We start from the raw sequence: 230686 nt of genomic DNA on the forward strand, positions 1-230686 counted from the left end.
GAGGACAACCCCTATTCGGCCCCTATTCGGCGGGTTCTTGAACGGGGCCGGACTGGCGGCGATGCTGCGCCTCGAGTTCGGCGATGTGCGCGCCGATGCGTCCCCGCAGCGCGAGGGTGCCGACGACACCGCCCAGCACCGCTACCGACAGCGCGACCCAGGAGAACCGGGACAACCAGTGCTCGGCGGCCATCCCGGCGTAGTAAACGAGGGCGGTGGTGCCGCCGGCCCAGCAGATCGCGCCGGTCACATTGGCGACGAGAAAGTGCGAATAGCGCATCTTCAACGCTCCGGCCAGCGGACCGGCCAAGATGCGCAGCAGCGCGACGAACCGGCCGAAGAACACCGCGCTGGTTCCCCAGCGGGCAAACAGATGTTCCGCGTAGGCGATGTGACCGGGGCCGAAGTGGTTCGGAAACCGCCGACCCAGCCGGTCGAAGAGTGGCATGCCGAAGCGCCGACCGATCGAATATCCGATCGAGTCGCCGATCACCGCGCCGGTGATCGCCGCCGCCGCGACCCCGACGGGGTCGACCGCCAACTCGTGGCGTGAAGACAACAACGCGGCGCCGACCAACATGACTTCACCCGGCAACGGGATGCCCAGGCTCTCGAGGCCGATCACCCCGCCGACGAGCAGGTAAACCAGCAAGGGCGGGATCGACTGCAGCAGGGCGTCCACCGACATGCGGCAAGCATGCCTGACGCTGCTGTGATGCGCCCCCCGAGACCGTCATCGGCCGAATAGGAGTCAGCTAGTAGCGTAATCCGGGGGCAGGCCGGTGGTCGATCGAGGAGCGGCAATGGAATTCAATCTCGCCCAGGTTTTCTCGGCGGTGGCGGCGGCGATCCCCGACCGCGATTGCGTGGTGTTCGGCGACCGGCGGCTGACCTACGCCCACATCGAAGACCGTGCGCGCCGGCTGGCGCGGGCACTGCACGAGCGTGGCCTGGGGCTGCGCCGCGAGCGCCCGGAACTGACCGCCCACGAATCCGGGCAGAGTCATCTCGCGCTGTACCTGGCCAACGGCAACGAATACCTGGAGGGCATGCTCGGGGCCTACAACGCCCGGGTCGCCCCGTTCAACGTCAACTACCGCTATGTGGCCGACGAACTGGTCTACGTGCTGACCGATGCCGCCGCCGAGGCGGTCATGTACCACGCCCGCTACGCTGCGACGCTGGCCGACGCACTGGGGCGGGCCGGCAACCGGCTGCCGCCGCTGACGCTGATCCATGTCGACGACGACTCCGGCAACGAGCCGCTGCCCGGCGCGGTGCGCTACGAGGAGCTGCTGGCCGCCACCTCCGCCGACCCGTTGGAGCTGACGCCGTCGCCGGATGACCTGTATCTGCTCTACACCGGCGGCACCACCGGCATGCCCAAGGGCGTGTTGTGGCGCCAGCACGACATCTTCATCAACGCGATGGGCGGCCGGGAGTTCGGCACCGGTGCCGTGCCCACCAGCCTGGCCGAGGTCGTCGATCGCAGCCGCGCCGGAGGCCCTGGTTCGATGACGGTGGCGCCGCTGATGCACGGCGCCGCGCAGTGGGCGGCGTTCATCACGTTGCTGGGCGGCCGGCCGTTCGTCATGTCGGCGACCACCGACCGGTTCGACCCGGTGGCGACCTGGGAGTTGGCGGCCGAAGAGCGGGTCATTTCGCTGTCGATCGTCGGGGACGCCTTCGCGCGGCCGCTTGCCGACGCGCTGGAGGCCGGTGGCCCCGAGCTGGCAGACGCGCTGTCGGGACTGTTCGTGCTGGCCAGCGGCGGCGCGCCGCTGACCGTCCCGATCAAGCAACGGATCTTGGAGCTGCTGCCGCAGCTGTCGATCCTGGATGCCGGCGGCTCCTCGGAGACCGGTGCGCAGATGGGCCAGACCACCAGCCGCGGGCAGGCGTCCACCGGTCGGTTCACCCCGAACCCGGGCGCTGTCGTGGTCAGCGGGGACCTCACCCGCATCCTGGCGCCCGGCGACGACGAGATCGGCTGGCTGGCGCAGCAGGGTTATGTGCCGCTGGGCTACCTGGGCGACCCGGAGAAGAGCGCGCGCACCTTCCCGGTCATCGAGGGCATCCGGCATTCGGTCCCCGGTGACCGGGCACGCTGGCATGCCGACGGCGGCATCGAGCTGCTCGGCCGTGACTCGGTGACGATCAACTCCGGCGGCGAGAAGATCTTCGCCGAGGAGGTCGAAGCCGCCGTGTCCCGGCACCCCGCCGTCTACGACGTCGTGGTGGTGGGGCGGCCCAGTCAACGGTGGGGCCACGAGGTCGTCGCCGTGGTGCAGCTGGCGGCGGGAGCCGATGCCGAGGCCGGCGACATCGTCGCCGAGGCGGCCCGCCACATCGCCCGCTACAAGCTGCCCAAGGACGTGGTGTTCTGCGAGCGGGTGCAGCGCTCGCCGTCCGGCAAGGCCGACTACCGCTGGGCCAAGGCGCAGGCCATCGGGGTCGATACCTAATTGAACCGGGGCTTGCGCTTCTCCTGGATGGCGGCCAGCCCCTCGTGCACATCCGGGCCGGAGAAGCCGAGGAACTCCAGCCCCAGCGCGGTCTCGAAGGCCGGCGCGAACTGGCGGTACCAGTAGTTGAGGCTGTGCTTGGTGAAGCGCAGCGCGTCCTGGGCGCCGTGCGCCAGATCGTCGGCGATACCGGTCGCGGTGGCCAGCACCTCGTCGTCGTCGACGCACTTGGAGACCAGCCCGATGCGTTCGGCTTCCTCGCCGTGCAGCGTCTCGCAGGTCAACAGGTAGTACTTGGCCTTGGCCATGCCGACCAGCAGCGGCCAGCAGATCGCGGCGTGATCGCCGGCGGCCACCCCGAGCTTGGTGTGGCCGTCGATCAGCCGGGCGGTGCGCCCGGCCACCGAGATGTCCGACAACAGCGCCACCACCAGCCCGGCGCCGACGGCGGGGCCGTTGATCGCCGAGATCACCGGCTTGGAGAAGTTGACCATGTTCAGCACCAGGTCGCGGGCCTCGCGCAGCACCTGCATCCGCCCTGGGTAACCGCCGATCGTCTTCTCGATCAGTTCGAAGCTGCCGCCGGCGGAGAATGCCTTGCCCTCGCCGCGGACCAGCACCGCCCGCACCGCGTCGTCGCGGTCGATGACCGGCCACACGTCGGCCAGGTCCTGGTGCATCTCGGGGCCCACCGAATTGAGCCCCGGCGCGTCCAGCACCAGCTGCAGCACACCGTTGTCGCCGGTTTCGAGTCGAAGGGTGGGGAAGTCGCGGTACCGGTCAGCCATCAGTCGTTTCTACCCGAGCCTGACCGCTGTGGTCCAGCAATGGCCTGTCAGCCCGCTGCCATCAGGTTCAAGAACTGACGCTTCTGGTGAATCGTCAAGTAGCGCAATCCATCCGGGCCGGCGACGAACTGGCGAGGGGAGCGCTTGGGCATCCACAGCAAGGCGCCGGCGGTCAGCTCGATCGTGCCGTCCCGTCGCCGGTGGTCGTGGTGTCGGTCAGAATCCAGGGCACCGCGGTCGAGGAGAGCCGGGAGATTCTGGTCCGCCACAGCGCGCCTCGCCCGGCGCCCCTCTCCAGGTCCTCCCAGCCGTAGCTGCCGGGGTGTTCGCGTTCGAACTCGAGGCGCAACGGCTCCGGCTCGTGGTCGTTGAGCAGCACAAACGACTCGCCGGCCGCCAGCTCGGCGAAGGTCGCGAAGATGGTCTTGTGCTTCTCGGATCTGGGCAGCACCCGGGCGTCGAGTTCGGCCTCCGACATTTGGGTCTCCCTTCTAGTTTCTACAAAATCCCTTGTGTAAACTCTACGCCCATGGCATATGTGATCGGGAAGCCGTGCGTTGACGTGATGGACCGGGCCTGCGTGGAGGAGTGCCCCGTCGACTGCATCTACGAAGGCGGGCGAGCCCTCTACATCCATCCTGACGAATGTGTGGATTGTGGTGCCTGCGAACCGGTTTGCCCGGTCGAGGCCATCTACTACGAGGATGACCTTCCGGAGGAGTTGCAACCGCACCTGGCCGACAACGCGGAGTTCTTCACCGAGGCCCTGCCCGGCCGCGACGAGGCGCTCGGCTCACCCGGTGGCGCCGCCAAGATCGGACCGCTCGGCATCGACACCCCGCTAGTGGCCAGCTTCCCTCCCCAGGGGGAGTGAGCGACATCGCCAAACCGCCTGGGCCGCCTGGAGGACGTCGCCTCGACGTACTTCGGCTCGTGCAGGCCGCGGACGAGCCGCTGAGCATCGCGCAGATCGCCGACGAGTTGGGGGTGCACCCCAACACGGTGCGTTTTCACCTGGACACCCTGGTGGAGGAAGGCCGCGTCGAGCACACCGAGCCCGACCACAAGGGCCGCGGCCGGCCGGCGTTGATGTTCCGGGCGATCCGGCAGATGGACCGCGGCGGCACCCGCCGGTTCCGGCTGCTCGCCGAGATCCTCACCATCGGCCTGGCCGCCGACTCCGACCCCAGTGGCAAGGCGCTGGCGGCCGGCCGGGCGTGGGGGCAGCGGTTGCGGCCGCTGAACCGCCCGGCCCATCGCGTCGGCGCCGACGAGTCAACCGACCAGCTCGTCGACATGCTCGACGAGCTGGGTTTCCAGCCCGAGCAGCTCGAACCCGACGATGCCGGTGAGAAGCAGCTCGGATTGCGGCACTGTCCGTTCCTGGAGCTCGCCGAGACCTCCACCGACGTGGTCTGCCCGATCCACCTGGGGCTGATGCAAGGCGCGCTGGAAGCCTGGGACGCACCGGTGACCGTCGATCGTCTCGACTCGTTCGCCCAGCCGGATCTGTGTGTGGCGCACTTGAAGTCGATGGAATTCGATGGGGCCGAGCCGGTCCCGAACGGGGTCCGCATCGAGCAGTCATCCGCTGATCCGGTTCCAGTGGAAGGAACCACCGGGTGAGCATTGCCGCCGCCGTTGCGATCGCCGCGACATTCCTCTGGCTGGGCATGGTGACTGCGATCTCGTTCATGGAGGCGCCGCTGAAGTTCCGCGCGCCCAACGCGACGATCCCGATCTGCCTGGGTATCGGCCGTTTGGTCTTTCGGGCCCTCAACTCCGCGGAACTCATCCTGGCGGCCGCCATCGCGGCGTCGTTCGTCTCCGAGCGCCCGACCGCGCCCATCGCGGTCACGTTCGCGGTCGCCGTGACGATGCTGGTCGCCCAACTGGTGACGGTGCGTCCGGGCCTGAGCCGTCGCGCCGATCAAGTGCTGGCCGGGCTGGATGCGCCCCGCTCCCGCGCGCACTACGCCTACATCGTCCTGGAGTTGATCAAGGTCGCCGCGCTGGTGCCGCTCGGCATTCTGTTGCTGGCCCGCTGAACCGTTTGAACCGAACACCTGTCCACCCGCCTAGCAGTAAGGACTACCGATGGAATCGACTTCCCTGACCGCGTTGGCCGACGAGAAGCTGGCCGAAGCCCGGCAGCACCACAGCGGGCGTTCGGCCCACACCGTCTACGGCGGATCGGTGCACCACCTGCGTCAGACCCTGGTGGCACTGCGGGCCGGTGAGGCGCTGGCCGAACACGACAGCCCGGGGGAGTCCACTCTGCAGGTGCTGCGCGGCCGGGTTCGGCTGACCGCCGGTGACGACGCCTGGGAGGGCTCGGCCGGGGAGTTCGTGGTTCTGCCCCGAACCCGCCACGCGCTGGAGGCGCCCGAGGACTCGGTGGTGCTGCTGACCGTCGCCAAGAGCGCCTCGCACTGAGCGTGCCCGCGCCGCTGCTCGGCACGCCCTGGTCGCTGGGGGCGGGGCTGCGGGTGCCCATCGTCAACGCGCCGATGGGAGGGGTGGCCGGTGGACGGCTGGCCGCTGCGGTCACCGCCGCCGGCGGGCTGGGCATGATCGGGATGGGCAGCACCGCCACTGCCGCGTCGTTGGCCACCGAGCTGGACCTGGCCGGGCAGGCGAGGTTCGGAATCGGCTTGGTGGACTGGGTGATCCGCGACCAACCGGACCTGTTCGATGCCGCGCTGGCCGCCCGCCCCGCGCTGCTCTCGGTCAGCTTCGGCACCGACCTGTCCTGGGTTGAGCGCGCCCACGCGGCCGGAATCCGCACCGCCACGCAGGTCTACGACGCCGAGACCGCCCGGCGCGCACAAGACGCCGGGCTGGACGTGCTGGTGGCCCGCGGCGCCGAGGGTGGTGGACACGGGGAGACCAGGCTCGCGACGCTGCCGCTGCTCGACGCCGTCCTGGACGCCGTGACGGTGCCGGTGCTGGCCGCCGGAGGGGTCGCCTCGCCGCGCAGTCTGGCCGCGGTGCTGGCCGCCGGAGCCGCCGGCGCCTGGCTGGGGACCTGTCTGTCGGCTTGTCCTGAGGCACTGACCGGCGACGCGGCCCGGCGCGCCTTGATCGCGGCGGCCGGCACCGACACCGTGACCACCCGGGTGTTCGACGTCGGCCAGCGGCTGGCCTGGCCGGCGCAGTTTCCATCGCGGGTGTTGCGCAACGAGTTCGCCGGCCGCTGGACGGGCCGCGAGGCAACGCTGGCCGGTGACGAGCACGCGGTTGCGGAGCTGGCGGCCGGTATCGCCGCCGAAGACCAGCGGATCGCTCCGGTGGACGCCGGCCAGGGCGTGGGACTGCTCAGCGCGAGCCGTCCGGTGGCGGTGGTCGTCGATGAGCTGTGCACCGGGGCACAGCGCCTGCTGGCCCGCTGGGGCTAACCGGGGGCGGGACACCCACCGGCGGTCAGCACCACACAGCACCGAGACGGATCGGGCGCCAGCCGGGCCCGCGGGCAGTACGGCATCAGCGCATCGGCGACGCCGCTGATCAGGGCGAGATTCATGGTGCAGGCCAGTTCTGTCTGGGACTGGGCCAGTCCGTGAAACGGGCAGTTGGCCAAATACACGTCGCCGCCGCCGTCGTCACGCGGCTCGTAGCCATGTTCGGTGAGCACATCGGTGGCCAACTCGAGGGCGGCAGCGGTGTCGGTCGGTGGTCGCTCCGCCGTGGCAGCCTCACCGAGCTCGCGGCCGTAATCGCGGGCCAGTCGGTCGAGCGCCTGGATTGCCGGTGTGCCGGTACGGGCGGATTCGGCGATCGCATCGGCCATCAACCGGCCCGCCAGCTCATATTCCCGCGGCGGCAGGCTCACCGCGATCTCGCTCGGGGAGCGCCGGTAGCGCTTCGATGGGCGGCCGGCGCCGGGACCTGAGCGACCGGTCAACCGGGCATAGTCGCTCACCAGCAGGCCGTCGGCCTCCAGTCGGTCCAGATGGAACTTTGCCTGATGGCGGGCAATCCCGGTAGCAGCGGCAGCATCGTCACGGCTGACCGGGGCGGCTTGGGAGGCGACGAATCGATACAGCTCGCGACGAACCGGATCGGCGAGCGCACCGATCCCGGTCATGTTGCGGTCCAGATTGGCCATCGGCAAGCAGGTCTCTATCGGAGAAAGTTCTTGACGTTAGATTCCAGTGGTTCTAACGTTCAAAATGTTGATATTTAGAAGCGAGGAGGATGTTCATGAGTGCCACCAATCTGGGCTCAGCTGCCCTTTCGGAGCGGTTGAAGGACCCGTTGTTCGAGGCGTATTTTTTGCTGCGAACGCTGTTCACGGTCGCCCCGATCCTGTTCGGTCTGGACAAGTTCTTCAATCTGCTGACGCACGTCCCCGGAGGCGCGGGCCCGAGCCACTGGGACAAGTACCTTGCCGGCTGGATCAATGACATCCTGCCAGGCAACGGCGACCAAGCCATGTATCTGATCGGCGTCATCGAGATAGTCGCCGGGGTCCTGGTCGCGGTCGTGCCGCGGATCGGCGCCTGGGTGGTGGCGGCGTGGCTCGCCGGCATCATCGTCGACCTGCTCACCTTGTCCGGCTACTACGACGTCGCGCTGCGGGACTTCGGTCTCCTGGTCGCCGCGGTGGTGCTGGCACGGCTGGCCCAGGCCGTGCATGTCCGTCGTGTGACCTGACGCCGCCACAGTCCAGCTCGCGGCCGCGCCACGGCCAACCGGAACCGCGGCGCGGTCGCTTCATGCCGGGACGTCAGATCGCCCGCAGGTAACGCCTGGCGATGACGCGCTGCGCCGCCGAAGCCACCGGTCCGGCCGCCCTGATCCACCACGTGGCAGGCCGGGAGAACGCCCGCACCTGCGCGTGGACCGTGTCGTCGGCGGGGTCGTAGCGCACCGAGAACAACTCCTCACCGGATTCGGGGTGTCCCGGCAGGGTGCCGTAGGCGAAGCCACGGCGATCGGGCTCGGCCACCACGTAGACCACCCGGCACGGTGCACTCAGCAAACCCATCCGCACCACCACTGTCGCGCCCACCGTGGCGACGTCGCTGTCCGCCCGCACCCCCAGACCGGCGCCGCGCTGCATTCCCCAGTGCAGCACCGCCTCGCCCGCCTGTTCGAACCGCTGCCGACCGCGGCCGATCGGGGCGGCGTGTTCCAGATGCTGATACCCCGCGGGCAGCGGCCCGGCGGTCGCGCCCACCTCGGCGTAGGTCAGCGGTAGGTCGCGCAGTCTGCTCAAGTCCACCGCACCAACCCTGCCATCACGGGCGTGGCGTACGCCCGGTAATCACCTGAACGTTAAATAGACGCGTGACAGCCACACATGCCGGCGGCGGTTTCAACCCGCCCGAACCGACCCAGAAGGGCGGGCCGGACTACGGCCGGTTCCTCGAGACGATGCGTGCGCTGCAGGACCACGCCCGAGCCGCCGACGCCCCGGATGAGGTGTTCAGCCGCGCCGCCGACGCGCTGCAGGACGTCTGCGACCTGTTGGCGCCGTTCGACGGCGACGAATGGTCCTCGCCGTCGGGGCGCCGGTTGGATCTGCCGATGCGCGGCAACCTGCTGGCGGTGCCGATGAAGCTCAGCAGGACCGAGGACGGCCGGCTGCGCGGCTGGGCCCGATTCCGGCGCTTCCACCTGGGGCGCAACGGCGCCGCGCACGGCGGTGCCATCGGCCTGCTGTTCGACTCGGTACTGGGAACCGCGTCGTGGCTGCTGACCGGCGGGCCCTACCAGCGCACCGCCTGTCTGCATGTCAACTACCGCAACATCGTCCCGATCGACAAGGAGTTGCAGGTCGAGGCATGGATCAGCCGGACGGAGGGCCGCAAGATCTTCGTCGGGACCTCGCTGCGCGACGGCGATACCGTGCTGGCCGACGGCGAGGCGCTGTTCGTGGTACTCAGGCCAGGCCAGCCGTGAGCCCGGCGTACTCCCGAGCGGTCGGTCACGACAGCCCCGATAGCATGGTCGCGGACGTTCGACCACCTCGCATCCCCTTGGAGACCACCCCATGAGCGCGCCCGCACCGATCCGGGTTCCTGCCGGCACCACCGCCGCCGATGCGGTGCGCGCGGCGGGCCTGCCCAGCCGGGGGGCGCCCGATGCGATCGTGGTGGTGCGCGACGCCGACGGCAAGCTACGCGACCTGAGCTGGATTCCCGACACCGACGCCGAGGCGACCCCGGTGGCGGCCGACACCGAGGACGGCCGCAGCGTCATCCGGCACTCCTGCGCGCATGTGCTGGCCCAGGCCGTGCAGGACTTGTTCCCGGCCGCCAAGCTCGGCATCGGCCCGCCCATCACCGACGGCTTCTACTACGACTTCGACGTGCCCGAAGCCTTCACCCCGGAGGACTTGGAGAAGCTCGAGAAGCGGATGCGGGCGATCATCAAAGACGGTCAGCTGTTCGCCCGGCGGGTCTACGAGTCCAAAGAGGCCGCCCGCGCCGAACTCGCCTCCGAGCCGTACAAACTGGAACTGGTGGACGACAAGTCCGGGTCGACCGACAACATGGCCGAAATAATGGAGATCGGCGGCGATGAGCTCACCGCCTACGACAACCTCAACCCCCGTACCCGCGAACGGGTTTGGGGTGACCTGTGCCGCGGCCCGCACATCCCGACCACGCGCTTCATCCCCGCGTTCAAACTCACCCGCTCCTCGGCCGCCTACTGGCGCGGCGATCAGAACAACGCCAGCCTGCAGCGCGTCTACGGCACCGCGTGGGAGTCGCGGGAGGCCTTGGAGCGTCACCTCGAGCTGATCGAGGAGGCCCAGCGACGCGATCACCGCAAGCTGGGCGTCGAGCTGGACCTGTTCAGTTTCCCCGACGAAATCGGTTCGGGCCTAGCGGTTTTCCACCCCAGGGGCGGGATCATCCGCCGTGAGCTGGAGGACTACTCGCGGCGCAAGCACATCGAGGCCGGCTACCAGTTCGTCAACACCCCGCACATCACCAAGTCGGCGCTGTACGAGACCTCCGGTCATTTGCAGTGGTACTCCGAGGGCATGTACCCGCCGATGCACATCGACGCGGAGTTCGCCGAGGACGGCACCGTGCGCAAGCCCGGCCAGGACTACTACCTCAAGCCGATGAACTGCCCGATGCACCACCTGATCTTCCGGTCACGGGGGCGCTCCTACCGGGAACTTCCGTTGCGGCTCTTCGAGTTCGGCAGCGTCTACCGCTACGAACGTTCCGGTGTGGTGCACGGGCTGACCCGGGTGCGCGGCATGACCCAGGACGACGCACACATCTACTGCACCAGGGAGACCATGCGCGAGGAGTTGGCCTCGCTGCTGCGCTTCGTGCTGGACCTGCTGGCCGACTACGGCCTGGACGACTACTACCTGGAGCTGTCCACCAAGGACCCGGAGAAGTACGTCGGCTCCGACGAGGTGTGGGAGGAGGCGACCGAGACGCTGCGTGAGGTCGCCGAGGCGTCCGGACTGACGCTGGTGCCCGACCCGGGCGGCGCGGCGTTCTACGGCCCGAAGATCTCGGTGCAGGTCAAAGACGCCCTCGGTCGCAGCTGGCAGATGTCGACCATTCAGCTCGATTTCAACATGCCCGACCGGTTCGAGTTGGAGTACACCGCAGCCGACGGCACCCGGCAGCGTCCGGTGCTGATCCACCGGGCGTTGTTCGGCTCGATCGAGCGATTCTTCGGTGTGCTGACCGAGCACTATGCCGGAGCCTTCCCGGCCTGGCTGGCGCCGGTGCAGGTGGTCGGCATCCCGGTGGCCGACCAGCACGTGGGATACCTGGAGGAGATCGCCGCGCAACTGCGCAGCCACGGGATACGGGTCGAGGTCGACGCCAGCGACGACCGGATGCCCAAGAAGATCGTCAACCACACCAACGCCAAAGTGCCGTTCATGCTGCTTGCCGGCGATCGCGACGTCGACGCCGGGGCGGTCAGCTTCCGGTTCGGCGACCGCACCCAGATCAACGGCGTGCCCCGCGATGACGCGGTCGCGGCGATCGCCGGCTGGATCGCCGCGCGGGACAACACCGCGCCGACCGCGGAGACGGTCAAGACCGGCTTGAAGGCGGGCGAAGCGACATGACCGGCGACCAGGGCGGTGAGGACGGGATCGTAGACACCGGCGCCGGTGACCCCGACCGGTTGGAACGACTGTGGACGCCCTACCGGATGACGTATCTGGCCGAGGCGCCACTCAAGCGTGCGGCGTCCGGGTCGGCACGGTCCACCAGGCCGTTCACCGACATCCCGAATATGTCCGATGAGGACGGACTGGTGGTGGCGCGCGGCGAGAACGTCTATGCGGTGCTCAACCTCTACCCGTACAACCCGGGCCACCTGATGGTGGTGCCCTACCGGCGGTTCTCGGAATTCGAAGACCTCACCGAACCCGAGGGCGCCGAGCTGATGACGTTCATCCAGAAGGCCATCCGGGTGATCAAGGCGGTGTCGCGTCCGCACGGGTTCAACGTGGGCCTGAACCTGGGCGAGTCGGCCGGTGGTTCGCTGGCCGAGCATCTGCACGTGCACGTGGTGCCCCGCTGGGGCGGCGACGCGAACTTCATCACCATCGTCGGCGGCTCCAAAGTGATCCCGCAGTTGCTGCGCGACACTCGCCGGCTGCTCGCCGACGAGTGGGCGCAACAGCCATGAGCAGGCTGCCGTTCCTGTCGCGGGCCAGGTTCGCGCGCGTCACCACGCCGGTGGCACGGGCCTTCCTGCGGGCCGGTCTCACCGCCGACGTCGTCACGATCATGGGAACCGCCGGTGCGGTGCTGGCCGCACTGACACTGTTCCCGACCGGCCAATTGTTCGCCGGCACGCTGGTGGTTTGGTTCTTCGTGCATTTCGACATGCTCGACGGCGCGATGGCCCGGCTGCGCGGCGGCGGCAGTGCGTTCGGCGCGGTCCTGGACGCCACCTGCGACCGGATCAGTGACGGTGCGGTGTTCTGCGGGCTGGCGTGGTGGGCGGCGTTCGGTCTCGACAGCGCCCCGCTGGTGGTCGCCACGTTGATCTGCCTGGTGACCTCGCAGGTGATCTCCTACATCAAGGCGCGTGCCGAAGCCAGCGGGCTGCGCGGCGACGGCGGTTACATCGAACGTCCGGAACGGCTGATCATCGTGCTGGTGGGTGCCGGCCTGTCCGATCTGCCGGGGTACCCGCTGCCGTGGGCGCTGCATGTGGCGATGTGGCTGCTGGCGGTGGCCAGCCTGATCACCTGCGCGCAGCGCCTGCACACCGTGCGCACCTCACCGGGCGCGGTGGAGCCCCTGCCGGAAGCCGACGGCGAGGAAACCGCCGGATCGTGACCTTCATCCCGAGCGGTCTGCGAGTGCCCGGCCTGAGCCAACTGGACGCCTGGGCCACCGATGCCGGGTTCGCCGCAGGCTGGATGATGGTGCGCGCGTTGCCGGAATTCGTCGCCCGCAACGCATTCGACGCCGGCGCCTTGTTCGCGGCCCGCGGCGGGGGACCCGAGCAGCTGCGCAAGAACCTGGCCCGGGTGCTGGGGGTGGCGCCGGCCGAGGTGCCGTCGGGGCTGATGCGGGCTTCGCTGGCGTCCTACGCCCGGTATTGGCGCGAGGCGTTTCGGCTGCCCACCATGGACCACGCCGAGCTGGCCCGCCGGCTGCACGATTCGGTGCAGGGCCAGCAGCACATCGAAGCCGCGTTGCGGGCCGGGCGCGGCGCGGTACTGGCGTTGCCGCATAGCGGCAACTGGGACATGGCCGGGGTCTGGCTCGCCCAGACCCACGGCGGGTTCACCACCGTCGCCGAGCGCCTCAAACCCGAGTCGCTCTACCGGCGCTTCCTCGACTTCCGGGAAAGCCTGGGTTTCGAGGTGCTGCCACTGTCCGGTGGCGAACGCCCGCCGTTCGAGGTACTGGCCGACCGGCTGAGTGCCAATGGGCTGGTCTGCCTGATGGCCGATCGTGACCTGACCCGCAACGGGGTGGCGGTCGAGTTCTTCGGTGAGACGACCCGGATGCCGGCCGGCCCGGCCAAACTCGCTGTTGCAACCGATGCGGCCCTGCTGCCGGCGCACTGCTGGTTCGACGGCGCGGGCTGGGGGATCCGGATTCATCCGCCGCTGGAGTGCGGCAGCGGCGATGTCGGGGTCATCACCCAGGCGCTGGCCGACACCTTTGCCGAGGGCATCGCCGCCTACCCGCAGGACTGGCACATGATGCAGCCGCAGTGGGTGATGGATCTGCCTGAATCGCGACGGGCACACCTGGGGGAGAGCTGATGCGGATCGGCATGGTCTGCCCCTACTCGTTCGACGTGCCGGGCGGGGTGCAGGCTCATGTGCTGCAGTTGGCCGAGGTGCTGCGCGGCCGCGGGCATGAGGTCAGTGTGCTGGCGCCGGCCTCACCACATGTGGAGCTGCCCGACTACGTCGTCTCCGCCGGCAAGGCCGTCGGGATCCCCTACAACGGCTCGGTGGCCCGGCTGCAGTTCAGCCCGGCCGCGCACCGCAAGGTCAAGAAGTGGCTCATGCGGGGCGATTTCGACGTGTTGCACCTGCACGAGCCGAATGCCCCCAGCCTGTCGATGCTGGCGTTGAACGTCGCCGAGGGCCCGATCGTGGCCACCTTTCACACCTCCACGACCAAGTCGTTGACGTTGAGCGTGGCTCAGGGCCTGCTGCGGCCGATGCACGAGAAGATCATCGGCCGCATCGCGGTCTCGGACCTGGCGCGCCGCTGGCAGATGGAGGCGCTCGGATCCGACGCGGTCGAGATCCCGAACGGGGTCGACGTGGCCGCGTTCGCCACGGCGCAGCCGTTGCCCGGCTATCCCCGCACCGGCCGTACGGTGTTGTTTCTCGGCCGCTACGACGAACCCCGCAAGGGAATGGCGGTGCTACTGGCGGCGCTGCCGGCGCTGGTCGAGACATTCGCCGACGTCGAGCTGCTGATCGTCGGCCGCGGGGACGAGGCCGAATTGCGCAGCAATGCAGGCACATTGGCGAAACATCTGCGGTTCCTGGGCCAAGTCGATGACGCCGAGAAGGCATCGGCGCTGCGTAGCGCCGACGTGTACTGCGCGCCGAACACCGGCGGGGAGAGCTTCGGCATCGTGCTGGCCGAGGCGATGGCCGCCGGCGCGGCGGTGGTGGCCAGCGACCTGGACGCGTTCCGCCGGGTGCTGCGCGACGGACAGGCGGGCCGGCTGGTGCCGGTCGATGACCACGCGGCGCTGGCCGCGGCCCTGATCGAGGTGCTCGACGACGATGCGCTGCGGGCGTCGTATGTGGCGGCGGGCAGCGAGGCGGTACGGCGCTTCGACTGGTCGGTGGTGGCCGACCAGATCATCCGGGTCTACGAGACGGTCGCCGGCGTCGGCCGCAAGGTCTCGGTGGGCGACTGATGGGCCCGACGATCCTGGGCACCGTGCTGGTGCTGGTCGCCGTCGCGCTGCTGGCCGCCACGGTGGGCTGGGCCTACCAGACCGCCAGCCGGCTCAACCGGCTGCACGTGCGCTGCGACCTGTCCTGGCAGGCACTGGACGCGGCCCTGGCGCGCCGTGCCGTGGTGGCCCGGGCGGTCGCGTTCGAGGCATACGGCGACACGCTCACCGGGCGGCGGTTGGCCGCCGTGGCCGATGCCGCCGAGCGAGCCTCACGAGACGCCCGTGAGACGGCCGAGAACGCGTTGTCCGCCGAACTGGCGATGGTCGACACCGCGTCGCTGCCGCCGGCGATGATCGCCGAGCTGGCCGACGCCGAAGCGCGGGTGCTGCTGGCGCGCCGGTTCCACAACGACGCGGTCCGCGACACCGTGGCGCTGCGGGAACGCCCGCTGGTTCGGGCGTTGCATCTGCGCGGAACCGCCCCGATGCCAACGTATTTCGAGATCGTCGAACGGGCCGGTATGGTCGCCCACGGCGACCACGGTGTACGGGGCCCGCGCGTCTCGGCGCGGGTGGTGCTGCTCGACGACGCGGGCTCGGTGCTGCTGCTGCGCGGCCGCGACCCAGCCCTGCCCGACGACGCCGAGAACCCCGCACCGCGCTGGTGGTTCACCGTCGGCGGCCAGGTGCTGCCCGATGAGCCGCTGGCCGACGCGGCGGCGCGCGAACTGCACGAGGAGACCGGGCTGAAGGTCGATCCCGCCGAGCTGGTCGGACCGATCTGGCGCCGCGACGCGGCGTTCCAGTTCAACGGCGACCGGATCGACAGTCAGGAGTTCTTCTTCACCTATCGCACCACCCGGTTCGAACCGTCCGGCGCCGGTCACACCGGACTGGAGCAGCGTTACCTGCACGGTCACCGCTGGTGCGATGCGGCCACGATCGCCGAGCTGGCCGCCGGCGGCGAGAAGGTCTACCCGCTGCAACTCGGCGAGCGGCTCGCCGAGGCCGCCCGGCTGGCCGATTCGGCCGATGCCCAACCGGTGCTGCGCCGCATTTCTTGATCGCCCGGACCATGGCTGCCCGGGTCGCGGCGGAATACGCTCTTGCAATGCCAACTCATCGCGCTGTTCACGTGCCATCCGCCGGTGCGCCGCTGAGCCTTGTCGACGTCGACACCGCCGCGCCGGGACCCGATCAGGTCAGGATCGACGTCGCGGCCTGCGGTGTCTGCGGCACCGACCAGGGCATCGTCGGTGGCGGGTTTCCCGGCGTCAGCTGGCCGTTGACCCCCGGGCACGAGATCGCCGGCCGGATCGCCGAGCTCGGCTCGGCCGTGACCGGCTGGGCCGTCGGCGACCGGGTGGCGGTGGGATGGTTCGGCGGTCACTGCAACCATTGCATCCCATGTCGCAAGGGCGATTTCATCCACTGCGACAACGGGCAGGTGCCGAGCCTGCATTACCCGGGCGGCTACGGCGAATCGGTGACGGTGCCGGCCAATGCGCTGGCCCGGATCCCCGACGGGCTGTCCTTCGTCGAGGCGGCGCCGATGGGATGTGCTGGCGTTACCACCTATAACGCGCTGCGCTCCACCCGGGCGCTGCCCGGCGACCGTGTCGCGGTGCTCGGTGTCGGCGGGCTGGGCCACCTGGGCGTGCAGTTCGCCGCCGCAATGGGATTCGAGACGATCGCGGTCGCCCGCGGCGCCGGGAAGGGCGCAGACGCCCGCGCACTGGGCGCCCACCACTACATCGACTCCACGGCAGGCGACGTCGCGGCAGCGCTGCGCGCCCTCGGCGGGGTGTCGGTGGTGCTGGCCACCGCCGCCAATTCGCAGGCGATGGCCGATACGCTGGGCGGCCTGGCGCCGCGCGGGGAACTGGTCATCATCGGCGTCTCCGCCGATCCGCTGCCGATCGCCCCGGTGCAGTTGATCGGGCCGGGGCTGCGGGTGTCCGGTCACCCGTCGGGCACCGCCCGCGACGTCGAGGAGACCATGGCGTTCGCGGTGCTGTCCGGGGTGCGCGCCCGCATCGAGGAGCGGCCGCTGGCCCAGGCGGCCGAGGCCTACGCCGCCATGCAGCAGGGCCGCGCCCGCTACCGCATGGTCTTGACGATGTGATTTTTCTCCGACGAGCAGTCGTGAAAGCTCCTAAAATCCGCCCGAAATGGGGGCTTTCGCGTCTGCTCGCGGTCAAGCAACGCCCGCGTCGTAGTCCCAGCGGGTGGGTGGTGTCATTCCCGGCGGCATCCACCCGATGAACAGGTGCCCGTCGCGATGCGCGCGGGCGGTCGGCTCGATTCCCAGCAGTTCGCGCACCTCGGCGAGCGGCTTGTCCAGCAGTTCTTCGTAGGGGGCGGCCATCAGGTTGTCGGCGCGTTGCCCCCGACGGACCGCCTCACGGAAATAGCGCAGCTTGCGGCGCGGGGAGGCCGGGATGAGGGGCCCCAGCAGTCCGAGGGTGAGCGCCTTGAGCGCACCCGATGGCTCCATCTGGCCGCAGTGAAAGCCCAGGTTGCCGAACTCGCCGCCCATGTCCGGGCCGTAGCCGCCCAGCGTGTGGAACATGTCGTGCAGGGCGGTGCCGCGCCGCATCATGTAGAAGAAATCGTCATCCCAGCCGCGACGCTCGGCGATCGGCCGGATCACGGTGTCCACGTCGAACACGCCGGCATCGAGCCGGTTGGTGCGCAGAAAAGAACGGTAGGCGTGGCCCAGCGATCCCGCGGGCAGCGAGGCCAGGTAGTCGTCGTCGCCCAGCAGCGCCAACAGATCCGGCTTCTCGGCGAACAGCCTCCGGCCGTTGGGATGTGCCCGCAGCTGGTGGTAGCTGCGCGCCAGGATCGGAGCCGCCAGGCCCACGATCAGCTCGAAGGCGGAGCCCCCGTTCTTGCCCGGGTTGGCCAGCAGCCGCCACGAGCCGAAGACTGCCGGCCAGTCACGCTGTTCGGGTACACCAGTAAACGCTGCGGCCATGCGACGATCCCTTCACCGGATGCTTCGATAATAGACATTTGAATGGAGATGTCCATATATGTCGACGAAGACGACCCGCGGCCGAGGCAGGCCACCCGGTGGCGGCAATCCTCCCGAGCACGCTCGGGAGTTGCTGCTCGACGCCGCGGAACGGTCGTTTGCGCACCGGGGCTACCGCGCATCGACGATGCAGGTCATTGCGCGGGACGCGGGCTACACCCGCGCGGTGATCTATCGGCATTTCGGCAGCCGAGACCAGTTGTTGGACGCGCTGGTGGTGCGGGTGGCGGTGCGCAAAATGGTCGCCATCGCCGCGCGGCTGGAGACCACGACCGACCCCGGCGACCTGGTGACCGAGTCACTGGTGATCGTGGCCACCGAAGTCGGCCAGGACCCCCTGCTGCGGGTGATCTCCGAGCACACCGACGAGGGCAACGTCGCCGCGATGATCGCCCGGTCGGCAACCCTGAGCGAGGTGCTCGCCGGGCAGTTCGAGATGGGATTTCGCCAGGCCGGCGACAAACTGCGCGCCGGCCTGCGCCCCGGCGACGCCGCCCGTTTCGTGTTGTCGGTGGCGCTCGGGTTGCTGCTGGGTCTGGTTCCCGGCGCCGACGACGCCGAACAGGTCCGCCGGTATGTGCAGGTGTTCGTGCTCCCCGCGCTGGTCGCCGATCCGTCGCCGGCCGGACCGGTGTTCACCGCTTCGGGGTAACGAGCGGGAAAACCGGTGGCGTCGGCCCACTACACTGAGCGGGTATCAGTGGCCAGCAAGGAGAAGCATTCAGTGGACAGCGCGGCGCAGAACGGTTCGGCACCCGGCGGGCAGACGGGTACTGCGCGAGTGAAGCGCGGCATGGCCGAGATGCTCAAGGGTGGCGTCATCATGGACGTCGTCACCCCCGAACAAGCCCGGATCGCCGAGGGGGCCGGCGCCGTCGCGGTGATGGCGCTGGAGCGGGTGCCCGCCGACATCCGCGCTCAGGGCGGGGTGTCGCGAATGAGCGACCCCGACATGATCGAGAGCATCATCGCCGCGGTCACCATCCCGGTGATGGCCAAGGTGCGCATCGGGCACTTCGTCGAAGCGCAGATCCTGCAAAGCCTCGGGGTGGACTACATCGACGAGTCCGAGGTGCTCACTCCGGCCGACTACAGCCACCACATCGACAAGTGGCAGTTCACCGTTCCATTCGTGTGCGGGGCGACCAACCTCGGTGAGGCGCTGCGCCGGATCACCGAGGGCGCGGCCATGATCCGCTCCAAGGGCGAGGCCGGAACCGGCGACGTCTCCAACGCCACCACCCACATGCGTGCCATCGGCGGCGAGATCCGCCGGCTCACTTCGCTGTCCGAGGACGAATTGTTTGTCGCGGCAAAGGAACTGCAGGCGCCTTACGAACTGGTCGCCGAAGTCGCCAAGGCCGGCAAGCTGCCGGTGACGCTGTTCACCGCCGGTGGCATCGCCACCCCGGCCGATGCGGCGATGATGATGCAACTCGGCGCCGAGGGGGTGTTCGTCGGCTCCGGCATCTTCAAGTCCGGTGACCCGGCGGCGCGGGCGGCTGCCATTGTGAAGGCGACCACCTTCTACGACGATCCCGACGTGCTGGCCAGGGTGTCGCGCGGGCTGGGCGAGGCGATGGTCGGCATCAACGTAGAGGACATCGCGCAACCGCACCGGCTTGCCGAACGCGGCTGGTAGACATTCTCCGTGGCGATCGAAGAGATCCTCGATCTCGAGCAACTCGAGGTCAACATCTACCGCGGCAGCGTGTTCAGTCCGTTCTCGGCCGACAACCAGCGCACCTTCGGCGGGCACGTCGCCGGGCAGGCGCTGGTGTCGGCGGTGCGCACCGTGAGCCCGAAGTTCCGGGTCCATTCCCTGCACGGCTATTTCCTTCGGCCCGGAGACGCCAAGGCCCCCACGGTTTTTCTGGTCGAACGCGTGCGTGACGGCGGTTCGTTCTGTACGCGGCGGGTCAATGCGGTGCAGCACGGCGAGACCATCTTCAACATGTCGGCGTCGTTCCAGAGCGAACAACGTGGCATCGAGCACCAGAACGCGATGCCCGGCGCACCCGACCCGCAGGACCTGCCCGACATCGCCGCGATGAAGGCCTTCGACGACGCGGGCTTCAAGGCGTTCGCCGAATGGGATCTGCGCCGGGTGCCGCGCAAATCGCTGCCGCACATTCCCGGCAAGGTTGCCGAGCAGCAGGTCTGGTTTCGCCACCGGGATCGGTTGCCCGACGACCCAGTACTGCACATCTGTGCGCTGGCCTATATGAGCGACCTGACTTTGCTGGGCTCCGCCTGGTCGATCCACGCGGGCGACCGCGACCACCTGCAGGTGGCCTCACTGGACCATGCGATGTGGTTCATGCGTCCCTTCCGGGCAGACGAGTGGCTGCTCTATGACCAGTCGTCGCCGTCGGCGGGCGCCGGCCGGGCGCTGACCCAGGGCAAGATCTACAACCAGGACGGGGACATGGTGGCGGCCGTCATGCAGGAGGGGCTGACCCGATACCCGTCCGGATACACCCCCGCCGGTCAGTGAGCGGCCCGCGCATCGGCGTGCTCGCACTACAGGGCGATGTGCGCGAACACCTCGCCGCAGTTGCGGGCGTCGGCGCCGAGCCGGTGCCGGTGCGTCGCCGTGCGGAACTCGACGCCGTCGAGGCGCTGCTGCTTCCCGGTGGGGAGTCAACCACCATGAGTCATCTGCTGCGGGAGCTGGAACTGGTCGATGTGCTGCGGGCCCGGCTGGCCGACGGGATGCCAGCCTACGGTTCTTGCGCGGGAATGATCCTGTTGGCGAGTGAGATCGTCGATGCCGGCGCCGAGGGGCGTGCCGCCATCCCGTTGGCCGGCATCGATATGACGGTGCGGCGCAACGCTTTCGGGCGACAGGTGGACTCCTTCGAGGGCGACGTGAGCTTCGCCGGGCTGGCCGAGCCGGTGCACGCGGTGTTCATCCGGGCGCCCTGGGTGGAGCACGTCGGGCCCGAGGTGCAGGTGCTGGCCGAGGTCGCCGGGCATCCGGTCGCGGTGCGACAGGGCGGCGTGCTGGCCACCTCATTTCATCCGGAGGTGACCGGGGATCGTCGGATCCACCGGCTGTTCGTCGACATCGTTGCCGGGCAGGCCTGAGCTAGCCGGCGGGCCGCACCGTGACCGTGACGGTGTCGGCGCCGTCGTTCGATGCGATGGTCAGCACGGCGGCGTTGGGCTCCGGCACCACGTGGCCGCCGGTGACACTCACCTGATAGCCGTTCGGATATTCCACCACCGGAGTCGAGATCGTGGTCGTGGAGCCGCCATCGAAACTGCCCAGGCCGTCGGCCCGCTCGGTGGAGTAGCTGAACTGGAAGGTCCCGGTTGTCGTTGGTGGATCCGAACTCACTCAGGAAGACCGGGATATTGTGTGAGTTTCCGTACTGCACCGCATTGCTCGCACTCTGGGCGCCGAGTCCGAACCCGGGCAGGAACTTGTCGGCGTAGTCGTGGAACGACAGCACGGTGTTCGGGTCGTCGACGGTGCCCAGGGTCAGCGGCAGCCCGTTGGTGGTGAGCAGGTCCGGTTCGAAGTACACCGATGTGCTCGGGTCGACGGACCTGATCGCCGAGATCACCTGGTTGTAGAACGGCGTCAAGATCTGGGCGCCGAAGTAGGAGCCCACTCCGTTGCTGCCTCCCCAGGGTTCGTTCATGATCTCGTAGCCGGCCACGTCCGGGTTGCCGTTGAAGTAGTCGGCGATGTACTGCCACGTCAGCGCGTAGTGGTTGAGCAGCCCCACTTCATCCGGGCTTTCGCGTTGGACCACAGCGCATCCCAGGCGGCGTACTGGGCCGGGTTGAAGAAGTAGTCGAGCGGGAAGCCCAGGTTGAGGTTGGGCATGCCACCGGTCTGGGTCGCCCACTCCGGCGCGCCCTCCCCGCCGAACACGCTGCTGTAGCTGTCCTGGTGCATGTCGAGAATGACGCGAATGCCGTGGCTTGCCAGGGTCTGCACGGTCTCGTTGATCGAGTCGAGGTAGTCGCGATCGAAGACGCCGGGCTGCGGTTCCACGCCGGCCCAGATGACGCCCAACCGCACCACGTTGAACCCGTTGGCGGCGAGGAATTGCGCGTCGTCGTCGCTGAAGCCGCTCGCCGAAGGCGTGAACGGCGGCAGCTTGTACACCTGGTTGAGCCCGTGCAGCATGACGACGCGGCCGTCGCTGTCGGTGATCCAACTCCCGGTGACGCCCAGCCCGCCGTCGGTGGCGACCGGTGGCCCGCTCGCCAGGGTGCCGAAGTGGCCGACCGTGCCGTGGCTGCCGAGGATGCCGCCGTTGCCGCCCGCTCCGCCGAGCGCGGGCAGGCCGCTGGCGGTGTCGCCGTCGCCGGCGTTGCCGCCGTCGCCGCCGACCCCGAACAGCCAGCCGCCGACGCCGCCGTCACCGCGCGCGCACCGGCGCCCCCGTCACCCCCGTCGCCACCGTTACCGAAGAGGCTCAGCGCCGCCCCGCCGTGGCCGCCGGCCTCACCGCTCCCGGTGGCGTCCCAGCCGTCGCCCCCGTCGCCGAACAACAAGCCTCCGTCGCCGCCATTGGGGTTCTCGGCCGTTCCGGCGGCGCCGTCACCGATCAGATAGAGCCCGGAGAGCTGGTTGACGACGCCGGCGATCTGCTGCCCGAAATCGCTGTTGACCCACTCCTCGATACCGGTGTGCAGGGGTTAGATGACCCACTGCTGAAACGACGCCTCGGCGGCGGCCGCGAACATGTCCGGGTCGGCGAACCAGGCGCCGATGTCGAAATCCTCGGCGCAGGCCTGCGGTGCAGTGGTCAACGAGGCGATTCCGACGGCCAGGAAGGCCCCGACCGCCGTCCCCGCGCCGGTGACCCGATGCCGAGCATTCTTAGATTTCACACTGCGATTGCACAGGTTGTCGGGGGCATAAAGACCTCCACAACGTTGTGAGTGATCTCATAATTATCACGGTTATCGCCGGCGCGAGCGTGATTGGCGCAGCAAGTACCGCGCACGGTGCGGCCGCACCGACACGGTGGCCGTAGACTCGGCACGCGAACTTTTCTCCAGTAACAGTGAGGTAGGGCGGCATGAGCGGCCATTCCAAGTGGGCCACCACCAAGCACAAGAAGGCCGTCATCGACGCTCGTCGCGGCAAGAACTTCGCTCGGTTGATCAAGAACATCGAGGTCGCGGCGCGCGTCGGCGGTGGTGACCCGTCGGGCAACCCCACGTTGTATGACGCCATCCAGAAGGCCAAGAAGAACTCGGTTCCCAACGACAACATCGAGCGGGCGCGCAAGCGCGGTGCCGGTGAGGAAGCCGGCGGCGCGGACTACCAGACCATCACCTACGAAGGCTACGGACCCAACGGGGTTGCGGTGCTCATCGAGTGCCTGACCGACAACCGCAACCGCGCCGCCAGCGAGGTGCGGGTGGCGATGACCCGCAACGGCGGCACCATGGCCGACCCGGGCTCGGTCGCCTACCTGTTCAGCCGCAAGGGCACGGTCACGCTGGAGAAGAACGGCCTGACCGAGGACGACGTGCTGGTCGCGGTGCTCGATGCCGGCGCCGAGGATGTCAACGACCTGGGCGAGAGCTTCGAGGTGATCTCCGAGCCGGGCGATCTGGTGGCGGTGCGCACCGCGCTGGTCGACGCCGGCATCGACTACGACTCGGCCGAGGCCAGCTTCCAGCCGTCGGTCAGCGTCCCCGTCGACGTCGAAGGCGCCCGTAAGGTGTTCAAGCTGGTCGAGGCGCTCGAAGACAGCGACGACGTACAGAACGTCTGGACCAACGTCGACCTGTCCGATGAGGTGCTGGCCGCCCTCGAGTCCGAGTAGCGCCAGTGGCGACGATTCATTTCATCTCGGGACTGCCCCGGTCGGGCTCGACGCTGCTGGCTGCGCTGCTGCGGCAGAACCCGCGATTCGAAGCCGGGATGTCGGGCCCGCTGGCCGGATTGTTCGGCGCCCTGCTCGGCGAGATGAGCGCCCGCAACGAGTTCTCGGTGTTCATCGACGACGCCAAGCGGGAGCGCATCCTGCACGGGCTGTTCGACAGTTTCTACGCCGACTGCCCAGCCGACGTGGTCTTCGATACCAACCGGGGGTGGTGCGGCTGGATGGCGGCGGTCTCGCGGCTGTTCCCGGACGCCAAGGTGATCGCCTGCGTGCGGGAGTTGCCGTGGGTGGTCGACAGCATCGAACGGCTGATCCAGCGCAACGTGTTCACGCCGTCGTCGATCTTCGGCTTCAACCCCGGTGGCACCGTCTACACCCGCGCCAACGGCGTGGTGGGACAAGACGGCATGGTCGGCGCGGCCTACGACATGCTCAAACAGGCCTGTTTCGGCGCACAGCGCGACCGGCTGCTGGTGGTGCAGTACGAGACGCTGACCGCCGAGCCGGCCCGCACCATGCGGGCCATCTACGACTTCATCGGTGAGCCGATGTTCGAGCACAGCTTCGACCACATCGACTACGACGTCACCGACTTCGACGAACGGGCCGGCACGCCGGGGTTGCACACGGTGCACAGTGAGGTCAGGGCGCAGCCCCGCGAGACCATCCTGCCCCCGGACCTGTTCAACCGGTTCGTCAACGATGCGTTCTGGCGCGACCCGGCCGCCGTCCCGGCGGGCTTGCGGGTGGTGTGACGGCGGTACGATCCGCTGCCGCCCCGCGTGTCCTGCCCGGGACTGTCGCCCCCGCCCGCTACTGTTCGAACAGATGTTCACTACGGTAGGGAGTTGGCGGTGCGGGTGATGGGTGTCGACCCCGGGCTGACGCGCTGCGGGTTGTCGGTGGTGGAGGGCGGCAGCGGACGCCAGGTCATCGCCCTGGACGTCGACGTGGTGCGCACCCCGGCCGATCAGCCGCTGCCGCAGCGACTGCTGATCATCAGCGACACCGCCGAGCACTGGCTCGACACCCACCGCCCGGACGTCGTCGCCGTCGAGCGGGTGTTCTCCCAGCAGAACGTCTCCACCGTGATGGGCACCGCCCAGGCGGGCGGCGTGATCGCGGTGGCGGCGGCCCGGCGCGGCATCGACGTGCATTTCCACACCCCCAGCGAAGTCAAGGCCGCGGTGACCGGCAACGGCTCGGCCGACAAGGCGCAGGTGACCGCGATGGTCACCAGAATCCTCGGATTGCAGCAGAAGCCCACACCCGCCGACGCGGCTGACGCGCTGGCGCTGGCGATCTGCCACTGCTGGCGTGCCCCGATGATCGCGCGGATGGCCGCCGCCGAGGCAATGGCCGCCGAGCAGCGACGCCGCTATGCCGCCAAGCTCAAGGCGGCTCGGGCATGATCGCCTCGGTGCGCGGTGAGGTCATCGACATCGCACTCGACCATGTGGTGATCGAGGCGGCCGGTGTCGGCTACAAGGTGATGGCCACTCCGGCGACACTCTCGACGCTGCGTCGCGGCACCGAATCCCGGTTGATCATCGCGATGATCGTGCGCGAGGACTCGATGACGCTGTACGGATTCCCCGACGCCGACGCGCGGGACCTGTTTCTGACGTTGATCGGGGTGTCGGGGATCGGGCCCAAAATCGCGCTGGCCGCGCTGGCGGTCTACGACGCGACCGCGCTGCGCCGGGTGCTGGCCGACGGCGACGTCACGGCGCTGACGCGGGTGCCCGGGATCGGCAAACGTGGCGCCGAGCGCCTGGTGCTGGAACTGCGCGACAAGATCGGACCGGTGGCGGCCCCCGACGGGGCCGTGTTCAACGGCCATGTGGTGCGCGCACCGGTGGTGGAAGCCCTTGTCGGCCTGGGGTTTGCGGCAAAACAGGCCGAAGACGCCATCGACAAGGTGCTGGCTGAGTCTCCGGACGCCAGCACATCCGACGCGCTGCGCACCGCGCTGAGCCGGCTGGGGAAGATCAAGTGAGCGAACCCGGCACGGCGGATGACCGCGAGGTGTCGCCGGCGTTGACGGTCGGCGACGGCGATGTCGAGGCGGGCCTGCGCCCGCGCAGCCTGGCCGAATTCATCGGCCAGCCCCGGGTGCGCGAGCAGTTGCAGCTGGTGATCGAGGGCGCCAAGAACCGTGGTGGCACACCGGATCACATCCTGCTGTCGGGTCCACCCGGGCTGGGCAAGACGTCGCTGGCAATGATCATCGCCGGTGAACTGGGCAGTTCGTTGCGGGTGACGTCGGGGCCCGCGCTGGAACGTGCCGGCGACCTGGCTGCGATGCTGTCGAATCTGGTCGAGCACGATGTGTTGTTCATCGACGAGATCCACCGCATCGCCCGGCCGGCCGAGGAGATGCTTTATCTGGCGATGGAGGATTTCCGGGTCGACGTCGTGGTGGGCAAAGGACCTGGGGCGACGTCGATTCCGCTGGAAGTGGCGCCGTTCACGCTGGTCGGGGCGACCACCCGCTCCGGTGCGCTGACCGGCCCGCTGCGGGACCGGTTCGGGTTCACCGCGCACATGGATTTCTATGAGCCGGCCGAGCTGCAGCTGGTGTTGGCCCGATCGGCGACGATCCTGGGCATCGAGCTCGGCGACGAAGCGGCCGCCGAGGTTGCGCGGCGCTCGCGGGGCACCCCGCGGATCGCCAACCGGCTGCTGCGCCGGGTGCGGGACTACGCCGAGGTGCGCGCCGACGGGGTGATCACCCGCGACGTGGCCAAGGCCGCGCTGGCCGTTTACGACGTCGACGAGCTGGGTCTGGACCGGCTCGACCGGGCGGTGCTGTCGGCGTTGACCCGAAGTTTCGGCGGCGGCCCGGTCGGGGTGTCCACCCTGGCGGTCGCGGTGGGCGAGGAAGCGGCCACGGTGGAGGAGGTCTGCGAACCGTTTCTGGTGCGCGCCGGGATGGTCGCGCGCACGCCGCGGGGCCGCGTCGCGACGCCGGCGGCCTGGACGCATCTGGGCATGGTCCCGCCGGCCGGAGCCGCCGGGCTGGGCATACCGCCCGGTTACGGGGAGCAGGGACTGTTCGAGACCGACTGAACGGCCCGGTTACAGCTTGCCCAGCTCGCCGGCCAGCACGTCCAACCCCTCGGCCAGCAGTTCGTCGCTGATGGTCAGCGGCGGTAGCAACCGCAACACATTGCCGAACGTGCCGCAGGTCAACACGATCACGCCGGCCCGGTGGCAGGCCGACGCCAGCGCCTTGGTCAGCTCCGCGTCCGGTTCGGTGCTGTCGCGCCGCACCAACTCGACGGCGATCATGGCGCCGCGGCCGCGAACATCGGCGACGCGGTCATCGTCGGCCTGCAGCCGGCCCAGTCTCTCGAACACCAGCCGCTCGATCTGCCGGGCGCGGCCCACCAGATCGTCGGCGGCCACGGTGGCGAACGCCCCCAGCGCCGCCGCACACGCCAGCGGGTTACCGCCGAACGTCCCGCCCAGGCCGCTGACGTGGGGAGCGTCCATGATCTCGGCACGACCGGTGACCGCCGCCAGCGGCAGCCCGCCGCCGATGCCCTTGGCGGTGCAGATCAGGTCGGGCTCGATGGGTTCGTGTTCGCAGGCGAACATCGCCCCGGTGCGTGCGAACCCGGTCTGCACCTCGTCGGCGATGAAGACCACGTCGTTGTCGCGGCACCATGACAACAGTGCGGGCAGGAAACCCGGTGCCGGAACGATGAACCCGCCCTCGCCCTGGATCGGTTCGATGACCAGCGCGGCCAGGTTGTGGGCGCCGATCTGGTTCTCCAGCACAGCGATGGTGCGCTCGGCGGCCCGCTCGCCGTCGCTGCCCAACTCCTTGTCGATCAGGGCGTCACGGTAGGGGTAGGAGGTCGGTGCGCGGTAGATGTCGGGCGCGAACGGCCCGAACCCGCTCTTGTACGGCATCGACTTGGCCGTCAGTGCCATCGTCAGGTTGGTGCGGCCGTGGTAGCCGTGGTCGAACGCCACCACCGCCGACTTGCGGGTGTAGGAGCGAGCGATCTTGACGGCGTTCTCCAGGGCTTCGGCGCCGGAATTGAGTAGCAGCGAACGCTTCTCATGGGCGCCGGGGGTGAGCCGGTTCAGCGCTTCGGCGACGGCCACATATCCCTCGTAGGGCGTGACCATGAAGCAGGTGTGGGTGAATTCACCGGCCTGCTCGCGCACCCCTTCGACGACGCGCGGTGCGGCGTTGCCGACGGTGGTCACCGCGATGCCCGAGCCCAGATCGATCAGCCGGTTGCCGTCGACATCCTCGACGATGCCCCCGCCGGCGCGGGCCGCGTAGACCGGCAGCGTGCTGGCCACGCCGCGAGCGACGGCCGCCGCGCGGCGGCTTGCCAGCCGCACCGAACCGGGGCCGGGAATCTCGGTGGCCAGGTGACGGCTCTGCTGCAGTGGCGACACAGACATGGGCTGTCTCCTCAGCGGTTGTTGCGGCGGTTCAGACTTGGCCGAGTGGCCGGCAGGCATTGCCGAACGGGTTCCACCATTCGCCGGGCGGGCAGTCCAGCGGCGTGGGGCCCTGGCCGAGGGGCATGCAGGTGTTGGTGCTCGGCTCCCAGTACTGGCCTTCCGCGCAGTCCAGCGGCGTGGGGCCCTGGCCGAGTGGCATGCAGGTGTTGGTGCTCGGCTCCCAGTACTGACCGCCCGGGCAGTCCAGCGGTGCCGCCGATCCGACGGCGGGCATCGCGATCGCACCTACCGCCAGGGGGGCCGCCGCCAGCGCAACGGCGGTAGCCAGACCACATGCGAAATTCCTCATCGCCGACCTTCCCTCGAGACTTCTGACCCCCGATTTCTCCCACAGCCTAGGGGGCCAACCGCAGTACCGACTCGGAGTCGTGCGACACAATGGCAGACTGTTGTCATCACAGCCGCCGTCGCACGTGAACCGGCGCGCAAGACCAGTACCTGAACTCGAAAGATCGGTTGTCGTCATGAATAGCATGGTTGCCTTCCTGCCGCTGCTCATCGTCATGGGCGCGTTTATGTTCTTCGCCTCGCGGCGGCAGAAGCGTGCGATGCAGGCCACCATCGACCTGCACGAGTCACTGCGGGTGGGGGACCGGGTCCACACCACCTCCGGGATGGAGGCCACGATCACCGGTATCACCGACGACAACGTTGATCTGGAGATCGCGCCCGGCGTGGTGACCACCTGGATGAAGCTGGCGATCCGCGACAAGATCGAGCCGGAGGACTTCACCGCCGACGCGGCGGTCGAGCAGGCCACCGAAGACGCCTAGCGACGATCGCGAGCGCGGCGGAGCCGGGCGCAGCGGGTCGTCGCCATGAGGCCGGACGCCGACGCGCCCAACGCCTGCCCGACGAGCGAGCCCGGCAGCCGGGCACGTACCCTTTTGCGGGTGCAGTCGAACTAATCGTCGGGAACGGACCGAGCGCGGACCAGCCCCGACGACCGCGAGTGCGCATCGTGCAATGAGCGAAGGAGACTGAAGCAACGTGGCATCGCCTTCGGCGCCGGTGCGCCCTGCCCGCAGTCTGGCGGTGTTCCTGGCAATGCTCATCGGTGTCTACCTGCTGGTGTTCCTGACCGGAGACAAGCTGGCCGAGCCGAAACTCGGCATTGACCTGCAGGGCGGCACTCGCGTGACGCTCACTGCCCGCACCCCGGACGGCTCCGCCCCGACCCGTGACGCGCTCAACCAGGCGCAGCAGATCATCAGCGCGCGCGTGAACGGCCTGGGCGTGTCGGGCTCCGAAGTCATCATCGACGGCAGCAACCTGGTCATCACGGTGCCCGGCAGCGATGGCAACGAAGCGCGCACCCTCGGGCAGACAGCCCGGCTCTACATCAGGCCGGTGATCAGCGGGGTGTCGGTGGAGGAAGCCAAGCAGGCCGGCGGCGGTCAGATGCCGGGACTTCCCGGCGGACCCCGGCAACCCGGCCTCCCGCCGGGAATCCCCGGTGTCCCCGGCGGTGTGCCCGGTGTCCCCGGCGGTGTGCCCGGTGCTCCGGGTGGCATGCCCGGTGTTCCGGGTGGCAGCCCCGGCCTGCCCGGGTTGCCGGCCACCGGTGGCCAGCTCCCCTCGGGCGAATCGGGCCTGCCGGGCGGCTCCGGTGCAGGCGGCGAGGGTTCCCTGGGCGGCAACGGCGGCCCCCTTCAGCAACCGCTGTTCCCGCCGGCTCAGCCGCGGCCCTATCCGCAGGAACCGGCTCCCGCTCCGGGCACCACCTCGGAGAGCCCCGAACCGGAGGACACCACCGAGACCACAACGCCGGGCGTCTCCGAGACCCCGGGGCCCACTCAACCGGGCGCACCGGCCGAGCCGCCGATCCCGGGTGCCCAACTGCCGGGCCTGCCCGGTCTGCCGGGCATGCCGGGCGTCCCGGGCCAGCCCGGCCAGCCGCAGGGCCTGGCGGCTCGCATCGCCGCCGAGAAGCGGTTGCGGCAAAGCGACAACAAGGTGGTGCAGGCGCTGGCGCTGCAGATCCAGGCCAGCCGCTGCGACAAGGAAGACATCCTGGCCGGCAATGACGACCCGGACCTGCCGCTGGTGACCTGCTCTCAGGACCATCAGACCGCCTACCTGCTGGCGCCGTCGATCATCAGCGGTGACCAGATCGCCGACGCCAGCTCGGGCATGGACCAGCGCAGCGGCTCCAACATCGTGCAGGTGCAGTTCAAGAGCGGCGCGGCCGACGTCTGGGCCGACTACACCGCGGCCCACATCGGCACCCAGACCGCGTTCACGCTGGACTCGCAGGTGGTCAGCGCACCGCAGATCCAGGAGGCCATTCCCGGCGGTCGGACCCAGATCACCGGCGGCTCACCGGGGTTCACGCAGGACGAGGCGCGCCAGTTGGCCAACGTGTTGAAATACGGTTCGCTGCCGCTGTCGTTCGAGTCCTCGGAAGCCGAAACCGTCTCGGCCACACTGGGAATGACGTCGCTGCGGGCCGGCCTGATCGCCGGCGCGATCGGCCTGCTGCTGGTGCTGGTGTATTCGCTGCTCTACTACCGGGTGCTCGGGGTGCTCACCGCGCTATCGCTGGTGGTCGCCGGCGCCATGGTCTACGCGATCCTGGTGCTATTGGGCAGATACATCAACTACACGCTCGACCTGGCCGGCATCGCCGGCCTGATCATCGGCATCGGCACCACCGCCGACTCCTTCGTGGTGTTCTTCGAACGCATCAAGGACGAGATCCGCGAAGGCCGGTCCTTCCGCTCCGCGGTGCCACGCGGATGGACCCGGGCCCGCAAGACCATCGTGTCCGGCAACGCGGTGACCTTCCTGGCCGCGGCGGTGTTGTACTTCCTGGCGGTCGGCCAGGTGAAGGGCTTCGCGTTCACGCTGGGGCTGACCACCATCCTCGACCTGGTGGTGGTGTTCCTGGTGACCTGGCCGCTGGTCTATCTGGCGTCCAAGTCGCCGACGCTGGCCAAGCCGAGCTACAACGGCCTCGGCGCGGTGCAGCAGGTCGCACGCGAGCGGCGGGCGGTGGCGAGATCGGGTGGCAGACCCGCAGCCAAAACGGGCGCGCGGGTGACCGCCCAGTCGACGGGACAGGGATAGCCAGATGGCCAAACCGAGCACCAGCAGCGGCGCGAAGCGCGCCACGAAGTCCGCGAAAGACGAGGCAGGCGCGGTCGAACTCACCGAGACCGGCACCGCCGTGGAGGAGACGGCCCGCAAGGCCACCGGCGCCCCGCGGCCGCCGCAACACGGCTTCCTGTCGCGGCTCTACACCGGCACCGGCGCGTTCGAGGTCATCGGTAAGCGGCGGATGTGGTACGCGATCAGCGGCGCGATGGTCGCGATCGCCATCCTGAGCATCCTGATCCGCGGCTTCACCTTCGGCATCGACTTCGCCGGCGGCACCAAGGTGTCGTTCCCGCGCGGTGACACCTCGGTCACCCAGGTCGAGCAGGTGTTCCGCGACACCGTCGGCAGCAGTCCCGAATCGGTGGTCGTGGTCGGCAACGGCAGCTCGGCGACCGTGCAGGTCCGCGCCGAGACGCTGACCAACGAGCAGACCGATAAGCTGCGCGACGCACTGTTCGACGCGTTCCAGCCGGTCGGCCCCGACGGGCAACCCAGCAAGCTGGCGATCAGCGACTCGGCGGTGTCGGAGACCTGGGGTGGGCAGATCACCCAGAAGGCCGTGATCGCGCTGGTGGTGTTCCTGCTGCTGGCGTCGCTCTACATCACCGTGCGCTACGAGTGGTACATGACCCTGGCGGCGATGATCTCGATGGTCTTCGACGTCGTCGTCACCGCCGGGGTGTATTCGCTGGTCGGGTTCGAGGTCACTCCCGCCACCGTGATCGGCTTGTTGACCATCCTCGGGTTCTCCATCTACGACACCGTCATCGTGTTCGACAAGGTCGAGGAGAACACCCACGGCTTCGAGCACAAAACCCGGCGCACCTTCGCCGAAGAGGCCAACCTGGCGGTCAACCAGACCTTCATGCGGTCGATCAACACCAGCCTGATCTCGGCGCTGCCGATCATGTCGCTGATGGTGGTCGCGGTGTGGCTGCTGGGGGTGGGAACGCTCCAGGACCTGGCGCTGGTGCAGTTGGTCGGCGTTGTCGTGGGCACCTATTCGTCGATTTATCTGGCCACACCGCTGCTGGTCACGCTGCGAGAACGCACCGAACTGGTGCAGAACCACAACCGTCGGGTGATGCGGCGGCGTAAAGCCGTGGCGGGTTCGAAAACCGCGCCGGCCGACGACGCGGCCGATGTCGACGAGGGGGAGACGACCGAGAACGCGGCCGTCAGCACCGCTGCGACGCCGGCAGCCCCGGCGCCGGGCGCCAAGCCGGTCCGCCCGACCAGCCGGCGCACCCAGCGTCCGACCGGCAAGCCGGGCGCCGGACGGTAACGCCGATGGCGGCCCGCTGGCGGCGCGCGGCGACGTGGGTAGCGGCGACCACCACCGCGTTGGGCGCCTGGTCGGTGTCGGCATGTACCAGCGCCACCGTCGATCAGATCGACTACGCCGTCGACGGCGGCCTGATCACCTACAACACCACCTCGGTGACCGGCGCCGCTTCGGCTGGGCCGCAAGCGTTCTCCCGGACCCTGACCGGCTTCGGCTACCACGGCCCGGACGGGCAGATCGTTGCCGACCACGACTTCGGCAGCATCTCGGTGGTGGGCCGCGCCCCGCTGGTGCTGGACTACCAGATCGCCGAGGCGGCGGTCTACTCCGACGGCAAGCCGATCACCTGTGATGACCTGGTTCTGGCCTGGGCGGCGCAATCCGGGCGGTTCGGTGGCTTCGATGCCGCCAGCCGAGCCGGCTACCTCGATATCGAGCACATCGAATGCCGGCCCGGGGCCAAGAAGGCCCGGGTGTCGTTCTTCCCCGACCGCAACATCGTCGACTACGAGGAACTGTTCACCGCGACGTCGATGATGCCGTCGCACATCCTCAACGACCTGCTCGGGCTGAACATCACCGAGGCGATCCTGGGCAACGAACCGCCGGCCGAGGAGGTCGTGGCCAAGATCGCCCATGCCTGGAACACCACGTGGCAACTCGACGCCAATGCCGATCTGGGGCACTTCCCGTCGTCGGGGCCCTACAAGATCGACTCGGTGCTCGAAGGCGGCGCCGTCGTGCTGGTTGCCAACGACCTGTGGTGGGGCGCCAAGCCGGTGACCAGACGGGTCACGGTGTGGCCGCAGGGCGCCGACATCGCCGACCGCGTCAACAAACGCGTGGTGGAGGTCGTCGACGTGGCGACCGGGTCCGCCGGGTCGGTGATCACCCCCGACGACTACCAGAGCAGCGACAGTCCGTCGGGCGGCATCGAGCAGCTGATCTTCGCTCCCTCCGGCCCGCTGGCGGAGATCCCGGCGCGCCGGGCGGTGGCGCTGTGCACCCCGCGGGATGTCATCGCCCGCGACGCCGGGGTGCCGATGGTGAACTCGCGGCTGAACACGGCCATGGACGACGCGTTCGACCAGGCCGAGAACGTGCCCGAAGCCCAACAGTTCGCCCAGGCCGACCCGAACGCCGCCCGGGACACGCTGGGCGGCAAACCCCTGACGGTGCGGATCGGCTACCGCGGCCCCAACACCCGATTGGCGGCGGTGGTCGGGGCCATCAGTGCCTCCTGCGCGCCGGCCGGCGTCACCGTCACCGAGGTGGCATCCGAGGGCATCGGACCGCAGTCACTGCGGGAGGGGCAGATCGACGTACTGCTGGCCAGCACCGGCGGGTCCACCGGTAGCGGGTCGACCGGATCGTCGGTGATGGACGCCTACGAGCTGTTCAGCGGCAACGGCAACAATCTGTCCGGGTACCACAACGATCAGATCGACGGCATCATCTCCGCGCTGGCGGTGACCGCCGATCCGGCGGACCTGGTCCGGCTGCTGGCCGAGAGCGCCCCGGTGCTGTGGGCGGACATGCCGACGCTGCCGCTCTACCGGCAGCAGCGCACCCTGCTGTCATCGAAGAAGACCTACGGCGTCGCGGCCAACCCCACCCGTTGGGGTGCGGGCTGGAACATGGACCGCTGGGCGCTGCAACAGTGAAAGCCGCCGGGCGGCCGGCCGACGATGTCGCCGGGATCATCGCGTCGTTGACCCGCGAGGTGGCCGACTTTCCCACCCCCGGAATCGCGTTCAAGGACCTGACCCCGGTATTCGCCGACGCCGCCGGACTGGCGGCGGTCACCGCGGCGCTGGCTCAGGTCGCCGCCGGAGTGGACCTGGTGGCCGGCATCGACGCCCGCGGGTTTCTGCTGGCCGGGGCCATCGCCGACCGGCTCCACGTAGGTGCGCTGGCCGTGCGCAAGGGCGGCAAGCTGCCGCCGCCGGTGCTGTCGGAGGCCTACCAACTCGAGTACGGCCAGGCCGTGCTGGAGATCCCGGCCGACGGGATCGACCTGGCCGGCCGCCGGGTGGTGATCGTCGACGACGTGCTCGCCACCGGCGGTACCCTGGCGGCCGCGCAACGGTTGTTGCGTCGCGCCGGAGCCGAGGTCGCTGCGGCCGCGGTGGTGCTGGAGTTGGCCGATATGGGCGGGCGCGCCGCGGTGGCGCCGCTGCCGCTGCACAGCCTGCTTGCGCTTTAGCCGATATTCTCGTGGTCGGAGGTGAGCGACGTGGGCTCTGAGGAGGGCTTCGAGGTCGAGCGGCGTGAGCAGGAGGGCGGCCAGCCGGTGGCGGTCTTCCAGCCGCCGGACCAGGACTCGCCCACTGAGCGCACCGATCTGCTCAAGGTGCCCACCAGTGCCTCCCGGCGGGTACGGGCCAGGATCGCCCGCCGGATCACCGCCCAGCGCGGCGCGCTCAGCCCGGTGCTGGAACCACTGGTCGCAGTGCACCGGCAGTTCTACCCGAAGGCGAACCTGGCGTTGCTGCAACGCGCCTACGAGGTCGCCGAACAACGGCACGCCACCCAGCTGCGGCACTCCGGGGACCCCTACATCACCCACCCGCTGGCGGTGGCCACCATCCTGGCGGAGCTGGGGATGGACACCACCACGCTGGTGGCCGCACTGTTGCACGACACCGTCGAAGACACCGGCTACACCCTGGAGGCGCTCGCCGGGGAGTTCGGCGACGAAGTCGCCCACCTGGTCGACGGGGTGACCAAGCTCGACAAGGTGGTGCTGGGCACTGCCGCCGAAGCCGAGACCATCCGCAAGATGGTGATCGCGATGGCGCGCGACCCGCGGGTGCTGGTGATCAAGGTCGCCGATCGGCTGCACAACATGCGGACCATCCGCTTCCTGCCGCCGGAGAAGCAGGCCCGCAAAGCCCGCGAGACGCTGGAAGTGATTGCGCCGCTGGCACACCGGTTGGGTATGGCCACGGTCAAATGGGAGCTCGAGGATCTGTCTTTCGCGATCCTGCACCCGAAGAAGTATGAGGAGATCGTGCGGCTGGTGGCCGACCGGGCGCCGTCACGCGACACCTATCTGGCCAAAGTGCGCACCGAGATCATCAACACGCTGGCGAAGTCGAAGATCGCCGCGAACGTCGAAGGCCGGCCCAAGCACTACTGGTCGATCTATCAGAAGATGATCGTGCGGGGCCGCGACTTCGACGACATCTACGACCTGGTGGGCCTGCGAATCCTGTGCGACGAGATCCGGGACTGCTACGCCGCGGTCGGTGTGGTGCACTCGCTGTGGCAGCCGATGGCCGGCCGGTTCAAGGACTACATCGCCCAGCCCCGCTACGGCGTCTACCAGTCGCTGCACACCACGGTGATCGGCCCGGAGGGCAAGCCGCTGGAGATCCAGATCCGTACCCGGGAGATGCACCGCACCGCCGAATACGGCATCGCCGCGCACTGGCGCTACAAGGAGGCCAAGGGCCGCAACGGTGTTCCGCATCCGAACGCGGCCGCCGAGATCGACGACATGGCCTGGATGCGCCAGTTGCTGGACTGGCAGCGGGAAGCCGCCGACCCCGGCGAGTTCCTCGAGTCGTTGCGCTACGACCTGGCTGTCAAGGAGATCTTCGTCTTCACGCCGAAGGGTGACGTGATCACGCTGCCCAATGGCTCGACCCCGGTGGACTTCGCTTACGCCGTGCACACCGAGGTCGGTCATCGCTGCATCGGGGCCCGGGTCAACGGCCGGCTGGTGGCGCTGGAGCGCAAGCTGGAAAACGGGGAAGTGGTCGAGGTTTTCACCTCCAAGGCCCAGAACGCCGGTCCGTCCCGGGACTGGCAGCAGTTCGTGGTGTCGCCGCGGGCCAAGGCCAAGATCCGGCAGTGGTTCGCCAAGGAGCGCCGCGAGGAGGCGCTGGAATCCGGTAAGGACGCGATCGCGCGCGAGGTGCGCCGGATGGGGTTGCCGCTGCAGCGGCTGATCAGCGGTGAGTCGATGGTCGCGGTGGCCCGCGAATTGCACTACAGCGACGTGTCCGCGCTCTACACCGCGGTCGGGGAGAACCACATCTCGGCGCACCACGTGGTGCAGCGGCTGGTGGCCCAACTCGGTGGGGTGGATCAGGCCGAGGAGGACCTTGCTGAGCGCTCCACCCCGCTGACGATCCCGCGCCGCGAGCGGCACACCGACGACGTCGGTGTCGCGGTGCCCGGTGCCTCCGGGGTGCTGACCAAGCTGGCCAAGTGCTGTACCCCGGTGCCTGGCGACGAGATCATGGGCTTTGTCACCCGCGGCGGCGGGGTGTCGGTGCATCGCACCGACTGCACCAACGCCGACGCGCTGCGGCAGCAGGCCGAGCGGATCATCGAGGTCAAGTGGGCGCCGTCGCCGTCGTCGGTGTTCCTGGTGGCCATCCAGGTCGAGGCGCTCGACCGGCACCGACTGCTGTCGGACGTGACCAAGGTGCTCGCCGACGAGAAGGTCAACATATTGTCGGCCTCGGTCACCACGTCGCGGGACCGGGTGGCGATCAGCCGGTTCACCTTCGAGATGGGCGACCCGAAGCATCTCGGGCATCTGCTCAACGTGGTGCGCAACGTCGAGGGCGTCTACGACGTCTACCGGGTGACCTCGGCGGCCTAGCTGCGTTTCTTGGCGCGAGCAGTCCCCCGCAAGCGGGAGGTGCCCCCAACGAAAGCCCCCAAAAACACCCGTCAAAGGGGGCTTTCGCGACTGCTCGCGGGGGATTAGTCGGCGCGGATGGACTTGATGGTCACCTTGGTGGCCGGCGGGCCGTCGGTGCCGCCGCCCTGGACGCCGCCCGCGGCGATCTTGTCCAGCGTGTCCAGCCCGTCCTGCTGAATCGTGCCGAACACCGTGTACTGCGGCGGCAGCATCGAGTCCTGATAGACCAGGAAGAACTGACTGCCGTTGGTGCCCGGCCCGGCGTTGGCCATCGCGAGGGTGCCGCGCGGGTAGCGCACCGGTTGCTGCGCGGCCGGGTCGTTCGGCGCGTACTGGTCGGTCGGGTATTCGTTGGCGAACTCATAGCCCGGGCCCCCGGTGCCGTCGCCGGCCGGGTCGCCGCACTGCAGCACACTCAGCATCGGAGACGTCGTCAACCGGTGGCACTGGGTGTCGGCGAAGAAATCCTTGGCGCCCAGGCTGATGAAACTGTTGACCGTGCAGGGTGATTGGGCGTTGTCGAGCATCAGCCCGATGGGGCCCTGATCGGTCATCATCGACACGCTGACCTCAGCCGGCTCGGTCGGGACCTTTCCGGAGCGTGGCGGCTCGACCGGCTTGCTGGCCGGACGGGCTTTGGGGTACTGGCAGTCGGCGCCCAGGGTGGGCGAGGCGGTGAACTTCGGCAGCTGACCGGGCTCGCCGGGGGACGGCGCGGGAGCGTCGGAGGTCTCCGAGGTCGGGACGGCGTTGATGTTGCCGGTATCGCCGTCGTCGCGCAGCACCACGAACACCACGCCGGCCAGCAGCGCCACGGCCACCACCGCGCCGGCGATCATCAGTATCCGGCGCTGCTTGCGTGCCGCCTCGGCGCGCTGCTGCACCTGTTCGTCCAGCTTGCGCTTGGCCTGGGCGCGCCGTTCTTCGTTCGTGGACACCGCCGGAATACCTCCCTGGCTTGCGGGTGAGTCGGCTCTACAGTCTGCCAAAGTCTGCCAGCACCGCCCACGTCCATGCCGCAACGGCGCGCAATGGGAAACTGGTGCACGTGTTGGTCACCGGATTCCCCGCCGGAATGCTGGCGTGCAACTGCTACGTCGTGGCGCAGCGGCAAGGCGCCGACGCGATCGTCGTCGACCCTGGGCAGCGCGCGATGTCCCGGCTGCGCCACATCCTCGACGAGAATCGGCTGACGCCGTCGGCGGTGCTGCTCACCCACGGCCACATCGACCACATCTGGTCGGCGCAGAAGGTCTCCGACACCTATGGCTGCCCGACCTACATCCACCCCGAGGACCGCTTCATGCTCACCGATCCACTGCGGTCTCTGGGCACGCTGCCGGGCCAGGCGCTGTTCGGCGTCTTGAGCAAGGTGATGTTCTCCGAACCCAAACAGCTGGTCGAACTGGATCGCGACGGGGACAAGATCGGCCTGGGCGACACCACGGTCACCGTCGATTTCACTCCCGGGCATACCCGCGGTTCGGTGGTCTTCCGGGTCGACGGTGACGCCACCGAGGTGGTGTTCAGCGGGGACACCCTGTTCCAGAACTCGGTCGGGCGCACCGACCTGCCCGGCGGTAGCGGCCGCGATCTGATGAACTCGATCGTCGACAAGCTGCTGTGCCTCGACGACGCCACCGTGGTGCTGCCCGGCCACGGACCCACCACCACCATCGGCGCCGAACGCCGGTTCAACCCGTTCCTGGAAGGGCTGAGCGCGTGAGCACCTTTGCCGCCCCCAAGGGGGTGCCCGATTACGTGCCGCCCGCTTCGGCGGGCTTCGTCGCGGTGCGCGACGGATTGTTGACGGCGGCCCGCCGTGCCGGCTACGGCGACATCGAGCTGCCGATCTTCGAGGACACCGCGCTGTTCGCCCGCGGAGTGGGGGAGTCCACCGACGTGGTCTCCAAGGAGATGTACACCTTTGCCGATCGCGGCAACCGGTCGGTGACGCTGCGCCCCGAGGGCACCGCCGGGGTGGTGCGCGCGGTGATCGAGCATGGGCTGGACCGCGGTCAACTGCCGGTCAAGCTGTGCTACGCGGGGCCGTTCTTCCGCTACGAGCGTCCGCAGGCCGGCCGGTACCGGCAACTGCAGCAGGTCGGGGTGGAGGCCATCGGGGTCGACGATCCGGCGCTGGACGCCGAGGTGATCGCGGTCGCCGATGCCGGTTTCCGTTCGCTGGGCTTGGACGGCTTCCGGCTGGAGATCACCTCGCTCGGTGACGACACCTGCCGGCCGGCTTACCGAGAGTTGTTGCAGCAGTTCCTATTCGGCCTCGACCTCGACGAGGAGACTCGACGGCGCGCCCAGCTCAACCCGCTGCGGGTGCTCGACGACAAGCGCGCGGAGATCAAAGAGATGACCGCGGACGCCCCGCTGATGCTCGACCACCTCTCAACCGGGGCCAAAGCGCATTTCGACACGGTGCTGGCACACCTGAACGCCCTGGGCGTGCGGTACGAGATCAACCCACGCATGGTGCGCGGTTTGGACTACTACACCAAGACCACCTTCGAGTTCGTTCATGACGGGCTCGGCGCGCAATCGGGGATCGGCGGCGGCGGCCGCTACGACGGACTGATGCGCCAACTCGGCGGGCAGGACCTGTCCGGGATCGGCTTCGGGCTCGGGGTGGACCGCACGCTGCTGGCGCTGGCCGCCGAGGGCAAGGCCGTCGGCGCGACCGCCCGCTGCGACGTGTTCGGGGTGGGACTGTCCGAGGCGGCCAAACTTCGACTGGCGGTGCTGGCCGGCCAACTGCGCGCCGCCGGGGTACGGGTGGATCTGGCCTACGGTGACCGCGGGCTCAAGGGCGCGATGCGCGCCGCCGACCGCTCCGGCGCCGTGCTGGCACTGGTGGCCGGGGACCGCGACCTGGAAGCCGGCACCGTCGGCGTCAAGAATCTGGCCACCGGCGAACAGCATGATGTGCCGATCGACGGCGTGGTCGACGAAGTCCTGCGGCGGCTGCCGCGTTGAGGACCGCCCGCAGATCGCTTTAGGTCCCGAGTCGACAAACGCTCATCTGGCACTTCTGGCACTCCGGTACCGTGACGCGGTATGACGACCATGCGGAATGTGACAGCCGTACTCGGCGCGACGCTGCTTGCGGCGGTGGCCGGAGTGCTGGCCGGCCCGGCGACGTCACTGGCGGAGCCGACGCCCTCGACGGATTCTTCGGCGGAATCGCCGGCGCCTGCCCCGGCGGAGAATGCGCCCGAACCCTCGGGTGAGGCCCCGAAGGCGGCGGGCGAGGCCCCGAAGGCGGGGGAGACCCCGGCGAAGGGCACGACCGGGGGCCACGAGGTCACCTACACCATCACCGCCACCAGCGACCTGACCGGCAACATCTCCTACATCAAGACCGACCCGCCGAGCATGGCGGCCTACAACGCCAACTCCTCGGAGTATCTGGAGACCGTCCGCGTGCCGATCGGCGGCGGACAACCACTGGTCTACACCGCGACACTGGCCGACCCGGGCCAGTGGGCGCTGGTCACCGCCAGCGGGGGATTGCGGATCAACCCCGAGTTCCACTGCGAGATCGCCGTTGACGGTGAAGTGGTGGTCTCCCAACAGGGTGGCAGCGGGGTGACCTGCTCGACCCGGCCGTGGTGATGCCGGCTCACTCGGCGAAGACGTAGACCCACGCCCGCGCGCCGGAGCGCAGCGGGACCGAGATCCGTCGGTAGGCGTCGACTTCGTAGTCGTCGGCGGCGGCCAGTTCGGCGGTGCTGATGGCGAATACCGTGCCGCTGACCGCTGCGTCGGGCGCCGCCGACGGGCGCAGGATCGGGTGGCGGTCGCTGCCGCTGAGCGCCACCACCTCGGGGTCGGTGATCGTCACGTAGTCCAGGTCGTAGCCGATGATGGCGTCGGGCCGGCCGTCGAGTTCGCGTCCGAAGGTGTTGCGCTGTACCTCGGGCAGCCGCAAGGTGCCGTAGGAGAACAGCAGTTCGGTGTTCACCGCGCGCCGGTTCCGTCGGTGGTCACGACGACGACCTCGGCGGGTTCGCCGCCCACGGCACGGATGCGGTGACTGACCGAGGCGTCGAAGTAGGCGCTGTCGCCGGCCGCCAGGGTCCAGCTCTCATCGCCGTATGCCAGCTCGACGGTGCCGGAGTGGACGAACACGAATTCCTGGCCGCCATGCTGCGAGCGCAGCGGGTGGGAGGTTCGGGTAGCGCCGGGACGTAGCACGAACGGGGACATCGTTTTTCCCAGCATGCCCGAGGCGATCGCCCGATAGCGTTGCCGATCGGCGCTGCGGTCGGCGGCGCGGTCGACGGCAATGTTGTCCTCGTCACCGCGTTCGGCGAACAGTTGTGCCACATCGACATCCAGCGCCCGGGCCACCTTGATGGCCGTCGCGATCGACGGCGTGCTGCGGCTGCGTTCGATCTTGGACAGGTAACTCTTGGTCAGCCCGGTCCGCTCGGCGAGGCCCTCGAGGGTGAGTCCTCGCTGCTTGCGGACGTTACGCAACAGTGCCGTCATGCTGGACATGATGACACAACGGTATGACACAAGGTGTCCTATCGACTACGGTTGTGTCATCTGCTGCCTACCGAGGAGCTGCCATGGCCAGCACGTTCGACGACTCCAAGTCCGATCTGATGGAGCAGGCGGAACGGCGCTTCGCGGCGAATGTCGGGCAGGACAGCTGGTCCATCCGCCAGAAACTGGCGCTGACCTGCCGGGCGCTGTTCGACCGCGGTCACGACTCGGGGCTGGCCGGGCAGATCACCGCCCGCGCGGAGGCGCCCGGCACCTACTACACCCAGCGGCTCGGCTTGGGCTTCGACGAGATCACGCAAGACAACCTGTTGCTCGTCGACGAAGACCTCAACGTCCTGCAAGGCGAGGGAATGGCCAACCCCGCCAACCGATTCCACAGCTGGATCTACCGGGTGCGCCCCGACGTGCAGTGCATCGTGCACACCCACCCATTCCATGTGGCCGCCCTGTCGATGCTGGAGACCCCACTGGTCATCTCGCACATGGACACCACTCCGCTCTACGACGACTGCGCGTTCCTGCCGACCTGGCCCGGGGTTCCGGTCGGCAATGAGGAAGGCGAGATCATCTCGCAGGCCCTGGGCGACAAAAAGGCGATCCTGTTGGCGCACCACGGTCAGATCGTGGCCGGTGCCAGCGTCGAGGAGGCGTGCTCGCTGGCGGTGCTGATCGAACGCGCCGCCGCGCTGCAACTGGCCGCCATGGCCGCCGGCACCATCAAGGAACTCCCCGAAAGGCTGGCCCGCGAAGCCCACGACTGGACCCTGCTGCCCAACCGCAGCGTCGCCAATTTCGCCTACTACGCCCGACGGGCGCTGGCCGGCCACCCCGACGCGATCACCTGATAACCAAAGGAGCAGTTCGTGGCAGCACCCTTGCACGGCATCATCGGCTACCCGATCACACCGTTCGCCGACGACGGTATCGACACCGCGGTGTTGTCCGCCGTCATCGACCGCCTCGTCGACGCCGGTGTGCATGCCATCGCTCCATTGGGCAGCACCGGTGAGCTCGCCTACCTCAACGAACGCGAGTTCGACACCGTCGTCGACGCCTCCGTCGCGGCGGTGGCCGGGCGGTTGCCGGTGCTGGTCGGGGTCTCGGACCTGACCACCGCGACGACGGTGCGCCGCGCCCGCTACGCCGCGCAGGCCGGTGCCGACGCGGTGATGGTCGCGCCGGTGTCCTACTGGAAGCTCTCCGAGCTGGAGATCACCACGCACTACGCGGCGGTGTCCGGCGCCGTCGACATCGACATCGTCGCCTACAACAACCCGGCCACCTCGGGAGTGGACATGAGCCCCGAGCTGTTGGTGGGGATGTTCGAGGACATCGAGCACGTCACCATGGTCAAGGAGTCCACCGGTGATCTGACCCGGATGCTGCGCATCGCCGAGCTCTCCGACGGGCGGCTGCCGTTCTTCAACGGCAGCAACCCGCTGGTCCTCGACGCGCTGCGCGCCGGAGCGGCCGGCTGGTGCACCGCGGCCCCCAACCTGCGTGCCAAGCCGTGCCTGGACCTCTATACCGCGGTCACCGCGGGCGACCTCGACGCCGCGCAGGCACTCTACGACGACCTGAAGCCGCTGCTGACGTTCATCGTGGCGGGCGGGCTGGCGACCACGGTCAAGGCCGGCCTGGAGCTGCTCGGGGTGCCGGCCGGTGCGCCGCGGCGCCCACTGTTGCCGCTCGACGAGTCGGGCCGCGCCGAGTTGCGCAGCCTGCTCGGCTGACCCGGAGCTGCCGCTAACCCAGGTCGGCTGCGGCGAAGGTGTCGCACTGGTTGGGGTCCCCGGTCTGGTAGCCGACGGTGAACCAGTGCTGCCGCTGGGCCGATGCGCCGTGCGTCCAGGACTCCGGGTTGACGCGGCCGGTCGCGGCCTCCTGGATGCGGTCGTCACCCACCGACGATGCCGCGGACAGCGCGTCGCGGATGTCGTCGTCGGTCAGCGGCTTGAGGAACGGAACCCCGGTGCTCTTCTGCTTGGTCACCGCGGCGTAATGCGCCCACACCCCGGCGTAGCAGTCGGCCTGCAGCTCAGTGCGCACCCCGGCGCCGGTCGCGCCCTGCGCACCATGCTGGGCCCGGCCGAGCACGCCGCGGAGGTTCTGCACGTGGTGGCCGAACTCGTGGGCCACCACATACTCCTGGGCCAGCGGCCCGCTGCTGGAGCCGAACTGGTCGACGAGCACCTGGAAGAAATCGGTGTCGAAATAGGCGGTCTGGTCGCCCGGGCAATAGAACGGCCCGACGGCACTGGTGGCCGCTCCGCAGGCGGTGGAGGTCTGGCCGCTGAACAACTGCACCTGCGGACGGCTGTAACCGGGTAGCAGCTCCGACCACACCGCGTCGACCGAGTTGGCGGTCGCCACCACCCGGCACTGCACGTACCTGTTGGCGTCCTCACCGGTGCGGCACTTGCTGAGGTCGAACCCCGGCGCGGTGTACTGCCCGCGATCCACCGGCTGCTGGCTGAGCACGTCGCCGGGATCCGCCCCGAGCAGCAGCGCCACCACCATGATCACCAGCCCGGCGACACCACCGCCGATGGCGATCCCACGGCCGCCCCCGCCAGATGAGGTGGTGCTGGTATCAATCTGCATACCTTCGTTGAAGGTCATCGCACGCTCCGTGGAATTTCCGTAGGTTCCTGGTCACCGGCCGGCCGCCTTGTGAGCATCCTTAGCTTTGCATACCCGCACGGGCAGCCGGGTGGGTTGAGCCCGGTTACCGTGGCGAATCCAGGGAGTTCGTTAACCAAAGACGATCTTGGCTGACCGGTTCCCAAACCTTTACTGAATGTTTGTCGCGGTGCTGTACGGGGCGGTGGTGCCGGTGTTACGTTCTGCTTCCGGCTGCGGTGGGACCACACCCGCAACGGCCGCCACAGCCTTATGCCGCAGATTTACGGAGAGGTCGTCTGCCCGGTGAACGCGTCAGCTCGTGTTGTTACCCCCTGGTATGGCACATGGCCGGGGCTCTCGCTGGCATCGGCAGCCACAGCTTTATCAGATCGTTATTAGACGACGTCGGCTAGAGTGACGTGCGTCAACTACTGACCCAGACTTCGATCGCGTAACACCACATCGCTTCAGGTTCCAGGAGGAAAGATGTCATTCGTAACCGCTCAGCCGGAGGTTCTGACGGCGGCTGCGGGCAGCCTGTCGGGAATCGGTGACTCTATGACCGCGGGCTTGGCTGCCGCGGCCGCTCCCACCACCGGTGTGGTGCCGCCCGCCGCCGACATGGTCTCGGCGATGACTGCTGCCCAATTCGCCACCCACGCTCAGCTGTTCCAGCAGGTCAGCGCCCAGGCTGCGGCTGTTCACCAGCAGATCGTGGCCACCCTCAGCGGGAACTCCAACGCCTACGCCCTCACTGAGGCCGCCAACGCTGCGTCGGCCGGCTGAGTCGAGGCGCGTCAATGAGCTTCAGTATGTTCCCGCCGGAGATCAACTCCGGCTTGATATATACCGGGCCGGGTTCGGCGCCTCTGCTGGAGGCGGCGACGGCTTGGGCCAATCTGGCCGCCGAGTTGTCGACGTCGGCGACGGCGACGCATTCGGTGGTCACCAATCTGACCTCGACCTGGACGGGTATGGGGTCGGCTGCGGCGTCCTCGTCGGTTGCGCCCTATGTGGCCTGGCTACAGCAGGCGTCGGCCAACGCCACCCAGAACGCTGCGTTGGCCAGTCAGGCGGCCGCGCTGTTCGAAGCGGCCAGGTCCGGTTCGGTGCCGCCGCCGGTGATCGCGGCGAACCGGGCCATGCTCATGGCGTTGATCTCGACCAACTTCTTCGGGCAGAACACCCCGGCGATCGCGGCGACCGAAGCCCAGTACGAAGCGATGTGGGCGCAGGACGGCGCCGCGATGGACACCTATAACATGTCGGCCCAAGCCAACAACAACCTGCTGCAGGCCCAGTCGGCGCCGCCGAACTCTGCTCAGGCGACGCAACCGGGCTCGGCCGCGGACACCTCCACCGGAGCGCCCATCCCCGGTGACGGCGGGACCCCGCCCGTCAACCCGGGATACAACCTGTCGACGATCGGCGGGATCATGGATTCGATGGGCATCCCGACCACCGGCATCGACGAGACCCTGCTCGCCACCCAGCTGAGCCAGGTGATGTCGCCCATCAACACGATGAGCATGCCCGCCATGATGGCGGCGCGAATCCTGCCGATGCTGCTCATGCAGATGGCCCGGATGGGCGCGATGGGCGGCACGGGCGCGCTGGCCGGCCAGTCCGCCGGCGCGGCCGGCACCGGCACCCTGATGACCCAGATCGGCGACTTCGTCAACGACAAGCTGCAGGGCGCGGTCGGCGTACTGGCCGGCCACTTCAGCTCGGCGACCAACGCCATCTCCGCCAAGCTCGGCCAGGCCGCTTCGATGGGCGCGCTGAAGGTGCCGCAAGCCTGGTCGATGGCCGCCGACGGCATGGTTCGTGCCGCACCGGTGCTGCCGTCCACCACGGTGAGCGCTCCCATTCAGACGATGTCGGGATCGTCCGGGCTGCCGGGCGGTCCGTTCGGCAACGCGCTGATGGGTGCGATGGCCGGACGCGGACTCGGCGCAGTCGCCGCCAAAGCCCCCAAAGTTATGCCCCGTTCGCCGGCCGGCGGGTAACGGAAGGGGCCTGAACCACACGTGTCCGCCGGGCCGCCGCCCGGCACCACAACGAATTCCGAGCAAGAAGGAGAGATTTTCATGGCAACTCGTTTTATGACCGACCCGGATGCGATGCGGGCGATGGCGGGGCGTTTCGACGTTCACGCGCAGACGGTGGAGGATGAGGCGCGCCGGATGTGGGCGTCGTCGCAGAACATCGCCGGTGCGGGCTGGAGTGGGGCGGCGTCGATGCGCTCCCTGGACACCATGGGTCAGATGCAGACGGCGTTTCGCAACATCGTGAACATGCTGCACGGGGTGCGCGATGGGTTGATCCGTGACGCCAACCACTACGAGCAGCAGGAAGCTGCTTCCCAGCAGATCCTGTCGAGCTAGAAGGGCCAAGGAGAGCAACTATGTCGATCAATTACCAGTTCGGTGATGTGAATGCCCACGGTGCGTTGATCCGTGCTCAGGCTGCCTCGTTGGAGGCCGAGCACCAGGCGATCGTGCATGACGTGTTGGCGGCCGGGGATTTCTGGGGTGGCGCCGGTTCGGTGGCCTGCCAGGAGTTCGTGGCGCAGTTGGGCCGCAATTTCGCGGTGATCTACGAGCAGGCCAACGCCCACGGTCAGAAGGTGCAGACCGCCGGCAACAACATGGCCAACACCGACGCCTCGGTGGGCTCCAGCTGGGCCTGATCCAAGCCAGAACACAGCCGAGAACCGGTGCAGCCTGCGGGCTGCGCCGGTTCTTGGCGTTAGAGAGGTCGGTTCAGCGCGCCGGGCGGGTTACCGCCCGGCCACCGCTATCGAGGCGCACCCGCCCAGCACCGTGGTGGAGATGAAGGTCGCGGCGTTGGCCAGGTAGTTGTCCGACGGGTCGTAGGTCGGCAGCGCCAGCACGAACGCCCGCCGGTACTGCGCGGACAGCTCCGCGAAATCCTGGAGGGTGGGGTTGTTGCTGCGGCGACCCAGCTGCTGCATCTTGTTGGCCAGGCTGATCATCACCGGGCCGACCGCCAGGTTGATCGCCTTCTGCTGGGGATTCCAATAGGTTCCCGGGATGCTCGGGTCGATCTCCGTCCATTCGGCGGTGTCGGCGCCGAATTTGTCCAGTGCCGCTTTCCAATCGGCGCAGACCGGGTTGGGCCCGGTCAGGTAGCGCTGCGGGTTGGTGGGGTTCCCCGGTGGGGCGGTCTTGGTGGGCGCGGACTGTGCCTCGACCAGCGGCGCGCGGGTGGCCGCCGATCCGTTGTTGGCGGCCGCGCAGATCGCCGCCAGCGCCGAGGCCGCGCTGTGCGCGGTACCGGCCAGCGCGGCGTCGCGTTCGGTGTAGGTGGGAATGTGCTCCACGAACGCGCGGGCATAGGCAATGAACTGCTCGTAGAGCTCGCGCATCACCCGGTGCGGGGTGAGCTTCACCAGCCCGACGGTCTGCGCGGCGGCGTTACGCACCACCTGCCCGGCGGCCAGGTACTCCTTCTTCTGTTCGTCGTTCCACGCCGAGGCCGGGATCGACTGATCGCGCTCATTCCATTTGCCATGCCCGAGCAGCGACAGCGTGTTGGACAGGTTGCTGCTGATCGACCCCCACGCGGTGCAACTGGGGTCGCTCATGATGATCGCCACCGGGCCGGTGTCGTCCGCGCTGGCGATGCCCGAGGCGGCCGCATTGCGGCTGGAACTCCCGCCGTCAGCCATCGAACCCTTGCCAGGGTCCCCGCCCAGCAGCACCACCGCGACCAGCACCAGAGCGACCACGGCCAGCACCACCACGGCGGCCAGCCCCCATTTGAGGCTGTTGGACTGCTTTGGGGTGGCGACTTCCTCGTCGTCCTCGTAGTCGTAGTCGAAGTCGACGTCATCGGTCCCGTTGGTCACAGTGAGCCAGCTTAAAGCACCGGGCGGCGCGGGGCAGGGCAGCGATGCCTCTAGACTTGGCCACCGTCGAACCGTTACCTGACCGTCCTCAAACCAGGGGGTTTTAGTGCTGCGCAGCCACGACGCCGGCTCATTGCGGGCCACCGACGCCGGGCGCAGTGTCACCCTTGCCGGCTGGGTGGCACGCCGACGCGACCACGGCGGGGTCATCTTCATCGACCTGCGGGACGCCTCCGGGGTGGCGCAGGTGGTGTTTCGCGACCCGGCGGTGCTGGAGCAGGCCCACCGGCTACGCGCCGAATTCTGCGTCGCGGTCACCGGTGCCGTCGAAGTCCGCCCCGAAGGCAACGCGAACCCCGACCTGCCCACCGGCGCCATCGAAGTCAACGCGTCGGAGCTGACGGTCCTCAACGAAGCGGCACCGCTGCCGTTCCAGCTCGACGAACCGGTCGGCGAAGAGGCACGGCTGCGGCACCGCTACCTGGATCTGCGCCGTGAGAACGGCCCCGGGGCCGCGCTGCGGCTGCGGTCGAGAGTCAACGCAGCGGCCCGAACGGTGTTGGGCGAGCACGGCTTCGTCGAGATCGAGACCCCCACGCTGACCCGTTCCACCCCGGAGGGCGCGCGTGACTTCCTGGTGCCGGCGCGGCTGCAGCCCGGCTCGTTCTACGCGCTGCCGCAGAGCCCGCAGCTGTTCAAGCAGCTGCTGATGGTGGCCGGGATGGAACGCTACTATCAGATCGCCCGCTGCTACCGCGACGAGGACTTCCGCGCCGACCGGCAGCCGGAGTTCACCCAGCTGGACCTGGAGATGAGCTTCGTCGACGCCGAGGACGTGATCGGCATCGCCGAACAGGTGCTCACGGCGCTGTGGGCGTTGATCGGCTATGACCTGCCGACCCCGCTGCCGCGGATGACCTACGCCGACGCGATGCGCCGGTTCGGCTCCGACAAACCCGACCTGCGGTTCGGTCTGGAACTGGTGGAGTGCACCGCGTTCTTCAAAGACACCACCTTCCGGGTCTTCCAGGCCCCGTACGTGGGTGCGGTGGTGATGCCGGGCGGGGCATCACAGCCGCGGCGCACGCTGGACGGCTGGCAGGAGTGGGCCAAGCAGCGCGGGGCCAAGGGCCTGGCCTATGTGCTGGTCGGCCAGGACGGCGAACTGTCCGGACCGGTGGCCAAGAACCTCACCGATGCCGAACGCGCCGGACTGGCCGGACACGTCGGGGCCGCTCCGGGCGACTGCATCTTCTTCGCGGCGGGGCTTGCCAAACCGTCCCGGGCGCTGCTGGGCGCGGCCCGCGGCGAGATCGCCCGCCGGCTCGACCTGATCGACCCGGACGCCTGGGCGTTCACCTGGGTGGTGGACCCGCCGCTGTTCGAGCCCGCCGACGACGCCACCGCCGCCGGAGACGTCGCCGTGGGCTCCGGGGCATGGACCGCGGTGCACCATGCGTTCACCTCGCCCAAGCCCGAACACGCCGACAGCGTGGAATCCGACCCGGGTGCGGTGCTGGCCGACGCCTACGACGTGGTGTGCAACGGCAACGAGATCGGCGGCGGCTCGATCCGTATCCACCGCCGCGACGTCCAGCAGCAGGTCTTCAAGGTGATGGGGATCGATGAGGCGGCGGCGAACGAGAAATTCGGATTCCTGTTGGACGCCTTCAGTTTCGGTGCACCGCCGCACGGCGGGCTGGCGTTCGGCTGGGACCGGGTGGTGGCGTTGCTGGCCGGCGTCGACTCGATCCGCGAGGTCATCGCGTTCCCGAAGTCCGGTGGTGGCATCGACCCGCTGACCGACGCCCCGGCGCCGATCACCGCGGCGCAGCGCAAGGAATCCGGGATGGACGTGCCGCCCCAGCCGCGCTGAGGCCGGTAGACATCGGCAACGGTGTCGGCAAGGCTATCGGGCATGGATTCGGTTGAGTTCGCCCGGCTGGTGGTCTCCAGCATGCCGTTCGCGTCGGCCCTCCAGATCGACGTCACCGACCTGACACCGCAGCAGGTGACCGCCACCATGGCGTGGGCGCCGGAACGCTGCACCACCGCGGGAATCCTGCATGGGGGAGCGCTGATGGCGTTCGCCGACACCGTCGGTGCGGTGTGCGCGGTCGCCAACTTGCCGCAGGGCGCCAGCACCTCGACCATCGAATCGAAAACCAATTTCTTCCGCGCGGTCCGCGACGGCACCGTCACCGCGACCAGCCTTCCGCTGCACGTCGGACGGACCACGATCGTGGTGCAGACCGACCTGACCGACGACAACGGCAAACTGGTCGCCCGGGTCACCCAGACCCAGGCGGTGTTGGCACCGAAGTAGCCGGGCTCACCAGAACGGCTTGAGCAACTGGCGCATCGCCGGCGGCACCCAGCCCTTCACCGACGACGGGAATACCTTGCCGGGACCGCATTTCGGCCAGGCATACGGTCCCTGTTCATCGAGCACCCGGTTGGCGACGGCGATCTGTTCTTCGCGCGACGCCTTCGACGGCAGTCCGACACCACCGAATGCGCGCCACGTCGACGGTTTGAACTGCAGCCCGCCGTAGAAGCCGTTGCCGGTGTCGGCGGCCCAGTTGCCGCCCGATTCGCATTGGGCGACGGCGTCCCAACCCATCAACATGTTGCTGTCGGCGCGGGCGACACCTGCCGGCGCCAGTAGTCCGCCCATGATCCCCCCGGTGATCAGCCCGGACGCGGCCCACGCGAGACGCCGACTACCGAACTGCACGACACGCCGTGCCGTGTTCCGGTGCATATCACAACCTCCGTGATAGTTGTCTATCAGTGAGGTTTACGAGCATAACGCGATAAATGATGAAATTGCACATTTTGAATAGCTAAAGATGCAAATGGGATTGGTGTCATTAGCTGATGTAGTAGTCATTTAGAGTGGCTAGAGTTAACGCTGTTGTTATTGATACGTATGTTGCGAGAGATCTCTTAGAAATTAAGACTATTTTGAGTGACTATTGTTGTTTCTGAGGCAATTGTTGCTTAAGTGGCAGAAGTGACTGGCGGCGTTCGCAGGGCCTCGTGGCGCAACCCCGCCGAAAAAGTCGTCGGAATCGCGCGGCCGGTTCGCCCCGCGGCGGGGTCGGCGGCCCTAGGCTGCCTCGGGTGGCCGACCGCTATGGAACCGACATCCTCGCCGACAACCCGCACAGCGCCCGCAAGATCCGTTCCACCGAGGTGCCGGTGCAGCGCGGCATGGTCGTCGAAGACGCCCAGACCGGTTACGTCGGCGCCGTGACGCGTGTCGAATACGGCCGCATCGAGCTGGAGGATCGGCATGGCCGCACCCGCGGCTTCCCGCTCGGGCCCGGCTACCTGATCGACGGCAAGCCGGTGATCCTCACCGAGCCGCGACCGGCCGCACCTCAAGCGCCCGCTCGCACCGCGTCGGGCTCGGTGGCGGTACCGGGCGCGCGCGCCAGAGTGGCGCTGGCCAGCCGGATCTACGTCGAGGGTCGCCACGACGCCGAGCTCGTCGAACAGGTCTGGGGCGACGATCTGCGCATCGAGGGCGTCGTCGTCGAATACCTCGGTGGCATCGACGACCTGGCCGGCATCGTGGCCGAATTCCAGCCGGGCCCCGGGAGGCGGCTCGGCGTGCTGGTCGACCACCTGGTATCGGGTTCGAAGGAGACCCGCATCGCCGAGGCGGTACGCCGCGGGCCGGGCGGTGCGCACACCCTGATCGTCGGCCACCCCTACGTCGACATCTGGCAGGCGGTGAAGCCCGGGCGGCTCGGCTTGCGGAACTGGCCGACCATCCCGCGCAGCATCGAGTGGAAACACGGTATCTGCGCCGCCCTGGGCTGGCCGCACAACGGACAGGCCGACATCGCCGCGGCGTGGCAGCGCATCCGCGGCCGGGTGCGCGACTGGACCGACCTGGAGCCGGAGCTGATCGGCCGGGTCGAAGAGCTGATCGACTTTGTGACGCAATCCGGCTGAATCGGGTCACCGCGGTCAACCGGAGCGGTTGGATGACACCCATGAAAACAATTGCTGCCGTGGCTCATGCGCCCAACCAGCCGTTCGAGATCATGGAGCTGGATCTGGACGGGCCAGGGCCGGGCGAGGTGCTGATCAAATTCACCGCCGCCGGGCTGTGTCATTCGGATCTGCACCTGGCCGACGGCGACTGGCCCGCGCGATTCCCGATCGTTGGCGGACACGAGGGCTCCGGCATCATCGAAGACGTCGGTCCCGGTGTCACCAAGGTCGCCCCCGGCGATCACGTGGTGTGCTGCTTCATCCCCAGCTGCGGAACCTGCCGGTACTGCTCGACCGGCCGGCAGAACCTGTGCGACATGGGGGCGACCATCCTGGAGGGCTGCATGCCCGACGGCACCTTCCGATTTCATTCCGGCGGCACCGATTACGGCGGCTTCTGCATGCTGGGCACCTTCGCCGAGCGCGCGACCGTCTCGCAGCACTCGGTGGTCAAAGTCGACGACTGGCTACCGCTTCAGACCGCGGTGCTGGTCGGCTGCGGGGTGCCCACCGGCTGGGCGAGCGCCAACTACGACGGTGGGGTGCGCGCCGGGGACACCGTGGTGGTCTACGGCGTCGGCGGGGTCGGCATCAACGCGGTGCAGGGCGCCGCCCACGCCGGTGCCAAGTACGTCGTCGCGGTCGACCCGGTGGAGTTCAAGCGCGAGACCGCGCTCAAGCTGGGCGCCACCCACGCCTTCGCCACCGCCGAGGAGGCGATGGTCACGGTCGCCGAGCTCACTTGGGGTCAGATGGCCGATCAGGCGCTGATCACCGTCGGCGATCTGGACGAGGCCGTCACCACCGCGGCGTTCAACACCATCGGCAAGGGCGGCACCGTGGTGATCGCCGCGCTGGCGAAGCTGGAGAGCCTCGACGTGCACATCTCGGGGTCGCAGCTCGCGCTGTTCGGCAAGACCATCAAGGGCACCCTGTTCGGCGGGGCCAACCCGCAGTACGACATCGTGCGGCTGCTGCGCCTCTACGACGCCGGCAAACTCAAGCTCGACGAGTTGGTCACCCGCCGCTACACCCTGGAGCAGGTCAACGAGGGCTACCAGGATCTGCGCGACGGCAAGAACATCCGCGGGGTGATCGTGCACCGCTGAGCCGGTTCGCTCAGAACGGCGGCGGTTCGTCGTTTCGGGTACGTTCGGCCGCACGTTTCTGGTGTTCTTGGGCCAGACGCTCCTCATTGATGCGTCGTTCCCAGGTGATGCGGTAGCGGTGTTCAGCCGCGCGAGGCCGTTGGCGGCGCGGCATCATCACTCCCCGCACGGTGTCGGGCGCTGGGACCCGGTCGGGCAGCACCAGTCTCCCGGTGGGGGTGGACAAGACGGGAAAGAAGATGCTCCCGGTCGGGATGGTGGTGTAGGTCTGACCACTGGGTGCGGTCCAGGTCACGGTGCCATCAGGCTGTTGGCGATCCGCCCAGCCGCCCACACCGGTGTAGAAGGTCTTCAAAAGGTGATGAAAAACGCACAGCAGCTTGAGATTTGACGGATGGGTGGGGCCCACCGGATAGGGCACGGTGTGGTCGATCTGGCACACCGCAGCCGGTTCATCGCAGTTGGGGAACCGGCACGTGAGATCGCGTATGCGCACGAATTCGGCCAATGCGACCGAGGGGCGATAACCGAGCTCTGGATCGGCAGACGGGATCGGCAGCGGCTTGAGTTTGGCGGTGGCGGCCATCTTGCGCAACGCGGTGGCCGGAATCGGGCCGTAGCCGGGAAGATAGCCGGGGGCTTTCGTGTCACCGGTGAGGGTTCCCTGCTCGGCGAGCACATGGATGACCACATCGGTGCCCGCTGAGCGACAGGCGGCCGGGCAGTCGGGGGAGCCGCATTCGCAGCGCATCGCGTCCAATCCAGCGGCAAGTGTCCCGAACGCATCAGCCCGCCGCTCCCGTTTGGTGCGCGGATCATTACGGCACACCGTGGCCGCCAACGCGTCGAGTTTGCGATCCAGTGCTGCCCCGTCCGGGGCGCGCAGTTGCGCCCAGATTCCTGCCAAACCGGAGTCCACCGGCCCAATCTCGACATAGCGATCGTCGTCGTTCTGATTGGGCATGCGCCGGCCGGCCGGATCGAACCGGGCCACCCACATATCGATGCGCTCGATGAGTTTGGGTTTCGACAGCCGCATCCATCTGTGGGCATGTTTGGCCACTGCGGCATCCAACTTGGCGACCAGCTCCGGATCTTCCACCAGTTCGGTGCGGCTCACCACCGCTGCCATCAGCCGAAAGTCGATGTCGCCGCGGGCAAAAACCTCCGCCACTCGCGGCAGTCGCTCGCGCAAGTCGATTGCGTACCGCAGCAGCCCGCGGGCGCGGCCGCGACTGATGCCCAACGCCGCCGAGACCTCGGCGACCACATTGGCATGCCCGTCGACGGCCCAGTTTGCGCGATCGATGTCCTGCTCGGGCGCGCGGCGCGTATACAGCTCCCCGATCGCGGCCAACTCGCGTGCACATGCCGCGTTCTGTTCCCGCGAGGCAGCCGTGATCGCCCCGGCCACAGCCGCATCGTCGATCCCCCGAAAAGCCTCGGTGGCCTGCGTTGATGCGCTGCAATCGAACATGTGTGCGAGTATACCGGAGCAGGCTGACATCCGGCCGAACATCCGGCACCCGGCTGGCGCCGGATCCGAGCCGCGCGTGGTATGCCTGAAGGCGTGTCCGACGGCCTGTTCGACCTGACCGGCGCTCCGGCGCCCGAATTCTCCGGGCCCGGCGCTGGCACCCCCACGCCGTTGGCGGTGCGGATGCGCCCGGCCTCGCTCGACGAGGTGGTCGGCCAGGACCATCTGCTGGGCCCGGGTTCCCCGCTGCGCCGGCTGGTGGACGGTTCGGGTGCGGCGTCGGTCATCCTCTACGGCCCCCCCGGTACCGGCAAGACCACGCTGGCCTCGTTGATCTCCGGGGCCACCGGCCGCCGCTTCGAGGCGCTGTCGGCGCTGAGCGCCGGGGTCAAAGAGGTACGCGCCGTCATCGACACCGCCCGACGCGCGGCGGCCTACGGCGAGCAGACCGTGCTGTTCATCGATGAGGTGCACCGGTTCTCCAAGACCCAGCAGGACGCACTGCTGGCCGCCGTCGAGAACCGGGTGGTGCTGCTGGTGGCCGCCACCACCGAGAACCCGTCGTTCTCGGTGGTCGCCCCGCTGCTGAGCAGGTCGCTGATCCTGCAACTGCGCCCCTTGGGCCCCGAGGACATCGCCGCCGTGGTGGGCCGCGCCATCGCCGATGAGCGCGGGCTGGGCGGGCGGGTCGAGGTGGCGCCCGAGGCCGTCGACCTGCTGGTGCGGCTGGCCGCCGGGGACGCCCGCCGTGCCCTGACCGCTCTGGAGGTTGCCGCTGAAGGGGTGGCTGAGGGCCACCAGGTCACCGTCGAAACTGTGGAAGCCTCCCTGGACCAGGCTGCGGTGCGCTACGACCGCGACGGCGACCAGCACTACGACGTGATCAGCGCGTTCATCAAGAGCGTGCGCGGCTCCGACGTCGATGCCGCGCTGCACTACCTGGCCCGGATGCTGACCGCGGGGGAGGATCCGCGGTTCATCGCCCGGCGGCTGATGATCCTGGCCAGCGAGGACATCGGGATGGCCGACCCGACCGCGCTGCCCACCGCGGTCGCCGCCGCGCAGACCGTGGCGCTGATCGGCATGCCCGAAGCTCAGCTCACGCTCGCGCATGCCACCGTGCACCTGGCGACGGCGCCGAAATCCAACGCGGTGACCACCGCGCTGGGTGCGGCGATGGCCGATATCAAAGCCGGTAAGGCCGGGGCGGTGCCCGCGCACCTGCGCGACGGGCACTATTCGGGGGCGCAGGCGCTGGGCAACGCGGTCGGCTACCGCTACGCCCACGACCACCCTGATGGTGTTGTGCCACAACAGTACCCGCCCGATGATCTGGTCGGCGCCGACTACTACCAGCCCACTGCGCGGGGCGTCGAGCGCGAGATCGGCGGGCGCCTACAGAAGTTGCGGGCGATCATTCGCCGCCGGGGCTGAGCCCGCGGCGACCGGCGCCGGCCCGCCACGGTGGATGGCCGGCAAACACGCGGTGTCAGCCGGCGGCGGTCTGGCCGAGCCAGTCGGCCAGCGAGCGCCCGGCGTCCAGGACGTGCCGCTCGGCGATGGCACGAGCCGCCTCGCCGTCGCGCTCGGCCAGTGCGGCGACCAGCTTCTGGTGATCCTCGAGTGAATGGTGTTCGTGCTCGGGAAACACCGTGAGGAAGTTGGTCGGCACCACCCGCGCGGCATGCCGGATCTGTATCAGCAGTTGCGGCGAGTGGGCGGCCCGGTGAATCTCCTGGTGGAACTGCCAGTTCGCGTCGCCGATGCGATCAGAGCCGCGTAGCGCTTCGACATCGGCGGCCAATGTCCGCAGGTGCGCGACGTCGTCGGGGGTGAGGCGCTCGGCGGCCCATGCTGCGGCCTGGCCGGTCAGCACGCCCAGGATGGTGAAGCTGTCCAGCACGTCCTCGGGGCGGATCCCGATCACCGTGACGCCGCTGCGGGGAGCGACCTGCACCAGCCCCTCGTAGGACAGCTCGAGCAGCGCCTCGCGAACGGGGGTGCGGCTGGTGGCGAACTCCGCGGTGATGGCGTCGAGGTCAAGCCGGGTGCCGGGGGCCAGCTCGCCGGTGAGGATCCGGTTGCGCAGCTCACGGGCGGCGCGCTCGCGCACCGTGCCCCCGATGTCGACATTGTTGGCCGTCACGGCAGGAATGGTACACATCACAAAATCTAAACGTTGATATCTGATATATCAGATGGTAGATATCAATTATGACTTCCCGAACCGACCAGATGGCGCTTGTCGCCTTCATGCAAGCCGGCAACGCCTCGGTGTACGCCGGGTCGTGGCGCCACCCCGCCACCGAACACGGCTATCTCGACGCCTCCTACTACGCCAAGATCGGCCGGCAGCTCGAGGAGGGCTGCTTCGATCTGATGTTCTTCGACGACCGACTGGCCATGCCGGCCATCTACGGCGGAGCGGTCGCCGACGCGGTGCGCTACGGGGCGCGGCCGGTGAAGCTGGATCTGTCGACCGTGCTCGGCGTGCTGGCTCAGGCCACCTCGCGGATCGGGTTGGGCGCGACGTACTCCACCACCTACTACGCGCCGTTTCACGTCGCACGCACCTTCGCCACCCTCGATCACCTGTCGGCGGGGCGCGCGGCGTGGAACGTGGTCACCTCCGTCAACGACGGTGAAGCGCAGAACCACGGCCTGACAAGTCATCTCAGCCACGACGAGCGCTACGACCGCGCCGACGAGTTCCTCGACGTGGTGGCCGGATTATGGGACACCTGGGAGGACGACGCGATCGTGGCCGACCGTGCCCGCGGTTTCTACGCCGACCCGGACAAGGTGCACGAGCTGCGGCACGAAGGCGAGTATTTCTCGGTGCGCGGTCCGCTGACCGTGCCGCGCACCCCGCAGGGCCGGCCGGTAATCATCCAGGCCGGCTCGTCCGGCAGGGGCCGCGAATTCGCCTCCCGCTGGGCGGATCTGATCTTCACCGGGGATCCGGGACTCGAGGTGGCCCGCAGTCACTACGCCGATCAGAAGCAGCGCATCGCCGACGCCGGACGCGACCCGGCCTCGGTGAAACTGTGCCCGATGGCCTACGCCGTGGTGGGCGAGTCCGAGGACCACGCCAAGCACCGCGAGCAGGTCTTCCTCAACGACCTGGTCGACCCGATGGCCTCGCTGACACTGCTCTCCGAGCTGATGAACTACGACTTCGCCCAGCACCACCTGGACGAACCGATCACCGACGACCTGATCACCTCGGTCTCGGGCATCCGCGGGCTGGTACAGAACCTGCGCGCCCACATCGGCGACGACATCACGCTGCGTGATCTGGCCGGGCACCGCGCCACCCTGCTGCAGGGCCCGCGCTTCGTCGGCACTGGAACCCAGGTCGCCGACCAGATGGAGGAGTGGTTCCACGGCGGCGCCTGTGACGGATTCGTGCTGGCGGCAACGCATTCACCGGGGGCCTATGAGGACGTGGTGCGCATGGTGGTCCCGGAGTTGCAGCGGCGCGGGCTGTTCCGCACCGAGTACCGCGGCGCCACATTGCGCGAGCACCTGGGTCTGGCCCGGCCGGGTCTGACCGCGGCATGATGCTGCACGGGATCCGGGTGCTCGACCTGGCGACACTGGCCGCGGCGCCGCTGGTGGCGACCTATCTCGGCGAATTCGGCGCCGATGTGATCAAGGTCGAGCAGCCCGGGTCCGGCGACCCGATCCGCGGTTGGGGCCACCAGCGCGACGGCGTCGGGCTGATGTGGAAGTCGGTGTCGCGCAACAAGCGATCGGTCACCGCGAACCTGCGGGTGCCCGAGGGACAGGAGCTGGTCCGCAAGCTGGTGGCGCATGCCGACGTGGTGATCGTCAACACCCGGCCGGCCACGCTGCGCGGCTGGGGGCTCGACTACGAGGCGCTGCGTGCGGTCAACGATCGCATCGTGATGCTGCACATCACCGGCTACGGCCTGTCCGGCCCGAAGAGCGAACGGCCCGGCTTCGGCACGCTCGGGGAGGCGATGAGCGGCTTCGCCAACATCACCGGCGAGGCCGGCGGGCCGCCCACCCTGCCGCCGTTCATGCTTGCCGACGGGGTGGCGTCGCTCAATGCCGCCTATGCGGTGATGATGGCGCTGTATCACCGTGACGTGCACGGGGCCGCCGGTCAGCTGATCGACGTCAACCTCATCGACCCGCTGGCCCGGCTGCTGGAGCAGACCCTGCTCGGCTACGACCAGCTCGGGTTGGTGCCCACGAGGGCCGGCAACCGCTGGGATATCTCCGCACCCCGCAACACCTACCGCACCAAAGACGGTCGCTGGCTGGCCATGTCGGGCAGCTCACCGGCGTTGGCGCTGCGGGTGTTCCGGGCGATCGGGCGCGCCGATCTGGTCGATGACGCCGACTTCTCTGATCCGCAGCGCCGGCTGGCCCGGGCCCACGAAGTCGACCGGGTGGTCGCCGACTGGGTGGCGACCAAGACCCTGGACGAGGCCATGGGCGTCTTCGACACCGAACAGGTTGCGGCCGCCGCGGTCTACGACATCACCGACCTGGTCGCCGACGAGCAGCTTGCCCACCGCGCGGTGTTCGTCAAGGTGGGCGACGACGAACTCGGCGCCATGACCGTCCAGGCCCCGGTGCCGCGGTTCTCCGACACCGAAGGTCGCGTCGAGCACCTCGGGCCGCAACTGGGCGAGCACAACGCCGAGGTCTATCGCGAACTCCTCGACCTGAGTCCATCCGACATCGACGGCCTGCACGCCCGCGGCGTGCTGTAATTCCCAATCGCAAGGAGACAAATTCATGCTGTTGCGTCGTTCCGAACTGGCCGTGCCGGCCGCCAACGACAACATGTTCGCCAAGGCTGCGGCCTCGGATGCCGACCTGGTCTTCCTGGACCTGGAGGATGCCACCGCGCCCGCCCACAAGGTAGCCGCCCGGGCCAAGGTGATCACCGCCCTCAACGAACTGGACTGGGGGCGCACCGCGCGAGCCATCCGCATCAACGGCCTGGACACCGTGTGGTGCCACGACGACATCATCGAGGTCGTCACCGCCGCCGGACGCAACCTCGACACCATCGTGGTGCCCAAGGCCTGCACCGCCCGCGACGTGTGGTGGGTGGATCTGCTGCTCACCCAGCTGGAGGCCAAACTCGGCCTCGAGCGCAAGATCCGCCTCGAAGTGCTCATCGAGGAGGTCGAGGGGCTGGCCAACGCCGAGGAGATTGCCACGGCCAGCCCACGGATCGACGCGCTGATCTTCGGCGTCGGCGACTTCTCACTGTCGCAGGGCGCCCGGGTGGACACCAACTTCGTCCCGCTGGGCGACTACCCCGGTGACTTCTGGCACTACGCCCGCAACAAGGTGCTGGTCGCCGCCCGCATCGCCGGCATCGAGGCGATCGACTCGCCCTACCCGGACTACGCCGACCTGGCCGGTTACGAAACCGAGGCCCGCCGGTCCTCGCTGTACGGCTACACCGGCAAGTGGGCGATCCACCCCGATCAGATTCCGGTGGCCAACGCGGTTTTCGCGCCGACCGCCGACGAGATCGCGTTGGCCGAACGCAACATGGCCGCCTACCGCGAGGGCGAGGCGAAGGGCCTGGGTGCGGTCGGCGTCGAAGGCGTGCTCGTTGATGCCGCGCACGTGAAGATGGCGCAGCGGACCTTGGATCGGGTCGCGCTCATCAACGGCGGCTCGCCGGCCTGAACGCGCCCGTAACCTGGAGGGCATGAACACCGAAGTGCTCGACGTCGACACCTCCCGGCGCCGCACCGTGGACCTCACCGACCAGGTGCGGTCGTTCTGCGCCGGGCACGGTGACGGGTTGTGCAACGTGTTCGTGCCGCACGCGACGGCCGGGGTGGCGATCATCGAGACCGGGGCCGGCTCCGACGCCGACCTCGTCGACACCCTGGAGCGGCTGCTGCCACGCGATGACCGCTACCGGCACGCCCACGGGTCGCCGGGGCACGGGGCCGACCATGTCATGCCGGCGATCGTCGCGCCCTCCATCACGGTGCCGGTGGCCGGCGGCGAGCCACTGCTCGGTGTCTGGCAGTCGGTGGTGCTGGTCGACCTCAACCGGGACAACCCGCGACGGTCGGTGCGGCTGAGTTTCCTCAACAGCGCCTGAACCCGCACCCTCTTGGCGTCAAGGCGGTGCCCGGCAGACCGGTACTGTAGGGCCGTCCAATAGGTGCGACAACGGCGGGAAAGCGACTTTAGAGTGCAGACACACGAGATCAGGAAACGCTTCCTCGATCACTTCGTGAAGGCGGGCCACACCGAGGTGCCCAGCGCTTCGGTCATCCTCGATGACCCCAACCTGCTGTTCATCAACGCCGGCATGGTGCAGTTCGTGCCCTACTTCCTGGGGCAGCAGACGCCGCCCTATGCCACCGCCACCAGCATCCAGAAATGCATCCGCACCCCGGACATCGACGAGGTGGGTATCACCACCCGGCACAACACCTTCTTTCAGATGGCCGGCAACTTCTCGTTCGGTGACTACTTCAAGCGCGGGGCGATCGAGCTGGCCTGGACGCTGCTGACGAACAGCGTCGAGCAGGGCGGCTACGGCCTGGACCCGGAACGGATCTGGGCCACGGTCTACTTCGACGACGACGAGGCCATGGAACTGTGGCAGGAGATCGCCGGGTTGCCGGCCGAGCGGATTCAGCGCCGCGGGATGGCCGACAACTACTGGTCGATGGGCATTCCCGGGCCCTGCGGCCCGTCATCGGAGATCTACTTCGACCGCGGCCCCGAGTTCGGTGTCGGCGGCGGCCCCATCGCCAACGAGGACCGCTACATCGAGATCTGGAACCTGGTGTTCATGCAGAACGAGCGCGGCGAGGGCACCGGCAAGGAGGACTTCGAAATCCTGGGGCCCTTGCCGCGCAAGAACATCGACACCGGGATGGGTGTCGAGCGGGTCGCGTTTCTGCTGCAGGGTGTGCACAACGTCTATGAGACCGACCTGCTGCGGCCGGTCATCGATGTGGTCGCCGAGCGCGCCCCGCGCCCCTACGGAAACCCCGACGCGCCCCAAGATGACGTGCGCTACCGGGTCATCGCCGACCACTCCCGCACCGCGGCGATCCTGATCGGCGACGGGGTGAGTCCGGGCAACGACGGCCGCGGCTACGTGCTGCGCCGCCTGTTGCGCCGGGTGATCCGCTCGGCCAAGCTGCTGGGCATCGAAGGCCCCATCGTGGGGGAGCTGATGGTGACCGTTCGCGACGCGATGGGGCCGTCCTATCCCGAACTGGTCACCGACTTCGACCGGATCAGCCGCATCGCCGTCGCCGAGGAGACCGCGTTCAACCGCACCCTGGCTTCAGGGTCACGGTTGTTCGACGACGCAGCACAGGCCACCAAGTCCTCCGGAACCACCGTGCTGTCGGGCACCGACGCCTTCACCCTGCACGACACCTACGGTTTCCCGATCGAGCTGACCCTGGAGATGGCGGCCGAGGCCGGCCTGACCGTCGATGAGATCGGTTTCCGGGAACTGATGGCCCAGCAGCGAGCCCGCGCCAAGGCCGACGCTGCTGCCCGCAAGCACGCCCACGCCGACCTGAGTGCCTACCGCGAACTGGTCGACGCCGGACCGACCGAGTTCACCGGCTTCGAGGAGTTGAGCTCGGAGGCAAGGATTCTCGGGATCTTCGTGGACGGCAAGCGGGTGCCCGTGGTGGCGCGCGCGGGCCGCGGCGAGGTGCCGGACCGGGTCGAGTTGGTGCTGGACCGCACGCCGCTGTACGCCGAGTCGGGCGGGCAGATCGCCGACGTCGGCACGATCAGCGGCGGGGCGGCCAAGGCCGCCGTCACCGATGTGCAGAAGATCGCCCAAACGCTGTTCGTGCACCGGGTCAACGTGGAGTCCGGCGAGTTCGTGGAGGGTGACACCGTCACCGCCGCCGTGGATCCGGCCTGGCGCAAGGGCGCCACCCAGGGCCACTCCGGCACCCACATGGTGCATGCCGCGTTGCGGCAAGTGTTGGGTCCCAACGCCGTTCAGGCCGGCTCGTTGAACCGGCCGGGCTATCTACGGTTCGACTTCAACTGGCAGGGCCCACTGAGCGACGAGCAGCGCCGGGAAGTCGAAGAGGTGACCAACGAGGCGGTGCAGGCCGACTTCGAGGTGCACACCTTCAACGAAGACCTCGAGAAGGCCAAGGCGATGGGCGCCATGGCGATGTTCGGCGAGAAATACCCCGATCGGGTGCGGGTCGTCGAGATCGGCGGGCCGTTCTCGCTGGAGTTGTGCGGCGGCACCCACGTGCACAACTCGGCGCAGATCGGCCCGGTGACCCTGCTCGGCGAATCGTCGGTCGGATCCGGGGTGCGCCGGGTCGAGGCCTACGTCGGGCTGGACTCGTTCCGCCACCTGGCCAAGGAGCGGGCGCTGATGGCCGGCCTGGCGTCTTCGCTCAAGGTGCCATCCGAGGAGGTACCCGCCCGGGTGGCAAACCTGGTGGAGCGACTGCGGGCCGCCGAGAAGGAACTCGAGCGCGCCCGGTTGGCCGGTGCACGCGCAGCTGCCTTAAATGCCGCCAGCGGTGCTGAGCGAGTCGGTAACGTGCGCCTGGTGGCGCAGCGAATGTCCGGTGGTATCGGCGGTGGCGATCTGCGTTCGATGGCCGGCGACATCCGCGGCAAACTCGGCGAGGAGCCCGCGGTGGTGGTGTTGATCGCCGACCCTGCCCCGGATTCGCCGGGCAGCGTGCCCTATGTGGTCGCCACCAACAGCGCCGCACAGGAACTCGGGCTGCGTGCCGATGATCTGGTCAAAGACCTGGCGGCCGCGGTGGCCGGCCGGGGCGGCGGCAAAGCCGACCTGGCGCAGGGCTCCGGCAAGGACTCGGCCGGCATCGACGCCGCCCTGGCGGCGGTCCGCTCGGCGGTCGCCCGGAGCGCGCCGGCGTGACCTTCCCCCACCATCGCACCCCGGACCGGCCCGGCGGGCCGGATGATCCCGGCCGCGGACGACGGCTCGGGGTGGATGTGGGCAGCGTGCGCATCGGGGTGTCGTGCAGTGACCCCGATGGCCTGTTGGCGACGCCGGTGGAGACCGTCCGCCGGCATCCCTCCGGGTCACACCTACGCCGGCTGGCCGGCCTGGTCGACGAACTCGACGTGGTCGAAGTGGTCGTCGGGTTGCCCCGGACCCTGGCCGACCGGACGGGAGCGGCCGCCGCGGATGCCATCGCGGTGGCCGACGACCTGGCCCGGATGCTGGCCAAGTGGGATCGGCGGGTCCCGGTGCGACTGGCCGACGAACGCCTGAGCACCGTCAGCGCGGCCCGGGCCCTGCAGGCGGCCGGTGTACGGTCCAAGCGTCAGCGCTCGGTGATCGATCAGGCCGCAGCGGTGACCATCCTGCAGAGCTGGCTCGACCAGCGCCGGACATCGGGCATGGCGGCCCCGGCGACGGAGGACAACGGTGTCTGACGACTATTCCGCCGCCAAGGCCAAACCCGTGGCGGTCGGGCCGCCGCGCCGCCGGATGAGCCGGACCGAGCGCGCCCGCGACCACCGGCAGCGACGGCGGCGTAACCGGCGCCGGCGGGTGGTCGGCGCCGTGGGCGTCGCGCTGGTCACCATGATGCTCATCGCCGCGGTGTTCCTCGGCTCCAAGCTGTGGCACTCACGCGGCCCCGTGGTCGACTACACCGGCGAGGGCGGCCAGCAGGTGCTGATCGAGGTGCACGAGGGCGACTTCACCACCGCTATCGCCGAAACCATGCTGGGCGCCGGTGTGATCGCCAATGTCAAAACGTTCCTCGACGCCGCGCAGGGCAACGCCGCCATCGCGGCGATCCAGCCCGGCTTCTACCGGTTGCGGGCCGAGATCCCGGCCGTTACCGCGGTACAGCAGCTCACCGACCCGGCGAACCGGGTGGGCAAGCTGGTGATCCCGGAGGGTCGCCAACTCGACGACACCACCGACATGAAGACCAACGCCGTGACACCGGGAGTGTTCACGCTCATCGCTCAGGCCAGCTGTCTGGATCTCAACGGCGATCGCCACTGCCTCACGCCGCAGGAGTTGCGGCGGGCCGCGGAGACGGAGACGCCGGAGGCGCTGTCGGTGCCGGACTGGGCCTTTGGGCCGGTGACCAGGATGGGCCGCGACCACCGCCGCATCGAGGGGCTGATCACGGCGGGCACCTGGAACGTCGACCCGACCGCGCCGGCACCGGTCGTGCTGTCGAAGGTGATCGGCCAGAGCGCCGCGGAGTTGGCCAAGACCGGACTGCCCGCCATCGCCGAGCAATTGGGTATGACCCCCTACGAGCTGTTGATCGTGGCCTCGCTGGTGCAACGCGAAGCCCTGCCGCACGACTTCGCCAAGGTGGCCCGGGTCATCGACAACCGCCTCAACGAGCCCCAGCGCCTGGAGTTCGACTCGACGGTCAACTATCCGCTGGACCGCCAGGAGGTGGCCACCACCGACGCCGACCGGGCCAAGCTGACACCGTGGAACACCTACGCCGCCGAGGGACTGCCGGCCACCCCGATCTGTTCACCGGGAGTGGAGGCCCTGCGAGCCGCCGAGCACCCGGAACCGGGCGACTGGCTGTACTTCGTCACGATCGACAAGGACGGCACCACCTTGTTCACCCACAACTATCAGCAGCACTTGAACAACATCGAGATGGCTCTGGGCAACGGTGTCCTCGACAGCTCCCGCTGACCCGCGGCCACGCAAGGCGGCCGTGCTGGGATCGCCGATCGCGCACTCCCGGTCGCCGCAACTGCACCTGGCGGCCTACCGGGCGTTGGGGCTGCGGGGATGGACGTATGACCGCATCGAGTGCGACGCCGAGCGGTTGCCGGCGCTGGTATCGGGACTCGGGCCAGAATGGGTCGGCGTGTCGGTGACCATGCCGGGCAAATTCGCCGCGCTGGCCTTCGCCGACGAGCGCACGCCGCGCGCCGAGCGGATCGGCTCGGCCAACACCCTGGTTCGCATCCCGACCGGCTGGCTGGCCGACAACACCGACGTCGACGGGGTCAGCGGGGCGCTGGGATCGGTCGGACAGGTTTACCGGGAGGCGATCGTGCTGGGGTCGGGCGGTACCGCCCCGGCCGCCGTGGTGGCGTTGACCGACCTCGGGGTCAGCGGTATCACGGTGGCCGCCCGCAACCCCGACAACGCCGCGCGGCTGGTGGCGCTGGCGACCCAAGTCGGTGTGCCGGCACGCTATTGCGCACTCGACGAGGCCGGGCTGGCCGAGGCCGCCGCGTCGGCATCGGTGACGGTCAGCACCCTGCCTGCCGAGGTCGCAGCCCGGTACGCGCCGGTGCTGGCCGGGGTGCCGGTGCTGCTGGACGCGATCTATGACCCGTGGCCGACACCGCTGGCGGCGGCGGTCACCGCGGCGGGCGGAACCGTGATCAGCGGCCTGCAGATGCTGCTGCACCAGGCGTTCACCCAAGTCGAGCTCTTCACCGGCCGGCCCGCGCCCCGGGCGGCGATGACTTGCGTGATCGCCGACCCGGCCTGAGCATGGCGCCGTGGAGCAGGCGGCGGCGGTTGTGGTGCTGGCGTGGCTGGCACTGCTGAGCGGCTATGACATCGCAGCGCGCCGGTTGCCGAACTGGCTGACGCTGCCCGCGGCGGTGCTGGTGCCGGCTGTGGCGGCCGGGGCCGGGCGGGGATCCGCGGCGCTGGCCGGGGCGGCGGCGCTGGCGCTGGTCTACCTGGCCGTGCATCTGATCTCCCCGGCCGGGCTGGGCGCCGGTGACGTCAAACTCGCCGTCGGGCTCGGCGCACTGACCGGTTCCTTCGGCGCCGACGTGTGGTTGCTGGCGGCGTTGTCCGCACCGCTGTTGACCGGGTTGTGCGGACTGATCGCCGCGTGCGCACGCCGGGGACCGACCGTTCCGCATGGGCCATCGATGTGCCTGGCCAGCGCGGTGGCGGCGGGCCTGGGAATGTTCTGAGGACGCCGTAGCGGGGCGAAATGGCGAGGTGGCCGACGTTGCGGGAGCGAGAGCGAACACAAATTAACGCCGTGGTTAGCCTTGACAGGAAACGTTTGCCCCTCAGCCCATTATTAGGTAATATCGGAGTTCTGAATTGTGCTGATCGGGAAGTGACGCTGATCTGGCCTGACCATGAGGGGGTGGTGACCGTGAAGCGAGCAGTAATCGGGGGCGTGGCCGCTGCCGCGGTCATCGTCGGCGGCACCGTGCTGGCCACCAATATGGCTTCACCGTCCCTGCCCGACGTGCAGGTTCCGGCGGTGGCGCTGTCCAGCGCCGAAGGAACCGACGCCACCGTACAGTGGCTGGACCTGTTCGCGCAGACTTCCGCCGCCAATGCCGACGCGTTCGGCGGGTATCTGCTGGACCCGACCTCGGCGGTTCCGCCCGGCGAATCTCCGCTGGTGCTGATCGACCCGGAGACCTCCGCCGAGGACTTCGACCGGATCCTCGACGGCGTGGTCGGCAACGTGGGCAGCCAGCTCAATGCGGTGACCTCGCCCAGCAACGGGCCCGACGCGGTCACCTACCTGATCCTCAAGAACGGTTCCTGACGCCCTTCCGGGTGACGAGCCGGGGCGATGCCCCGGCCGTCGCTGCGTTGAGCCGGCGGTGTGCCGAACCGTAGAATCCGCCAAGCCCGGGCACCCAGCACCGGCATGGGAAGATGGGACACGTGTTGCGTTGGATAACCGCCGGGGAATCGCACGGTCGCGCGCTGGTCGCCGTGGTCGAGGGCATGGTCGCCGGAGTGGCCGTCACCTCGGCTGACATCTCGACCCAGTTGGCCCGCCGCCGCCTCGGCTACGGCCGTGGCGCTCGGATGAAGTTCGAGGCCGACGCCGTCACCGTGCTGTCCGGGGTCCGGCACGGTGTCACCTTGGGCGGCCCGATCGCCGTGGAGATCGGCAACACCGAGTGGCCCAAGTGGGAGACGGTGATGTCGACCGACCCGGTCGACCCGGCGGTACTCGACAGCGAGGGCGGTGCTCGCAACGCGCCACTGACCCGCCCTCGACCCGGCCACGCCGACTACGCCGGCATGCTCAAATACGGCTTCGACGACGCCCGCCCGGTGCTGGAGCGGGCCAGCGCGCGCGAGACGGCCGCCCGGGTCACCGCCGGAACGATCGCGCGGGCGTTCCTGGACCAGGCGCTGGGCGTGCAGGTGATCTCCCACGTGATCTCGATCGGCGCGTCCGACCCCTACGACGGTCCGGTGCCGCAGCCCGAGGATCTGGCCGCCATCGACGCCAGCCCGGTCCGTGCTTACGACCGGCAGGCACAGGAATCCATGATCGCCGAGATCGAGGCGGCCAAGGCCGACGGCGACACGCTGGGGGGCGTGGTGGAAGTGGTGGTCTCAGGCCTGCCGATCGGCCTGGGGTCCTTTATCAGTGGCGACGATCGCCTGGATGGCCAACTGGCCGCGGCGATCATGGGCATCCAGGCCATCAAGGGTGTCGAAATCGGCGACGGTTTCACCACCGCCCGCCGGCGCGGCAGCGCCGCCCACGACGAGATGCACCCGGGCCCCGACGGTGTGGTTCGCTCCACCAACCGTGCCGGCGGGCTGGAGGGCGGCATGACCAACGGCCAGCCGCTGCGGGTGCGCGCGGCGATGAAGCCGATCTCCACCGTTCCGCGGGCACTGGCCACCGTCGACATGGCCACCGGCGACGAAGCGGTCGCGATCCATCAGCGCTCCGACGTGTGCGCCGTCCCGGCCGCGGGAGTGGTGGCCGAGGCCATGGTGGCGTTGGTGTTGGCCCGCGCGGCGCTGGCCAAATTCGGCGGCGACTCGCTGACCGAAACCCGGCGCAACATCGAGGCATACCGGCGTTCGGTGGCCGAACGCGGGTCGGTGGGCGGCCAGGCCCGGGCATCGGGGTAGGCGTGACGCCCAGAGCGGTTCTGGTGGGATTGCCCGGCGCGGGCAAATCCACCATCGGACGGCGCCTGGCCAAGGCGCTCGGCGTCGAGATGCTCGATACCGACGCCGCCATCGAGGCCCGCGCCGGGCGGAGCATCGCCGACATCTTCGCCACCGACGGCGAACAGGAGTTCCGCCGTATCGAGGAGGAAGTCGTGCGCGCGGCGCTGGCGGATCACGACGGGGTGCTGTCACTGGGCGGGGGAGCGGTCACCAGCCCCGGGGTGCGCGAAGCACTGGCCGGGCATACCGTGGTGTTCCTCGAGATCAGCGCCGCCGAGGGAGTCCGGCGCACCGGCGGCAGCACGGTACGGCCGCTGCTGGCCGGGCCGGGCCGGGCCGAGAAGTTCCGCGAGTTGATGGCGCAACGAGTGCCGCTCTACCGGCGCCTCGCCACGATCCGGGTCAACACCAACCGGCGAAATCCGGGCGCGGTGGTGCGCTATATCGTGTCCCGGCTGGAGGCGACCGCGCCGGGCGGCAAGGCCACCCGGCCTGCCCGGGTACAGCCACCGGCGGCGCCCACCGGCTCACCGCCCACCCCGGCCACGCTGGCCGCACGACAGACCGGAGGACGCAAGTGACCCAGATTCCCGAGCCGATCACCGTGACGGTGGCCACCGACCCGCCGTACCCGGTGGTGATCGGCAAAGGCTTGCTCGGTGATCTCGCCGATCTGCTCGCCGGCCGCAACAAGGTCGCGATCCTGCATCAGCCGACGCTGGAGCAGACCGCCGAGGGGATCCGAACGTACCTGTCCGACAAGGGTATCGAGGCGCATCGCATCGAGATCCCCGATGCCGAGGACGGCAAGTCGCTGCAGGTGCTGGGCTTCATCTGGGACGTGCTGGGACGGATCGGGCTCGACCGCAGAGACGCCCTGGTGAGTCTGGGCGGAGGCGCCGCCACCGACGTGGCCGGTTTCGCGGCGGCCAGCTGGCTGCGCGGCGTCTCGATCGTGCATGTGCCCACCACACTGCTGGCGATGGTGGACGCCGCGGTCGGCGGCAAGACCGGCATCAACACCGAGGCCGGCAAGAACCTCGTCGGCGCGTTCCACCAGCCGGCGGCCGTCGTGGTCGATCTGGCCACCCTGGAGACGCTGCCGCAGCGCGAGATCGTCGCCGGTATGCCCGAGATCGTCAAAGCCGGTTTCATCGCCGATCCGGTGATCCTCGACCTCATCGAAGCCGACCCGAAGGCCGCTATGGACCCGGCCGGGGAGGTGCTGGGTGAGCTGATCCGGCGCGCGATCACCGTCAAGGCCGAAGTCGTCGCCGCCGACGAGCGGGAGTCGGGCCTGCGCGAGATCCTCAACTACGGCCACACCCTCGCGCACGCGATCGAGGCGCTGGAGCACTATCAGTGGCGCCACGGCGACGCGGTGTCGGTCGGACTGGTCTTCGCCGCGGAGCTGGCCCGCGTCACCGGGCGCCTCGACGACGAGACCGCCGACCGGCACCGCTCGATCCTGCAGTCCCTGGGCCTGCCGGTCAGCTACTACGAGAGCGCCCTGCCGGCGCTGCTGGAATACATGATGGGGGACAAGAAGAACCGGGCCGGCGTGTTGCGGTTCGTGGTGCTCGACGGCCTGGCCAAGCCGGGCCGGCTGGAGGGGCCTGACCCGATGCTGCTGGCCGCCGCCTACGACGAGGTGGGCCGGCGATTCCGATTGGAGCGACGGTGAACCGGATCAACGTCATCAACGGCCCCAACCTGGGGCGGCTGGGCCGGCGGGAGCCGGATGTCTACGGCGACACCAGCTATGAGGACCTGCAGGCGCTGATCGAGCGGGAGGCCGCCGCGCTGGGTGTGCAGGCCGTGGTGCGCCAGAGCGACAGCGAAGCGCAGCTGCTGGGCTGGATTCATGCCGCCGCCGACGCCGCCGAGCCGGTGATCCTCAACGCCGGTGGTCTGACCCACACCTCGGTGGCGCTACGCGACGCCTGCGCCGAACTGCGGGCACCGCTGATCGAACTGCACATCTCCAATGTTCATGCCCGCGAAGACTTTCGGCGCCATTCCTACTTGAGTCCGGTCGCCAGCGGCGTGATCGTGGGATTCGGTGTGCGCGGCTATCTGCTGGCGCTGCGCTACTTGGCCGAGTCGTCGGACTGAGCTGACGGGCCGCCCTCGTCGACCGCCGGGATCTCGGTGGTGGCGTCGGCCTGGTCTTCAACGGCCGGGAACTCCTCGGTGGTGAAACCCGCGGCGGGGCCGGCCAATGTCGCGCCGGCGTCGGCCTGGGTGGCAGGAGCGTCGGCTTGCGGTGCGGCGGTGTCGGCGTGGGGCGCCGCCTCGGTCTGGATGGTGTCGGTCTGCTCGGCGGCCACCGCGGGGGCACCGACGGTGGCGAACACGTCCGTCGGGGCAGCCTCGCCCTGGGCGGCCAGGCCGTGGTGGCGGTGCGGCGCCTTCTCGTACTCCTTGTCGACGCGACGGCGTCCCAGGGTGACGGCGGCCACCGCCGTGACGAACACCAGCAGCGCGGTGAAGGCCGCGAAGCTGGTCAGCTCGTTGAACAGCGAGCTGACGTAGAGCGCCTTGTCGACCAGCCCGATGATCCACGACACCAGGCCGCTCACCAGCCCGGCGACCAGCCCGGCACCCAGCCACGTCATGGCGAGGTCGTCGCGCCGGTCCGGGTCGGGGTTCGCGCGGGCGTCGGCGCGGCCATCGGAATAGCCCCACACCATCACTGCGATCGCGAACAAGATCATCAGGATCAGGCTGATCAGGCCGGCCTGCGCCTCGAAGGCGTTGATCAACACCCCCTGGGTCATGCGGATGACGACCATCAGCGCTGCGAAGACCAACCCGCGAAGAAACCACTTGCTCATGGGGGCACAGCGTAGCGAGTACCGTCACACCGCGTGACACATTCCTCCCGTCGGCTACGTCTGAGCGCCGCAATCGATGCGGCCGGTTTGGACGCGATGCTGGTCACAGACTTGATCAACGTGCGGTACCTGTCCGGATTCACCGGCTCGGCCGGTGCCCTGCTGGTCTACGCCGACCAGCGGCCCGCGCTGCTGGCGACCGACGGCCGCTACCGCACCCAAGCCGCTCGGCAGGCCCCCGACCTACCGGCTGCGATCGAGCGCGCCGGGGCGAGTCACCTGGTCGGGCAGGCTGCTGCGGCCGGTGTGGGCAGGCTGGGGTTCGAGGCGCATGTGGTCACGGTGGACGGCTTCGACACGCTGGCAGCGGCGCTGTGCGCCGCTGACGGCGCCGTCGCGGGTGCCGAACTGGTTCGGGCCTCGGGTGCGGTGGAGGCGCTGCGGGAGGCCAAGGACGCCGGCGAGGTGGCGCTGTTGCGGTTGGCCTGCGAGGCCGCCGACGCTGCGCTGGGCGCCCTGGTGGAGCGCGGGGGACTGCGGCCGGGCCGTACCGAACGCGAGGTCGCCCGGGATTTGGAGGCGTTGCTGCTCGACCACGGCGCCGACGGCGCCTCCTTCGAGACCATCGTGGCCGCCGGCCCGAATTCGGCGATACCGCACCATCGGCCGACCGAGGCGGTGCTGACGGCCGGTGATTTCGTCAAGATCGACTTCGGGGCGCTGGTGGCCGGCTACCACTCCGACATGACCCGCACCTTCGTGCTGGGCCGACCGGCCGACTGGCAGCAGGAGATCTATCAGGTGGTCGCGGCCGCCCAGCGCGCCGGCCGGGAGGCGCTGCGACCGGGAGCGGCGCTGCGTGACGTCGATGCGGCCGCGCGCGGGGTGATCGCCGACGCCGGGTACGGCGAGACCTTCGGGCACGGCCTGGGCCACGGGGTCGGGCTGCGGATTCATGAAGCGCCGGGAATCAACGCGACGGCCAACGGTACACTGCTTGCCGGTGCTGTGGTGACCGTGGAGCCCGGCGTCTATCTGGCCGATCGTGGCGGCGTCCGCATCGAGGACACGCTCGTGGTCGGCGGTGACTCACCCGCAGCCGCGGGGACGCACCCGGAATTGCTGACTCGGTTCCCCAAGGAACTGACCACCCTCTAGGAGACGTAGGAAACGTGGCCTCAACTGCCGACTTCAAGAACGGACTGGTGCTGGTGATCGACGGCCAGCTCTGGCAGATCGTCGAATTCCAGCACGTCAAACCGGGCAAGGGGCCGGCCTTCGTGCGCACCAAGCTCAAGAACGTGGTGTCGGGCAAGGTGGTCGACAAGACCTACAACGCCGGGGTGAAGGTCGAGACCGCCACCGTCGACCGCCGGGACGCCACCTTCCTGTACCGCGACGGCGCCGACTTCGTTTTCATGGACAGCGCCGACTACGAGCAGCACCCGCTGCCCGAGGCGATGGTCGGCGACTCGGCGAACTACCTGTTGGAGAGCATGCCGGTGCAGATCGCCTTCCACAACGGGGTGCCGCTGTACCTGGAGATGCCGGTCAGCGTCGAGTTGGAGGTCACTCACACCGAGCCGGGCCTGCAGGGCGACCGCTCCAGTGCGGGAACCAAGCCGGCCACCATGGAGACCGGCGCCCAGATCAACGTTCCGCTGTTCATCAACACCGGAGACAAGCTGAAGGTCGACACCCGCGACGGCAGCTACCTGGGACGGGTCAACTCCTGACCATGCCCGCTGGCAAGCCGGTGAAAGGCCGGCATCAGGCCCGCAAGCGTGCCGTTGATCTGCTGTTCGAGTCCGAAGCCCGGGGTCTGACGCCGGCGCAGGGCGCCGAGCTGCGGACGGCGCTGGCGGCCGAACAGCCCGATGTGGCGCCGCTGCACCCCTACACCGTCACCGTCGCAGACGGCGTCACCGCCCACAGTGCTCATATCGACGACCTGATCACCTCCCACCTGCAGGGCTGGAAGTTGGAGCGACTGCCGGCCGTCGACCGGGCGATCCTGCGGGTGGCGATCTGGGAGTTGCTGCACGCCGAGGACGTCCCGGAGCCGGTCGCCGTCGACGAGGCGGTGAAACTGGCCAAGGAGCTGTCCACCGATGACTCGCCCGGCTTCGTCAACGGCGTGCTGGGGCAGGTGATGCTGGTGACACCGCAGCTGCGGGCGGCATCGCAGGCCGTCCGGGAAGCGGCTGCGCCGCCCGCGCCTGCCGCCACCGAGCCCGAGGCCGGCTCCGAGGAGTGACCGGTCTCAGTGCCGCGGCGGGCAACTGCCCTGCGGACCGCGCGCGACGCACCGGACGATCTCGCCGTCGCGGTCGTGCAGGCACCACAGGAAGAAGGCATCGCCGATCTTGTTGACGCCCTCGAACGGGCGGGCCGTCGCCTCGCCGTCACCGATGACGACCGACTCGCCCTGTGTCGCAGCGACGCAGTCCGCGGCCGAAAGACGTTCGCAGGCTTCCTCGGCGGTCTGCGCACCGGCCAGCGCGGCGGTGTAGGCGTCGATGTTGGCTATATCACCCACCCTTCCGACGCTACTCACCACGGCGCCGTTCTGACATGGCCTTTGGCTTCCGGATCGTAGGGCCTTAGACCCTTGCCAGCCGTGCACCGGCGGCGGCGAAAGCACCCCGCAGGCGCGCCGAACCGGCACACTGGCCCTATGAACTCACGCGGCGACATGGGAAATCGACGGTTACGGGTCTCGGCGCTGGCGGCGGTGGCGAACCCGTCGTATTCGCGGGTGGACACCTGGAACCTGCTCGACGACGCCTGTCGGGAACTGGCCGCGGTTGACCGCGCCGGCCTGGACAGCACTCACCATGTCGCGCATGTGAAGCGCTTGATGCACCGCCTCGGCGCGTTCGAGCGGTACTGGCTGTTTCCGGGTGCGGCGCGGTTGGCGACGTTCCGCGGTTACCTCGAGGCGATGGCGACGGTGTCGCTCAGCGAGCAGGTCTCGCTGGTGGTGCGGTTGTTGTCGGACTACGGCGACCGCGCGGCCTTGTTCGATCTGAGCTCGCCGCTCTCAGAACAGGAACTGGTGGCTCAGGCTCGCCAGCAGCAGTTCTACACCGTGTTGCTGGCGGACGATTCGCCGCAGGAGGCGCCCGAGAGCCTGGCGGAAAGTCTCCGTGCGCTGCGAAAGGTCGACGACGAGGTGCAGGTCGAGTTGCTGGTGGTCTCGAGCGTGGAGGACGCCGTCACCGCGGTCGCGCTCAACGGCGAGGTCCAGGCTGCGATCGTGCGGCATGATCTGCCGCTCCGTTCGCGTGACCGGGTGCCGCTGATGACCACGTTGCTGGGCGTCAGCGACGACGCCGGAGTCGTCGACTGCGGCCGCGACGCCGTCGAATGCGGGGAATGGATGCGGCTGCTGCGGCCGCACATCGACCTGTACCTGCTCACCGATGAGTCGATCGCCGCTGACACCGAGGAGGAGCCGGACATCTACGACCGGACCTTCTACCGGCTCAACGATGTCACCGACCTGCACAGCACCGTGCTTGCCGGCATCCGGAAGCGCTACTCCACACCGTATTTCGATGCGTTGCGGGCCTATGCGGCCGAGCCGGTAGGCCAGTTCCACGCGCTTCCGGTGGCTCGCGGCGCCAGCATATTCAACTCCCGTTCGCTGCAGGACATGGGAGAGTTCTACGGCCGCAACATCTTCATGGCCGAGACCTCCTCGACATCCGGAGGGCTGGATTCGCTGCTCGACCCGCACGGCACCATCCGGGTCGCGATGGACAAGGCCGCAAAGACCTGGAACGCCGACAACACCTATTTCGTCACCAACGGGACCTCGACGGCAAACAAGATCGTCGGGCAGGCACTGACCCGGCCGGGCGACATCGTGCTGATCGACCGGAACTGCCACAAGTCGCATCACTACAGTCTGGTGCTGGCCGGTGCGTACCCGATGTATCTGGATGCCTATCCGCTGGCGCCGTTCGCGATCTACGGTGCGGTGTCGCTGCAGACCATCAAGCGCGCGCTGCTGGACCTGGAGGCGGCCGGGCAGCTGCACCGGGTTCGGATGATCTCACTGACCAACTGCACCTTCGACGGCGTGGTCTACAACCCACAGCGGGTGATGGAGGAGATCCTGGCGATCAAGCCGGACATCTGCTTTCTGTGGGACGAGGCCTGGTACGCCTTCGCGACCGCCGTACCGTGGGCCCGGCAGCGCACCGCGATGGTCGCCGCCGAACGCTTGGAAGCCATGCTCTGCTCACCCGACTACGCCGAGGAATACCAGGCGTGGCGTGCCTCTATGGAGGGCATCGACCGCTCCCGGTGGAGCGAGCATCGGTTGTTGCCCGCCCCCTCGGCTCGAGTGCGGGTCTATGCGACCCACTCCACCCACAAGTCGCTGTCGGCGCTGCGGCAGGCCTCGATGATCCACGTCCGCGACCAGGACTTCAACGCGCTGGCTCGAGACGCGTTCACCGAAGCGTTTCTGACTCACACCTCTACCTCGCCGAACCAGCAGCTATTGGCATCGTTGGACCTGGCTCGCCGACAGGTCGACATCGAAGGCTTCCACATGGTGCGGCGGGTCTACGATATGGCACTGGTGTTTCGCCACCGGGTCCGTAAGGACCGGCTGATCAGCAAGTGGTTCCGCATTCTCGACGAAGACGACCTGGTGCCCGCCCGGTTCCGGGAGTCGACGGTCAGCTCCTATCGCCAGGTTCGCCAGGGTGCGCTGGCGGAGTGGAACGAGGCCTGGCGATCCGACGAGTTCGTACTCGACCCGACCCGGGTCACGCTGTACATCGGCAAGACCGGGATGAACGGCTACGACTTCCGCGAGAAGATCTTGATGGAGCGCTTCGGCATCCAGATCAACAAGACGTCGATCAACTCCGTGCTGCTGATCTTCACCATCGGGGTGACCTGGTCCAGCGTGCACTACCTGCTCGACGCGTTACGCCGGGTCGCCGGCGAACTGGACCATGCCTGGGAGGCGGCCAGCATCGACGACCGGGCGCTGCAGCAGCGCAAGGTGGTGGAGATCACCGAGGATCTGCCGCCGCTTCCAGACTTCAGCGAGTTCGACCACGCGTTCCGGCCCGACGGCGCAAGCGGATTCGGTGATATGAGGGCGGCGTTCTACGGCGGCTACGAGGAGTCCGATCGCGAGCACGTCCTGCTCGGCGACGCCGGCCGCCGGGTCGCCGACGGCAAGACCCTGGTGTCGACCACCTTCGTCGTGCCGTACCCGCCCGGCTTCCCGGTGCTGGTCCCCGGACAGGTGGTCTCCAAGGAGATTCTGTACTTCCTGGCCGAACTGGACGTCAAGGAGATCCACGGCTACAACCCCGACCTGGGGCTGGCGGTGTTCACCCAGGACGCCTTGGCGCGCATGGCAACTTCTCCGCGGGCGTGCGCGTCCCCGGCCGACACGCCGTCCTGAAACCCGTTTCGGCGCACGCTCGGCGCACGCTTACCGGCGGTGCGCCTCCTGGCAGGTGCGGTGCGGCCACACATCCGAGGTCGCGGATATCAGCCGCCGTCCAACGGCAACCGGATCAGCTAGGGCAGGCGGTTAGCGGCTGGTTTTCCTCACCGCGATTGTTTCCCGGGCCACCGGTGCCGTTGCGGCGCAATGGCGCCTCCGCGACCGGTTTCCGCTGGCAGCCGGGCGCAGACGAGTGGCGCAATGCGCCAAACCGCTGGTCAGCAGAGTTTCGCGGCGCTGTCATCCCGCGCCGGTGGACCCTTAGCGTGTCTGCATGGCCGAAGCCCGTGTCGCAGTCCAACCGATCCGCCGCGCGGACCGGGCGCGGCAGGTCGCCGACGTGCTGCGCCACCAGATCCACGCCGGCGCCTACGCCGGCGGGCTGCCCGGCGAAACGGAACTCGCTGACGAATTCGTGGTGTCCCGCAACATCATTCGCGAGGCACTGAGCGCACTGAAGGCCGAGGGCCTGATCAGCCGGGGACCCCGGACCGGCACCCGGGTGGCGCAACACAAACACGACCACGGACTGGACCTCCTGCTCGGCCTGCAAGAGACCTTCGACGGCCACGGCCAGGTGCGCAACGAGGTGCGGGTGGCAACGGTTGTCTGTGCCCCGCCCTCCATCGCCCGGCGACTGTTACTCGACGCCGGCGCACCGCTGGTGTTCATCGAACGGCTGCGATACCTCGGTGATGTGCCGCTGAGCCTGGATCAGACCTATCTGCCGGCCGATATCGGCGACGCCGTGCTGGCCCATCCGCTGGAGGACAGCGACCTGTTCCCGCTGATCGAGCAGATCAGCGGGCAGCGACTCGGCGATGCCACGCTGGCGCTGGAGGCCATCCCGGCAGACCCGCACTCGGCGGCCATTCTGCAGCTGGCCGACGGTGCGGCCCTGCTGATGCTGGAGCGGCTCACCAGCTTTGAGGACGGCAGACCGGTCGACCTCGAATACATCCGGATGCGCGGTGACCGGGTCACCATGCGCGGAAGTCTGACAAGGAGCAATCCATGACGCTGGTCAACAGCCGTTCCGACGTCCCGGTGACCATCGACGAGTCGCTGTGCATCACCGGGTGCACGCTGTGCGTCGACATCTGCCCGCTGGATTCGCTGGCGATCAACCCGGACAACGGCAAGGCCTTCATGCACGTCGACGAGTGCTGGTATTGCGGGCCGTGTGCGGCGCGCTGCCCGACCGGTGCCGTCACCGTCAACATGCCCTATCTGCTTCGCTGAACATAGTGACCACAAGGTGATTCATGAAGAAGACCCTGATCCTGCTGGCGTGCAGCCTGGTATTCGCCGGGTGCTCGCTGGATTCCGCGCCGGCGGGTGATTCCGTCGACGTGGTCGTGGGCTACCAGTCCAAGACCATCAACACCGCTACCGCCGGCACGCTGCTGCGCGCCCGTGGCTATCTGGAACGCCGGCTCGCCGACATCACCGCCCGGACCGGCACCCGCTACCGGGTCGACTGGCAGGACTACGACACCGGGGCGCCGATCACCGCACAGATGCTCGCCGAGAAGATCGACATCGGCTCGATGGGCGACTATCCGATGCTGGTCAACGGCGTCCGAACCCGGGACAGCGAGCAGGCCCGCACCGCGATCGTCTCGGTGACCGGCTACCACCCGGCCGGTGCGCTGAACATGGTGGTGGTGGCGCCGGATTCGCACGCCGACACCCTCGCAGACCTGGCCGGGGCCAGAGTGTCGGCCAGTGTGGGCTCAGCGGGCCACGGCACCTTGCTGCGCGCGCTGGCCGGCACCGGGGCGCAAGTCGAGGTGCTCAACCAGCAGCCACAGGTCGGTGCCTCGTCCCTGGAATCCGGGCAGGTACAGGGCCTGTCGCAGTTCGTGGCCTGGCCCGGCCTGCTGGTCTACCAGGACCGGGCGAGACTGCTCTACGACGGCGCCGAACTCAACCACCCGACCCTGCACGGAGTGGTGGTGCGTCGCGGCTACGCGCGATCGCACCCGGAAGTGCTCAACGCGTTTCTGCAAGCACAGCTGGATGCCACCGATTTCCTGAACCGCAAGCCGCTGGAGGCGGCCCGGATCGTTGCCGAGGGCAGCGGGCTGCCGCAGGAGGTTGTCTACCTCTACAACGGGCCGGGCGGAACATCGTTCGACACCACCGTCAAACCGGCGTTGGTCAAGGCGTTGAAAAACGATGTGCCCTACCTGAAGTCGATCGGTGATTTCACAGGCCTGGACGGTTTCGACATCGACCGGTTCATCGACGACGGGCCGCTGCGGGCGGCGTTCGCCGAGCGCAAGCTGGACTACAACAAGGCGGTCGCCGCCCTGGACAAGCCCGCGACGACCGGTGGCGAACTCTGGCTGCAGGGCTCGGAGACAACGGTGGGCATGGCCGATCCCGACCAGCTGTTGCAGGCCGTGCGGGCAGCGACGGCCCGCGGCGATCGCATCCGTGCGGCGTATGTGCACGACGCCGAACTGGGCACCCGCTGGTTCGCCGACAAGTCGGCGTGGGTCCGCGACGGCGGGCACCACCTGGCCTTCGACACCGTCGCGGGGGCGCGGCGCTATGCGGCAGCGCATCCGGGCAGCACCGTGGTGGACTACCAGCAGGCGCTGGCGGCCGCGGCATGACCGCGGTGATCACCGGTGGCCCGGCGGTGTCGGCAGCGGTCGACGCAGCGCCGCGCCGGCATGCCTCGGTGCGACGGTCCTGGCTGCTGCGCCTGGCGTCGGTCGCCGCCGCGGTCGGGCTGTGGCAGCTGCTGACCGCGGCCGACGTGCGCTGGTGGCTGCGATTCGACACCCTGCCCACCGTCGACGAGGTCTTCGCCACCCTGGTGCGCCGGCTGGGCACCGAGGCGTACTGGCTGGACCTGGCCCAGTCATTGGTCCGGATTCTGACCGGATTCGGCCTGGCCGCCGTCGCCGGGGTGGTCACCGGCATCCTGCTGGGCCGCTCCCGGGTCGCCGCGGACGTACTGGGACCGATCACCGAGCTGATCCGGCCCATCCCCGCGATAGCCGTCGTGCCGGTGGCGATCCTGCTGTTCCCGGCCGGCGAACAGGGCATCGTGTTCATCACATTTCTGGCCGCCTATTTCCCGATCCTGGTCAGCACCCGGCATGCGGTGCGCGCGCTGCCGACGCTGTGGGAGGACTCGGTCCGCACCCTGGGCGGCGGCCGGTGGGATGTGCTGAGCCAGGTGGTGTTTCCCGGGATCCTGCCGGGGGTTTTCGGCGGCCTGTCGGTCGGGATGGGCGTGTCGTGGATCTGCGTGATCTCCGCGGAGATGATCTCCGGGCGCCTCGGTATCGGCTACCGCACCTGGCAGGCCTACACGGTGCTGGCCTACCCCGATGTCTTCGTCGGGATCATCACCATCGGCGTGTTGGGTTTCGCGACGTCGGCGGCGGTGGAGGTGCTCGGGCGCCGGCTGACCAGCTGGTTGCCGCGCAGCGAGGAGTACGCGCGATGACCGCGGGCATGAGCCTCACTTTGGAGCGGATCCGGCTGTCCTACACCGATTCCCCGGTGATCGACGAGCTGAGCCTGGCGGTGCGCCCCGGCGAGATCCTGGTGCTGACCGGACCGTCCGGCTGCGGCAAGTCGACGGTGCTGCGCGCCCTGGCCGGACTGCTGACACCCGATCGCGGCCGAGTGCTGGCCGACGGCGCCACAGTGGCCACCACCTCGGGGGATAGGGCGATGGTGTTCCAGGACAACGCGCTGCTGCCGTGGCGGTCGGTGCGGTCCAACATCGAGCTGGCGCTGCGGCTGCGCGGTGTGCCGCGCAGCGGGCGCCGGGCACAAGCCGATCGGTGGATCACCGAGCTGGGCCTGAGCGGGTTCGGCGACTATCTGCCCAAGAGCCTCTCCGGCGGGATGCGGCAACGCGTGCAATTGGCCCGCGGGCTGGCCGGCGCTCCCCGTGCGGTGATGATGGACGAGCCGTTCGGCGCCCTGGACAGCGCGACCCGCGCCGCCATGCAGGCACTGCTGATCGAGACCTGGCGTACCCACCCGACCACGATCGTGTTCGTCACCCATGACGTCGACGAAGCGCTGGCGCTCGGCGACCGGGTGGCGGTGCTGGGCCGCGCCGGGCAGCCACTGCGGGCGCTGGCCGATGTTCCCGAGCCGCGCAGCGCACGGCCCGAGCCCGCGTTGCGCGCCGAACTCCTTTCCGCATTGGACTATTCATGATCGAGATACCGGATGCCTCCCAGCCGCTGCGGCTGGACTGCGACGTGCTGGTGATCGGCGGCGGCACCGCAGGCACCATGGCCGCCCTGACCGCCGCCGAGCACGGTGCCCGGGTGCTGCTGCTGGAAAAGGCGCACGTGCGGCACTCCGGCGCCTTGGCGATGGGCATGGACGGAGTCAACAACGCCGTCATTCCCGGCAAGGCCGAACCCGAGGACTACGTCGCCGAGATCACCCGTGCCAACGACGGGATCGTCAACCAGCGCACCGTGTACCAGACCGCCACCCGCGGCTTCGCGATGGTGCAGCGGTTGGAGCGCTACGGCGTGAAGTTCGAGAAAGACGAGCACGGCGAGTATGCGGTGCGCCGCGTACACCGCTCCGGTTCCTATGTGTTGCCGATGCCCGAGGGTAAGGACGTCAAGAAGGCGCTCTACCGCGTGCTGCGGCAACGCTCCATGCGCGAGAAGATCCGCATCGAGAACCGGCTGATGCCGGTACGCGTGCTCACCCGGGACGGCCGAGCGGTCGGCGCGGCCGCATTGCACACCCGCACCGGCGAGTTCGTCGCCGTCGGCGCCAAGGCGGTGATCCTGGCCACCGGGCCGTGCGGGCGGCTGGGGCTGCCGGCCTCGGGCTACCTGTACGGCACCTACGAGAACCCGACCAACGCCGGTGATGGCTACTCGATGGCCTATCACGCCGGCGCCGAGCTCTCCGGCATCGAGTGCTTCCAGGTCAACCCGTTGATCAAGGACTACAACGGGCCGGCCTGCGCCTATGTCGCCAACCCGTTCGGCGGCTATCAGGTGAATGCGCTGGGGGAGCGCTTCGTCGACTCCGACTACTGGTCCGGACAGATGATGGCCGAGGTCAAATCCGAGATCGACTCCGCCCGAGGGCCGATCTACCTCAAGGTGTCGCACCTGCCCGACGAGACGCTGTCGGCGCTGGAGGACATCCTGCACACCACCGAACGGCCCACCCGGGGCACCTTTCACGCCAACCGCGGCCACGACTACCGCACTCACGACGTGGAGATGCACATCTCCGAGATCGGCTTGTGCTCCGGGCATTCGGCGTCGGGGGTGTGGGTCGACGAGCACGCCCGCACCACCGTGGCGGGCTTGTACGCGGCGGGTGACCTGGCCTGCGTGCCGCACAACTACATGATCGGCGCCTTCGTCTTCGGTGATCTGGCCGGCGCGCACGCAGCGTCCACCCTGGCCGGCGTCGCGGCTCCGCAGCAGCTGCCGGCCGACCAGCTCGCCGCTGCCCACGAGCTGATCTACCGTCCGCTGCGCCACCCTGACGGCCCGCCGCAACCGCAGGTGGAATACAAGCTGCGCCGGTTCGTCAACGACTATGTCGCACCGCCCAAGACGGCCGCCAAGCTGTCGCTGGCGGTGCAGACCTTCGAGCGGATGCGCGGTGAGATCGCCGAGATGGGCGCCCGCAGCCCGCACGAGTTGATGCGGGCGGTCGAGGTGTCGTTCATCCGGGACTGCGCCGAACTGGCGGCCCGCTCGTCACTGACCCGTACCGAATCGCGCTGGGGTCTTTACCACGAGCGTGCCGATCTACCCGGCCGGGACGACAGCCGGTGGGGGTATCACCTCAACGTGCGCCAGGGCCCCGGCGGCGAGATGGAATTCCTCAAGCGCCCCGTCGCACCGTATTTCGTCGCGGTGCCCGAGCTCGACGGGCTGCCGCCGGCCGACCAGTCGGTGTACCCGGTGTCGCAGCCGCCGCTGCTGGGCGGTCAGGCGCCTGCGACCGCACAGTCCCGGGTCGCGCCGCCGGGCGCCTCGCGCCCGCCGTCGCCTCGGATCGCGGCCGTCGTCGCCTTGGACGAGCCGGCGCTGTCGGACCTCGTCGATTTTCTTGGTGACCCCGATCCGGCGGTGCGGCGCACCGCGGTCGCCGTGCTGACCGAGCACACCCCCGACGGGTATGAATCCGCGTTGTTCGATGCCCTCGCCGACGACGACGCCGCGGTGCGCCGCACGGCCGCCGACGGCGCTCGCGAACTGGTCGAGGTGGTGACGGAGCCGGGCGCGCCCACTGCCCAGCTGCACTCGACAGATCCGGTGGTTCGTGCCTGCGTGCTGTATCTGCTGTCCAGTCGGCGCGTCGGGGACCCCGCGGCCTATCGCGCCATGCTGGCCGACCCCGACCACCGGGTGAGGATCGAGGCGGTGCGGGCACTGGTCTCGGTCGATGATGCACCGGCCGTGGCCACCGCCGCCGGCGACGGCAACCGCGAGGTGCGTATCGCAGCGGCGAACGCGTGCGCGACGCTCGGCACCGGGGCCGACACCGTCCGCGGCCTGATCGGGGACCCGGACCCGCTGGTGCGCGCCGCCGCCTTGGCAGCACTCGGCGAGATCGGTTGCGGCGACGAGGCCATCGCTGTGGTGGTATCGGCCCTGACGGAGTCGGCGTGGCAGGTTCGGGTCGGCGCGGCGCGGGCGCTGGCCGGCGCTTCCGCCGCCGAGGCGGTGCCCCGGCTGACGTTCGCGCTCGAGGATCCGCACCTCGACGTGCGCAAGGCCGCAGTGCTGGGATTGGCACGCTGGGCCGCCTCGGACGGCGCCGCACGTGATGCGTTGGGCATCGCCGTCAAGGACAGCGACGCCGACGTTCGCGCCTATGCGCGTGCAGCACTGCGGGAAGCGGGCGTGCACTCGGGCGGCTAGGTGGTCGACAACGGTGGAAACGGTATGCCGCGCGCGCCGGGATCAGTACCCTGATTCGGCATGGCCAATGCCCCCACAGCCTCCACCAATGCGCGCCTGTCCGTGCAGGACTGGGTGCAGGCCGGCTTCCGCATTCTGGCCGAGGACGGCGTCAAGGCCCTGACCATCGATCGGCTCTGCCGGCGTCTCGGGGTCACCAAGGGCAGCTTCTACTGGCATTTCTCCGACATGAAGACCTACCGGCAGGCGCTGGTCGAGACCTGGGCCGCCGTTCGTGACGAGGACCGCGGCGACTTCGATGCGCTGTCGGCGTTGCCGCCGCGCGAGCGACTCTCGCGCATGATGACCTCGCTGGTCGGGCCGCGGCACTGGATGCTGGAACGCGCGATGCGCGAGTGGGCGCGCTCGGAGGACAGCGTCGCCGAAGCGGTGCGCAGCTCGGATCGGCGGGTGCTCAAGGCGGTCCGCCAGGTCTTTCTCGACGACGGCTTCGACCCTGACGCCGCCGACATGCGTGCCAACGCCACGTTCGCCGCGGGGATCGGATTCCTGCACCTGGCCGGCTCGCGCCCGAGCCCGCGGGCGGTAGGCCGGCGCGAACAGTTCCTGGACGTGATGCTGCGACACTGACCGCCCATACCAAAAGGTATGGTACGTTCCCGGGATGACGACACCGCCGGTCACCGCGGACTTCATCGATCGGTTGGCCGACCGCGCGGCGGAGGCCGAAGACCTGCGGCGGCTGCCGGCCGCCACCATCGAGGACTACCGGCGCTCCGGGTTGGCCGGTCTGCTGCTGCCGGCGCGCTATGGCGGTCAACAGGCGGAGTTCCCGGAGATCCTCGAGCCGATCCGGGCCATGGCGCACGGCTGCGCATCCAGTGCCTGGACACTGGGCTTCTACACCCTGCACAACTGGATGCTGGCGCTCTTCGGCGAGCAGGCCCAGGATGAGGTGTTTGCTTCCGGGCCGGTGCTGTGTCCGGCGCCGTTGGCCCCGACCGGTCGCGGGGTGCCCGACGGCGATGGCATCCGGCTGCGCGGCCGATGGTCCTGGGCGACCGGGGTCGCCAACGCCGACTGGATCCTGGTCGGGGGAATCTGCGGCCCTGACGACGCGCCTTATCCGGCACTGGTGCTGCTACCGGCCTGTGACATCAGCGTCGAAGACGTCTGGCACACCGCCGGTATGCGGGCCACCGGTTCCAACGACGTCGTCGTCAACGACGTCTGGGTGCCGCAGCACCGGCTGGTCAAGGTCGTCGACATCTATTCGGGCACCGCGCCGGGTGCCGCGCTGCACGACGCCCCGGCATACCGCTGGCCGATGGTGCCGGCGCTGGCGATGGTGGCGGCGATGCCCGCGCTGGGTTCGGCCGAACGGGTAGCCGACCTCTACGCCCAGCGTCTCGGCGAACGGGTGTTGGCCTATTCCGGTGCGGCGCAGAAGAATCAGCCCGCCGCGCAGATCCGACTCGGGGACGCGAGGGTACGGCTGCGCGCGCTGCGAGGGCTGCGCGACGACACGGTGGCCGGCATCCAAGCTGCGGTCAGCAGCGGGGAACGGATCGGCCGAGCCGCCCGGGCGGACGCGCGCGCCGCGGCCGCCCACATCGTGCACGAATCCCGCAGTGTGATCGCCGATCTGCTCGAAGCGTCCGGGGCGAGCGTGCATTTCGTGGACAACCCGCTGCAGCGGATCAAACGCGACGTCGACATCATCTGCGGGCACGTCGTTTTCGACTACGACGTGGCGCGCGAACTGTCTGGCGCGCTGGAGGCCGGAGTGAAGATCTCCCCGATCGCGATGATCTGATCGCGGCCTATATCCCCAGGGCGCGATAGGTCCGGCGCACGAACTTCGGTTGCGCGACCCGCAGTTTGCCGACCGAGGTATTGCCGGCCACGGCGACGGCCGCCTCGGTGGACAGCGTCGGGGCGTTCTGGATCAGGTACAGCAGAATGAGATCCGCCGTCGGATCGGCCTGCCACCAGGTGCCGTAGGCGCCCGGCCAGCTGAACGTGCCCGCGCCCCCGGGACCGAAGATCGGCTGGGATTTCGCCGCGTCGGTCACCACCGACAGATTGAGGCCGAATCCGCGGCCGACCCAGAACGGGGCCCCCAGGAACGGATGGCGCTTCTGGGCGGCGGTCAGCTTGTCGGTGCGCATCGCGGCCACCGATTCCGCCGAGAGCACCCGGGTGCCGTCGAACACACCGTCGGCCAACAGCATTCGTGCGAAAGCCAGGTAGTCGTCGGCGGTCGACATCAGCCCGCCACCGGCGTTGGGGAAGGCCGGCATGGTGATCGGCATCGGCCCCATCGCGTCGTCGCGCAGGGTGTCGCCGTCGATGCGATACATGGTGGCGCTGCGCCCGCGCAGCGCGGGGGAGACGCAGAACCCGGTGTCGGCCATCCCCAGCGGCCCGAGAATCCGTTCGTCGAGCACCTGCGGCAGCGGCTTGCCCTCGACGCGGGCCAGCAGCACCCCGAGGACGTCGGTGCCGTGCCCGTAGGTCACCCGCTCGCCGGGCTGATCCACCAAGGGTAAGGCGGCCAGTGCGGTCAGCCAGGGATCCGGACCGCGCCCGAACGGCAGCCGCTGATACTCCCGCGCGATCGGCCCGAGCGTCGAGAAGCCGTAGCCGATGCCGCAGCGGTGCGTCATCAGATCCTCGATCGTCAGCGCTCGCCGGGCCGGGGCGGTGCGATCCAGCGGCCCGGCCGGGTCCACCAGCACGCTGGGCGCGGCGAACTCCGGTAGCCAGTGCGCGATCGGATCGTTCAGCCGCAGCCGGCCCTCGTCGACCAGGCTCATCGCGGCGGCCACGGTGACGGGTTTGGTCATCGAGGCGATCCGGAACACCGTGTCGCGGGTCATCGGCAACTGCGCCCCGACGTCGCGGTAACCGATCTCGTTGACCTGAAGCAGCTTGCCGCGCTGCCAGACGACTGTCACCGCACCGGCCAGCAGGCCGGTGTCGCAGGCCTCGGACAGCGGCGCCCGATTGGGGTCGAGGTTCACCGGCTCAGGCTAGCGGTGACGGGATGCTAGGCTACGCGGCAGTTCGACATCCTTTAACGATCCGTCCCGCGAGGCGGAGAAGGAGGTCCAGCGGTTTCGCATGGGCGCTGCCGGTAATTCCAGCACCGACCGGGAATTGATGTCCTCGGCGGATGTGGGTCGCACGATCTCTCGTATCGCGCATCAGATCATCGAGAAGACCGCCTTGGACGAGGTTCGCGGCGCCGATGATCCCGCCGCGCCACGGGTGGTGCTGCTGGGCATTCCGACCCGCGGAGTCACCCTGGCCGATCGCCTGGCCGCCAAGATCAGCGAATTCTGCGGGGTCGAGGTCGGGCACGGCGCCCTGGACATCACGCTGTACCGCGACGATCTGATGCGCCAGCCGCCGCGGCCGCTGGAATCCACCTCGATCCCGGCCGGCGGCATCGATGATGCGTGCGTGATCCTGGTCGACGACGTCCTCTACGCCGGCCGATCGGTACGTGCCGCCCTCGATGCGCTGCGCGACGTGGGCCGGCCCCGGATCGTGCAGTTGGCGGTGCTGGTCGACCGCGGCCACCGCGAGTTGCCGGTGCGCGCCGACTACGTCGGCAAGAACGTGCCGACCTCCCGCGGTGAGAGCGTGCACGTGCTGCTGGCCGAACACGACGGCCGTGACGCGGTGGTGATCACCCGATGACCGCCAGACACCTGCTGGCGGCCGGCGATCTGAGCCGTGACGAGGCCACCGCGATCCTCGACGACGCCGACAGGTTCGCCCAAGCCCTGGTCGGCCGCGAGGTCAAGAAGCTGCCCACGCTGCGCGGACGCACCGTGATCACCATGTTCTACGAGAACTCCACCCGCACCCGGGTCTCGTTCGAGGTGGCCGGCAAGTGGATGAGCGCCGACGTCGTCAACGTGTCCGCGTCGGGATCCTCGGTGGGCAAAGGGGAGTCGCTGCGCGACACCGCGCTGACCCTGCGCGCCGCCGGCGCCGACGCACTGGTCATCCGGCATCCGGCGTCCGGTGCTGCACAGCTGCTCGCCGAGTGGACCGCAGGCGCCGAGGGAGGCGGTCCGCGGGTGATCAACGCCGGCGACGGCACCCACGAGCACCCGACCCAGGCGTTGCTGGATGCGCTGACGCTGCGGCAGCGGCTCGGAGCGATCGACGGCCGCCGAGTGGTGATCGTCGGCGACATCGTGCACAGCCGGGTGGCCCGCTCCAACGTGCGACTGCTGGCGACGCTGGGCGCGGAGGTGGTGCTGGTGGCCCCGCCGACATTGCTGCCGGTCGGGGTGGCCGACTGGCCGGTGACGGTGAGCCACGACTTCGACGCCGAGCTGCCGGCCGCCGACGCGGTGCTGATGCTGCGAGTGCAGGCCGAACGGATGACCGGTGGCTTCTTCCCCTCGGCGCGCGAGTACTCGGTGCGCTACGGATTGAGCGAGAAGCGCCGCACCATGCTGGCCGATGACGCGGTGGTGTTGCACCCCGGACCGATGCTGCGCGGCATGGAGATCGCCTCGTCGGTCGCGGACTCGTCGCAATCGGCGGTGCTGCAACAGGTTTCCAACGGGGTACACGTGCGGATGGCGGTGCTGTTCCACCTGCTGGTGGGCAGTCGGTCCGCGGCGGGGCCGGGGGCGGCCGGGTCGACCGGAGAGGACGAAGGGCCGTGAGCGTGCTGATCCGCGGGGTGCGGTGTTACGGCGAGGGCGACCGGGTCGACGTGCTGGTACAAGACGGCCAGATCGCCGAGATCGGTGCGGACCTCGGCGCCCCGGCCGGATGCGATGTCGTCGACGCACCCGGTCAGGTGTTGCTGCCCGGCTTCGTGGACCTGCATACCCATCTGCGCGAACCGGGTCGCGAATACACCGAGGACATCGAAACCGGTTCGGCCGCAGCGGCACTAGGCGGCTACACCGCGGTGTTCGCGATGGCCAACACCGATCCGGTCGCCGACTCCCCGGTGGTCACCGACCACGTCTGGCAGCGCGGCCAGCAGGTCGGCCTGGTCGATGTGCACCCGGTCGGTGCGGTCACCGTCGGGTTGGGCGGGACGCAACTGACCGAGATGGGCATGATGGCCGCGGGCGCCGCGGGCGTTCGGATGTTCTCCGACGACGGGGTGTGCGTGGCCGACCCGCTGGTCATGCGTCGCGCACTGGAGTACGCCACCGGGCTGGGGGTGCTGATCGCCCAGCACGCCGAGGAGCCCCGGCTGACCGTCGGCTCGGTCGCCCACGAGGGGCCCAACGCCGCCCGGCTGGGGCTCGCCGGTTGGCCGCGCGTCGCCGAGGAGTCGATCGTCGCTCGCGACGTCCTGCTGGCCCGCGACGCTGGTGCCCGCCTGCACATCTGTCACGCATCCACCGCGGGCACGGTGGAGCTTCTCAAATGGGCCAAGGCGCAAGGTATCTCGGTGACCGCCGAAGTGACTCCGCATCACCTGATGCTCGATGACAGCCGGCTGGCCGACTACGACGGCAGGGATCGGGTCAACCCGCCGCTGCGAGAGGCCGCCGATGCGGCCGCGCTGCGCCAGGCACTGGCCGACGGCGTCATCGACTGTGTGGCCACCGACCATGCTCCGCACGCAGAACACGAGAAGGCCTGCGAGTTCGCCGTCGCCCGGCCCGGCATGCTCGGGCTGGAGACGGCGCTGTCGGTGGTGGTGGCGACCATGGTGGCGCCCGGGCTGCTCAGCTGGCGCGACGTGGCCCGGGTGATGAGCGAACGGCCCGCGCAGATCGTCGGCCTGCCCGACCAGGGCCGGCCGCTGGAGGTGGGCGAACCGGCCAATCTGACGGTGGTGGACCCCGAGGCGAGCTGGGTGGTGGCCGGCGACCAGCTGGCCAGCCGGTCGGCCAACACCCCGTATGAGGCGATGACGCTGCCGGGCGCCGTCACCGCGACCTTGCTGCGCGGCCGGGTGACCGCGCGGGACGGGAAGATCCCGGCATGAACACGCCCACGATGGTCGCGTCGCTGATCTTCGCGGTCGTGCTGGTGCTGGTGATCGGCTGGTTGATCCGGTTGATGATGCGCGGCTGGCGCCGGCGGGGGCAGTTGCAGGAAACCCTGATCGGCACGCTGCCCGCGGTGCCCGACATGGTGGGCCCGCCCATCGTGGCGGCCACCCGAGGGCAGTACCTGGGCTGCACGCTCGCGCCGAAGTGGAATGACCGGGTGGTCGCCGGCGACCTGGGTTACCGCACCAAGGCGGTGCTGACCCGCTACCCGGAGGGAATCATGGTGCAGCGCAGCGGCGCCCGCCCGATCTGGATTCCGCAGGATGCGATCCTGGCGGTCCGCACCGAACGCGGTATCGCCGGCCGCGCCATCCCGACCCGAGCCCACGACGGGGTGCTGGCGATTCGCTGGCGACTGCCGTCGGGCACCGAGATCGACACCGGCTTCCGCGCCGACGACCGTTCCGAACACACCCGCTGGCTGGAAGGCGACAACACATGAACCCGCGCGCGGTGCTGGTTTTAGAAGACGGCCGGATCTTCACCGGACGGCCGTTCGGGGCCGTGGGGCAGAGCTTGGGCGAGGCGGTGTTCTCCACCGCGATGTCCGGCTACCAGGAGACTTTGACCGACCCCAGCTACCACCGGCAGATCCTGGTGGCCACCGCCCCGCAGATCGGCAACACCGGCTGGAATCGCGAGGACAGTGAGAGCCGCGACGAGAGAATCTGGGTGGCCGGCTACGTGGTCCGCGACCCGTCGCCACGCGCCTCGAACTGGCGGGCCACCGGAACCCTCGACGAGGAACTGGTGAGCCAGGGCATCGTCGGGGTGGCCGGCGTCGACACCCGCACCGTGGTGCGGCATCTGCGCAACCACGGCGCCATGAAGGCCGGGGTGTTCTCCGGCGATGCGCTGGCCGCACCCGAGGAGTTGGTGGACAGGGTCCGTGAGCAGCCCTCGATGCTCGGCGCCGACCTCGCCGGGCAGGTCAGCACCGACACCGCGTATGTCGTCGAACCCGACGGGGCGCACCGGTTCACGGTGGCCGCGCTGGATCTCGGCATCAAGATCAATACGCCGCGCAACTTCACCCGGCGCGGCATCCGCTGCCACGTGCTGCCCTCATCGGTGGACTTCGCCGCGCTCGCCGACCTCAAGCCCGACGGGGTGTTCCTGTCCAACGGGCCCGGGGACCCGGCCACCGCAGACCGCTTGGTGGCGCTGACACGCGAGGTGATCGGCGCCGGGATCCCGTTGTTCGGCATCTGTTTCGGTAACCAGATCCTGGGCCGAGCCCTGGGCCGAAAGACCTACAAGATGAAGTTCGGGCACCGGGGCATCAACATCCCGGTGATCGACCACGCCACCGGACGGGTCGCGGTGACCGCGCAGAACCACGGATTCGCCTTGGAAGGGCAAGCAGGAGAAGTCTTCAACACCGACTTCGGCCCGGCGGTGGTCAGCCACACCTGCGCCAACGACGGGGTCGTCGAGGGCGTGAAACTCGCCGACGGCCGAGCCTTCTCGGTGCAATACCACCCCGAGGCCGCGGCCGGACCGCACGACGCGGGACACCTTTTCGACCAGTTCGTCGACCTGATGGAGAACCGATGAGCGCTCGCGGAAAGAAAGGCAGCAAGTAATGCCGCGCCGTACCGACCTGCGCCACGTGCTGGTGATCGGATCCGGGCCGATCGTGATCGGCCAGGCCTGTGAGTTCGACTACTCCGGCACCCAGGCGTGCCGGGTGCTCAAGGCCGAGGGCCTGCAAGTGAGCCTGGTCAACTCCAACCCGGCCACGATCATGACCGACCCCGAGTACGCCGATCACACCTATGTCGAGCCCATCACCTGGGAGTTCGTCGAGAAGGTGCTCGCCCAGCAGGCCGAGCGCGGCAACAAGATCGACGCGCTGCTGGCCACGCTGGGCGGACAGACCGCGCTGAACACCGCCGTGGCGCTGCACGAGCACGGGGTGCTGGAACGCTACGGTGTCGAGCTGATCGGCGCCGACTTCGAGGCCATCCAGCGCGGCGAGGACCGTCAGCAGTTCAAGGACATCGTCGCCCGGGTCGGCGGCGAGTCGGCCCGCTCCCGGGTCTGCTACACCATGGCCGAGGTCGAGGAAACCGTCGCCGAGCTCGGCCTGCCGGTCGTGGTCCGGCCCTCCTTCACCATGGGCGGCCTGGGTTCGGGCCTGGCGGCCAGCCTCGACGAGGTGGCCCGGATGGCCGGTGACGGCCTGGCCGCCTCCCCGACGGCCAACGTGCTGATCGAGGAATCCATCTACGGCTGGAAGGAATTCGAGCTCGAGCTGATGCGCGACGGCAACGACAACGTCGTCGTGGTGTGCTCGATCGAGAACGTCGATCCGATGGGCGTGCACACCGGCGACTCAGTGACCGTCGCCCCGGCGATGACACTGACCGACCGGGAGTATCAGCGGATGCGTGATCTGGGCATCGCGATCCTGCGCGAGGTCGGCGTGGACACCGGTGGCTGCAACATCCAGTTCGCGGTCGACCCGGAAGACGGCCGGCTGATCGTGATCGAGATGAACCCGCGGGTGTCACGGTCTTCTGCGCTGGCCTCGAAGGCCACCGGCTTCCCGATCGCCAAGATCGCCGCCAAGCTGGCCATCGGCTACACCCTCGACGAGATCGTCAACGACATCACCGGCGAGACCCCGGCCTGTTTCGAGCCGGCGCTGGACTACGTCGTGGTCAAGGCGCCGCGGTTCGCGTTCGAGAAGTTCCCCGGCGCCGACCCGCGGCTGACCACCACGATGAAGTCGGTGGGCGAAGCGATGTCGTTGGGCCGCAACTTCATCGAATCACTCGGCAAGGTGATGCGCTCGCTGGAGAGCGACCGTGCCGGGTTCTGGACCCAACCCGACCCCGAAGAAGACTCAGCCGACGACGCGCTGCAGCGGTTGCGGGTGCCCACCGAGGGCCGGCTCTACGACATCGAACTGGCGCTGCGACTGGGCGCCACCGTGGAACAGGTCGCCGAGGCGTCCGGGGTCGACCCCTGGTTCGTCGACCAGATCAACGGCCTGGTGGCGCTGCGCGCCGAGGTGGTCGACACCCCGGTGCTCGACGCCGACCTGCTGCGCCGCTGCAAGTACAACGGCCTGTCGGACCATCAGATCGCCGCGCTGCGCCCGGAGTTGGCCGGCGAGGACGGGGTACGGTTGCTGCGGTCACGGTTGGGCATCCACCCGGTGTTCAAGACCGTGGACACCTGCGCGGCGGAGTTCGAATCCAAAACGCCGTACCACTACAGTACTTTCGAGCTCGACCCGGCCGCCGAGACGGAGGTGGCCCCCCAGGACGTCAAACCCAAGGTGCTCATCCTGGGCTCCGGGCCGAACCGGATCGGTCAGGGCATCGAGTTCGACTACAGCTGTGTGCACGCCGCGATCACGCTGAGCCAGGCCGGTTTCGAGACCGTGATGGTCAACTGCAACCCCGAGACCGTCTCCACCGACTACGACACCGCCGACCGGCTCTACTTCGAACCGCTGACCTTCGAGGACGTGCTCGAGGTCTACTACGCCGAGCAGCAGTCCGGTCTGGGCGGTCCGGGTGTGGTGGGTGTCATCGTTCAGCTGGGCGGCCAGACGCCGCTGCGGCTGGCGCAGCGGCTGGCCGACGCCGGCGTACCCATCGTCGGCACCACCCCGGAGGCCATCGATCTGGCCGAGGACCGCGGCGCGTTCGGGGATGTGCTGACAGCGGCCGGGCTGCCCGCTCCGCGTTACGGCACCGCGACCACCTTCGAGCAGGCCAAACGGATCGCCGCCGACATCGGCTACCCGGTGCTGGTGCGGCCGTCGTACGTGCTGGGCGGCCGCGGCATGGAGATCGTCTACGACGAGGAGACGTTGCGCGGCTACATCACCCGGGCGGCGCTGCTGACGCCGGAGCATCCGGTGCTGGTCGACCGCTTCCTGGAGGACGCCATCGAGATCGACGTCGACGCGCTGTGCGACGGCACCGAGGTCTACATCGGCGGGATCATGGAGCACATCGAAGAAGCGGGGATCCACTCCGGGGACTCGGCCTGCGCGCTGCCGCCGGTGACGCTGGGCCGCAGCGACATCGAGAAGGTCCGCCGCGCCACCGAGGCGATCGCCCACGGCGTCGGTGTGGTGGGGCTGCTCAACGTGCAGTTCGCCCTCAAGGACGACGTGCTCTATGTGCTGGAGGCCAACCCGCGGGCCAGTCGGACGGTGCCGTTCGTTTCCAAGGCCACCGCGGTGCCGCTGGCCAAGGCATGCGCGCGGGTCATGCTGGGCGCCACCATCGCCGGGCTGCGGACCGAGGGGCTGCTGGCGGCCTCCGGCGACGGTGCCAGCGTCGGCCCGCACGCCCCGATCGCGGTCAAGGAGGCGGTGCTGCCCTTCCACCGCTTCCGCCGCGCCGACGGCTCGGGCATCGACTCGCTGCTGGGTCCCGAGATGAAGTCCACCGGTGAGGTGATGGGCATCGACCGGGACTTCGGCACCGCGTTCGCCAAGAGCCAGACCGCCGCCTACGGGTCGCTGCCCGCCGACGGCACGGTATTCGTCTCGGTGGCCAACCACGACAAACGGTCGCTGGTCTTTCCGGTCAAACGACTGGCTGACCTGGGTTTTCGGGTGCTGGCCACCGAGGGGACCGCGGAGATGCTGCGCCGCAACGGTATTCCGTGCGATGTGGTGCGTAAGAATTTCGAGGAGCCGAGCCCGCAGCGTCCGGAGCTGACCGCGGTGGACGCGATCCGGGCCGGCGAGGTCGATCTGGTGATCAACACCCCCTACGGCAACTCCGGTCCGCGCGTGGACGGCTACGAGATCCGCTCGGCCGCGGTGGGTGTGAACATCCCGTGCGTCACCACCGTGCAGGGCGCCGCCGCGGCGGTGCAGGGCATCGAAGCCGGGATCCGGGGCGATATCGGGGTGCGCTCGCTGCAGGAGTTGCACAGCACGCTCGGCGGACACTAGTGGCTCCGGGGTCCGAGGCGTTCGGGACTCGGCTGGCCCAGGCCACGGCGGCCCGCGGCCCGCTGTGCCTGGGCATCGACCCGCACCCCGAACTGCTGACCGCCTGGGGACTGCCGCCGACGCCGGACGGGCTGGCGGCATTCGGCGAGACCTGCGTGGCGGCGTTCGCCGGGTTCGCCATCGTCAAGCCGCAGGTGGCGTTCTTCGAGGCCTACGGGTCGGCCGGCTACGCCGTGCTGGAGCGCACCATCGCGGCGCTTCGCGAGGCCGGCGTGCTGGTGCTGGCCGACGCCAAGCGCGGTGACATCGGCTCGACGATGGCCGCCTACGCCGCGGCCTGGGCAGGGGAGTCACCGTTGGCCGCCGACGCGGTCACGGCGTCGCCGTACCTGGGTTTCGGATCCCTGCGGCCGCTGCTGGACACCGCCGCCGCGCACCGGCGCGGGGTGTTCGTGCTGGCCGCCACCTCCAATCCGGAGGGGGCCGCGGTGCAGCGCGCCCGGGCCGGCGATCGCACGGTGGCGCAGTCGATCGTCGATGCCGCCGCCGAAGCCAACCGCGCGGGCCCGCAGCCCGGCTCGATCGGGGTGGTCGTCGGCGCCACGCTGCGCGAGGTGCCCGACCTGAGTGCCCTCGGCGGCCCGGTGCTGCTACCGGGTATCGGGGCACAGGGTGGGCGCCCCGAGGAACTGGCCGGCCTGGGCGGGGCGGCCCCGGGAACGCTGCTGCCGGCGGTCTCCCGTGAGGTGCTGCGCGCCGGCCCCGACGTCGCGGCGCTGCGGGGCGCAGCGGAGCGGATGCGCGACGCCGTCGGTTATCTGGGCGCCGGGTAACGACCCGCGCGCCGGGTAGTGCGGGACGTCGCGGTGGCTACCAGAGGAAAGGCATGCCGCCGGCGTTGTCGCCGCTGCGTCCGTCGCCGGCAGGGCCGTCGCCCCCGGCGGCTCCCTGGTCGAACTCGCCGGCGGTGCCGGCGTCGAAACCGCCGCTGAACGGGCCGAGGTTCACGTTGTCGGCGGCATGATCACTCGGCCACAGCTTGAAGCTGCCGTCGTTGAGGTCGCCGCCGAACGGGCCGGAATTCGTCTCGGCTCCACCGCCGTTGCCGGCCGTGACCCCTTCGCCTGGATCGGCGGCGGCCAAACCGGCACCGATCGTGCCGACTGCCAGCGCCACCACCCCGGTCATTACCCTGCCGCCAAACCGCTGTGTCTTCATCCCGGCCCCCTTTTTTCGCCATCGAACGGGCGCAACCGCCCACCCGGAAGAAAAACTGTATCCGGAGCGCGCGGGACCGGCAATCATCCATTCTGCTGGCATTCACGCCGTCAATACATTGAGCGGCAAGTATTCCGCTTTCTACCGGGCTGACCTGGTATGACGGTCGATCAATTGCTGACGGTACTGTCAATTCCCGCAGGAAATTCCGGCAGCCGATCTGTGGTGGCCGCAGTCGGTACGCACAAATACGCGTGCGCTAATCGCGCCCAATGCCGCGGCCAGCCGAGGCGGAATCTGCGGTTCCGTGAAGCCGCGCTACCACTGCGTCACGATGTCGGGCAAGGCCACCTCGGCCTCGAGCTGACAGGCCATCGCCGCCAGGCCGACCAGGGCGCGCAACATCAGCACATGCGCCGCCGGGATGCCGCGTTTCCACCGGTCGACGCACGTCTCGACACGCCCGACACGCCGCGAGGTGCCAATTCAATGCGCTGAACATTCGGCCCGTCCCTCGGCTGCCCGGCGGGGGTGGGGCCCGGATGCTCCCGTCGGCTGGCGAAATCGAGGAAAGCCCTGCTAGAGGCTGTTTCTCGAGGCCGGCTGACACCAATGGCGGCCCTCGGTGGCCGGCCTGGAGGGCGCCGTTCCGGTTCGGTGAGTGGGCCGTGCGCAGCCGCCACACGCTGGGCATTTGTAGCCGGAAACGGGGGGTGGGGTTAGATTTCGTCAGACGGCGTGGGTACGGTCGTCGTCTCTGGCGGGAGTACCCGGCCGGGACATGGAAAACATCGACGTTGTCGATGATGACGAGACGGAGGAATCGTGGCCCTTCCCCAGTTGACCGACGAGCAGCGCGCCGCCGCGTTGGAGAAGGCGGCGGCCGCACGTCGGGCCCGAGCGGAGCTCAAGGACCGGCTCAAGCGTGGCGGCACCAACCTCAAGCAGGTGCTCAAGGACGCCGAGACCGACGAGGTCCTGGGCAAGATGAAGGTTTCCGCGCTGCTGGAGGCGTTGCCGAAGGTCGGCAAGGTCAAGGCGCAGGAGATCATGACCGAGCTGGAGATCGCCCCCACCCGCCGGTTGCGCGGCCTGGGCGACCGGCAGCGCAAGGCGCTGCTGGAGAAGTTCGACTTCTCCTGACCTGTCGGTGAATGCCGGTGGAGGGCCGGACAGCCGACCCGCGGGACGCGTGGTGGTGCTGTCCGGCCCATCAGCGGTCGGTAAGTCGAGCCTGGTCCGGTGCCTGCGGGAACGGGTGCCGGAGCTGTATTTCAGTGTGTCGGCGACCACCCGGGCGCCCCGTCCCGGGGAGGTCGACGGCGTCGACTACCGGTTCGTGACGCCGGGGGAGTTCGACCGGCTGATCGAGACCGACGCACTGCTGGAGTGGGCCGACATCCACGGTGGCCTGCAGCGATCCGGAACCCCGTCGGCCCCGGTGGCCGAGGCGACCCGAGCTGGCCGGCCGGTGCTGATCGAAGTGGACCTCGCCGGGGCCCGGGCCATCAAGAAGGCCCTGCCGGAGGCCGTGACGGTGTTTTTGGCGCCGCCGGATTGGGACACGCTGCAGGCCAGACTGGTCGGGCGCGGCACCGAATCGGCGGAGGTCATGGAACGTCGGCTGGCCACCGCGCGCACCGAGTTGGCCGCGCAAGGCGACTTCGACGCGGTCGTCGTCAACGCTCGATTGGAAACCGCCTGCTCAGAATTGGTATCCTTGCTGGTGGATACCGCACCGGGCGCGGTGTGATCGGTCCGGACGCGCCAACAGCTTCACCCCAAGCCCCTAAATCGCCAGGAGATTGTCTTACGTGAGTACCTCACAGGCCGACGCGGCCACCATCTCGCCGGCCACCGACGCCGAATTCGACCCGGCGATGATCGGTGGCTACGACACGCCGCTGGGCATCACCAACCCGCCCATCGACGAACTGCTGCAGCGGGCGTCGAGCAAGTACGCCCTGGTGATCTACGCGGCCAAGCGCGCGCGGCAGATCAATGACTACTACAACCAACTCGGCGAAGGCATCCTCGAGTACGTCGGGCCGCTGGTCGAGCCCGGTCTGCAGGAGAAGCCGCTGTCGATCGCGCTGCGCGAGATCCACGGCGACCTGCTCGAATACACCGAAGGCGAGTAACAGAGGCCGAGACGGGACGGGTCGGTAGCCGTGGAGCACAAGCGGATCGTCGTCGGTGTCTCCGGCGGGATCGCCGCATACAAGGCCTGCACGGTGGTCCGGCAGCTGGCCGAGGCCGGCCACTCCGTCCAGGTCGTACCGACCGAGTCCGCGCTGCGATTCGTCGGGGCTGCGACCTTCGAGGCACTCTCCGGGCTGCCGGTGCACACCGGAGTCTTCGATGACGTCCCACAGGTTCCGCACGTCGCCATCGGCCAACAGGCCGACCTGGTGGTGGTGGCGCCCGCCACCGCCGACCTGCTGGCGCGCGCGGTCGCCGGCCGCGCCGACGACCTGCTGACCGCCACCTTGCTCACCGCCCGCTGTCCGGTGCTGTTCGCCCCGGCGATGCACACCGAGATGTGGCAGCATCCGGCCACCGTCGCCAATGTGGCGACCCTGCGCGAACGCGGCGCGGTGGTTCTCGAACCCGCGTCGGGTCGGCTGACCGGCGCCGACACCGGGCCCGGGCGGCTGCCCGAGGCCGAGGAGATCAACACCGTCGTCTCGCTGCTGTTGGAGCGGTCCGACGCGTTGCCCTACGACCTGGCGGGTCGCAAAGTGCTGGTGACCGCCGGCGGTACCCGTGAGCCGATCGACCCGGTGCGGTTCATCGGCAACCGCAGTTCGGGCAAGCAGGGCTACGCGGTGGCCCGGGTGGCCGCTCAGCGTGGCGCCGAGGTCACCCTGATCGCGGCGCACGCCGCCGGGCTGATCGACCCGGCCGGGGTCCACGTGGTGCGCGTCAGTTCCGCCCAGCAACTGCAGGACGCGGTGACCAAGCACGCCCCCGAGGCACAGGTTCTGGTGATGGCCGCCGCGGTGGCCGACTTCCGCCCCGCCCGGACGGCGCAGGCGAAGATCAAGAAGGGGCCGGACAACCAGGGGGAGCCGACCATCGAACTGATCCGCAATGACGACGTGCTGGCCGGCGCGGTTCGGGCCCGCGCCGACGGGCAGTTGCCCAACATGCGGGCCATCGTCGGCTTCGCGGCCGAGACCGGAGATGAGAACGGCGACGTGCTGTTCCACGCCCGGGCGAAACTGCAGCGCAAGGGATGCGACCTGCTGGTGGTCAACGCCGTCGGGGAAGGCCGGGCTTTCGAGGTGGACCACAATGACGGCTGGCTGCTGGCCGCCGACGGGACCGAGTCCGCCCTGGAGCCCGGTTCGAAGACCCTGATGGCCAGCCGGATCGTGGACGCGGTGGTGGCTTTCCTGGGCGGCCGCTGATTAGCGCCGCCGTCGGCCGGGCTGCCGTTGACCACGCAATCGCCGCCGCAGTAACTTACGATTCGTAAGTTACTCGGAAGGGGCCCGACATGGACGACCGACGGTATGTGGTGATCGGGGGCGGCCTGGCGGGGCTGGCCTCGGCGGTCTGGCTGGCCGAGGCGGGCAAGAAGGTGACCCTGCTGGAGCGGCGTGGACGGCTCGGCGGTCGCACCCACGCGATGAAAGTGGACGGGATAGCCGACCTTCCGGACAACGGCCAGCACGTCATCGCAAGCGGCTATGAACACCTGTTCCGCTACCTGACCAGCGTCGGCACCCGGTCGATGGTCGAGTTCCCGGCCGGCGGCACCCTGCGCTGGCCGGGAGGCGCCACGACCACCATGGCGACCCGCGGGCTGGGTGCGGTGCGGACACTGTTCGGTGTGCACCCGGAGGCAAGCCTGCTCGACCGCGTGCGCACGGCGGTGGCGACGGCACGGTTGACACACCAGGCACTGCGCCAACCCGTCGATCTGCCCGATCTCTCCACCGACCAGTGGTTTCGGCGGGTGGGCATGCCGGCGTCGGCGCGCCAGGCGATATGGGACTGGCTTGCCCTCGGCATCGCCGCCGAGCCGGTGGAGCGTGGCTCGGCCAAGGTCTTCGCCGACGTGCTCGCCACCGGAATCCGGCTGGGCCTGCGGCACCGCACCGCGGTGACGATCGGCTACCCGACCACCGACCTCGACACGCTCTACATCACGGGTGCGCTCGCGCTGTTCGACCGACTCGGCGTCGACGTGCGCTATCGCACGGTGGCCAGGCGAATCGTGGTGCAGGACAACGTGGTCCGCGCGGTGGAACTGGCCGATGGTACCGAGATACCGGCAGACGCGGTGGTGTGCGCGGTGCCCAACTCCCATATCGGCGGCCTGCTCGACGACCTGCCCGAACACGCCGAAATCTACGCCGCGGCAGACAAGTTGCATCACACCCCGATAGTGAGCACCAACCTCTACCTGGACCGGCCGCTGGGCACCGAAGCAGCGATGGAGGCGGTGATCGGCGGCACCGGCATCATCGACGAGGTCTTCGACCGGCAGCGGATGCAGGGCCGCGACCCGGACGGCGCATGGCTGTACTGCCTGACCACCAGCGGCGCCTACGAACAGATCCACCGGTCCAGCGACCAGATCGTGGCCGAGCAGTTGGAGCTGCTGCGCCGCTACTATCCGGCCGCCGCCGAGGCGAACGTGGTGGCCGCCCAGGTGGTCAAGATGCCGAAGGCGACCTTCTCGCAGGTCGTCGGCACCGACGGGCTGCGCCCGGACCAGCGCACCTCGGTGCCGAGCCTGGTGCTCGCCGGCGACTGGACCCGCACCGACTGGTCGGCGACGATGGAAAGCGCCGCGCAGAGTGCGGCCCGCGCGGTAAAGCTGCTGCTCGCACTGCCGGAACACCGATGAGCGCGCAGCCGGCGTCGCCGCGGCGGCGGATGTCGGGACAGGCCCGCCGTGCCCAGTTGCTCGACCGTGCCCGCGACATCGTCGCCACCGAGGGTTTCGCCGCGGTGACCATCGAACGGGCGGCCCGCGCCGCCGGGGTCACCCGCACGGTGGTGTACCAGAACTTCGGCGACCTGGCCGGATTGATGTCGGCGCTGCTCGACCGGGAATCGGAGATCGCCTTCGCCGGCATGCGCAGTGTGGACCGCCCGCCCGACGACGACCCGGACGCGGTCGGCCGGGGCATCCTGGCCTACCTGCACGCGGCGCCGACAAGCTGGCGCATCATCTTGAGCCCGCCCGCCGCAGCACCACCGCAACTGCAAGCCCGCACCGAGCTGGGCCGCCGCTATGCCCGCCGTATCGCGGCAGACAGGTTGTCCGGGCTCACCGGTCACCCGGTCGACGCCGACGGCGCGACGGCGCGACTGCTGTTGTCCGCACTGGAGGAACTGGCGCTGCTGCACCTGACCGACCCCGATGCGTATCCGGATGAGTTGGTGCTGCGCTATCTGCGGTCGCTGGTCGGCTGGGCGGTCCGCCTCGAGACGGCGACGCCGCCGACACCGTGACAGCCGCCACCCGGCCTGCCGCCGCACGCAGCCAGGACGGTAAGGTGGGCAGCCACAGGGCCGAGTCGTTCAGGTGTCTCGTCGTGGGGCGTGTCGACGAGCATCTCCCGGTCGCGGGGGAGCACAGGCACTACCCGGCCCGCGACCTGGGGGCGCCCCACCGGACTGTCAGGCCGTCACCAGGAGCGCATAGCTATATTTGCCCGAGCTAACTTTTGGATCGATACCCGGAGGGTGACATTGTGAGCGAAAAGGGTCGGCTGTTCACCAGTGAGTCGGTGACCGAGGGACATCCCGACAAGATCTGTGACGCCATCAGCGACTCGGTGCTCGACGCACTGCTCGCCGATGACCCCCGCTCCCGGGTCGCGGTGGAGACCCTGGTCACCACCGGTCAGGTGCACGTGGTCGGCGAGGTGACGACCAGCGCCCGGGAGGCGTTCGCCAACATCACCAACACCGTGCGCGAGCGCATCCTCGACATCGGCTACGACTCGTCGGACAAGGGCTTCGACGGTGAGACCTGCGGGGTCAACATCGGCATCGGCGCCCAGTCACCCGACATCGCGCAGGGTGTCGACACCGCCCACGAAGCCCGCGTCGAGGGCGCGGCCGACCCGCTGGACTCCCAGGGCGCCGGCGACCAGGGCCTGATGTTCGGCTACGCCATCGCTGACACCCCCGAGCTGATGCCGCTGCCGATCGCGCTGGCGCACCGGCTGTCGCGGCGGCTGACCGAGGTCCGCAAGAACGGCACGCTGGACTACCTGCGCCCGGACGGCAAGACCCAGGTCACCATCGAGTACGAGGACGACGTCCCGACCCGGCTGGACACCGTGGTGATCTCCACCCAGCACGCCGACGGCATCGACCTGGTGAAGACCCTGGACCCCGATCTGCGGGAGCACGTGATCTCCACCGTGCTCGCCGAGCTCGGCCACGAGACCCTGGACTCCTCGTCGACCCGGGTGCTGATCAACCCGACCGGCAAGTTCGTCGTCGGCGGTCCGATGGGTGACGCCGGCCTGACCGGCCGCAAGATCATCGTCGACACCTACGGCGGCTGGGCTCGCCACGGCGGCGGCGCCTTCTCCGGCAAGGACCCGTCGAAGGTGGACCGCTCGGCCGCGTACGCGATGCGCTGGGTGGCCAAGAACATCGTCGCCGCAGGCCTGGCGCAGCGCGTCGAGGTCCAGGTGGCCTACGCCATCGGCAAGGCCGCGCCGGTCGGTCTGTTCATCGAGACTTTCGGCACCGCCACCGTCGACCCGGTCAAGATCGAGAAGATCGTGCCCGAGGTCTTCGACCTGCGCCCGGGTGCGATCGTGCGCGACCTGGACCTGCTGCGCCCGATCTACGCGCCGACCGCTGCGTACGGCCACTTCGGCCGTACCGACATCGAACTGCCGTGGGAGCAGCTCGACAAGGTCGACGACCTCAAGCGCGCCATTTAATTCCGCCGAGCAGACGCATAGGCCCCCATTTCCGACCGGATTTGGGGGCCTATCCGTCTGCTCGCGCCGTAGAAAATCAGGCGGTGAACCGGTAGTCGTCGAGGTCGAAGTGTCGGCTGCGCCAGTAGGCCTCCACCGTCGTGGTGGGTCGCAACGGGACATCCCCGTTCTTGTCGAAGTAGTAGCTGTTGGCCGACTTGCAGCTGTCCTGCCAGAAGACCTGCCGGTGGCGTTTGCTCATCATCTCGTCGAAGTAGCGGGCGTTGGCCGCCTCGGATATCTCGATCCGGGTCGCCCCACGGCCACGGGCGCTCGTCAGGCACCGCACGATGTGATGGGTCTGTGCTTCGACGAGCGCGAAATACGATGACCCGACGTAGCCGTACGGACCGAAAACGCTGAAAAGATTGGGGAATCCGGGGATGCTGACCCCCTCGTAAGCCTGCAGCCGGTGCTCGTCCCAGAACCGGCTCAGCGACTGGCCGCCGGCACCGGTGACGGCGAATGTCGGGATGTTGTCACTGTCCATCACCTTGAACCCGGTGGCCAAGATCAGCACGTCGACCTCGTGGGACGACCCGCCCGCGGTGACGACCCCGGTGGGGGTGATCCGGTCGATGGGATCAACCACCAAATGAACGTTGTCGCGGTTGAACGTCGACAGGTAGGTGTTGTGGAAGCCGGGGCGCTTGCAGCCGACCGCGTAGCGCGGCGTGAGCTGATCACGCACCACCGGATCGTGCACCTGGCGGCGCAGGTACGCCCGCCCGGCGGACTCCATCTGCTTGGCCAGCGGGAACACCGTGAAGTACTGCGCCGCGATCGGGAAGGTCGCCTCGACGTAGGCCTGGCTGGCCAGCCGCTGCACCGCCATGCCGCCGGGAACCCGCATCGCCCAGCGGATCGGAGCCGGTAGCGGCAGATCCAGCTTCGGGAAGCACCAGATCGGGGTGCGCTGAAAAACCGTGAGTGAGGACACGGTCGGCGCGATCTCCGGGATCACCTGCACCGCCGATGCCCCGGTACCGATCACCGCGACGCGCTTGCCGGTCAGGTCCTGGGAATGGTCCCAGCGCGCGGTGTGGATGGCCACGCCGGCGAAGGTGTCGACGCCGTCGATATCGGGCAGCTGCGGCGTGGTCAGCACGCCGCTGGCGTTGATGAGAAAGCGTGCCGTGACCCAGCCGCTGGCGCCATGCGGCCGTTCCAGCTGCACCCGCCACACGTCGCGTTCGTCGTCGAACTCCGCCGACAGCACCTTGGTCCCGAACTGGATCCGGGAGCGCAGCCCGTACTTGTCGACGCAGTGCTCGGCATAGTTCTTCAGCTCCCGGCCGGGTGCGTAGGTACGCGACCACTCGGTGCTCTGCTCGAAGGAGAACTGATACGAGAACGACGGAATATCCACGGCGATACCGGGATAGGTGTTCCAATGCCAGGTGCCACCGACCCCGTCGCCGGCCTCGATGATCCGATAGTCGGGCATGCCGGCTCGGTCGAGGCCGATCGCCGCGCCGATGCCGGAGAAGCCGGCGCCGACGATCAGGACTTCATGGTCGGGTTTCTCGGTCACGGTGGCTCCTCGTCGCTGATATCGCTCGACCGTAGCGCGCCGGGCGGTCGCGTCAGTCAGGAACGGGGGCGTGCAGGGCCGCTTTCAGGGCCGCCAGCCCCAGGTCGGTGGCCTCGGTGGCCGACGGGATGATCCCGGCGTAGCCCAGGTAGCCGTGCACCTGGGTCGTCGCGTTGTGCACCTGCACCGGCACCCCGGCGGCCGACAGCAGTTCGCCGTAGCGGATACCGTCGTCACGCAGCGGATCGTGGCCGGCCACCGCGATATAGGCCGGCGGCAGACCCGCCAGATCCGCCGCCCGCGCCGGCGCCAGCATCGGCGGCGGGTCACTCAGGTCGACCCCCGCGGCGTAGGCGAAGGTGACCTCCGCCAGGGCCTCGCGGTCGATGATCGGTGCCGAGGCGTTCTCGGTGAAAGATGGCAGCGTGGTGTCATAGGTGGTCGCCGGATACCACAGCAACTGAAAAGTGATGCAAGGCGTCCGATTGTCGCGGGCCAGCTGCGACACCACCGCCGCCAGGTTTCCGCCGGCCGAATCGCCGGCCACCGCCAGCCGGGCTGGATCTGCGCCCAGCTCCTCGGCATGTGCCGCCACCCATTCGGTGGCCGCCATCGCGTCCTCGACGGCGGCCGGGAACGGGTGCTCGGGAGCCAACCGGTAATCGACCGATACCACCACCGCGTCGGCGTGGACCGCATGCTGGCGGGCGGTGCCGTCGTGGGTGTCGAGGTCACCGGCGACGAACCCGCCGCCGTGGAAGTACACCACCACCGGAGCGGCGCCGGGGTTCGGCGGGCGATAAATCCGCACCGGCAGGTCGCCGCCAGGGCCCTCGATGACCCGGTCCTCCGCGGGCAACTCGGGGTACACCGGCCGACGTGGCAGGTCGCGCATCGTGCGGCGCGCCGCTTCGACGCCGTCGGCCAGAGTCAGCCGGTAGGGGACGGCGTCCAGTACCTTCAGCACTATGGGGTCGATAGCGGAGTCATCGTCGACGAACGGCATGGGAACACCGTACGCAACACGACTGGTCCCCACCGCCTGGGCCGCGGCTGGTTGGGTCGCTGTCGGGTACGGGATCTTTCTGACCGTGCTGGCGCTGCGATCACCGCCGGGCGATGCGCTGACCGGGCACTGGGTCGGCCAGCCGGCGTTCAAGGCGGCCATGGCGGTATTACTGGCGGTGGCCGCGGCGGCGCACCCGATCCTGCGCGAGGCGCGCTGGCTGATCCCTGCGTTGATCCTGTCGGCCGCCGGTGACTGGCTGCTGGCGATCCCGTGGTGGGAGCCGTCGTTCGTTGCCGGCCTGACCGCGTTCCTGTTGGCGCACTTGTGCTTTCTGGGGGCACTGCTTCAGCTGGCGGTGGTCTCTCGCGGCGGGCTGATCGGGGCGGGTCTGGTCGGCGTCAGTTGCCTGGCCCTGTTGGTGTGGTTCTGGCCCGGCCTGTCTCGCGAGGGGATGACCGTCCCGGTGACCGTCTACGTGCTGGTGCTCGGCGCCATGGTGTGCGCGGCCCTGCTGGCGAAACTGCCCACCCGTTGGACGGCATTGGGTGCGGTGTTCTTCGCGGTGTCGGACGCCATGATCGGGGCCGGCAAGTTCGTGCTGGGCAACGAGATGCTGGCGGTGCCGATCTGGTGGGCCTATGCGGCGGCGCAGCTGCTCATCACGGCCGGCTTCTTCTTCGGCCGCTCCGGCGGCGAGCAGCCGGCCTTGGACTGAGCAAGACTGAGGCCCGCCGGCGGGCCAGATCAGTCAGTGCCGGTGTTGCCCTGTTCCGGGACGCAGCAGTTCCGGGTCGAAAGCAGGAAGCCGGTGGCGGTGCGGTGCGGTCATGTGGTCGTGCGCCAGCGCGTCGCCGTGGCCGGACGCGATGTCGCCGATGCTGAACAGCGACTCGCTGCCCGGTTTGAAATAGGAGCTGTGACCGGCTATCGGTGAGGACAGCCACGGGGGCTCGGCTTTGAACCGGGTCGAGCCGTAGCCGTCGTCGGCCGGGTCGGGGCCCAGCCCGACCGTTGCGGCGGTTGCGGGCACCGGCAGTTGTGGTTCGCCGGCGAATCCGGTGATCGGATCCGACGATGCCGCGCCCACATACACGTGCCCGTCCCGCGGCAGATGAAAGTCCTTGGCGCTGCGTGCCAGGTCGGTTCCCGGCGAGCCGACGAGCACCACATCATCGGCCCGCATCCCGAAGCCGGCCGCGGCGTCGGCCACCGTGGTCGAGCCGTACGAATGCCCGACCACGGTGATATGGCCGGTGCCGCGGTGCGCCGCCCGCAGGGCGTTGACGTCGGCGGCCAGCATGCTGCCGCCGGACCGCGCCGAATTCGGTTGCGCCACCAGTGGATCCAACAGGCTGTCCGGGGTGCGATAACCCATCCACAGGATGACCGAATTCGATCGGGCCGGATCGGCGCGGGCGGCCTCGCGGTGGACGTTCACCCCGTCGGGATTCGACAGGTAGCCGTCACGGACGCTGCTGTGCGCCCCGGGCACCAGCACGGTGGTGTTGTCGGCGGTGTCGGGATCGCCGATCGCGATGGCGGCCCGGCCCCGGCCGGCGAACGCCGCCGGATCATAACTGAGCAACAGCACCGCCCCGGTGCCCGCGTCGGCGTTGGAGCGCAGCCCGTCACGGACCCGCAGCGCGTTGTCGTAGCGGATCATGTCCGCGGCGCTGATCGCCTTGGTGGCGTGCTCCACCCGGCTGATGTCATCGGCGAGAGCCTGCCGGTTCAACCGGTCGCGCACTCGGGCCGGGACCCCATAGTCCGGCCCCAGCGATCGCAGCAGCGCCGTACCCGCCCGGTTGTCGGCGGCGACGTCGGCGACCACCCGGCGGATGTCTCGGGCCTTGGCGGCCAAGAAGAGCTGGAACTGGCGGACACCGGCCGGGGTGTCCCATGCCGGCGCCCGCTGATCGCCCAGCGCATCGCGGATCTCGGCGCCGATGCTATCGAGACGCCGACGACCCTCCCGGGCGTGATCGACCGCGCCGCGCAGGGCCGTGGACAGCACGTCGTCGGTGCGGGCTGCGGTCTGCTGCCGGACGGCGAGTGAGCCCTCGCGTACCTGCGCCGTCTCCGCGTGGGCGCCGCGCTGTTCGGGCATACCGCAGCAAGGTAATTCGGCGCGAGCAACGGCGCGCCCGCCGATCCACAGGCCCGGTGGCTCTGTGATCCGGCGGATGCCGGGGTCGGCGGCGTCTGCTAGACCTGCGTGGTGAGCGTCGAGCGCCTCGAGAGCGAACCCGCCGAGCCCGGCGGCCCCATCGCCCGGGTGCTGCCGATGCTGACGGTGCCGCATCTGGACCGCGAGTTCGACTATCTCGTCACACCGGAGCAGGCTGAACACGCGCTGCCCGGCACCCGCGTGCGGGTGCGCTTCCACGGTCGGCTGGTCGATGCCTTCATCTGGGAGCGCCGCGCCGATACCGACCACACCGGCAGACTGGGCCGGCTGGAGCGGGTGATCTCGGCCGAACCGGTGCTCACCGCCGAGGTTCGCCGGCTGGTGGAAGCGGTGGCTGCCCGTTACGCCGGCAGCCGGGCCGACGTGCTGCGCCTGGCGATACCGCCGCGCCACGCCCGGGTGGAACGCGAAGCGGTGGAGCTACCGGAGGCGCCGGTGCTCGAACCGGTGAATCCGGCGGGCTGGCAGCGCTATCCGGCCGGCGGCGCGTATCTGGCGGCGCTGGAGGAGGGGCGGGCCGCACGTGCGGTCTGGCAGGTGCTGCCGGGCGACTCATGGACCGATCGGTTCGCCGAGGCTGCCGTCGCCGCCATCCGTGCCGGGCGCACCGCGCTGGCGATCGTGCCGGATCAGCGCGATGTCGACGCCCTGAGCCGTGCGGCGACGGCCCGCATCGACGAGTCGGCGGTGGTGGCGCTGTCGGCGGGGCTGGGGCCGGCCACCCGGTACCGGCGCTGGCTGTCGGTGCTGCGCGGCGGCGCCCGGCTGGTGATCGGCACCCGCAGTGCGGTCTTCGCCCCGCTGCCCGAGCTGGGGCTGGTCATGGTCTGGGACGACGGCGATGACAGCCTGGCCGAGCCGCGGGCGCCTTACCCGCACGCCCGTGAGGTGGCGATGCTGCGGGCGCATCTGTCGGGCTGTGCCGCACTGATCGGTGGCCATGCGCGCACCGCCGAGGCACACGCCCTGGTGAATGCCGGATGGGCGCACGACGTGGTGGCATCGCGGACGGTGGTGCGGGCTGCGGCACCGCGAGTGGTGGCCCTCGACGACAGCGGGTATGCGGACGAGCGTGACGCCGCGGCGCGCACCGCCCGACTGCCCGCGGTCGCCCTGCAGAGCGCGCGCACCGCACTGGCCGCGGGTGCACCGGTGCTGGTGCAGGTGCCCCGGCGCGGGTATGTGCCGTCGCTGGCGTGTGGACGCTGTCGAACCATCGCGCGGTGCCGGCACTGCACCGGGCCGTTGTCGCTGCCGGAGCGCGGCGGTGCGGCAGTGTGCCGGTGGTGCGGCCGGGTCGATCCAGCGCTGCGGTGTGGGCGCTGCGGCTCGGATTCGGTGCGCGCGGTGGTCATCGGCGCGCGCCGCACTGCCGAAGAACTCGGCCGCGCCTTCCCGGGCACCCCGGTCATCACCTCCGCCGGGGACACCATCGTCGATCGCACCGATGACGGGCCCGCGTTGGTGATCGCCACCCCCGGTGCCGAACCGCGGACCCCGAACGGCTACGGGGCGGGACTGCTGCTGGACAGCTGGGCGCTGCTGGGCCGCCAGGATCTGCGCGCCGCCGAAGACACGCTGCGCCGCTGGATGGCCGCGGCGGCGCTGGTGCGCGACCGCGATGCCGGCGGGGTGGTGACAGTGGTGGCCGAGTCGTCGATCCCGACCGTGCAGGCTCTCATCCGGTGGGACCCGGTCGGCCATGCCGATGCCGAACTGGGCACCCGCGCCGAGGTCGGACTGCCGCCGGCGGTGCATATCGCCACCGTCGACGGTGATGTGGAGTCGGTGACGGCGCTGCTGGAGCAGGCGCGGTTACCCGACGGCGCCGAGCCGCTGGGCCCGGTACCGCTGCCGCCCGGGGTGCGGCGCCCGGCCGGTATCGGCGACGAGTCGGCCGTGATCCGGATGCTGGTCCGGGTGGGCCGCGATCACGGTCTTGCGCTGGCTGCGGCGCTGCGTGACAGCATCGGTGTGCTCAGCGCGCGCGGGTCACACCGCCCGGTGCGGGTGCAGATCGACCCGCTGCACATCGGCTGACCCGCCGACGGCGAGGCCAGGTCGCCGGGACACGTCGCCGTCCCGCGCGGTGACCGACCCTATCTCCCTTGGACTTTCAGGAACTCGTCAAGCGGGCGCCGCCGGGTGCGCGGCGGTGATTCTTCGGTGGCGGGCGCGTGCCCGATCCGGATCAGCACCTGCGGGAGGGCATCACCGCCCACCAGCGTCTCGACGATCTCCCGGGACGCCTGTACCTCGGTCAGATGTGTCAGCGGGCAGGTGGCCAGTCCGGCCATCGTGCACTCCAGCAGGACGGCCGAGAGCGCCTCGCCGGTCGCCAGGGCGTCGGCGCGGGTATCGCTGTCGGTGGACAGCACCACGACGGTGGCCTGGTCCTCGGTGAGGTGAACCCGCCGTTCCTGCCGATGGCCGGCGGGAAACGCTCGCCCGATGCCCACCCGGTCACCTTCGGTGAGCGACGCCAACGAGCGGTAGGGGATACCCGCAGATTCCTCGAACGGCACCGTCCAGCGATTCAGTTCGGCATGGTAGTTGGAGTCGTAGAGCCGCAACGATTCCGCCAACTGCGACGCCTGCGCAAGCCGAGGGCGCGCGTCCTCGGGCAGCACATCGAGATGCACCCGCATGTGGCCGATGTGGTTGCGCAGTACGGGTTCGAACAAGTCCCAGTTCGACGGTGCGGCCAGCGCCAACCGATCGCTGCGTCGTACCCGGATCGCGTCTACGCGGCGGTGATGTCCGGCGGTGACAAAGCCCATCCGGGCGAAGCGGATCGACGCGAGGTGATCGGGGTTGTTGGGATTGGGAAACCGCTGCACATCGGTGCGCAGGCCGACCGCGGCCACGGCGGCCCGAAGATGATCCAGCGCCGCACCGCACCCGATGACCGCCTGGCGGCCGCCCCGATCCGACGGAAGTATCCGGCCGGGGTCGACGAACAACCGGAGTTCATCGCCGTCGAGCACCCAGCGCCACGGCTGGATGTTGTGCTGCGACGGGGCACGGCATGCGGTCTGCACCGCATCCCGGATCGTTTCGGTCGCGACCAACGCGGCAGACACCTCAGTCCTCCGATCTCCACCTATCACCCATGATCCCGTGAACCGAGTGCCGGCGAAAGGGCCGTTGGCACTCTGCGGGTCGTCGTCCTACCTGCATAGCAGGCGAACGGCGCCGGGGTGAGGCCCAACGCCTCCTGCGAACCGGCCCGGCCTGCCGTAGCTTCAAGGTCGGGGCGGGCGACGATGGCTGGAGGGCCGCACGATGTCACAAGCGGAGACGACCCGCGGGATAGTGGTGGGTGTCGACGGATCGGCCGAATCCGATGCGGCGGTCGCCTGGGCGACGCACGAGGCGGCTATGCGCAACCTGCCGCTCACCCTGTTGCACGTGGTGACCCCGCTGGAGACCGGATGGCCGCCGGACCCACGGTCTGACGGCATGCCCAGCTGGCAGGCCGACGCGGCGCGAGGGGTCCTCGAACGGGCCCGCAGTGTTGTCGAATCCCGCGGGCCCGCGGCACCCAGGGTGCACACCGAGATTGCCTACTCCCAGGTCATCGCCACGTTGATCGGTGCCACCAAGGGCAGTTGGATGACCGTCGTCGGCAGCACGGGCCTGGGCGCGATCGGCCGCTTGCTGCTGGGCTCGGTGAGCACCAGCCTGATCCACCACGGCCACGGCCCGGTGGCGGTCATCCGGACGGATCGTGCCGTCGCCGAGGACGCACCCGTGGTGGTGGGGATCGACGGATCGCCGGCCTCGGAGACCGCGGCGGCGCTGGCGTTCGACGAGGCGTCCCGCCGGGGAGTGCCACTGGTGGCGTTGCACGCCTGGAGCGACGTCGGGGTCATGCCTCTGCTGAACATCGACCGCAGCGACTACGAAGAGCAGGCACACGAGATTCTCGCGGAACGGCTTGCCGGCTACCAAGAGCAGTATCCCGATGTGACCGTTCACCGGAAGGTGGTCAGTGACCAGCCCGCACGCTGGTTGATCCACGCGGCCGAGCAGGCCCAACTGGTGGTGGTGGGCAGTCGCGGCCGTGGCGGATTCGCGAGTCAACTGTTGGGTTCGGTCAGTTCCGCGGTCGCCCAGGCGGCGGGGATTCCGGTGATCGTGGTCCGCCCGCGGCCCGCCGCGAAATGACCTTGGCCGCATCGATCGTCAACACTGGAAGCCATGGAATCTGAGATACCCGGGGAGAAGGCGGCGCCCTACGTTCAGGCACACGAAACGCACTCCGGCGTGGTGGTGCTGGTGGGCGATCGGGCCTACAAGGCCAAAAAGCCGCTGCAGACCGACTTCCTCGATTTCCGCACCGTGGCGCAGCGCGAGCAGGCGTGTAGGCGAGAAGTCGAGCTCAACAGTCGCCTTGCACCCGATAGCTATCTCGGGGTGGCCCACTTGCAGGGGCCCGCCGGCGCGCCGGCCGAACCGGTCATCGTGATGCGGCGCTATCACGACGAAGAACGGCTGGCGTCGATGGTCAAGCGCGCCGAGCCCGTCGAACGCGTGCTCGATCGCATCGCCGGCCTGCTGGCCGATTTCCACGACCACGGCGAGCGCAGCCCGACGATCAGCCGGCAGGGGGACCCCGAGGCGGTCCGGCAACGCTGGGACGACAACTTTCCCACGCTGCACCAGCACGCCGGCACCGCTGTGCCATCCGAAACCGTGCGGCGAGTGCAGGGTCTCGGCGCCGAATACCTGAGCGGCCGGGCGGGTCTGTTCACCCGGCGCGTCGAGCAGGGATGCATTGTCGACGGCCACGCCGACCTGCTGGCCGACGACATCTTCTGGGTGGACGACCGGCCGGTGCTGCTCGACTGCCTGGAGTTCAGCGACGAACTGCGCTATGTCGACCGCATCGACGACGCCGCCTTCCTGGCCATGGATCTGGAGTTCCTCGGCAGCAAGGATCTGGGGGACCATTTCCTGGAGCGCTACGCGGCATGTTCGGGCGATACCGCGGCGCGCTCGCTGCGGGATTTCTACATCGCCTACCGCGCGGTGGTGCGGGCCAAGGTCGACTGTGTGCGGTTGACCCAGGGCAAACGAGGGTCCGCAGCGGCCGCGGCCGACCACCTGGACATCGCCTTGCGTCACCTGGAGGACGGCGCCGTGCGGTTGGTGCTCGTCGGCGGCGGCCCCGGTACCGGGAAGTCGACCCTGGCCGGCGCACTCGCCGAGCGGGTCGGGGCGGTGGTGGTGTCGACCGACGACGTGCGCCGGGAACTGCGCAGCTCCGGGCAGCTCAGCGGAGAGACCGGCAATCTCGGCGCGGGTCTCTACGCGCCGGCCAACGTCGCAGCCGTCTATCACGCGGTACTGCAACGGGCGGGCCGCCACCTGGGCGACGGGGTGTCGGTCGTGCTCGACGGCACCTGGCGTGACGCGGAGACCCGCGCCGAAGCGCGCCGGCTGGCCGACGACAAGCATGCGGCGTTCGGCGAGATCCGCTGTGTGGTGCCGATCGAGGTCGCCGCCGAGCGCGTCAGGACCAGGGCGGCGGGCAACTCCGATGCGACACCCCAGATCGCCGGCGTGCTGGGGGCTGACGACTTCCGGTGGGACACCGCGCATCACGTCGACACGTCGAAGCCGCTCGATGAGTGCGTGCGAGAGGCCCACGAGCAATGGCGGGCCGCGATCCAGCCGCCGTACGGGGACGGCGCCGCGCGGTAGCCGCCGCCGCGACCCGTCGCTTCCCTAAACTGTTCCGGTGCGCATCGTCTTCGCCGGCACCCCGGACACCGCGTTGCCGTCGTTGCAGCGGCTGATCGACTCACCGCGCCACGAGGTGGCGGCGGTGCTCACCCGGCCCGACGCGGCGTCGGGGCGGCGGGGGCGCCCGCAGCCGTCGCCGGTGGCGCGGCTGGCTCTCGACCACGACATCCCGGTGCTGCGGCCGGCCAAGCCGAACTCGCCGGAGTTCGTCGCCGAGCTGGCCGACCTCGCACCCGAGTGCTGCCCGGTGGTCGCCTACGGGGCGCTGCTGCGCGACGGCCTGCTGTCGGTACCGGTGCACGGCTGGATCAACCTGCACTTCTCGCTGCTGCCGGCCTGGCGGGGGGCGAGCCCGGTGCAGGCTGCTATCGCCGCCGGCGACGAAGTGACCGGCGCCACGACGTTCCGGATCGAACCGGACCTGGACTCCGGTCCGGTCTACGGTGTCGCCACCGAGACGATTCGCCCGGGCGACACCGCCGGTGAGCTGTTGAGCCGACTGGCGGTCTCGGGTGCCGAACTACTGGCGGCCACTCTCGACGGCATCGCCGACGGCGCACTGACCGCGGTCCCACAGTCACCCGACGGGGTCAGCTATGCCTCGAAGATCAGCGTCGAGGACGCGCGGGTGCGCTGGGAGCTGCCCGCCGCGGTGATCGACCGTCGCATCCGGTCTGTCACCCCGAATCCGGGCGCCTGGACGATGATCGGCGATCTGCGGATCAAGCTCGGACCGATCAGCATCACCGAGGAAGCGCCGAAGACGCTGGCGCCCGGGGACATTCACGTCGACCGGCGAAGCGTCTGGGTCGGCTCCGGATCGGCGCCGGTACGACTGGGCCAAATTCAGCCGCCGGGAAAGAAATTCATGGACGCTGCCGACTGGGCACGCGGCGCCCGGCTCACCGGGGCGCGGGCGTCATGACCCGCCCGCCGCGCCGGCCGCAGCGCGGCCCGCACAAACGCGAGCGCAAACCGCTGGATCCGGCACGCCGGGCCGCATTCGACGTATTGCGGGCGGTCTCACAGCGCGACGCCTACGCGAACCTGATGCTGCCCCCGCTACTACGCGAACGCGGGATCACCGGCCGCGACGCCGCTTTCGCCACCGAACTGGCCTACGGCACCTGCCGGGCGCGCGGGCTGCTCGACGCGATCATCGGGGCGGCCGCGCAGCGCTCGGCCGACGCGATCAACCCGGTGCTGCTGGACCTGCTGCGGCTGGGCAGCTACCAGTTGCTGCGCACCCGCGTCGACGCCCATGCCGCGGTGTCCACCACCGTCGACCAAGCTGCTATCGAATTCGATTCGGCGCGTGCGGGTTTCGTCAACGGGGTACTGCGAACCATCAGCGGCCGCGATGAGCAATCCTGGACCGGGGAGCTGGCGCCGGACGCGGCCACCGACCCGATCGGACACGCGGCGTTCGTCCGGGCGCATCCCCGCTGGATAGCGCAGGCCTTCGCCGATGCGTTGGGGGTCGACGCCGGTGAACTCGGCGCGGTGCTGGCCGCCGACGACGAGCGTCCGCAGGTGCATCTCGCCGCCCGGCCGGGCATGCTGACCGCCGCCGAGCTGGCCGCGGCCGTCGAGGGCACCGTCGGCCGGTATTCGCCGTACGCGGTGTACCTGTCCGGCGGCGACCCGGGCCGGCTGGAGCCGGTGCAGGCCGGTGCAGCCCTGATACAGGACGAAGGCAGTCAACTGGTGGCCCGTGCGCTGGCGTTGGCTCCGGTAGCCGGCGACGACACCGGGCGGTGGCTGGACCTGTGTGCCGGACCCGGCGGTAAGACCGCGCTGCTGGCCGCGCTGGGAGCCGCGACCGGCGCACGGGTGACTGCGGTGGAACAGTCGCCGCAGCGCGCCGACCTGGTCACCGAAAACACCCGTGGCCTGGATGTAGCGGTGCTGACCGTCGACGGCCGCGATTCCGGGTTGCCGCCCGGCTTCGACCGGGTACTGGTCGATGCGCCGTGCACCGGTCTGGGGGCATTGCGGCGCCGCCCCGAAGCGCGCTGGCGCCGCCAGCCTGCCGACGTCCCGGTGCTGGCGAAGCTGCAGCGCGAACTGCTGGCGGCGGCGATCGCGCTGACCCGGCCCGGCGGCGTGGTGCTGTATGCGACGTGTTCGCCGCACCTGGCCGAAACCGTCGGGGTGGTGGCCGACGCGCTGCGGCGGCACCCGGTGACGGCGCTGGACACCCGGCCGTTGTTCGCGCCGTTGGACGGCTTGGGCCTGCTCGGGGAAGGCCCGCACGTGCAGTTGTGGCCGCACCGGCACGGCACCGACGCCATGTTCGCCGCGGCGCTACAAGTAGGCTGAGCACCGTGTCACCACCCATGATCGCGCCGTCGATCCTGTCGGCGGACTTCGCCCGGCTCGCCGAGGAGGCCAATGCCGTCAAGGGCGCGGACTGGCTGCACGTCGACGTGATGGACGCCCACTTCGTACCCAATCTGACGATCGGCCTGCCGGTGGTGGAAAGCCTGTTGGCGGCCACCGACATCCCGATGGACTGCCATCTGATGATCGAGGACCCGGGCCGGTGGGCGCCGCCGTACGCCGAGGCGGGCGCCTACAACGTCACGTTCCACGCCGAGGCCACCGACGACCCGATCGCGGTCGCGCGCGACATCCGGGCCGCCGGCGCCAGAGCCGGGCTCAGCATCAAACCGGGCACGCCGCTGGAGCCCTACCTGGAGATCCTGCGGAACTTCGACACCTTGCTGGTGATGTCGGTGGAACCGGGATTCGGCGGGCAGTCCTTCATCCCCGAGGTATTGAGCAAGGTGCGCACGGTGCGCAAGCTGGTCGACGCCGGAGAGTTGAGCATCCTGGTGGAGATCGACGGCGGCATCAACGCCGACACCGTCGAACAGGCCGCCGAGGCCGGCGTCGACTGTTTCGTCGCGGGCTCGGCCGTCTACAGCGCCGAGGACCCGGGCGCCGCGGTCGAATCACTGCGCCGCCAGGCCCTCGCCGCGTCGCCGCATCTGCGCGCATGAGTGCCGAGGCATGAGCTCCGAAGGCGACGGCGAGCGAGGGACGAACGAGCAAGGAGCCGAGGCATGAGTACCGCCCCGGCCGCGACGGACGCCGCCGGTTTCGATGCGGCGATGCTGCTTGCGATCGACCAGTCGCAGCAGGTCAAGGGAAACACCTATCCCAATCCTCCGGTGGGTGCAGTGGTGCTGGACCGTGACGGCCAGGTGGTCGGCGTCGGCGGGACCCGGCCGACCGGTGAGGCGCACGCCGAGGTGGTGGCGCTGCGCCGCGCCGGCGAGCTGGCCGCCGGCGGCACTGTGGTGGTCACGCTGGCGCCCTGCAACCACCACGGCCGAACGCCGCCGTGTGTGGAGGCGGTGCTGGCCGCCGGTGTGGCACGGGTGGTCTATGCCGTCGAGGACCCCAATCCCGAGGCGGCCGGCGGGCCGGCGCGGCTGGCAGCGGCCGGGATCGAGGTGCTCTCCGGGGTGCAGGCCGCCGCGGTGACCGTCGGGCCGCTGCGGGAGTGGTTGCACAAGCAGCGCACCGGTTTGCCGCACGTGACGTGGAAATACGCCACCAGCATCGACGGGCGCAGCGCGGCCGCCGACGGGTCGAGTCAATGGATCACCAGCGAGGCGGCGCGGGCCGACCTGCACCGCCGCCGCGCGGCCGCGGACGCCATCGTGGTGGGCACCGGAACGGTGCTCGTCGACGATCCGACGCTGACCGCCCGGCTTCCCGACGGCACCCTGGCCGAACGGCAGCCGCTGCGTGTGGTGGTGGGAGAGCGAGAGATCTCCGCGGACGCCCAGGTGCTCAACGACGACTCGCGCACCATGGTGATCCGCACCCACGATCCGGCCGAGGTGCTGCGGGCGCTCTCGGATCGCACCGATGTGCTCCTGGAGGGCGGTCCCACGCTGGCCGGGGCGTTCCTGCGGGCCGGGGCCATCGACCGGATCCTGGCCTATGTGGCGCCGATCCTGCTGGGTGGGCCGATCACCGCCGTCGACGACGTCGGGGTGTCCAGCATCGCCCGGGCGCTGCGTTGGCGGTTCGACACCGTCGAGCCGATCGGCCCGGACCTGCTGTTGTCCCTGGTTCCGCACTGACCGGCGCGCCAGTCGCCGCCGACGCGGCGTTCGCCGAGATTGCGCCGAGGGCTGTGATTCTCTCGAAATCCACGACCGTGGAAGCGATCTCAGCGGTTCGCCGGTCCCAGTGTGCGCAATCCCGAGCTGCTAGCCGGCGTGGCGCTCGGGGACGCGCACGTTCGCGGAGGAACCGGCGCCGGGGTCCTCGACGGAATCGTTGTTGCTGCCGATGAACAGCCCGAGCACCGCGCCCACCACACAGACGATCGCGGTGATCCCGAAGATCTCGCCGTACATCATGGCGAACGCCAGCTTCGAATTGTGCGCGGTCGCGGCCATCTTCTCGGCCAGGCTGCCGCCGGGCACCTTGGGGATACCGGCCAGGATCTGGTTGAAGCGGTACAGGCCCCATGCCGACAGGGCGGCCAGCCCGACGAGCATCCCGGTCATGCGGGCCACCACCACCCCGGACGCGGCGATGCCGTGCTCGCGCGGCGGCACGGACCGCATCACCGCCGACGTCAACGGGCCGATCACCAGCCCCAGCCCGAAGCCGGCCAGCATCTGGTCGGTGTCCAGGGCGGGCAGCGAGAACAGGCCCAAGATGTCATGCCGGTAGGCCAGCAGATCGACCGGCCATTTCGAGATCAGCCAGTAGCCGCCGGCCGCGATCAACAGGCCGACGAACGTCACCCCCCGGTCGCCGACCCGGGTGGCGATCCAGCCGCCCAACAGCGCACCCACCGGTAGCGCGACCAGGAACCGCAGCAGCAATCCGGCGGCCTCGTTCTGGGTCATGCCCAGCACGCCCTGCCCGAACAGTTCGACGTCGACCAGCGTGACCATCAATGCCGCGCCGGCACACACCGAGGCGCCCAGTGCGGCCAAAAACGGCCCGAACCGGGCGCCGGTCGGGTCGATCAGCTTGGTGCGGGCGAACCGCTCCCACAGCGCGAACAGCACCGTGGCCGCCAAGGCGCCCGCCAACACCGGGGGGCCCCAGTCGGGCAGCGCCTGCTTGGCGTTGGGTTCGGGGTTGTACAGGCCGATGACGGCCAGCCCGAGTGCAACCGCCAGCAGCAGCCCGCCGACCACGTCGACGCGTTCGGGCGGCGCGTCGTCCGGGGCGGCGTCGGCCCGCGACGGCAGGCTGAAGTGGATCATCGCCATCGCCATCGCGGTCAGCGGCACGTTGATCCAGAACACATCGCGCCAATCCCGCAGCAGCCAGACGATGAAGATGCCGTAGAGCGGTCCGAGGACGCTGCCCAGTTCCTGGGCGGCGCCGATCCCACCGAGTACACCGGCCCGGTTGCGCTGCGACCACAGGTCGGCGCCCAGTGCCAAGGTCACCGGCAGCAGCGCGCCGCTGGCGACGCCCTGGATGGTGCGGCCCACGACCAGCGTGGACAGATCGGTCGCCAGTGCGGTCACCACCGAGCCGATGGCGAACGTGGTCAGGCTCACCTGGAGCAGCAGCTTGCGGCCGAAACGGTCCGACGCCCGCCCCAGCAGCGGCATCGCGGCGATGTAGCCGAGCAGATAGCAGGTGATGATCGGGGTGAGCTGCTGAATCTTGTTGATCGGGATCCCGACACCGGCAGGCTGCGGCGCCATGATGTCGCGCATGATGGTGACCACGACATAGGTGTCGAGGGCACCGAGCAGGACCGCGAGGCTACCTGCGCTGATTGCGAGTCTGCGGTTGACCCGCATCACGCTCCCGCCGGCTTCTCAACCGTGACCGGGTCATTCCAGTTCGACAGCGTCATCTGGATCGAGTTGCCGGCACTGGGGTCGAGCTGGGCCTGGACCAGCTGGTGGTCGCCATCCTCTTGGATCCAGACCGTGGCCGGCGTCGACGCGGTGGCCTTGAGCTGCGGGGCCAGGGCGTTCACGGCGTCGGCGGGCGCGTCGCCGGTGACCCGGACCGCCTTCTGGCCGTTGATGGTGTCGCGGGCCTGCGCCTTCGGGTCCTTCAGCTTGGCCAGCATGTTGGCCAGCCCCTTGTCGGGGCTCAGGATCGCTGCCACGTCGTAGATCTTGTCGGCGGCGCCGTAGTTGTCGTAGTCGTCACCGGTGATCGCCGCGTACAGATCGCCGTCAATCACCACGAACTTGGCGTCGACGTCCGAGCCCAGCATCGTGATCGTCGCGTTGCCCTTGGCCGCCGTCGTCGGTTCGTTGGTCAGATCGCCCTCGAGCGTCTTGACCGGCAGGTTCTTGATCTGGCCGGTCACCGAGAGGGCCAGGTGGGCACTCTTGAGGTCGGCGGTAGTGGTGGCCGACTCCTTGACCAGCGTCGTCGCGTCCGGCAGCGGACCGCCGGCATCCTTACTGGAGCAGCCGGCGAACAGCGCGGCGGCGGTGGTGGCGGTGGCCAGGGCGATCACAAGTCTGCGCATGGGTGACATCGTATAGAGGCCGCCCAGCCGGGGCGGTCCAGCGGGCGCATAGCCTGTTGTGATGTTCACCGGAATCGTCGAGGAACTGGGCGAGCTGGTCAGCCGCGACGAGCTGACTGACGCCGCGCGCCTGGTCATCCACGGCCCGACCGTCGTCTCCGACGCCCGCCACGGCGATTCGATCGCCGTCAACGGGGTGTGCCTGACGGTGGTGGAGGTGCTGCCCGGCGGCCGCTTCTCCGCCGATGTGATGCGCGAGACGCTGCATCGGTCCAGCCTGGGATCCCTGCAGGTCGGCGGGCCGGTGAACCTGGAGCGCGCGGCCGCGCTGGGCAGCCGCCTCGGCGGACACATCGTGCAGGGGCACGTCGACGGCACCGGACGGGTGCTGGACCGCAGGCCCGCGGAGCACTGGGAAGTGGTGCGGATCGCGCTGCCGGCGCCGCTGGCGCGCTACGTGGTGGAGAAGGGCTCGATCACCGTCGACGGCATCTCGCTGACCGTCGCCGGGCTGGGCTGTGACCCCGACGACTTCTTCGAGGTGTCGTTGATCCCGACCACACTGCAGCTGACCACGCTGGGCCGCGCCCCGGTCGGCGCACTGGTCAATCTCGAGGTAGACGTCATCGCCAAGTATGTCGAGCGGCTGGTGACAAATCCCGCTCGATGAGTCAGGCGGCAAACCCTGGCCTGGGAGTGGTTCATACTGGACGGGCGGGTTACGCCGATCGGGCGGCCCGGAGACGGCGAATTCAAGGTGGCATAGATGACGAAGTTGGACACCGTCGAGCGGGCGGTTGCCGACATCGCGGCAGGAAAAGCCGTCGTCGTCATCGACGACGAGGACAGGGAGAACGAAGGCGACCTGATCTTCGCCGCCGAGAAGGCCACCCCCGAACTGGTGGCGTTCATGGTGCGCTACACCTCCGGGTATCTGTGCGTGCCGCTGGACGGCGCCATCTGCGACCGGCTGGGCCTGCTGCCGATGTATGCGCTTAACCAGGACAAGCACGGCACCGCCTACACCGTCACCGTCGACGCGAAAAACAATGTCGGAACGGGGATCTCGGCCTCGGATCGGGCCACGACGATGCGGCTGCTGGCCGACCCGGCTGCCGCCGCCGACGAGTTCACCCGGCCGGGCCACGTGGTGCCGCTGCGGGCCAAGGACGGCGGGGTGCTGCGCCGGCCGGGCCACACCGAGGCCGCGGTCGACCTGGCCCGGATGGCCGGTCTGCAGCCCGCCGGCGCGATCTGCGAGATCGTCAGCCAAAAGGACGAAGGCGCGATGGCCAAGACCGACGAGCTGCGGGTCTTCGCCGACGAACACGGCCTGGCGATGATCTCGATCGCGGACATGATCGAGTGGCGCCGCAAGCACGAGAAGCACATCGAGCGAGTCGCCGAGGCCCGCATCCCGACCCGGCACGGCGAGTTCCGGGCGGTCGGCTACACCAGCATCTATGAGGACGTCGAGCACGTGGCGCTGGTTCGCGGCGAGATCGCCGGTCCGCACAACGACGGCGACGACGTGCTGGTCCGAGTGCACTCCGAGTGCCTGACCGGTGACGTGTTCGGTTCACGGCGCTGCGATTGCGGGCCGCAACTCGATGCCGCGCTGGCGATGGTGGCGCACGAGGGCCGCGGGGTGGTGCTCTACATGCGCGGGCACGAGGGCCGCGGCATCGGGCTGCTGCACAAGCTGCAGGCCTACCAGTTGCAGGACGCCGGCGACGACACCGTGGACGCCAACCTCAAACTGGGGCTGCCGGCCGATGCGCGCGACTACGGCATCGGGGCGCAGATCCTGGTGGACCTCGGCGTCCGTTCGATGCGGCTGCTCACCAACAACCCGGCCAAGCGGGTCGGGCTGGACGGCTACGGGTTGCACATCATCGAGCGGGTTCCGCTGCCGGTACGGGCCAACGCCGAGAACATCCGCTACCTGATGACCAAGCGGGACCGGATGGGCCACGACCTGACCGGGCTGGAGGAGTTCGACGATTCCTCACACCTGCCGGGCGAGTTCGGCGGGGCGCTGTGAGCCGCGCTGTCCGAGGAGAGCGGCGCCGATGAGCGGCCTGGGTGTGCCGGACATGCCGGCACTGGACGCCTCGGGCGTGCGCTTGGCGATCGTGGCCAGCACGTGGCACGCGCGGATCTGTGACGCCCTGCTGGCCGGCGCCCGCACCGTGGCCGCCGACGCCGGGATCGCCGAACCGACGGTGGTGCGCGTGCTCGGGGCCATCGAGATTCCGGTGGTGGCCCAGGAAGTGGCCCGCAACCATGACGCGGTCATCGCACTGGGAGTGGTGATCCGCGGTGGGACACCGCATTTCGACTACGTGTGCGACGCGGTCACCCAAGGGCTGACCCGGGTGTCGCTGGACGCGGCGATACCGGTGGCCAATGGCGTGCTCACGGTCAACGATGAGGAGCAGGCGCTGGACCGCGCCGGACTGCCCGAGTCGAGCGAAGACAAGGGGGCCCAGGCGGCCGCCGCCGCGCTGAGCACGGCGCTGACCCTGCGCGACCTGCGCGCCGCGCCGTGATGGCCCGGTCGGGATCCGCGCAGTGGGATCTGGAGGTGCGTCCGCGGCTGATGCGCATCGGCTTGTGGAGTGCGGCGATCCTGATCGTGGCGATCCACGTCGTAGTGAGCTTTCTGCTGACGATCCGCTCCAGCGGCGTCATCTTCCGCACCTATGACCGGGTGGCGGTGGTGGTGCTGGGCATCATCGTGGCCGGCTCGCTGCTGGTGTGGACCCGGGCGCGGGTGCGGGCGGGCGAATCCGGAGTGTCGGTGCGTAACGGGCTCGGCGACCGGTTGATCCCGTGGTCGGATGTGCTCGGCGTATCCTTCCCGCCGGGCAAGCGATGGGCCCGGCTGGAGCTGCCCGACGACGAATACATTCCGCTGGTGGCCATCCAGTCCGCCGACAAGGAGGCCGCCGTGGAAGCCATGCGCACGCTGCGGATCCTGGTGGCGCGCTACCGTCCCCCCGGCGAGAAGTCCCCCGCAACCGGGAGGAGCCCCCAGTGAAGACTCCCGGCTTTGCATGAAAAGTGGGGCTTTCACGTCGGCTCGCAGTAGAAAGTAGCCTGGTCACGTGCCAGACCCCGCGACCTATCGCCCGGCGCCCGGCTCCATTCCCGTCGAGCCCGGTGTCTACCGGTTCGTCGACCCGCACGGCCGGGTCATCTACGTGGGCAAGGCGAAAAGCCTGCGGTCGCGGCTGACGTCCTACTTCGCCGATGTCGCCGGCCTGCACCCGCGCACCCGCCAGATGGTGACCACCGCCGCGAAGGTGGAGTGGACGGTGGTCAACACCGAGGTCGAGGCGCTGCAACTGGAGTACAACTGGATCAAGGAGTTCGACCCGCGGTTCAATGTCCGCTACCGCGACGACAAGACCTATCCGGTGCTGGCCGTCACCCTCAACGAGGAATACCCGCGGCTGATGGTCTATCGCGGACCGCGCCGCAAGGGGGTCCGGTACTTCGGTCCCTACTCGCACGCCTGGGCGATCCGCGAAACCCTGGATCTGTTGCTGCGGGTCTTTCCGGCGCGTACCTGTTCGGCCGGGGTGTTCAAGCGCCACCAGCAGATCGGCCGGCCCTGCCTGCTGGGCTACATCGGCAAGTGTGCGGCCCCGTGCATCGGGCGGGTCAGCGCCGAGGAGCACCGCCGGATCGTCGACGACTTCTGCGACTTTTTGGCCGGCAAGACCGACCGCCTGGTCCGCAGCCTCGAACAGCAGATGCTGGCGGCCTCCGATGAGCTCGACTTCGAGCGGGCCGCGCGGTTGCGGGATGATGTGGCCGCGCTGAAACGCGCCCTGGAAAAACAGGCTGTGGTACTCGGCGACGGCACCGACGCCGATGTGGTGGCGTTCGCCGAGGACGAGTTGGAAGCGGCGGTGCAGGTGTTTCACGTGCGCGGCGGCCGAGTACGCGGGCAGCGCGGATGGATCGTCGAGAAGCCCGGTGACACCGGCGATGCGGAGAGCTCCCTGGAACGCCTCGTCGAGCAGTTCGTCACCCAGTTCTACGGTGATCAAGCCGAATTGGAGGGGGCCGCAGACGAGCCGGCCAACCCGGTCCCGCGTGAAGTGCTGGTGCCCTGCCTGCCGGGCAACGTCGACGAGCTGACCAGCTGGCTGTGCGAGCTGCGGGGTTCGCGGGTGTCGCTGCGGGTTCCGATGCGCGGCGACAAACGCGCACTGGCCGAGACCGTGGAGCGGAACGCCAAAGACGCACTGCAGCAGCACAAGCTCAAACGGGCCGGAGATTTCACCGCCAGATCCGCTGCGCTGCAGAATATTCAGGAGGCATTGGGGCTCGCCGACGCTCCGCTGCGCATCGAATGCGTCGACATCAGCCACGTGCAGGGCACCGATGTGGTCGGGTCCCTGGTGGTGTTCGAGGACGGCTTGCCCCGCAAGTCGGACTACCGCCACTTCGCTATCCGGGAGGCGGCCGGACAGGGCCGCTCCGACGACGTGGCATCGATCGCCGAGGTGACCCGCCGCCGGTTTCGTCGTCACCTGGACACCGAAGTTCTTGCCCCGGAGGGCAAGTCACGTAAGTTCGCCTATCCGCCGAATTTGTATGTGGTGGATGGGGGCGCCCCGCAGGTCAACGCGGCGGCCGCGGTACTCGCCGAACTCGGTATCACCGACGTCGCGACGATCGGCCTGGCCAAGCGGCTGGAGGAGGTGTGGGTGCCCTCCGAGCCGGACCCGGTCATTCTGCCGAGGCAGAGCGAAGGCCTGTATCTGCTGCAGCGGATCCGCGACGAAGCCCACCGGTTCGCCATCACCTACCACCGCAGCAAGCGGTCCAAGCGGATGACGGCGTCGGTGCTGGACGCGGTGCCCGGGCTCGGTGAGCATCGGCGCAAGGTGCTGATCTCCCATTTCGGCTCGGTGGCGCGGCTGAAACGGGCTACCGTCGAGGAGCTCACCTCGATCCCGGGAATCGGCGCGGCGACCGCGGCGGCCGTACTCGAGGCACTGGGGGCCGACGGCGCGACGGGTGCCGCTGAACAGCAACGGATGTCGGGATGAACAGCGAATTACCGAAGGGCGTGCGGGAGCGCGACGTCGGCGGCCCCGGAGACGGCGCCGGCATCGACGTGGTGCTGGTCACCGGGTTGTCCGGTGCGGGGCGCGGGACCGCGGCCAAGGTGCTCGAGGACCTGGGCTGGTACGTCGCGGACAACCTGCCGCCGGAGCTGATCGCCCGGATGGTGGACCTGGGATTGGCGGCGGGCTCCCGGATCACCCAGCTGGCGGTGGTGATGGACGTGCGTTCGGCCGGATTCACCGGTGACCTCGACTCGGTGCGCACCGAGCTGGCCACCCGCGGCATCAACCCGCGGGTGCTGTTCATGGAGGCCGGCGACGACGTGTTGATCCGCCGCTACGAGCACAATCGGCGCAGTCATCCGCTGCAGGGCCAGCAGACGCTCACCGAGGGCATCACCGCCGAGCGGGTCATGCTGGCGCCGGTGCGTGCGGTGGCCGACCTGGTGATCGACACCTCGGTGCTCAGTGTGCGTGAGCTGCGGGAGAGCATCGAGGAGATGTTCGGCGGGGACGCCGTCAGTGCTCCGACATCGGTTACCGTCGAGTCCTTCGGCTACAAGTACGGTCTGCCGATGGACGCCGACATGGTGATGGACGTGCGGTTTCTACCCAATCCGCACTGGGTCGACGAACTGCGTCCGCACACCGGACAGCATCCGGCGGTGCGCGACTACGTGTTGAGCCAGCGGGGTGCAGACGAATTCCTCGACGCCTACCATCGGCTGCTGTCGCTGGTGGTGGGCGGCTACCGACGAGAGGGAAAGCGATACATGACCGTGGCCATCGGGTGCACCGGCGGCAAGCACCGCAGTGTCGCCATCGCCGAGGCGCTGGCGCTGCGGTTGGACACCGAGGACGCGTTGGACGAGCTGTCGGTGCGCGTACTGCACCGGGATCTGGGTCGCGAATGAGCATCGAGCCCGCCGGCGGTAACCCGGGCATCGTTGCGCTCGGCGGCGGGCATGGTCTGTATGCGACGCTGTCGGCCGCCCGGCGGCTGACCCCGCACGTTACGGCGGTGGTCACCGTGGCCGACGACGGCGGCTCGTCGGGGAGGTTGCGCGGCGAGCTGGACGTGGTGCCGCCGGGGGATCTCCGCATGGCGCTTGCGGCATTGGCCTCCGACAGCCCCACGGGACGGCTGTGGGCCACCATCCTGCAGCACCGGTTCGGCGGCACCGGGGCGCTGGCCGGTCACCCGATCGGCAATCTGCTGCTGGCCGGCCTCAATGAGGTGCTGGCCGACCCGGTGGCGGCGCTCGATGAACTTGGGCGGATGCTCGGCGTCAAGGGACGGGTGCTGCCGATGTGCCCGATCGCGCTGCAGATCGAAGCCGACGTGTCCGGACTCGACGCCGACCCGCGGCTGTTTGGGGTGATCCGGGGCCAGGTGGCGATCGCGACCACGCCGGGCAAGGTTCGCCGGGTGCGGCTGCTGCCGGGCAATCCGCCGGCGACCCGGCAAGCCGTCGACGCCATCATGGCGGCGGATCTGGTGGTGCTGGGCCCGGGATCGTGGTTCACCAGCGTGATCCCGCACCTGCTGGTGCCCGGGCTGGCCTCGGCGCTGCAGGGCACCAAAGCCCGCCGCGCCCTGGTGCTCAACCTGGTCGCCGAACCGGGGGAGACGGCCGGATTCTCGGTCGAGCGGCACCTGCACGTCTTGGCCCAGCACGCCCCGGGTTTCACCGTCGATCACATCATCATCGACGCCGGCCGGGTGCCCAGCGAGCGTGAACGCGAACAGTTGCGTCGCGCGGCGACCTTGTTCGAAGCCGAGGTTCGGTTCGTGGACGTCGCCAGACCTGGTACACCTTTACATGACCCAGGAAAGTTGGCGGCAGCGCTGGACGAGGTTCGGGCAGCCGGCGCGTCGTCGCCGCGGATCCCGACACCGGCCACAGCGCCCGTCGAGGGCGGGGGCCGGCGATCCGGCGTGAGTGGACCGAGCGGGCTCGGGCCGGGAGGTGACAAGTCGTGGCGATGACGGCGGAAGTCAAGGACGAGCTGAGCCGTCTCGTGGTTAGTTCGGTCACGGCGCGCCGCGCCGAGGTCGCGGCGTTGCTGCGCTTCGCCGGCGGGCTGCACATCGTGGCCGGCCGGGTCGTGGTCGAAGCCGAGGTGGATCTGGGCGTCATCGCGCGCCGGTTGCGCAAGGACATCTTCGACTTGTACGGCTACAGCGCGATCGTGCACGTTCTTACGGCGAGCGGGATGCGCAAGAACACCCGCTACGTGCTGCGGGTCACCAAGGACGGGGAAGCACTGGCCCGCCAGACCGGATTGCTGGACTTACGTGGCCGGCCGGTGCGCGGCCTGCCCGCCCAGGTCGTCGGCGGCAGCGTGGCCGACGCCGAAGCCGCTTGGCGAGGAGCGTTTTTAGCGCACGGATCGTTGACGGAGCCGGGCCGGTCCTCGGCGCTGGAGGTCGGTTGTCCCGGCCCGGAGGCGGCGCTGGCGCTGGTCGGTGCGGCACGGCGGCTCGGGGTCAGCGCGAAGGCCCGCGAGGTGCGCGGTGCGGACCGGGTGGTGGTGCGCGACGGCGAGGCGATCGGCGCATTGCTGACCAGGATGGGCGCCCAGGACACCCGGCTGGTGTGGGAGGAACGCCGGATTCGCCGTGAGGTGCGTGCGACGGCCAACCGGCTGGCCAACTTCGACGACGCCAACCTGCGTCGTTCGGCCCGCGCCGCGGTGGCCGCCGCGGCGCGGGTGGAACGCGCCCTGGACATTCTGGGCGACACCGTCCCCGAGCACCTGGCCTCGGCCGGCAGGCTGCGCGTCGAGCACCGGCAGGCGTCGCTGGAGGAACTGGGCCGGCTCGCCGATCCGCCGATGACCAAAGATGCGGTGGCCGGCCGGATTCGGCGGTTGTTGTCGATGGCCGACCGCAAGGCCAAGCAGGACGGCATCCCCGACACCGAGTCCGCGGTCACCCCGGAGTTGCTGGAAGACGCCTGAGGGTGCGGTTGGCTTGTCCGGTGGTAGCCGTCAGTGAAAGTGGCTAAGAGATGGCCACATCTGCGCCCAGGTGCCGCGAGGCTGCTGGCACAGGTAAATCGTGCGATCGGTTTCCCAGGTGTGTTTGCCATCATCGGCGACGACAGTCGCCAACGGTGTGACCTGCGACCAGAAGTCGAGTAGATAACTGCGCGGGAAGTCGCCAACGCAGAGCACGGTGTCCACGCGGCCGGTCGGCGGGCCCCACAGGGCGTAGTTGTTATGCGCGCTGTAAACGGGATGTCGAAGATCAGCAGCTGGTCCGAGGATGGTCAACGCGCCGGCTTCGGTGTAGTAACCGGCGAAGATCGGGACGTCTGCGGGCAGGGGTGAAGCTGCGGCAACCACCTGTTCAGTGAACTGTGGCCAGCCGTATGTTGAGGCCAGCCACGGGTTGATCGTGCGCAATGCCTGGGCCGTCGAGATCGGTAGCACAGGTAGACAGAGCAGAACGGCGCCCACGAACGACACCGCAAGCGTGGCCGTCCAGCGCAGTGGCGGCCAACCACTTTCGCTCGTTTCGTCGAGTTGCAGACGAACACGTCGAGCAGATTCGACACGCACCGCTCCGGCAGCGAACAGCACGGCGAAGACCGGAGCCGCGTAGTACGGTCTGCCGCTGGCGCTGGTGAAGGCGATCAGTGCCACCGCAACCACGACCAGCATCCACCGATGCTCACGCTGAGCCGGTGTGATCAACCACCGGATCCCAAACGCCCACAACACAACCAGTAGCGGGCCGGCGACCACCACTGTCAACAGTGGCAGCTGGAGCAGCGAACCCAAGGTGTTGCGCGAATGTTCTGCGATCATCTGCGCGAACCGCAGATTCGGCCACCCATGCGTCGCGAGCCACCAAAGGTTCGGGGTGGCCAGCAGAAGCGTCAGGCCGGCGGCAAGCCAGGGGCGTGGGGTACGCAGCGTCTCGCGCCGGAACATCACCAGACCTGCAGCAATTCCGGCAATCAGTACGGCGGCGGTGTGCTTATTCTCGAGCCCGATTCCGGCGGCTGCACCGGCAAGCAGCCAAGATGGCGCGGTGTCGAGGCGTAGTGCGCGCGCGACCAACGCGAGCACGGCCACCCAGATGAGCTGGTCGGTGACGGTCGGGCCGAAAAACGCGGAGAGCCCGACGAACGCCGGACAGGATGCAACGGCTGCGGCGGCGATGACCTGCGCGAGACGTCGGCCGCCGAGTTCCGCCGTCAGCAGCGCCGCTGACACGATGCAACCGACGTGCGCGGCGATGGCGAACAACCGCAGCGCCAGCAGACCACCCCCGGGGAGGGCTTCGGCGACACGCGCCAGCAGCGGCACCAGCGGGGGTTGATCGACATAGCCCCACGCCGGGTGGCGACCGCAGATCACGAAATAGAACTCATCGGGGAACCAGCCGTACCTGGTCGCCACCGCCAGGTGCACCGTGGCGGCAACTGCCGCCACGATCGTCACGGGTACCCGTGCTGTCGCGGGCCGATGCGCAACCGCTGAATCGCTCAAGACCTACCGCCGTCCCGCAGCCGGAAAATATTACGAAGTCGGATCCCAAACTTAATAGCCCACAAGATTGTGAATGTCTCCGGACGCGGTGGCTGATGGTCGGCGTTGCGCGACCGTGGCTATGCCCGGGACGCCGGGCGTCGTTTCCACAGCTGACGGCGATGCACCGAACCAGCGCGGGCCTCAAGTAGTAACGCGATCTCGAAATCGCGTCGCACGGCTGCGGTTACCGCTATAACTGAACGCGGTATACGGCAGGGAGCGAGGGCAAGCATGGGGTTCATCAAACCGTCGATTCCGGACGTGGACCCCGAAACCTGGCGCGCCACTCCGTGGGCGGCCCGCATCCAGGTCTGCAGCAGGCACTGGGCCGAACACGGCTTCGGCACCCCGTCGGGGGTGTATCTGATCTACCTGCTCAAGATCGCGGCCTACGCCGTGGGGGCGGCCGCGGTGATCGGGGCAACCCCGGGCCTGGGCGGGCTGGGCCGGATCGGCGACTGGTGGACGCAGCCCATCGTCTATCAGAAGCTAGTGGTCTTCAGCCTGTTGTTCGAGATCCTGGGCCTGGGTTGCGGATCAGGTCCGTTGACCGCGCGGTTCTGGCCGCCGATCGGTGGTGCGCTGTATTGGTTGCGGCCCAACACGATCCGGTTGCCGCCCTGGCCGGGCAAGATTCCGTTCACCGGCGGCGACACCCGCAGCATCGTCGACGTCGTGCTCTACGCCGCAGTGCTGGCATCCGGGATCTGGGTGCTGCTGTCACCGGGGCGGGGCGACCCCGGCCCGGTGGGCCTGCTCGACCCGAGACTCGTGGTGCCGATGATCGCGGCGCTGGTCCTGCTGGGTCTGCGGGACAAGACCATTTTTCTGGCGGCCCGCGCCGAGCATTACGGACTGACGCTGTTGGTCTTCTTCTTTCCCTACGTCGACCAGATGGCGGCGTTCAAGCTCATCATTCTCGGGTTGTGGTGGGGCGCGGCAACCTCCAAACTCAACCACCACTTTCCCTACGTGGTCGCGGTGATGACGAGCAACAACGCGCTGCTGCGCTCGAAGATCTTCACCGGTGTCAAACACCGGATGTACCGGGATCACGTCAACGATCTGCGCCCCACCCGGATACCGCAGCTGATGGCACACGTCGGCGGCACCACAGCCGAATTCGTGGTTCCGGCGCTACTGGTGCTCGTCGCCGGTGACCACCCGTGGCGGTGGTTCCTGATCGCGTTCATGGTGGTCTTCCACCTCAACATTCTCTCCAACCTCCCGATGGGAGTCCCGCTGGAATGGAATGTGTTCGTCCTGTTCTCGCTGTTCTTCCTGTTCGGGCAGCACCCCGAGATCAGCGTCTACGACCTGCGGTCGCCGTGGCTGCTGGCCATCCTGCTCGTAGGACTCGTCGTGATTCCAGTCGCCGGAAACATGTTTCCGCAACAGATTTCGTTCCTCCCGGCGATGCGGTACTACGCGGGAAACTGGGCGGCCAGCTTCTGGTGCTTCCGCGCCGGTACCGAGGACACCCTGGAAACCAACATCGTCAAGAGCTCCGCACTGGTCATCAACCAGTTGGCCAAATTCTACGACCAAGCAACTGCCGATCTGGTGGCAGACAAGGTACCCGGAGCGTTTCGGGCCATGCACCTGCACGGCCGGGCGCTGAACGGACTGGTGTACCGCGCGGTGGAGAACGTGGCCGACTACAGCATCCGGGACGGCGAGATCATCGCCGGCCCGCTGATCGGGTGGAACTTCGGCGAAGGCCACCTGCACAACGAGCAACTGCTGGCCGCGGTGCAGCGCCGCTGTCACTTCGCCGAAGGCGACCTGCGGGTGATCGTGCTGGAAGGCCAACCCATTCACCGCCAGGAACAGGCCTACCGCATCGTCGACGCCAAATCCGGGCTGATCGAAGCGGGGTATGTGGCCGTGGCCGACATGCTCAGCCGTCAACCGTGGCCCGGGCCCGGCGACGAGTTTCCGGTCCGCATCACCGCGCAGTAAGCTACGGCCGCGTCGCCGCCGTACCCGATGACCTGTAGGTGCGGTCACGCACTAGGCTGGCGGCGAATACACCAGCAAACTAGGCGACACGAGGAGAGGCCAGTGACGGTCCGGGTAGGCGTGAACGGCTTCGGCCGCATCGGGCGCAACTTCTTCAGGGCATTGGACGCGCAGCAAGCCCAGGGTGCCAACACCGACATCGAGATCGTCGCGGTCAATGACCTGACCGACAACGCCAGCCTGGCCCACCTGCTGAAATTCGACTCCATCCTGGGCCGGCTGCCCCACGACGTCAGCCTCGAGGGCGACGACACCATCGTCGTCGGCAACACCAAGATCAAGGCGCTGGAGGTCAAGGAGGGCCCGGCCGCGCTGCCCTGGGGTGACCTGGGTGTGGACGTCGTCGTCGAGTCCACCGGCATCTTTACCAAGCGCGACAAGGCGCAGGGCCACCTGGACGCCGGCGCCAAGAAGGTGATCATCTCCGCCCCGGCCAGCGACGAGGACATCACCATCGTGCTCGGCGTCAACGACGATAAGTACGACGGCAGCCAGAACATCATCTCCAACGCCTCGTGCACCACGAACTGCCTGGGCCCGCTGGCCAAGGTCCTCAACGACGAGTTCGGCATCGTCAAGGGCCTGATGACCACCATCCACGCCTACACCCAGGACCAGAACCTGCAGGACGGCCCGCACAGCGATCTGCGTCGCGCCCGTGCCGCCGCGGTCAATATCGTGCCCACCTCCACCGGCGCCGCCAAGGCGATCGGCCTGGTGCTGCCGGAGCTGAAGGGCAAGCTGGACGGCTACGCGCTGCGGGTGCCGATCCCCACCGGCTCGGTCACCGACCTGACCGCCGAGCTGGGCAAGTCTGCCTCGATCGATGACATCAACGCCGCGATGAAGGCCGCCGCCGAGGGCCCGATGAAGGGCATCCTCAAGTACTACGACGCGCCGATCGTCTCCAGCGACATCGTCACCGACCCGCACTCATCGCTGTACGACGCCGGGTTGACCAAGGTGATCGACAACCAGGCCAAGGTGGTGTCCTGGTACGACAACGAGTGGGGCTACTCCAACCGGCTGGTGGACCTGATCGCGCTCGTCGGCAAGTCGCTGTAAGAGCGATCGTGGCTGTGTCTTCGGTCAAGGCTGTTTCAGAACTGATCGCCGAGGGGGTTTCGGGGCGGGGCGTGTTGGTGCGCTCCGACCTGAACGTACCGCTCGATGAAGGCAAGATCACCGACCCGGGCCGGATCACCGCATCGGTGCCCACGCTGCGCGCGCTGGTCGACGCCGGCGCCAAGGTGGTGGTGGCCGCGCACCTGGGCCGGCCCAAGAACGGGCCGGACCCCAAGCTGTCGCTGGCCCCGGTTGCCGCCGCACTCGGCGAGCAACTGGGTCGGCACGTCCAGCTGGCCGGTGATGTGGTCGGCACCGACGCGCTGGCCCGCGCCGAAGGCCTCACCGACGGCGACGTGCTGCTGCTGGAGAACATCCGGTTCGACGCCCGCGAGACCAGCAAGGACGATCAGGAGCGCCTCGCGCTGGCGCGGGCGCTCGCCGAACTGGTCGCCGCGCCGGACGGCTCCCCGGGGGCGTTCGTCTCCGACGGCTTCGGTGTGGTGCACCGCAAACAGGCCTCGGTGTACGACATCGCCACCCTGCTGCCGTCGTACGCCGGAACGCTGGTCGCCGCGGAGATCCAGGTGCTGCGGCAGCTGACCGAGTCGACCGAGCGGCCCTATGCCGTGGTGCTGGGCGGGTCGAAGGTCTCCGACAAGCTCGGTGTCATCAAGTCGCTGGCGACCAAGGCCGATTCCATCGTTATCGGTGGCGGCATGTGCTTCACCTTCCTGGCCGCCCAGGGTCTTCAGGTCGGGACCTCGCTGCTGGAGGCCGACATGGTCGACACCTGCCGGCAACTGCTCGACGACTACGCCGACGTGCTGCGGCTCCCGGTCGACATCGTCGTCGCCGACAAGTTCGACGCCGGCGCCACCCCGGAAACCGTTGCCGCCGATGAGATTCCGGAGGGCAAGATGGGGCTGGACATCGGCCCCGGCTCCGTGCAGCGCTTCGCCGCGCTGCTGGCCAACGCCAAGACCATCTTCTGGAACGGGCCGATGGGCGTGTTCGAGTTCCCGGCGTTCGCCGCCGGCACCAAGGGCGTGGCCGAGGCGATCGCAACGGCCACCGGCAAGGGCGCGTTCAGCGTCGTCGGCGGCGGGGACTCCGCCGCGGCGGTTCGGGCGCTCGGCCTGCCCGAGGACGGTTTCTCGCACATCTCCACCGGCGGTGGGGCGTCGCTGGAATACCTTGAGGGAAAACCACTGCCAGGCCTGCAGGTACTGGAAACCGGAGGGGCGCAATGAGCCGCAAACCGCTGATCGCCGGCAACTGGAAGATGAATCTCAACCACTTCGAGGCGATCGCACTGGTGCAGAAGGTGGCGTTCTCGCTGCCGGACAAGTATTACGACAAGGTCGACGTCACGGTGCTGCCGCCGTTCACCGACCTGCGTAGTGTGCAGACGCTGGTCGACGGGGACAAGCTTCGGCTGACCTTCGGCGCCCAGGACCTCTCGCAGCACGACGCGGGCGCCTACACCGGCGAGATCAGCGGGGCGTTCCTGGCCAAGCTGGGCTGCAGCTACGTCGTCGTCGGCCACTCCGAACGGCGCAGCTACCACGGCGAGGACGACGCGCTGGTGGCCGCCAAGGCCGCCGCCGCGCTCAAGCACGGGCTCACCCCGATCATCTGCGTCGGCGAACACCTCGAGATCCGGGAAGCCGGCAACCACGTCGAGTACTGCGTGGACCAGCTGCGCGGCTCGCTGTCCGGGCTGAGCGCCGAACAGATCGGGGCGAGCGTCATCGCCTACGAACCGGTGTGGGCGATCGGCACCGGCCGGGTCGCCGGTGCCGCCGACGCCCAGGAGGTGTGCGCGGCGATCCGCGCCGAACTGGGCAAGCTCGCCTCCCCGAGGATCGCCGAGGCGGTACGGGTGCTCTACGGCGGCTCGGTCAACGCCAAGAACATCGGCGAACTCATCGCCCAGCCCGACGTCGACGGCGGTCTGGTCGGCGGGGCGTCGTTGGACGGCGAGCAGTTCGCCACCTTGGCGGCGCTGGCGGCCGGCGGGCCGCTCCCGTGATGGCAGCCGGGCAACGGTAGGGTAGCGCCATGATCTTGACGCTGCAGATCCTCTTGGTGATCACCAGCCTGCTGGTGATGCTGCTGGTGCTGCTGCACCGCGCCAAGGGCGGCGGCCTGTCCACCCTGTTCGGCGGCGGCGTGCAGTCCAGCCTGTCGGGCTCGACGGTGGTCGAGAAGAACCTCGACCGGCTGACCTACTTCGTCATCGCCATCTGGCTGGTGTCGATCATCGCGGTCGGTCTGCTGATCAAGTACAGCTGACGGCGGTCAGCCGGCCCGCGCCACGATCACGGGCGTGCGGGCCGCGTGGACCACGGCGCGGCTTACCGAGCCCAGCAACATGCCGGCGAAACCGCCCCGACCGTGGCTGCCGACGACGACCAACTGCGCCGATCTGGAATGTTCGATGATGTGCTTGGCCGGGCGGTCGAGCACCAGCAGGCGATGCACCGCCACGTCGGGGTAGCGCTCCTGGAAGCCGGCCAGGGCCTCGGCCAGCACCGCCTCGGAGCCGGCCTTCAGCGCAGCCCAGTCCGCATCCGGAAGCTGCAGTGCGGACCCGTCGGTGCCGGCGTGCAGGGCGATCAAGTCCACACCACGCCAGGACGCCTCCTCGAACGCGAGCTCGGTGGCCAGCGCGGAAGTCGCGTCCCCGTCGATCCCCACGACCACCGGCAGCCGGTTCGGCTGCGCCACGGTGGGTGCGCGGCCGTGGATGATCGCGACCGGGCAATGGGCGTGCCGCACCAGTTCGGAGCTGACCGAGCCGAGCAGCGTCTCGCCGATCATGCCCAGCCCGCGCGGGCCGACCACCAGCAGGCGCGCCGCTTTGGATAGGTCCACCAGGGTCGGCACCGGAATGCCTTCGATCACCTCACCTCTGACATCCAGAGGGTGGCCCGCGGTGGCGGGCTCGGCGGCGCGGGCGAGACCGATCGCGTCGGCGATCACCCGCTGTCCCTGGGATACCCACTCCTTGTGCAGCGCGGTCCTGCCGGCGGCGGAGACGAACTCCACCGGGCCCCGGGGCAGTGGCGGTACCACGTGGACTATGGTCAGGGCGATATTGCGCATCTTCGCCGCATGGACGGCCCACCGGATGGCGTCATGCGATGCCGGTGACCCGTCGGCACCGACGATGATTCCGGAACCTGCTGTAGTAGAAGCCATTTCGATTCCATCCCGGCCCTCAGCTCAGCTGGCGGCCTGCACCTTGATGTGTTTTTCGGGTGGAGCGGCCGGTTCGGTGACCGCCACGGAAACGGTCAGGATGCCGTTGTTGTAGCTGGCTTTGATGTCGTCCTCGTCGGCGCCCGCCGGCAGCGTGACCGACCGGACGAACGAGCCGTAGGAGAACTCCGAGCGGCCCTTGGCCGCTGTGCTCTCGGTGCGCTCGGCTTTGATGGTCAGTTGACCGTCGTGCACGGTGACGTCGACGTCCTTGGCCGGGTCGATACCCGGCAGCTCGGCGCGCACCACGTAGTGGCCATCTTCCAGCTGGTCTTCCAGGCGGATCAGGTTCGCCTCGACGACGGGCCAGCGCCCGGCCCAGGCCGGGAAACCGGTGAACAGTTCGGATAACTCCGGGAACATCGACCGCGGCTGCCGCCGGATCTGCAGATCTTTCATGATGCGTCCTTTGTTGCGTTCGGATACTTCCGATTCCACTCCCCGCGACAGGCCCGGGGCAGGGCCGGAAGTCCCCTCCGGATAGGGATGTTCGTCGTCAGTCCGCCAGTGCTCAGAACTCGCAGAACCGGCTCACACAGCCCCCGGCGAACGCCGTGTCGACGTGGGGCACCGCGGGCTCGGGGGAGGCGAAGCTGAGCACCTGCCCTTCCCGGCTGCCATAGCGGTACACGGTGATTCCCTTGACTTTCGCCCGCCAGGCATCGTGGTAGACGGCGCGGACGTCGTCGACGGTCGCGGTGGCCGGCAGGTTCACCGTCTTGGAGACGGCGGCATCGACATGGCGCTGAACGGCCGCCTGCATCCGCAGATGCCACTCCGGGGCGATCTCGCCCGCCGTCGGAAACGCGGACTGAATCTCCGCGGGTATCCGGTCATAGCCACGGACCCCGCCACACCGCGCGATCTCGGTGAACAACTCGTCGTGGTACAGGCCCCGGTCGCGGGTGAGCCGGTCGAAGTAGGGGTTGACCTCCAGCAGGTGGCGGCCCAGGATCGCGCGGGTGTAAGCGATCGCGAACATCGGCTCGATGCCGGCGGTGGTGCCGGCGATCAGGGAGATGGTTCCTGTCGGGGCGATCGAGGTGACCTGCGCGTTGCGCATCGGCACCGTAGTGGCGAACCGGCTGCGGCCGAAAGCCGGGAATACTCCGCGGGTTTCGGCCAGTCGCGCCGACGCTGCGTGCGCCGCCCGCTGGATGTGAGCGGCGATGCGCCCGCCCAGGCGGACGCCCCGGGCACTGTCGTAGGGGATCCCCAGGATTGCCAGCAGTTCCGCCAACCCCATCACGCCCAGGCCGATCTTGCGGGTCGCCCGGCTGGCGTCGTCGAGCTCGGGAAACGGGTAGGCGTTGACGTCGATCACGTCATCGAGGAAACGCACCCCCAGCTCGACGACCTCGGTCAGCCGGTCCCAGTCGACCCGGCCACCGCGGACCAGCTGCGCCAGGTTGACCGACCCCAGGTTGCAGGATTCGTACGGCAGCAACGGAACCTCGCCGCACGGGTTGGTCGCCTCGATCCGGCCCGCGTCCGGCGTGGGGTTGGCGCGGTTGATCGCATCCAGGAACAGCAGGCCCGGATCGCCGCAGCGGTGAGCGGCGTCGCAGATCGCGGAGAACACCTCGACTGCCGGTACCTCGGACACGGTCCGGCCGGTGCGGGGGTTGATCAGCCGGTGGCGCCCGCCTCGGGCCACCGCACGCATGAACGCGTCGGTGACTCCGACCGACAGGTTGAAATGGGCCAGGCCGGCCGGTGTTCCGGATTTGGCGGCGATGAAGTCGAAGATGTCGGGGTGGGACACGTCCAGCACCGCCATGCAGGCGCCGCGGCGCCGCCCACCGAGCTGGACCACCTCGGCGGCGGTGTCGAACAACCGCAGAAACGGCACCGGCCCACTGGCGCTGCCCCCGCTGCCCACCCCATCCCCGGCCGGGCGCAACTGACCGAACGCGTACCCGGTGCCGCCCCCCGCCTGATGGATCTCGGCGGTGTGGCCCAACGTGGTGAAGATCGACCGCAGCGAATCCTCCAACGGCAGCACGACACAACCGGACAGCAGGCCCAGCGGAGTCCCGGCGTTCATCAACGTCGGCGAATTGGGCAGAAACTCCAGCCCCCGCAGCAGCTCTGAGAACCGCTGCGCCCACTGCGCCGATGATCCGGCGCGGTAGGCGTCCTCGGCGCCGGCGACGAACGCCGCGACCCGCTCCATCATCTCGCCGGTCGACTCGGTGGGCCGGCCCCGGTTGTCGCGCAGCAGATAGCGCTCACTGAGCACGGTGACCGCGGCCAGGCTCAGCTTCAACTCATCCCGTACCCCGAGCAGCCGTTTGGCGGTCCGCAGCTCGGCGCGCTGCTGACGGAAAATGATGTAGGCGCGGGCAATGTCGTCGAATCCGGCGGCATTCAGTTGCGACTCCACCACATCCTGGATCTGTTCGACGGCGACCGGCCGGCCGTGCGCGCGGCGGCCCAGCTCATCGGCGACGGCCCGGGCCACCTGGGCCGCCACCGCGGCATCGGGGTGGCCGGTCTCGCGGGCCGCCCGCCCGATCGCGGTCTCGATGCGTCCCGGGTCGAAGGCCACCGAACGCCCGTCGCGGCGGCGGACCGTGCTGGGCCACCGGGGATCGTGTCGTCGTGCGCCCATGACCTCGAGTATGCGACGCCGCCGCGGGCCCACGCTGACGAACGGCCCGGCCGGGCGAGGACTTCGGGCCCTCGCCTTGCGCGGTGCACTGGGAGCACAGTGGTGTTGTGTGACGGCGACCGACCGATGCACGACGGCGGTGACGGCGATGATCGATACAGCAGATGTGAGAAGCCCACGGGCGCGGCGACTGTTTCGCGACCGTCGGGAGGCCGGTCGCGTCCTGGCCGACCTGCTGACCGCCTACCGGGGTCGCGACGACGTGATCGTGCTCGGTCTGGCGCGGGGCGGCATCCCGGTCGCTTGGGAGGTCGCGGCCGCTCTCGATGCGCCGCTGGACGCCTTCATCGTTCGCAAACTCGGGGCGCCCGGCCATGAAGAGTTCGCGGCGGGCGCGCTGGCCAGCGGCGGGCGTGTGGTGCTCAACGACGACGTGGTGCGCGGGCTGCGGATCACCCCGCAACAGCTGCGCGATATCGCCGAGCACGAAGGCCGTGAGCTGGCCCGGCGCGAGGCCGTCTACCGCGACGGGCGCCCCCCGGTGGCGGTCGCCGGCAAGACGGTGATCCTCGTCGACGACGGGCTGGCCACCGGCGCCAGCATGCTCGCAGCCGTGCAGGCACTGCAGGACTTCGAACCCGCACACATCGTGATCGCCGTTCCCGCGGCTCCGGAATCGACCTGCCGGGAATTCGCCGGTCTCGTCGACGACGTGGTGTGCGCCACCATGCCGACCCCGTTTCGTGCGGTCGGCGAGTCGTTCTGGGACTTCAGCCAGGTCTCCGACGAGGAGGTCCGCACGCTGCTGGCCACCCCGGCCCAGCCGGCCACCAGTCGGAAACCGGCGTCCACCCCGGTCGAAGTGATTCGTCGCGCCGCGATCGACGCCCCGGCCGGTGTACCGCCGCGGGCGGCGCTGGAGCAACTGATCGGCGACGCCCGCATCGTGCTGATCGGTGAGGGCTCGCACGGCACCCACGAGTTCTACGCGGCCCGCGCGGACATCACCCGATGGCTGATCGCCGAGAAGGGGTTCTGCGCCGTCGCCGCTGAGGCGGACTGGCCGGACGCCCAGCGCGTCAACCGCTATGTCCGCGGCCTGGGTGAGGACACCGACGCCGATGCGGCGCTGAGCGGATTCGAGCGTTTCCCGGCGTGGATGTGGCGCAACACCGTGGTCCGTGAGTTCGTCGACTGGCTGCGCGCCCACAATCAGCGCTGCGGATCGTCGGGCCGCCAAACCGGTTTCTACGGGTTGGACCTCTACAGCCTGCACCGGTCGATGCAGGCCGTGATCGGCTACCTGGAGACGATCGATTCGGCGGCGGCAGCGCGCGCCCGGGCCCGCTACGCGTGCTTCGATCACACCGCCGCGCAGGATGGTCAGGCCTACGGATACGGCGCGGCGTTCGGCGCCGGACCGTCCTGCGAGCGCGAGGCGATCGAGCAGCTGGTCGAGTTGCAGCGCGACGCGCTGAGCTATGCCCAGCGTGACGGGCTGACCGCGCAGGATGCGCTCTTCGACGCACTGCGCAACGCCCACACCGTCCGCAACGCCGAGGTGTACTACCGCGCGATGTTCAGCGGTCGGGTCACCTCGTGGAACCTGCGGGATCAGCATATGGCGCTGACCCTGGATGCGCTGCTGGCCCACCTCGACGATCGCCCCGGCGCACCGCCGGCCCGCATCGTGGTGTGGGCACACAATTCTCACGTCGGTGACGCCAGGGCGACCGAGATGTCCGGCGACGGCCAGCTCACGCTCGGCCAGCTGGTGCGCCAGCGCTACGGCGATGCGGTGCGCCTGATCGGCTTCAGCACCTACAGCGGTACGGTCACCGCGGCCAGCGAGTGGGGCGGACCCGCCGAACACAAGACGGTCCGTCCGGCGCTGAACGGCAGCATCGAGGAACTTCTCCATTCCACCGGCAGAACCGAGTTCCTGCTGTCGACGCTCAAGCCCTCCGCGGCGGCCGCGGTGCTCGGCGCCGTCCGGCTGAACCGCGCCATCGGCGTGATCTATCAGCCCGCCACCGAACGGCAGAGCCACTACTTCCACGCCAGGCCCGCCGACCAGTTCGACGCGATCATCCATATCGACAACACCTGCGCCCTGGAACCCCTTGAAGTCACCAGTGTTTGGGTCGAGGGCCAGAACCCGCAGACCTACCCGAGTGGCATATAGCTGGGTTGGGCGGGCCGATCGCTGCGCAGGCTCAGCGCACCGTCCGGTTGCGCAGCGCGTTGAACATGCCCCGGACCATGTTCTCGGTCGCTGCCAGCGGCGCCATCGCGGTCTCGCCGACGCTGACGATGTCGTCCATCCGGCTGACGATGGTCTCCACCGGCTCGATCAGGGCAACCAGTCGGCGGGCCAGGTCGTCGAGACTGGCCATGGTCTCATCAAGGTGGTCCAGGCCGTCACCGAGGCGTTCGACGGTGGCATTGAGGCCGGCCAGGGAACTGTTCAAGGCGTTCATCGTGTCGCCCAGGCCATTCAGGACGTCTTCGAGTTGCCCGACCGTCACGTCGGCGTTCAGCGCCGCCTGCGCCAATGTCTTGAGTCGATTGCGTTCCCCGCCAGTGCCCGAGCCTCTGTCTGCCATGCCGCTCATTATGACGTGGTCAGGCCGGCGGCCGCTGCCTCGTCGAGCAACCAGATCGTCTCTTCCCGCCCGACGGCCCCGGCCGCCGGAACCGACACCGGGTCGGCGCCGCCGACCGCGGCGGCCACCGCCTCGGCCTTGGCCGCCCCCGACACCACCAGCCACACCTGACGTGAGCGACGCACCGCGGGCAGCGTCAGCGTGATGCGCCGCGGCGGCGGCTTGGGCGAGTCGTAGACCGGCAGCACCAGCCGGGCGGATTCGGTTACCGCCGGGGTATCGGGGAACAGTGAGTTGACGTGGCCTTCACCACCCATGCCCAACAGATGCACATCGAAGTCCGGTGTGCGCTCACCGGGTTCGGCATGATCGGCCAGCAGCTGCTCGTAGGCCAGCGCCGCGACGTCCAGATCATTGCCGAACGCGCCGTCGCTGGCGGCCATCGCGTGAATGTTGTCGGCCGGGATCCCGACGTGGTCCAACAGCGCCTCGCGGGCCTGCTTTTCGTTGCGCTCGTCATCGTCGCCGGGGACGAAGCGGTCGTCGCCGAAATACACGTGCACGCGTTCCCAGTCGATCCGCGCGGCATGCTCACCGAGCCGACGCAGCAGCCCGATACCGGTACCGCCGCCCGTCAACACGATCAGTGCGCGGCCCCGCGCGGCCAGCGCCGCCTCGATGGCATCGGCAAGCCGGTCACCGGCCGCGGCGATGAGGTCATCGGCACCGGGGTAGATCGCTACGGTCACAGATACTCCACTTCTTCGAGGCCGGCCAGTGCGGCGCCATACACAGCGTCGGAGTCCAGTCGGCGGAGGTCTTCGGCCAGGCACTCGGCGGTCACCCTGCGGGGCAGCGGAACCAGCGCGTCGGGTCTGGCCGTGCGGCTCAACGTGGCGATCACGCCGTGCTGCGGCCGGCTCAGCGCCACGGTCTCGCTGTCGCGCACCAGCTCGATCTTCAGCTCACCGACGGCGCGGCGCACCGGGCCATCGATGCGGCTGGCCAACCAGCCGGCCAGGATGTCCAGGGCCGGCTCGGTAGACAGCCCGGACACCAGCGCCGAGCGGACCGGCTCGTAGGGCGGCTGGTCGAGCGCGGAAGCCAGCAGCGCCCGCCAGTAGGTGATGCGACTCCACGACAGGTCGGTGTCGCCGGCGGTGTAGCCGCCCCGCCGGCTCTTGATCGCCGCCAGCGGGTCGGGGCTGTTGGTGGCGTCGGTGATCCGGCGCAACGCCAACGCTCCCAGCGGATCCTCGGCCGGCGCCGCCGGCGCGACATCGGGCCACCAGGCGACCACCGGAATGTCGGGCAACAGAAACGGCACCACGACCGCGTCGGCGTGCCCGGACAGCGGGCCGGAAAGCCGCAGCACCACCACCTCGCCGGCGCCGGCGTCACCGAACATCCGCAGCTGGGCGTCCAGCCGCGGCGGACTGTCGTCGGGCTCACCCGCCAACACCACGACCACCCGGCTGGGATGCTCCTGGCTGGCGATGTTGGCCGCGGCGATGGACTCTTCGAGCAGCATGTCGTTCTCGGTGCTTTCCAGGGCGATGATCAGGGTCAACACCCGGCCCGTCGTCGCCGCCCCGACCTGCTCGCGCAACTCGTCGAGCTTTTTGTTGATCGCGTTGGTGGACGTGTCGGGCAGTTCGACGATCATGGTCAGGGCCTCCGCCATTCCCGGCCGGAGCGTGCCAGCATCTCGAACGACGACCGCGGGCCCCAGGTGCCGGCCGCGTACGGCTCGGGTCTGCCGTGCTCTGCCCAGTTCTCCAGCACCGGATCGAGGATCTCCCAAGACAATTCGACTTCGGCGTTGACGGGAAACAGTGAGGGCTCACCGAGCAGCACGTCCAGGATCAGGCGTTCGTAGGCTTCCGGCGAGTCCTCGGCGAACGCCGAGCCGTAAGAGAAGTCCATGTTGACGTCGCGGACCTCCATGAGATGGCCCGGCACCTTGGAACCGAACCGCAGCGTGATCCCCTCATCGGGCTGCACCCGGATCACCAGCGCGTTCTTGCCCAGTTCGTCGGTCATGGTGGCGTCGAAGGGCAGGTGCGGCGCCTGTTTGAACACCAGCGCGATCTCGGTGACGCGGCGCCCCAGCCGCTTTCCGCTGCGCAGGTAGAACGGCACGCCGGCCCAGCGTCGGGTGTCGACCTCCAGCGTGATCGCCGCATAGGTCTCGGTGCGCGAGTCGTGGGCGAAGCCCTCCTCGTCGAGCAGGCCGACGACGTGTTCGCCGCCCTGCCACCCGGCGGCGTACTGACCCCGCGAGGTGGTTTCGTCCAGCGGTTGTGCCAGCCGGGTGGCGGAGAGCACCTTGATCTTCTCGGCTTGCAGTTCGGCGGGGGAGAAGCTGACCGGCTCCTCCATGGCGGTCAGGGCCAGCAATTGCAACAGGTGATTCTGGATGACGTCGCGGGCCGCGCCGATGCCGTCGTAGTAGCCGGCCCGCCCACCCAGGCCGATGTCCTCGGCCATGGTGATCTGCACATGGTCGACGTAATGCGCATTCCAGATCGGGTCGAAAAGCTGGTTGGCGAACCGCAGCGCCAGAATGTTCTGCACCGTCTCCTTGCCCAGATAGTGGTCGATGCGAAACACCGACTCCTCCGGGAAGACGCGGTTGACCACGCTGTTGAGCTCGCGGGCACTGTCCAGGTCGTGGCCGAACGGCTTCTCGATCACCACCCGGCTCCAACGGCCGTCTCGCGGACGCGCCAGCCCGCTGGCGTGCAGCTTCTCGCACACCACCGGGAACGCATCGGGCGGGATCGACAGGTAGAAGGCGTGATTTCCGCCGGTGCCGCGTTCGGCGTCGAGCTTGTCCAGTGTTTCGGCCAGCTCAGCGAATGCCGCGTCGTCATCGAAAGTGCCTTGCACGAACCGGAATCCCTCGGCCAGCCGGTCCCAGACGACCTGACGGAACGGGGTCCGGGCGTGCTGCTTGACCGCCTGGTAGACCACGTCGGCGAAATCCTCGTCGGCCCACTCCCGGCGGGCGAAACCGACCAGCGCGAAGGTGGGTGGCAGCAGGCCGCGGTTGGCCAGGTCGTAGATGGCCGGCATGAGCTTGCGGCGGGCCAGGTCACCGGTGACACCGAAGATCACCACCCCGCACGGGCCAGCGATGCGGGGCAGCCGCTTGTCGCGCTTGTCCCGCAGCGGGTTTCGCCAGGCCCCGGCGGTGTGTCGCGCGGTCGCTGCGCTCACCATCAGGTCACTTGGCGGCGTTGAGCTGCGATGCCGTGGCCTCCAGCAGTTCCCCCCACGACGCCTCGAATTTGTCCACGCCTTCGGACTCCAGCACCACGAACACGTCGGAGACGTCGATGCCGGCCGCTGCGAGCTGATCGAAGACCCGCTGCGACTCCGACGCGGTGCCGGCGATGGTGTCGCCGGCGATGTCACCGTGGTCGGCCACCGCATCCAGGGTCGGCTCCGGCATGGTGTTGACGGTGTGGGGAGCCACCAACTCGGTGACGTAGAGGGTGTCCGGGTAGTCGGGATTCTTGACGCCGGTCGACGCCCACAGCGGGCGCTGTACCCGCCCGCCGTGGGCGGCCAGCGCGGCGAAGCGCTCGCCGCCGAAGACCTCTTCGTAGGCGGCGTAGGCCAACCGGGCGTTGGCGACGCCGGCCTTGCCGCGCAGCGCCAAAGCATCGGCCGAGCCGATCTTCTCCAGCCGCGCATCGATTTCGGTGTCCACCCGGGAGACGAAGAAGGATGCCACCGAGTGGATCTTGGCCAGGTCATGTCCGGCCGTCTTGGCCGCCTCCAGGCCGGCCAGGTAGGCGTCCATCACCTCGCGGTGGCGCTCGACGGAGAAGATCAGCGTGACGTTGACCGAGATCCCTTCGGCCAGTGCCGCGGTGATGGCCGGCAGTCCCGCCTTGGTCGCCGGGATCTTGATGAACAGGTTCGGCCGGTCGACGATCTTCCACAGTTCGACGGCCTGGGCGATGGTCTTGTCGGTGTCGTGGGCCAGCCGGGGATCGACCTCGATCGACACCCGACCGTCGACCCCGTCGGATGCCTCCCACGCCTTCGTCAGCACGTCGCAGGCGTTGCGGACGTCGTCGGTGGTGACGGTGCGGATCACGGCGTCCACATCGGCGCCGCGAGCGGCCAGCTCGGCCAGCTGCTTATCGTAGGCGTGACCCTTCTCCAGCGCCTTCTGGAAGATGGTCGGGTTGGTGGTCACCCCGACCACGCTGCGGGTGGCGACCAGTTCGGCCAGGTTGCCCGACGTCAGCCGGTCGCGGGACAGGTCATCGAGCCACACCGACACGCCGGCGGCGCTCAGCGCGGCAAGCCGTTCATTCTGAGTCATGTTGCGCTCCTTCTCAATCGGCCGTCATGCGGCCACAGTTTGCGTCATCTCTCCAAGGCGCGTTCGGCGGCGGCGACGACGGCCGCTGCGGTGAATCCGAACTCGCGGAACAACGTCTTGTAGTCCGCGGATTCGCCGTAGTGCTCGAGCGAGACGATCTCCCCGGTGTCGCCCACCAGCTTATGCCAGCACTGCGCGACACCGGCCTCGACCGCGACCCGTGCCGAAACGGCGGGTGGCAGCACCGCGTCGCGATACTCGGCCGGCTGCGACTCGAACCACTCCAGGCAGGTCATCGAGACCACGCGTGCATTGATGTCCTTGTCCGCCAAAAGTTTCTGGGCTTCCACCGCGAGCTGCACCTCTGAGCCGGTGGCGATCAGAATCACGTCGGGTTGCTCGGCTCCGGCCCCACCGAGCACATATCCGCCGCGTGCCACGCCGTCGGCGTCGGTGCCCTCCAGGATCGGCACCCCCTGGCGGGTCAGGATCAGCCCGACCGGACCGCTGTCGGCGCCGCGGGCCAGCACGGTGCGCCAGGCATAGGCGGTCTCATTCGCGTCGGCCGGACGCACCACCGACAACTGGGGGATGGCGCGCAGCGCCGACAGGTGCTCGATCGGCTGGTGGGTGGGGCCGTCCTCGCCGAGACCGATCGAGTCGTGGGTCCACACGTAGATCGGGTCGATGTCCATCAGCGCCGCCAGTCGCACCGCGGGCCGCATGTAGTCGGAGAACTGCAGGAAGGTGCCGCCATAGGCGCGGGTCGGGCCGTGCAGCACGATGCCCGACAGGATCGCGCCCATCGCGTGCTCGCGAATCCCGAAATGCAGCGTGCGGCCATACGGGTCCGCGGTGAAGTCCTTGGTCGAGATCGACGTCGGCCCGAACGACTTGACGCCGTCCATGGTGGTGTTGTTGCTGCCGGCCAGATCGGCCGAGCCGCCCCACAATTCGGGAAGTTTCGGGCCCACCGCGGAGAGCACCTTGCCCGACGCGGCGCGGGTGGCCACCGCCTTGGAGCCCGGCTCCCAGGAGGGCAGCTCGGCGTCCCAGCCGTCCGGCAGCTCACCGGCGAGCAACCGGTCCAGCAGTGCCTTGCGTTCCGGCTCGCGGGCCGCCCACGCCTCGAACTGCGCCTGCCACTCGTCGTGCGCCGCCTTGCCGCGGGCCACCAGACCCCGGGTGTGGGTGATCACGTCCTCGCGGACGTCGAAGGACTTGTCCGGGTCGAACCCGAGCACCCTCTTGGTGGCGGCCACCTCGTCGTCGCCCAGCGCCGCACCGTGGGCGGCGCCGGTGTTCATCTTGTCCGGGGCCGGATAGCCGATGATCGTGCGCAGCGAGATGAACGACGGCTTGTCGGTGACGGCCTTGGCGTTGGCGATCGCCTCCTCGATGCCGGTGACGTTCTCGCCGCCCTCCACCTCCTGGACATGCCAGCCGTAGGCGCGGTAGCGGGCGGTGGTGTCCTCGCACATCGCGATCGCGGTGTCGTCCTCGATGGAGATCTTGTTGTGGTCGTAGAACACGATCAGGTTGCCCAGCTGCTGCACACCGGCCAGCGACGACGCCTCGCTGGTCACGCCCTCCTGGATGTCGCCGTCCGAGGCGATCACGTAGATGTAGTGGTCGAACGGGCTTTCGCCCGCGGCGGCGTCGGGGTCGAACAGCCCGCGCTCGTAACGGGCGGCCATCGCCATCCCGACCGCCGAGGCCAGACCCTGGCCCAGCGGACCGGTGGTGATCTCCACGCCGGTGGTGTGGCGGAACTCCGGGTGCCCCGGGGTCTTGGAGCCCCAGGTGCGCAGCGCCTCGAGGTCGGACAGCTCCAATCCGAAGCCGCCGAGGTACAGCTGGATGTACAGCGTCAGGCTGGAGTGCCCGCAGGACAGCACGAACCGGTCCCGGCCCAGCCAGTGGGGGTCGGACGGGTCGTGGCACATCACCCGCTGAAACAGCGTGTAGGCCAGCGGTGCCAGGCTCATCGCCGTGCCGGGGTGGCCGCTCCCGCACTTCTGGACCGCATCGGCGGCCAGCACCCGGGCGGTGTCGACCGCGACCGAGTCGATCTCGGCCCAGTCGGCGGGGTGGTGCGGGCGGGTCAGGGCGGAGATCTCTGTAGCAGTGGTCACGAACGTCCTCATTGTCGACAAGGCTGGTTGCTTCTCACCCTAATGCGGGCACGGGCAGTGTTGCAGGTCGGCGTCGGCGTGTGGATTACCCGTGAATCGACCCTGGGATTCGGTCGACTCGGCAGTGCGGTCTACCATCGTCCGTAGTAGACGCCGGCGTCGCTGCTGCCATCTGAGGAGTCATCACGTGAGTATTCGGGAGCGCGCCGCGCCGCGCCGAATACGCGCCGTACGTAGCACCCTGTTGGCGTACCTGTCGCTGACCAAGCCGCGGATCATCGAGTTGTTGCTGGTCACGACCATCCCGGCGATGCTGCTGGCGGACCGCGGCACGGTGAATCCGCTGCTGATCTTCAACACGCTCATCGGCGGGATGCTGGCCGCCGCGGGCGCCCACGCGCTGAACTGCGTCGTCGACGCCGACATCGACAAGGTGATGAAGCGCACCGCGCGCCGGCCGCTGGCCCGCGACGCGGTACCGACCCGGAACGCGCTGGTCTTCGGCCTGGTGCTCGGCGCCGTCTCCTTCGTCTGGCTGTGGCGGTTCACCAACCTGATGTCGGGCCTGCTGGCGGTGGCCACCATCGCCTTCTACGTGCTGGTCTATTCGATGCTGCTCAAGCGGCACACCTCGCAGAACGTGGTGTGGGGCGGTGCGGCCGGCTGCATGCCGGTGGTGATCGGCTGGTCTGCGGTGACCGGCACCGTCGGCTGGCAGGCGCTGGTGATGTTCGCCGTCATCTTCTTCTGGACGCCACCGCACACCTGGGCCCTGGCCATGCGCTACAAGGACGACTATGCGGCGGCGGGGGTGCCGATGCTGCCGGTGGTCGCCAGCGAGCGTGTCGTCACCCACCGCATCGTGGTCTACACCTGGGCGACGGTGATCGCCACGCTGGCGCTGGTGCCGGCCGCGGGGTGGCTGTACGCCTCGGTCGCGTTCCTGGCCGGGGTCTGGTTCCTGGCCATGGCCCACCAGCTCTACGCCGGGGTGCGCCGCGGCGAGCCGGTCAAACCGCTCCGGCTTTTCCTGCAGTCGAACAACTACCTGGCGGTGGTGTTCTGCGCGCTGGCGGTGGACTCGGCCATCGGCCTGCCCACCCTGTTCTGAGTTCCTCGACGGCTGCCGGCCGCCACGCCGATCTCCCAGCTTGCCCCCAGGTAACGCGAGGGTGAAGCACCTTGCGCCGACGGCGGCGGCGGGTATGCAATTATCGCCAATGAAAATCATATTCAATAATTCGGTGGATGCCCCGCGATGACCGCGCCGGCGCCGGTCTGGATGGCATCTCCGCCGGAGGTGCACTCGGCGCTGTTGAGCACCGGAGCGGGACCCGGCCCACTGTTGGCGGCGGCCGCGGCCTGGTCGGCCATGGGCGCCGAGTACACCGAGGCCGCCGACGAACTCATGGCGTTGCTGGGGGCGGTCCAGGCCGGAGCCTGGCAGGGGCCCGGTGCCGAGTCCTACGTGATGGCGCATGCCCCCTACCTGTCCTGGCTCCGGCAGGCCGCGGCGGACAGCGCGGCGGCTGCGGCCGGCTACGAGACGGTCGCCGGCGCCTATCTCAGCGCGCTGTCCGCCATGCCGACGCTGCCGGCACTGGTGGCCAATCACGTCACCCACGGGGTGCTGGTGGCGACGAATTTCTTCGGGCTCAACGCCATGCCGATCGCGCTCAACGAGGCCGACTACGTCCGGATGTGGGTGCAGGCCGCGACGACGATGTCGGCCTATCGAGCGGTCAGTGGCGCGGCGGTGGCCTCGACCCCACAGCCGGCGCCGGCGCCCCCGATTCTCAAGGCCGATGCGCCCGGCGGCGACGATGAGGGCACCGACCCCACCGTCAACGATCCGCTGGACCAGCTGATCGCCCAGCTGCTGCAGACGGCCAGCAACGGACAGGTCAATTGGGATCCGGCCCACGCCATGGTGAACGGGATTCCCTACGACCAGTACGTCGATCCCAACCAGCCGCTGTTCTGGCTGGTCCGGGCCCTTGAGCTGTTCGAGGATTTCCAGCAGCTCGGGGTGAATTTCCAACAGAATCCGGCGCTGGCATTTCAGTATCTGGTCCAGCTCGCCGAGTTCGACTGGCCGACACACATCGCCGAGATCGCTACCTGGGTGGGGCAGTCGCCGCAGTTGTTCGCCGCAGTGCTCGGTGTGGTGGTCGCCCCGGTGGGCGCCGTGGGTGGTTTGGCAGGGCTGACCGGGTTGGCCGGTCTGCCGCAGTCCGGGGCGCCGATCCCCGCGCCGCCGTCCGGGTCCGGGGGTCATGAGTTGCCCGCGATCGGGACTGTCCCGCCCGCACCGGCGGTGTCTGGAGCGGTCAGCGCGGCGGCCCCGGCCCCGCCGGTGCCGGCGGGCGCGGCCGCGGGCTCCGCACCGGCATTGATCGGGCCGCCACCGGCCGCTGCAGCGACGTTCGTTCCGCCCTACCTGATCGGCGGACCCGGAATCGGTTCGGGCTCGGGAATGGCCGCCGCCGCCCGTGCGGCCCGCAAGGCCTCCGAATCCGACAGCGCCGCGGCGGCCGCAGCGGCACGGGAGGCCGATCGCCGGCGGGCGCAGGCCCGGCGCCGACGGCGCGCCGCCAAACGCGGCCACGCCGATCAGTTCACGACGATGGGTGTCGGTGTCGCCCCGGAGTGGCAGCTGCCCGATGACGACCCGGCGGCTGCCGACCGGGGCGCCGGAACGCTGGGTTTCGCCGGCAACGCGGCCAACGGGCGATCCACCGCGGCGGGGATGGCCCGGTTGGACGGTGCGTTCGGCAACGGGCCGCGGCAGCCGATGGTGCCGGGCAGCTGGGACGCCGACGGCGACAAGCCTTAAAGTTCGGGTACCCGAAAAACAAAGTTCCCATGAAGTAAACTCGGTGGTTGTGCCAGGGGTATGGATGGCGTCGCCGCCGGAGGTGCATTCGGCGTTGTTGAGCGCCGGGCCGGGAGCGGGGCCGTTGTTGGCGGCGGCGGGGGCGTGGTCGTCGTTGAGCGCCGAGTACACGGCGGTCGCCGAGGAATTGACCGCGGTGCTGGCCACCGTCGAAGCCGGGGCGTGGCAGGGGCCCGCCGCGGACTCCTATCTGGGCGCCCACGCGCCGTACCTGGCCTGGCTGAGCCACGCCGCCGCGCACAGTGCGGCGGCCGCCGCGCAGTGCCAGACCGCGGCGGCGGCCTACAGCGCTGCGTTGGCGGCCATGCCGACGCTTCCGGAGCTGGCCGCCAATCACGCGGTGCACGGCGTGCTGGTGGCGACCAACTTCTTCGGCATCAACACCATTCCGATCGCGGTCAACGAAGCCGACTACCTCCGGATGTGGGTGCAGGCCGCCACCACGATGTCGACCTACCAGGCGGTGGCGGGTTCGGCGGTAGCCGCCGCGCCGCACACCGGGGTGGCGCCGCAGATTCAGCGAGCTGCCGCCAGCTCCGAGCAGCCGCAGTGGCAGAACCCGTTGCAGGGGCTGCTCGACGTCCTCGAGCCGATCCTGAAAAGCCTGGGGATACAAGACGGTGTCACCGCCCATGACCCGATGATCTCCAACGCCTTCACCACCGCCGTCTCGCATTTCCTGCAGAACCTCGGGATCCATTGGGACCCGGCCGCCGGCACCCTCAATGGTTATGCCTACGACTACTATTCCAATGCCGCCCAACCGATCTGGTACCTCGCGCGGACCCTGGAACTGTTCGAGGACTTCACCTACATGGCGCAGGACCCGACCCGGATCATCCCGGCGCTGCAATATCTCGCGGCCCTGGCCCTGTTCGACTGGCCGACCCACATCGCCCAATTGGCCACCGCGATCAGCCAGTCGCCGGCGATGGTGGCGGCCGCCGCCGGCGCGGTGGTGGCGCCTGTCGGATCGCTGGGCGGGCTGGCCGGCCTGGCCGGGTTGGGTGCGCCGGCGTCACCGGTCGGCGTTCCCGCCACGCCGTTGTCCCCGGTGATCACCGTCGAGGCGACCGTGGTCGGCCCGGCCGTCCCGGTCGCGCCGCCGCCGCCCGCGCCGCCACCGCCGGCCCCCGCCACCGCCGGCGCCGCACCGGCCGCTGCGGCACCGCCGCCCCCCGCGCCGGCACCGGCCGGCTCGTTTGCGTTTCCCTACCTGATCGGCGGCGGCCCGGGAATCGATTTCGGGTCGGGGCTCGGCGCCCGAACCGGGGCCGCGGCGGGCGCCAAGAAGAAGACGCCCGCCCCGGAAGCCGCAGCGGCCGTGGCCGCGGCGGATTCCCGACGGGCGGCCCGGCGCCGCCGTCGCAAGACCCGGGCCGGCCACGAAGACGCCGCGATGGCGCTGACCGTCGGCGTGGAGCCGGAGTGGGGGCCGGACGCGGTGTCCGATCACGGCGCCGGTGCACTGGGCCGCGCCGGCGCGGTGCGCGACGACGCCGCCCGTGCCGCGGGGCTGGCGCGGTTGGGCGGGGCCGAATTCGCCGAGGGGCCGCGGCTGCCGCTGCTGCCGGAGAGCTGGCGGGCCGGCTGAGCGCGCGGACCGCGGGGGGCGTCGTTAGGGGATCAACACGATCGAACCGGTGGTCTTGCGGGCCTGAAGATCCCGGTGCGCGTCGGCGGCCTCGGCCAGCGGGTAGCGCCGGCTGACCGTCACCTCGATCGATCCTGCCGTGATCGCGTCGAACAATTCGCCTGTGCGCCAGGAGAATTCCTGCTCGCTGCGGGTGAAGTGGGCGAGGTTCGGCCGGGTCAGGTACACCGAACCGGCGGCGTTGAGCCGCTGCGGATCCACCGGGGCAACCGGTCCGCTGGCCGCGCCGAACAGCGCCAGCGTGCCCCGGACGGCCAGACTGGCCAGGCTCGCGTCGAACGTCGCCGCGCCCACGCCGTCGTACACCGCGGCGACCCCGGCGCCGTCGGTCAACTCCCGGATGCGGGCGCCGAAAGCGGCGGCGGCCGTGTCGTCCGAGCCGGGGTAGTCGAGGACCTCGGCGGCGCCGGCCGCTCGGGACAAGTCGGCTTTCGCCGGCGTCGACACGGTGGTGATCACCCGGGCGCCCAGGGCAGTGGCCCACTGGGTCAGGATCAGCCCGACCCCGCCGGCGCCGGCGTGCAGCAGCACGGTGTCGCCGGGCCGCACCGGATAGACGGATTTGATCAGGTAATGCGCCGTCAGGCCCTTGAGCAGTACGGCCGCCGCCACGTCGGAGTCGACGCCGGCCGGGATGGGCGCCACCAGCGCTGCCGGCGCCGCGCAGTACTGCGCGTACCCGCCGGTCGCGGCCGCCGTCACCACGCGGTCACCCCCGCTCAGCGTCGTCACGCCCGCGCCGGTCTCGGCCACGACGCCGGCGGCCTCATTGCCGAGCACGAACGGCAACTCCGCCGGGTATATCCCGGAGCGGAAATAGGTGTCGATGTAGTTGACCCCGATGGCCTCGGACCGGATCACCACCTCCCCGGCGGCGGGGGAGGGTTGCGGCCTGTCGACCAGTTCCAAGACCTCGGGGCCGCCGGTCGCGGCGATTTCCACGGCGTGCATGGTGACTATCATCTCCGACTGTGGAGTCTGCATGAAGCTGGCCCGGCCCGATATCTTCCACCCGCGCATCGTGTTGGCGGGCGATCCGCGGCGCGACGACGACGATTCTGACCCCGGTGATGACGCCGGCCTGGTGCATGCGCTGCGACACCGCGGCCTGCACGCCCGCCGGTTGCCCTGGGACGACCCGGAAACCCTCGAGGCCGACCTGGTGATCCTGCGGTCGGCGGGCGGGGAGCCGGAGCGGCGCGCCGAATTCACGGCGTGGACCAAGCGGGTGCGCAACCTGTTGAACCCCCCGGAGGTGGTGGCCTGGAACGCCGATCCCCGCTATCTGGCCGACTTGCAGTGTGACGGGGTGCCGACGGCGCCCGGCGCGGCTACGGCGCGCACCGCGCTGGTGTTCTTCGGCGCCGGCCGGTCGCACGCGTTCGGCGCCGCGGGTGGCGACCCGGACTTCGAGTTGTGGGACCTCGGCCGCGCCGCGCTGCGCGCTGCCGCCGAGCGTTTGAGCATCCGGATCGAGGAATTGCTCTACGCGCGCGCCGAGGTGACCGGAGCAGGGGCCGACACGCGCCTGGTCGGCCTGGATCTGGTTGCGCCGGACCTGGGCTGGGGTGAACTCGGCGCCGACGAATGTGACCGCGCGCAACGCCGATTCGCGCGGGAGGTCACCTCGGCGCTAGACCGGCTCGGGTTGGGCCCGCTCGCGCAGCGACGCCCATAGCGCCGCGGTCGCGCCGGTGACCAGCACGGCGCCCGCCACGTGGATGGTGACCAGCACCGCGGGCACCCCGGTGAAGTATTGAACGACCCCGATCAGCCCCTGCGCCAGGGTCAGCGCGGTCAACCAGGCAAGCCGGTTGGTCACCGGTTTGGCCGCTCGTACCGCAGCCAGCCCGAACGCCAGCCCCACCAGCAGCCCGAGGAAGCCGATCAGCAGCGACTCGTGCAGGTGCGCCAGCGTGACCACCTCGACCTTGAGCCGAGCGACCGTGCGGGTGGTGCTCTTGTCGCCGGCGTGCGGCCCGGCGGCGGTCACCAGGGTTCCGGTGACCAGTACCGCGGCCAGCATGACGGCGCACAGCGCGGTCAGCCGCCGCAACGGGACGGGGACCCGGTGGCGTACCACGACGGTCTCGCCGTCGGGCTCACCGACCTTGACGTACAACAGCACCGCCAGCCAGACCATCAGCATCGAGACCAGCAGGTGCACCGCCACCGTCCACCAGGCCAGCCCGGTGCGCACCGTGATGCCGCCGATGATCGCCTGCAGCACCGTGGAGGCCGGCATCAGCCAGGCGTAGACCAGCACCTCCCGGCGCCGCCGCGCCCGGATCACCGCCAACACCGCCAGCGCCGAGGTGATGACCACCGCGAAGGTCACCATCCGGTTGCCGAACTCGATGGCCTGATGGATTCGCGGCACCTCCGAGACCGCGACCGGGACGTAGCTGCCCGGGAAACACTGCGGCCAGGTCGGGCAGCCCAGCCCGGACGCGGTGACGCGTACGATGGCTCCGCTGACCGAGATGAAGCCCTGGGTGAAGACGACGGCGGCGGCCAGCAGCCGCTGGGTGCGCAGACTGGGATCGGGCAGCAGATCCACCAGGCGCATCAGGAAGCGTGCCACGGGCCTGATCGTAGAGGATCGGTAACTACGTACCGTAGTAGGTCAGCTGAACCGGAACCAGCGCACCGCGCCGAGGCCGGCCAGCAGCCCCCACGCCACCACCACCGCGACTCCGAACCAGTCGAAGGAGACCGCCAGGGCCTGCGCCAGCGCCTCGGTGAGCGCCCCCGAAGGCGTCAGCCGGGCCAGCCAGCGGACCGCGCCGGGCACCAGCTCGGTTTCCACCGTCAGCGCCGAGAACCCGCCGAACACGAACCACATCAGGTTGGCGAGGGCCAGTACGATCTCGGCTCGTAGGCTGCCGCCGAGCAGCAGCCCCAACGCCGCGAAGCACGCCGTGCCCAGCGCGATGACGACCGCGCCCAGCGCCAGCCCGAGCGGTGTCGGCCGCCAGCCCAGGGCGATGCCGATCAACCCGAGCAGCACCGACTGCAACAGCACCACCGTCGCCACCGACAGCGACTTGCCGGTGATGACTCCCCATACCGGCAGTGCGGTGGCGCCCAGGCGTTTCAGCGCGCCGTAACGGCGGTCGAATGCCACCGCGATCGCCTGGCCGGTGAAGGCGGTGGCGATCACCGCCAGCGACATGATCACCGGCAGCACTGTGGTGGCGCGCTCGGCATGACCCTCGCCGAACGGGCCCAGCGGCAGCACCGTCAGCCCGATCAGCAGCGTGATCGGGATGAACATCGTCAACAGCAGCTGTTCGCCGTTGCGCAGCAGCAGGGTCAGCTCGAGCCGGTACTGCGCGGCCAGCATCGCGGGCACGCCGGCCGGGCGCGGGTCGGGGGTGAAGGTGCCCGGCGCGAAGACGTGCTGGTCACTCATGGGCGCAGCTCCCGTCCGGTCAGGTCCAAGAACACATCCTCCAGGCTGCGCTGCTCCACCCGCAGCTGGGTGGCCAGCACATCCAGGCGCGCGCACCATGCGGTCACGGTCGCGAGCACCTGCGGGTCGACGGCCCCCTCGACGAGGTACTCACCGGGTTGCAGCTCGCTGGCCCGATAGTCCTCGGGCAGCGCGGTGAGCAGCAACGACAAGTCCAGTCGGGGAGGTGCGGTGAACCGCACCTGGCCCTGGGCGCCGCTGCGGGTCAGTTCCGCCGGTGTGCCGGCTGCGACCACCTTGCCGTGGTCGATGATCAGCAGCCGGTCGGCCAGCTCCTCGGCCTCCCGCAGGTGGTGCGTGGTCAGCACCACGGTCACGCCGTCGCGGCGCAGCGCGTCGATCAGTTCCCACACCAGCAGCCGCGCGTGGGCGTCCATGCCGGCGGTCGGCTCGTCGAGAAACACCAGCTCCGGGCGACCGACCAGCGCGCAGGCCAGCGCGAGCCGCTGTTGCTGCCCGCCCGAGAGCCTGCGGTAGGTGGTCCGGGCCGCGTCGGTCAGGCCCAGGGTCTCCAGCAGCCACTGCGGGTCCAGCGGGTTCGCCGAGTACGACGCCACCAGCTTGAGCATCTCGCCGGCGCGCGCCGCGGGGTAGCCGCCGCCGCCCTGCAGCATCACCCCGATGCGTTCCCGCAGCCGGTCGTTGTCGGCGATCGGGTCCAGCCCGAGGACCTCGATGGTGCCGGCGTCCGGGCGCACGAAGCCCTCGCACATCTCGACCGTCGTGGTCTTGCCGGCGCCGTTCGGGCCCAGCAGCGCGAACACTTCGGCGGTGTGGACCTCCAGATCAAGACCGGCGACCGCCTCGGTCGCCGTCGGACCGGCCCCGTAACGCTTACGCACGCCGCGCAACCGCACCGCCACAGCTGAGCTCACGGAGAATCAGCGTAAGCGTCGGCGACGGGGGCGGACCGCGGGGTCGGCCCCGCCAGCGACTCACCATCGGGTCGGCCGTCCTCGGCGGGCAACTCCCGCCACGGCAGATGCCGGTAGGTCAGCAGGAACAACGCCAGCACCACCACGGCGCTGGCCAACGTGGCGTCCACGATCTGGAACAGGGCGAAACGGTCACCGTTGGCGGTCGGGCCGAAGATGCCGACCACCAGGGTCACCGCGATCACCGCGATCCGGAAGCTCGGCCGGGTCGCCCAGGCGGCGAGCGGGATGATCGCCCACAGCAGATACCAGGGCTGCACCACCGGGAACAGCAGCACCGTGATGCCGAGTGCGACGCCGAGCCCGCCGACCGGATGCAGCCGGCCCTGGAAGACCACCAGCAGCAGCCAGATGACCATCACCGCGATGATCAGCACACCGATGCCACGGGTCAGCGACAACACGGCGGTGGTGTGATCGCCCAGGCCCAGCAGGGTCCCCACCTGGCCGGTGCCGAGGGCGATCAGGGTCGGCGGCGACATCCAGCTGCGGACCACGTTGGCGGTGCCCAGGGTGTAAACCCAGCCGAAGCCCAGCCCGCTGGCCCAGCCGATCAGGCCCATCACGGCCGCCGCCAGGGCACTGGTGCCGACCCCGGCGAGCAGGAATGCCCGCAGGTCGCCGCCCCAGCGCCAGCCCAGGGCCATCGCCACGAATCCGAGTGCCAGCAGCGACGGCAGCTTGACCTGCGACGACATCGCGATCAGGACCGCCCCGGTGAGCAGTTCGGCCAACGGCGCCCAGTCCTGCGGGTGGCGCCACCGGCTCGGCAGCAGCGGTTGGGCCGCGGTGATCCCGCGCAGCGCGAACTCGGTGCCGGTCAGCATCAGGCCGAGCATCAGCGCCTCGTTGTGGATACCGGCGACCAGGTGCATCAACAGCAGCGGGTTGGCCGCACCCAGCCACAGCGCACTGACCTCGGCCACCCCGCACCGTGCCGCCAGCCGCGGCACCGCCCACACGATCAGCCCCACGCCGACCAGCACCACCACCCGGTGGCACAACACCGCGGTGACGATGTTCTCACCGGTCAGCGCCGATATTCCCCGGCCGATCCACAAGAAGAGCGGGCCGTAGGGGGCCGGTGTCTCCCGCCACAGACTCGGCACCGACAGGGTGAACACGTGGTCCAGCCCGAGGGCCGGCGCCGGGCCCACCCGGTAGGGGTCCAGTCCCAGTCGGGAGATCTGGCTCTGCGCCAGGTAGGAGTAGACGTCCTTGCTGTACATCGGCGGGGCGACCAGCAACGGCAGCATCCACAGCAACAGCGTGCGGTCGAGTTGGCTGCGCGACATCCGGCGGCCCGGCCCGCCCGAGGACAGCGCGAAGCGGCCCAGCATCAGCCAGGCCAGGGTCATCATCACCGCGCCGGTGGTGGTCATGGTCAGCGCCACCGTCTGCAGCCGTGACGGCAGGTTCAGCAGTCGTACCCCGAAGGTCGGGTCCTGGACCACCGGTCGGGCGCCCGCACCGAGCGCACCGATGCCCATCAACACGGTGCCGGTGGCCCCGAACAGCCGGGTGCGCCGCAGCGCGACGAGTTCGGCAGCGTTGAGGGGGGCGCCGACGGTGCGCTCGTCGCCGTGCAGGTGGGCGATCGAGCTGCTCAGCGAGTGCCGGCGGGCTGCCATCCCAGCAGCGTAACGGCCTCCCGACGAAGCCCGGTCGGGTGACCGGCAGGAGCGCGCTGTGACCAGCGTTACGGCCGATTCGTGCCGAACTGAGGTAACCCTTTCTGGACCCGGCCGCCGAATTGCGTCACACTGGTGTTGTGAAATTCAAGGCTGAGGCCAACGCCGCATCCCAAACCGCCGGGCAGCGCCCCGGCGGTGCGGTTTCGGCTGCGCCTCAACCGGGCGCCGAGCTCGCCGGCAGCCATGATTCGTCCGAGGGCCGCACCCGTCAGGCGGTGGTGCGCCTGCTGATGGAGTCCGGTTCGATCACCGCCGGCGACATCGGCGCCCGCCTCGGCTTGTCGGCGGCCGGCGTGCGGCGCCACCTTGACGCGCTGATCGAGCTGGGCGACGCCGAGGCGCACGCCCCGGCGGCCTGGCAGCAGGTGGGTCGCGGTCGGCCGGCCAAGCGGTACCAGCTCACCGACGCCGGCCGGGGCAAGCTCGGGCACCGCTATGACGACCTCGCCGTGGCGGCGATGCGCCAGCTGCGCGAGATCGGCGGCGAGGATGCGGTGGTGGCCTTCGCCCGGCAGCGCATCGACACGATTCTGTCCGAGGTCGCGGCCGTGGCCGCCGAGGGCGACTCAGACACCGACGGGGATCTCGAGGCGACCGCCGAACGCATCGCCGCGGCGCTGACCGAGGCCGGCTACGCCGCCAGCACCGCACGGGTGGACGGCGGTGTCCCGGGGGTGCAGATCCTGCAGCATCATTGCCCGGTGGCCAACGTCGCCAAAGAGTTTCCGGAGCTGTGCCGCGCCGAGCGGCAGGCGATGGCCGAGGTGCTGGGCACCCACGTCCAGCGGTTGGCAACCATCGCCGACGGCGGGTACGTCTGTACCACCCACGTACCCCTGACCATCAAGAGCGCCAAGTCCGGCAGGGCCGGCAAAACCACCAAAGCCGGCCGGACCGGTACCGCCGCAAAAAAGCAATGACAACACCGATCGACCTTCGGCGCGAAGCCTGCGCCGAAGCCATTACGAGCACTGAAGGGGCGTCACCATGACACTCACACCGGAGGCCACCGCGGCAGCGGCCGAGCCCACCCAGGAAGAGACGATCGCGTCGCTGGGCCGGTACGAATACGGTTGGGCCGACACCGATGCCGCGGGCGCCGTCGCGCAGCGTGGCCTGTCCGAGGATGTGGTGCGCGACATCTCGGCGAAGAAGAACGAGCCGGAGTGGATGCTTGAGGCGCGGCTGCGCGCGTACCGGACCTTTATGAAGAAGCCGATGCCCAACTGGGGCTCGGATCTGTCCGGGATCGACTTCGACAACATCAAATACTTCGTCCGGTCCACCGAGAAGCAGGCCCAGACCTGGGACGACCTGCCCGAGGACATCCGCAACACCTATGACCGGCTGGGCATCCCGGAGGCCGAGAAGCAGCGCTACATCGGCGGGGTCGCGGCCCAGTACGAATCCGAGGTGGTCTACCACAAGATCCGCGAGGATCTGGAGGCCCAGGGCGTGATCTTCCTGGACACCGACACCGCGCTCAAGGAGCACGAGGAGCTGTTCCGGGAGTATTTTGCCACCGTCATCCCGGCCGGCGACAACAAGTTCTCGGCGCTGAACACCGCGGTGTGGAGCGGCGGCTCGTTCATCTACGTGCCCAAGGGTGTGCACGTCGACATCCCGCTGCAGGCCTACTTCCGGATCAACACCGAGAACATGGGCCAGTTCGAGCGCACCCTGATCATCGTCGACGAGGACGCCTACGTGCACTACATCGAGGGCTGCACCGCCCCGGTGTACTCGAGTGACTCGCTGCACTCGGCGGTGGTGGAGATCATCGTCAAGCCGCGCGGCCGATGCCGCTACACCACCATCCAGAACTGGTCGGTCAACGTCTACAACCTGGTCACCAAGCGGGCGCGGGCCGAAGAGGGCGCCACCATGGAGTGGGTCGACGGCAACATCGGCTCCAAGGTCACCATGAAGTACCCGGCGGTGTGGATGACCGGTGAGCACGCCAAGGGCGAGGTGCTCTCGGTGGCGTTCGCCGGTGAGGACCAGCACCAGGACACCGGCGCCAAGATGCTGCACCTGGCACCCCACACCTCGTCCAACATCGTCTCCAAGTCGGTGGCGCGCAGCGGCGGCCGATCCTCCTACCGGGGCCTGGTGGAGATCCACAAGGGCGCTCAGGGGGCGAAGTCGAGCGTGAAATGCGACGCGCTGCTGGTCGACGACGTCAGCCGCAGCGACACCTACCCCTACGTCGACATCCGCGAGGACGACGTCACCGTGGGCCACGAGGCCACGGTGTCGAAGGTCAGTGAGAACCAGTTGTTCTACCTGATGAGCCGCGGCCTGACCGAGGACGAGGCGATGGCGATGGTGGTGCGCGGCTTCGTCGAGCCGATCGCCAAGGAACTGCCGATGGAATACGCGCTGGAACTCAACAAGCTGATCCAGCTGCAGATGGAAGGCTCGGTGGGCTAGTGGCTTCGACTGACCTGCGGTCCGCCTCGCCGAGCAACCTGACCGAGGCCGCCGAAGGCATCAACAAAGGGGAGCAGTTCACCTCGTTCGACGTGGACGCCTTTGAGGTGCCGCACGGCCGCGACGAGATCTGGCGGTTCACCCCGCTGCGCCGGCTGCGCGGCCTGCACGACGGTTCGGCGGTGGCCGACGCATCGGCGGCCATCGCCGTCACCGCGGACGCGGCGGTGCGCGTCGAGACCGTCGCGCGCGGCGACGACCGGCTCGGTGCCGCGGGTGTTCCCGCTGATCGCGTTGCGGCCCAGGCCTTCTCGGCGTTCCAGGAGGCGACGGTCCTCACCGTTCCCAAGGAAGCCGTCGTCGAGGAGCCGGTCACGATCACCATCACCGGTCCCGGTGAGGGGTCGACGGCCTACGGCCATCTGCAGTTGCGCGCCGAGGAGCTGTCGCAGGCCACCGTCGTGATCGACGTGCGGGGCAGCGGAACCTACGCCGACAACGTCGAGTTCGTCGTCGGCGATGCTGCGACGCTGACCGTGGTGTGGCTCGCCGAGGCGGCCGCGGATCTGGCCTACGTGACCATGCACCACGCGGCGCTGGGCAAGGACGCGGTGCTGCGCCACAGCGCCGTGCTGCTGGGCGGTGAACTGGTGCGGCTGACCGGCCGGGTGCGGTTCGACGGACCGGGCGGTGACGCCGAGTTGCTCGGCCTGTACTTCGCCGACGACGGCCAGCACCTCGAATCGCGTCTGCTGGTCGACCACAGCCAGCCCAATTGCCGCTCGAACGTGCTCTACAAGGGTGCGCTGCAGGGCGACCCCGGTTCGGGTCTGCCCGACGCCCACACCGTCTGGGTCGGCGACGTGCTGATCCGCGCGGCGGGGGTGGGCACCGACACCTTCGAGGTGAACCGCAACCTGGTGCTGGCCGACGGTGCGCGGGCGGATTCGATCCCGAACCTGGAGATCGAGACCGGCGAGATCGTGCAGGCCGGCCATGCCAGCGCCACGGGCCGCTTCGACGACCTGCAGCTGTTCTACCTGCAGGCGCGCGGCATCCCCGAGGATCAGGCCCGACGCCTGATCGTGCGCGGTTTCTTCGGCGAGATCATCTCCAAGATCCCGGTGCCGTTCGTCCAAGAACGCCTCACCGAGGCCGTCGAGCGCGAACTCGCCGTCACCGAGAACAACTGACCACCAAGACTTAAGGACACCGAACAGCAATGAGCACACTGGAGATCAAGGACCTGCACGTGAGTGTGTCGCCGGGCGGCGCCGGCGACGACGGTGCGGCGGCGATCCCGATCCTGCACGGAGTCGACCTGACGGTGAACTCCGGTGAGACGCATGCCCTGATGGGCCCGAACGGCTCGGGCAAGTCGACCCTGTCGTATGCGATCGCCGGTCACCCCAAGTACACCGTGACATCCGGGTCGATCACCCTCGACGGCCAGGACGTGCTGGCGATGGCCGTGGACGAGCGGGCGCGCGCGGGTCTCTTCTTGGCCATGCAGTATCCGGTCGAGGTGCCCGGGGTGTCGATGTCGAACTTCCTGCGCACGGCGGTGACCGCGGTGCGCGGCGAGGCCCCGAAGCTGCGCGCCTGGATCAAGGAGCAGCGCGCGGCGTTCACCGAGCTCGGTATCGATTCCGGCTTCGCCGAGCGCAACGTCAACGAGGGCTTCTCCGGCGGTGAGAAGAAACGCCACGAGATCCTGCAGCTGAGCCTGCTCAAGCCCAAGATCGCGATCCTCGACGAGACCGACTCCGGCCTCGACGTCGACGCCCTGCGGGTGGTCAGCGAAGGGGTGCAGCGCTATCAGGAGACCGAGAACGGCGGCATCCTGCTGATCACCCACTACACCCGGATCCTGCGCTACATCCAGCCGCAGTTCGTGCACGTCTTCTCCGGTGGGCGCATCGTGGAGTCGGGCGGTCCGGAGCTGGCCGACGAGCTGGAGGAGAAGGGCTACGAACGCTTCTCCGACGCGGCAGCGGCGGGAGCGGCGGGAGCCTGAGCATGACGGTGTCCGACACGACGGTGGCGCCCGGTCGTCCGGCGGCGCCGGACCTGGCTGCGATTCGGGCGGATTTCCCGATCCTGAGCCGCGTCATGCGTGGCGGAAGCCGGCTGGCCTACCTCGATTCCGGCGCGACCTCGCAGCGTCCGCTGCCGGTGCTCGATGCCGAGCGGGAGTTTCTGCTGCACTCCAACGGCGCGGTGCACCGCGGGGCGCACCAGCTCATGGAGGAGGCCACCGACGCCTACGAGGACGGCCGGTCGGCCATCGCGCGCTTCGTCGGCGCCGACCCGGACGAGCTGGTGTTGACCAAGAACGCCACCGAGTCGCTGAATCTGGTGGCGTATGGGTTCGGCGACAACCGGTTCGAAGCCGCCGTCGGCCCGGGCGACGTCATCGTCACCACCGAGCTGGAGCATCACGCCAACCTGGTTCCGTGGCAGGAACTGGCCCGGCGCACCGGGGCGACACTGCAGTGGTATGAGGTGACGCCCGACGGGCGGATCGACCTGGATTCGCTCAAGCTCGATGAGCGAGTCAAAGTCGTTGCCTTCACTCATCATTCGAATGTGACCGGCGCGCTGGCGCCGGTCGCCGAGCTGGTGTCGCGAGCCCGCGCGGTGGGCGCGCTCACCGTGTTGGACGCCTGCCAGTCGGTGCCGCACCAGCCGGTCGACCTGCACGCCCTCGGCGTCGACTTCGCCGCATTCTCCGGTCACAAGATGCTGGGGCCCACCGGAATCGGCGTGCTCTACGGCCGGCGCGAGCTGTTGGCGGCGCTGCCGCCGTTCCTCACCGGCGGATCGATGATCGAGACCGTGACGATGTCGTCGAGCAGCTACGCGCCGCCGCCGCAACGTTTCGAGGCCGGCACGCCGATGACTTCGCAGGTGGTCGGGCTGGCTGCGGCCGCGCGTTACCTGGATGCCATCGGGATGGACGTGGTGGAGGCGCACGAGCACGAGTTGGTGGCCGCCGCCCTCGAGGGCCTCGCCGGTATCGACGGGGTGCGCGTGATCGGGCCGACGACGATGACGGACCGCGGTTCTCCGGTCTCCTTCGTGATCGACGGGGTGCACGCCCACGACGTCGGCCAGGTGCTCGACGACGACGGTGTCGCGGTGCGGGTGGGCCATCACTGCGCGATGCCGTTGCACCGCAGATTCGATGTGGCGGCCACCGCCCGCGCGTCGTTCGCGGTGTACAACACCCACGATGAGGTCGAGCGGCTGCTGGCGGGGATTCAGCGCGCCGTGAAATTCTTCGGGAGAGCGTGAGACGTGCGCCTCGAGCAGTTCTACCAGGAAGTGATCCTCGATCACTACAAACATCCGCAGCACCGTGGGCTGCGGGAGCCCTACGGCGCGCAGGTCCACCACGTCAACCCGACGTGCGGTGACGAATTGACCATGCGGGTGGCGGTCTCCGATGACGGCGAGCGGATCGCCGACGTCTCCTACGACGGGCAGGGCTGTTCGATCTCGCAGGCGGCGACGTCGGTGCTGGCCAGCCAGGTGATCGGCTTGAGCGTGCCGGAGGCCTTGACGACGTTCGACGCGTTCCACGAGATGGTGTCGTCACGGGGGACCGTCGAAGGTGACGAAGAGGTGCTCGGCGACGGGATCGCCTTCGCCGGGGTGGCCAAGTACCCGGCGCGGGTCAAATGCGCGCTGCTGGGCTGGATGGCGTTCAAAGACGCGTTGGCGCAGGCGCTCGCCAAGACGGAAGAAAACACGCTGGCGTGAGTCAGTGGCGACAACCCAGGAGATGAAGCAATGAGTGAAACCGGACCCGATGAGCTACTCGCCGAGGTCGAGGAGTCGATGCACGACGTCATCGACCCCGAGATCGGCATCAACGTCATGGACCTCGGGCTGGTCTACGACCTGGCGATCCGCCACGACGAGGAAGGTGCCGCCGCGGTGGTGACCATGACGCTCACCTCGCCGGCCTGCCCGCTGCAGGACATGATCGCCGAGCAGGTCGAGAACGCGACCGTCGGTGCGGGCCTGGTCAAGAAGCTGGACCTCAGCTGGGTCTGGGAGCCGGCCTGGGGTCCGGACAAGATCACCGACGAGGGCCGCGAGATGATGCGCGCCGTCGGCTTCACGGTCTGAGCGGAGCCGGCTGCGTGTTCTGGTTGTGCAGGACATGCGGCGTCGAGCACGACGCCACGCCGGAGGTCTGCGCGATCTGCGCCGACGAGCGCCAGTGGGTGCCGGCCGACGGTCAGCGGTGGGCGACGCTCGACGAGTTGGCCGGCGAGGGGGTTCGATCCACCGTCGCCGTGCTTGAACCCGGCCTGATCGGGATCGGCAGCACGCCACCGCTGGGCATCGGCCAGCTGGGCAAGCTGGTGTGCACCGCCGGCGACTCGGACGGCAATGTGTTGTGGGATCCCTCGGGTTTCCTCGACGATGCCGCGGTGGCCGCGGTGACCGAGCACGGCCCGGTCGCCGCGATCGTCGCGAGTCACCCGCACATGTTCGGCGCGCAGGTGCAGTGGAGCCACCGCCTCGGTGGGGTGCCGGTGTACGTCAATGCCGCCGACGCGCACTGGGTGATGCGGCCCGACCCGGTGATCCGCTACTGGTCGGACCGGTTGCAGCCGGTGGCCGGGCTGACGGTGGTGCAGGTGGGGGGCCACTTTCCCGGCAGCGCGGTGGCTTGCTGGGATGACGGCGCCGACGGGCGTGGCGTGCTGCTGGTCGGCGACACCGTCTTTCCGAACCCGGACCGGCGCACCGTGGCCTTCCTGCGAAGCTATCCGAACCGGATTCCGCTGTCGGCCGCCGTCGTGCAGCGGATGGCCGGCACCCTGGCCGAGCTGCGGTTCGACCGGATATACGGCCTGTTGGACAACGTCATCGACGCCGACGGCGCGGCAGCGATCCGGTTCTCCGCCGACCGGCATGCCGCCTGGGTGCGCGGCGATCACGACGCGCTCACGTGAGCGGGGCCGCGTGGCCCCGGGTGGCTGGACGACAGCGGTGTGACGGTCGCTGCCATACTCGTCGCGTGAACCGCGTAAGGCCTTTGGCGGCGGTCGACTGCGACTGGGAAGAGCGGACAGGGTGACGACGAGCAGGCGACGGTTCATGGTCGGCATGGCGGCTGCCGCGGCCGGTACGGCGGTGGGCGGGCTGGCCGGCTGCGGATCGCGGGGCCCCGGGGCCGACACCATCTTCATCGGTGGCCCGGTGGTGACCGCGGTTCCGGGTTTCCCCGAAGCCGAAGCGCTGGCGGTCACCGGCGGGCGGATCACCCAAGTCGGCTCCCGCGACGACGTGCTGCGGCTGCGGGGGTCGGAGACCACCGTCGTCGACCTGCGCGGGCGGGCGTTGCTGCCGGCGTTCGTGGAACCGCATGGCCACCCGTTCGAAATGGGCACCACGCTGGCCCCGCCGGCCATCGATGTGCGTCCGTTCACGGTTTCCACCGCCGGCGGGGTGTTCCAGAAGCTGACCGAGGCCGTGGCGGACACCCCGAAGGGCCAGCCGATCCTGCTCAACGGTGTCGACCCGCTGCTGCAGACCGGGCTGCAGTCGTTCACCCGCACCGAGCTGGATCGGCTGGCACCGCAGAACCCGGTGGTGATCATCACCAACAGCGGCCACGCCGGCTACGGCAACACCGCCGCGTTCGCCGCGGCCGGGATCACCAAGACCACCCCAAATCCGCCCGGCGCCCAGTACCTGCGCGGGCCCGACGGGCAGCTGACCGGCGAGGTGCGCGAGGCGGCGGCGCTGATGGCGCTGACCGCGCCGTTCTCCGGCGCGATCATGGCCAACGCCGGCGACAACCTGCGCTGGGCTTACGCCCAGCTGGCCCGCGCGGGCATCGCGACCGCCACCGAGCACTCCTACGATGCGCGTACGCAGTCCGAGGTGTTCGGCAAGCTCGCCCAGCAACCCGACTGTGCGATCCGGGTCCGCGCCTACGAGATCGGCACGCCCGAGCTTGCCGACGACTCCGACAACATGCGCGGCAAGCGGGCCGGCGCCGACGTGCTGTTCGACAAGATCGGCATGAAGATCTGGGCCGACGGATCACCGTGGCAGGGCAACATCTTCACCACGTTCCCGTACCTGACCAACGCGACGACGGCGAGCATGGGGCTGGGCCGCGACCACCGCGGCGGCATGAACTACCCCCCCGAGCAGATCCAGCAGCTGGCGGCGGCCTTCATCGACCAACGCTGGCAGGTCTCCTGCCACGTGCAGGGCGACGCCGCCATCGACGTGGTGCTGGACGCCTTCGAGCAGGCGCGAGTGCCCCCGGCACTGCGTCCCCGGATCGAACACGTCGGTGCGATGCGGCCCGATCAGTTCGCCCGGGCCGCGCGCCTGGGTGTCACCCCGAGCATGTTCATCGAACACATCTACTTCTGGGGAGATGTGTTGGTGGACAAGCTGTTCGGACCTGATTACGGGGCGCACTGGATGTCGGCCCGCTCGGCGCTGGACGCCGGGCTGCGGCTGTCGTTTCACAACGACGGCACCGTCACCCCGCCCGACCCGGTCGGCAACATCGCCACCGCGGTGAACCGGATCGCCAAGGGCAGCGGCCGGGTGCTGGCCCCCGAGCAGCGCATCGGTGTCGACGCCGCGATCCGGGCGCAGACACTCAACGCCGCCTGGCAGCTGCGGCTGGACACCGAGATCGGCAGCCTGGAGGCCGGCAAGTACGCCGATCTGGTGGTGCTGTCGCAGAATCCACGGCGTATCCCGCCGGCGGAGTTGCGTGACGTCGCGGTCGAGGCGACCTATCTGATGGGCCGGCAGACCTACGGCAAGGTGCTGGGCTGACGGGCACGCCGCGCGCTTCGGCGCCGGCGCTCGGGATGACCCGCGCTAACGCGGATCAGTGTCGGCGACTCCGATGGTGTTCGCCACCACGGTGGGCGCCAACACCGAAAGGGCGGTGGCCGCACCGGTGGCGGCGCCCACTCCGGCCCAGGCCACCGGCCCCAGCGGCGTGCACCCGAAGAACTGGCTGACGACCGGGGTCTGAACGATACCGATCAGCACCACTGCGCTGCCCAGTGCGGTCGCCACCACCAGTGGGCTGTGCCGCCGCGTCAGCAGCGTCTGCACCAGCTGCGTCCCCACCAATGCGGTCAAACCCATTGTCGCCGTGCGTCGTTCGGTGCCCGGCGTCCACCGCCCGATCGCCCAGGCGCCGGTCGCGCCGGCGGCGGTGATCGCGCCGCGGGTGATGATGTGACGCATCAGCGAGGTGTCCAGCGACGGTGCCGGCGCGGACAGGATCGCCCGCTGATGGGCGCGTTCGGCCTCCTCCTCCGCCCGGTCGGGTTCCTCATCGGTGTCGTCGAGTTGCGGGTACTGCGGGGTGACGGCCACCGCTAGCGCGGGGAACATGTCGGTGAGCAGGTTGACCAGCAGCAGCTGCCGGGTGCCCACTGGAGCTCGCCCGGACCCCAGCGCGGTCCCGATGATCGTGAACAGCACCTCGCCGACGTTGCCGCCGACCAGGACGCCGACCGCATCGCGCACCCCGGTCCACATGCCGCGGCCCTCCACCAGGGCGTCGAGCAGCACCCCCAGATCGTCTTCGGTGAGCACGATGTCGGCCGCGCCCCGCGCCGCCGACGAGCCGCGACCGCTGACGCCGACCCCCACGTCGGCCATCCGGATCGCCGCGGCGTCGTTGGCGCCGTCGCCGACCATCGCGGTGACCTGCCCGCTGCGCTGCAGCGCGGCGACGATCTGCACCTTCTGCTCGGGGGTGACCCGGGCGAAGACCTGCGCGCCGGCGGCCAGGTTGGTGAACCCCTCCTCGTCGAGCACCGCCAACTCGGCCCCGGTGACCTCCGGGGCGTCCGGCGGCAGGCCCAGCTGCCGGGCGATCGCCCGTGCGGTGACCGGATGGTCGCCGGTGATCAGCACCACCTTGTGGTTGGCTCCGACCAGCGCCTCGATCAGCGGCCGCGCCGAAGGCCGCAGTGTGTCGGCCAGCCCGACGAAGCCGAGCAGCTCCACATCGTGCGCGGCGGCGTCGACGGCGTCGGCGTCGGTGGACTCCTCGGCGGTCGGTAGCTCCCAGCGGCGCTGAGCCACCGCGAGCACGCGCAACCCCTGCTCGGCCAGGTGCGACACCAGCGCCTCGGCGCGTTCGTAGTCGCCGTCAGGGTCGGCGAACTCACAGCGCGGCAAGATGACCTCCGGGGCGCCCTTGAGCAGCAGCATCGGGGGATCGGTATCGGTTCGCCCGATGGTGGCGGCGTAGCCGCGGCTGGATTCGAACGGCACCTCGGCCAGCACCGTCCACGAATCGCCGGAGTCGGCCACCGATGCCGCCGCGGTGAGGATGGCTTCATCGGTGGCGTGGGCGTGGCCCTGGCCGTCGCGCGGCTGCGTGCACGCCCGGGCCGCGGCCCGCAGCGTTCGGGTGTCCAGGCTGCCGGTGTCGCCGGTGGTGGCGGTCGGCGGTACGGAACGCACCACCCTGAGGCGGTTCTCCGTCAGGGTGCCGGTTTTGTCGAAACACACGGTGTCGATGCGGCCCAGCGCCTCCACGGCGCGCGGGGTGCGCACCAGCACCCCGTGTTTCGACAGCCGTTGCGCAGCGGCCAGCTGGGCCAGGGTCGCCACCAGCGGCAGGCCCTCCGGAACGGCGGCCACCGCGATCGCCACCCCGTCGGCGAACGCTTGGCGCAGCGATGCGCGGTGCAGCAGCGCCAAGCCGGTCACGCCGGCGCCGCCGGCCAGCGTCAGCGGCAGCACCTTGGCGGTCAGCTCGCGCAGCCGGGCCTGCACCCCGGCCGCGGTGTCGACGTCGGCGATCGCCGACAGCGCCCGGCGCGCAGCGGTGCCCGCACCGGTGGCGACCACGATCGCCCGGGCGTGCCCGGCGACGATCGTGGAGCCCTCGAACAGCATGCTGGCCCGTTCGGGATCGCCGACGGCGACCGGGTCGACCTGCTTGTCCACCGGCAGCGACTCACCGGTGAGCAGCGACTCGTCGACCTCCAGGTCCTCGGCGGTCAGCAGCCGCGCATCAGCAGGCACCACATCGGGGGCTGCCAGGTCGATGACGTCGCCCGGGCGAAGTGACTTCGCGGGCAGCGTGACCGTGCGCCGGCCGTTGCGGGCCGCATCCAGGCGGCGTTGCGTCGTTGCGACCGGCGGCAGCACCACGCGACGGGCCAGCGTGTCCTGTTCGGCGAAGAGTTCGGCGACCGCCGCTTCGGCGCGTAGCCGTTGCGCCCCACCGACCAAAGCGTTGGCGGTCATCACCCCGGCGACCAGCAGCGCGTCGATGTTGCTGCCGAAGATCGCCGACGCCGCCGCGCCGACCGCCAGGATCGGGGTCAGTGGATCGGCGAGTTCCTCGCGGGTCGCGGCCAGCAGCTTGCCCACCCGGGTGGCCGGGCCGCGCAGCGGTGCCAGCACCGGGTGATCGGCGAAGTCTTCCAGGGTGCGGCGCCAGGTCGGTGGACCGATCTCGACGGCCAGCGGCCGCGCCGAGCCGGTCAGCCGTGAGTAGACGATCTCGGGGTCCAGCGCATGCCAAGCGGTGAGCGGCTGCGGGGTGGGGTCGGGCTGGCGCAGCACCTTGCGCGCCGACAGGGAGCCGGTGACCAGGGCGGCCGCCCCGGCGGCGTTGACCGGGTTGAGCCAGCGCCGCAGCGCCAGCGGGCCGGGGGTGCCGCGCGGGTCGCCGGCGACCAGCAGCAGCCCGGCCAGGGTGCTGCCGCCCTGGGCGAGCCGCACCGCGGATTTGCTGGCGTTCCGGGCCACCGGCAGCGCCGACAGGATCCGCACGGCGGCGGCCAGGTCGGTGCCGGTGATGATGTCCGCGGTCCACGCGGTGGCCGCCTGCGGGTCGTCGAGCGCCACCCCGACGTCGGCGATGGCCAGCGCGGCCAGCGTGTCGGTGGAGGCGAAGTCACGGTGTAGCGCGCTGATCAGCAACACCGGCCCGCGGTCGGCGCGTAGCTCGCGGACCAGCTTCAACAGCGGGGTGCCGGGGGGATGGCTGGCGGCGACGCTGCCGGTCAGATCCTGGGTTCCGGCCACGTGGCGCAGCACCACCCGCGCCCCGGTGCGGTGCGCGGTCTGCAGCAGCGGCACCGCGAACGGGTCGACCTCCCAGCCGACCTTGACCCGGCCGACGGTCTCGCCGTCGACGACCAGATCGGCGCGCTCCAGCCCCTGTACCGGTGCCGCCGACGGCTGCGCGCGGACCCAGCGCAGCCGGGCGCCGGTGGCCGGCAGCTCGTCGGGGTCGGGGTCGGGGGCCTGCTCGCCATGGAGCAGGGCGTCGGCGACCTCGTAGACGCGGTCCTCGTCCCACCCGGGCAGGTCGCCGCGGGCGTGCAGTACCGCGCGGGCGTCCCCGCGCAGCGCCGCGCCGTCGATGACGATCACCTTCACCCGGTCCAGCCGACGCAGCGCGCCCGGGTCCAACACCAGCTGCCCGGCGTCGGCCAGGCCACGCCCGAGCACCGCGCCGAACGCCTGCCGGCCGAGGTAGGCCCCCTTCGGGACCCCGGCCAGCACCGCGCCGGCGGCCTCGTTGGCGCCCCCGCCGGCCAGCAGCGCGCCCGCGGCGGCGATCAGCGAGGCGTTGGCGGCCTGGTCGGCGTACTCCTCCACCGGTCCGGACATCGACCCCTTGGCGGTGTCGATGGCCGAGTCGATGGCGCCGTCGACCACCACGTGTGAGGCCTCCCCGGCCGCGGTGGCCGCCGAGTTGTGCCGGGCGGTCTGCGAGCCGGCCCCGGCCGAGGAGATGATCGGAACCACCGCGGCCTGCGGTCGTCGCGGCGACGCCAGCTGCCGTTCCCGGCTCTCCCAGCGGCGGCGGTGGGCGGCGGCCTCGGAGATCTGCAGGCCGCGCTGGGCCAGATCCACCAGCGGGGTGCCTACCGCCTGGGTGAGCCCATTGGTCACGGCGGTGGAGGCGGCCAGCGCGAGATCGGTACCGACCCGACCCAGCCGCGATTCCAGCATCGACACGATGCGCGGCTGGTTGCTGACGACGGCGGCGGCGCCGCGGGCTGCCAGCGGTGCGACCGGTAGTTTGCCCATCCAGCCGGTCACCGCGGCGCCGATGGCCACCACGTCCATCGCGGCTGCGGTCAGCGGTACCAGCAGTGCCAGCGGGTTTCCCGGATCGGCGAACGGCGCGGTGCGCGCCGCGGATCGCGGACCTGGGCGGCCCAGCCCCTTGGTTACCTCAGTCACGGTGTCGCAGACCGAGCTCAGCACCCGGTCGCTGTCGGCGCCCGGCGCCAGCTCGACCACCAACCGGCCCAGTGCACCCTCGATGTGGGCGCTGGCCACGCCGGGAATGTTGCGGACCGGCTGCTCGACGGTGTCGGCGTGCTCATACCAGCGCGAGAACGGCAGCAGCCGTTCCAGGTCCAGGTGCACGCGGCGCCCGCTGCGCCAGCGCACCGGCAGCGCGGTGCCGTTGCCGGAGTCGCCCAGCAACCGCCCGGCGGTCTGGCTGACCGACTCGACCACCGGGCCAAGGATCGTCTGCATCGTGTCGGTGGCGCTGTCGCGTAACCAGGAGGTGCTTTCGGCGGCGGTGTTCACACCGGCTCGCAACACCTGCACCGCGCCACCGGTGATACCACCGACGACGGTGGCTACACCCGGGACCATCATTGCCTCACCTCTCGGGGGATGTCGTCTTCAATAGCCTTCAATAGCCCTTGACGTTCTCCCCATAGTGCCGGTGATTGAGCTTCGGCACTGCTCCCGAGGCGGTGATGGGATCGCTCGGGGGCGGGCTGCCCGGGAAAATTCCGGGCAGCCCGCCCCCTTTTCCAGCGTTACGCTCCCGGCTGCGGGCAGTCACCACCGTTGCTGTTCCACACGGTGACCTTGGTCGCCTGCAGCACGCCCTCGGCGTCCTTGTCGCCGCGAGCAGCGGCACACTTTCCGGTGCTGATCGACGGCGCGCTGACCGCCACCTTCCGCCGGAAGGTGGTGTCGTCGTTGACGGTGACCGTGACCGGACCCTCCGGGCCGGCGACGGTCAGCGTGTTGCCCGCGACGGACTCGACGGCACCGCGGACGCCACGGTGCGGCTTCGGGGGCGCCGGGGCGTCGGCCGCCGCGGCGGGCCGCTGCGGGCACTTGCCGTCGACCGCGGTGCTGATCGACACGAACTTCGCGGTGATCGCACCGCTGTCGGCGGGGCTGCTGTCGGTTGCGGCGCCGGCCTTGATGCAGGTGCCGGCGGTGATCTCGCCGAGCTGCGCGGGCACCGACTCGAAGACTCGGGTGCTGTCGGTCCAGGTGACCTTGGCCGTGCCGGCCGGCTGGCCCACCTCGAAGGTGTTACCCGACACCGAGGTGACCGGGCCGATGACGCGATCGCCCTGGGCGTGTGCCGGGGACGGGAGGACCAGTGCGGCGGCGAAGAGCGCGGCGGCGCCGGTGAGCGTGCGGATCGCCGGTGCGGAAGTGCTGGGGCGGGCGAGCATCAGTATTTCTCCGATCGTCGACGTCCGCGGCAGTGTGCCGTCGGATACGTGTTACCACCGTCAATGGTCGAGTTAGCGGGAAGCTAGCTCTGCGCTGTGAGCCCGCTGTGAAGCGGTGCTGCATTTCCCGGCGGTGGCCGGGAACACCGCGGGAGGCCCGGGCGTTGGCCCAATCATGGCAACTCAAGACTTGACCGCAGCCAAATTCGAAGAAACCATCGCCGACAACGACATCGTGCTGGTCGATTTCTGGGCCTCCTGGTGCGGGCCGTGCAAGGCCTTCGCGCCGACGTTCGAGTCGGCCTCGGAGAACCACCCCGACGTGGTGTTCGCCAAGGTGGACACCGAGGCTGAACAGCAATTGGCCGCGGCCGCCCAGATCCGGTCCATCCCCACCCTGATGGCGTTCAAGAAGGGCACGCTGGTGTTCAACCAGGCCGGTGCGCTGCCCCCGGCGGCACTCGAGCACCTGGTCCAGCAGGTGAAGGATCTCGATGTGGAAGCCGCGCTGGCCGCGCAGGACAAGCCCGACCAGGTCTGAGGCGCGGCACGCGATAGCGTGCATCCGTGTCTACCGCTGAGTCCGGCTCGGAATTCGTCCTCGTCGACCGGCCGCGCCCGCAGGTCGCCCTGATCACGCTGAACCGCCCGGAGCGGATGAACTCGATGGCGTTCGACGTCATGGTGCCGCTGCGCGAGGTGCTGGCGCAGATCGGCTACGACAACTCGGTGCGCGTGGTGGTGCTCACCGGCGCGGGCCGGGGGTTCTCCTCGGGCGCCGACCACAAGTCCGCCGGTTCGGTACCGCACGTGGCCGGGCTGACCCGGCCGAGTTTCGGGCTGCGGTCGATGGAACTGCTCGACGACATCATCCTGGGGTTTCGGCGGCTGCACCAGCCGGTGATCGCGGCGGTCAACGGCGCGGCCATCGGCGGCGGGCTCTGCCTGGCCCTGGCAGCCGACATCCGGGTCGCCGCGACCGGCGCCTACTTCCGGGCGGCCGGGATCAACAACGGCCTCACGGCCAGCGAACTGGGGCTGAGCTACCTGCTGCCGCGGGCGATCGGGGCGTCGCGGGCCTTCGAGATCATGCTCACCGGCCGTGACGTCGACGCCGCCGAGGCGGAGCGAATCGGCTTGGTCTCCCAGGTGGTGGAGCGGCCGGCGCTGCTGGACACCTGCTATGACATGGCCGAGCGGATCGCCGGTTTCTCCCGGCCGGGCACCGAACTGACCAAGCGGACGCTATGGAGCGGACTCGACGCCGGTAGTCTGGAGGGGCACATGCAGGCCGAGGGGCTCGGACAGCTCTACGTGCGCCTGCTGACCAGCAACTTCGAGGAAGCCGTCGCTGCGCGCGCCGAGAAGCGCCCACCGGCCTTCACCGACGACAAGTAGTCGGTACCGACGATAACCAGCACCACGACGGGAGTACGCGCGTGATCACCGCAACGGGCCTGGAGGTCCGCGCCGGCGCGCGCACGCTGCTCGACTCGGTGGACTCGGTGTTGCGGGTGCAGCCCGGCGACCGGATCGGGCTGGTCGGCCGCAACGGCGCCGGCAAGACGACCACGCTGCGCATCCTCGCCGGTGAGGGCGAGCCCTACGCGGGCACCATCACCCGAACCGGGGAGGTCGGTTACCTGCCGCAGGATCCGCGTGAGGGCAATCTCGACGTGCTGGCCCGGGACCGGGTGCTCTCGGCGCGCGGTCTCGACACCATCCTGTCCGACCTGGAGAAGCAGCAGGTGTTGATGGCCGAGGTCGTCGACGAGGCCGAACGCGACCGCGCCATCCGCCGTTACGGTCAACTCGAGGAGCGGTTCGCTGCGCTGGGCGGCTACGCCGCCGAGAGTGACGCGGGCCGGATCTGCACCAGCCTGGGCCTGCCGGAGCGGGTGCTGACGCAGCCGCTGCGCACCCTGTCGGGTGGCCAGCGCCGCCGAGTGGAGTTGGCCCGCATCCTGTTCGCCGCCGGTGACGGCGGAGCGGGCGGTTCGGATCACACCACGTTGCTGCTCGACGAACCGACCAACCACCTCGACGCCGATTCGATCGGCTGGTTGCGTGACTTCCTGAAGGGCCACAGCGGGGGACTGGTGCTGATCAGTCACGACGTGGATCTGCTGGCCGACGTGGTCAACCGGGTGTGGTTCCTCGACGCGGTGCGCGGCGAGGCCGACGTCTACAACATGGGCTGGCAGAAGTACCTCGATGCCCGGGCCACCGATGAGCAGCGGCGCCGCCGCGAGCGCGTCAACGCCGAACGCAAGGTCGCCGCGCTGCGCACCCAGGCGGCCAAGCTGGGTGCCAAGGCCACCAAAGCCGTTGCAGCGCAGAACATGTTGCGTCGAGCCGACCGGATGCTGGCGGCGCTGGACGAGGAACGCGTCGCCGACAAGGTGGCGCGGATCAAGTTCCCGACGCCGGCCGCGTGCGGAAAGACCCCGCTGATGGCCAGCGGGCTGACCAAGATGTACGGCTCGCTGGAGGTGTTCTCCGGCGTGGACCTGGCCATCGACCGGGGATCGCGGGTGGTCGTGCTGGGCCTCAACGGCGCCGGGAAGACCACGCTGCTGCGGGTGCTGGCCGGCGTGGAAAGCCTCGATGCGGGCCGCCTCGAGCCCGGGCACGGCTGCAAGATCGGCTATTTCGCGCAGGAACACGACACCATCGACAACGCCGCCAGCGTGTGGGAGAACATCAGGCACGCCGCACCCGACACCGGCGAGCAGGATCTGCGCGGGCTGCTGGGTGCGTTCATGTTCACCGGCGCGCAGCTGGATCAGCCCGCCGGGACGCTGTCCGGCGGTGAGAAGACCCGGCTGGCGCTGGCCGGGCTGGTGGCCTCCACCGCCAATGTGCTGCTGCTCGACGAACCGACCAACAACCTCGACCCGGCCTCGCGGGAACAGGTGCTGGACGCGCTGCGCAGCTACACCGGGGCGGTCGTGCTGGTCACCCACGATCCGGGGGCGGCCGAGGCGCTCGACCCGCAGCGGGTGGTGTTGTTGCCCGACGGCACCGAGGACCACTGGTCGGCCGACTACCGTGATCTGATCGAGCTGGCCTGACGGCAATCCCGCCAAAGCTGCCCGGTATCGTCGACGCCTTCTTACGCTGAAGCCGTTGACTCAGCGAGGGGATGGTGAGGGGACGTGGCGACGACGAAGCCGGACAAGCTGCGGGACCGACAGCTGGTCGAGTTACGCAACGCCTACGAGGGCGGGGCCAGCATCCGCACCCTGGCGGCGTCCACCGGACGATCGTACGGCTCCGTGCACAGCATGCTGCGGGAGTCCGGTGTCGCGATGCGCAGCCGCGGCGGACCCAATCACCGCACCCGGTCGCGGTAGCGGCGCATCAGCGCTGCCGCACCGAAGCCTCCACCAGGTCCAGGACCGCAGACAACCGCTGCGGGTCCTCGCCGGAGGCCAGCCGTGCCACCAGGCCGTCGAGCACCAGGTCCAGATACGTGTGCAGCACGTCGCTGGGGACGTCGTCGCGCAGCCGGCCGGCCTGCTTCTGCCGATTCAGCCGATCCGTTGTGGCAGCGGACAATTCGGCTGACCGCTCCGCCCAGCCGCGGCTGAACTCCGGGTCATGGCGCAGTTTGCGCGCGATCTCCAGCCGGGTGGCCAGCCAGTCGTACTGCTCGGGGGCGGCCAGCATGTCCCGCATCACGCCGATCAGGCCCTCCCGTGAGGCGACGTCGGCCATCCGCTCAGCATCCTCTTGGGCCAGCTCGAAGAACAGCGTGTCCTTGTCGCGGAAGTGATGGAAGATCGCCCCCCGTGACAGCCCGACCGTCTGCTCCAGCCGGCGCACTGTGGCCCCGTCGTAGCCGTAGGCGGCGAAGCACCGCCGCGCGCCATCGAGGATCTGGCGGCGCCGGGCCGCCAGATGATCCTCGCTGACCCTGGGCATCAGCTGCTCGCCGCCTACGCGGGTTACTTCGACTTCAACATGTTGCGCAGCACGTACTGCAGGATGCCGCCGTTGCGGTAATAGTCGGCCTCGCCGGGGGTGTCGATGCGCACCACCGCATCAAACACAGTACGAGACCCATCAGCCTTGGTGGCGGTGACCTGAACCGTCTTCGGCGTCTTGCCGGTGTTGAGCTCCTCGATGCCGGTGATGTCGAAGACCTCGGTGCCATCCAGCTTCAGCGACGCCGCGGACTCACCAGCGGGGAACTGCAGTGGGATCACGCCCATGCCGATCAGGTTGGACCGGTGGATGCGCTCGAACGACTCGGTGATGACCGCACGCACGCCCAACAGCGCGGTGCCCTTGGCGGCCCAGTCGCGCGACGAGCCCGACCCGTACTCCTTGCCGCCCAGCACCACCAGCGGAATGTTCTGCGCCGCATAGTTCTGCGCGGCGTCGAAGATGAAGGCCTGCGGGCTCTCCCCGTTTTCATCCGACTGGGTGAAGTCGCGGGTGTAGCCGCCGGAGACATCGTCGAGGAGTTGGTTGCGCAGCCGGATGTTGGCGAACGTGCCGCGGATCATCACCTCGTGGTTGCCGCGACGCGAACCCAGTGAGTTGTAGTCGCGCGGGCTGACGCCGTTGGCCTCCAGGTACTGGGCGGCCGGAGTGCCCTTCTTGATCGCACCGGCCGGGCTGATGTGGTCGGTGGTGACCGAATCGCCCAGCAGCGCAAGCACCCGCGCCCCGGTGATGTCGGCCACCGGCGCCGGCTCGGCGGGCATGCCGTCGAAGTACGGCGCCTTGCGCACATACGTCGACTTCTCATCCCAGGCGAAGGTGTTGCCCTCCGGGGTGGGCAGTGAGCGCCAGCGCTCGTCACCGGAGAACACATCGGCGTAGGACTTGGTGAACATGTCCCGGTCGATCGAGGAGGCGATGGTCTCCTGGATCTCGGCGGTCGAGGGCCAGATGTCCTTCAAGAAGACGTCGTTGCCCTCGGAGTCGCGCCCCAGCGGCTGGGTCTCGAAGTCGAAGTCCATGGTGCCGGCGATGGCGTAGGCGATGACCAGCGGCGGCGAAGCCAGGTAGTTCATCTTCACGTCCGGCTGGATGCGGCCCTCGAAGTTGCGGTTACCCGACAGCACCGCCGTCACCGACAAGTCGTTGTCGTTGATGGCTTTCGAGATCTCCTCGGGCAGCGGCCCGGTGTTGCCGATGCAGGTGGTGCAGCCGTAGCCGCCCAGGTAGAAGCCGAGCTTCTCCAGGTACGGCCACAGGCCGGCCTTGTTGTAGTAGTCGGTCACCACCTGCGAGCCCGGCGCCATGTTGGTCTTGACCCACGGCTTGGAGGTCAGGCCCTTCTCGACGGCCTTGCGGGCCAGCAGCGCCGCACCCAGCATCACCTCGGGGTTGGAGGTGTTGGTGCAGGAGGTGATGCCGGCGACGACGACGGCGCCGTGGTCGAGAACGAAGTCGCCGCGCTCGGCCGAGGACACCTTGACCGGCTTGCTGGGCCGGCCGTCGCAGTCCTGCGCTGCCGAGGGCACCGCCGCGTCGTCGTCGGCGAACGACAGCACCGCGGGGTCCGACGCCGGGAATGATTCGGCCACCGCCTCGTCGAGCTGACTGTGCGGGGCGTCGCTGTCCTCACCTACATAGTTGTGAATGTCCTTGCGGAAAGCGGTTTTCGCGTCGGAGAGCTCGATGCGGTCCTGCGGGCGCTTCGGTCCGGCGATGGAGGGGACGACGGTGCCCAGGTCCAGCTCGATGTACTCCGAGTACGCCGGCTCCCGGGCCGGATCGTGCCACATGCCCTGCGTCTTGGCGTAGGCCTCCACCAGGGCCAGTTGCTGCTCGCTGCGCCCGGTCAGCCGCAGGTAGTTGATCGTCTCGTCATCGATCGGGAAAATCGCTGCGGTGGAGCCGAATTCGGGGCTCATGTTGCCCAGGGTGGCGCGGTTGGCCAGCGGCACCTCGGCCACACCCTTGCCGTAGAACTCGACGAACTTGCCCACCACACCGTGCCGGCGCAGCATGTCGGTGACGGTCAGCACCACGTCGGTGGCCGTCACACCCGGCTTGATCTCACCGGTCAGCTTGAAGCCGACCACCCGGGGGATCAGCATCGACACCGGCTGGCCCAGCATGGCGGCCTCCGCCTCGATGCCGCCGACGCCCCAGCCCAGCACACCCAGGCCGTTGACCATCGTGGTGTGACTGTCGGTGCCCACACAGGTGTCCGGATACGCAATCCCGTCGCGCACCATGACGGTGCGGGCCAGGTACTCGATGTTGACCTGGTGGACGATGCCGGTGCCCGGCGGCACCACCTTGAAGTCGTCGAAGGCGCCCTGGCCCCAGCGCAGGAACTGGTAGCGCTCGCCGTTGCGCTGGTACTCCAGTTCCACGTTGCGCTCGAAGGCATCGGCGCGACCGAAGACGTCCAGGATCACCGAGTGGTCGATCACCAGCTCGGCCGGCGCCAGCGGGTTGACCTTCTCGGGGTCACCACCCAGGGCGGCGACGGCTTCGCGCATGGTGGCCAGGTCGACGATGCAGGGCACGCCGGTGAAGTCCTGCATGACCACCCGGGCGGGGGTGAACTGGATCTCGACGCTGGGCTCGGCGGCCGGGTCCCAGTTCGCGATCGCGTTGATGTGGTCTTTGGTGATGTTGGCGCCGTCCTCGGTGCGGAGCAGGTTCTCGGCCAGCACCTTGAGGCTGTAGGGGAGTTTCTCGGTGCCGGGAACCGCGTCGAGGCGGTAGATCTGATATTCGTCGTCACCCACCTTGAGGGTGTCGCGGGCTCCGAACGAATTCAGCGAATCTTTGCTGGTCACTTCAACTCCCCGAGATCGAGTTCTCTTCCGTCGACGGGTCCGCGCCGACGGGCGCGCTAACTCTAACAGTACGATTGTCCTGTATAAAGTAAGGTTCACCTCACCTGGCCGGGGTTGATACCGTCATCGCTCGTGACCACCCCGCATCCGCCGGCCTACATCCCCGGCGAGCTCTGCATCACCGTCGGCCTCGACCCGGCCACCCCGCCGGACGAATGCATGGCGCTGGTCAAGGTCGCCGTGGCCGTCGACGGGGTGAGTGCGCCGGCCGCCGACGTGCCGGCGCTGCGCAACGTGATCGCCGACGCGGCGCGCGACGGCATCGACCTCAAGATCGTCGAGGTCGCCCGCAACCCCGGGATGGACACCGCGCTGCGCGACGTCGCCACGGTGGTGGGCTACGACTACCCGGACGCCACCGTGCTGGTGCTCAGTACCACTTATGTCGGCAGCTACAGCGGCCAGTTTCACCGGTCCAAATTGGAGGCCGCCGAGGACCACGCCAAAACCGGCGATCCGGTGACCTCCGCGCAGAATTTCGTCAATGAATTGAACAGCCCCGATCTGCCGTGGACGGGCCTGACGGTGGCATTGCTCATCGGGGTGGCGGCGGCGGCCGTCGGCACCCGTTTTCTGCAGCGGCGCAGCAAACGCGTCCTCAACAGCCTCGAGGTCACCGAATAGCGGATTTGACCTGCTGAAATCCGTGCTTGCTGGTGATTGATGATCGCGCTCGTTCGCGGTCTGGCGAATAACCAGGTCACCAATTGGTCACAACCGGCTTAATTACAATAACGTAGTTTGTTACGAACGTTTCTCCAGTGACTGATGTGACGTATGGTGGCTCTTCCGAGTTAGCAGGGGCGTAGCCGCCTGGCTCTGAGTGGCGCTCGCCGTGATTGGCGGGTGCAGGCCCACCGTACTCGGCGGCGTTGGTTGGTGGGGTTACGGAAGCCGAAGGCGGTCCGGCCGACGTGCTTGACGATCCGGTTGTAGCCTTCACTGCGGGCATTTGTCAGGCCGGTGGTGATCGCGAGAATCATTGGTGCCTGCCAGGTTTCGATGGTCTTTGCCAGGTCGTGAATCTCCGGGACAGCGGTGGCGGCGCAGAAGTCGTAGAACTGCCACAGGGCGGCGTTGACGTCGGCGCGAGCGCCGCCGGTCGTAGCGCAGGCCAGCACGTCGCGCAGCAGCTCTTTGGCGATCCAGGCGGCCAGGATGTTGCCGGCGGGATCAGCAGCGGCCAGGGCGGCGACCAGGCGAGCGTGCTGGTCATCGGTGAGACGTTCAGCAGCACGCAGCAACCGGCGCCGGTTGAGCCACTCGCCGTCGGCTTTGCGGCCCCGTCGTCCCCGGTTGTCCCAAGTGGTGCGCCGCGCACCGCCTCAACGGTCTGGTTGGCTCGTTTGACCAGGTGAAACTTGTCGACGATCAGCTGGGCGTGGGGCAGAGCGTCGCGGGCGGCTTTGGCGTAGGTGTTCGACATGTCGATCGCCACGTAGTCGATGGCGGCCCGCCAGGCTGGGTCACGCTCAGCGAGCCAGTTGGCTACGGGTTTGGCCGAGCGGCCGTTGATCTGCACCAGCAGGCCCCCGGCGCCGGCGATGTCGACCAGTCCGGTGTCGAAGCGGTCGACCCAGATCCGCGCGCCGGTGTCGGGGTCGGTCTCGTAGTGGGCCTTGCCGCGGCGGGTCTCATCCATGCCGAGCACGGTGATCGGCTCGGGCTCACCGTCAAGGGCCGCATCGGCGGTCGTGGCCACCGCGGCGTGGCAGGTGTTCCAGGTGCAGCCGTAGGCGTCAGCGACCGCGACCACCGACCGGTCATCGTCGAGGACCGCGTGGGCCATCTCGGTCTTCGCCCGTAGCGTGATCCGGGCACGCGGTGGGACCGCTGGTGTCGCCTCGGTGAACGTCTTCTTCTCACATGAGTCGTTGGTGCACAGCCATTTCCGCTTCCGCCACACCATCAGCGGTCGTCCTGGCCCCATCTTGACATCACGCGGTCGGGTGATCACCCAACCGCGGTGGCCGGCAGTGGACCGGGTCTGGCACGTCGTGCACCGGCCGACCCAGTCCGGGGCGGTGCGGACCTCGAGCACCCGGACACCATCGTGACCGACGCGGACCGCATCGACGACGATGCCATCGAGACCGAGCAGCAAGGAACTATCGTTGGACAAGGCTCGCGCCCTTCTTGTGTTGGATGCGTGAAGAACACCCAGTTCACAAGGGCGCGAGCCCTCAATCAGTCACCGACACGATCCGAATCGGTCACCCCAGGACCCCCATCAAGTCGGAAGAGCCCGTATGGTTCAAAAGGCGCAGCTGTTGTAACAGTGCTTTGCCACCGGTCGAAGCGCGGCGCCGCCTGCTGAGAGTCCGAGGAGATCCAAGCCGAATGAGACGCATCCGCTGTGGCTCCGATGGCACTGTCCTCGAGCGGGTCGTCAAGCTCACCCGGCCGGCCGCGGCATCGGTGCTGATGACCGCGATGCTGCTGGGCACCCCCGGGCTGGCGGCGGCCGAACCCGCCCGCGACCCTGACGGAATCGCCAGGCTGATCGCCGACGTCGCCGAGGCCAACCAGCAACTGCAGGACCTCGGCGCCCAGATCGCCCAACAGAAGGAAAGCGTCAACAAGGCGCTGGTGGACCTGCAGACCGCACGCGAGGACGCGACCGCAGCCCAACAAGAGGTGGAGGCCGGCCGGCAGGCGATCGCCGATGCCGACGCCGCGATCGTCGCCGCCCAGCAGCGGTTCAACACCTTCGCCGCGTCGACCTACGTCAACGGCCCGTCGGAGAGTTACCTGACCGCGCGCGACCCGTCGGAGCTGATGGCCACCGCCGCCGCCGGCCAGACGCTGGTGCTCAGTTCCCAGCAGGCGCTGGACAGCCTCAAGCGGGCCCGCACCGAGCAACTGAACAAGGAGTCGGCCGCCCGGCTGGCCAAGCAGAAGGCCGACCAGGCGGTCGCCAACGCGCAGACCAGCCAGGACGACGCGGTGGCCACGCTCACCGACACCCAGCGCAAGTTCGGCGAACAGCAGGCCGAGATCGACCGGTTGGCCGCGCAGCGCAACGAGGCCCAGGCCAAGCTCGCCGCCGCCCGCGGCCAGCAGACGCCCCCGGCAGCCTCCGCCCCGTCCGCTGACCGGTGGGGCAATCCCGGCGACGCAGGCCCCGCGCCGGCCAAGCGGACCGACCAATGGGACGGCCCCTGGGACCCGACGCTGCCGATGATTCCCAGCGCCAACGTCCCCGGCGACCCGATTGCCGTCATCAACCAGGTGCTCGGGATCTCCCAGACGTCGGCGCAGGTGACCTCGAACCTCGGCCGCCAGTTCCTGCAGTCGATCGGGCTGGCCAAGCCCGATGACTCCGGCATCAACAACGGCCGCATCCCGCGGGTCTACGGCAGGCAGGCCTCGGAATATGTGATCCGGCGCGGGATGTCGCAGCGTGGTGTGCCCTACTCGTGGGGCGGTGGCAACGCCGCGGGGCCGAGCCGTGGTATCGGATCCGGTTCGGGCACCGTGGGATTCGACTGTTCCGGGCTGATCCTGTACGCGTTCGCCGGGGTGGGCATCAAGCTGCCGCACTACTCGGGCTCGCAGTACAAGATGGGCCGCCAGATCCCGACGGCGATGGCGCGCCGCGGCGACGTCATCTTCTACGGGCCGGGTGGCAGCCAGCACGTGACGCTCTATCTCGGCAACGGCCTGATGTTGGAGGCCCCCGACGTGGGGCAGCCCGTGAAGGTGTCGCCGGTGCGTAAGAGCGGCATGACGCCTTTTGTAGTCCGATACATCGAATACTGACGGCGGAGCGAATGCGACAGATTGCAACACGTCTAGCCCACATCACCGGGGCGCTGCTCATGGCGATCCCGGTGATGTTGAGTCTGGCCGGGCCGGCCGAGGCCGAACCCGGGTGGGACCCGACCCTGCCGGCGACGATCAGCGCCGGAGCGCCGGGTGACCCGCTGGCGATCGCCAACGCGTCGTTACAGGCCACCGCCCAGGCCACCCAGACCACGATGGATCTGGGCAAAAAGTTCCTGTCCGGCCTCGGCTTCAACGTCGGTGACGAGGCCGTCAGCAACGTCGCGCCCGGCCGTCGGGTGCGGGGCCAGCAGGCCATCGAGTACGTCATCCGCCGCGCCGGCTCGCAGCGCGGGGTGCCGTACTCCTGGGGCGGCGGCTCGCTGACCGGTCCCAGTAAGGGGATCGACTCCGGGGCGGGAACGGTCGGCTTCGACTGCTCGGGATTGATGCGCTACGCCTTCGCCGGTGTCGGGGTGCTGATCCCACGGTTCTCCGGCGACCAGTACAACGCCGGCCGGCACATTTCACCCAGTCAGGCCCGCCGCGGCGACCTGATGTTCTGGGGTCCCGGTGGTGGTCAGCACGTCGCCATCTTCCTGGGCGGCGGGAAGATGCTGGAGGCCTCCGGCAGTGCCGGCAAGGTCGTCGTCAGCCCGGTGCGGACCGCCGGGATGACGCCGTATCTGACCCGGATCATCGAGTACTGACAGCGCCCGGCCGCCCGACGACGATGCCGGCCGCCCGCGGCCGGGGGAGGAGTGGGTGAGCGAGTATGTGGGACCGTACGTCGACGGATGCTGTGATCCCTGGAATAGTGAAACGCGGGCACGACGCTGCCCCTCGGCTCCCGTGCCGTGCAAGCAGTTGTGTCTGACCGACCTTTGTGGAGGATTTCTCGATGACGTCATCGGATGGGACGCCCGCGGGCGCCAGCGGTTTCCCCGGCCCGGAGGGTGCGTCCAGCGCCGGCTCAGGCCTGGCCGCCGACGTACACGCGCTGGAGCGGGCCATCTTCGAGGTCAAGCGCGTCATCGTCGGGCAGGATCAGCTCGTCGAGCGCATCCTGGTCGGACTGCTGGCCAGGGGCCACGTGCTGCTCGAGGGCGTGCCCGGGGTGGCCAAGACGTTGGCCGTGGAGACCTTCGCCAAGGTGGTCGGCGGGTCGTTCGCCCGCATCCAGTTCACCCCGGACCTGGTCCCGACCGACATCATCGGGACCCGCATCTACCGGCAGGGCCGCGAGGAGTTCGACACCGAACTCGGCCCGGTGATGGTCAACTTCCTGCTGGCCGACGAGATCAACCGGGCGCCGGCCAAGGTGCAGTCGGCACTGCTGGAGGTCATGCAGGAGCGCAAGGTGTCCATCGGCGGCAAGACCTTCGCCCTACCCAACCCGTTCCTGGTGATGGCCACCCAGAACCCGATCGAGCACGAGGGCGTCTACCCGCTGCCGGAGGCACAGCGCGACCGCTTCCTGTTCAAGATCAACGTCGGCTACCCCTCGCCGGAAGAGGAGCGCGAGATCATCTACCGGATGGGCGTCACCCCACCGGAACCCAAGCAGATCCTGGGCACCGGTGACCTGCTGCGGTTGCAGGGCCTGGCGGCCAACAACTTCGTGCACCACGCACTGGTCGACTACGTGGTGCGGGTGATCACCGCGACGCGGGTGCCCGAGCAGTTCGGCATGCCGGATGTGAAGAACTGGCTGTCTTTCGGTGCGTCACCGCGCGCCTCGCTGGGCATCATCGCCGCCTCGCGGGCGCTGGCCCTGGTGCGCGGCCGCGACTACGTGATCCCGCAGGACGTCATCGAGGTCATCCCCGACGTGCTGCGCCACCGGCTGGTGCTGTCATACGATGCGCTCGCCGACGAGATCACCTCGGAGATCGTCATCAACCGGGTGCTGCAGACGGTGCCACTGCCGCAGGTGAACGCCGTTCCGCAGCAGCCGCATTCGGCGTCGCCGGGTGCCCCGACCGCGGCGGCTGTGGCCAGCGGTCGGTGAGCGACGCGGACACCGGGCAGCAAGCACCAGACCCGGGAACCAGCACCGCACCGCCGTCGATGCTGCGCGGGGGGATCCGCGATCCCAAGTTGGCGGCCGCGCTGCGAACACTCGAGCTGACCGTCAAACGCAAGCTTGACGGCGTGCTGCACGGCGATCACCTCGGGTTGATCCCCGGCCCGGGCTCCGAGCCGGGCGAATCGCGGCCCTACCAGCCGGGTGACGACGTGCGCCGGATGGACTGGTCGGTCACCGCCCGAACCACCCATCCGCACGTCCGGCAGATGATCGCCGACCGGGAGCTGGAGACCTGGCTGGTCGTCGATATGTCGGCCAGCATGGATTTCGGCACCGCCACCTGCGAGAAGCGCGACCTGGCGGTGGCCGCGGCCGCGGCCATCGTCTACCTCAACAGCGGCGGCGGTAACCGGCTGGGGGCCCTGGTGGCCAACGGCGACCAGGTGCTGCGGGTGCCGGCGCGCTCCGGGCGCAACCACGAGCAGACGCTGTTGCGCACCATCGCCACCATCCCGCGCGCCCCGGCCGGGGTACGCGGCGATCTGGCCGCGGCGATCGACGCGCTGCGCCGGCCGGAACGCCGGCGCGGCATGGCGGTCATCATCAGCGACTTTTTGGGCCCGATCAACTGGATGCGGCCACTGCGTGCGATCGCCGCCCGCCACGAGGTGCTCGGTATCGAGGTGCTCGACCCGCGCGACGTCGAACTGCCCGACGTCGGCGACGTGGTGCTGCAGGACACCGAATCGGGCGTCACCCGGGAGTTCACCATCGACGCCAAGCTGCGCGACGACTTCGCGCGGGCCGCCGCCGCCCACCGCGCCGACGTCGCGCACGCGTTGCGCAGCTGTGGTGCGCCGTTGTTGTCACTGCGCACCGACCGCGACTGGATCGCCGACATCGTCCGATTCGTCGAGTCCCGCCGGCGCGGCGCGCTGGCGGGGATGCCGTGACGCTCACCTCCACTCGGCGAGCAGACGTGAAAACCCCGATTGCAGCCACTGAATGGGGGCTTTCGCGACTGCTCGCCGGCCAAAAGACAGGTCTGCTATGACATTGCCGCTACTCGGGCCGATGACACTGTCCGGCTTCGCTCACCCATGGTTCTTCCTGTTCCTGTTCGTCGTCATGGGCCTGGTCGCGCTCTACATCCTGATGCAGGTGGCGCGGCAGCGACGGATCCTGCGGTTCGCCAACATGGAGCTGCTGGAGAGCGTGGCCCCCAAGTCGCCCACCCGCTGGCGGCACCTGTCGGCGGTCCTGTTGGTGAGCTCGCTGCTGCTGTTCACCGTCGCCATGGCCGGCCCGACCCACGACGTGAAGATCCCGCGCAACCGCGCGGTGGTGATGCTGGTGATCGACGTGTCCCAGTCGATGCGCGCCACCGACGTCGAACCCAGCCGGCTGGCCGCCGCGCAGGAGGCCGGCAAGCAGTTCGCCGACGAGCTCACCGCCGGCATCAACCTGGGCTTGATCGCCTACGCCGGCACGGCGACCGTGCTGACCTCGCCCACCACCAACCGGGAGGCCACCAAGGCGGCCATCGACAAGCTGCAGCTGGCCGACCGGACCGCGACCGGGGAGGGCATCTTCACCGCGCTGCAGGCGATCGCCACCGTGGGAGCGGTCATCGGCGGCGGGGACACCCCACCGCCGGCCCGCATCGTGCTGCTGTCCGACGGCAAGGAGACCGTGCCGTCCAACCCGGACAATCCCAAGGGGTCGTTCACCGCGGCGCGTACCGCCAAGGACCAGGGCGTCCCGGTCTCGACCATCTCGTTCGGCACCGCCTACGGCTATGTCGAGATCAACGAGCAGCGCCAGCCGGTGCCCGTCGACGACGACTCGCTGAAGAAGATCGCCGACCTGTCCGGCGGCAGCGCCTACACCGCCTCGAGCCTGGCCCAGCTCAAAGAGGTCTACGCGACCCTGCAGGACCAGATCGGCTTCGAAACCATCCGCGGCGACGCCAGCACCGGCTGGCTGCGGCTGGGCTCATTCATCCTGGCGCTGGCCGGGCTGGCCGCGCTGCTGCTGAACCGGCGGCTGCCCGCCTGACGGCGGACACCCCGTTGATTCTGCGCTCACGGCGCAAAAGTGCGAGTAGCGCACGCCCTCAGCGCAGCGTCAACGGGTCGATTCGATAGGTTATGCCGGTGACTGACAGCGAAACGTCCGCAGCAAAGCCCCCGTTCGTTCCCCGTTCGGTGCTGGTCACCGGCGGCAACCGGGGCATCGGATTGGCGATCGCGCAGCGACTGGCCGCTGACGGCCACAAGGTGGCGGTGACCCACCGCGGCTCCGGGGCGCCGGAAGGACTGTTCGGGGTGGTGTGCGATGTCACCGACAACGAGGCCGTCGACCGGGCGTTCAAGGAGGTCGAGGAGCACCAGGGCCCGGTGGAGGTGCTGGTGTCCAACGCCGGCATCTCCAAGGACGCCTTCCTGATGCGCATGACCGAGGAACGCTTCACCGAGGTCATCGACGCCAACCTGACCGGGGCGTTCCGGGTGGCCCAGCGCGCCTGCCGCAGCATGCAGCGCAAGCGATTCGGCCGGATCATCTTCATCGGTTCGGTGTCGGGCATGTGGGGCATCGGCAACCAGGCCAACTATGCCGCCGCGAAGGCCGGTCTGATCGGCATGGCCCGCTCCATCTCGCGGGAACTGTCCAAGGCGGGCGTCACCGCCAACGTCGTCGCGCCCGGCTACATCGACACCGAGATGACCCGCGCGCTCGACGAGCGAATTCAGGCCGGTGCACTGGAGTTCATCCCCGCCAAGCGCGTCGGCACCGCCGAAGAGGTCGCCGGTGCGGTCAGCTTCCTGGCGTCGGAGGACGCCGGCTACATCGCCGGCGCGGTGATCCCCGTCGACGGCGGCATGGGCATGGGCCACTGACGCCCCCGAGTGAAAAGGACTGACATGGCAGGCATTCTCGAAGGCAAGCGGATCCTGGTCACCGGGATCATCACCGACTCCTCGATCGCGTTCCACATCGCCAAACAGGCCCAGGAGGCCGGCGCGCAGCTGGTGTGCACCGGCTTCGACCGGCTGCGGCTGATCCAGCGCATCATCGACCGGCTTCCCGAGCCCGCGCCGCTGCTCGAGCTCGACGTGCAGAACACCGAGCACCTCGACACGCTGGCCGACCGGATCACCGAGGTGATCGGGGAGGGCAACAAGCTCGACGGCGTGGTGCACTCGATCGGGTTCATGCCGCAGACCGGCATGGGCGTCAACCCGTTCTTCGACGCCCCGTACGAGGATGTCGCCAAGGGCATCCACATCTCGGCGTATTCCTATGCCTCACTGGCCAAGGCGACGCTGCCGATCATGAACCCCGGCGGGTCGATCGTCGGCATGGACTTCGACCCGACCCGGGCGATGCCGGCCTACAACTGGATGACGGTGGCCAAGAGCGCGCTGGAGTCGGTGAACCGCTTCGTCGCGCGGGAGGCCGGGCCGCAGGGGGTGCGATCGAATCTGGTTGCGGCCGGCCCGATCCGCACCCTGGCGATGAGCGCCATCGTCGGCGGCGCGCTCGGCGAAGGCGCCGGCGAGCAGATCCGGCTGCTCGAAGAGGGCTGGGATCAGCGTGCCCCGGTCGGCTGGGACATGAAAGATCCCGCCCCGGTGGCCAAGACCGTCTGCGCACTACTGTCGGACTGGCTGCCAGCCACCACCGGCACGGTCGTCTACGCCGACGGCGGCGCCCACACCCAGCTGCTCTAACCGGATTTCGGATGGACCTGGACGCCGTCCTGCTGCTGTCCTTCGGCGGGCCCGAGGGACCCGAGCAGGTCCGGCCGTTCCTGGAGAACGTCACCCGGGGGCGCGGTGTGCCGCCGGCCCGGCTCGATGCCGTCGCGCAGCACTACCGGCATTTCGGCGGGGTGTCGCCGATCAATGCGATCAACCGGGCGCTGGTCGACGCACTGCGCGCCGAATTGCCGGAACTGCCGGTGTATTTCGGCAACCGCAACTGGGATCCCTACATTGAGGACACCGTCGCCCAGCTGGCTGCCGACGGCATCCGCCGCGCCGCGGTGTTCGCCACCTCGGCCTGGGGCGGGTATTCCGGCTGCGAGCAGTACGCCGAGGACATCGCCCGGGCGCGCCGCGCGGTCGGGGAGCGGGCCCCAGAACTGGTGAAGCTGCGCCAGTACTTCGACCACCCGCTGTTCGTGGCGATGTTCGCCGAGGCGATCTCCGCCGCCGCCGAGACGCTGCCCGCCGGCTTGCGCGATACCGCGCGGCTGGTGTTCACCGCGCACTCGATCCCGGTGGCCGCCGATGAACGCTACGGTCCGCGGCTCTACAGCCGCCAGGTCGCCCATGCCACCGCCCTGGTCGCCGCCGCGGCCGGATACCCCGAATACGACCAGGTGTGGCAGTCGCGCTCCGGGCCGCCGCAGGTGCCCTGGCTGGAGCCCGACGTCGAAGCCCACCTGGCTGCCCTGGCCGAGGCGGGGGTGCGGGCGGTGATCGTCTGCCCGATCGGATTTCTCAGCGACAACATCGAGGTGCTGTGGGACCTCGACCACGAAGTGCGCTTGCAGGCGCAGGCCGCCGGGCTAGCCTACGCCCGCGCGAGCACCCCGAACGCGGATCGCCGCTTGGCCCGCCTGGCGCGTGGGCTCATCGAGGAACTGCGCGACGGCGGCGCACCCCAGCGGCTTGCCGGACCGGCCGGGCTGGGCTGCGGATTCGGTGTCGATGGGGCGCCGTGCGGGGCGGCGCACTGCGCCGTGGCCGTGGCACCCCCGGTTCGCTAGCGGGTCGCCGCCGCAGAGCTACCGCCAGGCCGACTGCAGGATCGCGGTCACCGCGGCGCTGCGCGCCGAGCGCACCACCGCGGCCAGCGGCCGCACGGCGTCGACCGCGCTCTGCACCGCGCTCGAGGAGTACGCGGTGGCGGTGAGCAGATCGGCGCTGACCGTGACGATCGCCTCGACATGGGCGGCACTTTGCAGCACCCGCACCGCGCGCGTCGGCGCGTGATCTGGAACGCGGTGCAGCGCAGCGGCTTCCAGCATCTGTTCGACCTGGAGGCGGGGGTCTTCGACGCCGTAGTCGGCCCAGCGTGAACCGGTCGACCCCAACGCCCCGGCGGCTGTTCGTACCGCCGACCGCAATGCATACTCGGCGTCACCGAGGTCGTGGTGCTCGGTGACCGGCATCACGGTCAGCGGGTAGGCCGTCCACGACAGTTCGGTCACGGGTTCGCCGGGGGAGTCGCCGTCTTCGACGTAGAGCGGCACCAGTCCGACCGCAGTTGCGGAATCCGGGCCCCCGATCAGCACCCCCTCGCCGGCGACCACAGCCTCACGGGCGAACACGGTTCCGGCCGGCAGCCCGCGCACGTCGCCGGGAACCGGAAACACCGGCTGGATGGCCGACCCGGCTGCCGGGGCGGCCGCCCCGCGCACCAGCTGCAGCAAGGAGGCCGCGCCTGCGTCGTGCCCGCCGGACCAGGCCCACCCGGCCTCACCGATGCTGATCGCGTCATAAGCGGCCACCGATTGCACTGGCGCCCAAGCCGATAGTGCGTCCAACAGATCGTCGGGCGCCGCCTGGCCGGCAAGCCAGGCGTTGGCCCACACCGATAGGGAGACACTCGGGCACCACATGATGCAAGGCAGTGTAGTTGTCGGAGCCGCCCGCCCCGGTCCGCACGGCTGCGGGTGATTCTCAAGCTATCCTGGCCGCATGTCGGCTGCGCTGGTCTGGTTGGTCTTCGCACTCGGGCTCGCCGGTGCCGAGGCGCTCACCGGCGACATGTTCCTGCTGATGCTGTCCGGCGGGGCGCTGTCGGCGGCCGGGGCCAGCTGGCTGACGAACTGGCCGCTGTGGACCGACGGCGCGGTCTTCCTGGTGGTCTCGGTGCTGCTGCTGGTGCTGGTGCGCCCCGCCTTGCGGCGGCGACTGTGGGCCGGTGCGGGCGCTGAGACCGGGGTGCGGGCCCTGCAGGGCAAGACCGCGCTGGTGCTCGACCGCGTCGAACAACACGGCGGCCAGGTGAAGCTCGACGGTGAGGTGTGGACGGCGCGCCCGCTGACCGACGGCGACGTCTTCGAGCCGGGCGAGCAGGTCACCGTGATGCACATCGACGGGGCCACCGCGGTGGTCAGCAAGGTCTTGTAGAGAAAGGGGAGTGCTCATGGAAGGCGCTACGACCGGCCTGGTGTTGCTGGCGGTACTGGTGATCTTCGCGGCGATCGTAGTCGCCAAATCGGTGGCGCTGATTCCCCAGGCGGAGGCGGCGGTGATCGAACGCCTGGGCCGCTACAGTCGCACGGTCAGCGGCCAGTTGACCCTGCTGGTGCCGTTCATCGATCGGGTGCGCGCCCGCATCGACCTGCGTGAGCGGGTGGTGTCATTCCCCCCGCAGCCGGTGATCACCGAGGACAACCTGACGCTGAACATCGACACCGTCGTCTACTTCCAGGTCACCAACCCCAAGGCCGCGGTGTATGAGATCAGCAACTACATCGTCGGCGTCGAGCAGCTGACCACCACCACGCTGCGCAACGTCGTCGGCGGGATGACGTTGGAACAGACGCTGACCTCGCGTGAGGTGATCAACAGCCAACTGCGCGGTGTGCTCGACGAGGCGACCGGCCGCTGGGGACTGCGGGTGGCCCGGGTGGAGCTCCGCAGCATCGATCCGCCGCCCTCGATCCAGGCATCGATGGAGAAGCAGATGAAGGCGGACCGGGAGAAGCGAGCGATGATCCTCACCGCCGAGGGGCAGCGGGAAGCCGCGATCAAACAGGCCGAGGGGGAGAAGCAAGCCGAGATCCTCACCGCCGAGGGCGCCAAACAGGCGTCGATCCTGGCTGCCGAGGGTGAGCGGCAATCCCGGATGCTGCGGGCCCAGGGTGAGCGGGCCGCGGCCTACCTGCAAGCGCAGGGCCAGGCCAAGGCCATCGAGAAGACCTTCGCGGCGATCAAGGCCGGCCGGCCCACGCCCGAGCTACTGGCCTACCAGTACCTGCAGGTGCTGCCGGAGATGGCCCGCGGTGAGGCCAACAAGGTCTGGGTGGTGCCCAGCGACTTCGGCAGCGCGTTGCAGGGCTTCACCAAGCTGCTGGGAGCACCGGACGAGGACGGCGTCTTCCGCTACCAGCCGTCGCCGGTCGACGACACCCCGGCGCGTCCGGAAGACGACAGCGAAGAGGTCGCCGACTGGTTCACCACCCAGACCGACCCGGCGATCGCCCAGGCGGTCGCCAAGGCCGAGGCCGATGCGCGCAAGCCGGTCGAGGGGGCGATACTGCCGCCCCAGCTCGATCCCGGCATGGCGTGAGCGCGCTGACCGCCAGGCCCACCTACGCGGCGCTGGCCGCGTTCCTGGCGGGTGATGCGGTGGCATCGGCGATCCCGGTGCCCTATGTCGCCAAGAACATGGATGCCATGCGCATCCCGCCCGAGGTCCGTTGGGCCGTTCCGGTGGCCAAGGCCGCCGCCGCGCTGGGACTGGGATCGGTGTTCCGCTTCCCGGGTGTCGCCCGCGCCACCACCGCGATGCTGACGGCGTATTTCGCCGGGGCGCTCGGCATCCAGCTGTGGGTACGCAACCGCGCGGCGAACATCGTTCCAGCGGTGCTGCTGCTGGCCGTGTTCGCCGTCATGACGGTGCAGGGCCCGCATACCGCGAGCAGCGGCGTACGGGCCCTGGAGCCGTAACGAGTCGTCAACCCCTGCGGGCGGCGGTGTGTTCGTGGCGGGGGGCGGTGTGGTCGTCGAGGCTGGTGGCCTTGTAGGCGTAGGCGGCCACAACCGCGCCGAGCACCTGGGCCAGCAGGTAGACCCAGAGGAACTTCCAGGCGAAGACGCCCGACAGCATCAGCCCGAAGGTGATGGCCGGGTTGAACGCGGCACCGGAGATGGCGCCGACCGCCACCACCCCGACCGTCACGATGAAACCGATCGCCAGGCCGTAGAAGCTATTGCCGGCGCTGTCTTTGCTGGTTGCGGTGTGCAGCACCACGTAGCAGAGCGCGAATGTGAACACCAATTCGGCCAGGAATGCCGGCCAGACGGCCCCACTCAGATCAAGGGTGCCGGTGGAGTACTTGTCGTGCCACAGCCCGAATCCCACTCCGAATGCGGCGAGGGCGCCAACCAACTGGGCAACGATGTAGGGCCCGAGATCGCCCAATGGCAGCGCGCCCCGCAAATAGGCGGCGATCGACACCGCTGGGTTCAGGTGGCCTCCCGATATATGCCCACTGGCGTACACCATCACCATCAGCACAGCACCGATGCCCAGTGCGGTGGCGGCGACGCATTCGGATCCGCCCAGCACGATGCCGATCACCGCGAACATGAAAACGAACGTGCCGATCATTTCAGTCAAATACTTGCGCACCGCGGCGTTCCGATCAGCCATTGATCCGGTCCCTTCGCTCCGTCGAGCACCGCTCGAATTCGTGCCGTACCGGCACATGACACCAACGAATACTTTAACGGGGGCTTACACATTTTCTCGATGTGCGGATGCCGGTTTACACCGAATTGTTGCCGGATTGGGGAGGCCTTCGTGTTGTTTGCCAGGACGCGTTGCGCCAGGTCATCGGTCCAGCCGCAGCTCGACCATCGGCAGCGCCGTGTCGGTCGCGCTGACCGGGGTGCCCAACGTCCGTTCGAGCACCGCGCTGAACTGCTCCCAGGTGCGGGGGTGTCGCCGGATGTAGTCGCCCAGCACGCGGTCCGCCTCGCGCTGATCCAATACCCGTGCGGTCGCCGGTGCGGGCGCCCGGCTACCGGCGTAGACCCGTACCCGCGGGTCGGCGGTGACGTTGCGGAACCACTGGGCCCGGTCTCCGAAACCCGAGGCGACGACATAGCTGTCAGCGGGATTGCCGCGGGCTTCGAGAACCTCCAGCACGACGTGGCGGCGCGCACCGGTATTGCGCCCGATGTGCTCGAGCATCAGCAGCCGGCCCCCGAGCAGGCCGCCCAGGCGTGCCCGGTATAGCCAGATCGGCGCCCGCGTCAGCCGCCTCGATCGCAGGAGTCGGCTGGCGGCCTCGGCGAGGATGGACATGTTCAGCACGTCACTGCCGGCTCGGCGGCCTCGGTGGTGGCGCTGGTATCGCAGGCGCCCCGGTGGCGGCGGTGGCTGCGCACTTCATACACCAGCAGTGCCACCCCGACCGCGGCCGTGCACGCCGACACGGCGAACAGCTGCGGGCTCACATCGCCGGTGAGGGCGTCGCCCAGCACCACCACCGCGGCAGTGCCCGGTAGCAACCCGATCAGGGTGGCCACCGTGTACGGCAGCAATCGCACCGCCGACGCGCCGGCGGCATAGTTGATCACCGAGAACGGGATCGCCGGAATCAACCGCAGCGACACCACCGCCGGCCAGCCGCGCTCGCGCAGCCGGGCGTCCAGCGAGTGCATCCGCGGATGACGCACCACCCGGCTCAGCTGCCAACCGAACACCCGCATCAGGATCAGCGCCGTCACGGCGCTCAGCGCGCTGGCCGACACCGCCAGCACGATGCCCAGCCAGGGCCCGAACAGCAGGCCGGCGGCGAGTGTGAAGGCGGTACGGGGGAACGGAAGCACGGTGACCACGGTGTGCGCGGTCAGAAACGCCAGCGGAAACCACGGGCCGAGCGTCTGCGCCCAGTCCCGCAACTGCACGGCGGTGGGCACCGGGACCAGCAGTGCCACCGCGACCAGGGTCACGATCACCGCCGTGGTCAACGCCAATCGCCACACCGCCACCTGACGGGCGATTGTCACCAGTGCCGGCCAGGCGCTGCGCAGCGCCTGCGGGATTCCGGTCGCGGCGGTCTTCACGGCCCTCAGGGTACGGCCCGATGGTTAACGAATTGCGTCGCACGACGGCAGTTTTGGCGTCCGGCGCACCTCCGCCGCACCCGTCGAGCGCCATCATTTAGCCTGGTTAACACGTGCCGAGTAGCGATCCATCAGTTACTCACGAGTAATAACAGGAGTCGCCGGTGTCCATCGACGTGTCCGCAGAACCCGCCGGCATGGAGGAAGCCCGGGCCCGCTGGCGTGCCGCGGTGGCCGGGGTGCTGGCCAAGAGCTCGCGCCGCGAACCGGCCGATATCGACTCCGAGACCGGCGGCGAGCCCGAGCGGCTGTTGGACACCCCGGTAGCGGGGCCGGACGGCTTCGCGATCCGGGCGCTCTACACCGGCTTCGATGCGCTGCCGGAGCAGCCGCTGCCCGGCCGGTGGCCCTACGTGCGTGGCGCCGACGCGCTGCGCGACGTCAACAGCGGCTGGAAGGTCGCCGAGCGTTTCCCCGGCAACGGGCCGGCGACGGGGGCCGACGTCAACGGTGTGGTGCTGGGCGCCCTGACCGAAGGGGTCAGCGCGCTGGTGGTGCGGGTCGGCGACGGCGGCGTTCCGGCCGATGAGCTGCGGCGGGTCTTCGACGACGTCTACCTGCAGTTGGTCCCGGTGCTCCTCGATGGCGCCGGAGCCGGTGACTACACCGCCGCGGCCGACACCATGCTGGCGCTGGTCGACGGTCTCGACCCGGACAACCGTGCCAACCTGTCGCTGGATCTGGGCGCCGACCCGCTGATCGCCGCCCTGACCGGGGTGCCGGCTCCGGCGATCGACGAGGTGGTCGCCGTGGCGGCGCGCACCGCCGGCAACCGCGGTGTCCGCGCGATCGCCGTCAACGGGCCGGCGGTGCACAACCTGGGCGCCGGTGCGGCCGGCGAATTGGCCGCCGGCCTGGCGGCCGCGGTTGCCTACCTGCGGGCGCTCACCGACGCCGGCCTGCCGATCGCCGACGCCATCGGTCAGATCGGTTTCCGGCTCGCCGCCGACGACGACCAGTTCATGACGATCGCCAAAATCCGGGCGGCGCGCCAGCTGTGGGCGCGGGTGGCCGAGGTGGCCGGGGCGCCGGAGGCCGGCGCCGCCGTCGTCCATGCCGAGACATCGTTGGCGATGATGACGCAACGCGACCCGTGGGTGAACATGCTGCGGACCACGCTGGCCGCGTTCGGGGCGGGCGTGGGCGGCGCGGACACCGTCCTGGTGTGGCCGTTCGACAGCGCCATCAACGGCGGCCAGCCCGGCGCCTCGGCCGCCTTCTCCCGGCGCATCGCCCGCAACACCCAGCTGCTGCTGCTCGAGGAATCGCACCTGGGCCAGGTGCTGGACCCGGCCGGCGGCTCCTGGTTCGTCGAGGATCTCACCGAGCAGCTGGCGCAACAGGCGTGGCGGCAGTTCCAGGAGATCGAGGCGCTCGGGGGATTCGAAGCCGCCCGCGAACACATCGCCGAGCGGATCGCCGGCGTCGCCGCGGCCCGGGCCGAGGACATCGCGCACCGGCGCAACGCGATCACCGGGGTCAACGAGTACCCCAACCTGGCCGAGCCGCCGTTGCCGCCATCGGCGACCGAGGCCACCCAGCCGGGGTTGCGACGCTACGCCGCGCAGTTCGAGGCGCTGCGCGACCGCTCCGACGCGTACCTGGCCCGCACCGGCGCACGGCCGCAGGTGCTGCTGTTGCCGCTGGGCCCGATGGCGGAGCACAACGTCCGGACGACGTTTGCCGCCAACCTACTGGCCTCCGGCGGCATCGACGTGGTCAACCCCGGCACGGTGGACGCCGACGGATTGGCAGCGGCAGTGGAACGCGCCGGCTTGCCGGCCGGGTCGCCGACCGTGGCGGTGGTGTGTGGCAGCGACGCCCGGTACGGCGCCGAAGCCGCCGGGATCATCGCAGCCGCCCGCTCCGCCGGGATCGAGCGGGTCTACCTGGCAGGACCGGCGAAAGCACTGGCGGCCAACGCCGACACCGACCCGAAGCCGGACGACTACCTGACCATGAAAATTGATGCGGTGCAGGCGTTGTCGGACCTACTTACCCGATTGGGGGCTTGAGAACCATGACCGCCAGCACCTCACACAGCACCCTCGGCAGCTTCGCTGACGTCGCGCTGCACGGGGATCAGCACAGCGCACCGGTGGCTGAAGTCTCTGCTACCGCCGTCGCCGAGCACGTCGCGGCCGCCGCGGCCGCTCACGGCTACACACCCGAGCAGCTGGAGTGGCATACCCCGGAAGGCATCGCGGTCAAGCCGGTCTACACCGCCGCCGATCGCGCCGCCGTGCTCGCCGACGGCTATCCGCTGGACAGCTTCCCCGGCGAGGCTCCGTTCGTTCGCGGGCCGTATCCGACGATGTACGTCAACCAGCCGTGGACGATCCGCCAATACGCCGGTTTCTCCACCGCCGCGGACTCCAATGCCTTCTATCGGCGTAACCTCGCGGCCGGGCAGAAGGGCCTGTCGGTGGCGTTCGACCTGGCCACCCACCGCGGCTACGACTCGGATCACCCCCGGGTGCAGGGCGACGTCGGAATGGCCGGTGTGGCAATCGATTCCATCCTCGACATGCGGCAATTGTTCGACGGGATCGACCTGAGCACGGTCAGCGTGTCGATGACGATGAACGGTGCGGTGCTCCCGATTCTGGCGCTGTACGTGGTGGCCGCCGAGGAGCAGGGAGTGCCGCCGGAGAAGCTGGCCGGCACCATCCAGAACGACATCCTCAAAGAGTTCATGGTCCGCAACACCTACATCTACCCGCCGAAGCCGTCGATGCGGATCATCTCCGACATCTTCGGCTACACCAGCGCGAAGATGCCCAAGTTCAACTCGATCTCGATCTCGGGCTACCACATCCAGGAGGCCGGTGCCACAGCCGATCTGGAGTTGGCCTACACGCTGGCCGACGGTGTGGACTACATCAAGGCCGGCCTGGACGCCGGCCTGGACATCGACAAGTTCGCGCCCCGGTTGTCGTTCTTCTGGGGCATCGGGATGAACTTCTTCATGGAGGTCGCCAAGCTGCGTGCCGGCCGGCTGCTGTGGAGTGAGCTGGTCGCCCAGTTCAACCCGAAGAATCCGAAATCGCTGTCGCTGCGTACCCATTCGCAGACCTCGGGGTGGTCGCTGACGGCCCAGGACGTCTACAACAACGTGGCCCGCACCTGCATCGAGGCGATGGCCGCCACCCAAGGTCACACCCAATCGCTGCACACCAACGCCCTCGATGAGGCGCTGGCACTGCCCACCGACTTCTCCGCCCGCATCGCCCGCAACACCCAGTTGCTGCTGCAACAGGAATCGGGCACCACCCGGCCGATCGACCCGTGGGGCGGGTCCTATTACGTGGAGTGGCTCACCCACCAGCTGGCACAGCGGGCCCGCGCCCACATCGAGGAAGTGGCAGCCCACGGTGGCATGGCCCAGGCCATCAGCGACGGCATCCCGAAGCTGCGCATCGAGGAGGCCGCCGCCCGTACCCAGGCGCGCATCGACTCCGGGCGCCAGCCGCTGATCGGCGTCAACAAGTACCAGGTCGCCGAGGACACCGAGATCGAGGTGCTCAAGGTCGAGAACAGCCGGGTGCGCGCCGAACAGCTGGCCAAACTGGAGCAGTTGCGCGCCGAACGCGACGAGGCGGCCTGCCAGGCGGCGCTGGCCGAGCTGACCCGGGCGGCTGCGCTCTCAGGGCCTATCGGCCCACAAGGGGAGGACGGGCTGGGCAACAACCTGCTGGCGCTGGCCATCGACGCCGCCCGGGCCAAGGCCACCCTCGGAGAGATCTCCGATGCGCTGGAGAAGGTTTACGGGCGCCACCAGGCCGAGATCCGTACCATCTCAGGCGTCTACCGTGATGAAGTCGGGAAGGGCAGCAACATCTCTAGCGCAACCGCCCTGGTGGAGAAGTTCGCCGAAGCCGACGGCCGCCGGCCTCGCATCCTGATCGCCAAGATGGGGCAGGACGGACACGACCGGGGCCAGAAGGTCATCGCCACCGCGTTCGCCGACATCGGATTCGACGTCGACGTCGGCGCGCTGTTCTCCACCCCCGACGAGGTGGCGCGGCAGGCCGCCGACAACGACGTGCATGTGGTGGGGGTGTCATCGCTGGCGGCCGGGCATCTGACGCTGGTGCCGGCGCTGCGCGACGCGTTGGCCGAGGTGGGCCGGCCCGACATCATGATCGTGGTGGGCGGGGTGATCCCGCCCGGCGACTTCGACGAGCTCTATGCCGCCGGGGCGACCGCGATCTTCCCGCCGGGCACGGTGATCGCCGACGCCGCCGCGGACCTGTTGCAGACGCTCGCGTCGCAGCGAGGCTATGTCCTCGATGAGGTCCTTGATGAGCTCGGCGGACCGGACGGACCGGTCGCAGACCAGAAATAGATGGCTGACAACATGGGCGACAGCGTCGCCGACTTGGCGGCCGCGGTGCGCGCCGGTGATCGATCCGTGCTGCCCCGGGCCATCACACTGGTCGAGTCCACCCGCGCCGATCACCGCGAGCAGGCTCAGGAATTGCTGCTGGCGCTGTCGCCCGGACAGCAGGCGGACCCGGACTCGACAGCCCGGCGGGTGGGGATCACCGGAGTTCCCGGGGTCGGCAAGTCGACGACCATCGAGGCGCTCGGGATGCATCTCATCGAGCGCGGCCACCGGGTCGCGGTGCTTGCGGTCGACCCGTCCTCGACGCGCACCGGCGGTTCGATCCTGGGCGACAAGACCCGGATGCAGCGGCTGGCGGCACACCCGGACGCCTATATCCGCCCGTCGCCGACGTCGGGCACCCTGGGCGGCGTCGCCAAGGCCACCCGCGAGACCGTGGTGCTGCTGGAGGCCGCCGGCTTCGACGTGATCCTCATCGAGACCGTCGGCGTCGGCCAGTCCGAGGTGACGGTCGCGGGCATGGTCGACACCTTCGTCTTCTTGACGCTGGCCCGTACCGGCGATCAGTTGCAGGGCATCAAGAAGGGTGTGCTGGAGCTGGCCGACCTCGTGGTGGTCAACAAGGCCGACGGCGAGCATCTCGCCGAGGCGCGGCTGGCCGCGCGAGAGCTGTCGGCCGCGATCCGGCTCATCTATCCGCGTGAAACCCTGTGGCGTCCACCGGTTCTGACGATGAGCGCGGTCGAGGGCAGCGGGCTGGCGGAAGTCTGGGACGCCATCGAGCGGCACCGGCAGACCTTGATCGACGCCGGCGAATTCGAGTCCCGGCGCCGCGCCCAGCAGGTGGACTGGACCCGGCAGCTGGTGGCCGACGCGGTGCTGGAACGGGCGCTGTCGGACCCGGCGGTGCGCGCGATGCGCGCCGAGGCCGAACGGCAGGTGCTCAGCGGTGATCTGACCCCCGCACTGGCCGCCCAGCGAATCCTCGACGCCATCTGGCATTAGCCGGCTCGGGCCCCGACTCGCGCGGTAACACGGCTTATGCGCACCGGCCGCGAGGTAGATTCCCAGCCATGACGCAGCATCCCGGCGCTCGCCGCAACGCGCTTCCGGCGAACGTCCACGGCGCGGCCGACCCGAACTTTGCCTGTGCCGTGCGCGCTTTCGCCGCGATGTTCCCCGGTCGCCGTTACGGCGGCGGCGCCCTGGCGGTGTACCTGGACGGCCGGCCGGTCGTCGACGTGTGGACCGGGTGGTCGGACCGCGCGGGCCGGGTGCCCTGGTCGGTCGACACCGGCGCGATGGTGTTCTCGGCGACCAAGGGTGCCGCATCGACGGTCATCCACCGCCTGGTTGACCGGGGCCTGATCGACTACGACGTGCCGGTCGCGCAGTACTGGCCGGAGTTCGGCGCCAACGGCAAGGCCGGGATCACCGTCCGGCAGCTGCTGGGCCACCGGGTCGGGCTGACCCATCTGCAGGGCGCCAGCAGGGCGGACCTACTCGACCACGCCACGATGGAGGCCCGGATGGCGGCCGCGGCGCCGGGACGCGAATTCGGCAAGCCCGCCTATCATGCGCTGACCTACGGCTGGCTGATGTCCGGGCTGGCCCGGGCGGTCACCGGTACCGGCATGCGTGAGCTGTTTCGCGCCGAGCTGGCCGCGCCGCTGAACACCGACGGCCTGCATCTGGGCCGTCCGCCCGCCGCCTGCCCGACCGTCGCCGCGGAGATCATCATGCCGCAGCGCAGCCGGCGGAACCCGATCGTCGACTTCGTGGCACCCAAGGCGGCCGCCATGCTGCCGTATGGGGGATTCGGCGCGTTCTACTTCCCCGGGGTGATGGACACCGTGCGCGGCGACGTCCCGTTCCTGGACACCGAGGCGGCCTCGCTCAACGGTGTGGCCACCGCACGGGGACTGGCGCGCCTCTACGGTGCGCTGGCCAACGGCGGGCAGCTTGACGGCGCCCGGTTCCTGTCGCGCCGGCTGGTGGACGGTCTGACCGGTCGGCGCACCCTCGAATGGGACCGCACCGTCGGCGTTCCGCTGGCCTTCCACCTCGGCTATCACGCGATCCCGTTCGGCCAGGTGATGCCCGGCTTCGGCCATGTCGGGCTGGGCGGCTCGATGGGGTGGGCCGATCCGGCGACCGGGCTGGCGTTCGGATTCGTGCACAACCGGCTGCTGACTCCGTTCGTGGCGCTGGATCATGCGGGGTTCGTCGGGGTGGCCGCGCTGGTCCGCCGCGCCGTCGCGCGTGGACGTCGGCGGGGAATCGACGCGGTCCCGCTGCTGGGAGCCCCGTTCGGCGACGCGGCGGCGGCAATCGGGTAGCGGGGCGGCCGACGGCGACCGCTAATGTTGCGCGAGTGACTGACCGTACGCCGAAGCTCTACATCTTCCCGCACGCCGGCGGATCGCCGCAGTACTACCTTCCCTTCTCCAAAGCGTTCACCACCGACGTCAAACGCATCGGAGTGCAGTACCCCGGCAAGGGCGGTAACCACGACCTCGGCGCCTTCACCAGTATCGAGGACCTCGCCGACCGGGTCTGCGAGAAGCTGGCTCCGCCGGCCGACGAGTGCGCCGCCTTCTTCGGCCACAGCATGGGCGCCCTGCTGGCCTTCGAGGTGGCTCGCCGATTCGAAGCGAACGGCACCAGGATCGCGGCGTTGTTCGTCTCCGCGGCGGGGGCGCCGGGGCGGGCGGGGTACGACAACATCGGGGACTCCGATCGCGGCCTGCTCGAGGCCGTCAGCCAGATGACCGGGGTCAACCCCGAGTTCCTGGAGAACGAGGAGTTCGCGGTGAAAATCCTCCCGACCTTGCGCGGGCTGAAAGCCATCGCCAACTACGACTGCCCGCCGGAGGCCCGGGTGTCGTGCCCCATCGTCGCTTTCCACGGCGACGAAGACGACGTCGCGACCGCCGACAAGGTGGCCCCCTGGGCCGAGCGCACCACCGCGGAGTTCAGCGCCAGGACGTTCACCGCGCCGGGCCACCACTTCTACCTCAACGACCACTTGCCGGAACTGGTCGGCGACATCGAGGCGAAGCTGGCGGCCTACTGCCAACGATGACCGGCGAGCGCGGCCACGCCCGGCTTGACTGTGAGTTTGCTGTTGGTACCGGTGTGACCGCTGGTGCTGTTAGCGATCTCTGCGCTAACATGCCGGGTCTGCCTTGTTCGCGCTGTATGGGACCTAGAAATTCCTTGTCAACAGTGCCTACGTGGTAGCCTCCGCGGGAGGGAAACGCCTGGGATGTCGGGGTCCAAGGAGTTTTTGCGTAGGTTCCAAGCATCCAGAAGGGGTACCCGTGTCGATGGTCGAACCACCCGTTCCGGCCGCATGGGCCGCGCGATCTCGGCGACCGGACGTACCCGCCCTCCTCTTCGACCGGCATGGCGGGCAACCGGCCCCGGGTGAGGCTGCAGCACTGCGCTGAGCGGGCCGCGCCACGTTGCCCACCGGACCCGATCCCAGGGAAGCATCCCAAATGTCGCTAATCCAATTGCATACCTCCGCTGTGCAGGGGCGCCGCGCAGCGAAACCGTCAGTTCGGACGCCACACGTGACGACTCTGGACGGGGCCGAACTACTGAGCAGGTGAGGTCCGCGGACCTGACAGCACAAGGAGAAATCATCGCTATGCCGGTTACTCAATCGCACATCCCGAGCCTGTTGGCCGACCGTGCCCGGGAAAAGCCGGATGCGCCTGCGTACACCTTCATCGACTTCGACGTCGACCCGGAGGGCTACCGCGAGACGGTGACCTGGTCGCAGCTGCGTGACCGGGCGCAGGTGGTGGCCGCCGAGTTGGCGACCTGTGCCTCGCCCGGCGACCGGGTGGCGCTGCTGGCCCCGCAGAGCATGGAGTACATCATCGGTTTCTACGGCGCGCTGGAGGCGGGAATGATCGCCGTGCCGCTGCCGGTGCCGATGTTCGGCGCGCACGACGAGCGGGTCTCGGCCGCGCTGCGCGACTGCGCACCGGCGGCGATCCTGACCACGTCGGCGGCGGTCGGCGACATCGCCAACTCGATCCGTGACCTGGGCGGGAAACCGCCGGTGGTGATCGAGGTCGACGCGCTGGACCTCGACTCCGAGCCGCCGGTGGCGCCCACCACCACCGCGCACACCAAAATCGCCTTCCTCCAGTACACCTCCGGTTCGACCCGCACCCCCGCCGGTGTCATGGTCGGCCACCACAACGCGATCGAGAACATGCGGCAGATGATCGCCGACACCTTCGAGGACCGCGGCAAGACGGTGCCGGCCGACACCACCCTGGTGGCATGGCTGCCCTTCTACCATGACCTGGGCCTGATGTGCGGCATCATCTTCCCGCTGGTCGGGGGGCACCAGGCGGTGATCTTCAGCCCGATGGCGTTCCTGGCCAAGCCGGCCCGCTGGATGCAGCTGGTGGCCAGTTATCCCAACGCCTACACCGGTGGACCCAACTTCGCCTACGAGCTGGCCGTCCGGCGTACCTCCGACGAGGACATGGCAGGTCTCGACCTGGGTCAGGTCCACACCTTTGCGTTCGGCGCCGAGCGGGTGCACGCGGCGACGTTGCGCCGGCTCGTCGACCGGTTCGCCAAGTTCAACCTCAACCCGGCGGCGCTGCGGCCCGGTTACGGCCTGGCCGAGGCCACCGTCTACCTGACGTCGAACACCCCGGGCAGCCCGCCACCGACCCCGCGCTTCGACTACACCAAGCTCGCTGACGGCATCGCCGAGCCGAGCGGACCCGAGGGCGGCGTCGAGCTGGTCAGCTGCGGTGTGCCGCGGGCCTGCACGGTCCGCATCGTGGACCCCGACACCCAGACCGAGAACCCGGAGGGCAAGGTCGGCGAGATCTGGGCGTACGGCCCCAACCTGGCCGCCGGCTACTGGCACAACCAGCAGGCCACCGAGGGCACCTTCGGCGGCAAGCTGGCCGACCCGTCGCCCGGCACGCCGCAGGGCCCCTGGCTCAAGACCGGCGACCTCGGCGTCATCTCCAGCGGCGAGCTCTACATCGTCGGCCGGATCAAGGACCTGCTGATCGTCGACGGCAAGAACCACTACCCGGACGACATCGAGGCCACCGTGCAGGAGATCACCGGCGGGCGTGTCGCTGCGGTATCCGTATCGAACAGTAGGTCGGAGCAGCTTGTTACGATCGCCGAGTTCAAGAACAAGGGGGGCTCGGACGAGGAGGTCGCCGACAGGCTGAACGAGGTGAGGCGGAAGGTCACGGCCGCGCTGTCGAAGGCGCACGGCCTGGCGATCGGCGATCTGGTTCTGGTTCCGCAAGGCGCCATCCCGATCACGACCAGCGGCAAGATCCGCCGCTCCAGCTGCGTGGAGATCTACCAGCGGGACGGATTCGACCGACTGGATACTTCCGCTCGGTCTGTGTGATGCGATGACGAGCTGCTCGCGCGGCTTTCGGGGAGGTTGAGTTGAGCGAGATGAACGCTGTACCGGCCGGGGGGCCGGATCGCCGGGCCATTGTCGCTGAGGCGCTGCGCAAGATTGATGATTTGACGGCGCGGTTGGCGGTGGCGGAGGCCGGTGATACCGAGCCGATCGCGGTGGTGGGTTTGGGTTGTCGGTTGCCTGGTGGGGTGGGTGATCCTGCCGGTTTTTGGCGGTTGTTGTGTGCTGAGGGTTCGGGGATTGTTCGGGTTCCGGCGGATCGCTGGGATGCGGACGCGTTTTATTCGTCGGATCATTCGGTGGCGGGGACGATTTGTTCTCGTGAGGGTGGGTTTTTGTCGTCGTGGCAGCCTGCGGAGTTCGATGCGGAGTTTTTTGGTATTTCGCCGCGTGAGGCCGATGCGATGGATCCTCAGCAGCGGTTGTTGATGGAGGTGGCCTGGGAGGCGTTGGAGCATGCCGGGATCACCAAGGAGGCGATTCGGGGCACCCAGACCGGCGTTTTCGTCGGCATGACCACCAGCGACTACGCCCTCGACATGATCGGCAATATCCAGGCCGCCGATATCGATCCCTACGTTCCCTTCGGCAACGCCGCCAATTTCGCGGCCGGCCGGTTGGCTTATTTCCTGGGTGTGCACGGTCCGGCGATCATGCTCGATACGGCGTGTTCGTCGTCGTTGGTGACGATTCATCTGGCGTGTGCGAGTCTGCGGCGCCGGGAGTCCGATCAGGCGCTGGCGGCCGGGGTGAACCTGATGCTGACGCCGCAGAACAGCATTGCCACCTCGCGGTGGGGGATGTTGGCCCCCGACGGGCAGTGCAAGACCTTCGACGCCGGCGCCGATGGCTATGTCCGCAGCGAGGGTGCCGGGGTGGTGGTGCTCAAGCGGCTCTCGGATGCCCAGCGTGATGGTGATCGGGTGTTGGCGGTGGTGCGGGGTTCGGCGGTGAATCAGGATGGGCCGTCGTCGGGTCAGACGGTGCCGTCGGGTCCGGCGCAGCAGAAGGTGGTGCGGGCGGCGTTGGCGGCGTCGCGGTTGTCGCCGGGTGATATCGATTATGTGGAGGCGCACGGGACCGGGACGGCGCTGGGTGATCCGATCGAGTTGGATGCGTTGGCGGCGGTGTTCGGTGAGCGGGGTGCGGCGGCGCCGTTGGTGTTGGGGTCGGTCAAGACCAACCTCGGGCACCTGGAATCGGCTGCCGGTGTCGCGGGTTTCATCAAGACGGTGTTGGCGGTGCAGCACGGGTTCATTCCGCGGCATTTGAATTTTTCGGCGTTGACGCCGAATGCCGGTGTGGGGGCGTCGAAGTTTCAGGTTGCGGCCACGGCGATGGAGTGGCCGGCGGTGTCGCGTCCGCGTCGGGCGGGGGTGTCGTCGTTCGGGGTGTCGGGCACCAATGCGCATGTGGTGGTCGAGCAGGCGCCGGTGTCGGAGTCGGTGTCGCCGGTTGCCGAGCCGGCGGTGAGCACGTTGGTGGTTTCGGGCAAGTCGCCGGCGCGGATCGCGGCCACGGCCGGCGTACTCGCCGACTGGCTGGCCGGCGATGGCGCCGACGTACCGCTGACCGAGGTCGCCCACACGCTCAACCACCACCGGACGCGCCATCAGAAGTTCGCCACCGTCGCCGCCCGGGACCACCGACAGGCCATCGCCGGTCTGAGCGCGCTGGCCGCCGGAGAGTCCGCACCCGGCGTCGTCGAGCCGGCAACGGTGCTGCCCGGGCCCGGTACGGTGTTCGTGTTCTCCGGGCAGGGTTCGCATTGGGCGGGGATGGGTCGGCGGTTGTTGGTCGATGAGCCGGTGTTTGCGGCGGCGATTGATGAGTTGGAGCCGGATTTTGTTGCGCAGGTGGGTTTTTCGCTGCGGGATGTGATCGCCTCGGGTGCTGAGATTTCCGGTGATGCGCAGGTGCAGCCGGTGATCATGGGCTTGCAGGTGGCGTTGGCGGCGTTGTGGCGGTCCTATGGTGTGGAACCGGATGCGGTGGTGGGGCATTCGATGGGGGAGGTGTCTGCGGCGGTGGTGGCCGGGGCGCTGACGCCGCAGCAGGGGTTGCGGGTGATCGCGGCGCGGTCGGCCTTGATGTCGCGGCAGGCCGGTGCCGGGGCGGTGGCGCTGTTGGAACTGGATGCCGCGGCAGCGCAGGAGTTGTTGGCGGGTTATCCGCAGGTTGAGGTGGCCGGGTACTTGTCGCCGCGGCAGACGGTGGTGGCGGGTTTGCCGGCCGAGGTGGATGCGGTGATCGCGGCGGTGGCCGGCCGGGAGCGGTTTGCGCGGCGGGTCAATATGGAGGTGGCCTCGCATACCGCGTTCATGGATCCGATCCTGGCTGAGTTGCGGGAGCAGTTGGCGGATCTGGTTGTGTCGGCCCCGCGGATTCCGTTCTTTTCCACGGTGGTTGATCCGGCCGGGCCGGTTCCGGTGCTCGATGCCGACTATTGGGTCGCCAATGTGCGTCAACCGGCGTTGGTCGCCCAGGCCATCACCGCCGCGGCACGCGAGCACGGCATCTTCATCGAGATCAGCCCCCACCCGCTACTGACGCATACCATCGACGAGAACCTGGAGGCGATTCCGCACCGCAGCGTCGCGACGTTGGTGCGCGACGGCGACGACACCGTCGGATTCCACCAGCACCTCAACAGTGCGCACCCACTCAAACCCCGGGACCTGCCGCATCCGCCCGAGCCGCACCCGGTGCTGCCCACCACGCCGTGGCGGCACACCCGGCACTGGCTGGAGATCGAGAACTCGGTCAGCGCAGCCGAATCCGCGCCCCGTCCCGGGGTGCTGCTGGGCACCCACATCAAGATCGGCAGCACACCGACCGTCCACTTGTGGCAGGCGCGGCTGGCGCCGGAGTCCAAGCCGTATCCCGGCAGTCACCGCAACAACGGGGTGGAGTTGGTGCCGGCATCGGTGCTGCTGCAAACGCTGTCCGAGGCCGCCGTCGAGGCGAGCGGCCAGCCGGCCGTCAGCGACATCCGCTTCGAGCACCCGATCATCATCGACCGGCCGCGGACCGTCCAGGTGGTCGCCGACGCCGAGTCGATCGCCATCTTGTCGAAGGCGGTCACCGACGATGCGGGTGCACGCTGGGTCAAACACCTCAGTGCCCGCATCGCGCCGCGCGGCGAATCCGCCTGCGACGGCACCAAGCCGATGCACAAGAACGGCCACGCCGGAACGCAATTCGATGACGACGCGGTGACCTCGCTGTGGCTGACCTGGGGCAGTGAAGGCCGCCCGTTCGACTGGTCGCTCAGGGCCGGCCGATCGACCCCGGCGGAGCTGCGGGCCGACATCGAAGCAGCAGCGGCCGCACAATCGGGTACGGTCGCCCTGCTCGACGCCGCATTGCACGTCGCACGGCTGGTGGACGACGCCAACCCGGACCTGATGGTGCCGGCCTCGGCCCACAGCATCCGGTTGGGGGAACCGCCCGCCGACGGCCGCGCCGGCGTCACCGTGCACCGTCGCGAGGGCGACGACGGCGAACTCATCGTGGACATCGCGGTGAGCACGCCCGACGGCGAATGCTGCGTCGACATTCGGTCGCTGCGCTACACGGCGCTGGAGACCGCGGCGCCCACCGGGGACCCCAGCTCGATCGCGCACGTTATCGACTGGCAGCCCTGGGAGGCGGCTCCGCAGACGCCGGAGCAGCCCGGCACGCTGGCGGTCCTCGGCGACGGCGACGCCGCCGAGACGCTGCGGGGCGGGCTGGTCGCAGCCGGTCACCGCTGCGCCGGCATCACCGAGGCCCAGGCCGTCGTGTACGTCGCCGGCTCCCGGCCGGGCGAGACCGACCTGGATTGCGCGTCTCGGCTCGTCGGCGAGGTGTCCGAGCTGGTGGCCCAGCTCGCCGAGCGGGAGAACCACCCGCCGGCACTGTGGATCATCACCCAGGGTGTCCACGAGGCCGGCTCCGATGCCGCGGTGCGCCAAAGCGCCCTGTGGGGCCTGGCCGGGGTGATCCGCGCCGAGCAACCGCAGCTCTGCGGCGGCCTGGTCGATCTGCCCGAAGATCCCGTCGGCATCGCCGGTGGCGTCGCGCCGCTGTCGGCGGTGCTGCGCACCCCGGCCAAATCCATCCTGGTGCTGCGCGACGGCCAGTTCCTCGCGCCGACGTTCACCCCGATCTCCGGCCCGCCGCAGCGGGAGCCGATGGTGTGCCAGCCCGACGGCGCCTACCTGATCACCGGCGGTATGGGTGCTTTGGGCCTGCTGATGGCCGGGTGGCTCGCCGACCGGGGTGCCCGCCGGCTGGTGCTGGCCGGGCGCAGCGCCCTGCCGCCCCGGCGCGACTGGGACGGTGACGATGTCGCGCCCGATCTTCGCCGCCGGATCGCCGCCATCCGCGCGCTGGAGCGCCGCGGTGTCAGCGTCGACGTGGCTGCCCTCGACATCGGCTCCCGAGAGGCGGTGGCCGAGCTGCTGGCCCGCCGGGATGCCGCCGGCGCACCGCCGATTCGGGGCATCATCCACGCCGCCGGCATCACCGAGGGGCAGCTGCTGACCGAGGTCGACGACGACCGGCTGCGGGCCACCATGTGGCCGAAGATCGCCGGCGCCCAGGTGTTGCACGAACTGTTCCCGCCGGCGAGCGTGGACTTCTTCTTCATGACCGCCGCGGCGGGCGCGGTGTTCGGGGTGCCTGGCCAGGGCGCCTACGCGAGCGCGAACGCCTACCTCGACGGGCTGGCCCGCGCCCGCCACCGGCGGGGCTGCCACAGCGTCAGCCTGGACTGGGTGGCATGGAAGGACCTCGGATTCGGCGCCGAGGCCCACGTCGTGCTGCACGAGTTGGAGCGGATGGGCTCCCGGCCGATCTCCCCGGCCGAGGCCTTCGCCGCCTGGGACCACGTCGAGCACTACGACGTCGCCCAGGCAGTGATGGTTCCGTTGCCCACGGAAGGCTCCGTCGGGAAACCCGGATCCGCCGTTGCCGACGCCGGCGGACCGACCCGCGACTGGGCGCAACTGCCCGCCGATGAGATACTCAGCGAGCTGGAAATCGGGTTGCGCAGCATCCTGGCCCGCGAGCTTCGCATGCCGGAGGCCGACCTGGCGCTGGACCGGCCGTTCGCCGAGCTCGGCCTCAACTCGGTGATGGCCATGGCGGTCCGGCGCGACATCGAAGCGCTGGTCGGCCTGGAGCTGTCGGCGACGATGCTGTGGAACCACCCGACGACTGCGGCGCTGGCGGCCCACCTGACCGGCAAACTGCTGCCGCAGGAGGACTCCGGCGACGACCCGGCTGCCGCCGGCGCGGAGCTGCCCGAGTCGGCCGACAGTGTGTTGAATGAGCTGTTCGACAGCGTGGAATCGGCTCCGGCCGGATGGGACGGGATCTAGTGGGAATCGGGTTCCCCGCATGACCGCAGCATTTGACGAAGAAGCCCTGCGCCACTGGTTGGCCGACTATCTGGTCACCAATATCGGTTGCAGCCCCGACGAGATCGACTTCAACGCGTCGCTGAACGATCTGGGCGTCGGATCCCGCGACGCTGTGGTGCTCTGCGGTGAGCTGTCCGAGCTGCTCGGCCGCAAAGTGTCGCCGGTGGAGCTCTGGCAGCATCCGTCGGTCACGGAGTTGGCGCGGTTCCTCATCGAGCCGGAGTCCGCCGACGAGGAGGCCGGACCCGAGCCCGGCCGGTTCGGCACCGACGAACCCATCGCGGTGATCGGCCTGGGTTGCCGGTTCCCCGGCGATATCAACTCGCCGGATGCGCTGTGGCAGTTCCTGATCGACGGCGGCAACGCGGTCACCGAAGTGCCGGCCGATCGGTGGGCGCCGTTCGACGACGGATCGCCCGAGGTCTCAGGCGCCATCGCCCGCACCACCCGCTGGGGCTCGTTCTTGAGCGACATCGCGGCCTTCGATGCGGAGTTCTTCGAGATCTCCAGCCGGGAAGCCGTCAAGATGGACCCGCAACAGCGACTGCTGCTGGAAGTGGCGTGGGAAGCGTTGGAGCACGCCGGCATTCCGGCGACCTCGTTGCGGCGCACGCAGACCGGCGTGTACGTCGGGGCCAGCATCACCGAGTACGGCTGCCACGCATCGGCCGACTTGACCGGCGTGGACGCCTGGAGCAACGCCGGCGGCGCCCTGAGCATCATCGCCAACCGGCTCTCGTACTTCCTGGACCTGCGCGGGCCCTCGGTGACGGTGGACACCGCGTGCTCCTCATCGCTGGTCGCCCTGCACCTGGCGTGCCGGAGCCTGCGGACCGGCGAGTGTGAGACCGCCATCGCCGGCGGGGTGAACCTGCTGATGTCCCCGGCGGTGTTCCGCGGCTTCGACCAGAGCGGCGCCCTGTCGACGACCGGCGCATGCCACGCATTCGACGCCGACGCCGACGGCTTCGTCCGCGGTGAGGGCTGCGGTGTGGTGGTGCTCAAACGGCTGTCCGACGCACGCCGCGACGGCGACCGGGTGCTGGCGGTGGTCCGCGGATCGGCGATCAACTCCGACGGCCACTCCAACGGACTGCTGGCACCCAATCCGGCCGCCCAGATGGCGGTGTTGCGCTCGGCCTACGCCGACGCCGGAATCCCGGCACAGGAAGTCGACTACGTCGAAACCCACGGCACCGGAACGCTGCTCGGCGACCCGATCGAAGCCCGGGCGCTGGGTACGGTGCTGGGACGAGGACGCCCGGTGGACGCGCCGCTGCTGCTCGGCGCCGCCAAGTCGAACCTCGGCCACCTGGAAGCGGCCGCGGGCATGGTCGGCTTCATCAAGTCGGTGCTGGCGGTGCAACGGGGGCAGATCCCGCGCAACCTGCACTTCAACACGCCCAACCCGCACATCTCATTCGACCAGCTGCGCCTGAAGGTCGTTGCCGAACAACAGGACTGGCCGTCCACCGAGCACCCGCGACGCGCCGGCGTCTCCTCGTTCGGCTTCGGCGGCACCAACGCCCACGTGGTGATCGAGCAGGCGCCGCCCGCCAAAATCGCTGCGCGCGAGCCCGATCCGGCGGTCACGACGCTGGTGATCTCGGGGCGGACCCCGGAGCGGATCGCCGCGGCCGCCGGCGACCTGGCCGCCTGGCTGGCGGGCGACGGCGCCGAGATCGAACTGCCCGACGTCGCGCACACCCTCAACCACCACCGCGCCAGGCAAGCGCAGTTCGCCACCGTATGCGCCCGCGACCGGGGGCAGGCGGTGCGCGGTTTGCAGGCGCTGGCCGCCGGCACCTCCGGCGACGGGTCGGGTAGCGGCGTTGTCGGCCCGCACGACGGGCCGTGCGGGCCGGGCACCGTGTTCGTGTACTCCGGGCAGGGCTCGCACTGGGCCGGCATGGGCCGGCAACTGCTCACCGACGAACCGGCGTTCGCCCGGGCACTGGCCCTGCTGGAACCGGTGTTCGTCGAACACGTCGGATTCTCGCTGTGGCAGGTGATCTCCGGCGGTGAGGCGATCAGCGGTGACGCGCAGGTGCAGCCCGTCCTGATGGGACTCCAACTGGCCCTGACCGAACTGTGGCGCTCCCACGGGGTGCACCCCGACGCCGTCATCGGCCACTCCATGGGTGAGGTGACCGCGGCGGTCGTTGCCGGGGCACTGAGTACGGCCGATGGATTCCGGGTGATCGCGGCCCGTTCCCGGTTGATGTCGCAGCAGGCCGGGCAGGGCGCGGTGGCGCTGCTCAACCTGGACAGCGAGGCCACCGGGGCGCTGCTGGCCGGCTACCCCGACGTCAGCGTGGCCGGTTACCTGTCGCCCAAGCAGACCGTGGTGGCCGGCCCGGTGGCGCCGGTGGATGCCGTCATCGCGGCGGTCAGCGCCGGAAACAAGTTCGCCCGCCGCGTCAACATGGAAGTCGCTTCGCACACCGCGTTGATGGATCCGATCCTGCCCGAACTGCAAGCAGCACTGGCGGGCCTGACTCCCGAGGTCGCCACCATCCCGTTCTTCTCCACCGTGACCGAGACCGCCATGCCTGCCGGGGGTATGCCGCTGCTGGACGCCGACTACTGGGTCAGCAACGTCCGCCAGCCTGCGCTGCTGGCCCAGGCCATCACCGCCGCGGCCGCGGAGCACACCACGTTCGTCGAGGTCAGCGCGCACCCGATCCTCACGCATGCCATCGCCGACACGTGCGAGTCGCTCGGCGGCCACCACCACAGCGTCGGAACCTTGGCCCGCAACGCCGACGACGCGATCAGCTTCCACACCAACCTCAACCGCACCCACACCGCTCAGCCGCCGCAGACCCCGCATCCGCCCGAACCGCACCCGGTGCTGCCCGCGACGCCGTGGCAGCACACCCGGCACTGGATCGACACCGTGGAGATGCGGCGCAGTCCCGGGCCGGCCGGGTCCGGTGTGGCTCCCGCGGCCGGCAGTGCCGGCGCGGTACCCGCGGAGTGGTGGTGCGAGCTGAGCTGGCCGGAAAGTGCATCGGGTGGCCGCGAAGCCGCCGAACCCGCCGCCACCGGCCAGTCCTGGCTGGTGATCGGCGGCGACGATCTGGGTGCCGAACTCGGCGCGCTGCGACCCGGGGCCGTGACGACGCTGGACGCATCGGTGCTGGCCGCCGGCGCCGATCCCGCCGCCCTCGCGACGGCGCTGCGCGGAGCGAGCCGTGTCCTCTACGCGCCGTCGACCGCGGCAGCCGACCTCAGCGCGACACCGGCCTACGACACGTTCAACGCGGCACGGCGACTCGCCGCGGCCATGCTGAACCAGCCGGCCCCGGCGACGCTGTTCCTGTTGACCCGCAACGCCCAACCCGTCGGCGACGGCGACCGCGCCAACCCCGCGCATGCCGTGCTGTGGGGGCTGGGTCGCAGCCTGGCCCTGGAACATCCCGAGATCTGGGGCCGGGTCATCGACGTCGACGAGTCGGTTCCGGCGTCGCTGGTCGCCGGGTACCTGCTCGCCGAATCCGACGCCGAGGACACCGAGGACCAGATCGTCTACCGCGCCGGTGTCCGCCGGGTTCCGAGGCTGCGCAAGGGCCGGCCCACCGGTGCTGCCGCACCGGTCGAGTTCGACCCGGACAGCTGCCATCTGGTGATCGGCGCCACCGGCAACATCGGACCGCAGCTGGTTCGACAGCTGGCGGCCAGCGGAGCCAAGACCATCGTCGCGGTGTCGCGCAACCCGGGGACAAGGCTCGACGAGCTGGCGGCCGAGCTGGCGGGGACGACACTGGTGACGGTGGCCGCCGACGCGGCCGACGAGACCGCGATGAGCGCGTTGTTCGACCGGTTCGGCGCCGACCTGCCGCCGCTGGCGGGCATCCACGTGGCCGCCTTCGCGGGCGGGCCGGTGACGCTGCGCGACATGACCGACGACGACGTCACCGCCATGTTCCGGCCGAAGCTCGACGTGGTCGCAGTGCTGCACAAGCTGTCGCTGCGGCACCCGGTGCGCCACTTCGTGCTGTTCTCGTCGATCTCCGGAATCACCGGATCGCGCTGGCTGGCGCACTACACCGCGACCACCACCTTCCTGGACACCTTCGCCTACGCGCGTCGTGCGGCCGGGCTGCCGGCCACCGCGATCAACTGGGGGCTGTGGAAGTCGTTGAACGACACCCAATCCGACATCGAACGCCAGGTGACCGTGGAGTCCGGTCTGGAGCCGATGAGCGACGACGTGGCCATCGGGGCGTTGCCGCTGGTGATCGGCGCGAACAGCGCGGTGCGCCACACCGTGGTGGCGGCGGACTGGCCACGGCTGGCCACCGCCTACCGCACCCGGGCGGCGCTGCACATCGTCGACGACCTGCTGGCCGTCGCCGAACCCGCCGACGGATCCGCGCCGGTCACCACCGAGTTCCGCCGCGCCCTGGCCGAAGCCGAACCCGAGCAGCGCCTGGGGTTGCTGCACGACCACGTCACCATGCAGGTCGTCGCCGCCATGGGCCTGGCCTCGCGCCACGTGCTGGACCCCACGGCCGGTTTCTTCGCCTCCGGCATGGATTCGCTGATGAGCGTGACGCTGCAGCGATCACTGTCGGACAGCCTCGGCGAAATCCTGCCGGCCGCAGTCGTATTCGACTACCCGACCATCGACGCGCTGACCGGATACCTGGCCACGATCCTGCCGGAGGTGGCCGAAGCCGCCGAACAGGACAGCGCCGACGCCTATGACGACATGAGCGATGACGAGCTGCTCGCGCAGCTTTCGGAGAGGTTGAGTTGAGCGAGATAGGTTCCGCGTCGGCCGGGAGGGCCGAATCGGCCGGGGGGTCGGATCGTCGTTCGATTGTCGCTGAGGCGCTGCGCAAGATTGATGATTTGACGGCGCGGTTGGCGGTGGCGGAGGCCGGTGATACCGAGCCGATCGCGGTGGTGGGTTTGGGTTGTCGGTTGCCTGGTGGGGTGGGTGATCCTGCCGGTTTTTGGCGGTTGTTGTGTGCTGAGGGTTCGGGGATTGTTCGGGTTCCGGCGGATCGCTGGGATGCGGATGCGTTTTATTCGTCGGATCATTCGGTGGCGGGGACGATTTGTTCTCGTGAGGGTGGGTTTTTGTCGTCGTGGCAGCCTGCGGAGTTCGATGCGGAGTTTTTTGGTATTTCGCCGCGTGAGGCCGATGCGATGGATCCTCAGCAGCGGTTGTTGATGGAGGTGGCCTGGGAGGCGTTGGAGCATGCCGGGATCACCAAGGAGGCGATTCGGGGCACCCAGACCGGCGTTTTCGTCGGCCTCACCACCAACGACTACGCCCTGATCGCAGCCGAGAAGGTCGGCCCGCGCGACGTCGACCCGTATCTGTCGTTCGGCAACGGACCGAACTTCGCGGCCGGCCGGTTGGCTTATTTCCTGGGTGTGCACGGTCCGGCGATCATGCTCGATACGGCGTGTTCGTCGTCGTTGGTGACGATTCATCTGGCGTGTGCGAGTCTGCGGCGCCGGGAGTCTGATCAGGCGCTGGCGGCCGGGGTGAACCTGATCCTGTCGCCGCAGAACAGCGTCGCGACCTCGCGGTGGGGGATGTTGGCCCCCGACGGGCAGTGCAAGACCTTCGACGCCGGCGCCGATGGCTATGTCCGCGGCGAGGGTGCCGGGGTGGTGGTGCTCAAGCGGCTCTCGGATGCCCAGCGTGATGGTGATCGGGTGTTGGCGGTGGTGCGGGGTTCGGCGGTGAATCAGGATGGGCCGTCGTCGGGTCAGACGGTGCCGTCGGGTCCGGCGCAGCAGAAGGTGGTGCGGGCGGCGTTGGCGGCGTCGCGGTTGTCGCCGGGTGATATCGATTATGTGGAGGCGCACGGGACCGGGACGGCGCTGGGTGATCCGATCGAGTTGGATGCGTTGGCGGCGGTGTTCGGTGAGCGGGGTGCGGCGGCGCCGTTGGTGTTGGGGTCGGTCAAGACCAACCTCGGGCACCTGGAGTCCGCGTCCGGTGTCGCGGGTTTCATCAAGACGGTGTTGGCGGTGCAGCACGGGTTCATTCCGCGGCATTTGAATTTTTCGGCGTTGACGCCGAATGCCGGTGTGGGGGCGTCGAAGTTTCAGGTTGCGGCCACGGCGATGGAGTGGCCGGCGGTGTCGCGTCCGCGTCGGGCGGGGGTGTCGTCGTTCGGGGTGTCGGGCACCAATGCGCATGTGGTGGTCGAGCAGGCGCCGGTGTCGGAGTCGGTGTCGCCGGTTGCCGAGCCGGTGGTGAGCACGTTGGTGGTTTCGGGCAAGTCGCCGGCGCGGATCGCGGCCACGGCCGGCGTACTCGCCGACTGGCTGGCCGGCGATGGCGCCGACGTACCGCTGACCGATGTCGCAAAGACGCTGCGCGACAACCGGAGCCGCTTCAAATACACCGCGGGCGTGTGCGCCAGGGACCGCGCCGCGGCGGTGGCCGGCTTGGCCGCGCTGGCCGCCGGGGACAGTGCCGCCGGTGTCATCGAACCGCGGCCCCGCCTCGCGGGCACCCGGCGGGTGTTCGTGTTCTCCGGGCAGGGTTCGCATTGGGCGGGGATGGGTCGGCGGTTGTTGGTCGATGAGCCGGTGTTTGCGGCGGCGATTGATGAGTTGGAGCCGGATTTTGTTGCGCAGGTGGGTTTTTCGCTGCGGGATGTGATCGCCTCGGGTGCTGAGATTTCCGGTGATGCGCAGGTGCAGCCGGTGATCATGGGCTTGCAGGTGGCGTTGGCGGCGTTGTGGCGGTCCTATGGTGTGGAACCGGATGCGGTGGTGGGGCATTCGATGGGGGAGGTGTCTGCGGCGGTGGTGGCCGGGGCGCTGACGCCGCAGCAGGGGTTGCGGGTGATCGCGGCGCGGTCGGCCTTGATGTCGCGGCAGGCCGGTGCCGGGGCGGTGGCGCTGTTGGAACTGGATGCCGCGGCAGCGCAGGAGTTGTTGGCGGGTTATCCGCAGGTTGAGGTGGCCGGGTACTTGTCGCCGCGGCAGACGGTGGTGGCGGGTTTGCCGGCCGAGGTGGATGCGGTGATCGCGGCGGTGGCCGGCCGGGAGCGGTTTGCGCGGCGGGTCAATATGGAGGTGGCCTCGCATACCGCGTTCATGGATCCGATCCTGGCTGAGTTGCGGGAGCAGTTGGCGGATCTGGTTGTGTCGGCCCCGCGGATTCCGTTCTTTTCCACGGTGGTTGATCCGGCCGGGCCGGTTCCGGTGCTCGATGCCGACTATTGGGTCGCCAATGTGCGTCAACCGGCGTTGGTCGCCCAGGCCATCACCGCCGCGGCACGCGAGCACGGCATCTTCATCGAGATCAGCCCCCACCCGCTACTGACACACTCGATCAGCGAGACGGTCGAGGCCACCGCAGCCGAGCCGGCGACGGTGATCTCGACGCTGCGCCGGGGCGACGACGAAACCGTGAGCTTCCACCTCCAACTCGCCGAACTCGGCGTCGGGGCTTCCAGCGTCACGGCCGGCGGCTTCGCCGAACTGCCGCCCACCCCCTGGCAACACGCCCACCACTGGATCTCCGCGCCCGCGCGGATCGGGCAGGCGCCGGATGTCCACCCGCTGCTCGGGCCGCACGTCGAGATGCTCACCGGCCGCGACCACATCTGGCAGACCGAGCTCAGCGCCGAACTGCTGCCGTGGCCGGCCGCGCAGGTCCAAGGGCAAACCGTGCTGCCGGCAGCGGCCCTGATCGAGATGGCGCTGGCGGCGGGCAGCCAAGCGCTCGGCAGACCCGTCGAGGCGATCAGCGTGACCGGCCTGCAGATCGAGCAACCGCTGGTGCTCGATGGGGGCATGCAGGTCACCACCCAGCTCAGCGGCGCGGATGCGCAGACCCGGGTCGAGATCCACGCCCGGGCCGTCGGCCAGTCCTGGACGCGGTATGCGCTGGCCGACATCACCGCCGCGCAGCAGGCCGGCGACGACGCGGTCACCGGCGACAGCGTGCTCACGCTGCCCGAGGATGTCGCCACCCACCCCGGCTACCAACTGCACCCGGTGCTGCTCGACGCGGCGCTGCGGCAGCTGGCGGCGGCGATCTCCGACGGGGACTCCGAAGGTCTCGGTTACGCGCCGACGGCGGTGGCCGCGGTGCGGGTGCTCGGCCGAACCGGCCACCAGGTCCGGTGCCGCACCGAGCTGACCAGCCGCGACGACACGGCGGCAGTGGGCCGGATCGTCCTGACCGACGACTCGGGAGCCGTGCTGGCCGAACTCACCGGCGTCGAACTGCACCCGATCGACCCGGGTTCACTGCGGGTGCCGCTGGAGCAGAAGCTCTTCACCACCGAGTGGATCGAAGCCCGGGCTCCGGAACCCACCGGCGCGGCGGCCGGCAGCTGGCTGCTGCTCACCGAGCCCGACGCCGCCGGCGACGGCGCAACCGAGCGCCTGGCGGCGGCATTCGCGGCACGGCTGGCCGGTCCGGACCGCAAGGTCATCGCCGGACCGTTCGCCGACCAGCCGGCGCTGGCCGAGGCGGTCGCGCAAGCCGGCGCCGATCCCGCGCACCCGCCCGCCGGCATCGTGGTGTTCCTCGGACAGCTCGGCTCCGACGGAACAAGCCCGGCCGACCCGCAAGCGCTGGCCCGTGCCCGCGACCTCATCTGGACCGCGTCTACGGCGGCCCGGGCGGCCGTGCAGGACTGGTCGGGGACCAACGGCGCGCGGCTGTGGCTGGTCAGCCGCGGCGGGCTGGCGGTGGGCGCCGACGAGCCGGGCGACCCCGCTGTCGGCGCGCTCAAGGGCGTGGTCCGCACCTGGCGGTTCCCCGGCGAACTGGCCCGGGTGCTCGCCGACGAACCGGACCTGGGCGCCACGCTGGTCGACCTGGACGCAGCCGATGACGTCGACGCCCTGGTGGGCGTGCTGCTGGCCGAACTGCAGGCCCCGGTCCGCGACGACATCATCGGCTGGCGCGCCGGTCAGCGCTACACCGAACGCCTCACCCGGGCCTCGCTCGGCGAGACGCCGCAAGGCTGTGGCGACGGCCATGCCAAGGTCCGCGCCGACGGCTCCTACCTGCTCACCGGGGGTCTCGGCGGGCTGGGGACGGTCGTGGCGCGCTGGCTGGTGTCGCGCGGCGCCGGGCGGATCGTCCTCAACGGCCGAAGCGAGCCCTCCGAGCAGCAGCGGGCGGTGCTCGACGAACTGGCGGCCGGAGCCGAGGTCGCCTACGTCGCCGGCGACATCAGTTCACCGGGAGTGGCGCAGCGTCTGGTCGCCGCCGCCGAGGAGACCGGCAGGCCGCTGCGCGGCGTCGTACACGCCGCCGGTGTGCTCGGAGATGGGCTCGTGACGGCGGTGAGCCCCGAGAGCCTGGCGGGCACCTGGTCGGCCAAGGCACTCGGCGGTGCGCTGCTGCATACTGCCACCGCGGACCGTCCGCTCGACTGGTGGGTGGGTTTCTCCTCGATGGCCGCCCTGCTGGGCCTGCCGGGTCAGCTCGGCTATGCCACCTCCAACGCGTGGCTGGACGCCCTCATGACGTGGCGGCGCGCATCCGGCCTGCCGGGGACCGCCATCGACTGGGGTCAGTGGTCCGACGTGGGGATCGGGCGCTCGATGACCCTGAGCGTGCTCGATCCGATCAGCCCCGAGGAAGGCGTCGAGGCACTGGATGCGGTGCTCGGCGCCGCATCCCTGGGGCCCCGGGTCGGGGTGGGCCGGCTGCGCATCGACCGGGCCGTCGCCACCTCACCGGAGTTCCGGGATCTGACCTTCTTCGAGGACCTGGTCGGGGAAGCCTCGGCGGTGGGTGCCGGCGAGCAGGACAGCGGCACCGCGGCGGGCGGGGGCGAGGCGGGGGCGCCGGACTGGTCGCAGATACCCGCCGACCAGCGACGCGACGAGTTGGTGGTCCGGCTGCAGGCTATCCTTGCCCGCGAGCTTCGGACCTCGGCGGCAGCGGTCGACGTGGACCAGCCATTCCCGGAGATGGGTCTCGACTCGATGATCGCGATGACGGTGCTGAAAGAGACGCAGCAACTGGTGGGGGTGGATTTGTCGGCGTCGATGCTATGGAATCACCCCAGCATTTCAGCTTTGGCGACGCATCTGGTGGGATTGCTGGCATCCCGGTACGCCCCGCAGGACGAAGCAGCACGAGATGACGGTCATCTGACGTTCGACTCCTCCGGCGGTGTGCTGGACGAGTTGTTCGATCAGGTCGAGTCGGCATCGACCGGGAGCGAGAGCGGTAGTTTTTGATGACGGGAACCTCCAAGACGTCGATCGTCAACAGGATGTCGGCCATGGGCGCCGACAAGCGGGGGGCGCTGACCGAGCAGTTCGAGAAGGCGTCCCGGATCGCCGCCGCCGAGCCGATCGCGGTTGTCGGGATCGGCTGCCGGTTCCCCGGTGAGGCGTCCGGCCCGGACGCTTACTGGGACCTGTTGGCAGGCGGCCGCGACGCCATCACCGAGATCCCCCCGGACCGCTGGGATGCCGACGAATACTACGACCCGGACCCGCTGGCGCCGGGGCGCATGTCGTCAAAGTGGGGCGGCTTCATCTCCGATGTCGCCGGTTTCGACGCCGACTTCTTCGGCATCTCCCCGCGTGAAGCCGAGGCGATGGATCCGCAGCAGCGGCTGATGCTCGAGGTCGCCTGGGAGGCGCTCGAGCACGCCGGCGTGTCGCCCGAGCACTTGTCGGGCATCCGCTCCGCGGTAATGATGGGCGTGTATTACACCGAATACCAAGGGATTTCAGCCTCCAACCCGAACGCGATCGACGGCTACTCGGCCACCGGCAACGCGCACGCCGTCGCCGTCGGGCGCATCGCCTACCTGCTGGGTCTGCGCGGACCCGCGGTCGCGATGGACTCGGCGTGCTCGTCATCACTGGTCACCATCCACATGGCCTGCCAGAGCCTGCGGATGCGGGAGAGTGACCTGGCGCTGGCCGGCGGGGTCAGCCTCATCCTGCGGCCCGAAACCCAGATCGCCATGGCCAAGTGGGGGATGCTGTCGCCGCGCGGCCGCTGCCACACCTTCGACGCCGGCGCCGACGGTTTCGTCCGTGGCGAGGGCGCCGGGATCGTGGTGCTCAAGCGGCTCACCGACGCGATCCGCGACGGCGACCGGATCGTGGCGGTGGTGCGGGGCTCGGCGGTGAACTCCGACGGCAGGTCCAACGGCCTGACCGCACCGAACACCATCGCCCAGAGTGACGCGATCACTCGGGCGCTGCGCAGCGCCGACGTCGCGGCAGGCTCAGTCAATCTGATCGAAACGCACGGCACCGGAACCGGTTTGGGCGACCCGATCGAATTCGAGGCGCTCGCCGAGGTCTACGGACGCGGCGCCGACAAGTGCGCGCTGGGCGCGGTGAAGACCAACATCGGTCACCTGGAGGCCGCCGCCGGGATCGCCGGATTCATCAAGGCCGCGCTGGCGGTGCAGCGGGGGCAGATCCCACCGAACCTGCACTTCACCAAGTGGAACCCGGCGATCGACCCGTCCCCGACGCGGCTGTTCGTTCCCACCGAGATGACCCCCTGGCCGGCGACCGAGGGCCCGCGGCGTGCCGCGGTGTCGTCGTTCGGGCTGGGCGGCACGAACGCACACGTCGTACTCGAACAGGGCCCGGACCCCGTGCCCGCGCCGGCACCGGCCGACCCGGTGGCCACGCTGGTGGTCTCGGGCAAGACCGATCAGCGGGTGGCGGCCTGGGCTGCGACGCTGGCCGACTGGCTGGCCGGCCCCGGCGCCGAGGTGCCACTGGCCGACGTGGCCAATACCCTCAACCACCACCGCAGTCGGTACGCCAGGTTCGCCACGGTCTGCGCGCGCGACACCGAGCAGGCGCTGGCCGGGCTGCGCGCCGTCGCCGGCGGCTACCCGGCCCCCGGCGTGGTCGGCACCCGCGCCGCCCAGGCCGGCAAAGGCACCGTGTTCCTCTACTCCGGTCAGGGTTCACAGTGGGCCGGCATGGGCCGGCAACTGCTGACCGACGAGCCGGCGTTCGCCGCCGCCGTGGACGAGCTGGAACCGGACTTCGTCGCGCAGGTCGGCTTCTCACTGCGCGACGTGCTGGAGTCCGGTGAGCCGGTGGTCGGCATCGACCGCATCCAGCCGGTCCTGGTGGGCATGCAGCTGGCGTTGACGGCGCTGTGGCGCTCCCACGGTGTCGAGCCGGACGCGGTGATCGGGCATTCGATGGGGGGAGGTGGCCGCCGCCGTGGTGGCCGGTGCGCTGAGCCCGGCCGACGGCCTGAAGGTGATCGCGACCCGCTCGAGGCTGATGGCCCGGTTGAGCGGCCAGGGCGCGATGGCGCTGCTGGAGCTCGATGCCGATTCAGCGGAGAAGCTGGTCGCCGAGCACTCCGATATCACCGTCGCGGTGTACGCGGCCCCGCAGCAGACGGTCATCGCCGGCCCGCCCGACCAGGTCGACGCGGTCATCGCGGTGGTCGACGCCCAGGGCAAACTGGCCCGCCGCGTCGAGGTGGACGTGGCATCGCACCACCCCACCGTGGACCCGATCCTGGGCGAGTTGGCCGCCGCGCTGGCCGACTTGAAGCCGTCGGCCCCGACGATCCCGCTGATCAGCACGGTCGGTCAAACTGGTGGCGAGACAGCGGGTTCATTCGGCGGCCCCAGTGTCGCCTCTCCTTCGTCGAGCCTCGCTGAACCGCCGGCATTCGATGCCGACTATTGGGTGCACAACCTGCGTAACCCGGTGCGGTTCAGCCAGGCCGTGACCGCGGCCGCGGCGGCGCACGCCACGTTCGTCGAGGTCAGCCCGCACCCGTTGCTGTCCCACGCCATCAACGGCAACCTGGAGGCGGCGCGGCCCGCCGGTGACACCACCGTGACCGGCACCCTGCTGCGTGAGCAGCCCGAGGCGCTGAGCTTCCACACCAACCTGGCGACCGTCGCGCCGCCGTCGGCGGAGGCACCGCAGCCGGACGGCGGGATCGGCCGCGCCGACCTGCCGCCGCGCCCCTGGCAGCACGTGCGCTACTGGGCCGGTGTGACCGCGGCGAACCGGCAGTCGGCCGACGCGCATCCGCTGCTGGGCGTGCACGTGGAGCTGCCGTCGGGCCACGGCCACGTCTGGCAGGCCGACGTGGGCACCGACGTCGTGGCATGGATGGCCCACCACAAGGTCCACGGCCAGGTCGTCATGCCGGCCACCGGCTTTGCCGAGATGGCGCTCGCCGCGGCCGGCGAGGCGCTGAGCCTGCCCGCCTCGGCGGTCGCCGTGAACCGGGTCGAGGTCGAGCAGATGCTGCGAGTCGACACCCGGACCGAGGTGACCACCCGACTGTTGACCGACGGCGAGGGCGCCGACGACCTGCGGATCGAGATCCACTCCCGTGCGCCCGGCGGCGCCTGGTCGCGCCACGCCGTCGCCCGGGTCGCCGCGGCCGCCCCGGAATCGGCCGCCGCGCAGCGCCCGGCATCCGGCGGGGGTGGCACCACGTTGTCACCGGCGGACTTCTACACGGCGTTGCGCCGTACCGGCCTGCAGCACGGGCCGGCATTCGCCGCGCTGACCCGCATCGTCCGCAAGCCCGGCGGCGGCTCGGAGGCCGAGATCGTGCTGCCCGACGAGGCGACCGCGCACCGGGGCTACCGAATCCATCCGGTGATGCTCGACGCGGCGCTGCAGTGCCTGGCGGCCGCGCTGCCCGATGAGTCGCTGAGCGGATCAGGCCCCGGGGCCGACGAAGCCACCTACCTGCCGATCGCGGTGGAGACCATTCGGGTGTTCGGCGAGGTGGGCCGGCGGGCCCGCGGCCATGCCGAGCTGGTGAGCCACGACGACGGCGGCATTCTGGGCCGGGTCACCTTGACCGACGACACCGGGACGGTCACCGCCGAGCTGTCCGGGATCTATCTGCAGCGCGTGCAGCGCCGCACGGTGCCGCTGCCACTGAGCCAGAAGATCTTCGACACCGAGTGGATCGACGCCGGCGTGCCCCCGCAAGCCCCGGCGGCCGCGGACGGCAGCTGGCTGGTGCTGACCGAGGGCGACGAAAGCCGGGCGTTCGCAGCCGATTTCGCCGACCGGTTCGCCTCGGACAGCCGCCGGGTGATCACCGCGGACCTGACCAGCGAGCCGGCCGTGCGGGAGGCCTTCGCCCAGACCGCCGACGACCCGGACCGGCCACCGGCCGGCGTGCTGGTTTTCGCCGACAACGGTTCCTTCGATCCGACCGCTGCCTCCGACCGCGGCCGCGAGCTGGCCTGGTCGGTTGCCGCCACGGTGCGCACCATCGTCTCCGGCTGGCACGGCGCCGCACCCCGGTTGTGGCTGGTCGCCCGCAACGGCTTGAGTGTGAACGCCGGCGAGTCCGGCAGCCTAGAGCACGGCGACCCGTCGATCTGTGCCCTCAAGGGGCTGGTGCGGGTGCTGGCTTACGAGCACCCGGACCTGCGGACCGGTGTCGTCGACCTGGATGCGGCGGCGGACCCGGCGGCGACGCTGATCGCCGAACTGGGCCTGACGGGCACCGACGACGTGGTGGCCTGGCGAGGGGAGACGCGCTACGCGGAGCGTCTCAAGCGGGCCACCCTGGGGTCGAGCGGCGCCCCGGCCGTGCGGTCCGACGGCGCCTACGTCCTGACCGGCGGCCTGGGCGGCATCGGCCTGGTCGTGGCCCGATGGCTGATCGACCACGGCGCCGCGCGCATCGTGCTCAACAGCCGCTCGCAGCCCTCCGACCAGCAGCGCGTGGTTCTCGACGAACTCGCCGAGCGGGCCCAGATCGCGGTCGTCTCCGGTGACCTGGCCGCACCGGGTGTGGCCGAGAGCCTGGTCGCCGCCGCACAGGAGACAGGGCTGAGCCTGCGTGGTGTCGTCCACGGCGCCGCGGTCATCGACGACCAGATCGTGGTCGGCGTCGATCACGACGCCCTGGAGCGGGTCTGGGCGCCCAAGGCGACCGGAGCGCTGCGGCTGCACGAGGCCACGCTGGGCGACCCCGGCAAAGAGCTGGACTGGTGGGTCGGGTTCTCCTCGACGTCGTCGCTGCTCGGGGCACCCGGACAGGCCTCCTACGCGGCGGCCAGCGCCTGGCTCGACGGCCTGGTGGCATGGCGGCGGGCCGCCGGGCTGCCGGCGATCACGATCAACTGGGGCCAGTGGTCCGGCGTCGGAGTCGCCCAGGAGCTGAAGTTCAGTGCGCTGGATCCGATCGACCCGGCCGAGGGCATGGAGGCGCTGGAGGCGATTCTGGGCGGCGACCTCGCCCGGGTCGGGGTGGCGCGGTTGCGCCTGGACCGGGTCGCCGCGGCGTTCCCGGAACTGCAGCAACTCGGCTACTTCGCGACGCTGGCCGCCGAACTCGACCTCGACAGCGAGGACGACGACTGGCCCGGCCCGGAAGGCCTCAAGCAGCTCGAGCCCGCCGAGGCCGCCAAGGCGGTCGTGGCCAGGCTGGGTTCGCGGATCATGGCCATCATGGGCTACCCCAAAGACAGTGCGATCGACCCTGGCCGGCCGCTGACCGAGCTCGGCATGGATTCGCTGATGGCGGTGCGCATCCGCAACACCGTCCGCGGCGACTTCGGGGCGGAGCCGCCGGTTGCGCTGCTGTTGCAGGGCGCCTCACTGACCGACCTGGCCGCCGACCTGACCCGTCAACTGGGCCTCGCCCCGCAGGACAGTGCCGGCGACGGCGCCAGCGAAGTACGTAGCCGCGCCCAGCAGCGTGCCGCGGCACGGCAGCGGGCGGCGTCGCGGCGAAAAGTAGGAGACCGAACGTGAGCACCAGCAACGAACTGCCGCCCAACGCGATCGCGGTCGTCGGCATGGCCGGGAGGTTTCCCGGCGCCCGCAGCCTGACGGGGTTCTGGGACAACCTGCGCAACGGCACCGAATCCATCGTCACGCTGTCCGAGGACGAGCTGCGCGCCAACGGTGTGAGCGACAAGGCGCTGGCGAACCACAATTACGTGCGGCGAGCCGCGTTGCTGGACGGCATCGAGGAGTTCGACGCCGGCTTCTTCGGTTTCACACCGCTGGCCGCGCGCACCATGGACCCGCAGCACCGGCTCTTCCTGCAGACCGCCTGGCATGCCCTGGAAGACGCCGGCTACCGGCCGGGGGAGCTCGAGGGGTCGGTCGGCGTCTACGGGACCAGCACCACCAGCGGCTACCTGTTGCACAACTTGATGTCGCACTACGACCCGAACCTCATCATCGGTCAGGGCGTCAGTTTCGAGATGGTCAACCTGTCGTTACAGAACGACAAGGACTATCTGGCCACCCGGGTGGCCCATCAGCTCAACCTGCGCGGGCCGGCGCTGTCGGTGCAGACGGCGTGCTCCTCGGCGCTGGTCGCGGTGCACCTGGCCTGCCAGAGCATCCTGGGCGGCGAATGCGACATGGCGCTGGCCGGCGGCTCGTCGCTGCGGGTTCCGCACCACGTCGGGTACTGGCACGAGCCCGGCTCGATGGTGTCGGGGACCGGGCACTGCCGGCCGTTCGACGTGCGGGCCGACGGCACGATCTTCGCCAGCGGCGTCGGTGTGGTGGTGCTCAAGGCGCTGGAGGCCGCCGTCGACGACGGCGACCACATCCACGCGGTGATCCGGGGCTCGGCGCTCAACAACGACGGCGCCACCAAGATGACCTACGCGGCGCCCACCGCCGCCGGGCAGGCCGATGTGATCGCCGAGGCGCACGCGGTGGCCGAGGTGGACGCCGCCACCATCAGCTACGTCGAATCGCACGGCACCGGCACCCCGTTGGGCGACCCGATCGAGATCGAGGGCCTGCGACAAGCCTTCGCGGTGTCCGAGGAGCCGCGCTCCGGGCCCTGCTACGTGGGGTCGGTCAAGTCCAACATCGGGCACCTGGAATCGGCGGCGGGTATCGCCAGCCTGATCAAGACCATCCTGTGCCTGCAGCACCGGGCGATCCCGGCCACCCTGCACTACACCAGCCCGAACCCCGAACTGCACCTCGACGACGGCCCGTTTGAGATCCGCAGCGAATACGGGCCCTGGGAAGCCGACGGCATTCGCCGTGCCGGGGTCAGCTCGTTCGGCGTGGGCGGCACCAACGCCCATGTCATCGTGGAGGAATGGCCGGCAGACGAACCGGCCGGTGCCGCCCCGCGCCCCGGACCCGAGGTGCTGCTGCTGTCGGCGCGCACCTCCGAGGCGCTGCAACAGGGACGCAAGGAACTGGCGTCGGCACTGACCGCCGGCGACAGCGAGGCGCCGGCGTTGCCCGACGTCGCCCACAGCCTGGCCACCCGGCATGCGTACAACCTGCGCCTGGCGGCGGTCGTCGCCGACCGCGCCGATGCCGCCGCCGTGCTGACCGCCGAGGAGAGCGAGAACGTCTTCATCGGTGAGGGCGTGAGCGATGACGCGGCCGCCACCGCCGACCGGGTGGTGTTCCTGTTCCCGGGCCAGGGCGCGCAGCACATCGGAATGGCGCGCGGCCTGTATGACACCGAGCCGGTGTTCGCCGAGTACTTCGACCGCTGCGTCGCCGGCTTCGACGCCGAACTGGGATTCGATCTGCGGGCGGTGATCTTCGACGGCACCTCACGTGACCTCGAGCGCACCGACCGCACCCAGCCGGCACTGTTCACCGTGGAGTACGCGCTGGCGAAACTGGTCGAAAGCTACGGTGTGCGGCCGGCCGCGGTGGTCGGCCACAGCATCGGCGAATACGCCGCGGCCACCATCGCCGGTGTCTTCGACCTCGACACCGCGATCAAGGTGGTGGCGATGCGGGCGCGGCTGATGCACGCCGCGCCCCGCGGCGTCATGGTGGCGGTACCGATCAGCGCCGACGCGGTCGGCGCCTACCTGACCGGTGAGGTCGACCTCGCCGCGGTCAACGACCCGGACGGTTGCGTGGTGGCCGGCGCCGAAGACGCCATCCGCGAGTTCTCGGAGACCCTCAAGCAGGCCGGCGTCAACGCGCGCCGGGTACGCACCTCGCACGCGTTCCACTCCCGGTTGATGGACTCGATGATCTCGGAGTTCACCGCGTTCCTGTCCCGGCAGACCCTGAACGAACCGCGGATCCCGGTGCTGTCCAACCTGACCGGGACCTGGCTGGCGCCCAGCGAGGCGACCAACCCGGCGACCTGGGCGCGCAGCGTCCGTGCCACGGTGCGCTTCGCCGACGAGATCGACACGCTGCTCGACGAGCCGCACCGGGTGCTGGTGGAAGTCGGCCCCGGCGCCACCCTGACCGCCTCGGCGGCGAGGAATCCCAAGTTCGCCGGTGGCCACCGTGCCGTCCGGTTGATGCGCCACCACGCCCAGAACCGCGACGACCGCGACGCCTTCCTGCTGGCGCTCGGCCAACTGTGGGCCGCCGGCGTCGAGGTGGACTGGGCTGGCCTGCGCGGCGACTACCAGCCTAAGCGGGTCACGGTTCCGGGTTATCCGTTCGAGCGGCAACGGCATTGGCTGGAGCACAATGCCGGCGCCACCTGGGTGTCCGGCGCCGCGACCAACGGCACCGCGGCGAACGGCACGTCCGGAGCCGACGGTGCCGCCGGCTCGGCCGGGCCGTCCATGGACGCGACGCTGCAACGCATCTGGGCGGTCTGCCTGGGGGTCAGCTCCGTGGACCGCAACGCCAACTTCTTCGACATCGGCGGCGACTCGCTGGTGGCGATCAGCGTCGCGATGGCCGCCTCCCACGAGGGGCTCGACCTGACCCCGCAGGACCTTTACGACAACCCGACGGTGTCGGCGCTGGCCAAGGCACTGACCGCTCGCTACGCCGCGGGCGGGCTGGCCCGCCAGTCGCCCGGCGACGTCGAGCATCCGCCCGTCCCGCCGAACATCACCTACTTCCTGGAGAACGGTGTTCGCGAGCACGGCCGCTGGCGCATCCCGCTGATTCTTCGGCTGCGTCCCGACGTCTCCGTCGACGACGTCCGTGCGGTGCTGACCGCGGTGGTCAATCACCACGACGCGCTGCGGCTCCGCATCACCGAGCGGGCCGGGACCTGGGAACAGCGCATCGCCGAACCCGGCGAGTTCGGTGAGATCAGCACGCATTCGCTGCCGGAGGGCCTCACCGCCGAGCACGATGCGGTGCGCACCATGCTGGCCGAGCACATCGGCGAACAAGAGCTGTCCTGCCCGCCGCTGACCGCCCTGTACATCCGGGGTGCCGCAGGCGACGTGTGCTATCTGGCGTTGAGCCTGCACGCGATCGTCGGCGATGAGGCGTCCCGCGACATCCTGCTGACCGACATCTTCACCGCGTTCGGCCAGCAGCTGGCGGGCAACGACATCGAGCTGGCCCCGGTAGGCGTCGGTTGGGCCGAATGGTCGCAGCGTTGCGCCGGACTGGCCACCCACCCGGCGGTGCTGGAGAGCCGCGAATTCTGGTTGCGGACAACACAAGCCGCGACCCTGCGGCTGGGTGCCGACGTCGCCGAGCCGCCGGCGGCAGCCGATCTGGCAAAGCTCACCTCGGCGCTGGCGGCGGCCGATGTCAGCGAGATCGACGACGCCCGGCGCCGGCTGCGGTTGCCGATCAACGAGATCCTGCTGGCCGGACTGAGCCGCGCGGTGGCGGCGGCAGTCGGTGAGGGCACCGTCGCCGTCGACATGGCGGGAACGGGCCGCTCGGTGCTCAAACCCGATATCGACCTGCGGCGCACGGTCGGATCCTTCACCACGATCTACCCGGTCGCGTTGCACTGCGCCACCGCCGCACCGGCAGGCGCACGCCGGTTGCTCGACGAGATCCACGAGACCCTGGGGGCGGTACCGCACTACGGGATCGGCTACGGGCTGCTGCGCTACCTCTACGCACCGACCGCGCGGTTATTCGGCTCGGTGCCCCCGGCCGAGATCCACTTCGCCTACGTCGGGGCGATCCCCGAGCTGCCGGCCGCGGGCGACGCACCCGT

Annotated in this window: 196 protein-coding genes and 4 pseudogenes (1 of these 200 running past the window's edge); 146 read left to right on the forward strand and 54 right to left on the reverse strand. The window is 69.5% G+C overall.

The window, feature by feature from the left end:
- Positions 1 to 22 precede the first annotated feature (22 nt).
- Positions 23 to 688 (reverse strand): DedA family protein, encoded by a 666-nt coding sequence (locus G6N19_RS18110; protein ID WP_083037446.1) that lies wholly within the window; start codon positions 686 to 688, stop codon positions 23 to 25.
- A 115-nt stretch (positions 689 to 803) separates the two neighbouring features.
- Here G6N19_RS18110 and G6N19_RS18115 point away from each other — a divergent pair, with 115 nt between their 5' ends.
- Positions 804 to 2465, forward strand: coding sequence for an acyl-CoA synthetase (locus G6N19_RS18115; protein ID WP_013829339.1), 1662 nt, complete (start codon positions 804 to 806; stop codon positions 2463 to 2465).
- Here G6N19_RS18115 and G6N19_RS18120 read toward each other — a convergent pair.
- The gene (locus tag G6N19_RS18120) at positions 2462 to 3253 is read right to left on the reverse strand and encodes an enoyl-CoA hydratase/isomerase family protein (RefSeq protein ID WP_013829338.1); all 792 of its coding nucleotides are present in this window, start codon (positions 3251 to 3253) and stop codon (positions 2462 to 2464) included. The two genes, G6N19_RS18115 and G6N19_RS18120, sit on opposite strands and share 4 nt — an antisense overlap.
- Before the next feature lie 172 nt (positions 3254 to 3425).
- A complete protein-coding gene (locus G6N19_RS18125; protein WP_232062425.1) occupies positions 3426 to 3731 on the reverse strand; it encodes a DUF2249 domain-containing protein in 306 nt (101 codons plus the stop codon).
- A gap of 51 nt (positions 3732 to 3782) precedes the next feature.
- On the opposite strand from G6N19_RS18125, the gene fdxA reads away from it, so the two are divergent.
- The 5 genes from fdxA to G6N19_RS18150 are packed head-to-tail and all read left to right on the forward strand — an operon-like array spanning position 3783 to position 6651.
- On the forward strand, positions 3783 to 4127 hold the full coding sequence (gene fdxA / locus G6N19_RS18130; protein ID WP_041318112.1) for a ferredoxin: 345 nt from the start codon (positions 3783 to 3785) through the stop codon (positions 4125 to 4127).
- Positions 4124 to 4879, forward strand: coding sequence for a helix-turn-helix transcriptional regulator (locus G6N19_RS18135; RefSeq protein WP_049792889.1), 756 nt, complete (start codon positions 4124 to 4126; stop codon positions 4877 to 4879). The genes fdxA and G6N19_RS18135 overlap by 4 nt, the downstream gene beginning before the upstream one ends.
- Positions 4880 to 4926: 47 nt before the next feature.
- The gene (locus G6N19_RS18140) at positions 4927 to 5301 is read left to right on the forward strand and encodes a hypothetical protein (protein WP_408632512.1); all 375 of its coding nucleotides are present in this window, start codon (positions 4927 to 4929) and stop codon (positions 5299 to 5301) included.
- Between the two features lie 49 nt (positions 5302 to 5350).
- Positions 5351 to 5689 (forward strand): cupin domain-containing protein, encoded by a 339-nt coding sequence (locus tag G6N19_RS18145; protein WP_013829333.1) that lies wholly within the window; start codon positions 5351 to 5353, stop codon positions 5687 to 5689.
- A gap of 14 nt (positions 5690 to 5703) precedes the next feature.
- Positions 5704 to 6651: an NAD(P)H-dependent flavin oxidoreductase gene (locus G6N19_RS18150; protein ID WP_193466436.1), complete on the forward strand. Its 948-nt coding sequence runs from the start codon at positions 5704 to 5706 to the stop codon at positions 6649 to 6651.
- Here the strand turns inward: G6N19_RS18150 and G6N19_RS18155 are convergent.
- Positions 6648 to 7361 carry a helix-turn-helix transcriptional regulator gene (locus G6N19_RS18155; protein ID WP_013829331.1) on the reverse strand — a complete coding sequence of 238 codons (714 nt, stop codon included), beginning with the start codon at positions 7359 to 7361 and terminating at the stop codon, positions 6648 to 6650. The two genes, G6N19_RS18150 and G6N19_RS18155, sit on opposite strands and share 4 nt — an antisense overlap.
- Before the next feature lie 95 nt (positions 7362 to 7456).
- Between G6N19_RS18155 and G6N19_RS18160 the strand changes: the two genes are divergently transcribed.
- Complete coding sequence (locus G6N19_RS18160) at positions 7457 to 7909, forward strand: Rv2617c family stress response/phage resistance protein (RefSeq protein ID WP_013829330.1); 453 nt, start codon at positions 7457 to 7459, stop codon at positions 7907 to 7909.
- A 73-nt stretch (positions 7910 to 7982) separates the two neighbouring features.
- Here G6N19_RS18160 and G6N19_RS18165 read toward each other — a convergent pair whose 3' ends face one another.
- Positions 7983 to 8480 (reverse strand): DUF1990 family protein, encoded by a 498-nt coding sequence (locus G6N19_RS18165; RefSeq protein WP_193465393.1) that lies wholly within the window; start codon positions 8478 to 8480, stop codon positions 7983 to 7985.
- 65 nt (positions 8481 to 8545) lie between these two features.
- Between G6N19_RS18165 and G6N19_RS18170 the strand changes: the two genes are divergently transcribed.
- The 8 genes from G6N19_RS18170 (at position 8546) to G6N19_RS18205 (ending at position 16712) form a co-directional block, all read left to right on the forward strand.
- Positions 8546 to 9160, forward strand: a complete 615-nt coding sequence (locus G6N19_RS18170) for a PaaI family thioesterase (protein ID WP_193465394.1) — start codon at positions 8546 to 8548, stop codon at positions 9158 to 9160.
- Between the two features lie 91 nt (positions 9161 to 9251).
- Positions 9252 to 11312, forward strand: a complete 2061-nt coding sequence (thrS, locus tag G6N19_RS18175; protein WP_193465395.1) for a threonine--tRNA ligase — start codon at positions 9252 to 9254, stop codon at positions 11310 to 11312.
- Positions 11309 to 11881, forward strand: a complete 573-nt coding sequence (locus G6N19_RS18180; RefSeq protein ID WP_013829326.1) for an HIT family protein — start codon at positions 11309 to 11311, stop codon at positions 11879 to 11881. Before thrS ends, G6N19_RS18180 begins: the two co-directional genes overlap by 4 nt.
- Positions 11878 to 12540, forward strand: a complete 663-nt coding sequence (gene pgsA / locus G6N19_RS18185) for a phosphatidylinositol phosphate synthase (protein WP_013829325.1) — start codon at positions 11878 to 11880, stop codon at positions 12538 to 12540. The genes G6N19_RS18180 and pgsA overlap by 4 nt, the downstream gene beginning before the upstream one ends.
- 17 nt (positions 12541 to 12557) lie before the next feature.
- Positions 12558 to 13481 (forward strand): phosphatidylinositol mannoside acyltransferase, encoded by a 924-nt coding sequence (locus G6N19_RS18190; protein ID WP_232062721.1) that lies wholly within the window; start codon positions 12558 to 12560, stop codon positions 13479 to 13481.
- Positions 13481 to 14605, forward strand: coding sequence for a glycosyltransferase family 4 protein (locus tag G6N19_RS18195; RefSeq protein ID WP_083037436.1), 1125 nt, complete (start codon positions 13481 to 13483; stop codon positions 14603 to 14605). The genes G6N19_RS18190 and G6N19_RS18195 overlap by 1 nt, the downstream gene beginning before the upstream one ends.
- Entirely contained in the window at positions 14605 to 15651 is a 1047-nt protein-coding gene (locus tag G6N19_RS18200; RefSeq protein ID WP_193465396.1) for an NUDIX hydrolase, read from the forward strand. The genes G6N19_RS18195 and G6N19_RS18200 overlap by 1 nt, the downstream gene beginning before the upstream one ends.
- Positions 15652 to 15698: 47 nt before the next feature.
- Positions 15699 to 16712, forward strand: a complete 1014-nt coding sequence (locus G6N19_RS18205; protein WP_041318105.1) for an alcohol dehydrogenase catalytic domain-containing protein — start codon at positions 15699 to 15701, stop codon at positions 16710 to 16712.
- 72 nt (positions 16713 to 16784) lie between these two features.
- On the opposite strand, the gene G6N19_RS18210 is transcribed toward G6N19_RS18205, so the two are convergent.
- The gene (locus G6N19_RS18210) at positions 16785 to 17567 is read right to left on the reverse strand and encodes a Coq4 family protein (protein WP_013829320.1); all 783 of its coding nucleotides are present in this window, start codon (positions 17565 to 17567) and stop codon (positions 16785 to 16787) included.
- Positions 17568 to 17625: 58 nt separating this feature from the next.
- On the opposite strand from G6N19_RS18210, the gene G6N19_RS18215 reads away from it, so the two are divergent.
- The 4 genes from G6N19_RS18215 to pdxT all read left to right on the forward strand — a co-directional run bounded on the left by G6N19_RS18215 (position 17626) and on the right by pdxT (position 20717).
- On the forward strand, positions 17626 to 18279 hold the full coding sequence (locus G6N19_RS18215) for a TetR/AcrR family transcriptional regulator (protein WP_013829319.1): 654 nt from the start codon (positions 17626 to 17628) through the stop codon (positions 18277 to 18279).
- A 141-nt stretch (positions 18280 to 18420) separates the two neighbouring features.
- Positions 18421 to 19269, forward strand: a complete 849-nt coding sequence (gene pdxS, locus G6N19_RS18220) for a pyridoxal 5'-phosphate synthase lyase subunit PdxS (RefSeq protein ID WP_232062722.1) — start codon at positions 18421 to 18423, stop codon at positions 19267 to 19269.
- Positions 19270 to 19278: 9 nt separating this feature from the next.
- Positions 19279 to 20124 carry an acyl-CoA thioesterase II gene (tesB, locus tag G6N19_RS18225; RefSeq protein WP_013829317.1) on the forward strand — a complete coding sequence of 282 codons (846 nt, stop codon included), beginning with the start codon at positions 19279 to 19281 and terminating at the stop codon, positions 20122 to 20124.
- Positions 20121 to 20717: a pyridoxal 5'-phosphate synthase glutaminase subunit PdxT gene (gene pdxT, locus G6N19_RS18230; protein ID WP_041318102.1), complete on the forward strand. Its 597-nt coding sequence runs from the start codon at positions 20121 to 20123 to the stop codon at positions 20715 to 20717. The genes tesB and pdxT overlap by 4 nt, the downstream gene beginning before the upstream one ends.
- On the opposite strand, the gene G6N19_RS21885 is transcribed toward pdxT, so the two are convergent.
- The 4 genes and pseudogenes from G6N19_RS21885 to G6N19_RS18240 all read right to left on the reverse strand — a co-directional run bounded on the left by G6N19_RS21885 (position 20648) and on the right by G6N19_RS18240 (position 22481).
- Positions 20648 to 21391 carry a glycoside hydrolase family 5 protein gene (locus G6N19_RS21885; RefSeq protein WP_456320071.1) on the reverse strand — a complete coding sequence of 248 codons (744 nt, stop codon included), beginning with the start codon at positions 21389 to 21391 and terminating at the stop codon, positions 20648 to 20650. The genes pdxT and G6N19_RS21885 overlap by 70 nt on opposite strands.
- Positions 21337 to 21771, reverse strand: a complete 435-nt coding sequence (locus tag G6N19_RS21655; RefSeq protein WP_269473686.1) for a cellulase family glycosylhydrolase — start codon at positions 21769 to 21771, stop codon at positions 21337 to 21339. Before G6N19_RS21655 ends, G6N19_RS21885 begins: the two co-directional genes overlap by 55 nt.
- A gap of 299 nt (positions 21772 to 22070) precedes the next feature.
- Positions 22071 to 22142: pseudogene (locus G6N19_RS21710) on the reverse strand (PE-PGRS family protein); the annotation flags it as partial.
- A 144-nt stretch (positions 22143 to 22286) separates the two neighbouring features.
- Entirely contained in the window at positions 22287 to 22481 is a 195-nt protein-coding gene (locus tag G6N19_RS18240; RefSeq protein ID WP_013829313.1) for a hypothetical protein, read from the reverse strand.
- 191 nt (positions 22482 to 22672) lie between these two features.
- Here G6N19_RS18240 and G6N19_RS18245 point away from each other — a divergent pair, with 191 nt between their 5' ends.
- The 5 genes from G6N19_RS18245 to ruvB all read left to right on the forward strand — a co-directional run bounded on the left by G6N19_RS18245 (position 22673) and on the right by ruvB (position 26560).
- Entirely contained in the window at positions 22673 to 23428 is a 756-nt protein-coding gene (locus G6N19_RS18245; RefSeq protein ID WP_013829312.1) for a YebC/PmpR family DNA-binding transcriptional regulator, read from the forward strand.
- A gap of 5 nt (positions 23429 to 23433) precedes the next feature.
- Positions 23434 to 24243, forward strand: a complete 810-nt coding sequence (locus tag G6N19_RS18250) for a sulfotransferase family protein (protein ID WP_013829311.1) — start codon at positions 23434 to 23436, stop codon at positions 24241 to 24243.
- A 99-nt stretch (positions 24244 to 24342) separates the two neighbouring features.
- On the forward strand, positions 24343 to 24900 hold the full coding sequence (ruvC, locus tag G6N19_RS18255) for a crossover junction endodeoxyribonuclease RuvC (protein ID WP_013829310.1): 558 nt from the start codon (positions 24343 to 24345) through the stop codon (positions 24898 to 24900).
- Positions 24897 to 25487: a Holliday junction branch migration protein RuvA gene (gene ruvA / locus G6N19_RS18260; protein WP_013829309.1), complete on the forward strand. Its 591-nt coding sequence runs from the start codon at positions 24897 to 24899 to the stop codon at positions 25485 to 25487. The genes ruvC and ruvA overlap by 4 nt, the downstream gene beginning before the upstream one ends.
- Positions 25484 to 26560 (forward strand): Holliday junction branch migration DNA helicase RuvB, encoded by a 1077-nt coding sequence (ruvB, locus tag G6N19_RS18265; RefSeq protein ID WP_013829308.1) that lies wholly within the window; start codon positions 25484 to 25486, stop codon positions 26558 to 26560. The genes ruvA and ruvB overlap by 4 nt, the downstream gene beginning before the upstream one ends.
- 9 nt (positions 26561 to 26569) lie before the next feature.
- Here ruvB and gabT read toward each other — a convergent pair whose 3' ends face one another.
- Together gabT and G6N19_RS18275 are read right to left on the reverse strand one after the other, a co-directional pair.
- The gene (gene gabT, locus G6N19_RS18270) at positions 26570 to 27910 is read right to left on the reverse strand and encodes a 4-aminobutyrate--2-oxoglutarate transaminase (RefSeq protein WP_041319927.1); all 1341 of its coding nucleotides are present in this window, start codon (positions 27908 to 27910) and stop codon (positions 26570 to 26572) included.
- 37 nt (positions 27911 to 27947) lie between these two features.
- Positions 27948 to 28268: a hypothetical protein gene (locus G6N19_RS18275; RefSeq protein WP_083037428.1), complete on the reverse strand. Its 321-nt coding sequence runs from the start codon at positions 28266 to 28268 to the stop codon at positions 27948 to 27950.
- A gap of 175 nt (positions 28269 to 28443) precedes the next feature.
- Between G6N19_RS18275 and yajC the strand changes: the two genes are divergently transcribed.
- From yajC to G6N19_RS18305, 6 genes are all read left to right on the forward strand, one after another.
- Entirely contained in the window at positions 28444 to 28752 is a 309-nt protein-coding gene (gene yajC / locus G6N19_RS18280) for a preprotein translocase subunit YajC (RefSeq protein WP_041318096.1), read from the forward strand.
- A 217-nt stretch (positions 28753 to 28969) separates the two neighbouring features.
- The gene (gene secD, locus G6N19_RS18285) at positions 28970 to 31048 is read left to right on the forward strand and encodes a protein translocase subunit SecD (RefSeq protein WP_013829304.1); all 2079 of its coding nucleotides are present in this window, start codon (positions 28970 to 28972) and stop codon (positions 31046 to 31048) included.
- Between the two features lie 4 nt (positions 31049 to 31052).
- Positions 31053 to 32363, forward strand: a complete 1311-nt coding sequence (secF, locus tag G6N19_RS18290; RefSeq protein WP_193465397.1) for a protein translocase subunit SecF — start codon at positions 31053 to 31055, stop codon at positions 32361 to 32363.
- 5 nt (positions 32364 to 32368) lie between these two features.
- On the forward strand, positions 32369 to 34027 hold the full coding sequence (locus G6N19_RS18295) for an ABC transporter substrate-binding protein (RefSeq protein WP_013829302.1): 1659 nt from the start codon (positions 32369 to 32371) through the stop codon (positions 34025 to 34027).
- Complete coding sequence (locus G6N19_RS18300; RefSeq protein ID WP_013829301.1) at positions 34024 to 34569, forward strand: adenine phosphoribosyltransferase; 546 nt, start codon at positions 34024 to 34026, stop codon at positions 34567 to 34569. The genes G6N19_RS18295 and G6N19_RS18300 overlap by 4 nt, the downstream gene beginning before the upstream one ends.
- Before the next feature lie 87 nt (positions 34570 to 34656).
- Positions 34657 to 36981 (forward strand): RelA/SpoT family protein, encoded by a 2325-nt coding sequence (locus tag G6N19_RS18305; protein ID WP_041319925.1) that lies wholly within the window; start codon positions 34657 to 34659, stop codon positions 36979 to 36981.
- Between the two features lie 104 nt (positions 36982 to 37085).
- Here the strand turns inward: G6N19_RS18305 and G6N19_RS18310 are convergent, their stop codons facing one another.
- Positions 37086 to 37961 (reverse strand): peptidylprolyl isomerase, encoded by an 876-nt coding sequence (locus G6N19_RS18310; RefSeq protein WP_193465398.1) that lies wholly within the window; start codon positions 37959 to 37961, stop codon positions 37086 to 37088.
- 110 nt (positions 37962 to 38071) lie between these two features.
- On the opposite strand from G6N19_RS18310, the gene G6N19_RS18315 reads away from it, so the two are divergent.
- The 3 genes from G6N19_RS18315 (at position 38072) to G6N19_RS21715 (ending at position 40647) form a co-directional block, all read left to right on the forward strand.
- Positions 38072 to 38749, forward strand: coding sequence for an MBL fold metallo-hydrolase (locus G6N19_RS18315; RefSeq protein ID WP_041319923.1), 678 nt, complete (start codon positions 38072 to 38074; stop codon positions 38747 to 38749).
- Positions 38746 to 40008 carry a histidine--tRNA ligase gene (gene hisS, locus G6N19_RS18320; RefSeq protein ID WP_013829297.1) on the forward strand — a complete coding sequence of 421 codons (1263 nt, stop codon included), beginning with the start codon at positions 38746 to 38748 and terminating at the stop codon, positions 40006 to 40008. Before G6N19_RS18315 ends, hisS begins: the two co-directional genes overlap by 4 nt.
- Positions 40009 to 40089: 81 nt before the next feature.
- On the forward strand, positions 40090 to 40647 hold the full coding sequence (locus tag G6N19_RS21715; RefSeq protein ID WP_109559451.1) for a hypothetical protein: 558 nt from the start codon (positions 40090 to 40092) through the stop codon (positions 40645 to 40647).
- A gap of 7 nt (positions 40648 to 40654) precedes the next feature.
- Here G6N19_RS21715 and G6N19_RS18330 read toward each other — a convergent pair whose 3' ends face one another.
- Positions 40655 to 40996, reverse strand: a complete 342-nt coding sequence (locus G6N19_RS18330) for a gamma-glutamylcyclotransferase family protein (RefSeq protein WP_013829295.1) — start codon at positions 40994 to 40996, stop codon at positions 40655 to 40657.
- The gene (locus G6N19_RS18335) at positions 40993 to 41526 is read right to left on the reverse strand and encodes a helix-turn-helix domain-containing protein (protein ID WP_041319921.1); all 534 of its coding nucleotides are present in this window, start codon (positions 41524 to 41526) and stop codon (positions 40993 to 40995) included. The genes G6N19_RS18330 and G6N19_RS18335 overlap by 4 nt, the downstream gene beginning before the upstream one ends.
- A gap of 83 nt (positions 41527 to 41609) precedes the next feature.
- On the opposite strand from G6N19_RS18335, the gene G6N19_RS18340 reads away from it, so the two are divergent.
- Together G6N19_RS18340 and G6N19_RS18345 are read left to right on the forward strand one after the other, a co-directional pair.
- Positions 41610 to 42392 (forward strand): aldolase, encoded by a 783-nt coding sequence (locus G6N19_RS18340; RefSeq protein ID WP_013829293.1) that lies wholly within the window; start codon positions 41610 to 41612, stop codon positions 42390 to 42392.
- Between the two features lie 18 nt (positions 42393 to 42410).
- Positions 42411 to 43280: a dihydrodipicolinate synthase family protein gene (locus G6N19_RS18345; RefSeq protein ID WP_013829292.1), complete on the forward strand. Its 870-nt coding sequence runs from the start codon at positions 42411 to 42413 to the stop codon at positions 43278 to 43280.
- A 13-nt stretch (positions 43281 to 43293) separates the two neighbouring features.
- Here G6N19_RS18345 and ypfJ read toward each other — a convergent pair whose 3' ends face one another.
- Complete coding sequence (ypfJ, locus tag G6N19_RS18350; protein WP_013829291.1) at positions 43294 to 44169, reverse strand: KPN_02809 family neutral zinc metallopeptidase; 876 nt, start codon at positions 44167 to 44169, stop codon at positions 43294 to 43296.
- A gap of 489 nt (positions 44170 to 44658) precedes the next feature.
- On the opposite strand from ypfJ, the gene G6N19_RS18355 reads away from it, so the two are divergent.
- The 4 genes from G6N19_RS18355 to G6N19_RS18370 all read left to right on the forward strand — a co-directional run bounded on the left by G6N19_RS18355 (position 44659) and on the right by G6N19_RS18370 (position 46864).
- A complete protein-coding gene (locus tag G6N19_RS18355) occupies positions 44659 to 44958 on the forward strand; it encodes a PE family protein (RefSeq protein ID WP_041318091.1) in 300 nt (99 codons plus the stop codon).
- Between the two features lie 14 nt (positions 44959 to 44972).
- Positions 44973 to 46181: a PPE family protein gene (locus tag G6N19_RS18360; RefSeq protein ID WP_232062427.1), complete on the forward strand. Its 1209-nt coding sequence runs from the start codon at positions 44973 to 44975 to the stop codon at positions 46179 to 46181.
- Between the two features lie 81 nt (positions 46182 to 46262).
- Complete coding sequence (locus tag G6N19_RS18365; protein ID WP_013829288.1) at positions 46263 to 46559, forward strand: WXG100 family type VII secretion target; 297 nt, start codon at positions 46263 to 46265, stop codon at positions 46557 to 46559.
- Positions 46560 to 46579: 20 nt separating this feature from the next.
- A complete protein-coding gene (locus G6N19_RS18370; protein ID WP_013827941.1) occupies positions 46580 to 46864 on the forward strand; it encodes a WXG100 family type VII secretion target in 285 nt (94 codons plus the stop codon).
- A 90-nt stretch (positions 46865 to 46954) separates the two neighbouring features.
- Here the strand turns inward: G6N19_RS18370 and G6N19_RS18375 are convergent, their stop codons facing one another.
- The gene (locus G6N19_RS18375; protein WP_013829287.1) at positions 46955 to 48046 is read right to left on the reverse strand and encodes a hypothetical protein; all 1092 of its coding nucleotides are present in this window, start codon (positions 48044 to 48046) and stop codon (positions 46955 to 46957) included.
- 106 nt (positions 48047 to 48152) lie between these two features.
- Here G6N19_RS18375 and aspS point away from each other — a divergent pair, with 106 nt between their 5' ends.
- Together aspS and G6N19_RS18385 are read left to right on the forward strand one after the other, a co-directional pair.
- The gene (gene aspS / locus G6N19_RS18380; RefSeq protein WP_013829286.1) at positions 48153 to 49922 is read left to right on the forward strand and encodes an aspartate--tRNA ligase; all 1770 of its coding nucleotides are present in this window, start codon (positions 48153 to 48155) and stop codon (positions 49920 to 49922) included.
- 42 nt (positions 49923 to 49964) lie between these two features.
- Positions 49965 to 50372, forward strand: a complete 408-nt coding sequence (locus tag G6N19_RS18385; protein ID WP_193465399.1) for a PaaI family thioesterase — start codon at positions 49965 to 49967, stop codon at positions 50370 to 50372.
- 6 nt (positions 50373 to 50378) lie between these two features.
- Here the strand turns inward: G6N19_RS18385 and G6N19_RS18390 are convergent, their stop codons facing one another.
- The gene (locus G6N19_RS18390; protein ID WP_013829284.1) at positions 50379 to 50723 is read right to left on the reverse strand and encodes a transglycosylase family protein; all 345 of its coding nucleotides are present in this window, start codon (positions 50721 to 50723) and stop codon (positions 50379 to 50381) included.
- Positions 50724 to 51172: 449 nt separating this feature from the next.
- Between G6N19_RS18390 and G6N19_RS18395 the strand changes: the two genes are divergently transcribed.
- On the forward strand, positions 51173 to 52012 hold the full coding sequence (locus G6N19_RS18395) for a DUF3097 domain-containing protein (protein WP_013829283.1): 840 nt from the start codon (positions 51173 to 51175) through the stop codon (positions 52010 to 52012).
- 41 nt (positions 52013 to 52053) lie between these two features.
- Positions 52054 to 53163: an NDMA-dependent alcohol dehydrogenase gene (locus G6N19_RS18400; protein WP_041318085.1), complete on the forward strand. Its 1110-nt coding sequence runs from the start codon at positions 52054 to 52056 to the stop codon at positions 53161 to 53163.
- Between the two features lie 10 nt (positions 53164 to 53173).
- Here G6N19_RS18400 and G6N19_RS18405 read toward each other — a convergent pair whose 3' ends face one another.
- Positions 53174 to 54640 (reverse strand): HNH endonuclease signature motif containing protein, encoded by a 1467-nt coding sequence (locus G6N19_RS18405; RefSeq protein ID WP_193466438.1) that lies wholly within the window; start codon positions 54638 to 54640, stop codon positions 53174 to 53176.
- Positions 54641 to 54721: 81 nt separating this feature from the next.
- On the opposite strand from G6N19_RS18405, the gene G6N19_RS18410 reads away from it, so the two are divergent.
- Complete coding sequence (locus G6N19_RS18410; RefSeq protein ID WP_193374389.1) at positions 54722 to 56074, forward strand: replication-associated recombination protein A; 1353 nt, start codon at positions 54722 to 54724, stop codon at positions 56072 to 56074.
- A gap of 55 nt (positions 56075 to 56129) precedes the next feature.
- On the opposite strand, the gene G6N19_RS18415 is transcribed toward G6N19_RS18410, so the two are convergent.
- Positions 56130 to 56786, reverse strand: coding sequence for a GntR family transcriptional regulator (locus tag G6N19_RS18415; RefSeq protein ID WP_013829277.1), 657 nt, complete (start codon positions 56784 to 56786; stop codon positions 56130 to 56132).
- Positions 56787 to 56854: 68 nt separating this feature from the next.
- Between G6N19_RS18415 and G6N19_RS18420 the strand changes: the two genes are divergently transcribed.
- The 14 genes and pseudogenes from G6N19_RS18420 to aroQ all read left to right on the forward strand — a co-directional run bounded on the left by G6N19_RS18420 (position 56855) and on the right by aroQ (position 70667).
- A complete protein-coding gene (locus G6N19_RS18420; protein WP_083037418.1) occupies positions 56855 to 58204 on the forward strand; it encodes an LLM class flavin-dependent oxidoreductase in 1350 nt (449 codons plus the stop codon).
- Entirely contained in the window at positions 58204 to 59388 is a 1185-nt protein-coding gene (locus G6N19_RS18425; protein ID WP_041319913.1) for a CaiB/BaiF CoA transferase family protein, read from the forward strand. Before G6N19_RS18420 ends, G6N19_RS18425 begins: the two co-directional genes overlap by 1 nt.
- A 25-nt stretch (positions 59389 to 59413) precedes the next feature.
- A complete protein-coding gene (locus tag G6N19_RS18430; protein ID WP_193465400.1) occupies positions 59414 to 60325 on the forward strand; it encodes an HpcH/HpaI aldolase/citrate lyase family protein in 912 nt (303 codons plus the stop codon).
- A gap of 34 nt (positions 60326 to 60359) precedes the next feature.
- The gene (locus G6N19_RS18435; protein WP_193466439.1) at positions 60360 to 60752 is read left to right on the forward strand and encodes a secondary thiamine-phosphate synthase enzyme YjbQ; all 393 of its coding nucleotides are present in this window, start codon (positions 60360 to 60362) and stop codon (positions 60750 to 60752) included.
- A 93-nt stretch (positions 60753 to 60845) separates the two neighbouring features.
- Entirely contained in the window at positions 60846 to 63551 is a 2706-nt protein-coding gene (gene alaS / locus G6N19_RS18440) for an alanine--tRNA ligase (protein WP_193465401.1), read from the forward strand.
- On the forward strand, positions 63548 to 64075 hold the full coding sequence (gene ruvX, locus G6N19_RS18445; protein ID WP_041318079.1) for a Holliday junction resolvase RuvX: 528 nt from the start codon (positions 63548 to 63550) through the stop codon (positions 64073 to 64075). The genes alaS and ruvX overlap by 4 nt, the downstream gene beginning before the upstream one ends.
- The gene (locus G6N19_RS18450; RefSeq protein WP_013829270.1) at positions 64068 to 65321 is read left to right on the forward strand and encodes an endolytic transglycosylase MltG; all 1254 of its coding nucleotides are present in this window, start codon (positions 64068 to 64070) and stop codon (positions 65319 to 65321) included. The genes ruvX and G6N19_RS18450 overlap by 8 nt, the downstream gene beginning before the upstream one ends.
- The gene (locus G6N19_RS18455) at positions 65299 to 66135 is read left to right on the forward strand and encodes a shikimate dehydrogenase (RefSeq protein WP_083037414.1); all 837 of its coding nucleotides are present in this window, start codon (positions 65299 to 65301) and stop codon (positions 66133 to 66135) included. The genes G6N19_RS18450 and G6N19_RS18455 overlap by 23 nt, the downstream gene beginning before the upstream one ends.
- A gap of 10 nt (positions 66136 to 66145) precedes the next feature.
- Entirely contained in the window at positions 66146 to 66574 is a 429-nt protein-coding gene (locus G6N19_RS18460) for a prepilin peptidase (protein WP_013829268.1), read from the forward strand.
- Positions 66575 to 66765: 191 nt separating this feature from the next.
- On the forward strand, positions 66766 to 67170 hold the full coding sequence (locus G6N19_RS18465) for a hypothetical protein (protein ID WP_232062428.1): 405 nt from the start codon (positions 66766 to 66768) through the stop codon (positions 67168 to 67170).
- A 122-nt stretch (positions 67171 to 67292) separates the two neighbouring features.
- Positions 67293 to 68510 (forward strand): chorismate synthase, encoded by a 1218-nt coding sequence (aroC, locus tag G6N19_RS18470; protein ID WP_013829266.1) that lies wholly within the window; start codon positions 67293 to 67295, stop codon positions 68508 to 68510.
- 2 nt (positions 68511 to 68512) lie between these two features.
- A pseudogene (locus tag G6N19_RS18475) lies at positions 68513 to 69040 on the forward strand (shikimate kinase); the annotation flags it as partial.
- Positions 69041 to 69129: 89 nt separating this feature from the next.
- Positions 69130 to 70236 (forward strand): 3-dehydroquinate synthase, encoded by a 1107-nt coding sequence (gene aroB / locus G6N19_RS18480; RefSeq protein ID WP_013829264.1) that lies wholly within the window; start codon positions 69130 to 69132, stop codon positions 70234 to 70236.
- Positions 70233 to 70667, forward strand: a complete 435-nt coding sequence (aroQ, locus tag G6N19_RS18485) for a type II 3-dehydroquinate dehydratase (RefSeq protein ID WP_013829263.1) — start codon at positions 70233 to 70235, stop codon at positions 70665 to 70667. The genes aroB and aroQ overlap by 4 nt, the downstream gene beginning before the upstream one ends.
- Here aroQ and G6N19_RS18490 read toward each other — a convergent pair.
- The gene (locus G6N19_RS18490; protein ID WP_193465402.1) at positions 70643 to 71389 is read right to left on the reverse strand and encodes a B-4DMT family transporter; all 747 of its coding nucleotides are present in this window, start codon (positions 71387 to 71389) and stop codon (positions 70643 to 70645) included. The genes aroQ and G6N19_RS18490 overlap by 25 nt on opposite strands.
- A 33-nt stretch (positions 71390 to 71422) precedes the next feature.
- Between G6N19_RS18490 and G6N19_RS18495 the strand changes: the two genes are divergently transcribed.
- Genes G6N19_RS18495 through nusB form a run of 3 tightly spaced genes read left to right on the forward strand, consistent with a single transcriptional unit; the run spans position 71423 to position 73646 of the window.
- Positions 71423 to 72547 carry an aminopeptidase P family protein gene (locus G6N19_RS18495; protein WP_193465403.1) on the forward strand — a complete coding sequence of 375 codons (1125 nt, stop codon included), beginning with the start codon at positions 71423 to 71425 and terminating at the stop codon, positions 72545 to 72547.
- A gap of 14 nt (positions 72548 to 72561) precedes the next feature.
- Entirely contained in the window at positions 72562 to 73125 is a 564-nt protein-coding gene (gene efp / locus G6N19_RS18500) for an elongation factor P (protein ID WP_013829260.1), read from the forward strand.
- A 2-nt stretch (positions 73126 to 73127) separates the two neighbouring features.
- Positions 73128 to 73646 (forward strand): transcription antitermination factor NusB, encoded by a 519-nt coding sequence (nusB, locus tag G6N19_RS18505; protein ID WP_041318067.1) that lies wholly within the window; start codon positions 73128 to 73130, stop codon positions 73644 to 73646.
- Between the two features lie 6 nt (positions 73647 to 73652).
- Here nusB and G6N19_RS18510 read toward each other — a convergent pair whose 3' ends face one another.
- Positions 73653 to 73928 (reverse strand): hypothetical protein, encoded by a 276-nt coding sequence (locus G6N19_RS18510; protein WP_013829258.1) that lies wholly within the window; start codon positions 73926 to 73928, stop codon positions 73653 to 73655.
- A gap of 156 nt (positions 73929 to 74084) precedes the next feature.
- Here G6N19_RS18510 and G6N19_RS18515 point away from each other — a divergent pair, with 156 nt between their 5' ends.
- From G6N19_RS18515 to G6N19_RS18555, 9 genes are all read left to right on the forward strand, one after another.
- Positions 74085 to 76826 carry an aminotransferase class I/II-fold pyridoxal phosphate-dependent enzyme gene (locus G6N19_RS18515; protein ID WP_193466440.1) on the forward strand — a complete coding sequence of 914 codons (2742 nt, stop codon included), beginning with the start codon at positions 74085 to 74087 and terminating at the stop codon, positions 76824 to 76826.
- Between the two features lie 319 nt (positions 76827 to 77145).
- Positions 77146 to 77889 carry a GntR family transcriptional regulator gene (locus G6N19_RS18520; RefSeq protein ID WP_013829256.1) on the forward strand — a complete coding sequence of 248 codons (744 nt, stop codon included), beginning with the start codon at positions 77146 to 77148 and terminating at the stop codon, positions 77887 to 77889.
- Positions 77886 to 78113, forward strand: a complete 228-nt coding sequence (locus G6N19_RS18525; RefSeq protein ID WP_013829255.1) for a 4Fe-4S dicluster domain-containing protein — start codon at positions 77886 to 77888, stop codon at positions 78111 to 78113. Before G6N19_RS18520 ends, G6N19_RS18525 begins: the two co-directional genes overlap by 4 nt.
- 23 nt (positions 78114 to 78136) lie before the next feature.
- The gene (locus G6N19_RS18530; RefSeq protein ID WP_013829254.1) at positions 78137 to 79495 is read left to right on the forward strand and encodes an ABC transporter substrate-binding protein; all 1359 of its coding nucleotides are present in this window, start codon (positions 78137 to 78139) and stop codon (positions 79493 to 79495) included.
- Positions 79492 to 80340, forward strand: coding sequence for an ABC transporter permease (locus tag G6N19_RS18535; RefSeq protein WP_013829253.1), 849 nt, complete (start codon positions 79492 to 79494; stop codon positions 80338 to 80340). The genes G6N19_RS18530 and G6N19_RS18535 overlap by 4 nt, the downstream gene beginning before the upstream one ends.
- A complete protein-coding gene (locus tag G6N19_RS18540) occupies positions 80337 to 81068 on the forward strand; it encodes an ABC transporter ATP-binding protein (protein WP_013829252.1) in 732 nt (243 codons plus the stop codon). The genes G6N19_RS18535 and G6N19_RS18540 overlap by 4 nt, the downstream gene beginning before the upstream one ends.
- Positions 81065 to 83767 carry a fumarate reductase/succinate dehydrogenase flavoprotein subunit gene (locus tag G6N19_RS18545; protein WP_013829251.1) on the forward strand — a complete coding sequence of 901 codons (2703 nt, stop codon included), beginning with the start codon at positions 81065 to 81067 and terminating at the stop codon, positions 83765 to 83767. Before G6N19_RS18540 ends, G6N19_RS18545 begins: the two co-directional genes overlap by 4 nt.
- A 60-nt stretch (positions 83768 to 83827) precedes the next feature.
- Positions 83828 to 84397 carry a TetR/AcrR family transcriptional regulator gene (locus tag G6N19_RS18550; protein ID WP_041318061.1) on the forward strand — a complete coding sequence of 190 codons (570 nt, stop codon included), beginning with the start codon at positions 83828 to 83830 and terminating at the stop codon, positions 84395 to 84397.
- Between the two features lie 34 nt (positions 84398 to 84431).
- Complete coding sequence (locus tag G6N19_RS18555) at positions 84432 to 85583, forward strand: acyl-CoA dehydrogenase family protein (RefSeq protein ID WP_193465404.1); 1152 nt, start codon at positions 84432 to 84434, stop codon at positions 85581 to 85583.
- Positions 85584 to 85590: 7 nt separating this feature from the next.
- Here the strand turns inward: G6N19_RS18555 and G6N19_RS18560 are convergent, their stop codons facing one another.
- Positions 85591 to 86793 carry a serine hydrolase domain-containing protein gene (locus G6N19_RS18560; protein ID WP_193465405.1) on the reverse strand — a complete coding sequence of 401 codons (1203 nt, stop codon included), beginning with the start codon at positions 86791 to 86793 and terminating at the stop codon, positions 85591 to 85593.
- A 100-nt stretch (positions 86794 to 86893) separates the two neighbouring features.
- On the opposite strand from G6N19_RS18560, the gene pyrR reads away from it, so the two are divergent.
- From pyrR to pyrF, 7 genes are read left to right on the forward strand one after another with little or no spacing between them, the layout of a single operon-like run.
- Positions 86894 to 87475, forward strand: a complete 582-nt coding sequence (gene pyrR / locus G6N19_RS18565; RefSeq protein ID WP_013829247.1) for a bifunctional pyr operon transcriptional regulator/uracil phosphoribosyltransferase PyrR — start codon at positions 86894 to 86896, stop codon at positions 87473 to 87475.
- Positions 87472 to 88461 (forward strand): aspartate carbamoyltransferase catalytic subunit, encoded by a 990-nt coding sequence (locus G6N19_RS18570; RefSeq protein ID WP_013829246.1) that lies wholly within the window; start codon positions 87472 to 87474, stop codon positions 88459 to 88461. The genes pyrR and G6N19_RS18570 overlap by 4 nt, the downstream gene beginning before the upstream one ends.
- Positions 88458 to 89750: a dihydroorotase gene (locus G6N19_RS18575; RefSeq protein WP_193465406.1), complete on the forward strand. Its 1293-nt coding sequence runs from the start codon at positions 88458 to 88460 to the stop codon at positions 89748 to 89750. Before G6N19_RS18570 ends, G6N19_RS18575 begins: the two co-directional genes overlap by 4 nt.
- A complete protein-coding gene (locus G6N19_RS18580; protein ID WP_013829244.1) occupies positions 89747 to 90259 on the forward strand; it encodes a PH-like domain-containing protein in 513 nt (170 codons plus the stop codon). The genes G6N19_RS18575 and G6N19_RS18580 overlap by 4 nt, the downstream gene beginning before the upstream one ends.
- Positions 90256 to 91374, forward strand: a complete 1119-nt coding sequence (gene carA, locus G6N19_RS18585) for a glutamine-hydrolyzing carbamoyl-phosphate synthase small subunit (protein ID WP_193465407.1) — start codon at positions 90256 to 90258, stop codon at positions 91372 to 91374. Before G6N19_RS18580 ends, carA begins: the two co-directional genes overlap by 4 nt.
- A gap of 28 nt (positions 91375 to 91402) precedes the next feature.
- On the forward strand, positions 91403 to 94747 hold the full coding sequence (gene carB / locus G6N19_RS18590; RefSeq protein ID WP_013829242.1) for a carbamoyl-phosphate synthase large subunit: 3345 nt from the start codon (positions 91403 to 91405) through the stop codon (positions 94745 to 94747).
- Positions 94747 to 95580 carry an orotidine-5'-phosphate decarboxylase gene (pyrF, locus tag G6N19_RS18595; RefSeq protein ID WP_013829241.1) on the forward strand — a complete coding sequence of 278 codons (834 nt, stop codon included), beginning with the start codon at positions 94747 to 94749 and terminating at the stop codon, positions 95578 to 95580. The genes carB and pyrF overlap by 1 nt, the downstream gene beginning before the upstream one ends.
- A gap of 37 nt (positions 95581 to 95617) precedes the next feature.
- Here the strand turns inward: pyrF and G6N19_RS18600 are convergent, their stop codons facing one another.
- A complete protein-coding gene (locus G6N19_RS18600; RefSeq protein ID WP_158019474.1) occupies positions 95618 to 95965 on the reverse strand; it encodes a hypothetical protein in 348 nt (115 codons plus the stop codon).
- A gap of 825 nt (positions 95966 to 96790) precedes the next feature.
- On the opposite strand from G6N19_RS18600, the gene mihF reads away from it, so the two are divergent.
- From mihF to metK, 7 genes are all read left to right on the forward strand, one after another.
- A complete protein-coding gene (gene mihF, locus G6N19_RS18605; protein WP_003932123.1) occupies positions 96791 to 97108 on the forward strand; it encodes an integration host factor, actinobacterial type in 318 nt (105 codons plus the stop codon).
- Positions 97109 to 97115: 7 nt separating this feature from the next.
- On the forward strand, positions 97116 to 97718 hold the full coding sequence (gene gmk, locus G6N19_RS18610) for a guanylate kinase (RefSeq protein ID WP_232062429.1): 603 nt from the start codon (positions 97116 to 97118) through the stop codon (positions 97716 to 97718).
- 61 nt (positions 97719 to 97779) lie between these two features.
- On the forward strand, positions 97780 to 98106 hold the full coding sequence (rpoZ, locus tag G6N19_RS18615; protein WP_013829238.1) for a DNA-directed RNA polymerase subunit omega: 327 nt from the start codon (positions 97780 to 97782) through the stop codon (positions 98104 to 98106).
- Between the two features lie 30 nt (positions 98107 to 98136).
- The gene (gene coaBC, locus G6N19_RS18620) at positions 98137 to 99378 is read left to right on the forward strand and encodes a bifunctional phosphopantothenoylcysteine decarboxylase/phosphopantothenate--cysteine ligase CoaBC (protein ID WP_193465408.1); all 1242 of its coding nucleotides are present in this window, start codon (positions 98137 to 98139) and stop codon (positions 99376 to 99378) included.
- Positions 99379 to 99467: 89 nt separating this feature from the next.
- Positions 99468 to 100826, forward strand: coding sequence for a hydroxysqualene dehydroxylase (locus G6N19_RS18625; RefSeq protein WP_193465409.1), 1359 nt, complete (start codon positions 99468 to 99470; stop codon positions 100824 to 100826).
- A complete protein-coding gene (locus G6N19_RS18630; RefSeq protein ID WP_193465410.1) occupies positions 100823 to 101437 on the forward strand; it encodes a TetR/AcrR family transcriptional regulator in 615 nt (204 codons plus the stop codon). Before G6N19_RS18625 ends, G6N19_RS18630 begins: the two co-directional genes overlap by 4 nt.
- A gap of 242 nt (positions 101438 to 101679) precedes the next feature.
- Entirely contained in the window at positions 101680 to 102891 is a 1212-nt protein-coding gene (metK, locus tag G6N19_RS18635) for a methionine adenosyltransferase (RefSeq protein WP_193465411.1), read from the forward strand.
- Positions 102892 to 102967: 76 nt separating this feature from the next.
- Here the strand turns inward: metK and G6N19_RS18640 are convergent, their stop codons facing one another.
- Positions 102968 to 104464: a flavin-containing monooxygenase gene (locus tag G6N19_RS18640; RefSeq protein ID WP_193465412.1), complete on the reverse strand. Its 1497-nt coding sequence runs from the start codon at positions 104462 to 104464 to the stop codon at positions 102968 to 102970.
- Between the two features lie 52 nt (positions 104465 to 104516).
- Complete coding sequence (locus tag G6N19_RS18645; RefSeq protein WP_193465413.1) at positions 104517 to 105470, reverse strand: alpha/beta hydrolase; 954 nt, start codon at positions 105468 to 105470, stop codon at positions 104517 to 104519.
- On the opposite strand from G6N19_RS18645, the gene G6N19_RS18650 reads away from it, so the two are divergent.
- Entirely contained in the window at positions 105469 to 106188 is a 720-nt protein-coding gene (locus tag G6N19_RS18650) for a lysoplasmalogenase (RefSeq protein ID WP_041318052.1), read from the forward strand. The two genes, G6N19_RS18645 and G6N19_RS18650, sit on opposite strands and share 2 nt — an antisense overlap.
- Before the next feature lie 33 nt (positions 106189 to 106221).
- On the opposite strand, the gene G6N19_RS18655 is transcribed toward G6N19_RS18650, so the two are convergent.
- Positions 106222 to 107580 (reverse strand): DUF4226 domain-containing protein, encoded by a 1359-nt coding sequence (locus G6N19_RS18655; protein ID WP_193465414.1) that lies wholly within the window; start codon positions 107578 to 107580, stop codon positions 106222 to 106224.
- A gap of 177 nt (positions 107581 to 107757) precedes the next feature.
- Between G6N19_RS18655 and G6N19_RS18660 the strand changes: the two genes are divergently transcribed.
- Positions 107758 to 109701 (forward strand): primosomal protein N', encoded by a 1944-nt coding sequence (locus G6N19_RS18660; RefSeq protein WP_193466442.1) that lies wholly within the window; start codon positions 107758 to 107760, stop codon positions 109699 to 109701.
- 59 nt (positions 109702 to 109760) lie between these two features.
- On the opposite strand, the gene G6N19_RS18665 is transcribed toward G6N19_RS18660, so the two are convergent.
- Positions 109761 to 110744, reverse strand: coding sequence for an Acg family FMN-binding oxidoreductase (locus G6N19_RS18665; RefSeq protein WP_193465415.1), 984 nt, complete (start codon positions 110742 to 110744; stop codon positions 109761 to 109763).
- A 202-nt stretch (positions 110745 to 110946) separates the two neighbouring features.
- Between G6N19_RS18665 and G6N19_RS18670 the strand changes: the two genes are divergently transcribed.
- The 6 genes from G6N19_RS18670 to ribD all read left to right on the forward strand — a co-directional run bounded on the left by G6N19_RS18670 (position 110947) and on the right by ribD (position 117512).
- The gene (locus tag G6N19_RS18670; RefSeq protein ID WP_193465416.1) at positions 110947 to 111831 is read left to right on the forward strand and encodes a universal stress protein; all 885 of its coding nucleotides are present in this window, start codon (positions 110947 to 110949) and stop codon (positions 111829 to 111831) included.
- A gap of 33 nt (positions 111832 to 111864) precedes the next feature.
- On the forward strand, positions 111865 to 113370 hold the full coding sequence (locus G6N19_RS18675) for a bifunctional aminoglycoside phosphotransferase/ATP-binding protein (RefSeq protein WP_193465417.1): 1506 nt from the start codon (positions 111865 to 111867) through the stop codon (positions 113368 to 113370).
- Between the two features lie 37 nt (positions 113371 to 113407).
- The gene (fmt, locus tag G6N19_RS18680; RefSeq protein ID WP_193465418.1) at positions 113408 to 114337 is read left to right on the forward strand and encodes a methionyl-tRNA formyltransferase; all 930 of its coding nucleotides are present in this window, start codon (positions 113408 to 113410) and stop codon (positions 114335 to 114337) included.
- Positions 114334 to 115734, forward strand: coding sequence for an RsmB/NOP family class I SAM-dependent RNA methyltransferase (locus G6N19_RS18685; protein WP_013829223.1), 1401 nt, complete (start codon positions 114334 to 114336; stop codon positions 115732 to 115734). The genes fmt and G6N19_RS18685 overlap by 4 nt, the downstream gene beginning before the upstream one ends.
- 17 nt (positions 115735 to 115751) lie before the next feature.
- A complete protein-coding gene (rpe, locus tag G6N19_RS18690; protein WP_041318046.1) occupies positions 115752 to 116417 on the forward strand; it encodes a ribulose-phosphate 3-epimerase in 666 nt (221 codons plus the stop codon).
- Between the two features lie 63 nt (positions 116418 to 116480).
- On the forward strand, positions 116481 to 117512 hold the full coding sequence (gene ribD / locus G6N19_RS18695; protein ID WP_013829221.1) for a bifunctional diaminohydroxyphosphoribosylaminopyrimidine deaminase/5-amino-6-(5-phosphoribosylamino)uracil reductase RibD: 1032 nt from the start codon (positions 116481 to 116483) through the stop codon (positions 117510 to 117512).
- A 129-nt stretch (positions 117513 to 117641) separates the two neighbouring features.
- Here the strand turns inward: ribD and G6N19_RS18700 are convergent, their stop codons facing one another.
- Both G6N19_RS18700 and G6N19_RS18705 read right to left on the reverse strand, forming a co-directional pair.
- Positions 117642 to 119210: an MFS transporter gene (locus G6N19_RS18700; RefSeq protein ID WP_041318043.1), complete on the reverse strand. Its 1569-nt coding sequence runs from the start codon at positions 119208 to 119210 to the stop codon at positions 117642 to 117644.
- The gene (locus tag G6N19_RS18705; protein WP_041318040.1) at positions 119210 to 119908 is read right to left on the reverse strand and encodes an LppX_LprAFG lipoprotein; all 699 of its coding nucleotides are present in this window, start codon (positions 119906 to 119908) and stop codon (positions 119210 to 119212) included. The genes G6N19_RS18700 and G6N19_RS18705 overlap by 1 nt, the downstream gene beginning before the upstream one ends.
- Positions 119909 to 119960: 52 nt before the next feature.
- Between G6N19_RS18705 and G6N19_RS18710 the strand changes: the two genes are divergently transcribed.
- The 8 genes from G6N19_RS18710 to whiA all read left to right on the forward strand — a co-directional run bounded on the left by G6N19_RS18710 (position 119961) and on the right by whiA (position 127950).
- The gene (locus G6N19_RS18710; RefSeq protein WP_041318037.1) at positions 119961 to 120569 is read left to right on the forward strand and encodes a riboflavin synthase; all 609 of its coding nucleotides are present in this window, start codon (positions 119961 to 119963) and stop codon (positions 120567 to 120569) included.
- A 96-nt stretch (positions 120570 to 120665) separates the two neighbouring features.
- Positions 120666 to 121943, forward strand: a complete 1278-nt coding sequence (locus tag G6N19_RS18715; protein ID WP_013829217.1) for a bifunctional 3,4-dihydroxy-2-butanone-4-phosphate synthase/GTP cyclohydrolase II — start codon at positions 120666 to 120668, stop codon at positions 121941 to 121943.
- 28 nt (positions 121944 to 121971) lie between these two features.
- Complete coding sequence (ribH, locus tag G6N19_RS18720; RefSeq protein ID WP_013829216.1) at positions 121972 to 122451, forward strand: 6,7-dimethyl-8-ribityllumazine synthase; 480 nt, start codon at positions 121972 to 121974, stop codon at positions 122449 to 122451.
- Entirely contained in the window at positions 122451 to 122942 is a 492-nt protein-coding gene (locus G6N19_RS18725) for a PH domain-containing protein (protein WP_041318033.1), read from the forward strand. Before ribH ends, G6N19_RS18725 begins: the two co-directional genes overlap by 1 nt.
- A 67-nt stretch (positions 122943 to 123009) precedes the next feature.
- Complete coding sequence (uvrC, locus tag G6N19_RS18730; RefSeq protein WP_013829214.1) at positions 123010 to 124968, forward strand: excinuclease ABC subunit UvrC; 1959 nt, start codon at positions 123010 to 123012, stop codon at positions 124966 to 124968.
- A complete protein-coding gene (rapZ, locus tag G6N19_RS18735; RefSeq protein ID WP_013829213.1) occupies positions 124965 to 125900 on the forward strand; it encodes an RNase adapter RapZ in 936 nt (311 codons plus the stop codon). The genes uvrC and rapZ overlap by 4 nt, the downstream gene beginning before the upstream one ends.
- Entirely contained in the window at positions 125897 to 126976 is a 1080-nt protein-coding gene (yvcK, locus tag G6N19_RS18740; RefSeq protein ID WP_013829212.1) for a uridine diphosphate-N-acetylglucosamine-binding protein YvcK, read from the forward strand. Before rapZ ends, yvcK begins: the two co-directional genes overlap by 4 nt.
- Positions 126973 to 127950 carry a DNA-binding protein WhiA gene (gene whiA / locus G6N19_RS18745; RefSeq protein WP_085975770.1) on the forward strand — a complete coding sequence of 326 codons (978 nt, stop codon included), beginning with the start codon at positions 126973 to 126975 and terminating at the stop codon, positions 127948 to 127950. The genes yvcK and whiA overlap by 4 nt, the downstream gene beginning before the upstream one ends.
- A 30-nt stretch (positions 127951 to 127980) precedes the next feature.
- On the opposite strand, the gene G6N19_RS18750 is transcribed toward whiA, so the two are convergent.
- The gene (locus G6N19_RS18750; protein WP_232062430.1) at positions 127981 to 129441 is read right to left on the reverse strand and encodes a glycosyltransferase family 39 protein; all 1461 of its coding nucleotides are present in this window, start codon (positions 129439 to 129441) and stop codon (positions 127981 to 127983) included.
- Positions 129442 to 129762: 321 nt separating this feature from the next.
- On the opposite strand from G6N19_RS18750, the gene G6N19_RS18755 reads away from it, so the two are divergent.
- The 5 genes from G6N19_RS18755 (at position 129763) to secG (ending at position 134916) form a co-directional block, all read left to right on the forward strand.
- Complete coding sequence (locus G6N19_RS18755) at positions 129763 to 131493, forward strand: DUF3556 domain-containing protein (protein ID WP_193465419.1); 1731 nt, start codon at positions 129763 to 129765, stop codon at positions 131491 to 131493.
- 102 nt (positions 131494 to 131595) lie between these two features.
- Entirely contained in the window at positions 131596 to 132618 is a 1023-nt protein-coding gene (gap, locus tag G6N19_RS18760) for a type I glyceraldehyde-3-phosphate dehydrogenase (RefSeq protein ID WP_083037371.1), read from the forward strand.
- A 14-nt stretch (positions 132619 to 132632) separates the two neighbouring features.
- On the forward strand, positions 132633 to 133871 hold the full coding sequence (locus G6N19_RS18765; protein ID WP_041318030.1) for a phosphoglycerate kinase: 1239 nt from the start codon (positions 132633 to 132635) through the stop codon (positions 133869 to 133871).
- Positions 133868 to 134653 carry a triose-phosphate isomerase gene (gene tpiA, locus G6N19_RS18770; protein ID WP_193465420.1) on the forward strand — a complete coding sequence of 262 codons (786 nt, stop codon included), beginning with the start codon at positions 133868 to 133870 and terminating at the stop codon, positions 134651 to 134653. The genes G6N19_RS18765 and tpiA overlap by 4 nt, the downstream gene beginning before the upstream one ends.
- A 29-nt stretch (positions 134654 to 134682) precedes the next feature.
- Positions 134683 to 134916: a preprotein translocase subunit SecG gene (gene secG, locus G6N19_RS18775; protein WP_083037368.1), complete on the forward strand. Its 234-nt coding sequence runs from the start codon at positions 134683 to 134685 to the stop codon at positions 134914 to 134916.
- Positions 134917 to 134922: 6 nt separating this feature from the next.
- On the opposite strand, the gene G6N19_RS18780 is transcribed toward secG, so the two are convergent.
- The 3 genes from G6N19_RS18780 to G6N19_RS18790 all read right to left on the reverse strand — a co-directional run bounded on the left by G6N19_RS18780 (position 134923) and on the right by G6N19_RS18790 (position 138499).
- Positions 134923 to 135825, reverse strand: coding sequence for a universal stress protein (locus G6N19_RS18780; RefSeq protein ID WP_193465421.1), 903 nt, complete (start codon positions 135823 to 135825; stop codon positions 134923 to 134925).
- A 24-nt stretch (positions 135826 to 135849) separates the two neighbouring features.
- The gene (locus G6N19_RS18785; protein ID WP_193466444.1) at positions 135850 to 136287 is read right to left on the reverse strand and encodes an Hsp20/alpha crystallin family protein; all 438 of its coding nucleotides are present in this window, start codon (positions 136285 to 136287) and stop codon (positions 135850 to 135852) included.
- Positions 136288 to 136396: 109 nt separating this feature from the next.
- Complete coding sequence (locus G6N19_RS18790) at positions 136397 to 138499, reverse strand: adenosylcobalamin-dependent ribonucleoside-diphosphate reductase (protein ID WP_193465422.1); 2103 nt, start codon at positions 138497 to 138499, stop codon at positions 136397 to 136399.
- Positions 138500 to 138647: 148 nt separating this feature from the next.
- Here G6N19_RS18790 and G6N19_RS18795 point away from each other — a divergent pair, with 148 nt between their 5' ends.
- A complete protein-coding gene (locus G6N19_RS18795; RefSeq protein ID WP_193465423.1) occupies positions 138648 to 140684 on the forward strand; it encodes an erythromycin esterase family protein in 2037 nt (678 codons plus the stop codon).
- A 31-nt stretch (positions 140685 to 140715) separates the two neighbouring features.
- On the opposite strand, the gene G6N19_RS18800 is transcribed toward G6N19_RS18795, so the two are convergent.
- From G6N19_RS18800 to tkt, 6 genes are read right to left on the reverse strand one after another with little or no spacing between them, the layout of a single operon-like run.
- On the reverse strand, positions 140716 to 141114 hold the full coding sequence (locus tag G6N19_RS18800; protein WP_041318028.1) for a hypothetical protein: 399 nt from the start codon (positions 141112 to 141114) through the stop codon (positions 140716 to 140718).
- Positions 141114 to 141854 carry a 6-phosphogluconolactonase gene (pgl, locus tag G6N19_RS18805; RefSeq protein WP_193465424.1) on the reverse strand — a complete coding sequence of 247 codons (741 nt, stop codon included), beginning with the start codon at positions 141852 to 141854 and terminating at the stop codon, positions 141114 to 141116. The genes G6N19_RS18800 and pgl overlap by 1 nt, the downstream gene beginning before the upstream one ends.
- A complete protein-coding gene (gene opcA / locus G6N19_RS18810) occupies positions 141851 to 142771 on the reverse strand; it encodes a glucose-6-phosphate dehydrogenase assembly protein OpcA (RefSeq protein WP_013829202.1) in 921 nt (306 codons plus the stop codon). The genes pgl and opcA overlap by 4 nt, the downstream gene beginning before the upstream one ends.
- A gap of 2 nt (positions 142772 to 142773) precedes the next feature.
- Positions 142774 to 144330 (reverse strand): glucose-6-phosphate dehydrogenase, encoded by a 1557-nt coding sequence (gene zwf / locus G6N19_RS18815; protein ID WP_193465425.1) that lies wholly within the window; start codon positions 144328 to 144330, stop codon positions 142774 to 142776.
- A 4-nt stretch (positions 144331 to 144334) separates the two neighbouring features.
- Positions 144335 to 145447 carry a transaldolase gene (tal, locus tag G6N19_RS18820; protein WP_193465426.1) on the reverse strand — a complete coding sequence of 371 codons (1113 nt, stop codon included), beginning with the start codon at positions 145445 to 145447 and terminating at the stop codon, positions 144335 to 144337.
- Between the two features lie 44 nt (positions 145448 to 145491).
- Positions 145492 to 147582, reverse strand: a complete 2091-nt coding sequence (gene tkt, locus G6N19_RS18825) for a transketolase (protein ID WP_193465427.1) — start codon at positions 147580 to 147582, stop codon at positions 145492 to 145494.
- Between the two features lie 187 nt (positions 147583 to 147769).
- Between tkt and G6N19_RS18830 the strand changes: the two genes are divergently transcribed.
- The 3 genes from G6N19_RS18830 (at position 147770) to G6N19_RS18840 (ending at position 152072) form a co-directional block, all read left to right on the forward strand.
- Positions 147770 to 148693, forward strand: coding sequence for a heme o synthase (locus G6N19_RS18830; protein ID WP_041318024.1), 924 nt, complete (start codon positions 147770 to 147772; stop codon positions 148691 to 148693).
- Between the two features lie 147 nt (positions 148694 to 148840).
- A complete protein-coding gene (locus G6N19_RS18835) occupies positions 148841 to 150418 on the forward strand; it encodes a PPE family protein (protein WP_232062431.1) in 1578 nt (525 codons plus the stop codon).
- Positions 150419 to 150482: 64 nt separating this feature from the next.
- The gene (locus G6N19_RS18840; protein WP_193466446.1) at positions 150483 to 152072 is read left to right on the forward strand and encodes a PPE family protein; all 1590 of its coding nucleotides are present in this window, start codon (positions 150483 to 150485) and stop codon (positions 152070 to 152072) included.
- Positions 152073 to 152096: 24 nt separating this feature from the next.
- Here the strand turns inward: G6N19_RS18840 and G6N19_RS18845 are convergent, their stop codons facing one another.
- Positions 152097 to 153083 carry a quinone oxidoreductase family protein gene (locus G6N19_RS18845; protein WP_193465428.1) on the reverse strand — a complete coding sequence of 329 codons (987 nt, stop codon included), beginning with the start codon at positions 153081 to 153083 and terminating at the stop codon, positions 152097 to 152099.
- 31 nt (positions 153084 to 153114) lie between these two features.
- Here G6N19_RS18845 and G6N19_RS18850 point away from each other — a divergent pair, with 31 nt between their 5' ends.
- Positions 153115 to 153810 (forward strand): hypothetical protein, encoded by a 696-nt coding sequence (locus G6N19_RS18850; RefSeq protein ID WP_193465429.1) that lies wholly within the window; start codon positions 153115 to 153117, stop codon positions 153808 to 153810.
- On the opposite strand, the gene G6N19_RS18855 is transcribed toward G6N19_RS18850, so the two are convergent.
- The 4 genes from G6N19_RS18855 to mptB are packed head-to-tail and all read right to left on the reverse strand — an operon-like array spanning position 153766 to position 158173.
- Positions 153766 to 154701, reverse strand: a complete 936-nt coding sequence (locus G6N19_RS18855; protein WP_041319894.1) for a COX15/CtaA family protein — start codon at positions 154699 to 154701, stop codon at positions 153766 to 153768. The genes G6N19_RS18850 and G6N19_RS18855 overlap by 45 nt on opposite strands.
- A gap of 57 nt (positions 154702 to 154758) precedes the next feature.
- Positions 154759 to 155547: an ABC transporter permease gene (locus G6N19_RS18860; protein WP_013829190.1), complete on the reverse strand. Its 789-nt coding sequence runs from the start codon at positions 155545 to 155547 to the stop codon at positions 154759 to 154761.
- Complete coding sequence (locus G6N19_RS18865) at positions 155544 to 156482, reverse strand: ABC transporter ATP-binding protein (protein WP_085975715.1); 939 nt, start codon at positions 156480 to 156482, stop codon at positions 155544 to 155546. The genes G6N19_RS18860 and G6N19_RS18865 overlap by 4 nt, the downstream gene beginning before the upstream one ends.
- Positions 156479 to 158173 (reverse strand): polyprenol phosphomannose-dependent alpha 1,6 mannosyltransferase MptB, encoded by a 1695-nt coding sequence (gene mptB / locus G6N19_RS18870; RefSeq protein ID WP_013829188.1) that lies wholly within the window; start codon positions 158171 to 158173, stop codon positions 156479 to 156481. Before mptB ends, G6N19_RS18865 begins: the two co-directional genes overlap by 4 nt.
- A 140-nt stretch (positions 158174 to 158313) precedes the next feature.
- Between mptB and G6N19_RS18875 the strand changes: the two genes are divergently transcribed.
- The 9 genes from G6N19_RS18875 to G6N19_RS18915 all read left to right on the forward strand — a co-directional run bounded on the left by G6N19_RS18875 (position 158314) and on the right by G6N19_RS18915 (position 167497).
- On the forward strand, positions 158314 to 159156 hold the full coding sequence (locus tag G6N19_RS18875) for a helix-turn-helix transcriptional regulator (RefSeq protein WP_013829187.1): 843 nt from the start codon (positions 158314 to 158316) through the stop codon (positions 159154 to 159156).
- Positions 159157 to 159223: 67 nt separating this feature from the next.
- Positions 159224 to 160669, forward strand: a complete 1446-nt coding sequence (gene sufB, locus G6N19_RS18880) for a Fe-S cluster assembly protein SufB (RefSeq protein ID WP_013829186.1) — start codon at positions 159224 to 159226, stop codon at positions 160667 to 160669.
- A complete protein-coding gene (gene sufD / locus G6N19_RS18885) occupies positions 160669 to 161862 on the forward strand; it encodes a Fe-S cluster assembly protein SufD (RefSeq protein ID WP_013829185.1) in 1194 nt (397 codons plus the stop codon). Before sufB ends, sufD begins: the two co-directional genes overlap by 1 nt.
- Positions 161863 to 161891: 29 nt before the next feature.
- A complete protein-coding gene (sufC, locus tag G6N19_RS18890; protein ID WP_013829184.1) occupies positions 161892 to 162686 on the forward strand; it encodes a Fe-S cluster assembly ATPase SufC in 795 nt (264 codons plus the stop codon).
- Between the two features lie 2 nt (positions 162687 to 162688).
- The gene (locus G6N19_RS18895) at positions 162689 to 163966 is read left to right on the forward strand and encodes a cysteine desulfurase (protein ID WP_013829183.1); all 1278 of its coding nucleotides are present in this window, start codon (positions 162689 to 162691) and stop codon (positions 163964 to 163966) included.
- Between the two features lie 3 nt (positions 163967 to 163969).
- A complete protein-coding gene (gene sufU, locus G6N19_RS18900; RefSeq protein WP_013829182.1) occupies positions 163970 to 164434 on the forward strand; it encodes a Fe-S cluster assembly sulfur transfer protein SufU in 465 nt (154 codons plus the stop codon).
- 30 nt (positions 164435 to 164464) lie between these two features.
- Positions 164465 to 164806 (forward strand): metal-sulfur cluster assembly factor, encoded by a 342-nt coding sequence (locus tag G6N19_RS18905; RefSeq protein ID WP_013829181.1) that lies wholly within the window; start codon positions 164465 to 164467, stop codon positions 164804 to 164806.
- 14 nt (positions 164807 to 164820) lie between these two features.
- Positions 164821 to 165642: an MBL fold metallo-hydrolase gene (locus G6N19_RS18910; protein WP_013829180.1), complete on the forward strand. Its 822-nt coding sequence runs from the start codon at positions 164821 to 164823 to the stop codon at positions 165640 to 165642.
- A gap of 121 nt (positions 165643 to 165763) precedes the next feature.
- On the forward strand, positions 165764 to 167497 hold the full coding sequence (locus G6N19_RS18915) for an amidohydrolase (protein WP_408632450.1): 1734 nt from the start codon (positions 165764 to 165766) through the stop codon (positions 167495 to 167497).
- Between the two features lie 45 nt (positions 167498 to 167542).
- Here G6N19_RS18915 and G6N19_RS18920 read toward each other — a convergent pair whose 3' ends face one another.
- Both G6N19_RS18920 and G6N19_RS18925 read right to left on the reverse strand, forming a co-directional pair.
- Positions 167543 to 172330, reverse strand: coding sequence for a cation-translocating P-type ATPase (locus G6N19_RS18920; protein ID WP_193465430.1), 4788 nt, complete (start codon positions 172328 to 172330; stop codon positions 167543 to 167545).
- 167 nt (positions 172331 to 172497) lie between these two features.
- Positions 172498 to 173154 (reverse strand): DUF5666 domain-containing protein, encoded by a 657-nt coding sequence (locus G6N19_RS18925; RefSeq protein ID WP_193465431.1) that lies wholly within the window; start codon positions 173152 to 173154, stop codon positions 172498 to 172500.
- Positions 173155 to 173329: 175 nt separating this feature from the next.
- On the opposite strand from G6N19_RS18925, the gene trxA reads away from it, so the two are divergent.
- The 4 genes from trxA to G6N19_RS18945 all read left to right on the forward strand — a co-directional run bounded on the left by trxA (position 173330) and on the right by G6N19_RS18945 (position 176510).
- The gene (trxA, locus tag G6N19_RS18930; protein WP_193465432.1) at positions 173330 to 173695 is read left to right on the forward strand and encodes a thioredoxin; all 366 of its coding nucleotides are present in this window, start codon (positions 173330 to 173332) and stop codon (positions 173693 to 173695) included.
- Between the two features lie 26 nt (positions 173696 to 173721).
- Complete coding sequence (locus G6N19_RS18935) at positions 173722 to 174552, forward strand: enoyl-CoA hydratase (protein ID WP_193465433.1); 831 nt, start codon at positions 173722 to 173724, stop codon at positions 174550 to 174552.
- A gap of 41 nt (positions 174553 to 174593) precedes the next feature.
- The gene (locus G6N19_RS18940) at positions 174594 to 176228 is read left to right on the forward strand and encodes an ABC-F family ATP-binding cassette domain-containing protein (protein ID WP_193465434.1); all 1635 of its coding nucleotides are present in this window, start codon (positions 174594 to 174596) and stop codon (positions 176226 to 176228) included.
- 84 nt (positions 176229 to 176312) lie between these two features.
- A complete protein-coding gene (locus tag G6N19_RS18945) occupies positions 176313 to 176510 on the forward strand; it encodes a helix-turn-helix domain-containing protein (protein WP_013829173.1) in 198 nt (65 codons plus the stop codon).
- Positions 176511 to 176517: 7 nt separating this feature from the next.
- Here G6N19_RS18945 and G6N19_RS18950 read toward each other — a convergent pair whose 3' ends face one another.
- Together G6N19_RS18950 and G6N19_RS18955 are read right to left on the reverse strand one after the other, a co-directional pair.
- On the reverse strand, positions 176518 to 177081 hold the full coding sequence (locus G6N19_RS18950) for a TetR/AcrR family transcriptional regulator (RefSeq protein ID WP_013829172.1): 564 nt from the start codon (positions 177079 to 177081) through the stop codon (positions 176518 to 176520).
- Between the two features lie 23 nt (positions 177082 to 177104).
- Entirely contained in the window at positions 177105 to 179927 is a 2823-nt protein-coding gene (locus tag G6N19_RS18955; RefSeq protein ID WP_193465435.1) for an aconitate hydratase, read from the reverse strand.
- 132 nt (positions 179928 to 180059) lie between these two features.
- Here G6N19_RS18955 and G6N19_RS18960 point away from each other — a divergent pair, with 132 nt between their 5' ends.
- Positions 180060 to 180611: an Rv1476 family membrane protein gene (locus G6N19_RS18960; RefSeq protein ID WP_193465436.1), complete on the forward strand. Its 552-nt coding sequence runs from the start codon at positions 180060 to 180062 to the stop codon at positions 180609 to 180611.
- A gap of 170 nt (positions 180612 to 180781) precedes the next feature.
- Here G6N19_RS18960 and G6N19_RS18965 read toward each other — a convergent pair.
- Positions 180782 to 182156 (reverse strand): annotated as a pseudogene (locus G6N19_RS18965) (ISL3 family transposase).
- A 171-nt stretch (positions 182157 to 182327) separates the two neighbouring features.
- Between G6N19_RS18965 and ripA the strand changes: the two are divergent.
- The 8 genes from ripA (at position 182328) to G6N19_RS19005 (ending at position 190558) form a co-directional block, all read left to right on the forward strand.
- Complete coding sequence (ripA, locus tag G6N19_RS18970) at positions 182328 to 183749, forward strand: NlpC/P60 family peptidoglycan endopeptidase RipA (RefSeq protein WP_193465437.1); 1422 nt, start codon at positions 182328 to 182330, stop codon at positions 183747 to 183749.
- 11 nt (positions 183750 to 183760) lie between these two features.
- Entirely contained in the window at positions 183761 to 184462 is a 702-nt protein-coding gene (gene ripB / locus G6N19_RS18975; RefSeq protein WP_041318017.1) for an NlpC/P60 family peptidoglycan endopeptidase RipB, read from the forward strand.
- Between the two features lie 191 nt (positions 184463 to 184653).
- Complete coding sequence (gene moxR1 / locus G6N19_RS18980; RefSeq protein WP_013829167.1) at positions 184654 to 185763, forward strand: chaperone MoxR1; 1110 nt, start codon at positions 184654 to 184656, stop codon at positions 185761 to 185763.
- Positions 185764 to 185822: 59 nt separating this feature from the next.
- The gene (locus tag G6N19_RS18985; protein WP_193466448.1) at positions 185823 to 186734 is read left to right on the forward strand and encodes a DUF58 domain-containing protein; all 912 of its coding nucleotides are present in this window, start codon (positions 185823 to 185825) and stop codon (positions 186732 to 186734) included.
- Positions 186735 to 186831: 97 nt separating this feature from the next.
- Entirely contained in the window at positions 186832 to 187839 is a 1008-nt protein-coding gene (locus G6N19_RS18990) for a VWA domain-containing protein (protein ID WP_013829165.1), read from the forward strand.
- A 98-nt stretch (positions 187840 to 187937) separates the two neighbouring features.
- Entirely contained in the window at positions 187938 to 188681 is a 744-nt protein-coding gene (gene fabG1, locus G6N19_RS18995; protein ID WP_013829164.1) for a 3-oxoacyl-ACP reductase FabG1, read from the forward strand.
- Positions 188682 to 188705: 24 nt separating this feature from the next.
- Positions 188706 to 189515 (forward strand): NADH-dependent enoyl-ACP reductase InhA, encoded by an 810-nt coding sequence (gene inhA, locus G6N19_RS19000; protein ID WP_013829163.1) that lies wholly within the window; start codon positions 188706 to 188708, stop codon positions 189513 to 189515.
- Between the two features lie 11 nt (positions 189516 to 189526).
- Complete coding sequence (locus G6N19_RS19005) at positions 189527 to 190558, forward strand: ferrochelatase (protein WP_193465438.1); 1032 nt, start codon at positions 189527 to 189529, stop codon at positions 190556 to 190558.
- A gap of 18 nt (positions 190559 to 190576) precedes the next feature.
- On the opposite strand, the gene G6N19_RS19010 is transcribed toward G6N19_RS19005, so the two are convergent.
- The gene (locus tag G6N19_RS19010; protein WP_041318009.1) at positions 190577 to 191413 is read right to left on the reverse strand and encodes a hypothetical protein; all 837 of its coding nucleotides are present in this window, start codon (positions 191411 to 191413) and stop codon (positions 190577 to 190579) included.
- 79 nt (positions 191414 to 191492) lie between these two features.
- Here G6N19_RS19010 and G6N19_RS19015 point away from each other — a divergent pair, with 79 nt between their 5' ends.
- The 3 genes from G6N19_RS19015 to G6N19_RS19025 are packed head-to-tail and all read left to right on the forward strand — an operon-like array spanning position 191493 to position 193472.
- The gene (locus G6N19_RS19015) at positions 191493 to 191927 is read left to right on the forward strand and encodes an NfeD family protein (RefSeq protein WP_013829160.1); all 435 of its coding nucleotides are present in this window, start codon (positions 191493 to 191495) and stop codon (positions 191925 to 191927) included.
- Positions 191928 to 191943: 16 nt separating this feature from the next.
- Complete coding sequence (locus G6N19_RS19020; protein ID WP_013829159.1) at positions 191944 to 193092, forward strand: SPFH domain-containing protein; 1149 nt, start codon at positions 191944 to 191946, stop codon at positions 193090 to 193092.
- Positions 193089 to 193472 carry a DoxX family protein gene (locus tag G6N19_RS19025; RefSeq protein ID WP_013829158.1) on the forward strand — a complete coding sequence of 128 codons (384 nt, stop codon included), beginning with the start codon at positions 193089 to 193091 and terminating at the stop codon, positions 193470 to 193472. Before G6N19_RS19020 ends, G6N19_RS19025 begins: the two co-directional genes overlap by 4 nt.
- A gap of 7 nt (positions 193473 to 193479) precedes the next feature.
- Here the strand turns inward: G6N19_RS19025 and G6N19_RS19030 are convergent, their stop codons facing one another.
- From G6N19_RS19030 to G6N19_RS19040, 3 genes are all read right to left on the reverse strand, one after another.
- Positions 193480 to 194178, reverse strand: a complete 699-nt coding sequence (locus G6N19_RS19030; RefSeq protein ID WP_013829157.1) for an aquaporin — start codon at positions 194176 to 194178, stop codon at positions 193480 to 193482.
- Positions 194179 to 194358: 180 nt separating this feature from the next.
- The gene (locus tag G6N19_RS19035) at positions 194359 to 194835 is read right to left on the reverse strand and encodes a nitroreductase family deazaflavin-dependent oxidoreductase (RefSeq protein WP_041319885.1); all 477 of its coding nucleotides are present in this window, start codon (positions 194833 to 194835) and stop codon (positions 194359 to 194361) included.
- A gap of 2 nt (positions 194836 to 194837) precedes the next feature.
- On the reverse strand, positions 194838 to 195599 hold the full coding sequence (locus G6N19_RS19040) for a TVP38/TMEM64 family protein (RefSeq protein ID WP_013829155.1): 762 nt from the start codon (positions 195597 to 195599) through the stop codon (positions 194838 to 194840).
- A gap of 164 nt (positions 195600 to 195763) precedes the next feature.
- On the opposite strand from G6N19_RS19040, the gene mutA reads away from it, so the two are divergent.
- The 11 genes and pseudogenes from mutA to G6N19_RS19095 all read left to right on the forward strand — a co-directional run.
- Positions 195764 to 197674 carry a methylmalonyl-CoA mutase small subunit gene (gene mutA / locus G6N19_RS19045; RefSeq protein WP_013829154.1) on the forward strand — a complete coding sequence of 637 codons (1911 nt, stop codon included), beginning with the start codon at positions 195764 to 195766 and terminating at the stop codon, positions 197672 to 197674.
- A 5-nt stretch (positions 197675 to 197679) separates the two neighbouring features.
- Complete coding sequence (gene scpA, locus G6N19_RS19050) at positions 197680 to 200007, forward strand: methylmalonyl-CoA mutase (protein ID WP_193465439.1); 2328 nt, start codon at positions 197680 to 197682, stop codon at positions 200005 to 200007.
- Positions 200008 to 201012 carry a methylmalonyl Co-A mutase-associated GTPase MeaB gene (gene meaB / locus G6N19_RS19055; protein ID WP_193465440.1) on the forward strand — a complete coding sequence of 335 codons (1005 nt, stop codon included), beginning with the start codon at positions 200008 to 200010 and terminating at the stop codon, positions 201010 to 201012. It abuts the gene before it with no gap.
- A gap of 68 nt (positions 201013 to 201080) precedes the next feature.
- Positions 201081 to 202346, forward strand: coding sequence for an esterase/beta-lactamase LipL (gene lipL, locus G6N19_RS19060; RefSeq protein WP_193465441.1), 1266 nt, complete (start codon positions 201081 to 201083; stop codon positions 202344 to 202346).
- Between the two features lie 35 nt (positions 202347 to 202381).
- Positions 202382 to 203092, forward strand: coding sequence for a thioesterase II family protein (locus G6N19_RS19065; RefSeq protein WP_193465442.1), 711 nt, complete (start codon positions 202382 to 202384; stop codon positions 203090 to 203092).
- Positions 203093 to 203662: 570 nt separating this feature from the next.
- Positions 203663 to 205420 (forward strand): AMP-binding protein, encoded by a 1758-nt coding sequence (locus G6N19_RS19070; protein WP_193465443.1) that lies wholly within the window; start codon positions 203663 to 203665, stop codon positions 205418 to 205420.
- A 50-nt stretch (positions 205421 to 205470) separates the two neighbouring features.
- Positions 205471 to 210804: a type I polyketide synthase gene (locus G6N19_RS19075; RefSeq protein ID WP_193466449.1), complete on the forward strand. Its 5334-nt coding sequence runs from the start codon at positions 205471 to 205473 to the stop codon at positions 210802 to 210804.
- Between the two features lie 19 nt (positions 210805 to 210823).
- The gene (locus G6N19_RS19080) at positions 210824 to 215611 is read left to right on the forward strand and encodes a type I polyketide synthase (protein WP_083040701.1); all 4788 of its coding nucleotides are present in this window, start codon (positions 210824 to 210826) and stop codon (positions 215609 to 215611) included.
- A gap of 107 nt (positions 215612 to 215718) precedes the next feature.
- A complete protein-coding gene (locus tag G6N19_RS19085) occupies positions 215719 to 221040 on the forward strand; it encodes a type I polyketide synthase (protein ID WP_456320075.1) in 5322 nt (1773 codons plus the stop codon).
- Positions 221040 to 226551 (forward strand): annotated as a pseudogene (locus G6N19_RS19090) (type I polyketide synthase). Before G6N19_RS19085 ends, G6N19_RS19090 begins: the two are co-directional and overlap by 1 nt.
- A 44-nt stretch (positions 226552 to 226595) precedes the next feature.
- Positions 226596 to 230686: the 5' portion of a type I polyketide synthase gene (locus G6N19_RS19095; RefSeq protein WP_049793025.1), read on the forward strand. The gene runs 268 nt beyond the window's last position; 4091 of the gene's 4359 nt are visible here — the first part of the coding sequence; the start codon lies at positions 226596 to 226598; the stop codon falls past the right edge of the window.

Source organism: Mycobacterium novum (assembly GCF_010726505.1).
GTDB lineage: Bacteria > Actinomycetota > Actinomycetes > Mycobacteriales > Mycobacteriaceae > Mycobacterium > Mycobacterium algericum.

Bases quoted from the DNA above. Each gene is read 5' to 3' on its own strand.
- G6N19_RS18110 (WP_083037446.1), bottom strand. From the start codon at position 688: ATGTCGGTGGACGCCCTGCTGCAGTCGATCCCGCCCTTGCTGGTTTAC.
- G6N19_RS18115 (WP_013829339.1), top strand. From the start codon at position 804: ATGGAATTCAATCTCGCCCAGGTTTTCTCGGCGGTGGCGGCGGCGATC.
- G6N19_RS18120 (WP_013829338.1), bottom strand. From the start codon at position 3,253: ATGGCTGACCGGTACCGCGACTTCCCCACCCTTCGACTCGAAACCGGC.
- G6N19_RS18125 (WP_232062425.1), bottom strand. From the start codon at position 3,731: ATGTCGGAGGCCGAACTCGACGCCCGGGTGCTGCCCAGATCCGAGAAG.
- fdxA (WP_041318112.1), top strand. From the start codon at position 3,783: ATGGCATATGTGATCGGGAAGCCGTGCGTTGACGTGATGGACCGGGCC.
- G6N19_RS18140 (WP_408632512.1), top strand. From the start codon at position 4,927: ATGGTGACTGCGATCTCGTTCATGGAGGCGCCGCTGAAGTTCCGCGCG.
- G6N19_RS18145 (WP_013829333.1), top strand. From the start codon at position 5,351: ATGGAATCGACTTCCCTGACCGCGTTGGCCGACGAGAAGCTGGCCGAA.
- G6N19_RS18155 (WP_013829331.1), bottom strand. From the start codon at position 7,361: ATGGCCAATCTGGACCGCAACATGACCGGGATCGGTGCGCTCGCCGAT.
- G6N19_RS18160 (WP_013829330.1), top strand. From the start codon at position 7,457: ATGAGTGCCACCAATCTGGGCTCAGCTGCCCTTTCGGAGCGGTTGAAG.
- thrS (WP_193465395.1), top strand. From the start codon at position 9,252: ATGAGCGCGCCCGCACCGATCCGGGTTCCTGCCGGCACCACCGCCGCC.
- G6N19_RS18180 (WP_013829326.1), top strand. From the start codon at position 11,309: ATGACCGGCGACCAGGGCGGTGAGGACGGGATCGTAGACACCGGCGCC.
- pgsA (WP_013829325.1), top strand. From the start codon at position 11,878: ATGAGCAGGCTGCCGTTCCTGTCGCGGGCCAGGTTCGCGCGCGTCACC.
- G6N19_RS18195 (WP_083037436.1), top strand. From the start codon at position 13,481: ATGCGGATCGGCATGGTCTGCCCCTACTCGTTCGACGTGCCGGGCGGG.
- G6N19_RS18200 (WP_193465396.1), top strand. From the start codon at position 14,605: ATGGGCCCGACGATCCTGGGCACCGTGCTGGTGCTGGTCGCCGTCGCG.
- G6N19_RS18205 (WP_041318105.1), top strand. From the start codon at position 15,699: ATGCCAACTCATCGCGCTGTTCACGTGCCATCCGCCGGTGCGCCGCTG.
- G6N19_RS18210 (WP_013829320.1), bottom strand. From the start codon at position 17,567: ATGGCCGCAGCGTTTACTGGTGTACCCGAACAGCGTGACTGGCCGGCA.
- G6N19_RS18215 (WP_013829319.1), top strand. From the start codon at position 17,626: ATGTCGACGAAGACGACCCGCGGCCGAGGCAGGCCACCCGGTGGCGGC.
- pdxS (WP_232062722.1), top strand. From the start codon at position 18,421: ATGGCCGAGATGCTCAAGGGTGGCGTCATCATGGACGTCGTCACCCCC.
- G6N19_RS21655 (WP_269473686.1), bottom strand. From the start codon at position 21,771: ATGCTGCACGGGCTCAACCAGGTGTACAAGCTGCCGCCGTTCACGCCT.
- G6N19_RS18245 (WP_013829312.1), top strand. From the start codon at position 22,673: ATGAGCGGCCATTCCAAGTGGGCCACCACCAAGCACAAGAAGGCCGTC.
- ruvA (WP_013829309.1), top strand. From the start codon at position 24,897: ATGATCGCCTCGGTGCGCGGTGAGGTCATCGACATCGCACTCGACCAT.
- G6N19_RS18275 (WP_083037428.1), bottom strand. From the start codon at position 28,268: ATGAGGAATTTCGCATGTGGTCTGGCTACCGCCGTTGCGCTGGCGGCG.
- yajC (WP_041318096.1), top strand. From the start codon at position 28,444: ATGAATAGCATGGTTGCCTTCCTGCCGCTGCTCATCGTCATGGGCGCG.
- secF (WP_193465397.1), top strand. From the start codon at position 31,053: ATGGCCAAACCGAGCACCAGCAGCGGCGCGAAGCGCGCCACGAAGTCC.
- G6N19_RS18295 (WP_013829302.1), top strand. From the start codon at position 32,369: ATGGCGGCCCGCTGGCGGCGCGCGGCGACGTGGGTAGCGGCGACCACC.
- G6N19_RS21715 (WP_109559451.1), top strand. From the start codon at position 40,090: ATGACGACCATGCGGAATGTGACAGCCGTACTCGGCGCGACGCTGCTT.
- G6N19_RS18335 (WP_041319921.1), bottom strand. From the start codon at position 41,526: ATGACGGCACTGTTGCGTAACGTCCGCAAGCAGCGAGGACTCACCCTC.
- G6N19_RS18340 (WP_013829293.1), top strand. From the start codon at position 41,610: ATGGCCAGCACGTTCGACGACTCCAAGTCCGATCTGATGGAGCAGGCG.
- ypfJ (WP_013829291.1), bottom strand. From the start codon at position 44,169: ATGACCTTCAACGAAGGTATGCAGATTGATACCAGCACCACCTCATCT.
- G6N19_RS18355 (WP_041318091.1), top strand. From the start codon at position 44,659: ATGTCATTCGTAACCGCTCAGCCGGAGGTTCTGACGGCGGCTGCGGGC.
- G6N19_RS18360 (WP_232062427.1), top strand. From the start codon at position 44,973: ATGAGCTTCAGTATGTTCCCGCCGGAGATCAACTCCGGCTTGATATAT.
- G6N19_RS18365 (WP_013829288.1), top strand. From the start codon at position 46,263: ATGGCAACTCGTTTTATGACCGACCCGGATGCGATGCGGGCGATGGCG.
- G6N19_RS18370 (WP_013827941.1), top strand. From the start codon at position 46,580: ATGTCGATCAATTACCAGTTCGGTGATGTGAATGCCCACGGTGCGTTG.
- G6N19_RS18385 (WP_193465399.1), top strand. From the start codon at position 49,965: ATGGATTCGGTTGAGTTCGCCCGGCTGGTGGTCTCCAGCATGCCGTTC.
- G6N19_RS18390 (WP_013829284.1), bottom strand. From the start codon at position 50,723: ATGGGCGGACTACTGGCGCCGGCAGGTGTCGCCCGCGCCGACAGCAAC.
- G6N19_RS18400 (WP_041318085.1), top strand. From the start codon at position 52,054: ATGAAAACAATTGCTGCCGTGGCTCATGCGCCCAACCAGCCGTTCGAG.
- G6N19_RS18405 (WP_193466438.1), bottom strand. From the start codon at position 54,640: ATGTTCGATTGCAGCGCATCAACGCAGGCCACCGAGGCTTTTCGGGGG.
- G6N19_RS18410 (WP_193374389.1), top strand. From the start codon at position 54,722: ATGCCTGAAGGCGTGTCCGACGGCCTGTTCGACCTGACCGGCGCTCCG.
- G6N19_RS18420 (WP_083037418.1), top strand. From the start codon at position 56,855: ATGACTTCCCGAACCGACCAGATGGCGCTTGTCGCCTTCATGCAAGCC.
- G6N19_RS18425 (WP_041319913.1), top strand. From the start codon at position 58,204: ATGCTGCACGGGATCCGGGTGCTCGACCTGGCGACACTGGCCGCGGCG.
- G6N19_RS18430 (WP_193465400.1), top strand. From the start codon at position 59,414: ATGCTGTTGCGTCGTTCCGAACTGGCCGTGCCGGCCGCCAACGACAAC.
- G6N19_RS18490 (WP_193465402.1), bottom strand. From the start codon at position 71,389: ATGAGCAAGTGGTTTCTTCGCGGGTTGGTCTTCGCAGCGCTGATGGTC.
- nusB (WP_041318067.1), top strand. From the start codon at position 73,128: ATGCCCGCTGGCAAGCCGGTGAAAGGCCGGCATCAGGCCCGCAAGCGT.
- G6N19_RS18515 (WP_193466440.1), top strand. From the start codon at position 74,085: ATGGGAAATCGACGGTTACGGGTCTCGGCGCTGGCGGCGGTGGCGAAC.
- G6N19_RS18520 (WP_013829256.1), top strand. From the start codon at position 77,146: ATGGCCGAAGCCCGTGTCGCAGTCCAACCGATCCGCCGCGCGGACCGG.
- G6N19_RS18525 (WP_013829255.1), top strand. From the start codon at position 77,886: ATGACGCTGGTCAACAGCCGTTCCGACGTCCCGGTGACCATCGACGAG.
- G6N19_RS18530 (WP_013829254.1), top strand. From the start codon at position 78,137: ATGAAGAAGACCCTGATCCTGCTGGCGTGCAGCCTGGTATTCGCCGGG.
- G6N19_RS18535 (WP_013829253.1), top strand. From the start codon at position 79,492: ATGACCGCGGTGATCACCGGTGGCCCGGCGGTGTCGGCAGCGGTCGAC.
- G6N19_RS18540 (WP_013829252.1), top strand. From the start codon at position 80,337: ATGACCGCGGGCATGAGCCTCACTTTGGAGCGGATCCGGCTGTCCTAC.
- G6N19_RS18545 (WP_013829251.1), top strand. From the start codon at position 81,065: ATGATCGAGATACCGGATGCCTCCCAGCCGCTGCGGCTGGACTGCGAC.
- G6N19_RS18550 (WP_041318061.1), top strand. From the start codon at position 83,828: ATGGCCAATGCCCCCACAGCCTCCACCAATGCGCGCCTGTCCGTGCAG.
- G6N19_RS18555 (WP_193465404.1), top strand. From the start codon at position 84,432: ATGACGACACCGCCGGTCACCGCGGACTTCATCGATCGGTTGGCCGAC.
- pyrR (WP_013829247.1), top strand. From the start codon at position 86,894: ATGGGCGCTGCCGGTAATTCCAGCACCGACCGGGAATTGATGTCCTCG.
- G6N19_RS18570 (WP_013829246.1), top strand. From the start codon at position 87,472: ATGACCGCCAGACACCTGCTGGCGGCCGGCGATCTGAGCCGTGACGAG.
- G6N19_RS18580 (WP_013829244.1), top strand. From the start codon at position 89,747: ATGAACACGCCCACGATGGTCGCGTCGCTGATCTTCGCGGTCGTGCTG.
- carA (WP_193465407.1), top strand. From the start codon at position 90,256: ATGAACCCGCGCGCGGTGCTGGTTTTAGAAGACGGCCGGATCTTCACC.
- carB (WP_013829242.1), top strand. From the start codon at position 91,403: ATGCCGCGCCGTACCGACCTGCGCCACGTGCTGGTGATCGGATCCGGG.
- G6N19_RS18600 (WP_158019474.1), bottom strand. From the start codon at position 95,965: ATGAAGACACAGCGGTTTGGCGGCAGGGTAATGACCGGGGTGGTGGCG.
- G6N19_RS18625 (WP_193465409.1), top strand. From the start codon at position 99,468: ATGGACGACCGACGGTATGTGGTGATCGGGGGCGGCCTGGCGGGGCTG.
- G6N19_RS18630 (WP_193465410.1), top strand. From the start codon at position 100,823: ATGAGCGCGCAGCCGGCGTCGCCGCGGCGGCGGATGTCGGGACAGGCC.
- G6N19_RS18650 (WP_041318052.1), top strand. From the start codon at position 105,469: ATGGGAACACCGTACGCAACACGACTGGTCCCCACCGCCTGGGCCGCG.
- G6N19_RS18645 (WP_193465413.1), bottom strand. From the start codon at position 105,470: ATGCCGTTCGTCGACGATGACTCCGCTATCGACCCCATAGTGCTGAAG.
- G6N19_RS18655 (WP_193465414.1), bottom strand. From the start codon at position 107,580: ATGCCCGAACAGCGCGGCGCCCACGCGGAGACGGCGCAGGTACGCGAG.
- G6N19_RS18660 (WP_193466442.1), top strand. From the start codon at position 107,758: ATGCTGACGGTGCCGCATCTGGACCGCGAGTTCGACTATCTCGTCACA.
- G6N19_RS18670 (WP_193465416.1), top strand. From the start codon at position 110,947: ATGTCACAAGCGGAGACGACCCGCGGGATAGTGGTGGGTGTCGACGGA.
- G6N19_RS18675 (WP_193465417.1), top strand. From the start codon at position 111,865: ATGGAATCTGAGATACCCGGGGAGAAGGCGGCGCCCTACGTTCAGGCA.
- G6N19_RS18685 (WP_013829223.1), top strand. From the start codon at position 114,334: ATGACCCGCCCGCCGCGCCGGCCGCAGCGCGGCCCGCACAAACGCGAG.
- rpe (WP_041318046.1), top strand. From the start codon at position 115,752: ATGATCGCGCCGTCGATCCTGTCGGCGGACTTCGCCCGGCTCGCCGAG.
- ribD (WP_013829221.1), top strand. From the start codon at position 116,481: ATGAGTACCGCCCCGGCCGCGACGGACGCCGCCGGTTTCGATGCGGCG.
- G6N19_RS18700 (WP_041318043.1), bottom strand. From the start codon at position 119,210: ATGCGGGTCAACCGCAGACTCGCAATCAGCGCAGGTAGCCTCGCGGTC.
- G6N19_RS18705 (WP_041318040.1), bottom strand. From the start codon at position 119,908: ATGTCACCCATGCGCAGACTTGTGATCGCCCTGGCCACCGCCACCACC.
- G6N19_RS18710 (WP_041318037.1), top strand. From the start codon at position 119,961: ATGTTCACCGGAATCGTCGAGGAACTGGGCGAGCTGGTCAGCCGCGAC.
- G6N19_RS18715 (WP_013829217.1), top strand. From the start codon at position 120,666: ATGACGAAGTTGGACACCGTCGAGCGGGCGGTTGCCGACATCGCGGCA.
- ribH (WP_013829216.1), top strand. From the start codon at position 121,972: ATGAGCGGCCTGGGTGTGCCGGACATGCCGGCACTGGACGCCTCGGGC.
- G6N19_RS18725 (WP_041318033.1), top strand. From the start codon at position 122,451: ATGGCCCGGTCGGGATCCGCGCAGTGGGATCTGGAGGTGCGTCCGCGG.
- rapZ (WP_013829213.1), top strand. From the start codon at position 124,965: ATGAACAGCGAATTACCGAAGGGCGTGCGGGAGCGCGACGTCGGCGGC.
- yvcK (WP_013829212.1), top strand. From the start codon at position 125,897: ATGAGCATCGAGCCCGCCGGCGGTAACCCGGGCATCGTTGCGCTCGGC.
- whiA (WP_085975770.1), top strand. From the start codon at position 126,973: ATGACGGCGGAAGTCAAGGACGAGCTGAGCCGTCTCGTGGTTAGTTCG.
- G6N19_RS18755 (WP_193465419.1), top strand. From the start codon at position 129,763: ATGGGGTTCATCAAACCGTCGATTCCGGACGTGGACCCCGAAACCTGG.
- tpiA (WP_193465420.1), top strand. From the start codon at position 133,868: ATGAGCCGCAAACCGCTGATCGCCGGCAACTGGAAGATGAATCTCAAC.
- secG (WP_083037368.1), top strand. From the start codon at position 134,683: ATGATCTTGACGCTGCAGATCCTCTTGGTGATCACCAGCCTGCTGGTG.
- G6N19_RS18780 (WP_193465421.1), bottom strand. From the start codon at position 135,825: ATGGCTTCTACTACAGCAGGTTCCGGAATCATCGTCGGTGCCGACGGG.
- G6N19_RS18790 (WP_193465422.1), bottom strand. From the start codon at position 138,499: ATGGGCGCACGACGACACGATCCCCGGTGGCCCAGCACGGTCCGCCGC.
- G6N19_RS18795 (WP_193465423.1), top strand. From the start codon at position 138,648: ATGATCGATACAGCAGATGTGAGAAGCCCACGGGCGCGGCGACTGTTT.
- G6N19_RS18800 (WP_041318028.1), bottom strand. From the start codon at position 141,114: ATGAGCGGCATGGCAGACAGAGGCTCGGGCACTGGCGGGGAACGCAAT.
- opcA (WP_013829202.1), bottom strand. From the start codon at position 142,771: ATGATCGTCGAACTGCCCGACACGTCCACCAACGCGATCAACAAAAAG.
- zwf (WP_193465425.1), bottom strand. From the start codon at position 144,330: ATGGTGAGCGCAGCGACCGCGCGACACACCGCCGGGGCCTGGCGAAAC.
- tal (WP_193465426.1), bottom strand. From the start codon at position 145,447: ATGACTCAGAATGAACGGCTTGCCGCGCTGAGCGCCGCCGGCGTGTCG.
- G6N19_RS18835 (WP_232062431.1), top strand. From the start codon at position 148,841: ATGACCGCGCCGGCGCCGGTCTGGATGGCATCTCCGCCGGAGGTGCAC.
- G6N19_RS18840 (WP_193466446.1), top strand. From the start codon at position 150,483: ATGGCGTCGCCGCCGGAGGTGCATTCGGCGTTGTTGAGCGCCGGGCCG.
- G6N19_RS18845 (WP_193465428.1), bottom strand. From the start codon at position 153,083: ATGCACGCCGTGGAAATCGCCGCGACCGGCGGCCCCGAGGTCTTGGAA.
- G6N19_RS18850 (WP_193465429.1), top strand. From the start codon at position 153,115: ATGAAGCTGGCCCGGCCCGATATCTTCCACCCGCGCATCGTGTTGGCG.
- G6N19_RS18855 (WP_041319894.1), bottom strand. From the start codon at position 154,701: ATGCGCCTGGTGGATCTGCTGCCCGATCCCAGTCTGCGCACCCAGCGG.
- G6N19_RS18860 (WP_013829190.1), bottom strand. From the start codon at position 155,547: ATGAGTGACCAGCACGTCTTCGCGCCGGGCACCTTCACCCCCGACCCG.
- mptB (WP_013829188.1), bottom strand. From the start codon at position 158,173: ATGGCAGCCCGCCGGCACTCGCTGAGCAGCTCGATCGCCCACCTGCAC.
- sufB (WP_013829186.1), top strand. From the start codon at position 159,224: ATGACACTCACACCGGAGGCCACCGCGGCAGCGGCCGAGCCCACCCAG.
- sufC (WP_013829184.1), top strand. From the start codon at position 161,892: ATGAGCACACTGGAGATCAAGGACCTGCACGTGAGTGTGTCGCCGGGC.
- G6N19_RS18895 (WP_013829183.1), top strand. From the start codon at position 162,689: ATGACGGTGTCCGACACGACGGTGGCGCCCGGTCGTCCGGCGGCGCCG.
- G6N19_RS18905 (WP_013829181.1), top strand. From the start codon at position 164,465: ATGAGTGAAACCGGACCCGATGAGCTACTCGCCGAGGTCGAGGAGTCG.
- G6N19_RS18920 (WP_193465430.1), bottom strand. From the start codon at position 172,330: ATGATGGTCCCGGGTGTAGCCACCGTCGTCGGTGGTATCACCGGTGGC.
- G6N19_RS18925 (WP_193465431.1), bottom strand. From the start codon at position 173,154: ATGCTCGCCCGCCCCAGCACTTCCGCACCGGCGATCCGCACGCTCACC.
- trxA (WP_193465432.1), top strand. From the start codon at position 173,330: ATGGCAACTCAAGACTTGACCGCAGCCAAATTCGAAGAAACCATCGCC.
- G6N19_RS18950 (WP_013829172.1), bottom strand. From the start codon at position 177,081: ATGCCCAGGGTCAGCGAGGATCATCTGGCGGCCCGGCGCCGCCAGATC.
- ripA (WP_193465437.1), top strand. From the start codon at position 182,328: ATGAGACGCATCCGCTGTGGCTCCGATGGCACTGTCCTCGAGCGGGTC.
- ripB (WP_041318017.1), top strand. From the start codon at position 183,761: ATGCGACAGATTGCAACACGTCTAGCCCACATCACCGGGGCGCTGCTC.
- moxR1 (WP_013829167.1), top strand. From the start codon at position 184,654: ATGACGTCATCGGATGGGACGCCCGCGGGCGCCAGCGGTTTCCCCGGC.
- G6N19_RS18985 (WP_193466448.1), top strand. From the start codon at position 185,823: ATGCTGCGCGGGGGGATCCGCGATCCCAAGTTGGCGGCCGCGCTGCGA.
- G6N19_RS18990 (WP_013829165.1), top strand. From the start codon at position 186,832: ATGACATTGCCGCTACTCGGGCCGATGACACTGTCCGGCTTCGCTCAC.
- inhA (WP_013829163.1), top strand. From the start codon at position 188,706: ATGGCAGGCATTCTCGAAGGCAAGCGGATCCTGGTCACCGGGATCATC.
- G6N19_RS19005 (WP_193465438.1), top strand. From the start codon at position 189,527: ATGGACCTGGACGCCGTCCTGCTGCTGTCCTTCGGCGGGCCCGAGGGA.
- G6N19_RS19010 (WP_041318009.1), bottom strand. From the start codon at position 191,413: ATGTGGTGCCCGAGTGTCTCCCTATCGGTGTGGGCCAACGCCTGGCTT.
- G6N19_RS19015 (WP_013829160.1), top strand. From the start codon at position 191,493: ATGTCGGCTGCGCTGGTCTGGTTGGTCTTCGCACTCGGGCTCGCCGGT.
- G6N19_RS19020 (WP_013829159.1), top strand. From the start codon at position 191,944: ATGGAAGGCGCTACGACCGGCCTGGTGTTGCTGGCGGTACTGGTGATC.
- G6N19_RS19030 (WP_013829157.1), bottom strand. From the start codon at position 194,178: ATGGCTGATCGGAACGCCGCGGTGCGCAAGTATTTGACTGAAATGATC.
- G6N19_RS19035 (WP_041319885.1), bottom strand. From the start codon at position 194,835: ATGTCCATCCTCGCCGAGGCCGCCAGCCGACTCCTGCGATCGAGGCGG.
- scpA (WP_193465439.1), top strand. From the start codon at position 197,680: ATGACCGCCAGCACCTCACACAGCACCCTCGGCAGCTTCGCTGACGTC.
- meaB (WP_193465440.1), top strand. From the start codon at position 200,008: ATGGCTGACAACATGGGCGACAGCGTCGCCGACTTGGCGGCCGCGGTG.
- lipL (WP_193465441.1), top strand. From the start codon at position 201,081: ATGACGCAGCATCCCGGCGCTCGCCGCAACGCGCTTCCGGCGAACGTC.
- G6N19_RS19070 (WP_193465443.1), top strand. From the start codon at position 203,663: ATGCCGGTTACTCAATCGCACATCCCGAGCCTGTTGGCCGACCGTGCC.
- G6N19_RS19075 (WP_193466449.1), top strand. From the start codon at position 205,471: ATGAACGCTGTACCGGCCGGGGGGCCGGATCGCCGGGCCATTGTCGCT.
- G6N19_RS19080 (WP_083040701.1), top strand. From the start codon at position 210,824: ATGACCGCAGCATTTGACGAAGAAGCCCTGCGCCACTGGTTGGCCGAC.